Raw genomic sequence first — 179,265 nt, forward strand, 5'->3', positions numbered from 1 at the left:
CAGCAGTCAAAACAGGCTCCAGCGCTTACCCATCAAGCGCTGGCAGCTATCAAAAACAAAGCACGCTGGGGGCAGCCCGTGCGTGCTTTTTTGTTGGCACCGGGGGCGCAGACCCTGGGGCGGGTTGCGCGGCGCCGTCGGGTCGGGGCCGGTTCGCAAACCGGGCGGAAAGCGCTATGCTGAAAACGGCATGGCCGCGCACCGCAGGTGCCGGCACTGGTGTCACCGATCAGTCGACCGAACCCAAGGAGACTTTCCATGATGAGCCAGTTCAAGATTTCCACTCGTCTCGCGGCCCTGCTCACGGCCCTGTGTCTGCTGGTGCTGCTGGTCGGCGCCGAAGGGCTGCTGGGGATGGGGCAGTCCAATGCCGGCCTCAAGTCGGTGTACGACGACCGTGTGGTGCCGCTCAAGCAGATCAAGGTGGTGGCAGACATGTATGCCGTCAACGTGGTGGACGCTGCGCACAAGGTGCGCGACGGCGCCATGACCCCGGCGCAAGGCCTTGAATCGCTGGCGCAGGCGCGCAAGTCGGTCGATGCCAACTGGACGGCGTACCTGGCCACGCAGCTGCTGCCGCAGGAGGTGCAGCTGGTGGAGCGTTTTAAGTTTTTGTAGATTAAGGTCGATGCCGCCACCGAGGTGCTGGCCGGGCATTTCCGATCGGGCGACGTGGGTGCGTTGACCGAATTTGCTGCGCGGGACATGTATCCCGCCATCGATCCGTTGCAGGAGGTGCTCGGGCAGCTCATGCAGGTGCAGCTGGACGAAGCGAAGGCCGAGTACGACCGGGCAGCCTCCAGCTACCAGACCACCCGTGCGCTGACCCTGGGGGCGGTGGTGCTGGGCATTTTGCTGGCAGTGCTCATTGGCGGCGCGATGATCCGGCAGATCTCCCGCTCGCTGGGTGAAGCGATGCAGATCACGGAAGCCGTGGCGCGGGGCGACCTCACGGTGCCGATCCACGCCCAGGGCAAGGACGAGATCGCCCGGCTGCTGGGCGGGCTCACCGCCATGCGCGACAACCTTGCGCACGTGGTGGCCGGCGTGCGGGGCAATGCGCAGGGGGTGGCCTCGGCCAGTGCAGAGATCGCCTCGGGCAACAACGACCTGTCGATCCGCACCGAAGAGCAGGCCAGTGCGCTGCAGCAAACCGCTGCGTCCATGGAGGAGCTCAGTTCCACCGTCAAGCAGAACGCCGACAACGCCCGGCAGGCCAACCAGCTGGCATTGAACGCATCGACAGTGGCCGGGCAGGGTGGCGACGTGGTGTCGGAGGTGGTCGAGACCATGCGCGGCATCAACGACAGCAGCAAGAAGATTGCCGACATCATCAGCGTCATCGACGGCATTGCCTTTCAGACCAACATCCTGGCCCTGAACGCCGCGGTAGAGGCCGCGCGCGCCGGCGAGCAGGGCCGCGGCTTTGCCGTGGTGGCCGGCGAGGTGCGCAGCCTGGCCCAGCGCAGTGCCGAGGCTGCCAAGGAGATCAGGCACCTCATCCACGCCAGCGTGGAGCGCGTGGGCCAGGGCACCGCGCTGGTGGACAAGGCGGGCGCCACCATGACCGAGGTGGTCGCGTCCATCCGGCGGGTGACCGACATCATGGGCGAGATCAGCGCCGCCAGCAGCGAGCAGAGCGCAGGCGTGTCGCAGGTGGGCGATGCCGTCACCCAGATGGACCAGGTCACGCAGCAAAACGCTGCACTGGTCGAGCAGATGGCGGCCGCCGCCAGCAGCCTCAGCCAGCAGGCCCAGGCGCTGGTGGGCGCTGTGGCCGTTTTCAAGCTGACCGAAGATCAGACGCGCAGCGGCGTGCGCCCGGTGCCCGCTGCCGAAGGCGGTGCAGTGCGGCGGGTGGCGCTGGTGGCTACGTAGTGGCGCCCAGGCCGCCGGAGCTGCAGACGTTTGCTGCTGCACCGTCACTATCTGCTGGCACCCGCTGAGCTGACGATCCCCTTGAACGCTACTCAATGCAAAGCGGTCAGCCTGAGCCCTGCCGATTATTTTTTTACTTTGTGGAAAAATGAAACGTATGCTTACTAAAATAACCCCACAAACAACGTGCGAATGACCCACGCAAGCACCTGCGTGCCGCAGATCCATGGTGGGCAAATATTTGCTGCGTACCTCCCCATCTCCCACAAGGAACCCCATGAACAATTTCAAGATCGGTACCCGGCTCGGGCTGGCGTTTGGTCTCGTGCTGCTGATTACCGCCGCCATTGCCACGCTGGGGGTCTGGCGACTTCACGTGCTCAAGGACGCCAGCGTCCAGATCGCCAACGTCGAGATGGAGCGCAATGCGCTGGCGCAGGATTGGAAGGCGGCGATCGATCTGAACTGGGTGCGGGCTTCGGCATCGCTCAAGGCCACGGACGAGGCGTATGTTCAATCGCTTTCGGCAGACATGACGGCCACCTCCCAGCGCGCCAGCGAGGCGCAAAAGAAGCTCGAGGCGCTGGTGGACGACCCGCGCGGCAAAGAGCTGCTTGAACGCGTGGCCACTACGCGGTCGGCCTATGTGGGCGCGCGGGCCAAGTTGCTCGAACGCAAAAAGGCGGGAGAAGACGTCTTTGCGCTGGTCGACAGCGAGCTGAAACCGCTGGCGAGCGCCTACCTGCAATCGCTGGCCGATGTGGCCGACAACACGCGCAAGCAGCTCAAGGAGTTCGAGACCACCAACATCGCGTCTGCAGAGGTGAGCCAGTGGACCCTGGCGCTGGGTGCGGTGGCATCGGTGCTGCTGGGTGCGTTGTTCGCGTTGTGGACGGCGCGCTCCATCGTGGTGCCTGTGCAGCGCGCAGTGCAGACGGCAGACGAAATCAGCCATGGCAACCTGTCGCAGAACATTCATGCCGAAGGACGTGACGAGATGGCGCAACTGCTGCGTTCGCTGGGCGCGATGCAGCACAACCTTGCGCGCATCGTCGGGCATGTGCGTTCGGGCTCCGAAAGCGTGGCGACGGCATCGCAGGAAATTGCCCAGGGCAACCACGACCTGAGCGCCCGCACGGAGCAGCAGGCCAGTGCGCTGGAGGAAACGGCCGCGTCGATGGAGGAGCTCAACTCCACCGTGCGCCAGAACGCCGACAACGCGCGCCAGGCCAATCAGCTGGCCCAGAGCGCCTCCACCGTGGCCGTGCGCGGCGGCGAAGTGGTGGGCCAGGTGGTGGGCACCATGAAAGGCATCCACGACAGCAGCAACAAGATCGCCGACATCATCGGCGTGATCGATAGCATTGCGTTTCAGACCAATATCCTCGCGCTCAACGCAGCGGTAGAAGCGGCGCGTGCCGGCGAGCAGGGGCGTGGCTTTGCGGTGGTGGCGTCGGAGGTGCGCAGTCTGGCAGGCCGCTCGGCCGATGCCGCCAAGGAGATCAAGACACTGATCAGCGACAGCGTGGAACGCGTGAGCGCGGGCACCACGCTGGTCGATCAGGCGGGGGCGACGATGGCAGAAGTGGTGAGCGCCATCCGGCGGGTGACCGATCTGATGGGGGAGATCAGTGCCGCCAGCTCGGAGCAGAGCCAGGGCGTCGCCCAAGTGGGCGAGGCCGTGACGCAGATGGACCAGGTCACCCAGCAAAATGCCGCGCTGGTGGAGGAAATGGCCGCTGCGGCCAGCAGCCTGAACAACCAGGCGCAGGACCTGGTGAGCACGGTGGCGTTCTTCAAACTTTCTGCGGAACAGGGCACCGCGGCAGGCGCCGATGCGCGACCCGCCGGCCATCTGCCGTCAAGCCGCGGGGCGTCGGCTGCAGGCCGTTTGCCCTTGGTCGCACCACAAAAGGCGCTGTCCTGAACCGCGCTCCTGGCCTCCTGTATGGCCCCCGGAAGGGGCGAACTGAAGGCCTCAGGCGCCCGTCCTGAACGGGCTGCGGGCCTGCAGGTCACTCAGATAGCCCTCCACCCCGAGGCCTTCGCGCGCCAGAAACCGCTCCACGGCGTCTGAAAAGGCCGGGTGGGCCATCCAGTGCGCGCTGGTGGCCTGCACGGGCAGCAGCGCGCGGGCCATCTTGTGCTCGCCCTGGGCGCCGCCTTCAAACCGCTGCACGCCATGGTCGATGCACCACTGCAGGGGCTGGTAGTAGCAGGCCTCAAAGTGCAGGCAGTCCACGCGCTCCAGCGCGCCCCAGTAGCGGCCGTAGGCGACGAAATTGTGGTCTTTTTGGCCGCTGGCGCTTTCTGGTAAAGCGCTGATAGCTATTAAACTGGTAGCAATCGGTTTGCCCTCGCGCTCTGCCACAAACAGCAGCCAGGCCTCGGGCATGTGCGCCGCCATGCGGGCAAAGAAGTCGCGCGTGAGGTACGGCGGGTTGCCGTGTTCGAGGTAGGTGCGTTCGTAGCAGCGGTAGAAAAAATCCCAGTCGGCGGCGCTGATGTTGGCCCCGCGCGACCAGCGGAAGGTGACCCCCGCGTCGGCCACGCGGCGGCGCTCCTGGCGGATCTTCTTGCGCTTGTCTTGGGCGAGGCTGGCAAGGAAGTGGTCGAAGTCTCTAAAGGGTTGGCCCGAGCCGCCGCCGGGCAAGGTGCTGTCGGGGGATGGTGCATCAGACGCAGCGGGGAGCGTGGGGGCCACGTTCTTCCAATGAAATTGCACGGTGTGCCGCAGCATCAGGTCTTGCTGCGCACTGGTGAGCACGTCGTCGTCGCTGGCAAACAGGATGTGCACGGACGACACGTTTTCGTCCTCGCACCACTGGCACACCGCCCGCACCAGCAGGGCGCGCGTTGCTTCATCGCGGGCCATGAGCCGGGTGCCCGGCACGGGGGTGAAGGGCACGGCGATCACGGCCTTGGGGTAGTAGGGCACGCCGTGTTGCTCGTAGGCGCTGGCCCAGGCCCAGTCGAAGACGTACTCGCCGTAGGAGTGGTTCTTGAGGTACAGGGGGCAGCCGGCGATCAACGTGTCACCATCCCACAAGGTCATGAAGCGCGGTGCCCAGCCGGTGCGCGGGGTGGCGCTGTCGCTTGTTTCCAGGGCGGCCAGGTACTCGTGGCGCATGAAGGGTGTGGGGTGGCTTTGCTGGGCCAGCAAGGTGTTCCAGGCGGCGGCGTCCACATCCAGCGGGGACGCAAGTACGCGGGCGATAATGGCAGCTTCAGCCATGCACACCCCGGTTTTGCTTTGCACGCTGCGGGCCCGTGTGGGCAGTATTCAACCTGGCCACAGGGGCCGATTCCAGTTCCATGACGCTCTCCATTTGCACTGCGCAGCTCAACTTTGTGGTGGGCGACATGCCCGGCAACGCCCAAAAGATCATTGCGGCGGCCCGCGAGGCCTACGCCCAGGGGGCCAAATTGCTGCTGACGCCGGAACTGGCGATTTGCGGCTACGCGGCCGAAGACCTGTTCCTGCGCCCCGCCTTCATGGCGGCCTGCGATGATGCCGTGAAAACCGTGGCCCGCGAGACGGCAGGGTTGAAAGGCCTGGCCATTGTGCTGGGCCACCCGCAGGCCGTGGCGCCCAATGCTCCGGCGTTCAGCGCCTGCTTCAATGCCGCCAGCGTGCTGCGCGATGGGCAGATCGAGCAGACCTATGCCAAGCGCGAGCTGCCCAACTACCAGGTGTTTGACGAGCGCCGCTACTTTGTGGCGGGGGACCAGGCTTGCGTGTTCGAGGTGGAAGGCCTGCGCGTGGGTGTGCTGGTGTGCGAAGACGCCTGGTTTGCTGCCCCCGCACGCGATGCCGCTGCGGCCGGTGCGCAACTGCTGGCGGTGATCAACGCATCGCCGTTCCACCTGGGCAAGAGCGCCGAGCGTGAGCAGACCATGCGCGAGCGCGTGGCCGAAACCGGCCTGCCCCTGGTGTACGCGCACCTGGTCGGCGGGCAGGATGAGGTTGTGTTTGAAGGCCGCTCGTTCGCGCTCAACGCCGATGGCTCGGTAGCCTGCCGTGGGCCGGGTTTTGAAGAAAAACTGGTGTTTGCACAGGTCCATCAAGCGCAAGCAGCTATCAAAATTGAAGCAGAGATAGCCCCAGAGAAAAGCCTTGAGGCCGACCTGTGGGACGCCCTGGTGCTTGGCGTGCGCGACTACGTGGGCAAGAACGGCTTCCCCGGCGCGCTGCTGGGTTTGTCCGGCGGCATCGACTCGGCCCTGGTGCTGGCGGTTGCCGTGGATGCGCTGGGCGCAGACAAGGTGCGCACTGTGATGATGCCCTCGCCCTACACGGCCGACATCAGCTGGATCGACGCACGCGACATGGCCACGCGCCTGGGCGTGCGCTACGACGAGATCTCCATCAAGCCGCAGTTCGAGGCCTTCAAGGCCGCACTGGCCAGCGATTTTGCGGGGCTGGCCGAAGACACGACCGAAGAAAACCTGCAGGCGCGCATTCGGGGCACGCTGCTCATGGCGCTGTCCAACAAGTTCGGTGCCATCGTGCTCACCACGGGCAACAAGAGCGAGATGGCCACCGGCTACTGCACGCTGTATGGCGATATGGCAGGGGGCTTTGCGGTGATCAAGGATGTGGCCAAGACGCGGGTGTTTGACTTGGCCCGCTGGCGCAATGCGAACGACCCGTATCGCACGGGCGCCAACCCCATTCCCGAACGCATCATCTCCCGCCCGCCCAGCGCCGAGCTGCGGCCCGACCAGAAAGACCAGGACAGCCTGCCGCCCTACGATGTGCTGGACGCCATCGTGGCCCGCTACATGGAAAACGACGAGCCCATCGAGTCCATCATCGCCAGCGGCTTTGAACGTGCCGATGTGGAGCGTGTCACGCGCCTCATCAAGCTCAACGAGTACAAGCGCCGCCAGGCGCCCGTGGGGATAAGGGTGACGCGCCGCAGCTTCGGCAAGGACTGGCGTTACCCTATCACCAGCAAATTCAGGGCATGACGCTTCGGCGTTTCGCCTTCAGCCCCATTTTTTACATCCTCCAGGAGACCCACCATGAAAATGATCACCGCCGTCATCAAGCCGTTCAAGCTCGAAGAAGTCCGCGAAGCCCTGGCCGAATGTGGTGTGACGGGCTTGACGGTGACCGAGGTGAAGGGTTTCGGCCGCCAGAAGGGCCACACCGAGCTGTACCGTGGCGCCGAGTACGTGGTGGACTTCCTGCCCAAGGTCAAGGTCGAGGTCGTGGTGAAGACCGAGGACGTGGACCGCTGCGTGGACGCCATCGTGAACGTGGCGCGCACGGGCAAGATCGGTGACGGCAAGATTTTTGTGACGGCCGTGGAGCGTGTGGTGCGTATCCGCACGGGTGATCTGGACGACGCAGCGGTGTAAAGGTACCCCCCTGAGTCGCTGCGCGCCTTCCCCCCAGGGGGACGACGCCCTCGCTGCGGGGCGGCCCTTGCTTGGCGTCTCTCGCCTGGGGCGCGCCAGTCTCGGTGAGCAGGGGCTCTGGTATTAAGTTAGATCACCGAGCGCAGCGGGACGGGCGCTTGGTCCGGCCCCGCGTTTTGCACCAGCGTGCGCAGCAGGGCTTCGGCATCGGCATCGGTGTGCAGCAAGCCCATCTGCCATTCGCCCATGAAACCGCTGGCCACGCTGTGGTTCAGAAAACCCATCAGCCCGTCGTAGTAGCCCGCCACGTTGAGCAGGCCCAAAGGCTTGTCGTGGTAGCCCAGCTGGCGCCAGGTCCACACTTCGAACAGTTCTTCAAACGTGCCAATGCCACCGGGCAGGGCGAGAAAGGCGTCGCTGCGTTCGGCCATCAGGGCCTTGCGTTCGTGCATGGTTTGCACGATGTGCAGCTCGTCACATTGGCGGTTGGCCAGCTCTTTGTCGACCAGGGCCTGGGGAATCACTCCGACCACCCGGCCACCCGCCAGCCGCGTGGCTTCGGCCACCGTGCCCATCAGGCCGCTGCGGCCGCCTCCGTAGACCAGCTGCCCGCCGTGCTCGCCAATCCACCGGCCTACGGCCTTGGCCGCCTCGCCATAGGCCGGGTTATCCCCGGGGCGCGAGCCGCAGTACACACACACCGAAAATGCGGGTTCAGCCATGAAAAATCCTCTGAAAGACAGCGGCGCCCCAGATGCCCATGCACAGCAGCAGGGCCAGCAGCACGGCAGCGCTGCCCATGTCCTTGGCGCGTTTTGAAAGGTCGTGCCATTCGGGGCCAATACGGTCGATGGCGGTTTCGATGCCGGTGTTGAGCAGCTCCACGATCATCACAATGATCACCGAGCCTGCCAGCAGCGCGGTTTCCACCCAGCTTTGCCCCAGCCACAGGGATACCGGCAGCAGCACGACGGCGGCAATGGCTTCCTGGCGGAATGCTTTTTCGTTCCACCCGGCGCGCAGGCCTTCCAGGGAATAGCCTGCCGCGTGCCAGATGCGGTTCAGGCCCGTTCGGGCCTTCTGGGGGTTGGCGGGCGCGGGGGGCTCTGGGCGGATGGCGGGCATGAAGGGATTTTCTCGCAGCCGGATGGCGAATTGGAGCCAGGCGCTTCGGCCGGGCTACCGTTTGGGGATTTCGTGGTGCACCAGGCGGGTGCCGGCCATCGCGTCGTGCCAGAACTGGCGCTGGGGGTGGAAGCGGCTGAGGATGGCCCAGATGGCCACCCAGCCGAACAGCAGCACCAGAACCTCGATCGCCGACACGCCCAGCGCATACGCCGTCAGGGGAGGAAGAAACCAGACCCAGCTGAGCAGATAGCGCAGCAGCGCGCGCGCCTGTGTAACAGGGCGCCCGGCCTTGTCCACCACCCGGATCAGCCAGGTTTTCTGCGCTAGCGTCTGGCCCTTGGCCCAGAACCAGGTGAAGTAGATGCCAAACACCACAAACAGAAAGGCCTGCAGCGCATGGCGATTGTCCAGGGCATGGCGTGTCTGGCTGAGGGTGCCGAACAGGTAGCCTGCAATGAACACCACCCCGAACATCAGCATCCCTTCATACAGCCAGCAGGCCATGCGGCGCCAGAGGTTGGGGGTGATGGGGGCCGCAGAGGCAGCGCCGGGCGTTGGCGTGTGAGACGCCTGCGTCGAGGGAACGGTTGGGGGTAGGGTCATTCCAGAAAGCGATAACAGAGCGGGCAGGGGGCCCGCCGGACCCTACTGAATATACAGGCCGGAATGGTCGGGCAAGGGCGAGGGCGTTGCCGTTGCAGGGGCGTCTGAGGAAGCGGGTTCCAGCGGCGGCAGGGCCGCAGGGACAGCCACCGGAACAGACACCGGTGCCGTTTCGACGACCCCCGGGCCGGTGTTTGGTGACGGCGCGCCGATCGCAGCGGGTGCCGCGGGCGTCACGGGTGCCGCAGTGCGGGGTGCATTGATGTCCAGCACGGGGGGGATTTTTGGCGCATTGGGCCGGCCTGGGTTAGCTTGCGCTGCGGCAGGGACCTGGGCCAGCTTTTTAGGGGAAACCGGGTGCAGCGCAGTGGCCGCCCCCTTGGGCCTGGGGGCAGCGCGCGCCGCCAGAGCGCGTTTTTCATCTTCTGTGAGAGCCTGGTAGGCCTCCCACTGCGCCCGCTTGTCGTCGCGGCCGAGGCGGTTGGTGACTGCATAGTTCAGCCGCGCCTGGTTGCGCTGCTGGGCACTCAGGCTCGCCCATTCGGTCATCCGGTCGTGGAACCTGGCCTGCTCGGTCTCAGGCAGAGTCGAAAAGTTTGCAGCCAGCGCAAGCCAGCGGCGCTTTTGGGCCTCGCTGATCAGAGCCCAGCGCTCTGCCAGGGGGTATAGCGCCAGCTTCTGGGGCGTGTCCAGCGTTTCCCACCCGGGGCCTGTTTCGACGCGAGGCGTTGCCGGGCCGCCCTGAAGGAGGGAGTTGCGTGCATTGTTGGGGCTCGCCACCGCGGCTTCTGCACCTGCCGGGAGAACCGTTCCCGGCACCATGCGCATCTGCACCAGCACCTGGCTGCCGACTGCCGCGAGCGCGCCCAAGAGCGCCAATGCCAGCACGAAGGCTGGCAAGACGGGGGAAGCATCGGGGGGGCTTGGGTGCATGCAGTAGTCTGCGTGGCGCTCAGTTCGGCGTTGCGGAGGTTTTCAGGAATTGTACGAAGCCGGGGTCCGCATAGGCGGCAGGCGGCAAATCGTCCGTCAACAGGGCTGCATCCACCTCGGCCAGGTCGTTTGCGCTGCTTTCGTCTTGCGCAATGTTGATCACCACCAGGCCGACCACCAGCGCCATCAAAGGCACGGCCGACACCAGGGCGCTCCACCAGCTGCCACTGTCCTTGCCACCGTGCCCCAGGGCCGCGCTACTTCCGTTGTGAACAACCACCGGCGCCGCCAGCCGCACCGGGACCTTGTCTTTCTTGCGTTTGGCCAAGGCCTGCATGCGCGAGGCCCTCAGCCGTTCCGAAATGTCGTAGGGGAGCTCATCCGCACCGCTGGTCAACCGTGCTGTGACACGCAGCGCAAAGCGGTCGGCAGCAGCTTGTGCGTGCGCTGAGGGAGTCTGTACAGTGTTCATGGCTCGATTCCTTTGGCCTTCAGTGCCTTGCTGAGGGTTTGTATGGCGCGAAAACAGTGCGTTTTGACGCTGCCCTCGGAGCAGCCCATGGCGGCTGCCGTTTCTGCTACATCCATTTCTTCCCAGTAACGCATCAGGAACGCTTCCCGTTGACGGGGCGGCAGCTCTGCGATCTCGGCTTCAATCCCGTGAAAGATCTGGGCGCGGCGGGTCAGATCCTCGGCGCTCTCTGCGCGTTCCCCGTTCTCTGGTCCAGAGTACGCTTCGAGCAGATCAAAATCCATGCCATCTTCGCCGGGCCCCTCGAAGTCGCTCATGCTCGAAAACAGTGCATTGCGGGTTTTCTGCCGCCGAAACCAGTCCAGCGTGCAGTTGGAAAGAATCCGCTGGTACAGCATCGGTAGCTCATTGGCCGGTTTGTCGCCGTAATGCTCGGCCAGCTTGAGCATGCTGTCTTGAACTATGTCGAGCGCCGCTTCCTCGTTGCGAACGTGGTAGACCGAGCGCTTGAAAGCGCGCTTTTCTACACTCTTGAGGAAGTCGGAAAGTTCTTGTTCGGTTGCCAAGAGGGATCAGCCCGGGAGGGGTGCCGGCAGACACCAGGAAATGTGGCTATCTGGCACGGAGAAGCCGCTGATTATCGCATCGCGCCATGAATTTTTTGGTGCGTGCAGGTTTTGATTGTGTTGCAGTGCGATAATCGCGGCTGCAAATCAAAAGGCAAACGGGTCACGGTCCGGCGGGCATTCATCCCGCTCATGTCCTTGGCCTCAAGTCCCAAGCTGGCTTCACAAGAGCGCGTGCGAGGGGCACCCAAGGTTTTTCGTCAGAGAAATTCACAAAGGTTGATCGATCATGGAAATCTCCAAGGCTGAGCTCTCCTCGGCTGCCGCTGCTTCGCAGGGCAATACTTCTCCTTCTTCCGGCGCTCAGGACCTCATGGGGGCCGAGATCCTCATCAAGTCGCTTCAGGCCGAGAACGTCCAGTACATCTGGGGCTACCCCGGTGGTGCGGTTCTGTACATCTACGACGCGCTGTACAAGCAGGACACCATCCAGCACGTGCTGGTGCGCCACGAGCAGGCGGCTGTGCATGCCGCCGACGGCTATGCCCGCGCTACCGGCGAAGTCGGCGTGGCGCTGGTCACCTCCGGCCCCGGCCTGACCAACGCCGTTACCGGCATCGCCACGGCGTACATGGATTCGATCCCCATGGTGATCATTTCCGGCCAGGTACCCACGCCCGCCATCGGGCTCGACGCCTTCCAGGAATGCGACACGGTCGGTATCACCCGCCCCATCGTCAAGCACAACTTCCTCGTCAAGGACCCGCGCGATCTCGCCGCGACGATGAAGAAGGCCTTCCACATTGCCCGCACCGGCCGCCCCGGCCCCGTGGTGGTGGACGTGCCCAAGGACGTCTCGTTCAAGAAGGTGCCCTACGCCGGCTACCCCGCCAGTGTGGAAATGCGCTCGTACAACCCCGTGCGCAAGGGCCACGGCGGCCAGATCCGCAAGGCGCTGCAGCTGCTGCTGACGGCCAAGCGCCCCTATATCTACACGGGTGGCGGCGTGCTGCTGGGCAATGCCACCAACGAGCTGCGCACGCTGGTGGACATGCTTGGCTACCCCGTCACCAACACGCTGATGGGCTTGGGCGCCTACCCCGCGTCGGACCGCAAGTTCCTGGGCATGCTCGGCATGCACGGCACGATCGAAGCCAACAACGCCATGCAGAACTGCGACGTGCTGCTGGCGGTGGGCGCGCGTTTTGACGACCGCGTGATCGGCAACCCCAAGCACTTCGCGCAGAACGACCGCAAGATCATTCACGTCGATATCGACCCGTCGAGCATCTCCAAGCGTGTGAAGGTCGATATCCCGATCGTCGGCGATGTGAAGGATGTGCTCACCGAGCTGATCTCCATGATCCGCGAGAGCAGCACCCGCCCGGATGCGGGTGCCTTGGCTGCCTGGTGGGACACCATTGAAGGCTGGCGCAAGCGCGACTGCCTGAAGTACGACATGGGCGGCCCCGACGTCATCAAGCCCCAGTACGTGGTGGAAACGCTGTGGAACATGACCAAGGATGCGGACACCTACATCACGTCCGACGTGGGGCAGCACCAGATGTGGGCCGCACAGTACTACCGCTTTGACGAGCCACGCCGCTGGATCAATTCCGGTGGCCTGGGCACTATGGGCGTGGGCATCCCTTATGCCATGGGCATCAAGCTGGCCAAGCCGCAATCCGAGGTGTTCTGCATTACCGGCGAAGGCTCGGTGCAGATGAACATCCAGGAGCTGTCCACCTGCCTGCAGTACAACACGCCGATCAAGATCTGCTCGCTGAACAACCGCTACCTGGGCATGGTGCGCCAGTGGCAGGAGATCGAATACTCCGGCCGCTACAGCCACAGCTACATGGATGCGCTGCCCAACTTCGTGAAACTGGCTGAGGCCTATGGCCATGTGGGCATGCTGATCGAGCACCCCAAGGACGTGGAGCCAGCACTGCGTGAAGCGCGCAAGCTCAAGGACCGCACCGTGTTCATGGACTTCCGCACCGACCCCACCGAGAACGTGTTCCCGATGGTCCAGGCCGGCAAGGGCATTACCGAGATGCTGCTGGGGTCGGAAGACCTTTAATTCAGCATCAAATCGGCCTCCAGCGCTTGTCCATCAAGCGCTACCAGCTATCGAAAAGATAGCATTCACTTTTTTGACGAATCTATTGCCTGCCAAGCCCGTGCATTACCGTGCACGGGGGAGGGCAGCGAGAAGAGGAATCTGCACCTATGAAACACATCATTGCTGTCTTGCTGGAAAACGAGCCCGGTGCTCTTTCCCGCGTCGTGGGCCTGTTCTCGGCCCGTGGCTACAACATCGAGTCGCTCACCGTGGCGCCCACTGAGGATCCATCGCTCTCGCGCATGACGATCCAGACCACGGGCTCCGACGACGTGATCGAGCAGATCACCAAGCACCTGAACCGCCTCATCGAGGTCGTGAAGGTGGTGGATCTCACCGAAGGTGCCTACACCGAGCGCGAGCTCATGATGGTGAAGGTGCGCGCCGTGGGCAAAGAGCGCGAGGAGATGAAGCGCATGGCCGACATCTTCCGCGGCCGCATCATCGACGTGACCGAGAAGAGCTACACCATCGAGCTCACTGGTGACCAGTCGAAGAACGACGCTTTTCTGCAGGCCATTGACCGTACGGCCATTCTCGAGACCGTCCGTACCGGTGCCAGCGGCATCGGCCGCGGCGAGCGCATCCTGCGCGTGTGACGGATTTGCCTTCAACCGGCTAACGTCGTTGGGTCGTCTTGCCGTGCTACAGCACTGTCTGCGACTCCCCGCCTAGTTATCCGGCTGAATTCAAATCCTATGTAAGACAATCCCCTGTTTTTATTTTTCACCCAACAACGCATTTCTACCGGAGCGACCCATGAAAGTTTTCTACGACAAAGACACCGACCTGAGCCTGATCAAAGGCAAGACCGTGGCCATCATCGGCTACGGCTCGCAGGGCCATGCCCACGCACAAAACCTGAACGACAGTGGCGTGAAGGTCGTGGTCGGCCTGCGCAAGGGTGGTGCATCGTGGGACAAGGTTGGCAAGGCTGGCCTGAACGTGCTGGAAGTGAACGACGCGGTCAAGTCCGCCGACGTGGTCATGATCCTGCTGCCCGATGAAGACATCGCAGCCGTGTACAAGAACAACGTCGAACCCAACATCAAGCCAGGTGCCTCGCTGGCATTCGCCCACGGTTTCAACGTGCACTACAACCAGGTCGTGCCCCGCGCTGACCTGGATGTGTGGATGGTGGCGCCCAAGGCCCCCGGCCACACCGTGCGCAACACCTACACCCAAGGTGGCGGCGTGCCCCACCTGGTGGCTGTGCACCAGGACAAGTCCGGCAAGGCCCGTGACCTGGCCCTGAGCTACGCTGCAGCCAACGGCGGCGGCAAGGCTGGCATCATCGAGACCAATTTCAAGGAAGAAACCGAGACCGACCTGTTCGGTGAACAGGCCGTGCTGTGCGGCGGCGCCGTCGAGCTGATCAAAATGGGCTATGAAACCCTGGTTGAAGCTGGCTACGCCCCTGAAATGGCCTACTTCGAGTGCCTGCACGAGCTCAAGCTCATCGTGGACCTGATCTACGAAGGCGGCATCGCCAACATGAACTACTCGATCTCGAACAACGCCGAATACGGCGAGTACGTGACCGGCCCCGAGGTGATCAACGAGCAGTCGCGCGCCGCCATGCGCAATGCCTTGAAGCGCATCCAGAATGGCGACTACGCCAAGATGTTCATCCAGGAAGGCCGCCTGAACTACCCATCGATGACGGCGCGCCGTCGCAACACGGCCGACCACAGCATCGAGAAGGTGGGCGGCCAGCTGCGCGCCATGATGCCCTGGATCGCCAAGAACAAGCTGGTTGACCAGACCCGCAACTGATACTTTGCACGAAGCATCTCAAGGCCACCTCGGTGGCCTTTTTTCATGGACGTAACGGGACGTTGCCAGGCGCTACACTGCGTCCTTCGCCTCAGGGGAGAGAGGTGATTCCGGCACGCGCCGGGAGATTCTTGGTACTATAAATTTGATAGCTGCTTGCGCTTTTCAGGCAAGCGCTGGAGGTCTTTTTTGATGCACGATGGCAATGAACACACCACCAACGCCGAGGTGATGGTGCGCAAGCGGCGCAAGGGCATTTACATCCTGCCCAACCTGTTCACGCTCGCAGCGCTGTTTGGGGGCTTCTATTCCATTGTGATGGCCATGAACGGCCGATTTGACCTGGCTGCGGTGGGCGTGTTCTGTGCCATGGTGCTCGACAGCCTGGATGGCCGTGTGGCGCGCATGACCAACACTCAGAGCGCGTTCGGAGAACAGATGGATTCTCTGTCTGACATGGTGTCTTTTGGTGCTGCGCCAGCCCTGATTGCGTATGAGTGGTCACTGCGTGGTCTGGGGCGTTGGGGCTGGATTGCGGCTTTTGTCTATTGCGCCTGTGCCGCGCTTCGCCTTGCACGTTTCAATGTGAACACCGGTGTGGTCGACAAGCGTTATTTCCAGGGTTTGCCGTCCCCGGCTGCGGCCGCTTTGGTCGCAGGCTTCATCTGGCTCATGACGGAGCTGGGTGTGCGGCGGGGGGAAGACCTGTGGCTGACATGGAACCAGGTCACGTGGATCATGTTTGCGTTCACCCTGTACGCGGGCCTCACCATGGTGACGAACGTGCCGTTCTACAGTTTCAAGGACGTGCAGATGAAAAAGAGCGTGCCCTTCGCCGTCATCGTGCTGATTGCGCTGGCAATTGCCGTGATCAACATTCACCCACCCATTGTGCTGTTTGGAGTGTTCGTGCTGTATGGCGTCAGCGGATACGGGGTGTATGCATGGCGCAAGGCCAAAGGGCAGCACAGCAGCGTGATCAGCACATCGACCGATGAACCCGACGAACGCGGACTTCACAAGTGACGGCAACCGTGCCGGGCGAGTTGTGCTACATTGCAACGCATGAATATGTTCGCACTGGCCCTACTGCTACCTCCCCACGGGCGGAGACGGTAGGCGCACGCGCACACTTTCACTCAAAGGCCCGTATGCACCCGCAACGGGCCTTTTGTTTTGGGCGCCAGATTTTCAACGTTGCGGGTGAACCCCACTTTCACCTTCAACCCCACCAGACCCAGGAGAAACGACATGGCTGACAAACTCATTATTTTCGACACCACCTTGCGCGACGGCGAGCAGTCTCCCGGCGCCTCGATGACCAAAGATGAGAAGCTGCGCATTGCGCGCCAGCTCGAGCGCCTGAAGGTGGACGTGATCGAGGCCGGTTTTGCCGCCAGCTCGAACGGCGACTTCGAAGCGGTGCAGGCCATTGCCAACGCAATCCGCGAGTCCACCATCTGCTCGCTCTCGCGGGCCAACGACCGCGACATTTCCCGTGCGGCAGAGGCTCTCAAGGGCGCGGCCAGCGCCCGCATCCACACGTTCATCGCCACTTCGGCTCTGCACATGGAGAAGAAGCTGCGCATGACGCCAGACCAGGTTCTGGAGCAGGCCAAACAGTCCGTGCGCTTTGCGCGCAATCTGGTGGGCGACATCGAGTTCAGTCCAGAAGACGGTTACCGCAGCGATCCGGACTTTCTGTGCCGTGTGCTGGAGGCCGTGATTGCCGAGGGCGCTACCACCATCAACGTGCCTGACACGGTGGGCTATGCCGTGCCCGAGCTGTATGGCAACTTCATCAAGACCCTGCGGGAACGCATTCCCAACAGCGACAAGGCCATCTGGTCCGTGCATTGCCACAACGACCTCGGCATGGCGGTGGCCAATTCGCTGGCCGGTGTGAAGATCGGTGGTGCGCGTCAGGTGGAGTGCACCATCAACGGTCTGGGTGAACGTGCTGGCAATTGCTCGCTGGAAGAGGTGGTGATGGCCGTCAAGACGCGCCGCGACTACTTTGGCCTTGACTTGGGGATCGACACCCAGCACATCGTGGCGGCCAGCCGCATGGTCAGCCAGACGACGGGTTTCGTGGTTCAACCCAACAAGGCTGTTGTGGGGGCCAATGCTTTTGCCCATGCCAGTGGCATCCACCAGGATGGGGTTTTGAAGGCACGCGACACCTACGAGATCATGCGCGCGGAGGATGTGGGCTGGAGCGCCAACAAGATCGTGCTCGGCAAGCTCAGTGGCCGCAATGCGTTCAAGCAGCGTTTGCAGGAGCTGGGTGTAAGTCTGGACAGCGAAACCGAGATCAACATCGCATTCACGCGATTCAAGGAACTGGCTGACCGAAAGAGTGAGATCTTTGACGAGGACATCCTCGCCCTCGTCAGTGACGAAAGCGTGACCAGCGAGAAGGAGCAATATGGCTTTGTCTCCCTGTTCCAGCAGAGCGAAACCGGTGAACACCCCCGTGCACGCATCGTCTTTACGGTGGATGGCCATGAAGTGCGGGGCGAGTCGGAGGGGAATGGTCCTGTCGATGCATCGCTCAAAGCGATCGAGTCCCATGTCAAAAGCGGTGCCGAGATGGTCCTGTACTCGGTGAACGCCATCAGCGGCTCCACCGAGAGCCAGGGTGAAGTCACCGTGCGGTTGCAGAACAGCGGCCGGGTGGTCAACGGCGTGGGTGCGGATCCCGACATCGTCGTCGCCTCCGCCAAGGCCTATCTGAGTGCGCTGAACAAGTTACAAAGTAAAGCTGATCGGGTAGCCGCACAGGGGTAGCCGGCGAATTTATAATTTCACTCACTTTCTTGGAAAGTCGCGCAAGGTATTGATCTTGCGCGACTTTTTTTGATTCTGTACACTGCACAACACTTATTACCGTTTGGAGCACTTTGATGCACCATAGCCACCGCGCCGCAGTGAACCGTTTTATCCAGTTTCTGGGTTTTCTCATCGTCAGTACGGCGCTGGTGACGACCGCACACTCCGGTGAGCGCGCCAAGGCATCGGCAAAAAAGCAGCAGGTGAATTCAGCCAAGTCCCAGCGGGCAGTCCCTGCCCGCAAGGTGGCCGGAAGTGGCAAGGCGGTGCGTGCTGTCGCCAAAACTGCCAAGGCTCCCACCCGGGTTGCATTTGTGCCGCCCAGACAGTCGTTTGGGCAATTGGCCGGCTTGCATGAGGTGAGCGATCCGCTCGACCTCAAATCGAGCGTGGCGCTGGTGGTTGACCAGGACACCCATGAAGTGCTGTTCCGCAAAAATGACCATGCCGTGCTGCCCATTGCGTCGCTGACCAAGCTGATGACCGGCATGATCATCTCCCAGGCCAGCCTCCCCATGGATGAGCCGATCACCATCACGCAGGACGATGTGGATACGGAAAAGGGCAGCCGCTCGAGGCTGACTGTCGGCACCACGCTGACGCGCGGGGAGATGCTGCATCTGGCCCTCATGTCCAGCGAGAACCGCGCGGCACATGCGCTTGGCCGCACTTACCCCGGCGGCATGGCGGTTTTTGTGGCGCAAATGAACGCCAAGGCCCGTCTGATGGGAATGACCGACACCAAATACGTGGAGCCCACGGGCCTGTCCAGCCGGAACCAGTCCAGCGCCCGCGATCTGGCAACGCTTGTGAACGTGGCGCATGGGGATCCCCTGCTGCGTGAACTTTCCACCTCCCCGGGGTATGAGGTGGCTGTGGGGCCGAAAACACTGCAGTACAACAACACCAATGGGTTGGTGAAAAACCCCACTTGGGACATTGGCCTGCAGAAGACAGGTTACATCTCCGAAGCCGGGCGTTGCCTTGTCATGCAGACACAGATTGCAGGGCGCAAGCTGATCATGGTGTTTCTCGACTCGGCGGGCAAGTTCAGCCGGCTGGGCGATGCGGAACGCGTGCGCAACTGGCTCGAAGAGTCACTGCCGTCACTGTCCGCGCCGCTGCACGTGCGCACAGGTTCGAACGGCTAGCGCTGAGAACCCCGCGCGCGCTAAGTGTGGCTTGGTAGCGTTGCAGCGGCGGGTTGCCGTTCGCAGTACCTCAGCGAAGCCCTGTTCGAAGGGTGATTTCGCCTGGCGCGGGGCGGTCTTGGCGAGGGGTGTAGCCCAGAGCCAAGGAGATTTCATCGGCGGTCGCCTGGAGCTTGGGAAGCCAGCCTTCGTCGAGTCGGTCTGCGGGGGCTGATATCGACAGGCCCGCTACCAGCTTGCCCTGATCGTCATACACACCCGCGGCCATGCAGCGCACGCCCAATTCCAACTCTTCATTGTCGCGGGCAATGCCATACTGGCGGGCCTTGGCGAGCTCCCGCTCCAGATGCGGTAATTGCGTGATGCTGTTGCGCGTGTGCCCCGCCAACCCGGTGCGCGTGGCGTAGGCCCGCACACGCTGCGGATCGTCCAGAGCCAGAAACAATTTGCCCGTGGAGGTCAGGTGCAACGGTGCGCGCCCCCCGATGGCGCGCACCACCTGCATGCCAGAGCGTTCGCTGTAGGCCCGCTCCACATACACAATTTCATCACCCTGACGCATGCTCAGATTCACGGGCTGCTGGATGAGCTTGTGGAGGTTGCGCATGGGGGTCAACGCGGCGTCGCGCACGCTCAGCCTCGCCTTGACCAGGTTGCCCAGCTCCAGCAAGCGCATGCCCAGCCGGTAACTCCCCGATTCGGGCCGTTCCACGAAGCGGCCGATAGTGAGATCGTTCAGGATACGGTGCGTGGTGGAGGGATGCAGGCCCGTCTTTTCACTGATTTCCTTCAGAGAGATTGCTTCCTCCCGAGAGGCCAGAACATCGATCAGCGTAAACATGCGTTCAAGCACCTGAACGCTGGGTTTGAGGGGGATGCCGGGATCAATTTTTTTCATGGACTGCGATGCGGTGAGGGCCGTCGCATTTTATCTTGTGAAATTCAGGGTTCGTTCATCCACGTTACGCGGTATGCAGTCGGTTTCGTCGCCACTCTCCGTCCCTGCGGATTTCGTGGGGGTGAAAACGCGCTTTGTAGTTCATCTTGGGGCTGGCTTCGATCCAGTAGCCCAGGTACAGGTGCTTGAGCCCCAGGGAGCGCGCCTGGGATATTTGCCACATGATGTTGTAGGTGCCGTAGCTGCAGTGTGACTCCGGTTCATAGAAGGTGTAGACGGCTGAAAGTCCGTCGTCGAGCACATCCAGGATCGACACCATCTTGAGGGCGCCGGGTTCGCCCGCTGTGTCGGTTTCGCGGAACTCCACCAGCCGCGAGTTCACGCGGCTTTGCAGCAGAAACTGCGTGTATTGATCGATGCTGTCGTGGTCCATGCCGCCGCCCGCGTGGCGTCCGTTCTGGTAGCGCCGGTAGAGCTGGTAGTGCTCGGGGACAAAGCAGAGCCGAAGCACTCGGGCCTGTAGTGTGCCGTGGCGCAGCGCAGCACGGCGCTGGCTCCGATCCGGTCGGAACTCGTCCACCAGGATGCGCAATGGTGTGCAAGCCTGGCAGCCGTCGCAGTACGGACGGTATGTGAACATGCCGCTGCGGCGAAATCCCTTGGCCACCAGGTCGGAATACACATCGCTCTGTATCAGGTGGCTGGGCGTGGCGACCTGCGACCGTGCCTGCTTGTCCGGCAGATAGCTGCAGGGGTAAGGGGCTGTGGCGTAAAACTGCAGGGTCTGCAGCGGAAGGTCGTTGAGTTGCGTCATGCCGGAGGCGGGCGGGAGGGCAGCAGCTCGTTCCAGTATACGGGGTCAAAAGACCACGGAAGAGCGGGGCGCTGCAGGTTCTGGCGGACGTTGGTCAGAAACTCGGCGCGGGTCATCTCGCGTGCCCCCAGAGATGCGAGATGTCGCGTGTTCTGCTGGCAATCGATCATTCCAACCCGGTGATGACGGCACAGGCTCACCAGCGCTGCAAGGGCAATCTTGGATGCATCCGTGGTGTGGGCAAACATGGATTCGCCAAAGACCGCCTGGCCAAGGGCTACGCAATACAGGCCACCCACCAGTCTGCCGTCAACCCATGTCTCCATGCTGTGCGCATAGCCTGCCCGATGAAGGGTGGTGTATGCGTCGATCATCTCGGGCACTATCCAGGTACCTGCCTGTCCTTCGCGCTCTTTGGTGGCGCAGGCTGTGATGACTGTCCGAAAGCTGTGGTCTACGCGGATCTCGCACGCCGGGTTGTTGCGAAACGCCTGCAGGGTCCTGCGCAGCGAACGATGCAGTTTGAAATCGTTCACCGGCAGCACCATGCGCGGATCGGGCGCCCACCACAGGATGGGTTGCCCCGGGCCATACCAGGGAAACGTGCCTTGGCTGTACGCAGCTCGAAGGCGATCCACATCCAGCGTGCCACCGGCGGCCAGCAATCCGGGCGCTGGAGCGTCAGGCCCCCAGGCGGCTGAAGGGTCAGGCAGCGGGTCGTCGGGTTCCAGCCAGGGCAGTTGCGGGGGCATCGGGATGGCAATACAAAGGCAGCATTTTCCAGCAAGCGCACAGCATGCAAGAGCGGTCGAAAAAAAACCCACCATGCGTGAACAGGGTGGGTTTTTTTGGCTGGCTCCTCGACCTGGGCTCGAACCAGGGACCTACGGATTAACAGTCAGTATAAACCGGATTTTCTGGGACGCTATGGGACGTTCTGGGACGACGTAAAACCATTTTAAATCAATGGGTTACAAGAATTTGTTGTTTCATGCAGTCCCGCTGGGTAGCATTTGAGCTCAGGATTTTTCGGACACCAGTCGGACACGGAACACGCAAATGCCGCTCCTCACTGTCAGAGCGATTGAAACCCACAAAGCCAAAGCGCGGCCCTACAAGTTCACGCTCGACCGAGGCTTGCAGTTACGCATCGCGCCAGATGGCGTTCGCACATTGCTGGTCCGCTATACCGTCAAAGGTTCTGATGTTGAGCGCCAGTATCGATTACCGCAGGAGTATGGGGAAGGTCCGGGCCAAATGAAGCTGGCCACGGCCTGTGCCGAGGCCGCTCGCATCCGGGCTCTGGCCCGCGACGGCGTGGACTGGCCAGCCCAAGAGGAGGCACGGTTGCGGGCCGAAACAGCTGAACGTGAGCAACTGGACCGGCAAGAGGGCATGACCGTGGCCAAGGCACTCAGCGAGTACGTCGACAAGAAGCGGCGGGCAAAAGATGGTCTGCCACTGAAGGCCCGCACAAAAGCCGACTACCTGGCCATGGTCGAACCCGGGGAAGTAACCAAGACAGGCAAGAAACTGGCTGACGGGTTGCTATTTCGGCTCGCAGACAAGCTGTTGGTGAAGCTCACTTCCGATGACATTCGGGACCAGTATTCGTCACTGCTCAAGCGGTCAAAGCGGCAAGCTGACTATGCGATGCAGGTGCTGCGAGCGGTTATGCGATGGCATGGGGTTGGGGTGCCAGGCAACCCGTTGGGACGCGATACAGCTGGGCGTGATCGGATCGTGCTTACTCCAACGAAGGGGAATCCCTCTCCCATCCCCCCGGAACGACTCGGCGCCTGGTGGCGGGTGAGCGGCAAAGCCCCCTCACGAGTCGCAGCCGACTACTATCGTTTTCAGTTGTTAACCGGGTGTCGTGGAGGTGAGATTCATGGCGACAAGCGCTACAACTACCCGCCGATCAAGGTTAGTGACGTGGACTGTGATGCCGGAAAAGTCGTTCTGCGGGACACAAAGAACCGTAGCGACCACAAGCTGCTCCTGTCCCGACAGGCGCTGGAAATAGCTGCCAAGCACTGCGTAGGCAAGAAGCCCGAGGATGTGTTGTTCTCGATCACCGATGCCCGAAAAACGCTGAAGTGGATCAATGCGAAGGCAAAAACCGATGTGCAAGGACATGGCTTGCGCGATACATTTGCCAGCATCGCTGAAGAGCTGGTGTCAGGTGGTTTGCTGAAGCGAATGCTCAACCACTCGGTCGCAGGGGATGTGACCTTGGGGCACTACGTGGGCAAGAGTGAAGCGCAGTTGCGCGCCGGATGGCAGACGGTAGCTGACTTCATTGAGGCTGCGGCTCTGCAGCCAACGCCTGATGATGTGAAGGTGGTCTCTGGCGCCGCCACTGTGCGCGACTCAGTAGGTACCTCTGCAGGCATAGGTCTAGCCAGCTAAGTTCTAAGAACTTATCCGTAAATAGGTAAAATAGCAATCCGAGCCGCAGCGAACGCGGTGTCGGAGTGAGGTGTTGAGCAAACGAGTTGATTCCTGGGTGGTAACGGATGAGTTCTGGCAGCGCGTGGAACCGCTGGTTCCTCAGCGCGCGTTGGTGCCGGGCAAACAGTACGTTCGCAAGCCTGGAGCAGGTCGGCCGGCGAAGCCGGCGCGCCAGGTGTTCGAGGCCATCGTGTTTGTGTTGCGCACAGGCTGCCAGTGGAAGGCACAGCCAGCGAGTTGCGCTTCATGGGCCACACGCTGATGGAGAACCGCCATGGCCTGGTGGTGGGCGCCATGGTCACGCAAGCCGATGGCTACGCTGAACGCGAAGCGGCCAAAGCCATGGTAGCCCAAGCGCGTCAACGCAACCCCGAGACCGAGATCACACTGGGTGCCGACAAGGGTTACGACGCAGCGGAGTTCATCGAGGCCTTGCAAGAGAAGAAGGTCGTGCCCCATGTGGCACAGAACAAGTCGGGCAGAACGTCAGCGGTCCCGGATGCCATTGCCACCAGCGAGGGCTACGCCATCTCGCAGGAAAAGCGCAAGCTCATTGAACAGGGCTTTGGTTGGGGCAAGCTCATTGGTCCGATTCGTCAGGTGATGGTGCGCGGGGTCAAGAAGGTCGGCCTGCTCTTCACCATGACCATGGCTGCCTACAACCTCGTGCGCATGCGCTCCCTGGGACAAGTCCGTCTGGAGGTTGCGCAGTGAGCGCCAGATGAGCGTAAAAAGCCCTGCAAATGCGTAAAACAGCCCCCCTGGATGGCGCATGGCGCGATCGCGACCGACCAAACCATCCGAAACTGGCTCATCGTGCTGAGGCGGTCAGCTTCGGCAGGGGTATTTCAGCAGCCTGCTAAGATCTTTGCCCGCCTGATCTGATGACGTCGAATCTCACCCGCCTGTGAATCCATCTGGTAAACCTGAAAGACGCTCTTTGCGATATCCAGGCCAATGATGGGGAGCGATGCTGCTTCGAACATGATGAACCTCCAAAGTGGGGTGGAAACACCCTCACTTTGGCATCCGCTGCCTGTTCAAGCCAGAGACCGTGATCGAGTGCACTGCACAGCACAGCACGTGATAGGTGGGGTGACCATGCCATCTGACTGGCTCAGAAATTCGAGGGGACTTCAGGCTAACAAAATCAAGTCCGGATTGCCGGGGGGGCTTGTATGCACAGGGCTACCACTGCGTCGGTCAGGGCATCAATCGAGATTCCCTTTTTAGGATTGAACCACAGCGCTGACCCGTTCAATAGTCCAAAGATCAAATGGCGCGCAAGCGACACCTCGCCATGCAAGCAGCCGGTCGACGCGAGTTCTTGGAGCACGGGCGTCCATGTCGCTTCGTAGTCACCTTGCAGCTTCGCGATGACGTTGTGCTGCCTTGTGTTGAGAGAGCGGGACTCGTAGAGCACCGCATGCATGAAGTCGCTGCTTGGCCCCAGTAGCGTATCGAAATGCGATCGGATCAATTGCCGCAGCGTAGTCGCAGCGTCATGTTCGGCAAGGAGCACGATCGTCTGGCGCGCCAGCGCGCTACGCATGCCTTCCTGCATCACCTCATACAACAGCGCATCCTTGCTTTTGAAGTGACAAAACAGTGATCCGGAATGCATGCCAACGGCGCAGGCGATGTCGCGCGTGCTCGTGCCGTTGAAGCCGTTGCGTCGAAACAGTTTGGCCGCAGCCTTGACGATATCTTGGCGGCGGTTGCCTTCATTTCGCTCTTGCGGCGTCTTGCGTGGGCGGCCTCGCGGCCGCTTGGTTGCTGCGAAAGTGGGAAGGGAGCGCGCGGCACACATCATGCGCAAACGAGTAGCGACGCCTGCCAAAGGTGCCGGTTCGTAAGCTCAGGCCAGCCCGAAAGCGGCGGACGGAGGCCTTGACCGTGTTGCGAACCTTGGTCCGGCTGGTCGGCGCCGGGGATGACGGCCATCGGCTCAGTACGACTTCGGCAAGCCCAGCACATGTTCGCCGATGTAGTTGAGCAGCATCTCGTTGTTGATGGGCGCGATTTCCAGCAGGCGCACCATGGGCCACAGCGTAACGATGTCGTAGTCGCGGTCGAACCCGTAACCGCCGTGGGTTTGCAGCGCGGCCTCGACGGCGGCTACTGCCGCTTGCGAGCCTAGCAGCTTGGCCATGTTGGCATGCGCACCGGCGTCCTCGCCGGCGTCGAAGCGCTCGGCGGCGTTGTAGGTCATCAGGCGCGCCGCCTCGATTTGCGCCTTGGCCTGCGCCATGCGGTGCTGCAGCGCCTGGTAGGAGCCGATCGGCTTGCCGAAGGGCTTGCGATCTTTCGAGTAGGCCACCGCCTTGGCCAGCGCATAGTCACCCAGGCCGATGGCGGCGCCGGCGGCCAGCAGGCGCTCGGAGTTCAGGCCTTCGAACATCAGCTTGGCGCCCTTGCCGGCTTCGCCGATCAGCGCGTCGGCGGGCAGTTTGACGTTGTCAAAGAACACCATGTACTGGCGCTCGGCGGTCTCGACCTGGATGTTGAGTTGCGTGAGCTGGATGCCGGGCGTTTTCATGTCGAGCACGAACAGCGAGATGCCTTCGGTGCGGTTTTTCACCTCGCCTGCCTTGGTGGTGCGGGCAATCACCAGCATGTAGTCGGCATCGCGCGCGCCAGAAATGAAGACCTTCTGGCCATTGAGCACCCAGCCATCGCCGTCCGATGTGGCCAGCGTGGTCATGGCAAAGCTGTTGGTGCCGGCATTGGGTTCGGTGATGGCAAAGCACAGTTTCTTCTCGCCGGTGCAGGTGGGCGTGACGAACTTGCGGATTTGCTCGGGTGTGCCGTTGCGCATGATTGGCACCCGGCCCAGGCCGGTGACGACCAGAAACAGCGTGGGAACGCCGGCCAGCGCCAGGGCTTCATTGAGCGCGGTGATCTCCAGCACGCCGCCGCCTGAGCCGCCGTACTCTTCCGGAACCGACAGGCCTAGCAGGCCGAATTCGCCGAGCTTTTGCCACAGCTCGTCGGGGAAGCGGTCTTCCTTGATGCACTGCAGGATGTAGCTGCGTGGGTACAGGGTGGTGACGCCGCGGGCGGCTTCCTGCACGTCGCGGATGCGATCACGCAGGGCTGCGGAAGCGGTGTTGGCAATGGCGGTGGTGGCCGGGGTGTTCATGGTTTGTGTCTCCGTCTTGGGTTAGTGGGTGAACGTTCTCAAAGAGCCATGTCGGCTGGAATGGGTACCGGAAAATCGAGCAGCATCTGCGCAAAGGCTTTGCCCTGCGAGTCCATACGAACCGAAGCGATGCCGCCGCCGCCCAGGGCTTCGTGCATCAGAAAATTCAGCGCGTGCGTGCCAGGCAGATCAAAGCGCTGCACGCTGCCCTTGACGAGGTGGGCGAACCAGGCCGCCACCGCCTGCTCGCTCAGGGCGGCGCGGATGAAAGGCAGGTAAGCGGGCTTGCGCGCCAAGATGCCGATGTTGGCGGCGTCGCCCTTGTCGCCACTGCGGCCCCAGGCCAGCTTCACCAGCGGCACTATCCGCGTGCCGCGCGCATAGGCGTCGGCGTCAGGCAGCGGGCCGTCGACCTGGGGCAGGGTCGCCGGATCAAACGCCTGGCCGTGCCATGGCGGTGCCGCCACGGTCTGGTCGCCCATGTCGATGCTGGCGGCCACCTGTGCCTTGGGTACCAGGCAGGAGAACAGCCGCACCACCGGCTGCACCTTGGGCCGGCCGCCGGTGAAACCGGTGATGGCCGGTGCCGACATCAGGGCCAGCGGCGCCACTTCGCGCGAAAACAGTTCGAGCGCGTCCTTGACCGGGTGGCGCACGCCGACCTTGAGCATCACTTCGCGCGCATCGGGCCGCGCGTGGGGGCCGTAGGTGTCTTCGGCGCCGATGGCCTCGACACAGGTTTCGGTGAAGTCGGGCCAACCGCGCTGCGCATAGTGGCGCCGCATGCGCGCCAGCATGGCGGCGCCCACGCGCTGCGCCTTGGCGCCGGCATCGATGCCGCCGATCATGAACAGGCTCATGGCCCGAAAGCCGTCGGCGTAGGTGATGCTGGCCTTGGCCTGGTCGGTCGGCGGCAGGCCGCGCGCGCCCTTGACCTCGACGCGGTCGGGGCCGACCTGCGTCAGTGTCACGCCGGTAAAGTCGCACACCACATCGGGCAGGATGTAGGCGCGCGGGTCGCCGATTTCATAGACCATCTGCTCGCCTACCGTGGAGGGGCAGACCAGCCCGCCCGTGCCTTCGGGCTTGGTGATGATGAAGCTGCCGTCGGCGCGGCACTCGGCGACGGGAAAACCCATGTCGTCCCAGCCCGGTACCGTGTCCCAGTCGGTGTAGTTGCCGCCGGTGGCCTGCGTGCCGCACTCGATCAGGTGACCGGCCAGGCTGCCCTGCGCGAGCAGATCGTGGTCGGCGACGGTCCAGCCAAAGGCATGGATCAGCGGCGCCAGCGTGACCGCGCTGTCGACGCAGCGGCCAGTGACCACGATGTCGGCGCCGGCCGCCAGCGCGGCCGCAATCGGGAAGGCACCCAGATAGGCGTTGGCGCTCATGACCTTTTGCGGAAACGGGCTACCTGCGAACATCTCCTGGGTGCCGGCTGCGCGCAGTGCTTCCACCTGCGGCATCAGGTCGTCACCCAGAACGGCGGCGATTTTCAGATCGACACCTTTGGCCTGGGCTGCCGCCACCAGCGCGGCGCGGCAGGCGGACGGGTTGACGCCGCCCGCGTTGGCAATGACCTTGATGCCGCGCAACTTCAGTTCCTTCATCAGGGGCTGGAGGGTGGTCACGAAATCCGGTGCATAGCCCAGTGCCGGGTCTTTGGCCTTGGCGCGGCTGAGCAGCGACATGGTGATTTCGGCCAGGTAGTCGAACACCAGGACGTCGATGTTGCCGCGCTGCACCAGTTGGGCGGCGGCGAACTCAGAGTCGCCCCAGAAGCCCGAGGCGCTGCCAATGCGAAGGGTGTCTTTTTTCATGAATGTCTCCAGTTGATTGGGGGAGTGGGGTCAGCGCGGGGTGGTGGCAAGACTGCGTGGCCAGAACACGCGCCAGATACCTTTGGCTGTGGCGCAGACTGTGCCATGGGCATCCAGGAACTCCCCCTCTGCAAATGCAGTCGTGCGGCTGATGCGCACCACCTTGCCGCGCGCCTCAAAGCTATCGCCCAAGGCAGCGTTGAGGAAGGTGATGTCGAGGTTGATCGTGAACTGGCGCAGCTCGAAGGGGTCAATGTCGGCCGCCTCAGGCATGTCCAGCAGCGAGGAGATGATGGCCCAGCCCAGCGCGCCGTCAAACATATAGGAGATGACGCCGCCATTGATCACTGTGTCCGAACCGCCGCCGCCGCGTTGGGTGGGGAGGGCTTTGGGCAGTCGCACAATAGCTCTGCCCACGCCTGTTTCTTCCACTTCCAGCCCTTGCGCCTTCAGAAAGGGGTTGTCGTTCCAGCTTTTCTTGTAAGCGGCGATGCGGTCAAGGTGGGGGGCGTTGGCATTCATATGGGGTTCCTGAGGCTTGTTTAAAAATCGTAGGGGATTCAAAGCATCGCCAGTTGTTCGATGCGTTGCACATGGGCCGCCAACGAACGGCGCGCCAGTGGCCAGAGCGCTGCGGGCGTGTCGTCATAGGCGAGTGGCAGCCAGTCGTCCAGGCTGCCTTGCGGGACGGCGCGCATGGCCGCCAGCACCTTGGCCTCGCGCCGCAGGCGGTGCGCCTTGAGCTGCGCAATGGACTGCGCCGCCCAGCCGATGACGTGGCCGTGCGCCGGCAGGATGAATTCGATACCGTCCTCTTCGCAGGCCTGCGCCAGGCGGTCCAGCGAATCGAGGTAGGCGCTCATGTCGCCGTCGGGCGGGTCGATGATGGTGGTGCTGCCGCTGAGAATGTGGTCGCCCGAGAACAGCAGACCGTCTTCTTCGAGGATGAGGCAGAGGTGGTTGGCGGCGTGCCCTGGGGTATGGACCACGCGCAGGGTGCTGTGGTGCTCGCCATCGTGCAGCATCAGGCGCTCGCCGTCGGCCAGCGCGCGGTCGGGGGCGAAGGCTGCTGTGGAGCGGGCGGTGGCGGCGCTGGCCAGGCCCAGCACGGGCGGCGTACGGCCCGTCAGGCGGGCGCAGGCCTGGGCCAGCGGCCGTGCGGCGGGGGAGTGGTCGGCGTGCGAGTGGGTGCAGACGATGGCCGTGATCTGGCCCGCCGTGAACGCCAGCAGGCGCTCGATATGGTCGTTCAGCAAGGGGCCCGGATCGATGACGATGTAGCCACTGGCCGCGTCACCCACGATGTAGCTGTTGGTGCCGGGGCCGGTCATGACGCTGGCGTTGGGGGCGGTGAGGCGATGCAGGTTCCGCAGCAGGGGCACCGGCCGTTCGTGCTGCCAGTCCAGCGCATGTTCCAGTTGTCCGGATGGGCACACCAGCGCGAGCTCGGCGTAGGGCAGGTCCTGCTCCATGAAGCGCTGCGGTTGACCGCCGACCAGACCACCACGGGGGGTGGAGTTCCACAGTGGTTCGTCCTCGGTGCAGGCCGCCAGGGCCTGCCCGGCCTGTTCGAAGGCCGACAGCCAGTGCAGGGTGCGGATGGTGGGGAAGATCATGAAGAAGTTGCCGGCCTGGTGCTGCGCCAGCGCATCCTGGGGCCGGACCCAGACCGGCTCGAACTGCTCCATTTCGTCGGCCACCGGTTCCTGCTGGTCGGGCATCAGCGCAGCGAAGAAGACGGTGTCGAAACGCTTGGGCACGCTGCGGTCCGTGGTCCAGCAGGCCAGCATGCGCGCCTGATCGACCGCCAGTGACCAGCCCTGGGCTTGCAGTTGCGGGTACAGCGCCCGGCTGCGGTCCAGCGCTTGAAGGTGGGTGCGGGTGATGGGCCTGCCATCGGCCTGCACGGCCAGCAGGATGCCCAGTTCCTCGAAGGTTTCCCGCAGCGCCGCCAGCGCCGCCGTGCGGTAGCGTCCGCCCGCGTCGGGGGCGCGCGCCAGCGTGTGTGTCTGGTGGTCGTCGGCGTCCACTCGCCCGCCGGGGAACACATAGGCGCCGGGCAAGAAGCTGGCGTTTGGCGAGCGCCGGGTCATCAGCACTTCGACGCCCAGCGCTCCGTCACGCAGCAGCAGCAGGGTGGCCGCTGGGTGCGCCACGGCCGGTTCTTTGCGGGGGTGCAGTTGCAGGGTGGGGCGGGCCATGGCGGTGTTCCTTGCGCGGGGGATGGGGGCTCTACGCGCTGGCCGAATGGGTGCGCAGCAAGGCGTCGAGTGTGCTTTCCAGGTGGGTGAGGGAATTGCATTCGCGCGCGATGTGGCAATAGGGCGCGTAGCGCTTCATCTCCGAATCGCCCAGGCCCCAGAACGAGGTGGGCTCGGGATTGAGCCAGATCACCCGGCGCGCGCGCTCATAAAGCTGCTTCATGACCTCGACATGCGCCTCGCCGCGGTTGTTGCGCGCGTCGCCCAGGATCAGCACCGTGGTGCGGCGGTCGATGTCGCCCAGCAATTGTTCTTCAATATCGAGCAGGGTTTGACCGTAGTCGGTGCCGCTGCCGCCCACGGCCTGCATCACTTTGTCGACCGCTTGCTCGACCGGCAGCAGCTCGAAGGTGTCGCTCACGTCCACCAGGTGGTTGGTGAAGGCGAAACTGCGCACGTCGCTGACCTGCTCGCCCAGGCTGTGCAGGAACAGCAGCAGAAAGCGCGCGTACTGGCGCACCGAGCCGCTGACGTCGCAGATCGCCACCACGCGTGGCCGATCCACCACCTTGGAGCGCCAGAAGGTCTCGAACATCACGCCGTCGTAGGCCGCGTTCTTGCGCAGGGTCTTGCGGAAGTCGAGCTGGCCGCGCACCCGCTGCTTCTTGCGCCGCGAGTGGCGATCAGCCAGCCGCTTGGCGATTTTGCTGACGATGACGTGCATGCGCGCGAAATCGCGCTTTTCGATGTTGGAGAGCTTTTGCGTTTGCAGGAAGTCGTCGTGCAACTGGCGCGTCGGGGCCGTGCCGAAGAGCGCGAGTTTGCGTTCGACAAAATTGCGAACCTCCTCGAACAATTTTTTGCGCGCCAGTTCAAGCTCCTCGGCGCGCTCGGGCGCCAGCGTCTGGCGTTTGGCGTCAGAGATTTCGCGGTCCAGCAGTTCCAGGCCCATGGCCTGCTGGATCTTCTGGGTGTAAAAACCCTTTTGCGTGAAGAACCAGATGTCGGTCAGGCCCACCTCGCGCGCGGCTTCCTGCATGCGCTTGGCCAGCGCCGCCGAGTCGCCCGACAGCAACAACTGCGACAAGGCCTGGCCGCCGCTGCCCTGGCAACCGCCCGGCCCGCCGGAGCCGGTGGCTGTCTGGTTTTTGGGGCTTTGCTCGGGCGGGTCTTGCGCTGGTGTGGCGTCGGCGCCGGGTTGGACGCCGGGCCGGACCGCGCCGCCAGGGGCTGCCAGGTTTTCAAAAGAGCCGAAACGAAAGAAACGGTCAAAGGCCTCGTCGAACAGGGCGCGGTCGACCGTGGTCTTGGCCAGCGTGGTGCCCAGCGCGCTCTTGAGCAGGGCGCGGTCGCTCCAACCCACCAGTTCGACGGCACGCGCCGCATCGACCTGGGCGTTGAGATGGATTTCAAGGTCGCTGCCGCGCAGCGCCTTGAAAAAGTCTTCAAGCGTGGCTTGCACGGGGACTCTCCGCATCCTTGCGCGCTTGTTGCAGCAGGGTGGACATCTGCTCGTTGGCGGTGGCGATGTCTTGCTCGAACTTGAGGAAGACATTGAGCGTGTCGCGCACCACGTCCAGGTTCAGGTGTTCGGCGTGCAGCAGCAGCAGCGTCTTGGCCCAGTCGATGGTTTCGCTGACCGAGGGCAGTTTTTTCAGGTCCAACTGGCGCACCGCCTGGATGAAGGCCACCAGCTCCCGGTTCAGTGTTACCGACAGGCCGGGCACGCGCCGCTCCAGGATGCGCCGCTCCAGCGCGGCTTTGGGGAAGGAGATGTGCAGGTGCAGGCAGCGGCGCTTGAGCGCGTCGCTCATTTCGCGCGTGTTGTTGCTGGTGAGAAAGACGAGGGGCTTGACCTTGGCCTTGATGGTGCCGAGTTCGGGTACCGAGACCTGGTAGTCGGACAGCACTTCGAGCAGGAAGGCCTCGAATTCGGGGTCGGACTTGTCGATCTCGTCGATCAGCAGCACGCAGCCGCGCTCCTGGTGCAAGGCCTGGTAGAGCGGGCGCGGTTCGAGGAAATGCTCGCTGAAAAACAGGTCGTCGTGCGCATGCAGCTTGTCCATGGAGGCGGCCAGGCCGACGGCGCCCTGCATCATCTCGCCCAGCTTGTCCTTGAGCAGTTGCGTGTAGAGCAATTGCTTGCCGTATTTCCACTCGTACAAAGCCTTGGATTCGTCCAGGCCTTCGTAACACTGCATGCGGATCAGGGGCACGTCGAGAATCTCGGCCATGCCCTTGGCCAGTTCGGTCTTGCCGACGCCGGCCGGGCCTTCGACCAGGATCGGCTTTTCCAGGTTGAAGCCCAGATAGACCGAGGTGGAGATTTCGCGGCTGGCGATGTAGTCGACCGAGGCGAAGGCTTTGGCGACTAGGTCAACGGAATCAAAGTGGGCTTGGTGCAGTGATTTCATGGGTTGTCGTTGATTTCAAAAGGGTTTCTCCGGCCTGGAATTGCCGGGATTCGGCGATGCTGCGGGCGATGCCCTGCACCAGGCGCAGGTCGCGCGCCAGGGTGAGCAGGGCCGGTTCATGGTCGTCCAGGGCTGCGGCAAAGGATTCACAGGTGCCTTGCCAGCGATCAAACAGGCGGCGCGCGCCCAGGTTGAACGCCGCCAGCGCCTCGTTGGGGCCATGCTGGTCCAGGTGCTGAGCGGCATGGCGTGCCACGGGCGAGAGGGCATCGAGTTCGAGTTGCAAGCCACCCAGGTCCCGGGTCAAAGCCGGCGTGCGGGCTGCATGGCGAAACCAGCGTGCCAGGGTATCCAGCTCGGCTTGCATGGCGCCGAGCATCGGGCCCAGCAGCAGCGCGTCTTCGATCGCGCGCAGTGGCCGCGCGATGGTGTCGAAAGCCTGCCCAAGCTCGCCCAGGCGCTGGCTTTGCGGCACCCGGCAGCCGACCAGGCGCAGGCCGCAATGGCCGAGCGGCGCCAGTCCGCGCACTTTGTCGTCCAGCTCGCGGGTCAGCCCCGGTGTGTTGGCTTCAACGACGAAGGCATCGAAGCGCTTGCGCCCTTCGTGTTCGCCGCTGACGGCCAGCACGATGATGGCATCGGCGGCCGGGCCGTTGCTGACGAAGGCCTTGTGGCCGTCAAGAAGCCATTCGTCGCCGTCCCGCACCGCACGGCAGCTCAGGTGTTTGGGGTGTGCGCCCGTGCCGGGCTCGGAGATCGCGAGTGCCAGCAGGGTGTCGCCGACCGCTATGGATTGCAGCAGCGCACGATGCCGGTCGCTGCGCAGATTCGGCGCCAGCACGAAGCGCGCCAGCATTTGCTGCATCATCCACGCCATGCCCAGCCCCAGACTGGCGGATTCCCGGGCGACGATGCCGGCCACAGTACTGACCAGCGCGGCGTCCGCTACGGGCGCCCCACCGTCGCTGTCGAAGCCCACGCCGAGCAGGCCGCTGGCGCCGAGGTGGCGCCACCAGGCGCGGGGGAAGCCGTGCGCGCAGTCAGGCGCTGGCGCGTTCGCCAGGGCCAGGCGCATGGCCTCGGGCAGCGCCGGGTCCGACTTGGGTTGCTCAGGGGATTGAGAGCGGCTCATAGGTCCATCCAGATCAGGCGTAAAACCCAAGCTGTCGCGCCGCCAGGTCGCGCATCACTTCTTCGGCGCCGCCACCGATGGCGTTGACCTTGACTTCGCGGTAAATGCGCTCCACCTTGACGCCGCGCATGAAACCGGCGCCGCCGTGCAGTTGCACCGCCTCGCTGGCGCAATAGGCCATGGTCTGGGTGGCCTGGTTTTTCAGCAGGCAGATTTCGCCCACCGGCGTGTCGCCCTCTTCGACGCGCCAGGCGAGCAATTCCAGCAGGGCCTGGGTCGCCTCGACGCGCATGGCCATGTCGGCGAGTTTGTGGCGGGTGACCTGCTGGTCGATCAACTTGCCGCCAAACATCTCGCGCTCACGCGACCAGGCCAGCGCCTCGTCCAGGCAGACACGGGCAAAACCGTTGGCGCCGGCGGCGAGAAAGATGCGCTCGCGGTTGAAATTCTTCATGATGGCTTTGAAGCCCTGGTTTTCCACCCCCACCAGGTTCTCCACCGGCACGCGGCAGTTGTCGAAATACAGGGTGGCGGTGTCGGAGCACCACCAGCCCATTTTTCTCAAGGGCGTTTGCGTAAAGCCGGGCGTGCCTTTCTCGATCAGCAGCAGCGACACGCCGCCCGGCCCCGGCCCGCCGGTGCGCACCGCCACGGTGTAGAAGTCGGCGCGCATGCCGGAGGTGATGAAGGTTTTCGAGCCGTTGACGACGTAGTGGTCGCCATCCCGGCGCGCCGTGGTCTTGAGGTTGGCCACGTCCGAACCGCCGGAGGGTTCGGTGATGCCGAGTGCGCTGATCTTCTCGCCCCGCAGCACCGGCGGCAAGACGCGCTGCTGGAGCGCCTCGCTGCCCACGTTGACGATGGGCGGGCAGCCGATGGTGTGCGACAGCAGACTCGCCAGCACACCGCCAGCACCGCAACGCGCCAGTTCCTGCGCGGCGATGATGGTCATGAACAGGTCGCCGTTGTTGCCGCCATGGCTTTGCGGAAAGCCCAGGCCCAGCAGGCCGATTTCGGCCGCCTTGCGGTACAGATCGACAGGAAAGGACTCGGCTTCGTCCCAGGCATCCACGTGCGGACTGATTTCTCGGGCGACGAAGCGGCGCATCGCATCGCGGAACGCCAGGTGCTCGGGCGTATAGAAGGGACTCTTGGCAGGCAGGGTTTCGGCAGGCATGGGTATTACTCCTCGTGGGTGTGGCGGATGTCGTGCGTGCAGGGCGGTGCGCGCCTCAATCAGGCTGCTCGACCAGCGACACCAACAAGGCGCGCGTGGCCACCTGGTCGCCAGCGCGCACCGCCACTTGGTCCACCACGCCGTCGCGACGGGCCAGCAGTTGGTGCTCCATCTTCATGGCTTCGAGCACCACCAGGCGTTGCCCCTTGGTGACGGTGTCGCCAGGTCGGACGTCAACGGCCAGTACCCGTCCATTCATGGGGGCGAGCACACGTGATTCCGCGCTGCCTGCAGCTGCGGCCGGTGGGTCATAGGTCAGGTCTTCAAAGCTGGCGCTCAGGTCGCCCAGTTCCAGGTGCAACACGCCGCCGGCAAACACCGCAGCCGCGTGCTGTTGCACGCCATCGGCGATCAGGTGCAGGCACTCGCCTTGACGCCCACTGAGGGTGACGTGGTGCAGCGCCGCGCCCACTTCGAGCGTGTAGCGGTGGGCGCCAGTGACCGTGATGTGCACGGCATGTCGGTGTTCGCCCTCGCCGATCAGCATCGGCCAGCGTGCCGGTCCGCTGGAGCGCCAGAGCGCGGCTGCGACCGGTGTGGCGCTGGCTTCAAACCACAGCGTGCCGGCCAGCGCCAGCGCCAGCGAGTCGGGCTGGGGCCGCACCAGCGCCGCAGCGCCGAAGTGATGGGCGATGAAGGCCGTGGTCGTTTCGCCAGCGGCGAAGGCCGGGTGGCTGGCCACGGCTTCGAGGAAGGCACGGTTGTGGGGCAGACCGAGCAGGCGGGTGCGTTGCAGCGCACCGATCAGGCGTCGCCGGGCTTCGTCGCGGGTGGCGCCGTGTGCAATGATCTTGGCGATCATCGGATCGTAGTGAGGGCTCACGGTCTGACCCGATGCCAGGCCGTGGTCAACGCGCACGCCTTCGCCCGTGGGCGGGCTCCAGAGCGCAACATCGCCACTTTGCGGCAGGAAGCCGTTGTACGGATCTTCGGCGTACAGGCGCACTTCGATGGCGTGCCCGTTCAAGTGCACTTGCTCCTGCGTCAGCGGCAAGTGCTCGCCACGGGCCACGGCGATCTGCCAGGCCACCAGGTCCAGTCCGGTGATGCACTCGGTCACCGGGTGTTCGACCTGCAGCCGTGTGTTCATCTCCAGAAAGTAGAAGCGCCCTTCGCTGTCGAGCAGAAACTCCACCGTGCCGGCGCCGACGTAGTTCACGGTGCGCGCAGCCGCCACCGCCGCCGCGCCCATTTGCTCGCGCAGCTGGGGCGTGACCGCCGGGGAGGGCGCTTCCTCGAACACCTTCTGGTGCCGGCGCTGGATCGAGCAGTCGCGTTCGCCCAGGTGGATGATGTGGCCGTGCAGGTCGCCAAAGACCTGGATTTCGACATGGCGCGGCTCAATCACCGCGCGCTCCAGGATGAGCTCTTCGCTGCCGAAGGCGTTGCCTGCTTCCGAGCGGGCGCTGGCCAGGGCGACCGCGAGGTCTTGCGGGCGTTCGACCAGTCGCATGCCTCGCCCGCCACCGCCCGCCGCCGCCTTGACCATGATCGGGAAACCGATCTCGGCAGCCTTCGTGAGCAGCGTGGCATCGGACTGGTCAATGCCCTGATAGCCCGGCACGCAGGGCACGCCCGCCGCCAGCATCAGGCGTTTGGCGCCGGCCTTGTTGCCCATTTTCAGGATGGCCTGCGGGTCCGGGCCGATGAACACCAGCCCGGCGTCCAGGCAAGCTTGCGCAAAGCCGTCGTTCTCGGACAGGAAGCCGTAGCCGGGGTGTACCGCGTCGGCACCGGTGCTGCGCGCCGCCGCCAGCAGCGCCGCAACGTTGAGGTAGCTCTCGCGCACCGGCGCCGGGCCGATGCACACGGCCTCGTCGGCCAGGGCAACATGCAGCGCCTGGGCATCGGCTTCGCTGTAAACGGCCACCGTGCGGTAGCCCAGCGCCTGGGCCGTGCGGATGATCCGGCAGGCGATCTCGCCGCGGTTGGCAATCAGGATTTTGGTGAAGTTCATCAGGGTTCTCACATCCGTGCCACGCCAAAAGTGTTCGAAAGCAAGGGCCTCAACCCGGCTTCCCGACACACCGCCAGGGTGGTGGCGAGCGCGCGGCGGGTGTCGCGCGGGTCGATGATGCCGTCGTCCCACAGGCGCGCGGTGGCAAACAGCGAATGCGATTCGAGGTCAAAACGTGCCAGGATCTCGCTTTTCATGGTGGCCATGGTTTCGGCGGGTGGCTCCTTGCCAGTGCGGGCAAATTTTTCTTCGGTGACGATGCGCATCACGGTGGCGGCCTGCTCGCCGCCCATCACAGCCACCCGCGCGTTGGGCCAGGCGAACACGAAGCGCGGATCGTAGGCGCGGCCGCACATGCCGTAGTTGCCGGCACCGAAGGAGGCACCTGTCATCACGGTGATTTGCGGCACGGTGGCATTGGCCACGGCCTGGATCATCTTGGCGCCATGCTTGATCATTCCGACCTGCTCCACATCCTTGCCGACCATGAAGCCGGTGGTGTTCTGCAGATAGACGATCGGGGTGCCCGACTGGCAGCACAACTGGATGAACTGGGTTGCCTTGGTGGCGCCTTGCGGATCAATGGGCCCGTTGTTGCCGATGAAGCCGCAAGGGTATCCCTCGATGGCACCATGGCCGCACACGGTGCCGGAGCCGTACAGCGGTTTGAATTCGAGGAAGTCGGAGTCGTCGATCACCCGCGCCAGCACTTCGCGCATGTCGTAGGGCTGGCGAAAGTCAACCGGCACCACGCCCGCCAGTTGCTCGACCGGATAACGCGGCTCTTTCCAGATCTTCACCGCGCGCATCGGCAAGCGGTCGTTCCACGGCAGCCGCGCCAAGATGTCGCGTGCGATGCGGATGCCGTCGGCGTCGTCCTCGGCCAGGTACTCGGCCACGCCCGACATCGAACAGTGCATCTCGGCGCCGCCCAGCTCTTCGTCGGTGGCGATCTCGCCGGTGGCGGCTTTTAGCAAGGGTGGGCCGGCCAGGAAAGCCTTTGCACGGCCGCGCACCATGATCACATAGTCGGACATGCCCGGAAGGTAGGCGCCGCCGGCAGTTGAGTGGCCGTGCATCACGCAGACCTGCGGAATGCCCCTGGCCGATAGCCGCGCCTGGTTGGCGAAGCCGCGGCCGCCTTCAATGAACACCTCGCCCACATGCATCAGGTTGGCGCCGCCGGACTCGACCAGTCGCACCACTGGCAGTTTGTTCTCCAGTGCGATGGCTTCGGCGCGCAGGCTCTTCTTCATGCCCATCGGTGTGATGGTGCCGCCCTTGATCGCGCTGTCGGAGGCGATCACCACGCAACGAATGCCCGACACCACCCCGGTGCCGCAGATGATCCCGCCCCCCAGCACGTTCTTCTCGCCGTCGTCGTCGTGCATCCTGAAGCCGGCCAGGGTCGAAAACTCCAGCCACGACGAGCCGCGGTCGAGCAGCAGCGCGATGCGCTCACGCGGCAGCAGCTGCTTGCGGGCGCGGAACTTGGCTTCTTGGCTGTTCGACGTGTTGCGCACACGGTCTTCGAGCGTGCGGAAACTGTCGATCAGCGCGAGCATCTGTGCGCGCTCGCGCAGGAAGCTCTCTGACTGCGGGTCGACTTGACTTTGAATGGCGGGCATGGGTGGTTCTCGCTGAAAGGTCGCAGTGAACGAATGGGGTCACAGGCCTGCTTACAGGTCGTAAAAACGCTCACCCTGATCGGCCATGCGGCGCAGCAGTTGCGGCGGCGCAAAGCGCGCACCGTGCCGCTCGGCCAGGGTCTCGCAGGCCTTGACAAAAGCGGCCAGCCCCAGGCTGTGGATCTGGCCGATTGGGCCGCCCAGGTAGGCCGGGAAACCCCAGCCCAGGATCGCGCCGACATCGGCATCGATGGGCGCCAGCAGCACTTTTTCTTCGAGGCAGCGCGCGGTTTCGACCGATTGGATGAACATCAGGCGTTGCTTGACCTCTTCGACCGTGGGTTGCGTGGCCGCCAGCGGGAACGCCTGCGCCAGGCCTGCCCACAGTTGCTTCTGGCCATCTTGCGGGTAGTCGTAGAAACCCTTGCCGGTCTTTTTACCCAGTCGTCCCAACTTGTCCACCATGCGGTCGCAGACGTCGTCGATGGCGCTGCGCTGGTAGGCCTTGCCGAGGTCGGCGGCGGTCTGTTTCCGGATGCGCGCCATCAATTCGAGCGAGACTTCGTCGGCCAGCGCCAGCGGCCCCACCGGCATGCCGGCCATGCGCCCGGCGTTGTCGATCAGCGCCGGCTTCACGCCTTCGGCCAGCAGCGCCAGGCCTTCGCCGACGTAGGTCGAGAACACCCGGCTGGTGTAGAAGCCGCGGCTGTCATTGACGACGATGGGCGTCTTGAGGATCGCCTTGACGAAGTCCATGGCACGGGCCAGGCATTCATCACTGGTGGCCTGGCCGCGAATGATCTCCACCAGCGGCATCTTGTCGACTGGCGAGAAGAAATGCAGGCCGATGAAATTGGCCGGACGTGCGGACGCCTCGGCCAGCCCGCTGATGGGCAGGGTGGAGGTGTTGGAGGCGAAGATGGCGCCGGGGGCGATCACCGCCTCGGCCTTGCGCGTCACGTCGGCCTTGATGGCGCGGTCTTCAAACACCGCTTCGACCACGATGTCACAGCCTGCCAGGTCGGCGAAGTCGGTGGTCGGTTTGATCAGGGTGAGCTTGGCATCACGCTCGGCCTCGGTCATGCGCTTGGCGGCCACGCGCTTGTTCCACAGGTTCTCGCTGTAGGCCTTGCCCTTGGCCGCGCTGTCGGTGCTGCTGTCGAGCAGCACCACTTCCATGCCGACCTCGGCGGCGGCGAAGGCAATGCCCGCGCCCATCATGCCAGCCCCCAGAATGCCGACCTTGCGGTAGCTGGCCTGAGGCACGCCCTTGGGCCGGGAGGCCAGCTTGCTGGCGGCGGGAATGCCAAAGAACAGCGAGTGAATCATGTTCTTGGCCTCTTTGCCGGTCGTCAGCTTGACGAACTCGCGCATCTCGACCTTGCAGCCGGTGTCGATGTCGACCTGGCAGCCGTTGTAGACGCAGTTCAAGATCGCCTCGGGCGCGGGATAGTTGCCAAAGGTCTTGGCGCGCAGCATGGCGTTGCCTGCGGTGAAGGTTTCGTAGCCCATGGGGCTTTGCACGGCGCCGCCCGGCAGCTTGAAACCCTTGCGGTCCCAGGGCTGAACAGCGGCAGCGGCACCGTCGGTCAGCAGCCACTGCTTGGCGCGGGCCAGCAGTTGGTCGGCCGGCACGACTTCATCGACCAGACCCGCTTCCAGGGCTTTTTTCGGGGCGAGCTTTTTGCCTTCGAGCAGGAAGGGCAGCGCGTTGCGCACGCCGATCATGCGCGGCAGACGCTGCGTGCCGCCTCCGCCCGGCAGTAGGCCAAGGGCCACCTCGGGCAGGCCGATGAGGGCCTTAGGGTTGTCGGCGGCAATGCGTCGGTGGCAGGCCAGCGCGACCTCGTAGCCGCCGCCAAGCGTGGTGCCGTTGAGGGCCGCGACGAAGGGCTTGCCGCTTTTCTCAATGCCGCGCATCAGGGCGTGCAACTGGGTGACAAAGTCCATCATGCCGGCCACGTCGGTGATGGCGAGCATCATGTTGAGGTCGGCGCCGGCGATGAATTCGGGCTTGGAGGATGTGACGACCACGCCCTTGACGGCAGAATCCGCTTGGGCACGCTTCACGGCGTCGGCGAAGGCGGGAATGGATTGCCCGTTGAGGACGTTCATCGGCACGTCCTGCATGGCCCAGGTGATGGTGGCGATGCCGTCGGCATCAACCTTGTAGTCAATAGTCATGGTGGTGGTCCAGGTCTGTGATGAGGATCGCGTCGTGCCGGGGCTTCAGACGCGCTCGATGATGGTGGCGGTGCCCATGCCGGCGCCCACGCACAGCGTGATCAGGCCAGTGGACAGGTTGCGCCGCTCGAGTTCGTCGAGCACGGTGCCCAGTATCATGGCGCCGGTCGCGCCCAGCGGGTGCCCCATGGCAATGGCACCGCCGTTGACGTTCATCTTGTCGTGCGGGACGTTCATCACTTCCATGAAACGCAGCACGACCGAGGCGAAGGCTTCGTTCAGTTCATATAGGTCGATGTCGCTGGCCCTCATGCCGGCGAGCTTGAGCGCCTTTTCCGCCGAGTAGGAGGGGCCGGTCAGCATGATGGTGGGTTCGCTGCCGATGGAGGCGAACGAGCGGATGCGTGCACGGGCTTTCAGGCCCAGCAGCTTGCCGGCCTCGGCGTTGCCGATCAGCACCGCGGCCGCGCCGTCAACAATGCCCGACGAGTTGCCGGCGTGGTGCACGTGCGCCATGCGCTCGATCTCCGGATAGCGCTGCATGGCCACCGCGTCGAAGCCGTATTTCTCGCCCTGCACCTTGAACGCAGGCTCCAGCTTGGCCAGCGACTCCAGCGTGGTTTCGGCGCGCATGTGTTCGTCGCGATCCAGTACGACGCAACCGTTCACGTCCTTGACGGGAACAATCGACTTGGCGAAGCGGCCTTCGGCCCATGCGAGTGCCGCGCGGCGCTGGCTTTCGACCGCGTAGCTGTCAACATCGTTGCGGCTGTGGCCGTAAAGGGTGGCAATCAGATCGGCTGAAATTCCCTGCGGCACAAAATAGGTCGGAATCGCTACCGCGGGGTCAGCCGCCCAAGCGCCGCCGCTGGTGCCCATGGGCACACGGCTCATGCTCTCGACGCCGCCGCCGATGACCAGTGGCGACTGGCCCGACATCACCTTGGCGGCGGCCATGTTGCAGGCCTCCAGGCCCGAGGCGCAAAAGCGATTGATCTGCACACCGGCAGCGCTTTCGTGGTAACCGGCGGCGATGGCCGCAACGCGGGCGATGTTGGCGCCTTGCTCGCCGGCGGGTTCGACGCAGCCGAGGATGATGTCGTCCACGAAGGCGGTGTCCAGGGTGTTGCGGTCGCGCAGCGCCTGCAGCGCGGTGATGGCCAGACTGATGGGCGTGCTGCCGTGCAGCGCACCCGAGCTGCGGCCCTTGCCGCGCGGCGTGCGCACGGCATCAAAAATGAATGTTTCGGTCATGGTGGGTTTCCTTCTTTCTGAATCTGTGGAAGCGATAGGCAAGATGGCGGAAAGCGGCTGGCGGCGTGTGCTACAGCGTACGGCTGATGATTTCCTTCATGATTTCGTTGGCGCCACCGTAGATGCGCGCGACGCGCGCATCCGCATAGGCGCGGGCAATCGGGTACTCCCACATGTAGCCGAAGCCGCCGAACATCTGCAGGCATTGGTCGATCACCTTGCAGTGCAGGTCGGTGGTCCAGTACTTGGCCATCGCGGCGGTGGCGGCATCAAGCTGACCATCCATCAGCAGGCCGAGCAGGCGGTCGACAAAGACCTGTGCGATCTGCACCTCGGTTTTCATTTCGGCGAGCTTGAAGCGGTTGTGCTGGAAATCGATCACGCGCTGGCCGAAGGCCTTGCGATCCTTGGTGTAGGCCAGCGTCCATTCGAGCGCGGCCTCGGCGCCCGCCACCGCGCCGATGGCGATCTGCATGCGCTCCCAGGCCAGTTCCTGCATCAGCAGGAAAAAGCCCTTGCCCTCGCCGCCGAGGATGTTGCTGACCGGCACGCGCATGTCTTCGAAGAAGAGTTCCGAGGTGTCCTGCGCCTTCATGCCGATCTTTTCGAGGTTGCGCCCGCGCGTGAAGCCGGGGCGATGGGTCTCAACCAGCACCAGCGAGGTACCCTTGGCACCTTGCGTCGGGTCGGTCTTGGCGACAACGATCACCAGGTCGGCGTTCTGGCCATTGGTGATGAAGGTCTTTTGACCATTGATCACCAGTTCGTCGCCGTCACGGACCGCGCTGGTGCGCACGCTTTGCAGGTCGCTTCCTGCGCCCGGCTCGGTCATGGCGATGGCGCCAATCACCTCGCCGGTGGCCATTTTCGGCAGCCAGCTGTGCTTTTGCTCCTCGGTGCCGTAGGCCAGGATGTAAGGTGCCACGATGTCGGAGTGCAGGCCGAAGCCGATCCCGCTCGTGCCAGCGCGCGCGACTTCCTCGATCAGCACGGCACTGTGCAGGCGCGTGCCGCCACCGCCGCCGTATTGCTCGGGTATGGCGGGGCACAGCAGGCCCGCGGCGCCGGCCTTGCGCCAGACGGCGCGCGGCACGATGCCATAGGTTTCCCAGCCAGCGTGATGGGGGATGACCTCTTCTTCCAGAAAGCGGCGGGCCTGGTCCCGGAAGAGTTCGTGTTCTTCACCGAAGAGGGTGCGGTTGAGCATGGGCCTGTCCTTGAAGTTAGATTGAGATTGACACTGGCATGGCCGACGGCTGCGAAGAGTGGCTCGTCCACGCGGGACGGCGCCGGAAGCACCCAGCACGCGATGGATAAGACCATCAACCAAACGCTTGTTAGATGATATAGTATATGGCATGACGAAGAAGCAAGACAACCCACTCCCGCGCAGAGATGCGATCCTGGCGGCTGCGGCGAGTCGGTTCCGGCGACAGGGTTTCGAGCGCACCTCGGTGCGCGAGATTGCCCAGGCCATGGGCATGACTTCGGGTTCGATCTTCTACCACTTCGCCACCAAGGAGGAACTGCTGGTGGCGATCATGGAGGAGGGCGTTCGCGACATCATGCAGTCGGTGCGCGACGGGCTGGCTGGCGAGACGCGCCTGCCCGAGCGGCTGCTGTCGATGGTGCGCAGCCACCTGAAAGCTTTGCTGGGTACGAGGTTCGACGCCATGACCGTGCTGCTCTACGAGTGGCGCAGCCTTTCGCCGGCCGCGCAGACCCGGGTGATGGCAACGCGCGATGCCTACGAGGCCTTGTGGATGGTGCCGATCAGCGAGGCTGCGGCGCAGGGCTTGGTCGACACCGATGCCGTGCTGGTGCGCCAGACGGTGCTCGGCGCCCTCAACTGGACGGCGCAGTGGTACCGGCCTGGCGGGCGTCTGGACGTCGATGCGTTGGCGCAGCGCATGTACACGATGCTGTTTCCTCGTGTGGTCGCATCCGATGTGCAAGGTGCGGCATGCGCAAGTAGGTCGAAGGCTATCGGTACCCCTTCGGAGAGCCCGGGAGCAGGGCCGTCCGAAACAGTACCTTCTTTGAATTGAAAGCTAAACAGGAGAAAAGCAGCTATGAAATCGACCATGATGCAAGTGCCGCTCTCGCTCAATCATTTCCTGGAGCGGGCCAAGCTGTACCACCCGAAGGTGGAGATCGTATCGAGGATGCCCGACAAGTCCCTGCATCGCCATACCTACGCCGACTTCCACCGTCGGGCCAAGGGTCTGGCCGAGGCGCTGGTCAAGGCCGGCATCCAGCCCGGTGACCGGGTCGCAACCCTGATGTGGAACCATTACGCCCACCTCGAGTGCTACTTCGGCATTCCGGCGGCCGGCGCGGTGATGCATAACCTCAACTTGCGCCTGTTCCCGCACGACATTGCGTTCACCGTCAACCACGCCAAGGACCGTTTCCTGATCGTCGACGATGTTTTGCTGCCGTTGCTGGCGCAGTTCGCCAAGGATGTCAACTTCGAGCGCATCATTGTGGTGCCGCTGACAGGCAAGCCGGTGCCGCAGGGGTACGAGGACTATGAAGGCTTCATCGGTGGAGCGACTGATGACTTCAGATGTGTTGAAGTCGATGAAAACGCGCCCTGCGGCATGTGCTACACCTCGGGCACCACGGGCAGCCCCAAGGGTGTCGTCTATTCGCACCGCTCCACCGTGCTGCACACGCTCGTGGCGGCACTGCCAGGGGGGATCAACGTGTCGGGTACTGACACAGTGCTGCCGGTGGTGCCAATGTTCCACGCCAACGCATGGGGTTTGCCATTCGTCTCAACTTTCGTCGGTGCCAAGCTGGTGTTTCCCGGCCCGCACCTCGACTCAGAATCGCTGCTCGACTTGTACCAGCGCGAGCGGGTCACCGTCACCGGTGGTGTGCCCACCATCTGGTTGTCGCTGCTGCAAACGCTGCGCGCAAACCCGGGCAAGTACGACCTGGTGCCTGGCATGCGCATGATGGTGGGCGGCTCTGCGGCACCCGAATCCTTGTTCCGTGGTTTCGATGAGTTTGGTCTTGAAGTCGGCACTGCTTGGGGCATGACCGAGACTTCGCCGCTGGGTACCGTGTCCTCGCTCAAACCTTCCATGCGGGCACTGCCCAAGGAAGAGCAATATGCCTTCCGTATCAAGCAGGGCATGGCCGCGCCATTGGTTGAGATTCGGCTGGTCGGCGACAACGGTGAAGTACCGTGGGATGGGCGGTCGGTCGGCGAGATTCAGGTGCGTGGGCCATGGATTACCGGCTCTTATCACGATCTGCCCATCAACGAAAGCAGCTTTACTGCCGATGGCTGGCTGCGCACAGGTGATGTCGGCTGCATCGACTCCGAGGGTTTTCTGCAGTTGACCGATCGCACCAAGGATTTGATCAAGTCGGGCGGCGAATGGATTAGTTCGGTCGATCTGGAAAACGCCGTGATGGGGCATCCGGCGGTGCTGGAGGCAGCTGTGATCGCGGTGCCGCACCCGCGCTGGGCCGAGCGGCCGCTGGCGGTGGTGGTGTTGCGCCCTGGCATGAGTGCCACTGGGGAAGAGATTCGCGATCATCTGGCCAAGACGTTCGCCAAGTGGCAGTTGCCCGAAGGTTTCGCTTTCGTGAATGAAATCCCGCGTACTTCGACCGGCAAGTTCCTCAAGACCAAGCTGCGGGAGATGTACAAGGACTGGAAGTGGGAGTGAGCCGTGATTGAAGGGGCCGGCTTCGGGCTGCGTTCTTGCCGGTTTTGAATTGTTTATTTTTTAACCCTATGGAGATAAAGTGAAGATATTGGTCGCTGTCAAGCGGGTGCTGGACTACAACGTCAAGGCCCGCGTCAAGTCCGACGGTTCGGGAGTCGATCTCGCGAACCAGAAATTGTCCATGAACCCGTTCGACGAGATCGCCTGCGAAGAGGCGGTGCGCCTCAGGGAGGCCGGTGTCGCTTCTGAAGTGATCGTCGTGTCCTGTGGCCCGACCGCTTGCCAGGAGACGCTGCGCAGCGCGATGGCCATCGGCGCCGATCGCGCCGTGCTGGTTGAAACCGACGCCGCGCTCGAACCGCTCGCGGTGGCCAAGCTGATGCAGCATGTGGCCCAAAAAGAGGGCGTTCAGTTCGCCATCTTCGGCAAGCAGGCGATTGATGACGACGCTGGCCAGACTGGCCAAATGTTTGGCGCGCTGATGGGCTGGGCCCAAGCCAGCTTCGCCTCCAAGGTGCAGATCGGCGGCGACACCGCCACCATCACGCGCGAGATCGACGGCGGCCTGGAAACCCTGGCCATGAAGCTGCCGGCCGTGATCACGACCGACCTGCGCCTGAACGAGCCGCGCTTCATCACGCTGCCCAACATCATGAAGGCCAAGAAAAAGCCGATGGAGGTGATCAAGGCGGCCGAGCTCGGCATCGACATCGCGCCGCGCACCGTGACCCTGCACGTCAGCGAGCCGCCGACCCGCAAGGCCGGCATCAAGGTGGCCGACACGGCCGAACTCGTCAAACGACTCAAAGAAGAAGCGAAGGTGATCTGATGACAACCCTGATCATTGCGGAACACGACAACGCCGTACTCAAAGCGGCCACGCTGAACACGATTGCCGCGGCCACGCGCATCGGCGGCGACATCCATGTGCTGGTGGCGGGCCGCAACTGCGCTGCCGTGGCCCAGACTGCGGCGGCGGTTGCGGGCGTGAGCAAGGTGCTGCACGCCGACGCGGCGCACTACGAGGCCCATATGGCCGAGAGCCTGGCCGAGCTGGTGCGCTCACGCGTGCGCGCCGATGCGGGCTACACCCATGTGCTGGCACCGGCGACGGCCTTTGGCAAGAACGTGCTGCCGCGCGTGGCGGCCTTGCTGGACGCCTCCCAGGTGTCGGACGTGATCGCGATCGAGTCGCCCGACACCTTCCTGCGCCCGTTCTATGCCGGCAACGCGCTGGCCCGCGTGCAATCAAAGGATGCCATCAAGGTGCTGAGCATTCGCACCACCGCCTTCGACCCGGTCGGTTCGGGCGGCACGGCAGCGGTCGAGACGCTGGACGCGGCTGGCGATCTCGGCTTGACCACCCTGGTCGGGCGTGAGGTGGTGAAGCTGGAGCGCCCGGAACTCGCCGCTGCAACGGTCATCGTATCGGGCGGACGCGGACTGGGCGCGGCCGACAAGTTTCACGCCGTGCTGGAGCCGCTGGCCGACAAGCTTGGCGCGGCGATCGGCGCCTCGCGCGCCGCCGTCGACGCCGGCTACGCGCCCAACGACTACCAGGTCGGCCAGACCGGCAAGATCGTGGCACCCCAGTTGTACGTGGCGGTCGGCATCTCGGGCGCCATCCAGCACCTGGCCGGCATGAAGGACAGCAAGGTGATCGTTGCGATCAACAAGGACGCCGAAGCGCCGATCTTCCAGGTGGCCGACTATGGGCTGGTGGCGGATCTGTTCACAGCGGTGCCCGAATTGGTGACTGCGTTATAGGTCGCAGCGGATGCCGAGGTAAAGCAGAGGCCAGGCTTGTTCCTGGCAGGATGGTCGGCGGCACCGGTCAAACAATTCAAAATGCAGGAGACATCGATCATGAACCCATCAACCTCCGTCATCGCTGGTGTGCCATCCCCTGGCGCAATTGCCCGCGTGGCCATCGGCGACTTCCTGCGCCGCTCGGCAGCTCGAGACCGCGCCAAGACGGCGTTCGTGCTCGGCGATCAGCGCATGAGCTACGGTGAGCTCGATGAGCGCGTGACCCGCTGCGCCAATGCCTTGCTGGCCGCTGGCTTGGTGCGAGGTGACCGCGTGACCACGCTATGCAATAACTCGCTTGAGTTCCTGGTGGCCATGTTCGGCATCCATCGCGCCGGCCTGATCTGGGTGCCGATCAACACCGGCCTGGGGCTGGATGACGTTCGCTACATCATCGACCACTCTGAGGCGCGCTTCCTGCTTGTGGATGCCGCTCTGCTGGTGCGCCCGGAGTTGCGTGCAGCCATCGAGGCGCAGCCCGGTCGCGGATGGGTGCTGGAAGGCGAGGGGGCTGGGGCTTTCAGCAGCTTCGCTGCAGCGATTGCTGCGCAGTCTGCCACTGAGTCCGAGGTTGAAATTCATGACCGCGACGTAGCCCAGATCATGTACACCAGCGGAACCACCGGCCGCCCTAAGGGGGTGATGCAAAGCCATTTGTCGGTGGTGATGGCAGCGATGAACAACGCGCTTGAGTTGGGGGTGTGGCGCGATGCCGTGAACATTGCCGTGCTGCCCCTCTTTCATTGCGCCCAGCACACGCTGATGTGCGGTGTGCTGGCGGGCGGCGGCACGGTGATTGTGATGCGCGCTTTCGAACCCGCCGCCATGCTCGACGCCATCGAGCGTGAACGGGTGACCTTGCTGGTGGGCTTGCCGCAGATGCACCAGGCCATGCTCGATCATCCCTCGCGCCCGGGGCGAGACCTGTCGAGCCTGCGCATGTGCGTGTACGCCATGGCGCCCATGGCCGAGACCCTGCTGCGCCGCCTGATCGCCGAGTTCTGCCCGAATTACTCATTGGCCACCGGTCAGACCGAGATGTACCCGCTCACCATGGCCTTCCGGCCGGAAGAGCAGCTTAAACGCTTTGGTTCCTACTGGGGCGTCAGTGCATTGATCAACGACACGGCGGTGATGGACGACGCGGGCCAGCTGCTCGGCCCCGGCGAGGTCGGCGAGATCGTGCACCGCGGTCCGAACGTGATGGAGGGCTACTACAAAAATCCCGAAGCCACCGCTGAGGCACGCGCTTTCGGCTGGCACCACACCGGTGACCTAGGCATGTGGGTCGATGGACAGATGATGTTCAGGGACCGCAAGAAGGACATGATCAAGACCGGCGGCGAAAACGTGCCGTCCATCAAGGTCGAGGCCACGTTGCTGCGCCACCCGGCGGTGGCCAATGTGGCGGCGGTTGGTTTGCCGCACCCGCGCTGGATCGAGGCGGTCACCGCCTTCGTGGTGCTCAAGCCAGGGGCGCAGGCCGACGAGGCCGAGTTGATCAACCACTGCAAGGAGCATCTCGGTGGCTTTGAGGTGCCCAAGGCGATCCGCATCGTCGATGCCTTGCCGATGACCTCCACCGGCAAGATTCAAAAGCATCCGCTGCGTGACAGCTATCGCGCCCTGTACGAGGACATTGAACGATAGGTGTCGGGAAGGTCATGGGGTGTGCAACACACGCCCGCGCCTGTGACCAGGCTGCTTGCAAGGCGTGCTTCGGCTTGCGGTCCTAACTAACCACCGTTCTATCAATATGTTCGCATGACGTTTATCGAAACCAGCCGGTTTCCGGCAGGCGCGGACAGTCGCCCTTGATCCTTGATCCTTGATCCTTGTTCATCCCACCGTCAGAAAGGTTTTCCATGTCCGTCGTTCCTGCCATCTTGCTTGCGGTTGATGCCGACGGCATTGCGACCCTGACCCTCAACCGGCCCGATCAGCTCAATGCCTTCGATCTTGAGATGGTGGATGCTTGGCGCGCAGCACTTGAGCAGGCCGAAGCTGATGAGCGAGTCAAGGTGATCGTGGTCACCGGTGCCGGACGCGCCTTCTGTGCGGGTGGCGACTTCGAGGAAATGGCTAAGTTCAGTGAAATGGACAGCATGGGACGCAAGGATTTTCTGTACCGCCACGTGCATCGCATTGCGCTCACGCTGGAGCGGATGGAAAAACCGGTCATTGCCGCTGTCAACGGCGCTGCGCGAGGCGCTGGCTGCGACATGGCCTTGATGTGCGATATCCGCTTGATGGCCAGCTCGGCCACGCTGGCCGAGAGTTATATCAACATCGGACTGATGGCCGGTGATGCCGGTGCCTGGTACTTGCCGCGACTGATAGGCACGGCGCGCGCGCTCGAGTTGTTCTGGACCGGTCGCGTGGTGGGGGCGGAAGAGGCCGACCGCATTGGCATGGTCAATCGCGTGGTGCCCGATGCCGAACTGATGACCGCCACCTACGATATGGCGCGCACCATTGCCGCCAAGCCGCAGCAGGCGGTTCGCTTCTTTCGCCGCGCCGTCTACCAAAGCCAGACCATGGCGCTCGCCACACACCTGGACATGGTGTCCTCGCACATGGCGGTGCTCGAAGACACGCCCGAGCATCGCGCCGGCATTGCGGCCTTCCGCACCCGCTCACGCGCCAGCAAGTAGAAAAGGGCGTTGCCGTGCAAGGTATTCTGAGTGGCATCACCGTCGTCGATCTGTCTCGCTTGATAGCCGGGCCTTACGCGGCCATGGTGCTGGCCGACCTGGGCGCCCGCGTCATCAAGGTCGAAGCCATGACAGGCGAGGAGGGGCGGCATTTCGGCCCGCCGTTTTATGGCGACTCCAGCGTCGCTTTCATGACCTGCAACCGGGGCAAAGAGTCGATCGCGCTGGACATACGCACCCCTGCCGGGCGCTCGGTGCTGGAGCGGCTGATTTCAAAAGCCCAGGTTCTGGTGCACAACTTTCGCCCCGACTTTGCCGAGACACATGCGCTGACCTACGACGCGGTGCGGCGCATCAACCCGACGCTGGTGTACTACATGGTCAGCGCCTTCGGTGAGCAGGGCGACTACCGGCTCAGGCCCTCGGTCGACAGCGTGGTGCAGGGCATGACGGGGGCCTTCTACGCCAGCGGGGAAGAGGGCAATCCACCGGTTCGTATCGGCTTGCCGATCATCGATGTGGCGTCCGGCATGTGCGGCGCGTTGGGCGTGCTGGCCGCGGTGATGCATTGGCAGCAGACCGGCCAGGGGCAGCGCGTGGAGTTGTCCCTGGTGGACACCATGTTCAATTTTCTTGCCAGCAAGGTGGGTGAATATGCGGTTGAGCAGCGCGAGCCGGTTCGTGCGGTGAACCTGCCGATTGCTGTGCCGAGCCGTCACTTTCGAGGCTCCGACGGTGCCTGGTTCAGCGTGTCGGTGGTGAATGAAGGTGCGTTCAAGCGGTTTTGCGCCGTCATCGAGCGGCTGGAGTGGCTCACCGATCCGCGTTACCAGCGCAATGCGGTGCGCATTGCCAACCGGCCGGCGCTGCTGGCTGAACTGGAGGCGATTTTCATCACCCGTTCGGCGGCTACCTGGGTGGCAGCCTTCGAGGCCGCCGATATTCCCTGTGGTCCGGTGAACACGGTGTCCGAGGCCATGGCCGACCCGGTGCTGGCCGCCCGTTTCGTGGAGCACCCCGAGATGCCGGGGCTGCCGCTGATCCCTTTTCCGGCGCAGCTGGCTGCAGGCATGCGCAAGATCGGTGAGATGCCGGCGCCTCCTGCGCTGGGGCAGCATACCGGGCAGGTGCTGGGCGAATTGGGCTACGGTGCGCCGGAGATTGCCCAACTGGTGCGCGACGGGGTCGTGCGCCTGCAAGAAACCGCCATGGCAAGCACAGCAGGAGGGAAGCCATGAGCCCGTCTTCCACCGACATCTTGTGGACCCCCCGCGCGGATCGCATCGCGGGTGCCGAGGTGACCCGTTTCCAACAATGGCTGGAACGCGAAAAAGGCCTGCGCTTTGCCGACTACGAGGCCTTGTGGCAATGGTCCGTGGATGACCTGGAGGGCTTCTGGCGCGCCATCGTCGAGTATTTCGAGTTGCCGCTCGACGACTGGAATGGCCCGGTTCTGAGCGATCGCCGGATGCCAGGCGCGCAATGGTTTGTGGGCGCGCGCACCAACTATGCGCGGCAGGTGTTCCGGCACGCCACGGACGCCAGACCGGCCATCGTCTTCCGCAATGAAGCGGGCGAGCGGGCGGACATGTCCTGGCGCACGCTGCAAGACCAGGTGGCGGCGCTGGCCCAGTGGCTGCGCGCGGCGGGCGTGGGGCCGGGCGACCGCGTGGTGGCCTACCTGCCCAATATTCCGCAGACCATCGTGGCTTTTCTGGCCACGGTTTCGGTGGGGGCGGTCTGGTCGGTGTGCTCGCCCGACATGGGGGCGCCCACGGTGCTGGACCGTTTCCGGCAGATCGATCCGAAGGTGTTGATCGCGGTCGATGGCTACCACTGGGGTGGCAAGCGCTTCGACCGGCGCGAAGCCGTGGCCACGCTGCTCGACGGGCTGCCCAGCGTCGAGCGCTGCGTGCTCTTGCCCTGCCTGGAGCGCAGCGCCAGCGCGGACGCGCTGCGCGGTGGCGTGCTCTGGAGCGAGGTGGTCAGCGCCCCGGCTGAACTGCGCATCGAGTCACTGCCTTTCGACCACCCGCTGTGGGTGGTGTATTCGTCGGGCACCACCGGCTTGCCCAAACCCATCGTGCACGGCCATGGCGGCATTGTGCTGGAGCAGGTCAAGCTGATGCGCCTGCACAACGACCTCGGTCCCGAAGACCGCTTCCACTGGTTTTCCACCACCGGCTGGATCATGTGGAACTGCCAGGTGGGCGGTTTGCTGGTGGGGGCGACGGCCTGCCTGTACGACGGCAACCCGGCCTGGCCCGACTACACCACGCTGTGGCGTTTCGCTGGGGAAGTCGGCGTGACGTTTCTGGGTGCCGGTGCGGCGTTTTATGCGGCCTGCCAGAAAGCCGATGTCGAGCCGCGCGAGGTGGGCGCGCTGGGGCCGCTGCGCACCGTGGGTTCGACCGGCTCGCCACTGTCCCCGGAAAGCTACCAGTGGATTGCCAAGCATGTCGGGCGCGATGTCTGGATCAACCCGATCTCCGGCGGCACCGACTTCGCCGGGGCCTTCGTCGGCGGCGTGCCGACCCTGCCCGTTGTCGTGGGAGAAATGCAGGGGCGCTGCCTTGGGGCGCGCGTCGAGGCCTTCAGCGAGCAGGGCCAGCTGGTCGTGGACGAGGTGGGTGAGTTGGTCTGCACCGCGCCCATGCCGTCCATGCCCCTCTACTTCTGGAACGACCCCGGCAACCGGCGCTATCTGGACAGTTATTTCGACATGTACCCCGGCGTCTGGCGGCATGGCGACTGGCTTCGCATCACACCGCGCGGCGGCGCAATCATCTACGGTCGCAGCGACACCACCATCAACCGCCACGGCGTGCGCATGGGCACGAGCGACATCTACAGCGTGGTCGAGGCGCTGCCCGAAGTGCTCGACAGCCTGGTGGTCGACCTTGAATATCTGGGGCGCGAAAGCTACATGCCGATGTTCGTCGTGCTGCGTCCGGGCGTGGCGCTGGACGCGCCGCTGATCGGGCGCATCCAGAGCGCCATCCGCGCGGCCGCGTCGCCGCGCCATGTGCCGGACGCGGTGTTTGCCGTGGCCGAGGTGCCGCGCACGCTCACCGGCAAGAAGCTCGAACTGCCGATCAAGAAGCTGCTGCTCGGCCAGCCCATCGACAAAGTGGTCAACCGCGATGCACTGACCAACCCCGCCAGCCTGGACTGGTTTCTTGAATTTGCACGCGGGCATGCCACGCAGAGCCGCTGATTTTCCCCAACTTTTTTTCACGAGGAAACACCATGAGCGATCAGGAAGTCATTTACGAAGTCAAGAACTTTGTCGCCACCATCACCATCAACCGACCCAAGACGCTCAACGCGTTCACCGGCGATACGATCAAAGAGATGGAGCGGCTGCTGGCCCAGGCCGGCAATGATCCGAAGGTCGGCGTGATCGTGCTGACCGGTACGGGCGAGCGCGCCTTTTGCGTCGGCGGTGATGTCAACTGGGAAAAGGGCGACAGCAGCGGCAAGAGCGGCCTGCAGGACCTGGAATTCAACTTCAACCGCCAGATCGCCGAATGCCCAAAGCCCGTGATCGCGCGCGTCAACGGCTACGCGATTGGCGCCGGTCACCACATTGCCTATTTCTGTGACTTCACGATTGCCGCCGAGCACGCGATCTTTGGCCAGAACGGCCCGCGCGTCGGTTCACCGGCGGGTGGTTACATCGTCTCGCATTCGGCCAATGTGCTTGGCCACAAGCGTGCGCGCGAGCTGTGGATGCTGTGCCGCCGCTACAGCGCGAAGCAGGCGTTCGACTGGGGCCTGGCCAATTCGGTGGTGCCCATGGCCCAGCTCGACGAAGAAGTGCAGAAGTACTGCGACGAATTGCTGTCGCTGTCGCCGACCTGCCTGAAGATCGTCAAGTGTTCGTTCTACCACCACATGGCCCCGATCATGGGCAAGGACATGAACGACCTGATCCAGGAAGTGGCACCCAACTATTTCAGTACCGGCGAGCAGCAGGAAGGGGCCAGCGCCTTTCTTGAAAAACGCAAGCCCGACTTCAGCAAATTCCGCTAACCGGTAATCTTTGTCCTGCGCGGCTCAGCGGGGAACTTTTAGAGACTGAAAAATGATGAACCAAGAACGTTACCCCGAGTTGCGCGCCGCCCTGCGCGATCTTTTTAAACGCTTCCCCGACGAGTACTTTCGCAAGATTGACGATGCCCGTGCTTACCCCGAGGCGTGTGTGGACGCGCTGACCAGGGCCGGCTGGCTGGCGGTGATGATTCCGCAGGAGTACGGCGGAGCTGGCTTGGGTCTGGCCGAAGCCTCGGTGGTGATGGAAGAGGTCAACCGCTGCGGCGGCAATGCCGGCGCCTGTCACGGCCAGATGTACAACATGGGCACCTTGCTGCGCCATGGCTCGGATGAGCAGAAGCGCCTCTACCTGCCCAAAATTGCCAGCGGCGATCTGCGCCTGCAGTCCATGGGCGTGACCGAGCCAACCACAGGCACCGACACCACCAAAATCAAGACCACCGCGGTCAAGCAGGGCGACCGCTATGTGGTCAATGGCCAGAAGGTCTGGATCTCGCGGATTCAGCACTCCGACCTCATGATTTTGCTGGCACGCACCACCCCGCTCAAAGATGTGAAGCGCAAGTCAGAGGGCATGTCGATCTTCATCGTTGACCTGCACCAGGCCATTGGCCAGGGCATGACGGTGAACCCGATCCGCAACATGGTTAACCACGAGACCAATGAGCTGTTTTTTGACAACCTCGAAATCCCGGCCGAGAACCTGATCGGCGAGGAGGGCAAAGGTTTCAAGTACATCCTGGACGGACTGAACGCTGAGCGCACGCTGATTGCCGCCGAGTGCATTGGCGACGCCCGCTGGTTCGTCGAGCGCAGCGCCCGCTATGCCAGTGAGCGCCGCGTGTTTGACCGCCCGATCGGGCAGAACCAGGGCGTGCAGTTTCCCCTGGCCGAGGCACACATCGAGACCGAGGCCGCTGACCTGATGCGCTGGCGTGCCTGCGAGCTGTTTGACGCCCACCAACCGTGTGGCGCAGAGGCCAATATGGCCAAGTACCTGGCCGCCAAAGCCTCCTGGGAGGCGGCCAACACCGCCATTCAGACCCATGGCGGCTTTGGTTTCGCCTGCGAATACGACATCGAGCGCAAGTTCCGCGAAACCCGGCTGTACCAGGTGGCGCCGATCTCCACCAACCTGATCCTGAGCTACGTGGCCGAACACGTGCTGGATCTGCCCCGTTCATTCTGAAAGAAATTGCCATGCGTCCATTGGAAGGAATGCTGATCGTTACGCTGGAGCACGCGATTGCCGCGCCGTTCTGCACCCGCCAACTGGCCGACCTCGGCGCGCGCGTCATCAAGGTCGAGCGCCCGGGTGAGGGCGACTTCGCCCGCGCCTACGACAGCCGGGCCCACGGCTCGGCTTCCCACTTCGTCTGGTGCAACCGCTCCAAGGAAAGCCTGACGCTCGACCTCAAGCACCCAGATGCCCGCGCCGTGCTGCAAAAGCTGGTGGAGCGCGCCGACGTGCTGGTGCAGAATCTGGCGCCCGGTGCTGCCGCGCGCATGGGACTGGACCACGCCAGCCTGGCGCCGGTCAATCCGCGCATCGTGGTGTGCGACATCTCGGGCTACGGCGACGGCGGCCCCTGCACCGAGAAAAAAGCCTATGACCTGCTGATCCAGAGCGAGGCCGGTTTTGTCTCCGTCACGGGCACGCCCGAACAGCCCTCCAAGGCCGGCCTGTCGATTGCCGACATCGCCGCCGGCATGTACGCTTACAGCAGCGTGCTGGCCGCCTTGCTGGAGCGTGGGCGCACCGGGCGCGGCCAGCGGCTCGAAATCTCGATGCTCGAAGCCATGTCCGAATGGATGGGCTTCCCGCTCTATTACACGCTGGACGGCCAGCCGCCGCCGCCGCGTGCCGGCGCCTCGCACGCCGCCATTTACCCCTACGGCCCCTTTGCCTGCGGCGACGGCAAGCAAGTGGTGCTGGCGGTGCAGCACGACCGCGAATGGGCCACCTTCTGCAACCAGGTGTTGCAATTGCCCGAGCTGACCGCACAGTACCTGGGCAACGCCAACCGGCTGGCCCAGCGCGAGAAACTGCGCGGCATCATCGAAGGCGTCTGCGCCACCCTGACCGCGGCGCAACTGGTGGCGCGGCTGGATGCGGCGCAAATCGCCAATGGCCAGCTCAACGAGATGGCCGACCTGTGGAAGCACCCGCAACTCGCGGCGCGCGGGCGCTGGACCGAGATCGGCTCGCCCGGCGGCACGTTGCCGGCGCTGTACCCGCCGCACCACGTCAATGGCAGCGAGCCGCCGCCGCCCATGGGGCCGGTGCCTGCGCTGGGCCAGCACACCGAAGCCATCCTGACCGAGCTCGGCTACGGCGAGACTGACATTGCCCGGCTGCGTGCGGACAAAGCCATCTGACTGCGAGATCGATGCCATGACCCTGGATACAAACCCGAGCGCGACGCTGGCTGCCTTTGCCGCCGATCTGTCATTCGACACCATTCCGGCGCCGGTGCTGCGCCGCACCGAAGACCTGTTCCTCGACTGGTACGCCTCCGCGCTGGCGGGCAAGGGCGCCCGGCCGGTCGAGGCCATCGAAGCCTATGCCCGCACCATGGGGCCGGACTCGGGCCGCGCCGAGGTGCTGATCTCGCGCCGCACCACCTCGCCCCATTTCGCCGCGATGGTCAACGCGGCCGCCTCGCACTTCGCCGAGCAGGATGACGTCCACAACGGCTCGGTGTTTCATCCCGCGGCCGTCGTGTTCCCGGTGGCGCTGGCCATCGCGCAGGACATCGGTGCCAGCGGCCGCGAGTTCCTGGCCGCCGTGGTGGCGGGCTATGAAGTCGGCATTCGTGTGGGCGAGTTCCTGGGCCGCTCGCACTACCGCATCTTTCACACCACGGCCACCGCCGGCACGCTGGCCGCCGCCGCAGCGGCCGGACGGCTGCTCAAGCTCGATGCCGCCACCATGCTGCATGCCTTCGGCAGCGCCGGCACACAAGCCGCCGGACTGTGGGAGTTTTTGCGCGACGCCGCCGACTCCAAGCAGCTGCACACCGCGCACGCGGCATCCTGCGGTCTGACCTCGGCCTACCTGGCGCGAAGCGGTTTTACCGGCGCGCGCCAGATTCTGGAAGGCGCGCAGGGCATGGCCGCGGGCATGTCGAGCGACGCCGATCCGGCGCGCCTGACCGACCGCCTGGGCCAGCGCTGGGCCACGGCGGAAACCTCGTTCAAATACCACGCCTCGTGCCGCCACACCCACCCCAGCGCCGATGCGCTGCTGACGCTGATGCAGACGCACGGCGTGAAAGCCGACGACATCGAAAGCGTCACCACCCAGGTGCACCAGGGCGCCATCGACGTGCTGGGCCGCGTCACCGTGCCGGCCACCGTGCACCAGGCCAAGTTCTCGATGGGCACGGTGCTGGCGCTGGCGGCCGAATACGGCTTTGCCGGGCTGAATGAATTTGAAGCGCATTACCTCGCGCCGCGCGTGGCCGCCTTGCGCGACCGCGTGACCATGCAGCTCGACGCCGAGGTCGATCAGGCCTACCCGCAGCGCTGGATCGGCAAGGTGACGGTGACGACGCGCGATGGCCGCAGCTTGAGCGCGCGGGTCGATGAGCCCAAAGGCGACCCCGGCAACACACTGACGCGCGCCGAGATCGAAGACAAGGCGCAGCGCCTGGCAGCCTACGGCAAGGGGGCTACGCCTGCCGAGGTTCAGGCGCTGATCGCGCGCGTCTGGGCGGTGGCCGAGGCGCCGCGCATGGACCGCTGGTTGGAGGCACGCGCATGACAGCCCATACCTCTGGCCCAAAGGCTTTGCTGCATGCCTATCTTTTTGTGCCCGCCGACCGGCCCGAGCGCATTGCCAAGGCGCGCGCCAGCGGTGCCGACGCGGTGATTGTTGACCTGGAAGACGCAGTGGCCCCCGAGGCCAAAGTGCGCGCGCGCGAGGCGCTGGCGGCGCTGCTGGACGAGGCCGCGCCGCTGGTGGTGCGCATCAACGCCGCCGGCACGCCCTGGTTTGACGATGACCTGGAACTGTGCCGCCACCCCGGCGTGGCCGCCATCATGCTGCCCAAGGCCGAAGGCATCGACGCCGTTTGCACCGTGGTCGAGACCACCTACCAGGACGTGCTGCCCATCATCGAGTCGGCGCGCGGCCTGCATGAGATGGACAGCATCGCACGCGTGCCGGGCGTGATCCGGCTGGCCTTTGGCAGCGTCGATCTGGCGCTGGATCTGGGCATTGAGTGTGCGCCCGATGGCACGGAAATCGAGCTGCTGGCCTTCCGCTCCCAACTGGTGCTGGCTTCGCGGCTGGCCGGGCTGGCGGCGCCGGTGGATGGTGTCAGCACCGCCATCGACGACCTGCAACGCTTGCAGGCCGACACCGAACGCTCACGTCGACTCGGCTTTGGTGCCAAGCTGTGTATCCACCCGAAGCAGCTGGCCACCGTCCAGGCGGTGTTCACGCCGAGCCCTGAACGGCTTGACTGGGCGCGCCGCGTCTGCAAAGCATTTGAAACGGCGGGTGGTTCCGCCGTGGCCGTGGACGGCCAGATGGTCGACCTGCCGGTGGTGCAGCGCGCGCGCGCCGTGCTGCGCGACGCGGGTCTGAGCGCCTGATTTTTTAACCCACTCCAATCGACTGGAATTCCTTATGACTCGCAAAGCCAAACCCATCCGCTCCGACATTGCCTGGAGTACCCCCGACCGCATCGAGGTGCACGGCAAGAGTCTGCCTGACGAAATCCTCGGCCATCTCAACCTGGGTGATATGGCCTTCTTGCAGATCGTCGGGCGCATGCCAACGCAGCAGGAGTCCAACGTCTTCAACGCCATCGCGGTGACGCTGGTCGAGCACGGCATCACGCCCAGTGCGCTGGTCGCGCGACTGACCTACGCCGGTGCGCCCGAGTCGTTGCAGGCCGCAGTGGCGGCCGGATTGTGCGGCCTGGGCAGCGTGTTCGTCGGCAGCACCGAAGGCACCGCCAAAATGCTCTACGAGGCCCTGCCACCCGGAACGAAAGGGGCTGACCTGGAGCGCATCGCCATCGACACCGTGGCAGCCTTTCGTGCCCGCGGCCAGATCATCCCCGGCCTGGGACATCCGCTGCACAAGCCGGTCGATCCGCGCGCCCCGCGCCTGTTCCAGATCGCCAAGGACAATGGCTTTTCCGGCGACTACATCCGGCTCGAACAACTGATCTGCGCCGAGGCCGAGCGCGTCGCTGGCAAGTCGCTTCCCGTCAACGCGACCGGCGCCATCGGCGCCATCAGCTGCGAGCTCGGGCTACCATGGAAAATTGTGCGCGGCATCGGCGTCCTGGCGCGTGCCATAGGGCTGGTGGGACACATCCTGGAAGAGAGCAAGAACCCGATGGCGGTCGAGATCTGGCAGCGGGTCGAAGACGAGGCCACCCAGCACATCAGACCACAAGGCGCCTGAAGCGCTGTGGCTGGCCTTGCAGGCACGATGCGCCCGCGTCGACCTATCGATTGAATTTTGCTGGACACCACTGGAGTATTGCGCAATGAATGACACGATCCTGAGAGAAGAACCCATCCACTGGGTGCAATCACCCCCGCAGCCTGCCGAGGCATCGAGCGTGGGAACCTTGTCGGTCGAGGCCCGCCAGCAGGCCTGGCCGGTGGCCGAGGTGCAGGCCCTGCTGGACCTGTCATTCCCTGAGCTGATGCACCGCGCGCAGACCGTGCACCGCGAGCACCACGACCCCACCGAGATGGAGCTGGCCACGCTGCTGTCCATCAAGACCGGCGGCTGCCCGGAGGACTGCGGCTACTGCCCGCAGTCGGTGCACTACGAGACCGGCGTGCCCGCCACCAAGATGATGACGCCCGAGGAAGTGCGCGAGGCCGTGCTCGGCGCCAAGGCGGCCGGCGCCTCGCGCTTCTGCATGGGTGCCGCCTGGCGAGCGCCCAACGACCGCGACCTGGAAAAGGTCGAGGAGTTGGTGCGCGTGATCAAGGACGAGGGCCTGGAGGCCTGCTGCACCCTGGGCATGCTCACGGGCGACCAGGCGCAACGCCTCAAGGGTGCTGGTCTGGACTACTACAACCACAACCTGGACACCGCGCCCGAGCTGTACGGCGACATCATCACCACCCGCGACTACCAGGACCGGCTGGACACGCTGGGCCACGTGCGCGGGGCCGGCATCCACGTCTGCAGCGGCGGCATCGTGGGCATGGGCGAGTCCCGCGCCGGGCGCGCCGGCCTGATCGCGCAACTGGCCAACCTGGCACCGTACCCCGAGTCGGTGCCGATCAACCACCTGGTCAAGGTGCCCGGCACGCCGCTGGCCGACGAGCCCGACCTCGACCCGCTGGAGTTCGTGCGCACCGTGGCGGTGGCCCGCATCACCATGCCCAGGGCCAAGGTGCGCCTGTCGGCCGGGCGCCGGCAGATGGACGAATCGACCCAGGTGCTGTGCTTCCTGGCCGGCGCCAACTCCATCTTCTACGGTGACAAGCTGCTGGTGACCGGCAATCCCGACGTGGAAGCCGACCAGGACCTGCTGGCCCGCACGGGCATGCACACCACGCGGGCGCACGCCTGACCTTGGCCCTGTCGATGGCCGAGGCTCCCTCCGTTCAAGCAAATCCCCTATGTTCCGCACCCTGCTGAAATCCAAAATCCACCGCGCCATCGTCACCCACTGCGAGCTGCACTACGAAGGCTCTTGCGGCATCGACGAAGACCTGCTGGAGGCGAGCAACATCCGCCCCAACGAACAGGTTCACATCTGGAACGTCAACAACGGCGAACGGTTCATCACCTACGCCATCAGGTCGCCGCGCGGCAGCGGCATCATTTCGCTCAACGGCTCGGCCGCCCGGCGCGCCAGCGTGGGCGACCTGGTGATCATCGCGGCCTTCGGCATGGTGCACGAAGACAAGCTCGACGAGGCCGTGCCCCAGCTGGTGTTCCCCGACGCTGCCAACCGCATCGTCGAGATCCGCAGCGAGCCCGCAGGTCCGCAGGCCGGCGACCCGGTCATCCTGCCCCTGGGCGCCGAGCTTTGACGCAGCCCGTGTCGGCCAACGCCGTGGCGCCAGCGCAGCCCTGGTGGGTCAACCTGTTCGGCCACAACCACCCCGCGATCCGCGCCGCGCTGATCGACCAGCTGCACACACTGGGCCACGTGATGCTTGCAGGCTTCACCCACGGGCCAGTGGTTGAACTCTCCGAACGCCTGGCCGCGCGCACCGGCCTTGGCCACGCCTTCTACGGCAGCGACGGTGCTAGTGCCACGGAGTTCGCGCTGAAGATGAGCGCCCACCACTGGCGCAATGCGGGCCGGGCAGGCAAGTGCCGGTTTGTCAGTGTCGCCGGGGGCTACCACGGAGAGACGGTGGGCGCGCTGGCCGTGACCGACATCGCGCTGTTCCGTGAAGCCTACGCGCCGCTGGTGCGCATGGCCGCCACCGTGCCCAGCCCCGACGCCAGGCAGGCCGCGCCCGGCGACACCCCGGCCGACGTGGCCGAGGGGGCCGCCGCCTCACTGGGCGACTGGCTGGCCGAACACGCGCACGAGACCGCTGCGGTGATCATCGAGCCGCTGATCCAGTGCGCCGCCGGCAAGGCCATGCACGACCCGCTGTACCTGAAATGTGAAACGCGCGCGTGAGCTTTGCGACCGGCACCAGGTGCACCTGGTGCTCGACGAAATCGCGGTCGGCTTCGGCCGCACCGGCACACTGTTCGCGCACGAGCAGGCGGGCATCCGCCCCGACTTTCTCTGCCTCTCCAAGGGCCTGACCGGCGGCACGCTGCCACTGTCGGTGGTGCTCACCACCGACGCGGTCTATGCCGCCTTCTACGACGACGAGGTGGCGCGCGGCTTCCTGCATTCGCACAGCTACACCTGCAACCCGCTGGCCTGCCGCGCCGCGCTGGCCACGCTGGACCTCTTCGCGCAGACCGACGCGCTGCGCCAGAACCTGGGCACCAGCGAGCGGCTGGCCGCGCAGTTCGCGCCGATCTCCAAGCACCCGCGTGTGCGCTTCGATCGACGCAAGGGCATGGTCTTCGCGTGGCACGTGCTCAGCACGCCTGCCCGACTTCGGCCGCCGCTATGCCTGCCGCGCGCTGGCGCAGGGGCTGCTGCTGCACCCCATCGGCCACACGATCTACGCCATCTTATCGACGATGCCCTGGTGCGACAGTAGTGGTCACGCCACCTCCAAATCCACCATCGCCTCGATGCACAGGTTGCGTTCGTACAGCAGCAACGCGCGGATCGCGCGCAGCCTGACCGCCAGGCACGAGGCGTCGGGAGCAAAAGCCAGCTCTTCGGTCAGCGCCGAGGTGCTGTCTGCCAGGGCCTCACGATGCCGCCCCGCCTTGAACAGCAAGGCGGAAAAGATCACCCGCACCCACATGTGGCCGAAAGGCGAAGGAGCCTCCCCGAACTTCACTTGCACCTCGCGCAAGGACTGGGGGGCCACGGTGAAACGTCAATTGCATTTGTGCGCATAGGCCAGAACCGTTTGTGCGGCGCCATAGTGGAATGGGTCCTGATCTTGTGGTCCTGCCGGCCACTGGCGCACAAAGACCTGGCATAGCGGCGCAAAAAAGCATCATGGGACGACGACGTTGTCCAAGGGCCTGCAACAACGCCAGCAAGCCGCTCTCGACCACCGCCGCCGCGTCAATGGCCCCCATCGCGACCGGCTCCGACGGGCCTCCGATCGCATTCAACAAGGAGCGAACAAAGAACACCTGGTCGCGCCAGGAAGCATCGAGTCCCACCCACACGGGGTCTGCGTCTTTGCAAGCGCGAAACCATCCGCCCATCAATGTCGTCTTGCCATAGCCGACCGGCGCAACGATGGCCACGATCCGTTCATGCATGGACAAGGGCGCAATCGCCCGCCGCGCCACTGTGGCCGTCGTCAGGTCAGGAGGAGCCCCCTCGACTGCCGCCTGGGAGGACGGCGCAGCAACAAGCTGCGGCCACCGAAATCCCGCGTTGGGTTGGGTCATGTCCTCAGACACTCAGAAGGCGCACGACGACGCTGCCTCACGCTGGAGGTCCGGCCGCCCGGAATCGCGGCAGCGACACACCACCACCGACGGGTTCGCAAACCAACTCGACAGCCATGTCGAAAGTGACTGCTGAAGGGTCTGCGCCGATGAAGGAGCTGATCATCCGCGGACCTTCTTCGAGTTCGACCAGCAGCACCGCATAGGGCGTGTCCTGTTTGAAAGCCGGGCCGGGCGCCCGGTGAACCACGCTGAACGAATGCACCTTGGCGCGACCGCTGGCGGCCCGGTGCTCTAGGCGCTCGCTACCGCACTCACGGCAGATCGCCTGTTGGTAGAGCTGCACGTGGCCGCACGCTGGGCAGTGCTGCAGCAGCAGCTTGCCCTCCTGAATGCCGCGCCAATAGATGTCCGAATCTGCATCTGGCATCGGCTGTGGCTTGAGGTGGGCGTCTTTGAGGTTGATCACAGCGTGGCCTCCGTTCCCAGGATGGTGGTGGCGTTGGTCGCAAAACCGGCGCCCAGGCTGTGCACCAGGCCAAGTTCAGCGCCCGCGACCTGGCGTTCACCGCAGCTTCCGCGCAGCTGGTTGACGACCTCGTAGAAATGAAACAGCGAACCCGGCATGCCCGAGTGCGCAAACGACAGCAGGCCTCCATGGGTGTTGCAGGGGATGGCGCCGCCGTAGGTGATCTGCCCGTCTTCGACGAAGCGCCCACCTTCGCCCTTGGGGCAGAAGCCGAGGTCCTCCAGCATCATGATCACCGTGCCGGTGAAGCAGTCATAGATCCCGGCCACGTCGATGTCCTTGGGCCCGCAGCCGGCCATGGCGTAGGCCTTGGCGCTCGACTGCACCGCGCCCGTGGTGGTCAGCGAGGGCATCAAGAAGATGTGCTCGTGCGTGTAGCATTCGCCGCCGCCGAGGATGTAGATGGGCTTGGCAATTCCCAGCGCCCTGGCGCGCTCGGTCGAGGTGACGATGAAAGCTGCTGCGCCGTCGGAGATGAGCGAGCAGTCGAGCTTGTGGTAGGGCGTTGTCACCCAGCCGGAATTCAGCACGTCATCGACGCTCAGCGGATCGGTCATCTGCGCCCCCGGCGTGCGGCGTGCGTGTTCGCGGTGGATCACCGCCACCTTGGCAAATTGCTCGGAGGTGGTGCCGAACTCCTTCATGTGGCGATGCGCTGTCATGGCGAAGGTGTTGGCCACGGGAATGCCGAATGGCATTTCGTATTGCTGGTCCCGGCTTTCGGTCATCGAGCGCAGGGCCAGGTCGGGCGACAGACCAGTCAGCAAGCTGTCGCCGCCCACCACCAGAACGGTCTCGGCCAGGCCGCCAGCAATGGCGGCGGCGGCGATGTTGAACAGGGTGGCCGCCGTGGCGCCGGAGACCTGCATCGTGTTGGAGAACGTCGGCTGGATGCCGAGGTACTCACTGAAGGCTACGCTGAATCGGTGAAACGGCGAGGCGAAGGCGGAGCTGGAAAGCACGCCATCGACCTCGTGCTTGCCGATGCCGGCATCGGCAAGCGCCTTGCCTGCTGCGTCGGCGGCCAGCGCGAGCGCGCTCTTGCCCGGCACGCGGCCGACGGCCGAAATGCCGGCGCCGATGATCGCGGTTTCACCGCGGAGACTGCGCGGCGATGAGTTCGTTTGAGGGGTCATGATTGAGTGTCCAGAGTTGGAGGTCACGCCCCCGAAGCATGCACGCGTTGTCGCAATTGCGCCTTCAAAATTTTCCCCACCGGGTTGCGCGGGATGATGTCAAGGTACTCAATATGCTCGGGCAGCTTGTAGACCGCCACGCCAATTTGTTTCAAGTGGTCAACGATATCTTCCAGCGTCGGCAGCCGGGCCTTGTCCTTGGGCACGACGTAGATACAGGTCTTCTCGCCCATGATTTCGTCGGGCACCGCCACCGCTGCTACCTCTTGCACACCGGGGTGGGTGAGTACCAGGTTCTCGACCTCGGCGGCGCTTATATTGAAACCACCACGAATGATGATGTCCTTCTTGCGGTCAAAAAAGCCGATGTGGCGTTCATCGCGCACGATGAAAAAATCACCGGTGCGAAAGAAACCGTCGGCCGTGAACGAATTCTGCGCGAGGTCTGGCCGCCGGTAGTAGCCGGCAAACACGTTGGGTCCGCGATAGACCAACTCGCCCACCTCGCCTGGCCGCGTGCATTCTTGGTCTTGCTCGTCAAGCAGCTTGGCTTGTACGCCTTCCATTGTCGACGGCCATTCAAGTCCCGGCTTGCCCCACCAGGGAAAATGGTCCGATCGCATAGCGAAGTCCGGCACGTCAACCGGGCCGCCAACCAAGCCTGTGCCCTCGGTCTGCCCCCACAGGTTGCAGATCTCGATGTTCCAGCGGCGCTTGAACTCCTCCATGCTCCAGCGCGAGGGCGGCGCTGAGCCTGTGGCGATTGAGCGGATGGATGACAAATCGAGGCAGTCGACATTGGGCAGCTTGAGGATCATGTTCAGGATTGCAGGCACCAGAATCGTGAACTGAACCTTTTCCGTGAGTATTTGCTTGAGGAACAGTTCGACATTGAGCGGATGGTGCAGCAGCAGCGTGCCACGCGCTGCCAGCCAGCTCAGCCAAGCCACGGCACCCGTCATGTTGACCATCGGTGCTGGTGCCAGTACACGGTCACCCTCTTGAATGCCCGCCGTATTGGGCACCAGCCGCATCTGGTAAAGCCAGTTGTTGTGCGACATCGGACAGCCCTTGGCATGTGATTCAGTACCCGAGGACCAGCACAGGCTGAAAATATCGTTGGCACTGACGCTGACAGCGTCCAGCAGGGCCTGGTCTGGTGCCTGTGCGGCCAAAGCGGTGACGTCTTCAATCGCCACGGTGGCGTAGCCTAGCTTGGCAGCCATCGAAATGTGGTCGAAGCCCTTGAAATTTTTTACGCCGATGTAGAGCTGCGCCTGACTGGCCTCTGCGACGTTGCGCAACTCGGTTTCGCGCCACTGCATGGCCACCGGAGACAGCACGCCTCCGGCGCGGGACACAGCAAAGTACAACGCAATCAACTCCCAGACATTGGGTAACTGCGCAACCACAACATCGTCTTTTTTAAGTCCACGGCGAATCAGCCCGGTGGCAATCGCGTCGACGGCTTTGCCGAACTCGCTCCAAGTTACCGAGGTGGCGGGCGTGCCGATGAGCGCCTCACGGTCTGGTGTATCGACGATGGCCACTCGTTGCGGAACATCGACAACATGTGCCGCAACCACATCAAGCAGGGTGCGGCCCCCCCAAAGTTTGGCGGCAGTGTAGTGTTCAATCGTAGAAGGCGAATGCAGGATCATGAGTAGTTTCTTCAGAAAATTTTGATTAAATCAACGAAAAGCTTTGGTCAGCTCTGGGGATCGAAACCATGGAAGCTGGCAAACGCCTCCACATCGGTTCGTTCGGTAATGAAGGCATTCTCCGGGGCCGACAGATCCTCGTGCCCGAGGGCGATGCCGCAGGCGAGGATTTCGTGGTCACTGATCGGCAACTGGGCGCGCGCCACCTTGTGGAACCAGGCAAACGCGGCCTGCGCACAGGTGTGCAGTCCCTGCGCGCGCGCGGCCACCAGAATGTTCTGGATGAACATGCCCAGGTCCATGAAGCTGCCAGTGTTCAAACGGCGGTCGAGCGTGACGAGCAGCCCCACCGGCGCGTCGAAGAACGTGTAGTTGCGCAGCATCTGGCGCTCGCGTGCCGCCGCGTCGTCGCGGGCGATGCCCAGGCTGGCATACAAACCGAAACCGCAGCGACGCCGGCGCTCCAGATAAGGCTCGACCCAGGTCGTGGGGTAATACGCGTACTCGGGCTGATGCCGGTCAGGCTCGTGCGTGGCCGCCTCAATGAAGGCATCACACAGGCGCTGCCGGGCCTCACCCGCCACCGCATACACCTTCCACGGCTGCACGTTGTTGCCACTCGGGGCACGCGCCGCCACGCTCAGAATGTGCTGCACCACCGAGGAAGGAACGGAGGCAGGTAGAAACCGCCTGACCGATTTTCGGCTGCGGATCGCTTCGTCGACATGCACGGATAGACCGCCTTTCTGACTACGTAGAGCTGCGGAGAAGAAACGACGCGGTGAGACTGCACCGCTGGACTCCAATACGACGTTCGGATAGGATTGCCACATGAATTCTACCAAACAACCGTTTGATTGGGCGCCTTCCCCTGAACTGATGGCGCAGTCCAACCTGACCGCTTTTTTGCACAAAGTGGGCGAGTCCGACTTCGAAAACTTGAGTGCCCGTGCCGACGCCGATCCGGCCTGGCTGATGCAAGAGGTGTTCGAGTTCTGCGACTTCCGCTTCTACCAGCCCTACACGCAGATGCTTGACACCTCGCGCGGCATCGAATGGGCACGCTGGTGCATCGGCGGCACCACCAACATCGTGCTGAACTGCCTGGAACGGCACCGCGGAACGCCGGTGTGGGACCAGCCTTTCCTGGTGTGGGAGGGCGAAGACCCGAAAAACCGCAAGTCCTTGAGCTACCGCGAATTTGACGCCGAAGTCTGCCGCCTGGCCGGAGCGCTGCAGTCGCTGGGCATCGGCCAGGGCGACCGGGTCGGCCTGTACCTGCCCAATCTGCCGGAGACCTTTGTCGCATTCTTTGCCGTACTGAAAATTGGCGCCGTGTTGATGCCGCTGTTCTCCGGCTTCGGGCCGCAGCCCATTGTCGCCCGCCTGAACGACGGCGAGGCCAAGGCGGTGCTGACGGTGGACGGCACCTGGCGGCGCGGCACGCCCGGCGTAATGAAGTCGGTGCTGGACGAAGCACTTGCCGAGGTGCCCAGCGTGCAGCACGTGGTGGTGCTGCGCCACCTGGGCGACGCCGCCCCCTGCCCGATGACGCCGGGACGCGACCACGACTGGGCCAGCCTGGTCGCCGGCCAGCCTCACGACATGCCGACCGCCGAGATGGCCGCCGACGCGCCCGCCGTGCTGCTCTACACCTCTGGCACCACCGGCAAGCCCAAGGGCTGCGTCTGGACGCACGTCGGCTTCCTGGGCTCGATGGTCACGCGCGACATGCACATCTGTGCCGATTTCAAGTCGAGCGACCGTTTCTTCTTCATGAGCGACATGGGCTGGATGGTGGGCGCCATGTGCGCCTGCATTCCGAGCTATTTCGGCGGCAGCCTGCTGGTGGCCGAAGGCACGCCCGACTTCCCCGACACGGGCCGCTTCTGGCGCCTGGTGCAAGATCACAAAGTCACCTACCTGGGTGTCGCGCCCACGCTGATCCGCAGCCTGATGCGCTACGGCGACGAAGAAGTCCAGCGCTACGACTTGTCTTCGCTGCGCATCACCTGCTCCGGCGGCGAGGCCTGGACCGAGGCGCCCTGGCGCTGGTTCTTCAAGCACATCTGCAAAGAGAAATTGCCGTTCCTCAACATCGTCGGCGGCACCGAGGTGGGCGGCTGCAACTTCACCGGCACCCTGCACCATCCCTTGCGGCCAGGCTCGTTCGGCGCGCGCGGGCTCGGCGCCGGGGTTGACATCGTCGATGAAAGCGGCGAGCCGGTCGGCGCGGGCCAGGTCGGCGAGCTGGTGCTGCGCAACCCCAACATCGGCTTCACCAAGAGCCTGTGGCGCGACGACGAACGCTACCTCGACAGCTACTGGCGCACCATTGCGGGCGTCTGGGTGCATGGCGACTTTGCGATGCGCGATGCGGACGGCCTGTTCTACATCCTCGGACGCAGCGACGACACGATTAAGGTCTCAGGCAAGCGCACCGGCCCGTCGGAGATCGAAACCCTGCTCACCGGCACCGGCAAGGTGTCAGAGGCGGCGGTGATCGGCGTGCCCGACGAGATCAAGGGCTCGGCCATCGTCTGCGTCTGCGTGCCGATGCCCGGCGTGGCGGCGGACGCGGCGCTGAAGGCCGAACTGTCGCAGGCGGTCGTCCATGGCATGGGCGCCTCCTACCGCCCCCGGCAGGTGCTGCTGGTCAGCGACCTGCCCAAGACGCGCAACATGAAGATCATGCGCCGCGTGGTGCGGGCGTTGTACAAGGGCGACAGTCCGGGCGACTTGTCGTCGCTGGTCAACCCGGAAACGGTGGCCGAGCTGCAGGGCAAACTTGCAAAAGCTTGAGCCTGGTTGTGCGCCATATCCTGCCCTGACGGGCAGGATGTGGCCCCGGATTTTTCACGCCTCTGACGATGTCGCCGCAGTATGCGACGCCGTCAGCAAATCGCAAACCACCTGCAGTTCCTCGTCGTCACGCGGCCCATAGACCATCACGATGTTCCCGGGCAGGCCATATTGACCCGCCAGCGGATGCAACTCCGCCCAGCCGTTTTCGATGACCTGGGGAACGATCTCGGGCGGCAAGGTCATGTGCAGACTGCCGTCACTGGGCGGGTGGATGTGGGCGAACTCCTTGCCGAACATGAAGGCGCCGAAGGACTGGCATCCGCATCGCGGTAAATAAAAAGCACGCGCTCCGGGAACAGACACCTGGCTCGGACCAACTTCCACGCTGCCCAGGGACTGCCCCCTCTCGAAAACCAGCTCTTGCAGTTCTACCGGCGCATTCTGTTCAAGCTGCGTGTGCGGGTCGCTTGGCGTCGTTTGTGGGCGAGCGCCACGGCGCTGATGGCTGAGATAACTTGTCATGCGGTTCTCCGTCTTCGCACTTCATCGTTTGTTGCTGTACACCTGCCGCGAGGGTAACCGGCAACACCCCTCCGGCGACAAGCGCCTACCGGCCCAGCAAGCCACCGCCACTCAGACCCCGCCTTCCTGGCCGAACCTGAAGCTGGAGACGGTGACGCCGCCAAAGAAGCCTTCCTCGTGGTACACGCACACGGTTTCATCATGCCCGGCGGCACCCACCGCCACCATCAGGGGCAGCAGATGGTCTTCTTGCGGATGGGCCACGCGGGCGGCCGGCGCGTCTTGCCAGTCGATCAGCCGCTGCTCACGCTGGTGCGGCTCGGTGGTGATCAAGGTCTGCTGCAGCCAGTCGTCGAATTGCATTGACGGCCCTGCGGCGGACGGCCCCATGCGGCGCGTGTTGTCGTAGCTCAGCCCGCTGCCGACGATCAGCACGCCCTGCTCGCGCAGCGGCGCCAGGGCACGGCCGACGGCCAAATGCTCTGCCGGGTCATAGCCCGCGCGCAGTGACAGTTGCACGACCGGCACATCGGCCAGCGGGTACATCACCACCAGCGGCGCGAAGCTGCCGTGATCGAACCCGCGCTGGGCATCGAGCCGCGCCGAGAACCCTGCGGTCTGGATCAACTGCCGCGCCTGCTCGGCCAGCGCTGGCAGGCCCGGAGCCAGGTACTGGACATGGTAGGTATGCTCGGGGAAGCCAGCGTAGTCGTAAACCATGGGAGGCCGTTCGGCGGCCATCACGGTGAACTCGCGCTCCTCCCAATGGGCGGAGATCACGAGCACCGCCTTCGGTCGCTCGCCGAGCTGGCGCGGCATGTCCCGCAGGGACTGCGCCAGACGGTCGTACATGCCGTTGGACTGCGCCATCATGTATCGCCAGGGCCCACCGCCGTGTGAGATGAAGTAGGTCGGCAATCGCTCCGTTGTCACGGGCATGGTCCGCTCTTACAGAGCTTTATGCGTGCCGTCGCAAAGCGCGCCGTTCTTGCTTTGCTTGCAGCCGCAAAAATAGACAGTCTTGCTTTCGTCGGCGCTGTAGTTGGTCGGCACGAACTCGCCGCCCTTGTGGCTGCCGTCGCAGAACGGCTGCGATTTGCTGAGACCGCAGGCACACCAGTAGTAGTCCTTGCCTTTTTCCACGTCGATTGCGAACGGCGTGGTGGCGGCGATATGCGGCTTACTCATGTTGAGCTCCTGAGGATGATTAAGAAGTGATACGGCATTGGTTGAAGGCATCAACGAAAGCGCGGCTGATGGGCAGCCTCTTTGAGACTGGATGTCTACCCGACTGACCATGAGGAATAGCTTAATGTTTAATTTTGGTTAATCAATAGCTGTATTATTAACACATCATTTCCTCACAAGAAACCATAAATGGATCGTCTGACCAGCCTTCGCGTTTTCAGGGAAGTGGTCGAGGCTGGCAGCTTTTCCCGCGCCGCGGCGCGCCTCACCATGTCCGCTCCGATGGCCAGCAAGCATGTCGCCCAGCTCGAACGAGACCTCGGTGCGAGGTTGCTGCACAGGACCAGCCGCAAGCTCAGCCTGACGGAGGCCGGCGCGATGTACTACGCACAATGCCGCGAGGCGCTCGACACGCTGCAGGCTGCCGAAGCGGCGCTTCGGCAAAGCGCGCAGGCACCACGCGGACAATTGAAAATCAGCGCGCCCGTCTGGTGTGCAAACCGGCATTTCGCCAGCGTACTGGCGGCCTACCGCAACACCTATCCGGAGGTGCTGGTCGACATGCGACTGGAGAACCGCAAGATCGACCTGGTCGCCGACGGCTACGACCTCGCGCTGCGCGCCACGCGCGAACTGTCCCCGGCGCTGATTGCACGGCCGATTTGTCCCGTGCAGTTCCACCTGGTCGCAACCCCGGCTTACCTGAAGCGCGAAGGCTCTCCGCGCAGACCCTCCGATCTGGTCAGGTGCAGCGCCGTGGTACCCAACTACGTGAACCTCGATGGCCTCGAAATGCAGGGACCTGCCGGCAAGGCGCGGATCAAGCTGAATGCGGTGATGCGCTCGGACGACAGCACGCTCACCTATCACGCGATGCACGCCGGCATGGGCATGGCGTTCCTCCCCGAATGGACGGTCGACGACGATCTGGCCGCGGGCTGCCTCGCGCGCGTGCTGCCGACCTACACGGTGCCCCCTTTCACGCTGTATGCGGTTTACACGAATCGGCAGTACGTGACACCCAAGCTGAGAACCTTCATCGACTTCTTCAGTGAAGCGCTTGGCGGGGGCAAGTCGTTAGCGCAACAGCCGGATCGATGAACCGAAACTGTTGCAAGCCCCGGGTGTCGATCACTTCGCCGCTGATCGTGGGCACAAAAGCGGCGGCTAAACAGACCGCACAAAATCAACGATGGACACATCGGCAGAAAGCACGCGCTGGCCGATCAACACATTCCAGTGCGCCTCCGAGCCATGCGCCATGCGCCACTCGTGCAGGCGCCGGGTCAGCAATTGCAGGTCGTATTCTTCCGCAATACCGATAGCGCCGTGCAGTGCATGCGCGATGGAGGCGACCAGAACCGCCGCCTCACTGGTGCGGGACTTGGCCATCGCTGCGGCGAGCAGGGACGGTGCCGCAGCGTCGGTGTGGAAGGCCGCTTCGGCTGCCATCGAGGCAGCAGCCACATGTTCGGCCATGACGCTCAACTGGTGCTGCACCGCCTGGAACTTGCCCAGGGTTTTGCCGAACTGGATGCGGTCATTGCAGTGTTTCAGTGTCATTTCGAACACACGGGTCATGGCCCCGCTGAGCACGGCGGCGTGCAAGGCCGCCGCGAACGTCGGCAGCAGCGGGCCAGCGCCGGGCACGTGCGTCGCGACGCGCGCATCGGACCAGCGCAGGGTGGCCGTCAGGCTCCCGTGCACGCCGCTTGCTTCACGCTGCGCCGCTGCGCAGTGCAGCAGCAACAAGGCATCACCATCTTGGGCCAGCACGAAATCCGCCAGCATGCCGTAAGGTGTGAAAGAGCACACGATAGCGCCACCGGCCTCGCGCCGCAACGCAGCGCCCAGCGTAATCATGCCGCTGGGCATCGCAAACTGCGACCCCAGCAGCGCTCGCGCCACAATCGTCTGCGCCACCGGCACCGGCACCGTGTAGCGGCCGAAGCTGCACAGTATCGGGAACAGATCGGCCAGCGGGAGGCCGGCACCGCCAGCGTCCTCGGACGCCAGCAGTTCGAGGAAGCCGGCACCTTGCAGCGCCTGCCACAGCTTAAGCGGCGAGCCGCCCGCTTCAATCGCGCGCACCACGGCGGGCGTGCACTGGTCCTGGAGGATATCTTCAATCGCTTGTGCAAACATGGAATGCTTTCTTTTTCAGCGCAGACCCAGACCGCGCGCGATCATGCCGCGCAGGATCTCGCGCGTGCCGCCGCGCAGGGAATAGGTGGGCGCCATCTGGCTCACATAAGCCACGGCGCGGTACAACTCGGCATCGACCAGGGCGTCCGGGTCCATGGCGAGGGCGGCTTCGATCACAGAGGGAATGCTCTGCTCGAATTCGGTGCCAATGTCCTTGACCAGGGCCGCTTCGACCAACGGGCTGTCCCCGTTGACGAGCTTGGCCGTGACGGCGATCGACATGTTGCGCAGCGTGGCCAGGTGCGTGGCGAAACGCCCGATGGTGGCGGCATGGACCGAGACCGCCGGTGTCTTGCGCAGGCAGGTGATCCAGTGCTCCAGCAGCACGATGCTGGAGTACACCCGCTCCGGGCCGCTGCGCTCGAAGGCCAGTTCGGCATTGACTTGCGCCCAGCCGCTGCCTTCATGGCCGATCAACGCGTCGTCGGTCAGCAGCACGTTGTCGAAGAACACTTCGGAAAAATGTGCATCACCCGCCAGGTCACGGATCGGGCGCACCGTCACGCCGGGCAATGCCAGATCGACAATGAACTGCGACAAGCCTTTTTGCCGGTCCTGCGGCTCGCCCGACGAGCGCACCAGCGCGATCATGTAGTGGCAGTGCTGCGCGTTGGTGGTCCATATCTTGCGGCCGTTCAGCCGCCAGCCGCTTGAACCGTCAATTTGGCAGCGCGTGGCCCGCGTGCCGACGCTGGCGAGGTCGGAGCCGGCATTGGGCTCACTCATGCCGATGCAGAAAAACGCCTCGGCGGCGCAGATTTTCGGCAGGTAGAACTGGCGTTGCGCCTCCGTGCCGAACTTGAGGATCAAGGGCCCGCTCTGGCGGTCGGCGATCCAGTGCGCGGAAACCGGGGCGCCGGCGGCCAGCAGTTCTTCCACCAGCACGAAGCGCGAGAAGGCGTCCAGGCTGGCGCCACCGTATTGCGCCGGCAAGGTCACGCCGACCCAGCCCCGTGCGGCCAGCTTCTTGCTGAAAGCGGCATTGAAACCCATCCATGAACGGGCCCGGATGTCGGCGGGCATTGGCTCAAAACTGGATTGGAGAAAGGCCTTCACCTCGGCGCGAAATGAATTCGTCCCGGCGGGCAGGGCGGCGAACCGGAAAGCGGACAGCAGGTTGTTCAAGAAATTTTCCTCCGAGGGGTTCATTCACCGCCGAGTTGAGGCGCCGCCCCAGGCGATACATCAGATCGGGCTGCGCTCCACCAGCTGGGCGGAAATGATCAGGCGCTGCAATTCGTTGGTGCCCTCGCCGATGCACAGCAGCGGCGCATCGCGGTAGTAGCGCTCGACATTCATTTCCTTCGAGTAGCCATAAGCCCCGTGGATGCGCAAGGCCTCCATCGAGTTCTCGACCGCCGCCTCGCTGGCGAACAGCTTGGCCATGCCGGCTTCCATGTCGCAACGCTGGCCGGCGTCATAAGCCCGCGCGGCCTGTTCAACCAGCAGACGCGCCGCCTCCGCCCGGGTGGCCATGTCGGCCAGCTTGAGTTGGATCGCCTGGTGTTCGCAGATCGGCTTGCCGAAGGTGCGACGCAGTTGGGCATAGGCTACCGACTCCTCCAGGCAGGCGCGCGCCACACCCACGCCGCGCGCAGCCACATTGATGCGCCCAAGTTCCAGTCCGCCCATCACGTGCTTGAAACCCTGTCCCTCCACGCCACCGACCAAGTTGGCGGCCGGCACGCGAAAGTTGTCGAACACCAGCTCGGCGCTGTCGATGCCCTTGTAGCCGAGCTTTTCCAGCTTCTTGGTGGACGTGAAGCCCGGGCCCTTCTCGCAGATGAACAGGCTCATGCCGCGATGGCGCGGTTGCGCTTCGGGGTCGGTCTTGACCAGCACGGCAAAGACCTGGCCATGGATGCCGTTGGATATCCAGGTCTTGGTGCCGTTGATGACGTAATGGTCGCCGTCGCGGCGCGCCACCGTGCGCACCGCCTGCAAGTCGGTGCCGCAATCGGGCTCGGTCAGCGCCAACCCGCCGCGCAGTTCGCCGCTGGCAAAGCGCGGCAAAAAATGCTGGCGCTGCGCCACGGTGCCGTTGCGCTGCACGCAGGCGGCCATTATGAGGTGCGAGTTGATGATGCCCGACACCGACATCCAGACCCGCGCGATGCGCTCCACCACCTTGGCATAGGTGCTGGCCGACAGGCCCAGGCCGCCGTACTCCTCGCGGATGATGCAGCCGAACAGGCCCATCTCGCGCATGCCGGCCACAATGTCGGCCGGCCATTCGTCGGCATGCTCGAGCCGCTGCGCCACCGGCTTGATCTCGCGGTCCACAAAGCGTTCGACGGCGTCGAGCACCATATTTTCTTTTTCGGCATCAAAGGCCACGGACTGGCTGGTCGTCATCAGAGGGTTCCGGAAGTGTTGGAATGGGTCAGGGTCTGCGCCAGGACGGCGGCATCTGGGGCGCGGTCGGCTGTCAGCAGCGCGTCGAGCAGGCGTAGCGCCTGCTCGCGCGGCAAGGTCAGTAGCGCATTGCCCATGAATTTGGCTTCGATGTCAGCGGCCGTGATGGGGCGCCCCGGCGCGCCGCGGTGCGCGGCCTCGCGGTGGCGCAGCTCGCGCCCATCGTGCGTGCGCACGCGCAGCTCGCCGGAAAAGAAGGTGGGGTAATCGGCATCGGGGTCGGCCGCGTGTTCGATGCGGTCAGCCAGCGCCTGCACCTGCGGGTCGCTCAGGTTGGCGGCATCCAGTTCGGCCAGCCCCAGCTCGCCGCGCAGCAGGGCCAGCGCGACCAGATGGTGAATGCTGAACTGCGATTCATAGACGTTGGCCGGTCGCCGCTTGGCCGCCACCGGCTCGCACACCACCGGGTGCACCCCTTGCGGCAGCAGCACCTGTACCGAAGCGATCTCGTCAGTGCGCAGACCGGCCGCGCGCAGCGCCAGCGCGGCATCGATGCTGGCGTGCGTGAAGTGGCAGGTTGGATACAACTTGACCGCCACATCCATCAGTTCCCAGCGCTCGCCCAGGCCGCGCGCGCACAAGGACAAATCGGCGTTTAGGCCGCGCGCGGCCAGGTGACTGGCGTACAGACCAAAGCGGCCTTCATAGGGCTGCGACGGGCCGCGGAATCCGGCACCGGCCAACGCCGTGGCGGTCAGCCCGCTGACACCGGCCCAGCCCGAGTGCATGCGCTTGGTCCAGGCGCCGTCGCTCAGAAATTCCATGCTGCCTGATGCCATCGACAGCACCACGCCTTGCGCGTGCTCAAGGCCCGCCTGATCCAGTCCCATCAGCTTGCCGGCCGCCAGTGCGCACCCAAAAGCCCCCACCAGGCCAGTCGGGTGAAAGCCCACGTCGTGGAAGCGTCCCTGGGCCGCTGCACCCAGACGTGCCGCCACCTCGATCGCCAGCACATAGGTCATGATCATCTCGGCCCCGCTGGCATGCCGCTGCGCCGCCAGACCCAGCGCCAGCGGAAAGGCGCTGGCGCTGGGGTGGGTGATCGCGCCGGGGTGGGTGTCGTCGAAATCCAGCCCGTGGACCAGGATGCCATTCATCAGCACCGCATCGCGCAGCGGCAGGGGGGCAAAGGCACCCATGACGGCGCTGTCACCCGCACCGCCCAGGGCGTGCAAGCCGCGGTAAGCGCAGTGCGCGAAGTCGTGCTGGGACGAAGCCAAGGCGATGCCCAGTGCGTCGAGCATCAGCAGCTTGGCCTGTTCGACCACGGCTGCGGGCAGCATGTCTGGCGTCAGGCCGTGCGCGAAGGCGGCCAGTTGGGCGGCGATGCTGGGGGCAGGGAGGGTTGTCGTGTCGGCTGGCATGTGGAATAACCTTACTTGTATTCTTCGTATCACTCAGAGTGTGCCAAGCGCAGCAAGAGACTGGGCGTATTGCTTCTGCTGGTCCTGACCGCGGTTGACGCTGCCCCCGACCGGCCGCAGCAAGCCGTCGCGCAGGCCGTAGACCAACCCGTGCACCTCGACTTGCTGCCCGCACTCCCAGGCGCGGCGCAGGGTGGTGGTGCGGCACACGTTGCTGACCTGCTCGATCACGTTCATCTCGCAAAGCCGCGCTGCGCGCTCGTCAACGCTGGAAATGCCGTCGAACCGATCAGCGTGTTTGCGCGCCACGTCCTCCAGATGGCGCAGCCAGTTCTCGGCCAGACCGGTGCGGCGCTGTTCTATCACCGCCTGCACGCCGCCGCAGCCGTAGTGGCCCACCACGAGAACATGCTCGACCTTCAACACCTCGACCGCATACTGCAGAACCGTCAGGCAGTTCAGATCGGAGTGCACCACCAGGTTGCCGACGTTGCGGTGCACGAACACCTCGCCAGGCCGCAGGCCCAGAATTTCGTTGGCCGGCACCCGGCTGTCGGAACAGCCGATCCACAGGTAGCGCGGCATCTGCTGGTGCGCCAGCCGCTCGAAGTACTGCGGATCTTCCGCAGCGCAGCGCGCCGACCAGGCACGGTTGTTCTCCAGCAGAGGGGCCAGGCTGGACATGGCATCTCCACGGAGCGACATCAACGCCCCTTCCACACCGGCTTGCGCTTCTCGGCGAAGGCACGCGGACCTTCCTGCGCGTCCTCGCTGGCGTAAGCGGCACGGTAGATGTTGTGGGCCAGCGCCATACCGGCCTCGCAGCCGGCGCTCATCGCCGTCATGATCGATTCCTTGCCCGCCATCACCGACAGCGGCGCGTTGTCGCGGATGCGTTCGGCCAATGCGGTGGCGCGAGCGCGCACGGCATCCGGCGTGTCTTCCAGGTAGTTGATGAAACCGAGCCCATGAAAGGTTTCGATCGGATACAGGTCGCCGGTCAGCACCATCTCCATCAGCAGCGGCTGCGGCAGCATCCACAGCAGGGGAATGGCCCACGGGCTACCGCGCCCGGCGATGCGGGTTTCGGTGATGCCGACCTGCGTGCCCTTGAGGCCGACGCGCAAATCCGAGTTCAGGCTCAGCATCATGCCGCCGGCAATCAGGTGCCCGGTCATGGCCGCGATGATGGGCTTGGCCACACGGCGCTGGCGGCCATGGAACGGGTCCTTCATCTTGGTCAGGATGTCCACGCCTTCTTCCTTCTTGACACGCGAAGCCTCACGCAGGTCGAGCCCGGCGCAGAAGGTGCCGCAGTCGGCAGAAGTCAGGATTGCCACGCGTATGTTTTTGTCGGCATCGACTTCACCCCACAGATCGTGCAGCCGGTTGGCGGCGGCCGGTGACAGCGCGTTACGCATCTCGGGGCGGTTGATCTTCACGGTGGCAATGCCATCGCGCACTTCGTACAAAACCGTTTCTGCTTCACTCATATCCTGATCTCCTGTTAAAAAATTGCTTGCTCTGCACATACGAACGCTGATTCGTCAGCGCCTTCGTCGCATGATTCACTCCGTGACCGATTTCACGCGTTGTAGACCATGTCACCTTCTCTTCGTGCGGCTGCTGAACGCACAAGCTCTTGCGTCAACTGCTCCATCCAGCGGTCGATGGGAACAGAAGGAACAAACCTCTGGTGAATGAGCTGGAAGTAGCGGGTGTTGGCGGCCCAGTCGACAAAATCGGCAAAAGGCAGTTGCTGCTGATCCAGCAATTTGAACTTCAGCAACACCTTGACTGCGTGGTGCGCATGTCGGTCAGGGCTCTTGACAAAGGCGTTGAGGCGCGCGCGCGCGTAGGCCAGCACCTCGGCGCGGTAGCGGAATACCGGGCCGTGGCCAGGAATGACCCAGCACGGGTCAAGCCGCTCGATCAGGTCGAAGGTGGCGGCCACTTCGTCGAATGCGGCGTCGCCCTCAAGCTCCGGAAACACCACGCCGAAGCCTTTTTCCCACAAGGCATCTGCCGAGATCAGGGTTTGGGACTGCGGCTCAAACAGAATGACTGAATGGGGATCGTGGCCCGGCGCCGCATGAATTTGCCACGCCGTGTCGGCCAGCTGAATTTCCGTGCCAGGTAAAAGAAGACCGTCGAACTTGAACCGGGGGCAGTGTTGCCCGGATGGCACATAGTTCAGGGCGACGGGGTCCCATGACGAGACAAGTGATGCATGGCCTGGCGGAATGAGGGTTTGAAGTTCTGGGTAATTGCCCTGGAGGACGGCATTGCCGCCGCAGTGGTCGCTGTGTAGATGCGTGTTGAGCAGCAAGTCCAGCGGACCCTGCTGCAAAGCGGCGCTGACCAGCCCGGTCGTTAGTTCCGCGTGCGTGCTGTAGCCACTGTCAACGAGTGCGCTGGACTGTGCTCCGATGAACAAAATATTGTTCGAGGACAGCCAGCCGCGCTCAAAAACCTGAATACCGTTCGGAAGTTGGATGCCGGTCATGGGCCGTCTCGGGCACGTCATTTTGAGCAGTGGATAACACCAGGTTTGCAAAGAGGGGCGCGCATGCTGGATTTGCTGCCGCTCATTCCGCGGCGCCCTCGGACTCAACCACGGCCACCACCAGGCCGCGCTCGACCATCTGCCCGGGCTGCACCGACAGCGAGCGCACCACGCCATCGTGATCGGCGTTGATGCGCATCTCCATCTTCATCGACTCCATCGTCGCCACCACGTCGCCGGCACGTACCCGCTCGCCAACCTCCACATGGGTCTTCAGGATCATTCCCATCATCGGCGTGCGCAACTGTCCGCTGGCCTGGCGGCCAGTGGCGACCTGGCTGAGGTAGGAGGTCACGCCGATGGCGTGGGCGGTGCCGCCGCTCTGCACAAACACGGTATCGTCGCTGCGCACGATGGTCAGTACCTCATGACAATCCCCTATGCGCAAACGCCAATCGCTCCCGGCGCTGGCGGTCAGCGCCAGGCGAACCCGTTCGGTGCCGATTTGCACCGTTACTTCGGACTCGGGCGAGACGGCGCCGAACCGGGCTTCGTGTGTTGTTCCTCCCGAGCGCAGCAACAGCGCCGGAACCGGCGTGAGCCGATCGTCGCCAGCGTGCATCTGCCAACCCGTCACGTCCAAGGCCGACCAGGCTCCGAATGGCTTGCTGCTGCGCCGCGCATCGAGCAACCACCAGGCCGCCGCTGCAGCCAGCCGCTCCAGCGGCGCGCTACCCGTGCCCTGACCCCCCTCTGCCAGCACCTCGTCAATCAGACGGGTGTGGAAGCTGGCGTCTAGCGTTGCAGGCAGGGCCAGCAGACGCTGCAGAAAAGCGCAATTGGTTTCGACGCCGTGCACCTGGGTATCGCCCAGCGCCCCACTCAGACGGTCCAGCGCAGCCTCGCGCGTGGGCGCATGAACGATCAGCTTGGCCAGCATCGAGTCGTAGTAGGGCGTGACCACCATGCCGGCCCGCACCCCCGATTCAACCCGCACACCCGAAGTCGGGAACCGCACCGCGATCAGTTCGCCGGTGGATGGCAGGAAATTTTGCGCTGCGTCTTCAGCGCAGACCCGCGCCTCAATCGCGTGGCCGCGCACCTGCACTTCGCTCTGACGCAAGGGCAAGCCCTCGCCGGCGGCAATGCGCAGCATGATCTCGACCACATCCAGCCCGGTCACCTCCTCGGTCACCGGATGCTCAACTTGCAGCCGCGGGTTGACTTCGAGAAAATGGTGACGGTCGCCCTGCACGATGAATTCCACCGTGCCGACACCGCGATAGCGCAGTCGCTGCCCCAGGCGCACCGCGTCACCGAGCATCGCCTCGCGCAGCGCCGGGGCGAGATTCACCGCTGGCGCCTCTTCGATGACTTTCTGATGACGCCGCTGCAGCGTGCATTCGCGCTCGAACAGGTGAATCACTTCGCCATGGCCATCGCCGACGATCTGCACCTCGATGTGGCGCCCGCGCTCGACAAAGGCTTCGACGATCAACGCCGCGTCGCCAAAGGAACTTTTGGCTTCGCGCATGGCCGACTCGATGGCCTCCATCAGCCCGTCCAATTGCTGCACCACCCGCATGCCCTTGCCGCCGCCACCGGCGGCCGCTTTCAGAATCACCGGCAGTGGCAGGCCGCGTACGGTGGCCGCCACTTCAGCCGCGTCGCGGCTGGGCAGCTCGCTGCCGCCGAGCACGGCCACGCCAGCGGCGCGGGCCTCGCGCTTGGCCGACGCCTTGTCGCCCAGGCGCTCAATGACCTCGGGCGTCGGGCCGACGAAGACGAGGCCGGCTGCCTCGACCGTGCGCGCGAAGACCGCGTTTTCGGCCAGAAAGCCAAAACCAGGATGAATGGCCTGCGACCCGGTCCGCCGGGCCGCATCGATCACCGCATCAATGCGCAGGTAGCTCTCGGCTGGCGTTGCCCCACCGATTTCGATCGACTCGCCGATCAGGTCAACGTGCAGCGCATCGCGATCAGCACTCGAATGCACACCGGCCACTGCAATACCGAGGCGCCGGCAGGTGTGTGCAATGCGGCAGGCGATTTCGCCGCGGTTGGCGATCAGGATTTTTTTGAACATGTCAGAGTCCGCTCCAGCGCGGTGGGCGCTTTTCATTGAAGGCCTTCACGCCCTCCAGCCTGTCGGCCGAGGACACCAGCACGTTGTAGGCGGCGATGTCGAGCATGTAGCCGCTGTGGAAGTCAATCTCGCCGCCGCGCGAGGCGGCGAGTTTGGCGTAGTGGGTGGCCATCGGTGCGGCCAGCACGATGTCGCGCGCGTCGGCGACTGCGGCGGCCAGCGCCGTACCCGGCTCGGCAAGGTCGGTGACCATGCCCCATTCGGCGGCTTCTTCGGCCGAGAAGCGGCGCGCGGTGAACAGCAGCTTCTTGGCGCGCCGCGCACCGACGGCGCGCACGAGGTTCTGGATACCCCCGCCGCCGGGCATGATGCCGCGCCGCAGCTCGGGCAGCGAAAATACCGCAGCGCGCGAAGCGACGATGTAGTCACACATCAACGCCAGTTCGCCGCCGCCGCCATGTGCGTGGCCTTCGACGGCGGCGATCACCGGTTGCGGGAAATCCTTGACCGCCAGCAACACCTCTTCGGCGAGCTGGTGTTGGCGCCGCCATTGACCGTCGGTCATGCCGTCGCGCTGCTTGAGGTCGCCGCCGGCCGAGAAAGCTCGTTCACCGGCGCCGGTGATGATCAGCACACGCAGGCCGTCGTCGAAGGCCAGTTCGTGCAGGGCGTTGCGCAGGTCGACGAACATCTGCGTGTTCATCGCGTTCATCACCTCGGGGCGGTTGAGCACCAGGCAGCGGATGCCGTCCTCCGGTGCGGTGCCCGGCGCGGGGTGGATCAGCAGGGTTTCGTGGTGCATCTGGGCCATCAGTAAGAGCGGGGCATACCCAGCAGATGCTCGGCCACCTGCGCCAGCACCAGGTTGTTGGAGATCGGCGCGGTGCGGAACAGCCGGCTCTCTTTCCATTTGCGCTCGATGTCGTACTCGCAGGCCACGCCATAGCCGCCGAAGGTGGTCATGGCCGCCTCGGCTGCCTCCCAGGCGGCTTCGCTGGCCAGGTACTTGACCATGGTCGCTTCGCGCCCGCAGGGCAGGCCGGCGTCGAACAGCGTCGCGGCCTTGTTGCGCATCAGTTCGGCGGCCTCGATGTTCATGTGGGCGCGCGCGATCGGAAACTGCACGCCCTGGTTGGCGCCGATCGGGCGGTCGAAGACGACACGCTCGCTGCCGTAGCGCGCGGCCTTGCCGACGAACCAGTGGCCGTCGCCGATGGCCTCGCTGGCCACCAGCAGCCGCTCGGAATGCAGCGAATCCAGCAGGTAGTAAAAGCCCTTGCCTTCCTCGCCGATGCGGTCGTCGTCGCTCAGTTCGAGGTTGTCGATGAAGACCTGGAAGGTGTGGTGATTGATCATCGTGCGGATCGGCGTGGCCTTGAGCGACGCGCCCGCCTTCTTGATGTCGATCAGGAACAGGCTCAGGCCATCGGTCTTCATCTTCACCGCGTCGATCGGCGTGGTGCGCGCGATCAGCAGATACATGTGCGAGTGGCTGTAGCGCGAGGTCCAGATCTTCTGGCCGTTGACGACGTAGCCGCCCGGCACCTTGCGCGCGAAGGTCTTGATCGCCAGCGTGTTGGAGCCGGCGTCGGGCTCGGTCACGCCGAAGGCCTGCAGCCGCAGGCTGCCGTCGGCGATGCGCGGCAGCGTGCGGCGTTTCTGTGCCTCGGAGCCGTGGCGCATGATCGACGCCATCGTGTACATCTGCGCATGGCAGTGCACCGCGCTGCCGCCGTTCTGGTTGATCTCCTGCAGGATCAGGCAGGCGTCGAGCAGCGGCAACCCGGCGCCGCCGTATTCCTCGGGGATCAGCGCGGCCAGCCAGCCGGCCTTGGCCATCGCGTCGACGAAGGCTTCCGGATAGGCGCCGTCCTGCGCGCACTGGCGCCAGTATTCGGGGCCGAAGCCCTTGCACAGCTCCTTGACGGCGGCGCGGATCTGGCCCTGGGTCTCGGTGTAGTCGAAGTTCATGGGGATGTTGGCCTTGTTTGTCTGTGTCAATTGACGACGCCTTGCTGTCGCAGCGCCGCCAGTTCATCGGCCTGCAGGCCCAGCGCTGTCAACACCTCGTTGGTGCTCGCGCCCAGCACGGGCGGCGGCGGGCCGCTGCGCCCGCGCCGGCCCTGCGAACTGAAGGGCAGGCCCATGGTCTGGTGTTGCGGCGCGCCCGGCAGCGGCAGCGCGCCCAGCATGGCGACCGCTTGCACCTGTTCGTGCGCCAGCATCTGGGCCACGTCGTGCATCTCGCTGCAGGGCGCACCGGCCGCGCGCAGCGCCGCCACGCAGTCGGCGGTGCTGCGCTGCCGGGTGCGCGCTTCGAGCTCGGCGTGCAGCGCCTCGCGATGGCCGATGCGCGCCGAAATGTCGATGAAGCGCGGGTCCTGCGCCAGCTCTGGGCAAGCCAGCGCGCTGCAAACGCAGCTGAACAGCCGGTCGTTCGCTGCAGCAATGAAGACCTTACCGTCGGCGCTGTCGAAGAGCTCGTAGGGCGCCATCATCGCCATCGCCGAACCCATCTTGCGCGGTAGGCGCTGGGTGGCCAGGTAGTTCGCCACCGGCACCGTCATCCACGACAGCCCGGTCTCGAGCAGGCTGGCGTGCACGCGCATGCCTTCGCCCGTTGTGGCGCGGCGCAGCAGCGCGGCCAGGATGGCCATCGTGGCCCACATGCCGGTGCCCATGTCGATGAGCGACACGCCGACGCGCGCCGGCTCGTCACCTTCGTGGCCGCTGACGCTCATGATGCCGGTGAAGGCCTGCATCAGCGGGTCGTAGCCGGGCAGCGCGCGCATCGGGCCGACCTCGCCGAAGGCGCTGATCGCGCAGTACACGAGGCGCGGATTGGTCGGTCGCAGGTGTTCGTCGCCGAGGCCGCGCGCTTCGGCGCTGCCGGGCTTGAGCGAATGCACCAGCACGTCGGCACCGGCCGCCAGGCGCGCAACCAGCTGCTGGCCGGCCGCGCTGTCGAGGTCGATGCAGACGCTCTTCTTGTTGCGGTTCAGCGCCACGAAGCCGGTCGAGACGCCGGCCACTTCGGGCGGTTTCCACTGGCGCGCATCGTCGCCGCTGCCGGGGCGTTCGATCTTGATAACCTCGGCGCCGAGGTCGCCGAGGGTCTGGGTGCAAAACGGGCCGGCCACGTTTTGGGTCAGGTCGAGCACGCGGCAGCCGGAGAGAATGGCGTCGAGCATGTTCAATTCGGTGGGCCAAAGGATTACATGCGGAACACGCCGAAGTGCGTGTCGCGCGCCGGCACGCGGCCCGCCAGCTCCAGCAGCAAAGCCATGGTGTCGCGTGTTTCCAGCGGGTCAATCACCATGTCGCACCACAGGTTGGAGGCGTAGTTGTAGGGACTGGAAAAGCTCTCGAACTGCTCGCGTATCGGTTGCTTGAATTGCTCGCGTTCTTCGTCGCTCCAGCTAGTGCCCTCGCGCCGGTGGATGTTCTCGCGCACCAGGCCCAGGGTGGTGGCGGCCTGCTCTGGGCCCATCAGCGCGGCGCGGCCGGTAGGCCACATCATCATCACGTTGGGCTTGAACGGGCGCCCGCACATCGCCAGGTAGGCCGCCGCGTACGAGCCTCCGGTGATCAGCGTGTAGCGCGGCACGTTGGCCGAGGCCATGGCCGTCATGAACTTGGCGCCGTGCTTGGCAATGCCCTGCTGCTCCACGGCTTTGCCGACCATGAAGCCCGACACATCGGCCATGAACAGCAGCGGAATGTCGCGCTGGCAGCACAACTCAATGAAGTGCGCGCCCTTGAGCGCGCTCTCGGAGAAGATCACGCCGTTGTTGGCTAGAATGCCGATCTGAAAGCCCTTGATGCGAGCAAAGCCGCAGATCATGGTGTCGCCGTACAGGGGTTTGAACTCCTGCAGGTCACTGTCGTCGATCAACCGCAGCAGCACTTCGCGGTTGTCGGTCGGATGCCGGTTGTCGGCGCTGACAATGCCGTAGATCTCGCGCGGGTCATGGCGCGGCGGCAGCGGCGGCACCACGTCCCAGCGCTGCTTGGCTGCGGTACCGAGGTTGGCCACGATGCCGCGCACGATGGCGATGGCATGGCCATCGTTCTCGGCCAGGTGGTCAGTGACGCCGCTGATGCGGCTGTGCATCTCGCCGCCGCCCAGGGTTTCAATGTCAACCTCTTCCTTGGTGGCGGCGTACACCAGCTCGGGCCCGGCGAGGAACATCGCACCCTGGTTGCGCACGATCACCGCTTCGTCGCACAGCGCCGGGAGATAGGCGCCGCCGGCGGTAGACGGCCCGTGCACGGTCGCGATCTGGGTGATGCCCTCGGCCGACATGCGGATCTGGTTGTAGAAAATGGAGCCGAACTGGCCGTCGTCGGGGAAAATATGCGCCTGCTCCGGCAGGTTGGCGCCGCCCGACTGGACCATGGTGATGCACGGCAGCCGGTGCTGCCAGGCGAACATCTGGGCCCGCACATGCTTTTTAGCGGTGATGCCGTAGTAGGTGCCGCCCTTGACCGTGGCATCGTGGATCATCAGCATGCAGGCGCGCCCGCACACCAGCCCCACGCCGGTGATGATGCTGCCGCCCGGCGGCACGCCCTCGTACAGGCCGTCGCCGGCAAGCTGCCCGAACTCGAGGAAGGGCGAGCCGGGGTCGAGTACGGCAGCCAGGCGCTCGCGCGGCAGCAATTGCTTGCGCTTCTTGTGCAGCAGGCGCGCCTTTTCGGGGCCGCCGACCAGGGCACGCGTGCGGCGTTCATGCAGATCAACAATGCGCGCCTCGTAGGCTTCACGGTTGCGCTGGAACTCGGGCGAGTTCGGCGCGGCGGTGGATGTCATCAAGCTCATTTTGGCAGCCCCTAAAGTGGCTCAGTGTGGGTCGGTCATCAGGCGATCAGGCCTCCGCACGCAGCGCCGCAAAGCGCTGCAGGTGGTGGTCGGTGCTGCCCAACAGGTTGCAAAAGAGCGTGAGGCGGCGAAAGTAATGGCCGATGTCCAGCTCATCGGTCATGCCCACGCCGCCGTGCAGCTGCACCGCTTGCTGCGCCACATACCGTGCGCGTTCGCCGATGGCCGACTTGGCCGCCGACACGGCACGCGAGCGGGTGGCCGCATCAGCATGATCGGCATGCAGGGCCGCCATCAGCACCAGGGAGCGGCTGGCCTCGACCGCGGCGAACATGTCGACCAGCCGGTGCTGGATGACCTGGAAGCTGGCAATCGGCACGTCAAATTGTTTGCGCGTGCTGACGTATTCGCCAGTTTTGCGCAACAGCGCGCCCATGGCACCCAGGGCGTCGGCGCAGGCGGCAACAATGCCAAGATCAACCAGGTGCTCAAGCAGCCCCAGGCCCTCGCCTTCCGTGCCCAGCAGTGCGTCGGCCCCGAGCACGACCTGTTCGAGTATCAGATCACCGGCGCGACTGCCGTCGTAGGACCGGTAGCCCGCCACCTGCACGCCCGGCGTTTTGGCACTCACTAGAAACAGGCTGATGCCCTGGCGCTCGTCCGCTGCGCCCGAGGTTCTGGCGACGACCACGAAGCCATCGGCCCAAGGGGCGCCCAGCACGCCGCTCTTGCGACCCGACAGCAGCCAGCCACCGTCCTTGGCCGTGGCACGCGTGATCACATAGCTGAGTTCATGACGGGCATCGGCCTCGCCGTGCGCCAATGCGAGTATCCGCTGGCCGGACGCGAGCCCGGGCAGCCAGGCCGCCTGCTGCGCAGCACTGCCCGCGCGCGTCAGCGCCTGCGCGCCCAGCACCGTGCTGGCCAGGTAGGGCTCGACCACCAGCGCAGCCCCCATCGCCTCGGCGATCTGGATCAACTCGACCACGCCGCCAAAGCCGCCATGCGCCTCGGGCAGCCCGAGCCCAAGCCAGCCGAATTCGCCGAATCGCTGCCAGTGCTCCCGGCTCATGCCGGACGCTGACGCAACGATCTGGTTGCGGGCATCGAAACGGTATTCGGTGCGCAGAAATTTCTGTGCCGCGTCGCGCAGCATCTTTTGTTCTTCGGAGAGATCAAAGTTCATGACGATCCTTAGCGCGTGCCGCCGGCCAGCAGCATCTTGGCCAATACATTCTTTTGCACCTCGTCGCTGCCGCCGTAAATCGTGGCAGCGCGCGAGAAACAGTAGTGCGGCATTGCATGGGCATGGCGTCCGCTGCCAAACTCGCCGCCGTCATGCCAGGGCCAGGCTTGCTCGGCGGCGATCTCGACGCCCAACTCGGCCAAGGTCTGTTGCACCGCAGTGCCCATGGTCTTGAGCAGCGAGGATTCCGGCCCCGGCGCCTTGCCCGAGGCGGTGGCGGCCAGCACGCGGAAGTTGGTGTATTCGAGCGCCATCAGTTCGATCTCGGCGCGCGCCAGCTTGAGCCGCATCGCCGCGTCCTCCATCAGCGGTTGGCCACCCGAGCGGCGCTCGGCGGCGGCCACGCGCAGGTTGGACAGGTGCGCCTTGCAGTCGGCCACGCCGGCAATGCTGGTGCGCTCGTGTGTGAGCAGGTACTTGGCAATGTCCCAGCCCTGACCTTCGCGACCCACCAGATTACTCTTGGGCACGCGCACATCGGTCAGAAAAACCTGGTTCAGGTGGTGTTCGCCGTCGATCGATACAATAGGTTTGACATCGATGCCGGGGCGGTCCATCTCGATCAACAGGAAGGAAATGCCCTCTTGCTTTTTGCCGCTGTTGGCGGTGCGCACCAGGCAGAACATGTGCGTGGCCCAGTGCGCGTAGGTGGTCCAGATCTTGGAGCCGTTGATGACGTAATCATCGCCATCGGCCACGGCCGTGGTCTTCAGGCTGGCCAGGTCGGAGCCGGCGCCGGGCTCGGAATAGCCCTGGCACCACCAGTCCTCGCAGCGGCGGATGCGCGGCAGGTACTGCGCCTTTTGCTCTGGCGTGCCGAAGGCAATCAGCACCGGTCCGAGCATGATGACGCCCATCGACAGCCCCACCGGCGCGCTGGCCGCCGCGCGCTCCAGGTCGAAAATGTAGCGCTGCGTCGGCGTCCAGCCCGGCCCTCCATGCTCCTTGGGCCAGCCGGTGACCAGCCAGCCCTGGCCATCGAGTCGGCGCTGCCATTGAACGATGTCGTTCTTCTGCAGCATCTCTCCGGTGACGGCCTTGCGCTTGAGATCGGACGGTGTGTGGGCTTTGAACCAGGTGCGAACCTCTTGCTGGAACGCCATGTCTTCCGGGCTGAAATCGATGTCCATCGTGGGCCTTTCTGCGTTCGGCTTGCGCTTTAGATCGAGATGCCGCCGCCGCAGATCAGCGTCTGTCCGCTGACGTAGTTCGACTCGGGAATGCACAGCAGGTAGACCGACCCGGCTGCCTCCTCGGGCGTGCCGCCGCGACCCAACGGAATGGTGCGCTCCATCATTTCCAGCAGCTCGGGGTTGACGCCGACCTTGATCTTGCGACCCTCGACGTCGATGGAGGCATCGCCACTGGCTGGTGCCTCGGTCAGCCGCGTCTTGATCATGCCAAAAGCAACGGCGTTGACGTTCACCTTGTAGCGACCCCACTCCTTGGACAGCGCCTTGGTCAGACCAATGATGCCGGCCTTGCCCGCCGAGTAGTTGGCCTGACCGGCGTTGCCACCGGTGCCGGCGATGGACGAAATGTTGACCACCTTGCGAAACACCTCCTGCCCCGCTTCGGCTTCCTTGCGCGAGGCGACGCGGATGAACTCCGAAGCAGCGCGCAAAATCTTGAACGGCGCGGTCAGATGCACGTCGATGATCGCGTTCCATTGCTCGTCCGTCATCTTCTGAACCACGTTGTCCCAGGTGTAGCCGGCGTTGTTGATGATGATGTCCAGGCCGCCGAAGCCGTCGATTGCGGTCTTGACGAACTTTTCAGCGAAGCCGTCGGCAGTGACGCTGCCGGCACAAGCCAGCGCCATGCCGCCAGCGGCCTTGATGTCGGCCACGGTCTGCTCGGCCGGGCCGGCGTCCAGGTCATTGACGACCACCTTGGCGCCTTCGCGGGCGAGTTTCATGGCGATGGCGCGGCCGATGCCGCGACCCGATCCGGAGACGATGGCAACTTTGCCTTCAAGTGTTTTCATGGTGTGTCCTTGCTTGTGATTAAAAGGAAATAAATAAAAAGTCGGGCCGCCAAACGGAGGCCTCAGTTCAAGGCAACCAGTGCCTCGCCGGCCAGCGTGATTTCGCCTGTCGCCTTCGTCGCGCTGATTTGAACGCGCACGCAGGGCCGACCTGCATGCTCAATCTTTTCAAGCACCTTGCCCGTGCAGCGTATGCGGTCGCCGAGGTGGGTCATGGCCGCGAAGCGAACGCCATAGCTGAGGAGCTGGCGCTGCGGCACCCATTCGGTGAGCGCACGCCCGAGGTAGGCCATCGACAACATACCCTGCGCGAACACATCCTTCATACCCGCGCTGCGGGCGAAGTCGATGTCGATGTGGATCGGGTTGTGGTCACCCGACGCACCGGCGAACAGTGCCAGTGTGGTGCGGCTGATCGGTGGCAATTCCAGTACAGGCATTTCGTCACCAACATCCAGGATTTTTACTTGAGTGTTCATGAATAGTCCTTCAGGCGTGGCGCACGACGACCACCGAATGCAGGTCAGAGACATGCTCGCCGAGCTGATTGGTGACTTTCGTGTCGTTGACGACAAACTCGAGCGCGCCGCCCTTCTTGTCGTAGATGTCGGTGACGCGGGTCTGGAAGCGCAGCGTGTCGCCAGCGCACACCGGGGCGTGGTAGTCAATGCGTTGCTCGCCGTGCAAGACCTTGCGCAAGTCGATCTTGAGCGTGTCGAGCAACGTCATCAACACCCCCGAATCGCTCTCGGCGCCAAAGATGAAGGTCGGTGGTGCCACGACGTTGCGGTAGCCAGCGGCCTGGGCGGCGCTCGCGTCGAAGTAGATCGGGTCGGTGGCACCGATCACCTCGGCGAAAAAGCGGATGCGCCCCTTCTCCACATCCCACAGCGTGGGCGGCACCTCGTAACCGATGAATTGCTTGTCAATCATGGGACTCCAGCTTCTGGTTTGCTGCGCCTGCGCTCAGCCGGCTTGGTAAAGCGTGACGACGCAAGCGCCGCCCAGCCCGAGGTTGTGCTGCAAGGCCACACGCGCACCCTTGACCTGGCGTTGCTCCGCCGTGCCGCGCAGTTGATGGGTCAGCTCGAAACATTGCGCCAGGCCGGTCGCGCCCAGCGGATGACCTTTCGACAACAGGCCGCCCGACGGGTTGGTCACCACCTTGCCGCCATAGGTGTTGTCGCCATCGAGCACGAACTTCTCCGCGCCGCCCTCCGGGCACAGGCCCAACGCCTCGTAGGTGATCAGTTCGTTCTGCGCGAAGCAGTCGTGCAGCTCAACCACGTTCACGTCCTGCGGCCCGATGCCGGCCTGCTTGTAGACCTTTTGCGCCGCATCGCGCGCCATGTCGAAGCCGACCACGCGCATCATGTCGTGCGACTCGAAGGTGCTGGGGAAATCGGTCGTCATTGCCTGGGCGGTAATCGACACGCGGGTGTCGAGCCCATGCTTTTTGGCGAAGGCTTCGGAGCAAATCACCGCAGCAGCGGCGCCGCAGGTCGGCGGGCAAGCCATCAGGCGGGTCATCACGCCCTCCCACAGCATCGGTGCGTTCATCACGTCATCGACCGAGACCTCCTTGCGAAACAGCGCCAGCGGGTTGTTGGCGGCATGGCGGCTGGCCTTGGCGCGAATGCTGGCAAAGGTCGCCAGTTGGGTGCCGTACTTGTCCATGTGCGCCTTGCCGGCACCGCCGAAGTAGCGAATGGCCAGCGGGATTTCCGGATGACCCACAAGCTCGGCGGTGGCCCGGTCAAACTCCTCGAACGGTGTCGGCCGGTCCTCGAACTGGGCCTTGATGGCTCCGGCGGCCATCTGCTCGAAGCCCAGGGCCAGCACGCACTCGGCGGCACCGCTTTCGACCGCCTGGCGCGCCAGGAACAGCGCCGACGAGCCGGTGGAGCAATTGTTGTTGACGTTGACGATGGGGATGCCACTCATGCCCACCGGGTAGAGCGCCCGCTGGCCGCAGGTGGAATCGCCATACACATAGCCCACATAGGCTTGCTGGATCATGGGGTATTCGACGCGCGCATCGGCCATGGCCTGGCGCACCGCCTTTTCTCCCATCACGTGATAGGGCTCGCTGGCGCCCGGTTTGGTGAACGGGATCATGCCCACACCGGCAACAATAACTTTCTGGTTCATCGCACTGACTCCTTGGGTTGAAATGTTTCGATCGAAACGTTTTGGACTCGGACACCGGGAGGCCGACGGCCTCAGCCGCCCTTGTCCGCGTTGGCATACTCGGTTTTGAGGTCCTTCTTGAGGATCTTGTTGGCCGCACTGATTGGCAGCGAGCTTCGGAAGTGAATCCGCTTCGGCGCCTCGAAGCCGGGCAGGCGGCCACGACAGAACTCGAAGATGACCGTATGTTTTTCTCCGGTTGCCTTCACCGCGCGGCGCAAGTTGTCGCCCACGTTTTGGCGGCGCAGCAGGTTCATCCCGCGTTCGTGGGTCAAGGCTGTTTCCTTAGGTCGAAGCGTCGTTTGTCACTGATGAAGGGTCGCGCCGCGAGCGGCGTGATCCGATAGGTGTCACGGGTGAATGCGGCACGGGTGACCACCTGCTTGAGCAACAGGTCGGCCCCCGCCAATGAATCCGCACCGATTCCGCCTCCCATGGCCGAAGTCTCCAGATCTCTGGCACTTCAGGTGAGCGCCTGCAACGAATCCTACCTAACGCTTGACAGTTTGGCAATCCCTCATTAAATTCGCGCAAACCCAAAGAGACCTCGTCCCCGCAGCTTGGGCGCGCGCCGTGACACCTTGACCCGCAGCCCACGCATTGATAGGCACCCTTTATGTCCACGCCTCGCAGTTTTGCCCTCTCCGCCGACGACCGTGCCGTGCTCGAAGCCGCCGACAAGTTCGCGCGCAAGGAATTCGTGCCACTCGCGCGCCGCATGGACGACGAGGAGTGGTGGCCGTCTGATGTCTTTCAGAGAATTGGAGCGGCTGGCTTCATGGGGGCCACCGTGCCTGCCGAGCATGGTGGCGCGGGCATGGACCTGTTCAGCTCGGGCCTGATCTGCCAGGCCTTTGCGCGCTGGAACCCCGCCATCGCCTTGTCCTGGGCGGCGCACGACAACCTGTGCGTCAACAACATCTACCGCAACGCCAACGAGGCGCAGCGCCGCCAATACCTGCCCGATCTGTGCAACGGCACAAAAATCGGCGCGCTCGGCCTGACCGAACCCGGCGCCGGCTCGGATGCGCTGGGCGCGATGCGCACTAGCGCGCGCCGCGAGGGCGACCACTACATCCTCAACGGCACCAAGATCTACATCACCAACGGCCCGGTGGCCGACGTGCTGCTGGTTTACGCCAAGACCGCGCCGGAGTTGGGTGCCAAGGGCATTTCGGCCTTCATCGTCGAGAAGAATTTTCCCGGCTTCAAGGTGGCTCAAAAGCTCATCAAGATGGGTTTTCGCGGCAGCCAGACCGGCGAGCTGGTGTTCGACAACTGCCGCGTGCCGGCAGCCAACCTGGTGGGCAAGGAAAACGAAGGCGTCAAAATCGTCATGAGCGGGCTCGATCTGGAGCGCGCGCTGGTGGCTGGCTTGTGCGTGGGCATCTGCGAACGTGCGCTCGAATTGAGCGTCGAGTACGCCAGGACGCGCGTGCAGTTCGGCAAACCCATCGGCAGCTTCCAGATGGTGCAGGCCATGCTGGCCGAGATGTACACCGAGATCGAAGCCATGAAAACCCTGGTCTGGCGCACCCTGGCCGAGGTCAATGATCTGGAAGTGGGCGGCGGTGGCCGCGGCGATGCGCACAAGCTCACCGCAGCGTCCATCCTCTACGCCGGCGAAGCCTGCAACCGGGTGCTCAACAAGGCCGTGCAAGTGCATGGCGGTAGCGGCTACATCTGGGAGTCCGAGATCAACCGCCTGTTCCGTTGCATCAAGATCCTCGAGATCGGTGCAGGCACATCCGAGGTGCGCAAGATGATCATTGCCGAAGAACTCCTGCGCGGTTGATTCCCAAACCCGCATGGCAAGCGCAGCTGACCCCCACATAAGCAAGGATGCCTTGAAGATGCAACCCCCGTTGACCATCCGCTTTGAACAACGTGGTGCCGTGGCGTGGATCACGCTGAACCGGCCCGATGCGATGAATGCCCTGTCGGAGACAATGTGCGCCGAATTGCGCGATGTGACCGAACGTTGCGAGCGTGACCCTGCCATCCGCGTCATCGTGCTGACCGGTGCAGGCCGAGCCTTCTGCGCCGGCGCCGATCTCAAAGGCGTGTTCGAGAGCAGCGCTGGCGACCCCGGCCCGAGCGACCCGATGGGTGAGTTTCTCGATCTCGTCGGCGGCATGATGGATCGGCTGCGCGTGTGCCCCAAACCCACCATCGCCGCGCTGAATGGCCTGACGATGGCCGGCGGACTGGAGCTGGCCATGGCCTGCGACCTCATCATCGCCGCCGAAAGTGCCCGCATCGGCGATGCGCATGCCAACTTCGGCGTGTTTCCGGGCGCGGGCGGCGCGGCGATCCTGCCACGGCGCATCGGCGCCACCGCCGCCAAATACCTGCTGTTCACCGGCGACACCATGCCCGCACGCGAACTGGTTCCGTTGGGCCTGGTGAATCGCGTGGTGCCGGATGCCGAGCTGGTGTCCGAGGTCGAAAAAATCGCCTTGCGCATCGCCAGCAAGAGCCCGTTGGTGCTGCGCCGCATGAAACAGGTCGTGGCCGACGGGCTGGAACAGCCACAGGCTTCGGCACTGCGGCTGGAGCGACTGGTGCTCGACGCGCACCGCCATTCGCACGACATACAAGAGGGCCTCGCGGCTTTCGTCGGCAAGCGCACGCCCGATTTCAAGGGCTACTGATTTCACACCGCTTCTTCTGAATGGACGCATTACCATGACCAACCCGCAAGCCGCCGTTTACATAGTCGGCGTCGGCATGACGCCGACCGGCAAGTTTCTTGACCGCGATATCAAGCAACTGACCGCCGCTGCCGTGAACGCCGCGCTGGCCGATGCCGGACTGTCCGTCAGCGACATCCAGTCGGCCTACTTTTCCAACGCAACACAGGGCGCACTCGAAGGCCAGACCATGATCCGCGGCCAGATTGCGTTGCGTTCGATGGGCTTCGAGTCCATCCCGATTTTCAACATCGAGAACGCCTGCGCCAGTGCCAGTTCGGCTTTCAACCTGGCGGTGCAGTATGTGCGCTCGGGGGCAGGAGAGATAGCGCTGGCCATTGGTGCCGAGAAAATGTTTTGCGCCGACAAAGCCAAAATGTTCAGCGTTTTCGATGGTGCCTGGGACGTGGCCACGGTCGAGGATAACAAACGCAGGCTGCTGCAAATGGGGCACGGTATTGAGCCACCGGAAGGGTCCATGTCCAAGGCGCCCTACAGCCTGTTCATGGACATCTACGCCGCCTTTGCTCGCTTTCACATGCGCGAGTTCGGCACCACGCAGCGACAAATTGCCGCCGTGTCCGCCAAGAACCACGGCCATTCGGTGCACAACCCGCTGGCGCAATACCGCAACGCCTACACCATTGAAGAGGTGCTGGCCGCGCCGCCGATCACCTACCCATTGACGCTTCCGATGTGCGCACCCATCAGCGACGGGGCTGCTGCGGTCGTCGTGTGTTCCGAAGCAGCATTGGCGCGTCTGGCCAACCGCGGGCGCGCCATCAAGGTGCTGGCATCAATCATTGCCACCGGCAGCAACCGCCTCCCTGAAAACCTGGATCAACACATCACCGTCAAGGCATCCAAACAAGCCTACGAACTCGCTGGCGTCGGCCCGCAAGACATTTCGCTGGCCGAAGTCCACGATGCCACGGCCATTGGCGAAATCGTACAGAGTGAGAACCTTGGCTTCTGTGCGTTCGGCGAAGGCGGGCCGCTCGCCGAGAGCGGCGGCACCACGATTGGTGGACGCATCCCGATCAACACCTCGGGTGGACTGGAGTCCAAAGGGCACCCGATCGGCGCCACCGGGCTGGGTCAGCTGCATGAACTGGTCGTGCAGTTGCGCGGCGAAGCGGGGGCTCGCCAGGTGCAAGGGGCCCGCCTTGCCATCGCAGAAAACGGTGGGGGCCTGTTCGGAATTGAAGAAGCCGTGGCCGCCATCACCATCCTCGGTCGCTGAAGGACAAAAATGATTCTGCATGACAAGGTGGCCATCATCACAGGTGGTGCTTCAGGCTTGGGGCGCGCGGTGGCTGATGCGCTCGCCGCAGGCGGCGCACGGGTGTCATTGTTCGACCGCGACAGCGAGCGTGGTGTACAGGCAGCCACCGAACTGGGTTCTGCCGCCATGTTCGAGCAGGTAGATGTCACCAGTGAGTCACAGGTGCAGGCGGGCATCGACGCAACCCTGGCCCGTTTTGGCGCCATTCACATTTGCATCAACTGCGCTGGCGTGCCCGACGCAGCCAAGACCGTGGCCGATGGAAAACCCTTTCCCCTGGCACTGTGGGACAAGGTGATTGCCGTCAACCTGACCGGCACGTTCAACGTGCTGCGCCTGGCCGCCGTGGCGATGGCGCGCAATGAGCCTGAGGGTGATGAGCGCGGCGTCATCATCAACCTGTCGTCCGGTGCCGCACAGGACGGCCAGATGGGACAGGCGGCCTACGCCGCCAGCAAGGCCGGGGTGATCGGCCTCACGCTGCCAGTGGCACGGGACCTGGCCGATCTGGGGATCCGCTGCGTAGCGGTTGCGCCTGGCTTGTTCGAAACGCCAATGGTCGCGGGCCTGCCAAAGAAAGTCGCGCAGGCCATTGTTGACCGCATGATTCTGTTCCCCCGCCGCATGGGCCAAGCCAGCGAGCTGGCCCACCTGGTGCGCTCCATCGTCGAGAACCCTTACATCAACGCCACCTGTCTCCACATTGATGCCGGCGCACGCATGAGCTCACGCTGAACGAAATCAACACCACACAAAGACCACAATCATGAACTTTCTCCCGACCGAAGAGCAACGCATGGCCGTCGAAGGCTTCACTCGCTTCCTCGAAACCGAGCTGCGCCCCATCGTTGAACGCTACCAGCCCGACAAGCTGATCGAAAAAGAGCTGATGCTGGAGATATTTCAAAAGATGCTGCCCTACGGCATGGGCGGCAACGGCATCATTGCCGAGGAATATGGCGGCATGGGCATGCCCTGGCTGACCTATGCACTGATGTACGAGCAGCTCGCGCGCATTTCCGGCGACGTGGCCATCTCGCTGCTGATCCAGCAGCTCGGCGCTTACTCGCTACAGGTGTGCACCAACACCGCCATGCGCGAAAAATACCTGCCGCGCATGGTCCGCGCCGAAATCATTGCCTGCAGCGGCATCAGTGAGCCCGGGGTCGGATCCAACGTGGCTGAAGTCACCTGCCGCGCCCAACGCGATGGTGACCACTACATTGTCACCGGTGAAAAAACCTGGATATCCAACGGCCACTACTCCGACTTTTGCATGGTCATCGTGCGCACCTCACAAGAAGGTTCGGGCGCCATCTCGATGATCCTGGTGGACCGCGCCGAACACGGCTACGAAAGCCGCAACATCGACAAGCTGGGGCTCAACAGCACGTCAACCGCACAACTGTTCTTCGACGGCGCGCGCGTACCGGCCGAGAACATGATGATTGAACCCGGCACCGGTCTGAAGAACACCATGGTGCTGTTCGAGAAGGCGCGTCCCATGGTCGGCATGACTTCGATCGGTATCGCCCAGGCGGCACTCGACAAGGCGGTGGCCTATTCGAAGGAACGCCGCCAGCATGGCAAGCCGATCGGTGGTCATCAATTGATCCAGGGCATGCTGGCCGAGGCGGCCACCGAACTCGACGCCGCGCGATTGCTGGTCTACCGCGCGTTCAACCTGATCGACCATGGCGTGCGCAGCGAGGTGCAAAGCGCCATGGCCAAGTGGTACGCGACTGAGATGGCGGTCAACGTCACGTCGAAAGCATTGCAGATTCATGGCGGCAACGGCATCACCAAAGACTTCGGCGTTGAACTGTTGTTCAGAAACGCCCGCATGATGCCGATTCCCGACGGCACCACCGAAATCCAGAAACTCATCATTGGCCGCGCCCTGACCGGTATCAACGCCTTCTCCTAACCCATGACCTCTAACTCCTTGAATAGCCCGTCCAGCGAGGCTTCGGTGCTGCAGGCGCGGGACATCACCTTGCGCTTTGGCGGTGTCACCGCGCTGGCCGAGGTCGCCATCGATGTGCGTGACAACGAGCTGCTGGCCATCATTGGACCCAACGGCGCAGGCAAGAGCTCGCTGATGAATGTGCTCAGCGGCTTTTACCTGCCGCAACAAGGCAGCGTGCACTACCGTGGTCAAGAGATCAAAGGCCGCGCGGTGCATGAGATCGCGCGCGATGGTGTGGTGCGCACTTTTCAGGGCACCCATTTGTTCTCCAACATGAGCGTGATCGACAACATCCTGGTCGGCCGCTACAGCCAGATGCGATCAAATCTGGCGCAGGCATTTCTCTACTTTCCCTGGACCCAGCGTGAAGAAACGCTGCACCGGGAAGCAGTCGAGGAAATCATCGACTTCCTTGAAATTGAGAATATCCGCCACCAGCCGGTAGGCGCACTCGGCTACGGTCTTCGCAAGCGCGTTGACCTGGGCCGTGCGTTGGCGATGAAACCCAAGGTTCTGTTAATGGATGAACCCATGGCCGGCATGAACACCGAAGAAAAAGAAGATCTGGCCCGTTTCATCATAGACGTGCGCGAGGCCAAGCGCATCCCGGTTGTGCTGGTGGAGCACGACATGGGGGTGGTCATGGATCTGGCAGACCGCGTGGCGGTGCTCGACTTTGGCCGCAAGATCGCCGACGGCACGCCAGCACAAGTGCAGGCCGACCCGGCCGTGATCCAGGCCTACTTGGGAGCTGCGGCATGAGTGCGACACACCCCACCCCGGAAGTCGTCATGACCCTGCCGCAGAAGTTGTTCGCCCACGCCCGGGAACATCCCCAGGTGCTGGCGCAGCGCGTCAAGCGCAAAGGTATGTGGCGCTGCCATACATGGGCCGACGTGTTTGATCGAACGCGCAGCATTGCGCTTGGCGCGGCGGCACAGGGCCTGCAGCGCGGCGAAACCGTGATCGTGATCGGCGAGAACGAACCCGAGCATTACTGGGCGCTGTTTGCGGCCCAGTCACTGGGCGCCAAAATCGTGTCGGTCTACCCGGATGCCACCGTCGACGAATTGCATTACCTGTGCGAGGATTCAAAGGCCCGTTTCATCTTCGCGCAGGATCAGGAGCAGGTTGACAAGGCGCTCGCGCTGCTGGAGCGACTGCCTGATATCCAGGGCATCGCCTACTGGGACAACTCGGGCATGTGGTCGTACCGGCATCCGCTGCTGCAATCCTTTGATGACCTGACCGCTGAAGGTCGGCGTCAGCACGAGAAGCACCCGCTGCGCTTCGAACGTGAAGTCAACGCCGGCCAGGCGGACGATCTGGCGCTACTGACCTACACCTCCGGCACCACCAGCAAGCCCAAGGGCGTGATGATCAGCCACCGTTGGCTGATGGACAACGCGGTTCGGATGAGGAGCGCGTTGCCGCTGCAAGCCGGCATGGAATATTTGTCTTACACGCCGCTGGCCTGGATCACCGAGCAGTTGCTGGGTGTGACCCTCGGGCTGATCACCCCCCTGGTGGTCAACTTCCCGGAGGGCCCCGACCAGGTCTTGCCGAACTTGCGCGAACTCGCGCCACACATCGTGCTGTTCGGCCCGCGCCAATGGGAGAACATCGCCGCCACCATCGAGGCGCGCATGCTCGCCGCGAGCTGGATGGCGCGCGGCATCTACCGCTGGGGCATCCGCATCGGCCACGACGTGCATGTGGCGCGGCTCGAAGGGCGCACGGCACCGTGGCTGTCGCGCCTGCTGCTGCCGGTGGCCGAAGCGCTGGCCCTGCGTCCGGTGCGCGATCAGTTCGGCTTTGTTCGCAGCGACGTCGCGGTTTCAGGCGGCACCGCCATGGCGCCCGACGTGTTTCGTTTGTTTCACTCCATGGGCGTCCATTTGCGCAATATTTATGGCTGCTCGGAGTTTGGTCTGATTGCTGGCCACCGCGGCGAGCGCTACGACCTCGAAACCGTGGGCCCGCTGCTGGATGTGGACCCAGCCTTCGGCGCACCGCTGGAATCGCGCATCGAGGACAACGGCGAGCTGCTGCTGCGCGGCGGTACCGGCTTTCTCGGCTACTGGGGCAAGCCCGACAAGACCGCCAGCATCCAGCGCGACGGCTGGTACGTCAGCGGTGACGCAGTGCGCAAGACCGAGCGCGGAGAACTCGTGTACCTCGACCGCGTGGAACACCTGGTCAAACTCGCCAGCGGTCACTCGTATCCCCCGCAGTTCATCGAGACGCGGTTGCGCTTTTCGCCCTTCATCAAGGACGTGATGGTGCTGGGCGACGCCACCCGGCCCTGGGTTGGCGCGCTGATCAACATCGACATGGCGGTGACCAGCCGCTGGGCCGAGGAGCGGCGCATCGCATTCTCCACCTTCACCGACCTGTCGCAACGGCCCGAGGTGCGGCAACTGGTGCAGGGCGAAATCCGCCGCATCAACAAACTGCTGCCAGAAAGCTCGCGGGTGGTGCGTTTCGCCAATTTTCCGAAGGAGCTCGATCCCGACGAAGGCGAACTCACCCGCACGCGCAAGCTGCGCCGAGAGTTTCTCGAGGTGCGCTATGGAGCGCTGATTGACGGACTGTATGCAGGTGTCGCCGACATTGCCTGCGAAATAGCCGTGACCTACCAGGACGGCCGCCAAGGCGCGTTGCGCGCAACCGTGGTGGCCACCGACATTGAAGGAACACACACCCCATGATCATCGAATTCATCAACTACACCATCAACGGCGCGCTGCTCGGCCTGCTGTATTCGCTGGTGGCAATGGGCTTTGTCGTCATCTACCGCGCCAGCAAGGTCTTCAACATGGCGATCGGCGAGATGATCGTGCTGGGCGCCTTCCTGCTGTGGTGGGCGATCCAGTCGCGCGGCATGCATCCGGCGCTGGGCATCGCCGTTGCACTGGGCATTTCGGTGCTGATCGGGCTGGCGATTGAACGCCTGTTGTTCAGGCGGCTGATTGGCGAGTCGGTGTTCTCGATGATCATGGTCACCATCGGGTTGCTGATCCTGATGCGCGGACTGGTGCTGGTGATCTGGGGCCCGCAGGAGCGCCAGTTCCCCGCCATCTTTCCCCTCACGCCCATCATCCTGGGCGAGATGATCATCCCGCGCTCGCTTGCCATCGGTGGCCTCATCGCGGTGGTGGCGGCTGTGGCGCTGCACTGGTTCTTCAACCGCAGCCGCACCGGACTGGCGATGTCGGCGGTGGCCGAGGACCACCAGATCGCTCTGGCCATGGGCATTAGCGTGCGCCGCTCCATCGCCTTCGCCTGGGCGCTAGGCGGTGTGCTGTCGGTCATCACTTCGATGGTCTACCTGAGCGGCAAGTCGCTGACATTCCTGTCCTCCGAAATCGGCTTCGCCGCCCTGCCGGTGGCCCTGCTGGCAGGGCTCGAATCCATCGGCGGCCTGCTGCTGGCGGGCATCATCGTCGGGGTCGTGCAGGGACTGACCGCCGCCTACATCGACCCGCTGATCGGTGGCAGTGCCGCTGCCGTCGTCCCCTATATCTTCATGCTGGTGGTGCTGGTTGTTCGTCCGACCGGCATGTTCGGCTGGAAACGCATTGAAAGAGTCTGACCCATGGATCCATCCGGCATTTTTTCCACCAGCTATGCGCGCGACCGCGCGCTGATCCGCACGCGCGCCCAGTGGGTCACCCTGGCGCTGTTCATTGTCATTCTGCTGATCCTCCCCTGGTTCGCCTCGGAGCGTCTGGTAGCCGTAGCCAACCTGATGCTGGTCACGTCCATCGTGGTGGTCGGGCTGCAAATCACCACCGGCTACGCCGGGCAGATCAACCTGGGCCAGGCTGCCTTCATGGGGGTCGGTGCCTACGCCGCCAGTGTGGTCGAGGTCAAGGCCGGGCTGCCGTTCTGGGTGGCGGTGCCGGTTGCCGGCCTGGTGGCTGCGCTGGCCGGTTGGCTGTTCGGCATGACAGCGAAACGCATCAAGGGTTTCTACCTCGCCCTGACCACCATCGCGGCCCAGTTCATCTTCCACTTCGTTGTCCTGAACCTGCCCTCATCCTGGCTCGGCGGCGTCAATGGTTTCAGCCTGGAGCCTGCGAGGCTGGGCACATTTTTGTTCAACACCGACCGTTCTCTGTATTACCTGTTTCTTGTCGTCACCATGGTGATGGTATTCGGCGCTTTCGGCATCCTGCGCAGCCGCCACGGGCGCGCCTTCGTCGCCGTGCGCGACGACGATGTGGCCGCCGGTATGATGGGCATCGACGTGGCCGGCGCCAAGTCGCGCGCCTTTGTGCTCGGCGCTTTTTACGCTGGCATCGGCGGTGCCCTGTGGGCCTACCAGGTGCGCTTCGTCTCGGTCGACCAGTTCACGCTGTTCAACTCGATCTGGTTCATTGCCATGATGATCGTCGGCGGGCTCGGTTCGATCGTCGGGGCACTGATCGGCACCGTGCTCATCCGGGGCGTCCAAGAAGTCATCACCAGTCTGGGCCCCGACCTGGTCGAGCGAATTCCCAGCCTGAGCAGCGACCTGATCTTCGCCAGCATGAATGTGTTTCTCGGCCTCATCATCACGCTGTTCCTGCTGCTTGAACCGAAAGGCCTGATGCACCGCTGGAACATCCTGAAAGCCAACTACCGGCTCTGGCCGTTTCACCACTGAGCCCGCCCGGCACAGCGAGTCGCAATTCCCCCCGCCCCTTTTCCTCACCACCACCACAACTGGAGACAAGCATGCAACGAAAAACCTTTCTGAAACTCACGACCGCCCTGGCCACTGGCCTGCTGCTGAACGCGCCCGCCCACGCGCAAACGACGACGATCAACGTGGCCGCCTTTGCCGACTTCGCCGGCCCCTACGCCAACGTCATGCCACAGATGCAAGGCGGGCGACTCGCCGTGATCGAATGGTGGAACAAGGAAGTCGGCAGCAAACTCAACGTGCAGATCGTCGTCAAAACCTTCGACACCCGCTACGACGTGGCGCAAACCGCCAGCCTGTGGCCCGGCATCAAGGCCGAAGTCAAACCCGCGATCCTGCTCGGCCTCGGTGGCCCGGATGCCGCCGCGTTGCAGCAGCGCTTGCCGGAAGACAAGATTCCCATGGTCATGGCTACCGCCACCTACGGCTTCGGCTGGAAACCCAACCAATGGGCCCTGAACCTGCGCCCCACCTACGCCCACGAGGCGGGCGGATTCCTGGAATGGTTCCGCACCACCAAACTCGATGGCAAGCGCCCTGTCAAGGTTGCGATCATCACCTCCGAGGCCACCCCCGCTTATGCCGACATGGCCAAGGGCCTGCAAAGCTACACCAAGGCCAACCCGGACAAAGCCACCTTCGTCGAGGCGATCTGGACCGAAGTGCAACCGGCCGACCTGACCCTGGCGGTGCGTCGCCTGGTCAATGCTGGCACCGATGTGATCGTGATCCAGACCAACACCGCCCAGGCCGTGGCCACCAAACGTGCGCTGCAGGCGCTGGGCAAAAACGTCCCGATCATGCTCTCGCTGCACAACGGCGTGGTGGGATCATCCAAGGCACTGGGCGACCCGAATGGCTTCGCCGGTGATTTCGAAGTGGGCGCCATCGCCGATGCCAGCGAAGACGACACGACCGCACGCAAGTTCTACAGCATGTTGCAGGAAAAGCATGGCCTGAAATCGGGCTGGAATGCCATGACCATCATGGGCCTGGGCCAAAGCGTCGTGGCAGTGCGCGCGATTGAGGCCACGATCAAGGCCAAGGGTGCCGGCAAGGTCACTGGCGAAGCGGTGCGCGAGACCTTGATGAACAGCCAGTTCACCAGCAACGACCTGATGGGCATACTGCCAGGCGTGGACTTCAGCAACGACACCCCCTTTCCCACCGGCACCGCCAAGGTCAACATCGCGACCATGAAGGACGGCAAGGTCGTTCGGGCGGCGGGCGATGTGGCCGTCCCAATGGTGCCCAAATGGTGAATTCAGCCCTTGCTGCAGCACCGGATCAACGGACCACGCCCGATGCGGCCGCCAATCCGGCGGTGCTGACGCTGTCCAACGTCGAGGTGCTGTATGCCGAGGTGATCCTGGCGCTCAAGGGCGTGTCGATGCAGGTCCCCGAAGGCGGATGTGTGGCGCTGCTGGGCGCCAACGGCGCAGGCAAGAGCACCACCCTCAAGGCCATCTCCGGCGTCATTGACTCGGAAGATGGCCGCGTCTCAGGGGGGGTGATCACCTTCGACGGCCGACCGATTCAGGGGCACGACCCGGCGACCGTGGTGCGCGGTGGTCTGGTTCATGTGATGGAAGGCCGGCGCGTGCTGCAGCACATGACGGTCGAGCAAAACCTCATCATCGGCGGCCACATGTTTCCATCGGCGCAGGCGATGCGCCGGGCGATGGACAGCGTGTACGAAGCGATTCCGCGCCTGGCCGACCTGCGAAAACGCACGGCCGGTTATCTGTCGGGCGGCGAGCAGCAAATGCTGGTGATCGGGCGCGCGATCATGGCCGAGCCGAAACTCATGCTGATCGACGAGCCGTCACTCGGGCTGGCGCCGCGCATGGTCGAGGAAGTCTTCAGCGTGCTGCGCCACCTGCGTGAGCAGGGGCTGTCGCTGCTCATCGTCGAACAAAACACACGCGTGGCCCTGGAGATCGCCGACTATGGTTATGTCATGGAGAGCGGTCGCATCGTGCTGGAGGGGCTGGCCCAGGAACTCCGCGACAACGAGGATGTGCGCGAGTTTTATCTCGGCCTGGACCGCGAGGGGGTGCGCAAGAGTTTCCGAGAGGTCAAGCACTACAAGCGGCGCAAGCGCTGGCTGGGGTAACAAACGGCTGGCTTGTGGTTCTAATTCAGTTTCAGGAGTAACGACAAATGAGTGGTCCCTTGCAGGGGTTGAAAGTGATCGAGTTCGGCGGCATCGGCCCCGGACCGTTCTGCGCGATGATGCTGTCCGACATGGGTGCGGACGTGATCCGCCTGGACCGCAAGGCCGACAAGGGCAAAGACCGCGGGGAAGGCGCCTTCCTGGCCAGTGGTCGGCGCAGCGTGCTGCACCGCGGCCGGCGTTCGGTGGCGGTCGATCTGAAGTCACCCGCAGACGTACAGCGGGTGCTGGAGCTGGTCGACGGTGCCGACGCGATCATCGAGGGTTTTCGCCCGGGCGTGATGGAGCGGCTGGGATTGGGCCCGGACGTGCTGCTGGCACGCCACCCGCGACTCGTCTACGGACGCATGACCGGCTGGGGTCAGGACGGCCCGCTCGCGCAGGCCGCCGGGCATGACATCAACTACATTGCGCTGTCGGGCGCGCTCAGCATGATTGGCCGCTCGGACGGCGGGCCAGTAGCGCCGCCGGCGATGGTTGGCGACCTGGGCGGCGGCGGCATGATTCTAGCCTTTGGCATCGTTTGCGCTTTGCTTGAAGCGCGCTCCTCTGGCCATGGTCAGGTGGTCGATGCTGCGATCACCGACGGCGCTGCGCTGCTGACCTCCATCGTCTGCGACCTCAAGGCGCTGGGAATGTGGAAGAATGAGCGGCAGGCCAACCTGTTGGATGGCGGATCGCATTTCTACGACACCTATGAGTGCGCTGACGGGAAATGGATCTCGATCGCATCACTGGAACCCCAATTCTATGTGCTGCTGCTGGAGAAGCTGGGCATCAGCGATCCCGAGTTTCAACGGCAACGCGATCCGGCCGTCTGGCCGACACTCAAACGACAGGTCACCGACATCTTCCGCACCCAGCCGAGCACGCACTGGTGTGCGTTGCTGGAAGGGACCGACGTGTGCTTTGCGCCGGTGCTGACTCTGGAAGAGGCTGCACATCATCCACACAACAGCGCGCGCGGCACTTTCTTTGAGCGAGACGGCGTGCTCCAACCTTCGCCGGCACCAAGGTTCAGCCGGACGGTGACTGATCGCCCAGGCCCCGCACCGTTCATTGGCGAACACGACGACGAACTCTTGTAGTCGAAGAATTGTGGGGGCTGGGGAAAACGGACCACAGGCATTCGACGCAGTTTCAGCCCGACCAAATCGAACGCATCAACCGCGAGCTGAAAATCCTTCCGCCGCCCGATGATCATTTGCATTGAGCGGCAGTGATTTGCCGGGCGGTCTCCGCCGAGCACCGATCAGACCGCTTTGACCAGTGACTTGGTGTAGATGCGGTAGGTGCCGATGCCGCGCGACACGATGTCTCCGTCGAGTGCGTCGAGCGTGACCTTCACCGACACATAGGCCAGCGTCTTGCCGATGTGGTCCGGCGTTGCCGATGCAAACAGGATTCCTGTGCCGACCGCACGCATGAAATCCACGGTGAGCGTGACCGTTACCGACGACTGGATGAGCTGGCCGCTGCCCGGGATCGGCCGGTCGATCAGGGTTCTGCCCCCGACCGCATCGAGCAAGGTCAGGGGCACGCCGCCGTGGAGCACGCCGTGGGGGTTGAGGTGGTCGCGCCGGATCGGCAGCCGGAAATACAGGCCGCGCTCGTTGTGCAGGATGTCGTACCCGACGAGCTGCTGAAAAGGCCCGTGGGAGCACGTTGCCGACGGAAGAGGGGGTTGTGAGGTCACTCTTGATCGACCTTGAAGTAGTCGGGTTTTCCGGCTGGCCAGAACTCGCCCCACAGCAGCATCCCGCCTTCGACGTTGAGCACCTCGCCGGTGATGAACTTGCCCGAGGGTGCGGCGAGGTAGACCACCGCCTCCGCGATGTCCTGCACGTCGCCGGCCCGTTTCATCGGATTGCACGAGTAGAAAGTGGAAACGTTTTCTTCGCGGTAGTTGTTGAAACCGTTGCTCTCGATGGCGCCGGCGCCAATGCAGTTCAGGCGGATGCCGTGCTCTGCCCACTCGATGGCCAGCGTGCGCGACAGCGCGATGACGCCCGCGCGCGAGGCGGTGGTGTGCGCCATGCCCGTGAGGCCGCGGTCGATGGCGGCGGTGATGTTGACGATGTTGCCGGGCCGGCCTTGCTCCACCCAGCGCCTGGCCGCGCCCTGCATCATGTACCAGCTGCCATTGAGGTTGGTGTCGATCACCGCGTTCCAGCCCTTGACGTTGAAGTCCATGGCATGGGCGGCAAACTGGCCGCCAGCGTTGTTGACCAGCACGTCGACGCCGCCCAAACGTTCCCACACGGCACTGAGCATGGCGTCCACCTGCTCGGGGTCGCGGATGGTCATCGGGTAGGTGAATACCTCACGGCCCGACAGCGCGCGCAGTTTTTCGGCGCAGTCCTCGAGTTTGTCGGCCTTGCGCCCGCAGATGGCGAGCGTGGCACCCAGCCGCGCGAACAGGAAGGCAATCGCCTTGCCGATGCCACTGCCGGCGCCCGACACCAGCACCACTTTGCCGGCGAAAAGGTCGTCGCGATAGACCGTCGGGAGTGCGGCCAGGGCCTCGTCGCCCGGGCCGAACTTGGGGTGTTGCGAGTCAGCCGAATTCATGTGTTCACCTTGAAGTAATCGGGTTTGGCGATGGTCCAGACTTCGCCCCAGAGCACGCCGCCGCCATCCACCGTGAGCAGTTCGCCGGTGACGAACTTGCCGCTGGGCGCGCTGAGGTAGACCGCTGCCTCGGCCACGTCCTGCACGTCACCGACATGTTTCATCGGGTTGGCTCCGGCGAAGGCCTTCACCGCCTCGGGGGAGTACTGACGAAAGCCGGTGCTGGCGATCGCTCCAGGCGCTATGCAATTGACGCGGATGCCATGCTGCGCCCACTCCACTGCAACAGTTTTAGACAGGTGAGTCACCGCGGCGCGCGCAGCGCAGGTGTGCGCCACGCCCGGCATGCCCCGCTGGAAGGTGGCGACGATGTTGACGATGTTGCCCCGCGTGCCGGTGCCCTGCCAGCGGCGCGCCATCGCATGCATCATGTACCAGGTTCCGTTCAGGTTGGTGTCGATCACCGCCTTCCAGCCCTTGACGCTGTAGTCCAGCGCCCGCTGCGGGAATTGCCCGCCGGCGTTGTTGACGAGCACGTCGATGCGTCCGAAGTGCAGCCAGGCCACGTCGATCAACTGTTCCACCTGCTCGGGATCACGGATCGTCATGGGGTGCACCAGCACATCAGGGCTGCCGAGCCGGCGCAGCCATTCGGCGCAGCTCTCTAGCTTGGCTGGGTCGCGCCCGCAGATGACCAGCTTGGCGCCCAGGCGCGCGTACAGGAAGGCGATGGCTTTGCCGATGCCGCTGCCGGCGCCGCTGACCATCACCACCTGGCCTTCGAAGAGTCCGCTCTGGTAGACGGTGGGGCGGGTTGCGAGGGCTTCATCGTCGAAGCCGAAGGTGGTGTCTTCTGTCATGTTGTCCCTTCAGAATCGGAAAATTCCGTAGTGCGGGTCGGCGATCGGGGCGTGTGCGGCGGCTGAGAGTGCCATGCCCAGTGCGTTGCGGGTGTCAGTGGGCGCCAGCAGACCGTCGTCCCACAAGCGCGAGGTGGCAAAGTAGGCGTTGGATTCGCGTTCGGCCTTTTCGTACACGCGCTGGCGCAATTGCGCCATCTCGGCCTCATCGGGCGTGTGGCCCTTGCGGCGCAACTGGGCGATTTTCACGTCGGCGAGGGTGTTGGCGGCCTGATCGGGGCCCATCACCCCCATGTGCACGTTCGGCCAGGCCCAGATCATCCGTGGATCCCACGCCCGTCCGCACATGCCGTAATAGCCCGCACCGAAAGCTGCGCTGGTGATGACGGTGAACTTGGGCACCTCGCTGCCAGCCTGCGCCATCAACATCTTGGCGCCGTCCTTGGTGATGCCTTCCATTTCGTAGTTGCGGCCGATCATGTAGCCGGTGGTGTTTTGAAAAAACACGAGCGGTGTACGGTTCTGATTGCACAGCGAGATGAAGTGCGCCGCTTTCTTGGAACTGTCGCTGAACAACACGCCGTTGTTGGCGAGGATGCCCACGCGGTACCCCCAGATGTAGGCGTAGCCGCAGATCAGCGTGGTGCCATAAGCGGGTTGGTATTCGTGGAAGCGGCTGCCGTCGACGATGCGGGCAATGAGTTCGCGCTGGTCAAACTGCACCCGGTGGTCGGGCGAGACGATGCCCAGCATTTCGTCGGGGTCGTAGTAGGGTGGCTCGGCATCGCGTTCTGGCAGGTAGCTTTTCGTCGCGGGCTTGAACTGCGCAACGATCTCGCGGCAAATCGCGATGGCGTGGGCCTCATTGTCAGCCGGGTAGTCGACCGTGCCGGATACCTGGGTGTGTAAATCACAGCCTCCGATCTCGTCGGCGGTGTGCTCCTCACCGGTGGCGGCCTTCACGAGCGGTGGCCCGCCGAGGAACACGCCGCCGGTGCCACGCACGATGATGCTGTAATCGCACAGCGCCGGGATGTAGGCACCGCCGGCGGTGCAGTGGCCGAACACCATCGCGACCTGCGGCACGCCGGCCTTGGACAGCAGGCATTGGTTGCGGAACACCCGGCCACCCTCGATGTACACGCCTGACAGTTCTTCAAGGAAGGCGCCGCCGCTGTCGCACAAATGCAGGACCGGCAACCGGTTCTCCAGCGCGATGTCCAGCAGTCGTGCCAGCTTGCGTGGCGTGAGCGTGTACCAGACACCGCCCTTGACGCTGGAATCGTCGGCGTGGATCAGCACCTCGCGGCCACTGACCACGCCCAGGCCAGTGACCACGTTGGCACCCGGGACCTCGCCGTTGTAGTCCTCGCAGGCAGCCAGCGCCGAGAACTCAAGAAAGGGCGTACCGGGATCTAGTAGCAGGTCCAGCCGTTCACGTACCAGTAATTTGCCCTGCGCGCGCACGCGCTTGATCTCATGCGGCGGACGTTGGTGGCGCGTGATTTCCATGCGCTCGCGAAAATTCGCGACGATGGCGCTCATGGCTTGATGGTTTCGCCGGAACGCTTCGGATGCGGTGTCGATGCGGGAGTCGATGCGTTTCATCAATCGGTTCTCAGGGGTCTTGCAGCGTCACGAGGGTGGACTTGAGAGCGAAGGTGTTGCCAACGGCAAAGTGCACAGTCTTGACCCGGGCGTCGCGCGGTGCCGTCAGCGTGGTTTCCAGCTTCATGCTTTCGATCACGATGAGCGGTTGGCCCGCATGCACGGCATCGCCGACTGCCACATGAACCGCGATCACCGTGCCGGGCATTGGCGCCTGCAGCAAGTCGGAAGCGGCACCGGCCCGGTCGCCGCCGGAGGCTGCGCTGAGATCGATCACCTCGACTTCAAGGGCACCGGTGGCCGCACTGTGCACGAATCGACTGTCGCCTTGCGCGGCGATCCAGACGGCTTGCGGGCGCTGATCCACGGTGACCCGCCAACGGCCATCAGGCAGCGTCTTCCCCTGCATCTCGAATTTGCGTTCGCCATGGCTGACGTGGAACACGCCATTCGCTCCACGTGTTACCACGAGGTCATGGACCTTGCCATTGATGACATAGCGGCGGCGCATCGTCAATTCCTCCAGGGTCCCATGGCGGCGTGCATCGCTGGAATGGAGTGAACGGCGCGCAACAGTTCGCGGTCGGCGAGCACCGCCGATGCCAGTACCAGGTCGATGTCATCGGGGGTGAGAGACTCGCGCAGCTCGTCGGCACAGCGTGCAAGCATGCCGGTGTCGGCCTGCCCAGCACGGAACTCGGCATGGCGCAGTGCCCGCGTGAGGTAGCGTGCGTTGGTGGTCAGACCCAACAGCACCGATTGCTCTAGCGCCAGGATGGAGCGTTCGATAGCCTGTGCACGCGTGTTGCCATGGCAGATAATTTTGGCGATCATGGGGTCAAATGCGGCAGTTACCGCCTGTCCTTCGCGCACGCCGGCATCAACCCGCACGCCTGGACCAGAGGGTGGTCGCCAGCACAGGATGTCACCGGTGGAGGGGCGAAAATCATGCTCGGCGTCTTCGGCGTAAAGCCTGCATTCGATGGCGTGACCAAGCTGCACGATGTCCGCCTGGGTGTAGCCGAGCGGCTCACCCTGGGCGACGCGTACCTGTTCGCGAACGAGGTCAAAGCCCGTCACCATTTCGGTGACCGGGTGTTCGACCTGTAGACGCGTGTTCATCTCAAGAAAGTAAAACTCGCCACCGGCGCCGTAGATGAACTCCACGGTGCCGGCGCCGCGATAGTTGGCGGCGCGGGCAATGCCGGCTGCAGCTTCGCAGATATCGTGGCGCTGCACCGGTGAAAGGGCCGGGGAGGGGGTTTCTTCAATGATTTTCTGGAAGCGTCGCTGCACTGAACATTCACGCTCCCAGAAATGCACCAACTGGCCATGCGCGTCGCCCATCACCTGCACCTCGATGTGCCGCGGGCGCTCCACATAGCGCTCGACAAACAGCCGACCGTCGCCAAAATAGCGCTCACCTTCGCGCCGTGCGGTCTCGATCTCGCGATCCAACATGGCGAGGTCACGCACGATGCGCATGCCCTTGCCGCCACCGCCGGCTGAAGGCTTGATCAGCAGCGGCGCGCCGAGCGCCCTGGCGCGCTCGACGAAGCTGGCCGGGTCATCGTCCTCGATGGCGCTCGGTGCCACCGGAAAGCCGCGATGGGCGACGAAGCTGCGCGCGCGCACCTTGTCACCCATCAGTTCGATGCTGTCCGGACGCGGGCCAATGAAGACGATGCCATCAGCTTCCAGCGCACGCGCAAACGCCGCGTTTTCAGACAGGAAGCCGTAACCGGGATGCAGCGCCTGTGCCCCACTGCGCCGACTCGCTTCAACCAACTGCGCGATATCGAGGTAGGCCGCCACGGGCGTCAAGCCGTGCAATTCGACCGACTCGTCAGCCTCCAGCACGGCCGGGCTATCGGCGTCCACCGCGTGGTGGGCCACCACGGTGGCGAGCCCCATGCCCTTGAGTGTGTGCAGGATCCGCAGCGCGATCTCGCCACGGTTGGCGATCAGAACTTTTTGAAACACGGGCGGAACCAGTTGTACGGCGGGTGACGAACGGCGTCTGGTGTCAATCGAGCACGGGGATGGGGTCGGACACGCGCTCGAAGCGGGAGTTTTTGGCGTCCGAGCGCAACACGAGCACGCTGCTCGGCGAGTGCCGGTCATTGGGGCCAAAACTGATGGGGGAAGCCAGCCCATCGGTGCTGAAGTTCTTGGTTGTCTCCAGCTTCTCGACGACACAGGCGCGGGTCAGCGCCTTGCCACAGCGGCGGATCGCGTCTTCCATCAGCAGCGCACCGACGTAGGCTGTGATCGAATAGCGGTTGAGCGACTTCAACTCGTCGGCTGACAGATATTTCTGTGCCAACCCCATGAACTTGGCCATGCCTGGCACCGACAGGTCGGTCAGAGGCGGGACATAGTCTGCGACGAAGTAGCCGTCGCCCGCGGCACCGGCGAGCGCCTGAACAGGGGTCAGGTGGGCCGAATGCACGGCAAGGAAGGTCAGCGACATCTGGTTTTTAGCGGCTTCCTTCATCAGCATCGAATGCTCGGCCACCACGCCACCCGACGCGAGAAAGGTCGCGCCCACCCGCTTCAGACTCAGCATCTCAGCCGAGAAGTCCTTGGTGCCACGCTTGAAGGAGATCTCGGACACGCTGTTGAGCCCCAGGTCCTTGATCGCCTTCTGGTAGCCGCAACGCACGTCGCTGCCAAACTCGTCATCCTGATAGACCAGTGCAAACTTCTCCTTTTGCAACTTCTTGCTCGTCACCATGTATTTCATGGCGGCGCTCAACTCCTGACAATAGGTTGGGCCGACCACGAATACCGTTTTGTTCGGTGGAGTGAAGTGCGCTGCTGCCACGGCCATCGCGTTGATGGTTGGCAAGCCTTGCTCGTTGATGTAGGGCACCATGGCTTGCAGCATCGCTGAACCCGAGGTGCCGATCAGGCCGAAGATGCCTTCCACGTCGACCAGTCGCTTGACGCCTTGCACAGCACGCTGAGGCACATAGCCGTCATCTTCCTGGCGCATTTCCACCTTGCGGCCGTTGATGCCACCGCGGGCGTTGACATCCTGTTCCCATACCCGCAAGGCAAGCATGTGGGCCTTGCCCAGCAGGCTGGCGGGGCCGCTGACGGGCGTGATCGAGCCGAGGACGATTTTGGCGTCGGTCACCCCAGGGTCGGCAGCAGCGGCGGTCGTGGCCGTCAGGCCAATGACCATGCCGAGCAGACTGGTGGCGGCGTATCGAAAGTATTTGCGTGTCATGGAAAGGCACTCCTGGTTGAGAAATGGGGGAGGGGCTGGTGGCGCGTCGTCAGGATTACTTGGAACTCAGAAATTCAGAGGCTCGCTCGAATTTCCCGGCGCTGGCATTCGCCTTGAGCAAAATGGGGCGGGTCCCCGACTGTCGAATTTTGGGCCCGAAGGTCAAGGGGGCCATGATGCCGTCGCTGGTGAAGTTTTTGGTCTGCTCGAGCTTTTCGACCACGCAGGCACGCGTGAGGTTTTTGGCACAGGCGTTGAGCGCTGATTCGAGCAACTGAGCGCCTACATAGGCGGTCAATGAATACCGATGCATGGCCTTGACTTCATTGGCTGAAAAATACTTGTAGGTCAGTGCGGTGATTTTGCCGATGCCCTGAGTTTGAGTGTCGGTCACGGGGGGGACAAAATCGGCGATATACATGCCGTCGGCAGCCGGGCCAGCCAGCGCCAGCACAGCATTCAGATGCGAAGGGTAAACGGCCAAGCGCACGGCTTGCATCTGGTTCTTCGCGATCTCTTTGAGCATGGCGGCGGTTTCGGTGATGATGCCACCGGTCAGCACAAAGGTGGCGCCGGCGCGCTGCACGCTCAGCACCTCGGCGGAAAAGTCCTTCGCGCCGCGCTTGTAGGGGACTTCAATGACGCTCTTGAGGCCGAGTTCTTTCAGTGCCAGGTCGTAGCCGCATTTGACGTCGGTGCCGTAATCGTCTTCCTGGAAGATCAGGGCAAACTTGGAGCCCTGCAGCTTCTGAGTTGTCACCAGATGCTTCATGCTGGCGGAGACAGCCTGGCAGTAGGTTGCCCCGATATTGAACAGCGTCTTGTGCGGTGGGTTGAAGTGGGCGCTGTTGACGGCGATATGGTTGATGGCGGGAATTTTCTGCTCGTCGATGATGGGCAGCATGGCCACCAATTGCGATGAGCCAGATACCGCGATCAAGCCAAATACCTGGTCAACATCAATCAGTTTCTTCAGGCTTTGAACCGAGCGCTGCGGCACATAGCCGTCGTCCTCGATGCGAATGTCCACCTTGCGTCCGCCGATGCCGCCGCGCGAATTGACATCCTGCTCCCAAACTTTCAGGGTCGTGGCAATGGCCTTGCCAATGATGCTGGGCGGGCCGCTCAGCGGGATGACCGCGCCAAGCACGAGTTTCTCGTTCGTGACCCCGGGATCTGCCGCCAGTGCGCTGCCGAAGGTCAGTGCGGCGAGGGCGCCGAGGCAAAAGCGCTGGGTCAGCTTCTGTAGTGTTCGCATCGCAGGTCTCCCATGGAATAAGCAGCGCGTGTGCTGCGGGGTCAGAATCGGAAGGGCCAATGGGTCCAGTAATGCTTGATGTCGCGCCATCGCCCCATCAGGCCATCGGGCTCAAAACGCAGGAACAACACAATCGCGAGTCCATAAATGACGCCTTTGATCTCATAGGCGGCAGTGGAGCCCGACCCGCCGAAGCTGGCGCCGATCATGCCGAACACGAAGCCCAGGCTTTCGTTGAGCAGGACGATGAAAGCCGTGCCGAGCAAGGCGCCGGCTACAGAACCCAGGCCGCCAACTATGAGCATGGAGAGCGCCTCGATCGATATCAGCAGGCTGAAGCTGTCGACATTCAGGTAGCGTGTGTAGTAGGCCAGCAAGCCCCCGGCGATGCCGGTGTAGAAGGCGCTGACCATGAACGCCAGCAACTTGTAGCGCACCAGGTTGACGCCCATGGCCTTGGCGGCGATGTCGTGCTCCCGGATCGCCAGGAACGCTCGGCCAATGCGGCTGCGCAGGATGTTCAGGGTGATGAAGGTGAACATCACCACAAAGCACAGCACCACGTAGTAGTAGCCACGTTCGGCATCCAGCGCCTGGCCGAACAGCGAGGGTTGTGGCACCGTCAGTCCTTCCGAGCCTCCGGTCAGGTCGCCACCGTTGAGGATCAGGTGGTTGATGATCACGGCAAATGCCATCGTCGTGATGGCCAGGTACAGCCCTTTGAGACGCAGCGAGGGTATGCCCACGATGATCCCGGCGATGGCCGCGCTCACGCCACCGGCGAAGATGGACGCCAGCATTGGCCAACCAAGTTTGCTGGCCACGATGCCGGCCGTGTAGGCGCCGACCGCCAGAAACCCCGAGTGCCCGAGCGAGATCAGCCCGGTGGTCCCGGTCAGCAGGTTCAGGCCCAACACCCCCACCGCTGTGATCAGCAGCAGCAGAATGACGGAGACATAGTACTTGGCCAGCAGCAGTGGCGCGGCCGCCAGCAGCGCCACCAGCAGACACGACCAGACGATGACAGGAACCGAGTCGGTCAGTGCCAGCAGCTGACGATAGTTTTGTTTGAAGTTTCCGCTACGCATCAGACACGCTCGATTTCAGGTTTGCCGAACAGGCCATAGGGTCTGACCATAAGGACGACGAGGATCAAAACAAAACCGGCGATCTCCTTCATGCCGCGGCCGATATAGCCTTCCGACAGATTCTCGACCACCCCGATCAGGATGCCGCCGAGTGCGGCGCCGAACACCGAGTCCAGCCCGCCCAAGATGACTGCGGGAAAGCTGCGCAGACCTGTCGTCCACATGCCGGGGTTGACGTCGTAGATCACGCCGATCAACACGCCCGCAATGGCGGCGAGCCCCGCCGACAGGGCCCAGGACAAGGCGAAAATGCGCTTGACATTGATGCCCATCAGCAGGGCTGCAGTTTGCACGTTGGCGGTGGCACGCATGGCGATACCGACCCGCGAATAGCGAAAGAAGGTCCACAGGCCGAGCAGTACGGCCGCCATCAGCCCAACGGAATACAGCTGCGCCGGGTACAGGCCGGCCGGGCCGATCTTGATGACCTCCGTTGGCAGGCCGGCATTGAGCGGCATGGGGTCTGCGCCCCAGATCAGCACCACCACCGAGCGCAGGATCACGGCCAGGCCAATGGTCACCATCACCGTGGAAAACACCGGCTGACCAAGCATCGGACGGATCAGCAAGACCTCGATCAGCAGGCCGATCAGCACCGAGGCCGCGACAGTTGCTGCCAGCATGGGCCAGAAGCCAAATTGGAAGGTGCCGGCCAGGGTGAAGGCGATGTAGGACACCAGCATCATCAGCTCGCCCTGGGCGAAGTTCACCACGCCGGTGGCGCGGTAAATCATCGCAAAGCCCATGCCGATGAAGCCGTAGAGCAGGCCCACGGCGATGCCGGAAATGACCAGTTGCAGAAAATAGTCCATCAGCCTGCTCCTCCACCGTAGATGATCTCGATCTCTTTCGCGAAGGTTTTTTCGATGACGTTGCGGCGCACCTTCTGGGTGGCGGTGAGTTCGCCGTCGTCGTGGTCGAGTTCTTTTTCCAGGATCAGGAACTTGCGGATGTTCTCGACCCGGGCAAACAGCTTGTTCACACGCTTGACGTCCTCGTCGATCAGTTCGCGCACCTCGGGCAGCGCGGCCAGGCTCTTGTAGGTGGTGTAGGCCAGTTTGCGTTCTTGTGCCCACTTGCCGACTGTTTCGTAGTCGACCTGGATCAGCGCCGCCAAATAGTGGCGTCCGTCGCCCAGGATGATCGCCTCGCGCACATACAGGCTGTCCTTGAGCGCGTTTTCGATCTCCGAGGGAGCGATGTTCTTGCCGCCGCTGGTGATGATGATGGCCTTCTTGCGGTCAACGATCATCAGCTCGCCGTTGTCGGCCAGTGCCACGATGTCGCCGGTGTGCAGCCAGCCGTCCACCACGGTCTTGGCGGTGGCGCCTTCGTCGTGGATGTAGCCCTTGAACACGGCGGGGTGCTTGACGACGAGCTCGCCGTCCTCCGCGATCTTCCAGTTCAGGCCGTCGATGGGCAGGCCGGTGGCGCCCAGTTTGATCGCTTTTTCATGCTGGAAGAAGATCACCCCGCCGGACTCGGTCATGCCGTAGACCTGGTACACCGGAATGCCGAGGATGCGGAAGAACTTCAGTACCTCGGGTGAGACGCTGGCGCCGCCACAGAAGCCGCACTGCATGCGGTCCTGGCCGACGAACTTCTGCAGATTGCGAAACATCAGCAACCACAGAACGAAGAAGTGCAGGCGATCCGACAGACTGCGCTGGCCCCCTTGCGCCTCGACCTTTTCGAACAGACGGCGCCCGGCATCGAAGCAGCGCTGGAAAGCCCAGCGCTGAAAGCGCGAGGCGTCCTGCATGCGGATCAAAATGCCTTGCTGCAGCTTCTCCCAGATGCGCGGCACGCCCAAAAACACCGTGGGTGCGATCTCGCGCAGATTGACGGCCACCGTGTCGATCGATTCGGCGTAATTGACCACGCCACCGGTGAGCAGGTGCATGACCGTCGAGAAGGCACGCTCGGCCACGTGGCACAACGGCAGGTAGCAGACCACTTCGTAGTTGTGCCGGTCGAGCTTGAAATGGGTTTTGAGCTTGTCAACGGTGACGATCAGGTTGCGGTGCGACAGCATCGCGCCCTTGGGCGGCCCGGTGGTGCCCGAGGTGTAGACCAGCATGCAGGTGTCGTCGGGTTGGGTGTCCTCGATGGCGCGATCAAAGGTTCCCGCGTGCTGGGGCGATGCCGCGGCGTATTGGTCGCCAAGCTCAAGCACGTCCTCGAACGACATCAGCTTGTCGTGTTTGTAGCCGCGCATGCCCTTCATGTCGACGCAGATGATCTTCACCAGGTCGGGCAGGCCGGTGGCGTGCTTGTCCATGGCGTCGAGCACTTTGTCGACCTGTTCCTGGTCGCCGCAGACCACGAACTTGCTGTTCGAGTGGTGCACGATGTACTGCAGCTCCGGCCACGGGTTGGTGGGGTAGATGCCCACCACGACGCCGCCGATGGCTTGCGTGGCCAGGTCGGTGAACATCCACTGCGGACTGTCCTCGCTGGCAATCGCCAGCCGGTCGCCCTTGTCGAAGCCCAGAGACTTGAGACCGAGTGCGAAGCGGCGCGCCGTTTCGAAATAGTGCTGCCAGGTCATCCGGTTCCAGATACCGTAATCCTTCTCGCGAAACGCGAGCGCATCCGGAAAGCGCTGTGCCCAGTGCTGGAGCAGCTTGGGCAGGGTGGTGTTGCCGTTGCGCAGCAACGCGTCCAGGTTGTCGATCACGCGGCCTCCTTGGTTTTGCTGCCCAGGTAGGCGTCGATAACCGCCGCGTTGGCCGATATTTCGGCCGGCGTGCCCTCGCCGATCTTGCGGCCGAAGTTGAGCACGCAGACGCGGTCGGAGATGTCCATCACGATGCCCATGTCATGCTCGACCATGAGGACCGAAATGCCGAGTTCGTCGCGGATGTCCAGCACGAAGCGGGCAATGTCTTCGGTCTCCTCGCTGTTCATGCCCGACACCATTTCGTCCAGCAGCAGCAACTTGGGCTCGGTGGCCAGTGCGCGCCCCAACTCGACCCGCTTTTGCAGGCCATAGGACAGGGTGCCCACCGGCATGTCGCGAATTTCCTCGATTTCGAGAAAATCGATGATCTCTTCCACCTTGCGACGGTGTTCGAGCTCCTCGCGCCGCGCCCGTCCGAAGAACCACGAGGCATCCAGCACGTTGGTGGCCATGTGGCAGTGGCGGCCGACCAGCAGGTTGTCCACCACGCTGGCATGTTTGAACACCGCCAGGTTCTGGAAGGTCCGACCGATGCCGATGGCGGCCAGGCGGTGTGCCGGCATGCCGGTGATGTCGCTGCCATCGAAATGCACGGTGCCGCTGCTGGGCTTGACGACGCCGCTGATCATGTTGAAGGTGGTCGTCTTGCCGGCCCCGTTGGGGCCGATCAGGGAATAGATTTCACCGCGCCGAACGTGAAAACTGACACCGGCAACGGCTTCGACGCCGCCGAAGCGCTTGGACAGGGTTTCGACCCTTAACAATGTGTCGTTCATGTTTTTTTCTCAGGACAGCCAGCGTTTGCGCCGCTTGTAATGCTTCACGTCGCGCATGTTCTTGCGCGATCCACCTTCGCCGAAGCCTAGGTAGAACTCGCGCACGTCGTCGTTGCGCAGCATCTTGTCGGCCTCACCGTCGAGCACCACGCGGCCGTTTTCCATGATGTAGCCATAGTCGGCAATGGCCAGCGCCATCTGTGCGTTCTGCTCCACCAGGAGAATGCCCATGCCTTCCTGGCGGCACAGGCGGGTGATGATGTCGAAAATCTCTTCGCTGATCTGTGGCGCCAGACCGAGCGTGGGCTCGTCGAGCATCAGCAGTTTCGGGGACGACATCAGCGCGCGGCCGATGGCCACCATCTGCTGTTCGCCGCCCGACAGGTAGCCCGACACCGTGCTGCGTTTTTGCACCAGACGCGGGAACAGCCCATACACCATCTCCATCTGGCGCCTGGCGTCTGTCAGACTGCGTGTGTAGCCGCCCATCACGAGGTTTTCCTCGACCGTCAGCTGGTCGAACAGGCGGCGCCCCTCGGGCACCATGACCACGCCGGCGCGCACGATTTCGTCCGGCGCCAGGCCGGTCAGCTGGCGGTTTTCAAACGTGATCTGGCCACCCTTGATCTCACCGTCTTCCGGATACAGAACGCCCGAAATGCCTTTGAGCGTGGTTGATTTCCCGGCCCCGTTGGAACCGAGCAGGGCGACTATGCGACCTTTGCCGACGGCCAATGAGGCCTCTCGCACCGCCTCGATGGTGTTGTCGTAAACGATCTGGACATTGGTGAGATTCAGCATGACAGGCCGTTACTTGCGCTGTGCTGCGGCGACTTAACCATTGAACGGGTTTGCCGGTCGAGCGTAGTGGATGGGTGCGCCAGGATGGCAGCCGCAGTCGTGCAGACCTTCGGCTCGGATGGGCCGGGTGCATGGGCGCGACCATGGTCTCTGGTTGCCAGGGTGCCGGTCGAGGGGGCAGTTAATTTTCTCAAAGGTTGTCCCGTGTTGGCCGTGTTGGCCGTGTTGGGCAGCGTGCCTGCCATGTGCCTTGCCGTTCGGTAGGCGCCATGCCTTGTTTGCATGGCGTTAATCTAACGGTAGTTAGGCTGGCGTCAACTCGGGAAATCCCTATGCAGGTGCCATCAAGTCCGGGTGCAAGTGCGGGCGGCAACTTCTGGCCAGGCTCGCTACAGCATGAATGCCGGTGATTCACCGTCGGCGCATTCAAGACTGAAGATGGCACGGTCCGCCCACCTACAGCGCTGCTGCTGAAATGAGGCTGCCATCGGTCGACGGTGGGGCCTCGCAGAAACGGCATCCGAGTGCCAAAGTGGAGGTTCTTGCAACCACTTGATCTGGAGGCCCCACCATGCAATCTACTGCAAATCTGCCCGTCATTGGTCTGGATCTGGCCAAGTCCGTCTTCCAGTTGCACATCGTCGATATTCAGACTGGTGAAATCCAGCGTCGCCAGATCAAGCGCGCCAAGCTCACCGAGTTCTTCGCCAAGTGCCAGCGCAGCCTAGTTGCGATGGAGGCGTGCGGCACAGCCCACCACTGGGCGCGGGTGATCAGTTCCCTGGGGCACCAGGTCAAGCTGCTGCCTGCCCAGCACATCAAGGCCTTCTTGCTGCGCGACAAGACCGACGCCATGGACGCGCAAGCGATCTGGGTGGCTGCTCAACAGCCGCACCTCAAGCCCGTGCCTGTCAAGACGGAGCGCCAGCAGACTTGCATGGCGTTGCACGGCATGCGTCGTCAGCTCATGAAGATGCGGGTCATGCAAACCAACGCACTGCGCGGCATGCTGGCCGAGTTCGGCATCGCTCTGCCGGTCGGGCACAGCCAGTTGCTCAAGGCGATTCAGGGCGAGCTGGCCAAGGCGCAGCAGGCTGATCAGCTAACAGCCGATCTGGTGCTCAGCGTGCAAGAGCAACTCAAACGCATTGACGCCTTGCAAGAAGACATCGACCACCTTGGTCAGCGGCTGCGTGCCATGATTCGCGAGGACCGCCAGATGCAGGCGATCCAGCAAATCCCGGGCGTTGGGGACTTGACGGCCTCGGCGCTGGTGGCGGCCGTCGGAGACTTCTCGACCTTCAAATCCGGGCACCAGTTTGCATCGTGGGCAGGCTTGACACCGCGACAGGTGGGAACAGGTGGAAAGACACAACAGCTTGGCATCTCCAAGCGTGGTGATACCTACTTGCGCACCCTGCTGATCGCGGGAGCCAGGGCCGTGATTGCCAGAGCCGACAAGTCGAGTTGGATCACTCGACTTCTGGCGCGGCGGCACTACAACGTGGTCGTCGTGGCATTGGCTAACAAGATGGCACGTACGGTCTGGGCGGTCCTGGCCAAAGGCACAGTCTTTGAACAAGTCAAGTGGAATCCCATTGATCCGGTCGCTGTCTGATGTAACCACAACAGAACGCCATACCGTCAAACAACTGAACCGAACCGTTTTGAAGGAGCGCCTGCAGAAAGCGGAGTGATGGATTGAAGGTCAAACCAGGTAGGGGACATTCCGGTGTTGCACTAGTACCTTGAGTACGGTCTGAAGATTGGAGCCTCGACCGCGAATAGCCATCATGGGCAGCAGAACCAACTGCACAAACAGCCCGAATGTAAGGCAGCAGTCCTTTCAAGCTTTCACGACGCCAACGCTTGCACTCCTTGGGCGGACCATGTAAGTGCAACACCTGCCCCCGAGTACGGTCCGCAGATTCAAAGCAGCCCACCCAAGCGCAAACGACTACCTCGCAACAAAGGAAAAGGCCGAAGAGCTCAGATACTATTGCTCCGGCCCCATGAATCTTGAACTTTCGTGGATCGTTTGCCTGTGGCAGTCCGTCCACGACTCGCGACTTCAAAGGGCCGGATCAATAGATGGACATGGTGAGCATCCATGTGCGTCCGCCCGAGATTGAAGACCGGCAGTTGCCCGGGCACGGGGAGGGTGACCTGATCAAGGGTGCTGCGAACGCCAGCGCGGTGGGCACCCTGGTGGAGTGCACCAGTCGGGCTGCTCATGCTCATCAAGCTGCACGGGTTCAAGCCCGCCAGCGCGGTCAATGTCCTGCAGGCCTTCTCTGACAAGCTGCTGAGGCTCGCTGAGCCTATGTGCCAGAGCATGACGTACGACCAGTGCCGGGAGAAGGCGATGCACAGGGAACTGAGCCGACCCACGGACATTGCGGTGTACTTCTGTTACCCCCACAGCCCTTGGCAGCGAGGCTCTAACGAGAACTCCAACGAACTGGTGCGCCAGTACCAGCCCAAGGGCTCGGACCTCTCAGGGTACAGCCAGGAGCAGCTCGATGCGATTGCCGATCAGATCAACAACCCGCCCTGGAAGGGGTAGGGCGCACGATCCCCCTCTGGCAGTCTATCGGGACCTCCTGCTCAATAGCACGCAACACCCACCCTCGTTCATTGAAACCCAGGGTATTGCACTTTAGATTTGAATCACTCTCGGCTACATTCCCGCGTAGTTCGGCCCGCCGCCGCCTTCGGGCGTGACCCAGACGATGTTCTGAGTCGGATCCTTGATGTCGCAGGTCTTGCAGTGCACGCAGTTCTGCGCGTTGATCTGCAGCCGGTCCGAGCCGTCGTCGTTCTTTACGAATTCGTAAACGCCGGCCGGGCAGTAACGGCTCTCGGGGCCGGCGTATTTCGCCAGATTGATCTGCACCGGCACGCTGGCGTCCTTGAGCGTCAGGTGCGCGGGCTGGTTTTCTTCGTGGTTGGTGTTGCTGACGAACACGCTGGAGAGCCGGTCGAAGGTGAGCTTGCCGTCGGGCTTGGGGTAGCTGATCTGCGGCATCTCGGCGGCCGGGCGCAGGCTGGCGTGGTCGGCCTGGGTGCGGTGGATCGTCCAGGGCGGACGCTTGATGCCAAGCCTGGGCAGCAGCCACTGTTCAATGCCGGTCATCAGGGCTCCGACGAGGCTGCCCTTCTTGAACCACTGTTTGAAGTTGCGCGACTGGTCGAGTTCGGTGTGCAGCCAGCTGTTTTTGAACGCAGCGGGGTAGGCGCTGAGTTCGTCGCCGCTGCGTCCGGCGGCCAGGGCTTCAAACGCGGCTTCGGCGGCCAGCATGCCGCTCTTGATGGCGGCGTGGCTGCCTTTGATGCGTGCGGCGTTCAGGTAGCCGGCATCACAGCCGACCAGCGCGCCGCCCGGGAACACGGTCTTGGGCAGGCTGACCAGGCCACCGGCGGTGATGGCGCGCGCGCCGTAGCCGATGCGCTTGCCACCTTCGATGTGGGCGCGAATGGCGGGGTGGGCCTTCCAGCGCTGCATTTCCTCAAAGGGGCTGAGCCATGGGTTCTTGTAGTCGAGCCCGGTGACGAAGCCCAGCGTGACCTTGTTGCCTTCCAAGTGGTAGAGAAAACCGCCGCCGTAGGTCTGGCTGTCCATCGGCCAGCCGGCCGTGTGCACCACCCGACCAGGTTGGGCGCGGGCCGGGTCGATCTCCCACAGTTCCTTGATGCCGATGGCATGGCTTTGTGGATCGCGGCCTTCGTCGAGCTTGTATTTCGTGATGAGCTGTTTGCCCAGATGGCCGCGCGCGCCTTCGGCAAAGATGGTGTATTTGGCATGCAACTCCATGCCGAGCTGGAAGCCGTCGTGCGGCAGGCCGTCCTTGCCAATGCCAAGGTTGCCGGTGGCGACACCCTTTACCGAAGGTAAATTCCCGCTCTCCGAACCGTTGTCGTTGTACAGCACCTCGGCGGCTGTGAAGCCGGGGAAGATTTCCACGCCCAGGGCTTCCGCCTGCTCGCCCAGCCACTGGGTCAGGGCGCCCAGGCTGATGACGTAATTGCCCTCGTTGTGGAAGCAGTCGGGCACCAGGAAGTTGGGCGTGCGCTTGGAGCCGGTTTCGCTCAGGAAAAGCACGTCGTCACCGGTGACGGGTTGGTTCAGCGGTGCGCCCAGCTCCTTCCAGTTGGGGAAGAGTTCGTTCAGCGCGATGGGGTCCATGACCGCGCCGGAGAGGATGTGAGCACCGGGCGCGGAGCCTTTCTCCAGCAGCACCACGGAGACGTCCGCGCCCTTTGCTGCCGCGAGCTGCTTGAGGCGGATGGCTGTGGCCAAACCGCCGGGGCCGGCACCCACCACTACCACGTCGTATTCCATCGCCTCGCGCGGGCCGTATTGTTCGAGCAGGGAGGTGGGCTTCATGCGGAGAGAGTCAAAAAGTTGGCGACCCTGGGGCCGAAGTTGACGAAATAAAAAGGGGAGGTCAGGGCCGGCTGTCGACCGGCAGCGGCGGTGCGGTGCGCGGTGCGCCGTCACGTTTGTAGACCATCACCGTGCGTTTGAAGGTGCAGACAATCACGCCGCTCTGGTTGTAGCCTTCGGTGCGCACCGTGACGACGCCGACATTGGTTCGCGACCGCGACTCGCGCCTATCCAGTACCGTGGTGCGGGAGTAAATCGTGTCGCCTTCAAACACTGGATGCGGAAGTCGAACTTCGTCCCACCCCAGGTTGGCCATGACGTTTTGCGAGACATCGCTCACCGTCTGCCCCGTCACGAGGGCCAGCGTGAGGCAGGAATTGATGAGCGGGCGGCCGAACTCCGTCTGCGCGGCGTAGTGGGCATCGAAGTGCAGCGGAGCCGTGTTTTGCGTCAGCAACGTGAACCAGATGTTGTCGTTCTGGGTCAGGGTGCGGCCGAGGGCATGCCGATACTCGTCGCCGACCTCGAAGTCTTCATAGAACCGGCCGGGCCACCCTTCCTTGACAGTCATTTTTTGATCCTTCGGTGTGTTGTTCAATTTGCGATTTCCAAGATGCAGTCGGTTGGCGTGCCACTGAGCCACGTAGGCGACATGGGGACCATGGTTGTCCGTCTCTCTGCCCGGCCTATTGAAGTTGCCGGCAATGCATTGCGGCTATGCTTTGTCATGCAGGAGAATTCCATCGAACACGATCGCTGTGATTTGGCGTGAGAAATCCTGAAACGAGCCTCGTTGGGGGTTGTACCACTCGACGGTCCAGTTCAATGCACCAATCACGAAAAGCCGAATCATGGCCGTGCTTGTGTCCTGGCGCAACTCGCCGCTGGCGAGCGCTGATTCGAACAGCCGATCCCAATAGTCTGCGTAAGCCCGCCGCACGATCCGGTGGCGATTTTTTGCGCTGATCGGGATTTGGCCGTAGATGCGGATGTTGGCTGACGTAAAGTCGCCATAATGCAGCATTCCCCAGAGATGGCCTTCAATGCCAGCGGCGATTCGGTCTCGCCAGGGTGCACTTTCGGGAAGAGCCGCAACACGGGTGCGCACGGCATCGGCGACGATGGTGATACCTTTGTCCAGTACCTCGCCCAGGATCTGCTCTTTCGATTCGAAGTGATAGTAGATGCTGCCGGCTTTGACGCCGGCAGCATCCGCAACCTCGCGCAAAGTAGTTGCCGCATAGCCATGATGCCTGAACAGCCGTGCAGCTTCGAGCAGCACCCGTTCACGTGTAGCGGGGCCATCTGCGTTATCTTTGCTGAGCTTTGCTTCTGTACTTGGCTTCATAATGACCGATAGTTAGATCCAAAAAAGCAAATCGTATCAAACTTGGCTTTGGTCGAAGGGGCAGACTCGTGCATTGGCGCGTCGCAAGTAGTTGCTCACTTGCTCCCGTTGGTCCACTGCCTGAAATCAGGCCGGCGTTTTTCCAGGAAAGCGCTCACGCCTTCTTTGGACTCTGCCGTGTCGTAGTACAGGCTCAGCGCTTGAAGTCCCAGGCTGCCGATCCCGCGAATGTGCTCGGTGGATGCATTGAACGAACGTTTCGCGATCGCCAGAGCCGTCGGACTTTTTTCGACAATTTCCTTGCACCAGCGGGCGACTTCGGCGTCGAGCCGGTCGTGGGGCACGACGGTGTTGCACAGACCCATGGCCAGGGCCTCCTGTGCACTGTAGCGGCGGCACATGTACCAGATCTCGCGGGCTTTCTTTTCGCCAACCACATGGCTCAGGTAAGCCGTGCCCCAGCCAGGGTCGACCGAGCCTACTTTCGGGCCGACTTGGCCAAACACGGCCTTTTCCGAGGCAATGGTCATGTCGCACAAGGTGGCCAGGACATTGCCGCCGCCAATGGCGTAACCCTGCACGCGGGCGATCACGGGCTTGGGCACGTCACGAATGGCGCTGTGAAACTCTTCCACCGGGATACCGATGGTGCCCCGGCCGTCATACTGGCCGGCATGAGCCGACTGATCGCCGCCGGTGCAGAAAGCACGGTCACCCGTCCCGGTGAGCACAATGGCGGCGATTCGCTTGTCCCAGCCTGCTTTCATGAATGCCTGCAGCAGTTCCTCGACGGTCTGGCCGCGAAACGCATTCATCACTTCGGGGCGGTTGATCGCGATGTAGGCCACCGAGTCGAGTTCTTCGTAGAGGATGTCCTTGAATTCCATGGGTTTTCCTTTTTGTCTGTTATTTCAATGCCGCATGTCTTTCGACCGTGCCCGGGCGTTTACCCAATCATGCTGTAACCACCAGACACTGAAAGAACCTGCCCGGTGACATGGCCCGCAGCCTTCGCTGAAGACAGGAAGACGACGGCATTGGCAATATCCTGCGGCCGTCCCACCTTGCGCAACGGCAGCGCCTTGGCGACTTTTTCCAGTTGCTCCGGCGTGAACATACTGTCGGCATCAATCCACATGCTGCTTCCGCCCACTTCGTCGGTGGTACTGGGGATAGTGACGCCGGGGCATACCACGTTGCAGCGGATGCCGTAACGCCCGTTTTCCTTGGCGATCGTTTTCATGAAGCTGTTGATGGCAGCCTTGACGCCGCCATACACCGCTTCACGTGGCTCACCTTGCCGACTGGCATCAGAGCTGATGGAGACGATTGAGCCGGCGTTGCGAGGAACCATGACTTCAAGCGCGGTCTTGGTGCAGTTGAGAACGCCGAGGTAGTTGATGTTGATGATCTTTTGCCACAGATCGGGGGTCGTCTGCGTGAAGAACATCAACTGGTCCCAGCCGACGTTGTTGACGAGGACATCGACGCCGCCGAACTTGTCCGAGGCTGCCTTGAACATGGCTTGCACCTGGTCAAGTTGGGTGACATCGGTCTTGACAACCTGCGCCGACGCCGCGCCGCTCGCCAGCGCGAGTTCTGCCGTCTTTTGCGCCTGACTTTCGTCGATGTCGCCGATGGTGATGTTGGCGCCTTCCGCGGCGAAGCCGAGCACGATGCCGCGGCCAATGTTCGAGCCGCCACCCGTGACGATGACCGATTTTCCTTTTAGTTCGAGATCCATACTGATTGCTCCTTGCGCTTTAGGCGCCACATTGGTGAGGATGAAATTATAACTATCTAACGATAGTTAGACAGCGAGCGAGATTTCCTGTGTTGGATGGTGCGCCTGGCAGCTACCACTGCAATCCACTGTGGCATAGGCTGCCACCTGTCGATTCAAGAGAGGGATGAAAATCCGAGAAACAAGATGGGATGGTTCACTATCAGTGCGCAACGCGCCTGACCGTGAACCATCCCAAGGGAAGGCAATTACTGTTTGTTCTTGGCGAACTCGCCAGATTCTTTCTTCACGATGTCCTGGACCACGTCGTCATACGCCGAGAACCAGTCAGTCTGGGGCACCCACTTGGCGCCGTCCCACATGTCGATGCGGGTTTTGCCGCCGCCGCCATGGTCTTTGGCGGTCACCGTCACGGGGGCGATCAGGCCTTCGGCATCAAAGTTTTTCAAGCTTTCCAGTCCGCGCTTCATTTTGTCAGGGTTGAGGGGCCAGCCACTTTGTTTGATGGCTAGGCGAGCGCCTTCGAAAACGCTGGCATAGATGGCCAGACCGGTGTTGTAGTAAACATCGTTGAGATGCTTGCGGTCACCGCTGCCCTTGTTTTTCTCATACAGGTCCTTGATGATCTGCTGCATCAGCGGGTGGCTCTGTCCACCCGTAACGTTGGTGCCGCGCTTGAGGCCTTTTGCGTTTTCCAGACCAATGTTGGCAAGGTCAACTTCGTTGAGCCAATTGACGGAAATGTACTTGTCCATCGGGATGCCGTTGCGCTTCATTTCGCGCGAGGCGACGACGTGCATGCCGGCCAGGTTCCAGCTGATCACCCAGTCGGGGTTGTTGCGGCGGATCTGGGACCAAGCGGCGGCCTGGTCATTGCCCGGCATCGGGTTGGGAACCAACTGCAGGTCAAAGCCCTCTTTGGCCGCAAGTGTCTTCAACACGCCGATCGGTTCCTGCCCGAACGGATAGTCGGGGTAGATGAACGAAATCTTCACGCCCTTGAGATTGTTGTTGGACTTGGTTTTGATGTAGTGGATATTGTTGGCCATTTGACCCCAGTAGGTGGGCCCAATGGGGAAAATCCACTTGAACACATCACCATCGACCGCATCGCCACGACCTACAAAGGATTGCACCATCACATTGCCATCCGCCATGGCGCGCGGCAGAACGGCGCGGGAAACCGGCGTGGACAGGAAATCAAAGGCAACGGCGCCTTCGCGTTTCATCTTTTCGTAGCACTCGATGCCACGCTGCGGCTCGTTGCCATGGTCTTGAACCAGTATCTCGATGGGGTGGCCTTCAATGCCGCCTTTCTGATTCAATACCTTGGCATAGTCATTCGCCGCCTGGGCAATTTGTGGCGTCACAAAGCCGTAGGATTTACTCAGGTCATAACAAAGCGCGAATTTGACGGGCTGGGCTGGTGCCTGCGCCTGCGCGGACTGCAGACCGGCCAGCGCCAATCCCAGGCCAGCAAGAATGGAAAGCAGTTTGATTTTCATGATGATGTTTCCTGTTTAGTTAGTACGGGGTGAAATGCAGTCTGTAGAAGGCACGCCGTACAGTCGTGCCCGAGGCCTGACCGAGGCGTATCGCTACTGCTTCGACTTGGCGAACTCCGCCGATTCCTTCTTGGCGCTTTCCTGGACTACATCGTCGTATGCGGAGAACCAGCCAGTCTCTGGCACCCACTTCGCGCCATCCCACATGTCGATGCGCGTCTTGCCGCCGCCGCCATGGTCCTTGGCCGTCACAGTTACAGGGGCGATGAGGCCGTTAGCGTCGAAGTTGCGCAGGCTCTCCAGCCCGCGCTTCATCTTGTCGGATGTCAGAGGCCAGCCATACTGCTTGATTGCCAGACGCGCGCCTTCGAAAACAGGAGCGTAGGTGGCCAGCCCAGTGTTGTAGAAGATGTCATTGGTATGCTTGCGGTCGCCGTTGCCCTTTCCCTTGTCATACAGATCCTTCAGGATCTGCTGGATCAGCGGGTGCTCCTGACCGCCCACCACATTAGTGCCGCGCTTGATGCCCTTGGCTGCGTCGGCGCCAATGTTCGCGATGTCCACTTCGTTGAACCAATTGACTGCGATGTACTTGTCCATCGGCATGGCGTTGCGTTTCATTTCGCGCGAGGCAACAACGTGCATGTTGCCCAGATTCCAGCTGATGACCCAATCGGGGTTGAAGCGGCGGATCTGGGACCATGCCCCTGACTGATTGTTACCAGGCAGCGGGTTCGGGAACAATTGGAGGTCGAAGCCTTCCTTGGCCGCGAGTGTCTTCAACACGCCGATGGGTTCCAACCCAAACGCGGTGTCCAGGTAAAAGAATGCGATCTTCACCCCCTTCAGGTTGTTGTTCGACTTGGACTTGATGTACTGGATGTTATTGGCTGCTTGGCTCCAATAGGTGGGCCCGATGGGGAATATCCACTTGAACACATCGCCGTCGACTGCATCGCTGCGGCCAGTAAAGGATGAAATCATCACATTGTTGTCCTGCATTGCGCGCGGCAGCAGCGCGCGCCCGACCGGCGTGGAAAAGAAGTCGAAGGTGATCGCACCCTCGCGCTTCATCTTTTCATAGCACTCGATGCCCCGCTGCGGTTCGTTGCCATGGTCTTGAACCAGAATCTCGACCGGATGGCCTTCGATGCCGCCTTTCTGGTTGAGTATCTGCGCATAGTCGCGCGCGGCCTGGGCAACTTGCGGTACGGCGAAGGCGTAAACCTTGCTCAGGTCGTAACATAGCGCAAATTTAATCGGTTCGGTCTGGGCCTGGGCCAGCGCGGGCTGGACATTGGACATCGCCATCCCCACGCCAGCAAGAATTGAAAGCAGTTTGATTTTCATGGTGATGTCTCCTGTTTAGCTAGCACGGGGTGAAATGCAGTCTGTAGTAGGCATGCCGGTCGTGCCCAAGACTTAATGCGAGAGCTCGACGCGATGTGGAGGTGTTCATGCTACGAGAAACTCGTTTCAGGTGAGCCAGCGTTTGCGCCGACTATAGTGTTTGATGTCATGGAAGCTTCGCCCTTCGGTGCCTCCTAGATAGAACTCCTGGATGTCCGGGTTTTTCTTCATGGCTTCTGCGCTGTCATGCATCACCACGCGTCCGTTCTCGATCAGATAGCCATGCGAGACGACCTCTAAAGCTGCAATTGCGTTTTGTTCCACCAGCAGAACGGACAGGCCTTCTTCCTTGTTGATGCGCCGAACAATGTCGAAAATCTCGGCCACCAGAAAAGGCGCGAGACCAAGACTCGGCTCGTCAAGCATCAGCAGCTTGGGTTGCGTCATCAAGGCACGGCCAATGGCCAGCATCTGCTGCTCGCCGCCTGACAGGTAGCCGGACTGCGCGGTGCGCCGCTGATGCAAGCGCGGGAAGTAGCTGTAAACCATATCCTTGTTACGCAGCATGTCTTGGCGGGTGCCACGAACCGCCGAGGCCGCCACCAGGTTTTCGTCAGGCGTCATGTGTTCGAACACACGCCGCCCTTCCAGCACATGCACGATACCGAGCTTGACGCGCTCCTGCGGCGCCAGTGCATCGATGTTCTGACCCAGGAATTGCACCTCACCGCGGGTTACCAGGCCGCGCTCAGGGCGCAGCAGGCCGCTGATCGACTTCAGCGTCGTGCTTTTGCCAGCGCCGTTGGCGCCCAGCAGTGCCACCATGTCGCCTTGCGGCACATCGATCGAAACGCCCTTGATGGCGAGCGATACATGATCGTAGATGACCTCGACATTGTTCAGTGACAATATCAAGGCAGGTTCCGCAGTCTGGTTTTGCATCAGCGTTGGGGTGGAAGTCAAGTTGTCAGTCGCCATGATGTCGTTTTTACTTTCGGGCGTAGCCGAAGGGCCAGACCAGCAGGTAGTTGCGCAGATTGGTGTACATCTTGCCCAGCCCCATAGGCTCAACCAGCAGGAAAATAATGATCAGCGCGCCATAAACCGCATGTGGAATGTGGGCCAGCGTTTCGATCCCGAGCGAGATGCCCAGGAGCTGCGCCAGCCAGCCGATCAGACTGTTCATCAGGCCGGGCATCAACAGAATGAAGGCGGCCCCAAAATAGCTGCCGATGATGCTGCCCAGTCCGCCGACGATCACCATGGCCAGCAACTCGATGGAGACATTGACGGCAAATTGCTCCGGTGTGGCTGCTCGGTAGAAGGTGAAGATCAGGATGGCGCCGCTGATGCCGCCAATGAAGGACGAGGTGGCGAACGCCACCAGCTTGTAATACAGGCTGTGCACGCCAATGACCGCCGCAGCGAAGTCCTTTTCACGCACCGCAATGAGCGCGCGGCCAAGCCCGGTGCGGCGCAAGTTGAGCATGAACACGGTGACGATCAGGCACCAGCCCAGCGCCACGTAATAGAGTCCGGTATCCGAGGTGATGGCCTGGCCGAGCAGGCTGATGTCAGGTGCCTGCAGTGTGGCCTGGGTGCCGCCGCTGATGGCCGGCACGTGGGAGATCACCCAGTCCATGACGAACTGCAGGGCCAGCGTGCTGAGCGCCAGATACAGGCCTTTCACGCGCAGCGCCGCGAAAGCGAAAACGATGCCGATCACAGCGGCCATCACGCCGCCGAGCACCATCGCGATCTCCCAGGGAATGCCGTTGCGTACGCCGTGCACCGCCGTGTAGGCGCCGATGCCCATGATGGCGGCATAGCCGAAGTGGAACTGTCCGGTCCAGCCCAGGATCAGGTTCAAGCCGAGCACGGCCGCAGTCCACACCAGCCACGGTAACAACTGGGTGCTGAGGACGAGCGTGCTCATGGTGAATGGCGCAGTTAACGCAAAGGCCAGCAACAAGCCGATCATCCAGCGATCCGCGGGGAGCGGAAAAAGCGAGCGCGCGTTGGCGTAATTGGTATGGAAAATTCCTGATTGACGAAATAGCATGACCTTCAGATCCTTTCAATGTCGTGGCGCCCGAACAGGCCATGCGGCCGAATCAGGATGGTCAGAATCAGTATTGTGGCAACCACCAGGTCGCGGCTACCACCGCCAACCAAGGGGTCGAGATAGCCAGATGCAACGCCTTCAAGAAGGCCCAGCAGCAAGCCGGCCAGAATGGCGCCGCCGATGCTGTCAAGACCGCCCAAAACGGCGACGGTCAAGCCCTTGAGCAAAAGCAGCGCCAGCGCCTGGCTGACCCCTTGAACCGAGCCCCATAACACGCCGGCCGTGGTGGCCAGAACCGAGGACATGGCCCAGGAAAACGCCACCCCGCGTTCAACCGAAATACCGATCGACCACGATGCGATGTAATCGTCGGAGATGGCGCGCAGGACAATGCCCCTGCGCGTGCGAAAGAAGAACATCAAGACCAAAAACAGCGCGATGGCCATCACGGCGCCCACCACATAAGCCCGACTGAGCAGCACCGGCCCCAGAAACAGCGGGTCGTCGCTGATGCCAATGGACAGCGGAAGGCCAGAGCCGCCCCAGATGGCCATTGTTGTCGCGCGTATAAAGATGTCCAGCCCCAGTGTCATCATCAGGATCATGATGATGGGGCGGCCCGCCAGCCGGCGCAACGCCACCCGCTCGATGCCCATTCCGACAAAGAACATCGTTCCCATGGCCAGCGGGATGGCGACCCACATCGACACGCCCAATCCATTGGCGATGGCCAGCACGACATAGGCACCCAGCATGGTCATCGCACCTTGCGCCAGGTTAGGCACCGAGGATGACTTGTAGATGATCACGATGCCCATGGCGACCAGTGAATACATGAGCCCCGACAGCGCGCCATTGATGGCCAATTCGGCAAACAGTGAAAAATCCATAATTTAAATCTCCTGCACCGAGAGTTGGCGCTCGATGGTGCCGACTTCACCGGATTCATACGTGATCTGCGCCTTCATCGTGACCGTCTGCTGGCCGCCGTAGATCGCATCAATGATGGGCGCATAACGCTCCTCGACCACGTTGCGGCGCAGCTTGCGGGTTCGCGTGACCTCTCCGTCGTCGGGGTCGAACTCCTTGTGTAAGGACACGAAGTGATGCAGTTTCAACCCGTCTGGCAGGATGCTGTTGACGCGCTTGACCGCTGCCGTGACCAGTTCGATCACCTCGGGTTTTTGCGACAGGTCGGCATAGGACATGTAGGAAATGCCCCGTACCTCAGCCCAATGGCCCACCGGCTCCATGTCGATGCAGATGATGGCCGCCAGCGTGTCGCGGCCGCTCCCGAGCACGGCCACATCCTTGATGTACGGACTGAATTTGAGGCGGTTCTCAATGTAGTTCGGAATGTAGCGTTCGCCTTTGGAGGTATACACCACCTCCGACAACCGTCCGAGCACCACCATGTGTCCATCAGGCTCGATATAACCTGCATCGCCCGTGTGCAGCCAGCCGTCCTCAAGTGCTTCACGGGTGGCATTTTCAAGTTTGTAGTAACCGGAAAACACGCTCCCGGAGCGAATCAAGACCTCTCCGTTGTCGCCGATCTTGACTTCCACACCGGGCAGCGGTTTGCCGACCGTGTGCAGGCGTACTTCTTCGGTGTCCTGCAAGGCAGTGAAGGCGCTGCTTTCAGTTTGACCATAAAACTGTCGCAATTTCACGCCCAGTGCGCGGTAAAAAACAAAAGTGTCTTCGCCAATGGCCTCGCCGCCGGTGAAAGCACCTCGCAGGCGGGTGAGGCCAAACTGGTCCTTGATCGGTCCGAAGATCAACCACTCTCCCAGTTGCCGCTTCAGACGCTCTGTCAGGCTGGGCTGTTTTCCCTCGAGCTTGCGTCGTTCGGACGCCAGCGCCGAGTTCATGAAAACATCGTAGAGCCATTTCTTGAGTGGCGTCGAATCCTCCATGCGAACCTGGATGGTGGTCAGCATGTTGTCCCAGCTGCGGGGTGCCGCCAGATAGAAAGTGGGAGCCACCTCGCGCAGGTCGTGCAGCACCGTTTCCTGGCGTTCGGGGATATTGATGGTGAAGTGCAGCGCAACACCGGCGCCGACCGTGATGGCAAAGTCGCCCACCCAGGCCATGGGCAGATAGGCGAGGATGGTCTCGCCAAATGTGAAGGCGCCCCCGCGATGGGCGTTGCGCACCCCCGCGAGGAAATTGCGGTGGCTCAGTACCACGCCCTTCGGCTTGCCCGTGGTCCCCGACGAGTGCACGAACACCGCCGGTCCGTCGGGCAGCGCCCGTTCGATCAAGGCATTTCGCAGTTTCGGCTCGGCACGCAAGCGATCTGCACCGATGGCCTGCAACTTTTCCCACGAAATCAGTCCGGGATTCGAATAGTTGGTCAAGCCGCGTGGCTCGTCGTAAATGATGTTCTTGATCGTTGCACCCTGATCGCCCAGATCAAGCACCTTGTCGACTTGCTCCTGGTCTTCTGCCAGGACAAAGCGGACATGCGTCTCATGCATGAAGTGACGGATTTCGTCGGGTGTTGCAGTAGAGTAGACGGGCATCGCGTAGCCGCCCAGCACGCCGGCCGCGAGCATGCCCATGTAGAGCCGGGGTCGGTTGTCGCCCAGGACCAGCAAGGCATCCTCTGCGCTAAAACCCAGGCTTTCCATGCCGGCCGCGCAGGCGAGCGTGGTATCCAGCATCTGCGACCAGGTGGTCTCCTGCCATATTCCCAGGTGCTTTTCGCGCATGGCCACGCGATTGCCCAGCAACTCGGCGTTGCGAGCCAGAATGTGGATGAGGGTGGTGTCGGTGCCCATATCCCATGTGGTGTTGCTGCCCTCGGCAGCATTGGTTTCAGTGCTTTGCATGCGCACCCCCCAGGTAGGCCTTGATCACACGTTCATCCTTCATCACGTCGGCAGGAATACCGGTTCCGATGGTTTCACCATAGCTGAGCACCATCATGCGGTCGCAGATGCCGGTGATCACATCCATGTGGTGCTCGATCAGCAGCACAGTGACATTGCGCTCGGCACGCGCATCGAGGATAAAACGGGCCATGTATTCCTTTTCCTCCTGGTTCATGCCAGCCATCGGTTCGTCAAGAACCAGAAAGCTGGGTTCGGCCACCAACGCGCGTGCCAGTTCGACGCGCTTTTTCAGTCCGATCGGAATGCTGTCCACCAGCTCGTCGCGCACGCTCTGCAGCTGCAGGAAATCGATAATCTCTTCGACCTTGAGCCGGCTCGCCATCTCATCCTTGCGACCCAGCCACCAGTAGAGGGCGGTTTTTGCCACGCCGGGCTTCATGTGGATGTGACGCCCCAGCAGGATGTTGTCAAGCACGCTCATGCCGTTGAAGAGCGCCAGGTTCTGGAACGTGCGCGCGACGCCCAGAGCTGCGACCTTGTGCGGCGCCATGCCGGTGATGTCGCGGCCATTGAGCCATATGCTGCCGACTTGGGGTGGAAAGAAGCCGGTGATGGCGTTGGTCATGGTCGTCTTGCCGCTGCCGTTGGGGCCAACCAAGCCGAAGATCTCTCCACGCTCAATGCGCAAATTGGCATCCTTCAACGCGACGAGGCCGCCGAATCGCCGCTCCAGCCCTCGGCATTCGAGGGCGGGCACTGCCGCCGCGTTGCTGGCTTTCATCGGAGTTGGCCGCTGCTCTTTGGTATTGATGGTGTTTATCACTGAGGGTGCCTATGACATAGCACGGTCGACCAACTGCCTGTGCACAGCTTGCCGACCCGATTTTCTGTTCTGCATAAAAGTTTTTCATTGTTGCACCTAACATTAGTTAGGTATATGGGGTTTGCCCTAATCTCTGGCACGCGGAGTTCATGTCGCAACGTGTTCTACGATGCTTCCCCGTGCGATCAGGGCATCAATGGCGGCGGCGCCGTAGCCGTGCTCCGTCAGCAGCTCACGCGTATGTTGGCCGAAGCGCGGCGGCGCGCTGTGGGCGCGCCCGGGTGTGCGTGACAGCTTGACCGGGATGCCGATGCCAGGCACACCCTCGACCTGCACCACCATGTCCCGATGCAGGGTGTGGGGGTCCGTCAATACCTGCGGAATGGCCCTGACGGCGCCGGCCGGAATACCGGCGGCCAGTAGGTCACGGCACAGCTGTTCGCCATCCACCTCTTGCAACTGCGCCTCTAGCAAGGCACGCAGTTCGTCGCGATGGCGAAAACGCTCGGCGTTGGTGGCAAAGCGCGGCTCACTGGCCATGTCGTGATGGCCGAGGAACTCGCACAGTTTTTTCCACTGCCCGTTGTTGCCGATGCCCAGGAAGACCTCGCAGGTCCGGGTCGGAAACTTGTCGTAGGGCACGATGTTGGAGTGCGCATTGCCGCTGAGCCTGGGTGTCTGGCCCGACTGCAACCAGTTTGCACTTTGCGGATGCAGCAGCGACACGGCGGTGTCGTACAGCGTGGCCTCGACGAACTGCCCTCGCCCGGAGCGCTGCCGCTCGATCACCGCCAGTAGCACGCCTATCACGGCCGACAGGCCGGTGGTGATGTCGACCACCGGGACACCGACCCGCAGCGGGCCGGTGTCCGGCGTGCCGTTGACGCTCATCAGGCCGCCCAGTGCCTGCGCCACCGCGTCGTAGCCAGGCGCGCCGCCGAGCGGCCCATCGGCGCCGAAGCCGCTGACCCGGCAGTGGATCAGGCGCGGGAAGCGCTCGCGCAGCGTTTGTTCATAGCCGATGCCCCAGCGCTCCAGCGTGCCGATCTTGAAGTTCTCGATCAGCACGTCGGCGTCCGCCAGCAGCTTGAGAACGATCTCGCGCCCTTCGGGCTTGGACAGGTCGATCACGATGTCGCGCTTGTTGCGGTTCAGGCCGTTGTAGTAGGCCGCCGTGCCGTCGTCGGCAAAGGGTGGGCCCCAGGCGCGGGTCTCGTCGCCAGCGGGCGGCTCGACCTTGATGACCTGCGCGCCGTGGTCGGCCAAAATCTGTCCACAGTACGGGCCACCGAGCACGCGTGAGAGGTCAATCACCTTCAGGCCGGCCAGGGCACCAAAGGCGGGCAGGGGAGCGCTGTTACCCATGGTGGCCTGTCAATAGGAGCGCGGCAGGCCCATCACATGCTCCGCGATGTAGTTCAACACCAGCTCGCGGTTCAACGGAGCCGTGCGCAGCAGCCGCACCAGACCGTACAAGTCGTAAATGCCGTATTCCTTGGTGAAACCGTTGCCGCCATGGGTCTGGATGGCCGCGTCAACGGCATGGATGCCGGCTTCGGCACCCGCGTACTTGGCGATGTTGGCAAACTCCCCGGCAGGCAGACCCTGGTCGAAGGCCCAGGCGGCCTTGAGCGCCATCAGCGAGGCCATCTCGATCTCGCTGCGGGCTATCGCGAGCGGGTGCTGAACGCCCTGGTAGGCGCCGATGGGGGTGTTGTTGAACACCTTGCGGTCGTTGGCGTAGGCCACCGCCTTCTTCAAGGCGAAGCGCCCGACACCGGTACACAAGCCAGAGAGGATGATGCGCTCGGGGTTGAGCGTGTCGAACAGGATGTTGAAGCCTTTGCCGACTTCGCCCAGCACATCGGCCTCGGTGAGCTCCACGTTGTCGAAGAACAGTTGCCATTGTGTTTCGGGCACCGGGAAGGCAACTTCAATCAGCGTCTTGCTGATGCCTTTTTTCTTCATGTCGACCATGAAGATGGTGAAGCCGTCGGTTTTCTTTTTCACGTCAGCGCGCGCTGTGGTGCGGGTCACGACCATGGCGTAGTCGGCGCAGTTGGCGTCGGTGATGAAGACCTTCTGGCCGTTGAGCTTGAAGCCGCCCTTGCCGTCGGACTTGGCGATGCTGGTGATCTCGATCGAGTTCGAGCCGGCGTTCGGTTCGGTGATGGCGAAGCAGAACTTGATGTCGCCGGTGCAGCCGCCCGGCAGAAAGCGGCGCTTCATGTCCTCGCTGGCGTGCTTGGCCAGCAGACCCATGGTCATGGTCGGTCCGACCACCAGGTTCAGCAGCGGAATGCCGTTGTTGGCCAGTCCCTCCATGAACAGCAGCATCTCGGTCATGCCCTGGCCGGCACCGCCATAGGCTTCGGGCACCATGATGCCGAGAAAACCGTCGTTGGTGATCTGCTCGTACAACTCGGTGGGGCGTTCGTTCTTGTTGGCGTAGCCGCGCCAGTAATTGTGGTCGAACTGCTTCGAGATACGGTCGCCGTACTCGTAGATCATCCGTTGTTCTTGGGTCAGCGCGAAATCCATGGGGTGTTCTCCTGTGTACTTGGGAAATTCAGGCTCCTTCCCCGAGAGGGAGAAGGAGCGAACTCAATCAGTTCTGGGCCGAGGGGAACTCGGGCGCGCGCTTCTCGCGCACCGAGGCCACGCCCTCCTTGGCGTCTTCGCCCAGGAAGCACAGCATTTCCATCGCCAGCGAGCTCTCGAAGATCGGGCGCGCCACGTTCATCCAGCCGTTGAGCGAGCGCTTGGTGAAGCGGATCGCCTGCTGGCTGCCATTGGCCAGTTTGTTGGCCACGGCCATGGCCTTGTTCATCAGCTCGGCGCGCGGCACGCACAGGCTGACCAGACCGATGCGCTCGGCTTCCTTGCCGTTCACGAACTCGGCCGTCATCAGGTAGTACTTGGCCTTGGCCATGCCGCACAGCAGCGGCCACAGAATGGCTGCGTGGTCGCCGGCGGCGACGCCGATCTTGACATGGCCGTCGGTAATCTTGGCCTCCTCGGCCATGATGCTGATGTCGGCCAGGAAGGCGACTGCCAGACCGGCACCGACGGCCACGCCGTTGATGGCCGAGATGATGGGCTTGTCGCAGGCCATCATGTTGTAGACCACGTCCGAAGCCTCGGTCATGGTGTTGGCGATTTCCTTCGGGTTGCCGACCATGCCGGCCACCCATTCCAGGTCGCCGCCGGCCGAGAAGGCCTGGTCGCCCGCGCCGGTGATGACCGCCACCTTGGTCTTGGCATCGTCAGTGACCACGCCCCAGATCTTGGTCAGCTCCCAGTGCAGCCGGCCATTGGTGGCATTCATGACCTCGGGGCGGTTGATGGTGATGACCAGCACGCCGTTGGGCTTGTGGTCGAACTTGAGGAATTGAAAGTCAGCGTAGTTCATGTTGAGGCTCCTTGAAAAAAATTGAAAACGAAAACGAAAATGAAAGGCAAAGGACGGTCAGCGCAGCTCGGCGCGTCCGTTGTTCAGCACGACGATGTCGCGTTCGACGGCGCGGGCGCGAAAGGAAACGACCTTGCCATCCACCCATAGCTCGGTGCGTATCGTTTCGCCGGGGTAAACGGGTGACGAAAAACGCACATCCAGCGACTGCAGGGCGCTCGGGTCGCCGCCGCAGACGCGCTGGGTGAGTGCCCAGCCGGCGATGCCGTAGGTGGCCAGGCCGTGCAGGATGGGCTGCTTGAAACCAGCGGCGCTTGCCACCGCGGGTTCGGCGTGCAGCGGGTTGTAGTCGCCCGAGAGGCGGTAGATCAGCGCGGCACGCGGCTGGGTGGCGAAATCGTCGCTGTGATCAGGCGCGCGCGTGGGCAGCTCATGCACGGTTTTGACCGGCCCGGCCGGGCCGCCAAAGCCACCGTCGGCGCGGCAGAAGGTGGTCGAGGTCAGCGTGGCCAGCAGTTCGCCGCTGGTGGCGTCCGTCACCGTGCGCTCGGTGTAGATCAGAGCCCCCTTGTCCGGCCCCTTGTCGATGATCTGGCTCACCCGCGTGCGCCCGATCACTTCACCCTCGGGCGGCACCGGCCGGTGCAGGCGCAAGCCCTGTTCGCCATGCACCAGCCGCACCCAGTCAACGCCGGTGGCCGGGTCCTTGAGCCACATGCCGGGATAGCCCAGCACCACCGGCAGAGTGGGCAGCGCCAGCAGGTTCTTTTCATAGACAAAGCGCAGCTCGGTCTCGTTGGTCGGGTCGGTGCCCAGGCCCACGCCCAATGCGTAGAGCATGGTGTCGCGCTGGGTGTAGCGATGGCGAACGTCCTCGAACGGCCATGCCATCAGTTTCTCGTAGTTGATCGCCATGGCAGATGACGTCAGACGGGATCCCAGGAGAACACGATGTTCGAGCTCTCCAGCGGATAGAAGTTCTGCTTCATGGCGGGCAACACGCGCTCGGCGATGGTCTCGGGTGTCCAGCCCTCGGCGGTGTGCATGCCGCGGATCGGGCGCGACTGGCTCATGAGGAAAATCTCGTTGCCGCGCACGGCGAAGATCTGGGCCGTGACGTCGGCTGCAGCATCGCTGGCCAGGAAGGTGGCCATGGGCGCAATCTGCTCGGTACCGAGTTTTTTCAGTTTTTCCACGCGTGCCTGTTGCTCGGGTGTGTCGGTGGGGATGGCGCCGATCATGCGGCTCCAGGCGAACGGCGAGATGCAGTTGGAACGCACGTTGTAGCGTTGCATGTCGCCGGCGATGTGGCGCGACATGGCCACGATGCCCAGCTTGGCAGCGGCGTAGTTGGCCTGGCCCAGGTTGCCGATCAGGCCGGACGTGGAAGTCATGTGCACATAGGCACCCGACTTCTGCGTCTTGAAGTGCGGGGCGGCGGCGCGCGAAGTGAAGAAGCTGCCGTTGAGGTGCACGTCGATGACGGCGCTCCACTCCTCGGGCGACATGTTGAAGAACAGGCGGTCGCGCAGGATGCCGGCGTTATTGACGACGATGTCGATGCGCCCGAAGGTGTCGGCCGCGCATTCGATGATGCGGTTGGCCGTGGGCCAGGTCGAGACGCTGTCGGTGCTGAGAACGGCCTGGCCGCCAGCGGCCTTGATCTCGTTGACCACCTGCTGGCCGTGGCTGGCGTCATTGCCTTCGCCGCCGACCGAGGCGCCGATGTCGTTGACCACCACCTTGGCGCCTTGCGCCGCCATCATCAGTGCGATGTCGCGGCCGATGCCCCGGCCCGCGCCGGTGACCACGGCGACTTTGTCTTGCAGCATGTTGCCCTTGCTCATGAAATGACTCCTGGTTGTTGATATGAAAAATCAGACGGTGGCGGCCGTGCCCAGCAGGGCCGTCACCTGGCTGGAAAGAACGCCGCCGTTGCCGTGGCACAGGGCGATCTCCGCATTCGGCACCTGGCGGTCGCCGGCCTCGGCGCGCAGTTGCTGCACGGCCTCGATCAGCAGGAACATGCCGTACATGCCCGGGTGACAGCACGACAGGCCGCCGCCATTGGTGTTGACCGGCAACGCGCCCCCCGGTGCGATGCGCCCGTTGCGCACGAAAGCGCCGCCTTCGCCCTTGGCGCAAAAGCCCAGGTCTTCGAGGAACAGCAGCGTGTTGATGGTGAAGGCGTCGTACAACTCCAGCACGTCCACGTCCTTCAGGGCCAGCCCGGCCATGGCGAAGGCGCGCGGCCCGGACTCGGCGGCGGCGGTGACCGTCAGGTCGGGCATGGAGCCGATCTGGCGGTGCCAGGTGGCCGCAGCCGCGCCGAGCACATAGACCGGCGGTTTGGGAAAGTCGCGCGCCCGCTCGCTGCGCACCAGCACCAGGGCGCCGCCGCCGTCGGTGACCAGGCAGCAATCGAGCACCGACAGCGGGTCGCTCACCAGACGCGAATCCAGCACCTGCTCGATGCTGAGCGGATCGCGTGCATGGGCCAGCGGATTGAGTTGCGCCCACTGGCGCGCCGCCACCGCGATGTGCGCCAGGTCCTCGCGCGTGGTGCCGTACTGGTGCATGTGGCGAGCGGCCGCCAGCGCGTAGCTGGAGATCGGGTAGCGCGGCTCGTAGGGGGCTTCGTACAAGGGCGTTTCGGCCATCGACTTGAGCTTGCCGAAGCCCGAGCCCTGGTTGCTGCCGTAGCAAATGAGCGCCACTTCGCACTGGCCGGTGTGCAGCGCCATGGCGGCGGTAAGCAGGTGGCTCACATAAGACGAGCCGCCAACCATCGTGGCTTCGCAGAACTTGGGATGGATGCCCAGGTATTCGGCCACCGATAGACCGGCGAGGAAGTGGTAGGACGAGCCGGTGAACAGGCCATCGACATCGGACAGCTTCAAGCCGGCATCGGCCAGCGCGCCGTGCACCGCTTCGCCCAGAATTTCGAGCGCGCTGCGACCGGGGGTCATGGGCACGCCGCCCAGGCTGGCACCCACGATGGCGGCCGCGCCGCGCAGGGGAGATGTGGTGCTCATGGAGGACCTTCGTGCTGCGCACAGCGGTGCGAGCTTGCTTGGGAACGGCCCGACGCGGCGCTCATGGTGTGGCGCCCGCGGGGAAGAAGACCAGCAACTTGCCCTTGGCCGGATCGTCGATCACGCGCGCCTGCACGCGCATGCCGATGCGCACCTGGTCAGGCGCAATGCCATCGATGCGCGACATCAGCCGCGGCCCTTCGGCCAGGTCCACCAGCGCCACGTTGTAGTCGCCACCGGCTTGCGGCTTGCGGCGCACCGTGGTGCTGGAATAGACGCAGCCGACCCCGCTGGGTTCAATCCAGTCGAGCTGGGCCGAGCCGCAATGGGTGCACAGCGCGCGCGGATAAAATACATGCTGGCCGCAGGCCATGCAGTGCTGGATCTGAAAGCGGCCTTGCGCCAGCGCCTGCACGAACTGAGCATCCGGGCCGGGGCCGTCAAATGCCGGATAGCCCGATGCGCTCATGACGGCAGCCTCAGCACGCTGGCAGCCAAGATGTTGCGTTGCACCTCGTTGCTGCCGCCGTAGATGGTGGCTGGGCGCGCGTTGTAGAAGCTGGTCAATGCATCGGTTTTGCCACCGGGCAGGGCGGTGGATCCGGGCGTGCCACCACTCGATCCCATGACATCGACCAGCAGGTCGGCCAGGCGCGAATAGGTTTCGGTGCCGAACAGCTTGAGCATGGAGACATCGGGGCCCAGGGTTTCGCCACGTTTGACCTGCTCGATGAAGCGGCCATAGAGCGCGCCCAGGTCGGCCACGTCCAGCGCCAGCTTGGTGTAGCGGTCCACGAAGCCGGTGTCTTCGAACAGGCCGAGCCGCTGCGCGGCTTCCTGCACGCGCGCCAGCGCGTACTGGCTTTGCTTGGGGCTGCCCAGGAAGATGCGTTCGAAGCCGAGCAGCGCCTTGGCGATGGTCCAGCCCTTGTTGAGCTCGCCCACGATGTTGCTGCGCGGCACGCGCACGTTTTCCAGGAAGACCTCGCAGAAGTCTTCGCTGCCCGCGATGTTGCGGATGGGGCGCACCGTGATGCCCGGCGTTTTCATGTCGGCCAGCAGGAAACTGATGCCTTCCTGCTTCTTGGCCGTTTTGTCGGTGCGCACCAGCAGGAAGATGTGGGTGGCGTCCTGCGCCAGCGTGGTCCAGGTCTTTTGCCCGTTGACGATGAAGTCGTCGCCGTCGACCACCGCTTCGGTGCGCAGGCTGGCCAGGTCGGAGCCCGAATTGGGTTCCGAGTAACCCTGGCACCAGATGTGCTCGCCGGCAATGATTTTGGGCAGGTAGTAGGCGCGCTGGGTCTGGTTGCCGTGGTTGATCAGCAGCGGGCCGACCATGGTGATGCCCATGTCGGGCGCGCGCGCCACGCCCCAGCGCTCCTGCTCTTCGATGAAGATGATGAGTTTCTCGGGGCTCAGGCCCATGCCGCCGTACTGCGTGGGCCAGCTCGGCGCGACCCAGCCTCTTTCCGACAGCTTCAGGTACCAAGGGCCGATTTCGGACCAGCGCAGGCGCCGTTGCGGGTAGCGCCATTCGCTGGGGAAATGTTTTTCAAAAAATTCGCGCAGGGCGGCGCGGAAGCTGGCGTTGTCGAGTGCATTCCAGTCGGTGGCCCTGGAGGCGGTGGTGTTCATGCGTGCTCCTGCGCGGTGGCGTTTTGGGTGAGGTTGGCGTAGCGGCGGCGCTGCTGGGTGCCATTGCCCAGCCAGGCGGACAGCACCAGGGCACGCTGCAGGTACAGACCGATGTCGTTTTCATCAGTGACGCCAATGGCGCCGTGCAGTTGCACCGCTTCGCGCGCCACTTGCAAGCCGGCGTCCGACGCGCGCGACTTGACGCGGCTGGCCATGGCCGAGCGGGCGCTGGCGTCGCCGTCCGGGTCATCGAGCAGGGCCAGGGCCTGGGTCACCACGCTGGCGGTCAGTTCCTGCTGAATCAACAGGTCGACGGCGCGGTGCTGCAGCGACTGGAAGCTGCCGATCGGCTTGCCGAACTGGATCCGCGTGCGCAGGTAGTCTTGCGTCATGGACAGCATGCCGCGCGCCAGGGCCAGCAGTTCAACACTGGTCAATACCAGGGTTTCATCGTAGGCGCGGGTCAGCGCGGCCTCGGCGGCGGCCCCTTCGGCCAGCAGGTGGCTGGCGGGCAGGCGAACGCTGTTCAAGTCGATCTGTGCCGCATAGCTGCCGTCGGCCAGCGACTGGCTCGACAGGGTCAGGCCGGCCGCATCGGCCTGCACCCACACCAGGGCCAGACCTTGGGGGCCGGTGGCGCTGACGATGTAGCCGTCGGCCCCGGCGCCGGGGCGCACATGGCGCTTGCAGCCATTGAGCAGCAGGGCGTCGACCTGGCGCTCCAGCCTGGTCGCCGCCTGGCCCGGCCGGTCTTTCGTGCCGGTGACGTCTTCCTGCCAGGCCACAGCGGGCAGGGTGCGACCCTCGGCGAGCTCGGTCAGCAGACGTGTTGAGAGCTCGTTGGCACCCGCATGGGCCAGCAGCCGACCGGCAAACACCAGCACCGGCACCACCGGTTCCGGCGCGACCTGCGTGGCGAGCGCGGCGACGACCTCGCCCATCTCAGTGAAGCCTTGCGCGTATCCGCCCAGTTGTTCGGGCACCAGCAGCCCGGTCCAACCCTGTTCGGCCAGGGCGCCCCAGAAGCGGCGGTCGTAGCCCGGCATCTGCTGGCGCAGGGCGCGGGCGCGGTTGAGTGGTGATTCTTTGGTGACGAAACTGAGCGCGCTTTCGCGCAGCATGGTCAGTTGTTCAGCGCGTTCGCTGTTGTGGGTGGTGGTCATGATGGGGTGGTTGCTGGTCGTGAATGTCAATAGGATTTGGGCAGCCCCAGCACCTTCTCGGCGATGAAGCACAGGATGAGTTGCGGGCTGATCGGCGCGATGCGCGGAATCATCATCTCGCGCAGGTAGCGTTCGACGTGGTATTCCTTGGCGTAGCCATAGCCACCCAGCGTGGCCATGGCGCGCTGGCAGGCGTTGAAACCAGCCTCGGCCGCCATGTACTTGGCGGCATTGGCATCGGCGCCGCAGGGCAGGCCGTTGTCGTATTTCCAGGCCGCGCGCATCGCCATCATTTCGGCGGCTTCCAGCTCCATCCATGATTGCGCCAGCGGATGCTGGATCGACTGGTTCTGCCCGATAGGCCTGTCGAAGACCACGCGCTCGCGGGCGTAGTTGACGGCCACCTGCAGCGCCGCCCGACCCAGGCCGATCGCCTCGCCCGCGATCAGCACCCGCTCCGGGTTCATGCCATGCAGGATGTACTCAAAGCCGCGGCCCTCTTCGCCGATGCGGTCCTCCACCGGCACCCGCAGGCAGTCGATGAAGAGTTCGTTCGAGTCGACCGCCTTGCGCCCCATCTTTTCGATTTCGCGCACCTCGACAAAACGGCGGTCGAGGTCGGTGTAGAACAGGCTCAGGCCGAAGGTCGGTTTCTTGCAGTCCTCGATCGGCGTGGTGCGCGCCAGAATGAGCATCTTCTCGGCCACCTGGGCGGTCGATATCCAGACCTTTTTGGCCGGACAGCACATAGTGGTCGCCAACCCGCTCGGCACGGGTTTTCAGGCGGGTGGTGTTCAGGCCGGTGTTGGGTTCGGTGACGGCGAAGCAGGCTTTCTCCTTGCCCTGGATCAGCGGAGGCAGCATGCGGCGTTTTTGCTCCTCGTTGCCAAACACGGCCACGGGCTGCAAACCGAAAATATTCATGTGCACGGCCGATGCGCCAGACAGTCCGGCACCCGACTGCGAGATGGCCTGCATCATCACGGTCGCTTCACTGATGCCCAGGCCGCCGCCGCCATATTCCTGCGGCAGGCAAACACCGAGCCAGCCGCCGTCGGCCAGGGCGCGGTGCAGCTCGTGCGGAAAGCCGCCAACCTTGTCGCGTTCGAGCCAGTAGCTGTCGTCGAAGCGGGCGCAGATTTTGCCGATCGCTTCGCGGATGGTTTCGTGTTCTGGGTTGGGTGTGAAATTCATGGATGAGAACGCTGTTCAACGCCCGCTGAAACGTGGGGCGCGCTTTTCCAGAAAGGCCTGCACGCCTTCACTTGCATCGCTACTTCGGGCGCGAGCTTCAATCAGAGACCTCTCGAGCGCCATTTGCTCGTGCAGGTTGCGTCGCGCGGCGCCTTCGCACAGTTGCTTGATGCCAGCCATCGAGGCGGTGGGCGCACGGGCCAGTCGTTCGCACAGGGTTTGGGCGCGAGCGCCCAACTCGGCGTCAGGCACGACTTCGTCCACCAAGCCGAAGTCGAGGCATCGGCGAGCGTCGATGGGGTCACTGAGCATGAGAAGCTGGCGCGCGCGCAGCGAGCCGATGCGTCGGTTGATGAAGTGGGATGCGCCCATGTCAGGGGACAAGCCGATGGCTGCGTACCCTGTGCGCAGCTTCATTGATGCTGCCGCCAGAGCGAAGTCGCCGCAAAGTGCCCAGCCGATGCCGCCACCGCCGACCGAGCCGTTGATGGCTGTCACCACCGGCACCGGCAGTTCCGACAGTCGCAGTAGCGCCGGGTGCGCGATGCCCACGAGCTCGTCAATATAGACGTCGAGCGTTCCAGCGTGTTGGCGCATCTCGGCGATATCCCCGCCGGCGCAGAATATCGTTCCGCTGCCGGTCAGCAATACGACCCGCGGCTTTGCTGCGGCAATCTCGGCAACTGCGCGGGCCAGTGCAGCAGTGGACGCGAGAGAGATCGTGTGAGGGCCGTCGCTGCGGTCGAGCACGATCCGGCCAATGTCCCTGGCCACACTCCAACGTACGTTGTCAGCAGTTTGTTCTTCCATCAGTTGCTCCAGTTTTGAACCCGGCGCGAGAATGCGGTGTTGTCGCATTCGAAATGAAGTGGTTTCAGATGATCGCCAGACCGAGGCGTGTGCCCTGGTCAATGGCGCGCAAGGCGTCGAGTTCGGCGGCCAGCTCGGCGCCGCCGATGACATCGGGCGCGAGGCCGAGCGCACGCAGTTCGGCAACCAGTGCGTTCTCGCTGTCCTGGCCGGCACACAGGACGATGGTGTCCACGGCCAGCGTTTGCGGCATGCCGTTGATGCTCAGGTGCAGGCCGGCATCGTCGATGCGTTCATAGGTGCAGCCCGAGAGCGTGCGCAGGCCGCGCCGCGCCAACTCGGCCTTGAGCGCCCAGCCGGTGGTCATGCCCAGGCTGCGTCCGGGTTTTTCCGGCTTGCGCTGCAACAGGGTAACTTCGCGTGGCGAGCTGACCGGCTGCATCGGTTTCAGGCCGCCAGCGGCTGAGGGCGAGGTGTCAACACCCCATTCAGCGTGAAACTGCTCGACCGCCTGGGGCGCGTTGGTCGCCTTACCCGCATGCTCGTCATGCAGCAGGAAGGTGGACACGTCGAAGCCGATGCCCCCGGCACCGATGACCGCGACCCGGTGGCCCGCCTGCGCCCGGCCCGATAGCAGGTCGGCATAGCTCACCACCTTGGGGTGGGTGACGCCCGGGATTTGCGGCAGGCGCGGGCGCACGCCAGCGGCGATCACGATGCGGTCGTAGTGACCGGCAGCGAGAGAGGGGGCGTCCGCTCGGTTGTTGAGCTTGAGCGTCACACCGTGCCGCGCCACGCCCTGCTTGAAGTAGCGAAGCAGTTCATTGAACTCCTGCTTGCCTGGCACGGCCCGGGCCAGGTTCAACTGGCCGCCGATCTCGGATCCGGCCTCGAACAGGGTGACCGCATGACCGCGTTCGGCCGCGGTCAGCGCGCAGGCCAGCCCGGCCGCGCCGGCGCCGATCACCGCCACCTTGCGCGGCACGGCCCCTGGCGGCAAGAGCGAAAACTCCAGCTCGCGGCCGGCGCGTGGATTGACCAGGCAGGTGGCGGGGCGGTCGGCGAAGATGTAGTCCAGACAGGCCTGGTTGCAGGCGATGCAGGTGTTGATCTCGTCGGCGCGCCCCTGCGCCGCCTTGCGCACGAAGTCGGCATCTGCCAGGAAGGGGCGCGCCATCGACACCATGTCGGCGTCACCGCTGGCCAAGATTTCTTCGGCCACTTCCGGCGTGTTGATGCGGTTGGAAACGATGACCGGAATCGTCACCGCTTTCTTGATGCGGGCCGCCGCAAAGCGCCAGGCGGCACGCGGCACCACGTAGGCAATGGTCGGGATCCGTGCTTCGTGCCAGCCGATGCCGGTGTTGAGGATGTCGGCGCCTGCGGCCTGCACCGCCTGGGCGAGCTGGATGATGTCGTCAGACGGGGCGCCGCCCTCGACCAGATCGAGCGCCGACACCCGATACATGAGCAGAAACGGCGGCCCCAGGCGCTCGCGCGTGCGTCGCACGATCTCCACCGGCAGGCGGTGGCGACTTTCCATGCTGCCGCCAAATTCGTCGCTGCGGTTGTTCGTGCGCGTGACGGTGAACTGGTTGAGCAGGTAGCCCTCCGAGCCCATGATCTCGACGCCATCGAAGCCGGCGCGTTGCGCGAGTTCGGCGCAGCGGACATAGTCCTCCACCGTTTGCCAGACTTCGGCCGTGCTCAAGGCGCGCGGCGCGCGCGGGTTGATCGGGGAGGGGATGTCAGAGGCGCCCACGGGTCTGGCGATTTTTGCGTATCGCCCGGTGTGCAGGATTTGCAGAATGATCTTGCCGCCCTCGGCATGCACCGCCTGCGGGATCGGTCTGAGCGCATCGGCTTGTGCCGTCGTGACCAGCAGGGGACCGGTTTCATCCAGCAGGCCATCCTGGCAGGGGGCATAGCCGCCCGTGACGATCAGGCCAGCGCCACCGCGTGCGCGCTCGGCATAGAACAGGGACAGCCGGTCGATCGACCGGTCCAGCGACTCCAGGCGGGTGTGCATCGATCCCATCAGCGTCCGGTTGCCAAGGGTGTGCGCGCCGACCTTCAGCGCGGAGAGCAGCGTCGGAAAGAAAACGGTGGCTTCGGTGGACATGGAGAACGCCTTTTTAATAATCTAACTAACACCTGTTCGATGATATATCATACGGCGTCGACCAGCCATGCAATTGGCGAGCACCTCAAATTCTTCTTCCCGATTGACGGTGCGATGCAGGCGGCGACTTCGACTACAGACAACAGTCAATCAGGAGATTTCCCATGATGTTCGACGACGACCAGATGGCGCTGCGTGACGTGGCGCGCCGCTTTGCACGAGAGAAGCTCAGGCCCGATTACCAGAAGCGCGAATCGCAACCTGGCATCGACCGGGCCTTGTTCAAGGAAATGGGTTCGCTCGGTCTGATCGGTGTTGATCTGCCCGAGGAATATGGCGGCTTGGGCCTCAGTGGCGTCACGGCCGGCATGATCACCGAGGAAATTGCCTATGGTGACTTCAACGTCAGCTACATGCAGCTGCTCAGTTCGCTGATGGGCGCCATCATCCATGCCAATGCGTCCCCCGAGCTGGCGCGCACCTGGAACAGCCGGATCGTGGCGGGCGAGGCCATCGTCGCGCTGGGTCTGACCGAACCACGGGGCGGCTCGGATGCCGCCAATCTGCAACTCAAGGCGCGTCGCGTGGGCGACGAGTACGTGCTTTCCGGCGAGAAAACCTCCATCACTTTTGCCGACCAGGCCGATGCCATGGTGTTGTTCGCACGCACCGGCAAGCCCGAGGATGTCGCACGAGGCATCAGCGCCTTCCTGGTCGATCTGAATCAGCCCGGCGTGCAACGCACGCGCTTCAATGATGTTGGTAGCAAGATCATCGGCCGTGGTTCGGTGTTTTTCGACGATGTGCGGGTGCCGGTCGAGAACCGGCTGGGCGAGGAGGGCAAAGGCTTCACGCAGGTGATGCAGGGCTTTGACTTCAGCCGCATCCTGATCGCGCTGCAGTGCGTGGCCGCCGCGCAGGCCTCGATCGACGAAGCCTGGGAATACGTGAAGGAACGCCAGACCTTTGGCGCGCCGCTGGCGCAGTACCAGGGCGTGAGCTTTCCCCTTGTCGAGTTCGAGACCCTGATCGCCGCTTGCCGCCAGCTCTGCTACCACGGCCTGGCCCTGCGCGATGCCGGTCAGCCGCACACCGCGGAAGCGGCCATGGTCAAGTGGATGGGCCCCAAGACCGCTTTTGACGCGATTCACCAGTGCCTGCTGACCTTTGGGCACTATGGCTGGTCGATGGACCTGCCTCACCAGCAGCGCCTGCGCGACGTGATGGGCCTGGAAATCGGCGACGGAACGGCGCAAATCATGAAGCTGATCGTTGCCCGCGAGCGCGTGGGACGCGCCGCCGTGCAGTACGCCAAGGAGAGCAAGAAATGATTCAGACATCCCCAGTGGAGATCAGCCGTGCCGGCGCAGTTGGAATTATCGAGTTAGCCCGCCCCGAAAAATTCAATTGCCTGTCGATGTCCGTTCATGCGGCCATCGAGGCCGCCATCGACGGGTTCGAGAAATTCGACTCCGGTGTGCGCGCCATTCTGATCCGGGCGCAAGGCAAGCACTTCTGCACCGGCGCCGATCTGGATGAGGTGAAGTCGCTGCGTGGCGATCCAGCCAGGCTCAAGCACTTCATCAGCTATGGTCACAGCGTGCTCAAGCGCCTGGAACGCAGCGATTTGCCGGTGGTGGCGGCCTGCCAGGGTCTGACCCTGGCCGGTGGCAGCGAACTGATGCTGGCCTGCGACATCATCTTTGCGGCCAAGGACGCGCGCTTTGGCGACCAGCATGCCCAGTTCGGCCTGATTCCCGGCTGGGGCGGCAGCCAGCGCATGCCACGCATTGCGGGTCTGCGCCGTGGCCTGGACCTGTTCTTTTCGGCGCGCTGGATCGATGCCGCCACCGCCGAGCAGTGGGGGCTGGTGAACTATGTGGTCGAGCCTGAGCAGTTGGGTGAAGCGGCGCTGGCGTATTGCAGCAAGATCGCCACGCGCAGCCGCATCGGCATGGCCACCATGAAACGTTTGGCACGGCAAGGCATGGAGGGTTCGTCGGAGGTCGGTCTCCAGCTTGAGGAAGACCTGGCCAGCGCGGCTCTGCTCGATGACGACGTCAGCGAAGGTCTGGCGGCCTTCGAGGCACGCCGTACACCGGTGTTCAAGGCCTGAGCGGCTGAATGCTTTGTCTCGCGAATAGGCGCAATCACATATGACCATCCTTTCCTCCCGCATATCGACTTCCGACGACGAATTTCGGCTCAACCAAAAAGCCTACCAGGCCGTGATTGCGGACCTGCAAAGCCGTCGCCAACTGGCGCTGGCCGGTGGCCCCCCGAAAGCTCGGGAAAAACACCTGGCGCGCAACAAGATCCTGCCGCGCCATCGCGTCGAAGTGCTGCTCGATCCAGGTTCGCCTTTCCTAGAGGTCGGCATGCTTGCCGGCGAGGGCATGTACGACGGCGTGCCGCCGGGTGCCAGCATCATCACCGGCATCGGTCTGGTGCAGGGCCGTCCGTGCATGATCATTGCCAACGACGCCACCGTGAAGGGTGGCACCTACTACGGCATGACCTGCAAGAAGCATGTGCGGGCGCAGCAAATTGCTTGGGCACACCGCTTGCCCTGCATCACGCTGGTGGACAGCGGTGGCGCCTTCCTGCCGGAGATGGCCAACATTTTTCCCGACGTGGGGCAGTTCGGCAGCATTTTCAACAACCAGGTCCGCATGTCGGCCGAAGGCATCCAGCAGATTGCCGTGGTGATGGGGCCTTGCACGGCGGGTGGCGCCTACATCCCGGCGCTGTGCGACGAGGCGGTGATTGTCAAGGAGCAGGGCTATATGTACCTCGGCGGCCCCGAGCTGACCTTTGCCGCCACCGGCGAGACGGTGGATGCCGAGTCGCTGGGCGGTGCCAAGATGCATTGCAGCGTCAGCGGCGTCACCGATCACATTGCCGAAGATGACCGCCACGCGCTGGCCATCACGCGTGAAATCGTACGGGACTTGGGTGAGCAGCCCAAGCCACGCTGGACGCGTCAGCCGTCGGTGCCTCCGCGCTTCGATCCGCGCGAGATTTACGGCATCATCAGCCGCGACACCAAAATCCCGACCGACACGCGCGAGATTCTGGCGCGTTTCGTCGATGACAGCCGATTCCAGGAATTCAAGCCGATGTACGGCGACACCCTGCTGACCGGCTTTGCTCGCATCCATGGCCACGAGGTTGGCATCCTGGCCAACCAGGGCGTGCTGTTCCCGGAAAGCGCGATGAAGGCGGCGCACTTCATCGATCTGTGCTGCCAGCGAGACATCCCTCTGCTGTTCATGGCCGACGTGACCGGCTTCATGGTCGGGCGCGCCGCCGAGCAGGCTGGCATTGCCAAAGCCGGGGCCAAGATGATCACGGCGATGGCCTCGGCCAACGTGCCCAAGTACACCATCATCATGGGCGCCTCTTACGGTGCAGGTTACCTTGCGATGTGTGGCCGCCCGTTCAACCCGACCGCGATGTTTGCTTGGCCGACCGGCCGCGCGGCCATCATGGGTCCGGATCAGGCCGCCACGGTGATGGCACTGGTGCGCAAACAGATCAACAAGACCGAGGGAAAAGAGTGGACGCCCGAGGAAGAAGAGGCGTTCAAGGCGCCGGTACGCAAGATTTACGAAGACTTCCAGCCTGCTGCGAACTTCTCCTCGAATTTGTGGGTGGACGGCATCATCGATCCGGTGGAGACACGCGACGCCATGGGACTGCTGCTCGACCTCGCATCCCGTACTGCCGCCAAACCGACGCCGTTCGGTGTCTTCCGTTTTTAACCAGGACGCCAGCCATGCAACGCATCCACACCGTCTTGATGACCCACTTCGCCGCAGGAGTTGGGCATGCTTAAGAAAGTCCTCATTGCTAACCGCGGCGAGATCGCCTGCCGCATTGCCCGCACCTGCCGCAAGCTCGGCCTGGAAGTGGCCACCGTGCACTCCAGTGCCGACCGGTTTGCCCGCCATGTGCGTGAGATCGGTGAATCGGTCGAACTCGGGGGTGCAGCGCCCAGCGAGAGTTATCTGAACATCGATGCCATCATCGCGGCGGCCCGGCGTGTGGGCGCCGACGCCGTTCATCCGGGCTATGGTTTTGTCTCGGAAAATCCGGCCTTTGTGCGCGCACTGGATGCGGCTGGCTTGACCTTCATTGGACCCCGGGCCGACACCATCGAGCGCGTCGGCGGCAAAGCCAGTGCCAAGCGCGAGGCAGCCTGCCTCGGCGTGCCGGTCATTCCCGGCAGCGAAAGCGGCATGACCGACCCAGCCGAGGTGTTGAATCTGGTGCGCGGTATGAAGCTGCCCGTGCTGCTCAAGGCCGTGGCTGGTGGCGGTGGCCGTGGCATGGCGGTGGTCGAGACGCTGGAGGGGCTGGAGTCGCGCATCGAGAGTGCCATGCGTGAGGCCGAAAAAGCCTTCGGCAACGGCGAACTGATCGTCGAGCGCTACCTGCCGCAGGTGCGCCACCTGGAGGTGCAGGTAGCCGGTGATGGCCAGGGCCACGCCATCCACCTGTTCGAGCGCGAGTGCACCTTGCAGCGGCGCCATCAAAAAGTGATCGAAGAAGCGCCGTCCAGCGGTCTCAGCCCGCGCCTGCGAGAAGCCATCCTGGCCGACGCGGTCAAGCTGGCTTCTGGCGTGAACTACCGCGGCCTGGGCACGGTGGAGTTTGTCGTCACGGGCGAGGAACATTACTTCCTGGAAGTCAATCCGCGGCTGCAAGTCGAGCACCCGGTGACCGAAGAAGTCACAGGCCTCGATCTGGTCGAACTGCAACTGCGCATTGCCGACACCGGTACCTTGCCCCTGACGCAGGCCGACGTGCGCTGCATCGGTCACGCCTTTGAGGCCCGGCTGTGCGCGGAAGACGCCGATGCGGGCTTTTTACCGGCCACCGGGCGGCTGCAGGTGGTCGATTTTTCGCGCGCTGGCGTGCGCATCGAGTCCGGGGTGGACAGTGGCGACGAGATCTCGCCGCACTACGACTCGATGATCGCCAAGCTCATCGCGCACGGGCCTGACCGCGAGTCGGCGCGCCGGGCGCTGGTGGCCGGATTGCGCGAAAGCACGGTGATCGGCCTGGTCACCAACCTGGAATTCCTGCATGAACTGCTGGAATGGCCAGAGACCCGCGATGCCACCTTTCACACCCGCCTGATCGACGAGCGCCACGCGCAGCGCGGCGTGGTGGCGCCCGCCCCGCCGCCGCTTGAGCACCTGGCTGCGGCCGCGTTGCACTGGCTGGCGCAACGGCGTGCCGAGTCGCCCGCATTGGGCTGCTGGACCCTGGGGGACGGTTTCACAGGCTGGCGCCTGCGCAGTGGGCCGATTCAGGCCGCACCCCAGCCGGTCCTGGTGTTGAAGGCCGGCGCGGCCGAGTGGCCGGTGCGGTTTTCGAGGTGCGACGCTCAGGGCGCCTGCTCTCTGGTCATTGGCGAGCAGGAGGTGAACGCCTCGCTGCAGCCGCTCGCGGCCGGGCGCTCCCTGTTGCAGTGCGGCGGGCGGGCGCTGGAGCTGACGATCCGGGGCGATGCGCGGCAGGTCGAGCTCGCCAGCGCGCTGGGCAGCGGCGTGTTCATGGCGCAACCCTATCTGGGAGGGGACGCCGGTGACGCCGGCGCCAGCGGCCAGCTGGGCGCGCCGATGATGGGCAAGGTGGTGGCGGTCAAAGCGGCGGTCGGCGAGATGGTCGCTATCGGGCAGACCGTGATCGTGCTTGAATCGATGAAGATGGAGCTGCACGTTACGGCGCCGTTCGAAGGTAGCTTGAGCAGCCTGCGCTGCCGGGTCGGCGACATGGTCGAGCGCCACCAGGTGCTCGCCGAAGTCAGCCCCTCCTGATGGAAAGAGAAGTCAGCGATGAGCAACTTACCTACCTCCGTCGAGTTCCATGAGGAAGGCCCGCGCGAGGGCTTCCAGATGGAGCCAAAAACCTATCCGCTGGCGGATCGCGCCGCGCTGATTGATGCTTTGAGCGCCTCGGGCCTGAAGCAGATCCAGGTGGCGTCCTTCGTCAGTCCGCGCGCGGTGCCGCAGATGGTCGACGCATCCGAGTTGTTTGCCGCCATCACCAAGCGCCCTGGCACCCGCTACACGGCGCTCTGGCTCAACGACAACGGCTTCGAGCGTGCGCGCGCCTGCGAACAGGTGGACCTGGACGGCAAGCTGATGTTCTACACCACCGAGCCGTTTTCGCAGCGCAACAACAACTGCAGCGTGGCCGAGATGCGTGAACGCCAGCTCGGCTGGCTGGACCGCTACATCGCCCTGGGCATTCCGGTGGAAAAGGCCTACGTGATCACGGCCTTTGGCTGCAATCTCGGTGGTGCCGTGCCGCTGTCGGTCCTGACCGATCAGGTCCGCTGGCTGGTCGATGCCTGCGCCGACCGGCGTGTGCCGCTGCCGGTGGTCTACCTGGCCGACACCATGGGCTGGGCCCATCCCGAGGAGATCAAGCGCCGCGTCGGCGCGGTGCGCGCGATCGTACCGGAGGCGCAGATTGGCCTGCACCTGCACGACACGCGCGGCGTCGGCGGTGCCAACGTTTATGCCGCCCTGCAAATGGGCGTGCGGCTGTTCGACAGTTCGGTCGCCGGTCTGGGCGGCTGTCCGTTTGCGGGCCACACGCACGGTGGCGCGGCCGGCAATATCTGCACCGAAGACATGGTCTTCATGTGCGAGGAACTGGGCATCGAGACCGGGATCGACCTGGAGGCGCTGATCGAGGCGGCGCGGCTGGCCGAACGCATCATCGGCCGCTCCCTGTCAGGCCATGTGATGCACAGCGGCTCGCTCGCTGCAATGAAAAGATGACACAGATGACATCCCTAGAAAGCCGTATCGACACCCGCAGCGATTCCTACCACCAGGCGCTGGCGCACGGCCGCACCCAGGTCGAGACCTTGCGCACACGCCTGTCCGGGGTGGCCACTGGCGGGCGTGATGCGCACATCGGGCGCCACCACGCGCGCGGCAAGCTGCTGGTGCGCGAGCGCATCGACTTCATCGTCGATGACGGCAGCGCCTTCTTGGAACTCTCGCCGCTGGCGGCCTGGGATCAGTATGGCAACGAGGTGCCGGGTGCGGGCATCGTCACCGGCGTCGGCATGGTGGCCGGGCGGCCGTGCATGTTCATCGCCAACGACGCCACCGTCAAGGGCGGCTCGTTCTTCCATGAAACCGTCAAGAAACACGTGCGGGCGCAGGAAATCGCCGAGCGCCTGCGACTGCCCTGCCTGTACCTGGTGGACTGCGGCGGTGCCTTTCTGCCGGAGCAGGACCGCGTGTTTCCCGACAAGGACTACTTCGGCAACAGCTTCCACCGCCAGTGCCGCATGTCGCAGGCCGGCCTGCCGCAGCTCTCGGCCGTGTTCGGCGGCTGCACCGCGGGCGGCGCCTACATTCCCGCGCTGTCGGACGAAGTGGTGATGGTGCGCGGTAACGCACGCATTCATCTGGGTGGCCCGTCCATCGTCAAGATCGCGATCAACGAAGTGGTCGACGGCGAAACCCTGGGCGGCGCGGAGATGCACAGCCGTGTCTCCGGTGTCAGCGACCACCTGGCCGAGGACGAGCATCAGGCGCTGGCCATGCTCCGTCAGATCGTCGCCAGCCTGCCGCCCGAGCCGCCCATGGTGCCGCCGCTGCCGCCCAGCGCACCACGTTACGACCCGATTGAGCTCGATGGCGTCGTACCGGTCGACCCCAAACAGCCCTACGACGCGCGCGAAATCATTGCGCGGCTGCTCGACGGCAGCGCTTTCCACGAGTTCAAACCGTTGTGGGGAGATACGCTGGTGACCGGCTTTGGCGCGATCCACGGCCAGCCGGTCGCCATCCTCGCCAACAACGGCGCGCTGCTGGCCGAGTCGGCCCTGAAGGGCGCGCATTTCATCGAACTGGCCAACCAGCGCGGAGTACCGCTGCTGTTTTTGCAGAACATCCCCGGCTTCATGGTTGGCACCGAGGCCGAGCGTGGCGGTATTGCCAAGCACAGCGCCAAGATGGTGTATGCCATGGCCTGCGCGCGCGTGCCCAAGCTCACGTTGGTGGTTGGCGGCTCTTATGGCGCCGGCAACTACGGCATGTGCGGCCGCGGCTTTGAGCCCGAATTCCTGTTCGCCTGGCCCAGTGCCAGAGTTGCCACGATGAGCGCCGACATTGCCAGCAACGTGATGGTCGAGCTGGCGCGCTCTAACTTGCGCGGCCCGGCTGATGAGGCGCGGCTGCTGGATATCGAACGCAGGGTACGCGAGCAGTACGCGCGCCAGAGCGATCCCTATTACGCCACCTCCCGGCTGTGGGACGACGGTCTGATCGAACCCTCGGCCTCGCGCGATGTGCTGGGCCTGGCGCTGGCGCTGGCGGCGCGCCGTGCGTTGCCGAGTACGGCAACCCCTGTTTACCGCATGTAAGAGAACCTCTATGAACACCCCCACCTACGAGACCCTGCAACTGGTCGTCGACGCGCGCGGCGTGGCCCGCCTCACGCTCAACCGCCCCGACACTCATAACGCGCTCAACGCCACCCTGATCAGCGAGCTGCGCCGTGCCGTCGATTGGCTGGCCGCAGCGCCGGGCGTGCGCGCGGTGGTGCTCACCGGCACCGGCAAGACCTTTTGCGCGGGTGGTGACCTGGGCTGGATGCAGGACAACATGAAAAAGAGCCGGACCGAGCGCGTGGGCGAAAGCGGCGATCTGGCGCTCATGCTGCGCGCCCTGAACGAGCTGCCTATGCCCGTCATTGGCCGCATCAATGGCCCCGCGTATGGCGGCGGAGTCGGCATGATCTCGGTCTGCGACATCACGATCGCGGTCGATACCGGCATCTACTCGCTGACTGAGGTGCGCCTGGGCCTGCTGCCGGCCAATATCGCGCCCTACGTCGTGGCGCGCATGGGTGAAGCCAACGCCCGGCGCACCTTCCTGACGGCGCGCCGCATGAGCGCGGCAGAGGCGCAGCGCCTGGGCCTGCTCTCAGAAGTGGTGGCGGCCGATCAGCTCGACGCGGCCATTGAACGCGAACTCGCCGACCTGCTGCAGTGCGCGCCCGGCGCGGTGGCGGCCACCAAGAAGCTTGTGGCCTATGTGCAGGCGCACGATCTGCCCACCAACATGATCTACACCGCTGACAAGCTGGCCGACGCCTGGGAAACCGAAGAAGGGTGCGACGGCATCGCTGCCTTTTTTGGCAAGCGGCTGCCGATGTGGCGGCAGGTCTGAGTGTTGGCATGAAGGCGTGCGACTGATGTTTAACACCCTCCTGATTGCCAATCGCGGGGAGATCGCCTGCCGCATCGCCCGCACCGCGCGCCGCATGGGCCTGCGCACGGTGGCGGTCTATTCCGAAGCCGACCGCGAGGCGCTGCACGTGGCCCTGTGCGATACGGCCGTGCGCATCGGAGCGCCGGAGGCCGCGCGCAGCTACCTTGATGCCGCTGCCATCGTGGCCGCGGCGCGTGCCGCCGGTGCGCAGGCCATCCATCCGGGCTACGGCTTTTTGTCGGAAAGCCTGGCCCTGATTGACGCCTGCGAAGCCGTCGGGCTCATTTTTGTGGGTCCCTCGCGCGAAGCGATCCGGCGCATGGGCTCGAAGATCGAATCCAAGCGCATCGCGCTCGGAGCCGGCGTGCCGGTGGTGCCGGGCTACCACGCCGACGACCAGGACTCTGCGGTCTTGCAGGCGGCGGCCGGGGGCATCGGCTACCCGGTGCTGATCAAGGCCTCGGCCGGCGGCGGCGGCAAGGGCATGCGGGTGGTGCGCAGCGCGGCTGACTTCTCGGCCGCGCTGGATACCGTGCGACGCGAAGCAAAGGCTTCGTTCGGCGACGACCGCGTGCTGCTGGAACGCTACCTCGACGAGCCACGCCACCTCGAAGTGCAGTTGCTGGGCGACAAGCACGGGCATCTGGTCCATCTGTTCGAGCGTGAATGTTCGATCCAGCGCAACCACCAGAAAGTGATTGAGGAAGCGCCCGCGCCGCACCTGCCTCCCGCAGTGCGCGAGGCCCTGTTTTCGCACGCACTGACGATCGGGCACGCCATGGGCTACGACAGCACCGGCACCATCGAGTTCATCCACGACAGCCGCAGCGGCGACACCTTCTTTCTGGAAATGAACACCCGGCTGCAGGTCGAGCACCCAGTGACCGAGTTGACGGTCGGTATTGATTTGGTCGAATGGCAGCTGCGGGTGGCCACTGGTGAGCCGCTCGGCTTCGCCCAGCCGGACCTGTCGCAGCGCGGCTGCGCGATCGAGGCGCGAGTCTGCGCGGAGAATCCGGCGGCGGGTTTTGCGCCCGAGATCGGCGCCCTGATCGACTACCGCGAGCCGCGCGGCGAGGGCGTCCGGGTCGACAGCGGCGTACGCAGCGGCAGTCAGGTGACGCCCTATTACGACTCCATGCTGGCCAAGGTGATTGCCCATGCCGACGACCGGCCGACCGCCGCACGGCGGCTCGCCACGGCATTGGACAACACGGTGCTGCTCGGCGTGCACAGCAACCTCGGTTTTCTGGCCGATCTGCTGCGCCACGACCACTTCGCGCAAGTACTCACCACACACTACATCGAACGCGCCTTTCCCGCAGGCTGGCAGCCGCGCGCGGACGATGGGCTGGCCATCGCCGCTGCCGCCGTGCACGGCGTGCTGACCCAGCAGGCGGCGGCCGGGCGCTCGGCCTGGCAGTCGCTCGGGGCCTGGCGCGCGTCCGGCGCCGGGAGTGGCACTGGCAGCACGCAGGTGCTGCTCGAAGACGAGCAGCGCTGCGTGCATGAAGCCAGCGTGTCGCCGTTGGGCGAAGGCTGGCGCGTGCGCGTCGGCGATCTGGAGCTGAACCTGGGAGCGACGCTAACCGGCGACACCCTGGCGTTGCAGCACGACGGCCTGACGGTGCGCTTCACGTTGGCGCTGGAACAGCACGCTACGCAGGGCAAACGCGTGTGGCTGGCCGGGCCGGGCGGCACGTGGGCCTGGCGCCGGCTCGACCGCTGGCAGCGCGCACTCAAGGGCGCGGCGTGCGCCGATGATGAGCGGGGCGGCAATCGCCTGCTCGCGCCCATGCCCGGTCTAGTGACGCAGGTGCAAATCAGTGTGGGCATGACGGTGAACGCGGGCGACACGCTGGTGCAGATGGAGGCAATGAAGATGGTGCACACGCTCAGCGCGCCCGCGGCGGGCCGGGTCAGCGAGTTGCGTTGCCGCGTCGGTGACGCGGTGCGCGGTGGCGATGTGTTGGTAATCATGGAAGCAATGGAATCTGAGGAAAGGCAATGAACGAGCCGATTTATTTTGACGAGCAACACCGGCAGTTCCGGGACAACCTGCGCCGCTTTGTCGAGCAGGAGGTGGTGCCACAGGCAGCGCCCTGGGAAGAGGAAGGCATGGTGCCGCGTGCGGTGCTGAGAAAAATGGGTGAGCTCGGCTACCTCGGCGTGCGTTACGCCGAGCAATACGGCGGCTCGAATCTTGACACGGTGTACAGCGCGATCCTGGCCGAAGAACTCGGCCGTTCCACGTACGGCGGCTTTGCCGTGACGGTGATGGTGCACACCGACATGGCCTCGCCGCACCTGGCCAACTTTGGCACGCCAGAGCAGCTCGCGCGCTACCTGCCCGCCATCATCTGCGGCGAGAAGATCTGTGCCGTGGCGGTCACTGAGCCCGATGCAGGCTCTGACGTGGCTGGCATCCGCACCCGCGCGGTGCGCGACGGAGACCACTGGGTTATCAATGGCAGCAAGATGTTCATCACCAACGGCGTGCATGGTGACGTGTACTTCGTCGCCGCCAAGACCGACCCGACGGCCAAGGGCTCGCGCGGTATCTCGATCTTCATTGTCGAGAAGGGTACGCCGGGCCTTCGAGTCGGGCGCGCGTTAAAGAAAAGCGGCTGGCTGTGCAGCGACACCGCCGAACTGGTGTTCGAAGATTGCCGCATCCCGGCCGCCAATCTGCTGGGCGAAGAGAACAAGGGCTTCTACCAGATCATGCGCAATTTCCAGAACGAGCGCATGGTGCTGGGTGCGCAGATGATGGGCGAAGCCGCGCGTGCGATCGAGCTGACGCTGGCCTATGTGCGCGAGCGCAAGGCCTTCGGCGCCACGCTGTGGGACAAGCAGGCGATCCGCCAGCGCCTGGCCATGCGGGCAGCGCAGGTCGAGGCGGCCCGTCAGTTGGTTTACCACGCTGCCTGGCTCGATGCGAAGGGGCGCGAGTGCGTCAAGGAAGTGTCGATGGTCAAGGCGCTGTGCGGCGAGCTGCTCAACGACGTGGTCTATGACTGTCAGCAGTTCCACGGTGGCGCTGGCTATATGCGCGAGACGCCGATCGAGCGCATGGTGCGCGACGCCCGTGTCCAGGCCATCGGTGGCGGTGCCACCGAGGTCATGCTCGAAGAAGTGGCGAAACGGTTGTGAACATGAGCACCTCTCAAGCTACTTCAGTCATGGAAGAGCCGGTCGAGCTGCCGCTGAAGGAGGTCCTGCCCGGCATCCTGATGTTCACGCTGCCGGTGGACTATGGCATCGACCACGTCAACATCTACCTGATTCGCGAAAGCGAGGGTTGGTGCCTATTCGACACGGGTGCCGACTGCGAAGCCGCCCGTGCGCTGTGGCTGCGCGCCCTGAAGGGACCACTAGCGGCCGGCCTGACGCGCATCATCGTCTCGCACCACCACCCCGACCACCTCGGGCTGGCAGTGTGGCTGCACGAGCGCACCGGCGCTACCATCCTGATGCGCGAGGAAGAACGGACGGTGGCGGGGCAGACGCACGTGCCCAGCGCCGATGACCGCGCCTACTGTATCGACTTCATGTGCCGCCATGGGGTGGCGCCGGAGGATGCGCAACAGGTGGTGGGCGGGGTCTTGCAAAGCAACATGGCCTGCGCCGTGCCGGCGCGCGTCGAGCCGCTCGAAGCCGGCCAGACGCTGCGCATCGGCGAGCATGTGTTCGAGGTGCTGGTGCTGGGCGGTCACAGCATTGCACAGATTTGCCTGTATGCGCCCAAGTTGAAGCTGCTGCTCACGGGCGACCAGTTGCTCGAACGCATCACGCCCAACATCGGCGTCTGGCCCTATGGCGAAACCGATCCGCTGCCGCGCTATCTGAACAGCCTGCGCACAATTGCCGCGCTGGATATCGAGCACGTGCTGCCGGCCCATCACGACGTCTACCACGCCGGGGTCAAGCGCGCGCACGGACTGGTGGCGCACCATCAAAAAGCGTTGCGCAAGTTCATGGCGCGCCTGGGCGCGGGGGGCATGAATGCCACCGAACTCGGCTACGCCGTTTATGGCGCGCAGAGCGACCCGCTGCATGCTTACCTTGCCATGGGCGAAACCCTGGCGCACCTGCTGTGGCTGGAGCGCTCCGGCTACGTGCGCCATGAAGAAACGCTAGCCGCGACCCGCTGGTATCCGGTGACGGCGGCCGGCGAAGAGCCCACCCTCACCTTGTCTGGAGATATGTCGAGATGACAGAAACACACACCATCAACGAAGAAGAAATCGCCAAGAGATGGCAGAAGTTTGCCCATGTGTCTCCGTATAACCGCGAACTGGGCCTCCTGCCGCACGCAGCGCGAACCGACTGGTGCGTGCTCAAGGTCGAGTATCAGGAAGCGCTGGTGGGCGATCCGCAGACCAGGGTTTTGCATGGCGGCGTGATCACTGCGCTGCTCGACGCAGCGTTCGGATTCGCGATTTTCGTCAAGCTGCCAGAGATACGGCCGATGGCCACGCTGGACTTGCGCATCGACTACCTCAAGCCCGCCACGCCCGGGCGTGCGATTCTGGGAGGGGCCGTTTGCTACAAGCTGACTGCAGAACTGGCGTTCGTCCGAGGCGCTGCTTACCACGACACGCCGGACGACCCAATTGCCACCGCCGTCGGCATTTACATGTTTACTTCCGGGCGACCGGTATTGCGCAACGAGGATGTGCCACGATGAAATGGACCGAACAAATTGACCATGCGCGCGCCCAGGGTGACTGGAGCGAAGTGATCCGGGCGGTGCCCTTTGCGCGTTTTCTGGACTTGCGCATCGATGTCAAGGGCGAGGAGTTCACCTGCGTCCTGCCATTCCAGGAAAAACTGATAGGCAACCCCATCCTGCCGGCTCTGCATGGCGGAGCCACCGGGGGGTTTCTGGAGTGCGCCGGATTGTTCTACCTGCTGTGGCACATGGACAGCCGGGACTTGCCCAAGACCATCGATTTCAACATTGATTACCTGCGCTCGGGCCGTCCGCAGGACACCTATGCCAACGTCGTGATGGTCAAGCTGGGCCAGCGTGTGGCGAATCTGCGCATCCAGGCATGGCAATCCAGCCCCGATAAGCCCATCGCCCTTGGCCACGGCAATTTCATGCTGCGTGCCTGAGCTCATTACGAAGGAGACAAATCCATGAGCCAATCTGTTTACAAATCCGTGTTTCGCCCCGGCCTCTTTGCCGGTCAGACGGTGATCGTCACCGGCGGTGGCAGCGGCATCGGCCGCTGCACTGCGCACGAGTTGTCCAACCTGGGCGCCAGCGTGGCGCTGGTGGGCCGCAAGATCGAGAAGCTGCAGGCGGTGCAGGCCGAGATCGAAGCGGCGGGTGGCAAAGCCAGCATCCATGTCTGCGACATCCGCGACGAGCCGGGCGTCAAGGACCTGGTTGCCGACGTGATTGCGCAGCACGGCCGGATCGATGGCCTGGTCAACAACGCCGGCGGCCAGTACCCGCAGCCGGTCAAGGACATCAGCCTCAAGGGCTGGGAGGCGGTGGTGCGCAGCAACCTGACGGGAGGCTTTCTCGTCTCCCGCGAGGTCTACACGCAGTGGATGGAGGCGCACGGCGGCTCCATCGTCAACATCATCGCCGACATGTGGATGGGCATGCCCACCATGGGACACAGCGGCGCCGCGCGCGCCGGCATGCTGTCGTTCACCGAAACGGCGGCCTGCGAATGGGGCGAGTCGGGCGTGCGCGTCAACGCGGTGGCGCCGGGCTTTGTGGCCAGCAGCGGCTTTGACACCTACGAACCCGAGATGCAGGCCAAGTTCCGCATTTTGATGAAGAGTGTGCCGCTGCAGCGCTATGGCACCGAGGCCGAAGTATCGGCGGCCATCGTGTTCCTGCTGTCCGAGGCGGCGGCCTACATCACCGGCTCCTTCATCCGCGTCGATGGCGGTGTGCCCAATGCCCGTCAGACCTGGAAGCTGAAGCCGACGGATCGCTCCAAACCCTTCAACGGCTTTGCCCTGGCCAAGCCGCCGAAGTGCCTGAGCGCCAAGGATGAATGACATGGACGCGACGACGCAAACCACAAACACGAACGATCCGTCGGCTTATCTCGCGCCCGGCCGCTACGTGGACAGCGATCACCCGGCGGTGATCGCGTTCGCGCGCCGGGTGGCCGACCCCGGCCTGACGCCGCGCGAGATCGCGGTCAAGCTCTATTACGCCGTGCGCGACGAGTTTCTCTACGACCCCTACTACTTTGACACCACGGTCGAGGGCTTGAAGGGCAGCCACGTGATCGAGGCTGGGCGTGGCTTTTGCGTGCCCAAGGCGGCGTTGCTGGCAGCGGCTGCCCGTGTACTGGGCGTGCCGGCACGGGTGGGCTATGCCGACGTTCGCAACCACCTGACCAGCAAACGCCTGCAAGACCTGATGGGCACCGACTTGTTTGTCTTTCATGGCTACACCGAGCTGTGGGTCGACGGCCAGTGGCTCAAGGCAACGCCCGCTTTCAACCGCTCCTTGTGCGAGAAAGCCGGTATCCACCCGTTGGAGTTCGACGGCAGCGCCGATTCGGTCTTTCATGAATTTGATGTCAGCGGCCGACGTCACATGGAGTATGTGCAGGACCGCGGCGCCTACGCCGATCTGCCGCGCGAGGAACTGCTGGCCACGTGGCGCGAGCACTACAAGAGCTTCGCCGACTGGGGTCAGGTTGCAGGCAATGGTGCCGACTTTGAACAAGAAGTGGGCTCGGGATCGTGATCACCATGAAGTGAGTTGACAAAATTTTTAAACAGCCAAAAAGAGATAGCCATGAACCTGAGCAAATCGAAATTCGCAAACGCGTTGAGCGATCCTCGGTCGGGGCTTCAGCTTCGGCTGCCAAACGTGCGGGCAACCCTGCAAGCTGTGCAGGTTATTGCCGCGCTTTGTGTGACGCTGTTGGGGACCGGGCTTGCGCGAGCAGAGACTGGCGTAACAGCACAGACCGTCCTGATCGGTCAGAGTGTGTCGCTGACCGGGCCGCTTGCAGAAATCGGCAACGATTTCAGCGAAGGTTTCAAGGCGTACATCGACGAGGTGAACCGCCGTGGCGGGGTCTTCGGCCGCCGGTTGAAGCTCGTGCTAATGGACGACGGGTATGTTCCCCAACGATCACTGGCCAATACCGAAAAATTGATTGGTGAGGACAAGGTATTCGCGCTGGTCGGGAACTTGGGAACGGCCAATGTCACCGGTGTGCTGCCGCTACTGGAGCAACACCGTGTGCCATTGTTTGCGCCGTTCACGGGAGCAGACAGCCTGCGCCGCACGCCGAACCGGTATCTGTTCACCGTGATGGCTTCGTACGGTAGTGAAACAGAAAAAATGGTTCAGCATTTGACGACGACAGGGATCAAGTCCATCGCCGTCGCATACCTGAACAACGCTTTCGGACAGGAGGGGCTTGCGGGCGTGCAGGCGGCTATGAAGGACCGACAAGTAGCCCCGATAGCGAGTGCGGCGATCGCGACGGACGCTCGGGACGCCGCAGTTGCGGCGCAAACAATTGCTCTCGCGCGACCGCAAGCGGTCATTTTGACGACGGCCGGCAAGGCGACGATCGAATTCATTCGCGAGTTTAAGAAGACCGGAGTAGCAGCACAACTGCTGCTGCTGTCGGTGGCGGACACCAATCTCCTGGTCAATCAGTTCGGCAAGGACGCGACTGGCATCATCGTCACCCAGACGATGCCGGCGCCGTTCTCCAACAAGCTCGGCGTGTCGCGCGAATTCAACAAACTGATGAATTCCAACGGCAAGGTCAAGCACGTCGGCTATGCATCCATGACGGGGTTTGTTTCGGCCAAAGCCTTCGTTGAAGCGCTCCGGCTCACAGGGCCGGACCTGACCCGTGAGAAGTTCATGAGCGCCATCGAAAGTGCAAAAAACATGGATCTTGGGGGCTATGTCTTGCGTTTTGGTCCGGAAAAGCATCATGGTTCGACCTATGTTGAGATGACCATGATCAAGCCCGGCGGCTCGCTATTTGTCTACTGAAATGAAGAAACAAACCTTCCACATGAGCGTTACTGAGCGGCGAGAGTTTTTTGCTTTCGACGGGGGAGCCCTCGTCGCTGAGGTGTATGGCCCGGTCGGCGCTCCAGCGGTGTTGCTGCTGCACGGTGGCGGGCAAACCCGCCATGCCTGGGGCAAGGCGGCGCAGGTGCTGGGCGATGCCGGCTGGTACACCGTGGCGCTGGACTTGCCGGGCCACGGCGACAGTGCCTGGGCCACGGATGGCGACTACCGCATCGAGACGCTGGCCGACACCATGTGCTGCATCTGGCGCGAACTGGGCACGCCGCTGGCGGTGGTCGGCGCTTCACTGGGCGGCCTCATCAGCATGGCCGCAGTCGGCCGCGTCGATGCGCCGCCGATCAACGCGCTGGTGCTGGTGGACATTGCGCCGCGCATGGAAGAAGCCGGTGTCGAGCGCATCGTCAGTTTCATGCGGGCGCGGCCCGATGGTTTTGCGTCGCTGGAAGAAGCCGCGCAACACATCGCTGACTACCGTGGGCGGCCAATGGAAGGACCGATCGAGGGCCTGAAGAAGAACCTGCGTATGAATGTGCAAGGCCGCTGGAATTGGCATTGGGACCCGCAACTGATGAGCGAGGCCAACCACAACCACCGGCGCGACGCGGAGGGCTACGAGCGCGCCTTGCGCGGTCTGCAGGCGCCCACCCTGCTGCTGCGCGGCCAACGCAGCGACGTGATCAGCGAAGAAGATGCGCGCGCCCTGGTGCAAACCCTGCCGCGGGCGCGCTTTGTCGACCTCAAGGGCGCCGGCCACATGATCGCCGGTGATGCCAACGACGCCTTCGCCGCCAGCGTGGCGGCGTTTCTGCACGAAGTAATGCCGCCGGCGCCACCTCCGGCGAGTCGAAGCTGAATCTGAACGAGGAGCATGGAATGAGTTTGCGATCTTTTACGCTGCACGATCTCATCAAGCGCAACGCGCGTTTGTACGGATCGAACACCGCCCTGGTGTTCGGCGATCAGCGGGTCACGCACGCCCAGTATGCCGAGCGCACGGCGCGCCTGGCGGCTGGTCTGGCGGCCGCAGGCGTGGGCCAGGGTGACCGGCTGGCGATACTGGCCCCCAACTGCCTGGAATATGTCGACCTGTTCGGCGCAGCCGCCCAGTTGGGCGTGATCGTGGTGCCGATCAACTGGCGGCTGTCGGCCGAGGAGGTGGCCTATGTCATCGAGGACGTGGCGCCGCGGGTGCTGATCGTCGCCGATGAGTTCCAGGCCCTGCTGCCGCAGAGCGGCCTGGACGACAAGCTGCGCTACACGCTGGGCGTCGCGCCAGCGCCCTGGCAACCCGTCAGCGCCTTGTATCTCGATCGCACCGTGCCGCCCGCCGATCTGAATGACGATGAGGGGCTCGTCATCATCCACACCGCCGCCGTGGGCGGGCGGCCGCGCGGCGCGCTGCTCTCGCACCGCGGCCTGATCGCCGCCAGCCTGCAGACGCAACTGGCCTGGCAGTTGACCACTTCAGATGTCAATCTGGGCGTCTTGCCGCTGTTTCACGTGGCCGCCATCGGCTTCATGCTGGCCACGCAGCAGGCGGGCGGGGCGACGCTGCTGCTGACACGTTTCGATCCGCCCAGCCTGGTCAAGCATATCGACGAGGACGGCGGCAGCCTGATCGGCACCTTCCCGCCGATGCTGGGCGCCCTGCTGGACGCCGCAGCGGCCCAGGGCTCGGCACTGGACAGCCTGCGCGTGGTGTCGGGAATCGACGTGCCCGAGACCATCGCGCGCTTGCGCACCACCTGCCCCCAGGCGACTTTCTGGAGTGCCTACGGCCAGACCGAGACCTCGGGCTCGGTCAGTCTGGCGCCATTTGACGAGCGCCCCGGCAGCGCCGGGCGGCCCACCGCGCTGAACACGGTCGCAGTGGTGGACGAACTGGACCGCCCGTTGCCCACCGGCGCCACCGGCGAGATCGTGGTGCGGGGTCCGATGGTGTTCCAGGGCTACTGGCGCTGCGAAGCAGACAACGCTTTCGCGCTGCGCAACGGCTGGCACCACACGGGCGACATGGGGCGCATCGATGCCGAGGGCTACCTTTGGTACAGCGGGCGTTCACCGGCCAAGGAGTTGATCAAGCCGGGGGGCGAGAACGTCTATCCGGCTGAAGTCGAGCGGGCCATTCTGGAGCACCCGGCGCTGGCGCAGGTGGTGGTCCTCGGTGTGCCGGACGTTCAGTGGGGCGAGGCGGTCAAGGCGGTCTGCGTGCTGAAGGCAGGGTGCACGCTGAGTGCCGAGGAGTTGATCGAGTTTGTGGGCGGTCGCATCGCACGCTACAAAAAACCCAAGCACGTGGTGTTTGTACCGGCACTCCCCTTGGGCGGTGCCGATAGCATTGACCGCGCGGCCGTCAAGGCCGCGCACGGTGGCGCCTGATGGCCATGTCAGCCCGGTGTGCTCAAACCGCCGTTGACGCTCAGGGTCTGGCCGGTGATGGCATCGGACTCCGGTCCGGCCAAGAACGCCGCCGCGTTGGCGATGTCCTGGCAGTGCACGGGGAACAGCATGCGCTTGCGCAGGTTCTCGATCATGTCCTTGCCGTGACCGCCTTCGAGCGCTGGCGAGCCCGGGCCCCAGCGCGGCTCGGCATCCCAGATGTAGCTCATCGCCACCGCGTTGACCCGAATGCCGTCGCGCCCCAGTTCACGCGCCAGCACGCGGCACATCTGCATCATGCCGGCGGTGGCGCCGCCAATGAAGGATTCGCCGACCGTGGCCACGCGGCCCGCGTCGGTGCCCACCGCGACGATCTTGCCGCGGCCGTGCAGTGCCATGACGCGGGCGGCAGCCTGGATCGCAAATGCGCGGGTGAGCCAGTGGGCGCGGATGTAGTTGTCGAAGTCGCCGTTGCTCATTTCCTTGAAAAGGCGAAAGGACGGCGAGTCGGCACTGGCGCCTGCGCCGCTGGCCACCAGGATGTCAAGGCGACCGTGGCGCTCGGCAACTCGATCCACCATGGCACGAACCGCGTCGCTATGGGTCAGGTCGGCTTGTTCAAACGCGGCGCAGTAGCCGTTCGCAGCGATCTCGTTGATCACTGCCTGTCCGGCTTCGGGATTGCGGCCGTTGACGATCACGTGCGCGCCGCGCCGCGCCAACTCCAGCGCAATGGCACGACCGATGAAGGCCGTGGCACCGGTGACGAGGGCGATCTGGCCCTGAAGTTGACCGCCAGGCAAGGGTGCTGGGTTCATCCGCTGTTCTCCTGCGCTAGACGACATAAAAACCCAATTATGTCAAAACAGCGGGCCAGGCCGATAGAAGGATTGCCCGCAGAGAACCACTTTCATCCATCACCACCCATCAATCACCGGACTTCAAAATGGCCAACCTGACCGACAGCGCCAAGTCGCATCATTTCAAGACGCACCGACGCACCATCACCGAAACCGACATCGTCACCTTCGTCAATGTGGTCGGCTTGCATGAACCATTTTTTATCGACATGGAGTACATCCGGGAGAACATGACCGGATCGCATCGCAGCCGCTTTGCGCCCGGCCCGATGGTCATTTCGCTCGGCATGGGGCTGCTGGCAACCTATGTGTCCGAAATCATCAAGCAGGTGCTGGAAGGGCGCGAGGTTGGCCCGTTCGGCGGTATGACCGGCGTACAGGCACGCCTGCGCGGTGCGCTGTTTCCGGGCGACACCATTCATGTCGAAGGGGAGGCCCGACTGCTCCCCACGACCTCGCGCGGCTATACCCTGATGGAGTTGCAACATTTGGTGATCAATCAGCGTGGCGAAACCATTGCCGACTTCACTGAAACCATTACTTTTTTGCCTGCTGCTCCGGCTCCATGAATTTTGAACTTTCGTGAGTCGTTTGCCTGTGGCAGCCCGTCCACGACTCGCGACGTCAAATGGCCGGATCAATAGTACAGACCGCACAGACCGGGATATCCAACACCAGGAGATTTCTACATATGACAAAACGAGAAGCTGTGATCGTCGGCGTTGCCGACCTGCCACTGAAGGACGGCAAGGTCCTTGCGCCCATGTCGGTCCTGCAGGCCCAGGCGCTGGTCGCCCGCGACGCCTTGAAGGACGCCGGCATCGCCATGCACGAAGTCGATGGGTTGCTGACCGCCGGTATGTGGGGGGTGCCCGGCCCGGGCCAGTTGCCGACCGTGACGCTGTCGGAGTACCTGGGGATTACGCCGCGCTTCGTCGACGGCACCAACATCGGCGGCTCGGCCTTCGAGGCGCATGTGGCGCATGCCGCCACCGCCATCGAGGCTGGCCGCTGCGAGGTGGCGCTGATCACTTACGGTAGCCTGCAGAAGAGCGAGATGAGCCGAAACCTCGCCGGGCGCCCGGCGGTGCTGACCATGCAGTACGAAACCCCCTGGGGCATGCCCACGCCGGTGGGCGGCTATGCGATGGCGGCCAAGCGCCACATGCACGAATATGGCACCACCTCCGAGCAGCTGGCCGAGATCGCGGTGTCCACGCGCAAGTGGGCGGCGCTCAATCCGGCGGCCACCATGCGCGAGCCGCTGTCGATCGAGGATGTGCTCCAGAGCACGATGATCTCCGACCCGCTGCACCTGCTCGATATCTGTCTGGTCACCGACGGTGGTGGCGCGGTGGTCATGACCACCGCCGAGCACGCCAAGGCGCTCGGTCGCAAGCCGGTGTTCGTGCGCGGTTACGGCGAATCACACACCCACTGGACCATCGCCGCCATGGCCGACCTAGCGCGCCTGACGGCCGCCGAAGTGGCCGGTCGGGACGCCTTTGCCATGGCGGGCATCCGGCATGACGCCATTGACGTGGTTGAGGTCTATGACTCGTTCACCATCACCGTGCTGCTGACGCTCGAAGCGCTGGGCTTTTGCAAGCGTGGCGAGGGTGGAGCCTTTGTCGCCAACCAGCGCACCGCGCCGGGCGGTGTATTCCCGCTTAACACCAACGGCGGCGGTCTGTCTTACGCACACCCAGGCATGTACGGCATCTTCCTGCTGATCGAGGCGGTGCGCCAGTTGCGCGGTGAATGCGGCCCGCGCCAGATTCAGGACGCCGTGACCGCCCTGGTCCACGGCACCGGCGGCACGCTCTCCAGCGGTGCCACTTGCATTCTCTCCACCCGGTGAACACCATGTACGACAAACCCCTGCCCGTCATCGATGGCGAGAGCCGCTCCTATTGGGACGCCCTGAAACAACATCGCCTGACACTCAAGCGCTGCCATGACTGTGGCAAGCACCATTTCTATCCGCGCGTCCTGTGCCCGCACTGCCATTCCGACGCCGTCGAATGGGTCGATGCGCGCGGCACCGGCACCATTTACAGCTACACCATCGCGCGTCGGCCGGCCGGTCCGGCCTTCAAGGCCGACACCCCCTACGTGGTGGCGGTGATCGACCTCGACGAGGGCGCGCGCATGATGACCAACATCGTCACCGACGATGTGGAGGCGGTGCGCATCGGCCAGCGTGTGACGGTGCAGTACGACGATGTGACCGACGAGGTCACGCTGCCGAAGTTCCGGCTGTTGTAGCGCCGAGGTTTCCCATATGGACTTCACCATCGATCCCGATACCGTGGCGATTGCCGAGGCAGTGCTGCGCTTCGTGGAACGCGAAGTGCTGCCGCTGCAGCAGCGCCACCACGACCTGCTGGGCAGCGAACGCAGCTTGTTCGATGCCAGCGGTCGTTATGTGCCCGAGGCGCTGGCGCTGCGCCAGCAGGTGCGCAAGCGCTCGGCCGAGTTGGGTTTTTACACTCTGTTTGGCGACGAAACACTGGGCGGCGGCGGGCAGGGCGCGCAGGTCATGGCCCATGTGCAGGAGGTGCTCAACCACCGCGTGGGTCCGGCCCAGCCTCTTGTGCAGACGGTGGTGCTGCCATCGCCCTTCACCAACGGTCTGTCGCCGGTGCTGCGGCACCTGAAGCCGGACATCTTCGCGCAATACCGCGATCGCATCGCCAGCGGCGACAAGACCCTGTGCTTTGGTCTGAGCGAGCCCGATGCAGGCTCCGATGTATTCGGCATGCGAACCCGCGCCGTGCGCGACGGTGACGAATGGGTGCTCACCGGCACCAAGCAGTGGATCACCAACTCGCCCTACGCCGATTACGCCATGGTGTTCGCGCTGACCGACCCCGAAGCCGCGGCGCGCCACAAGGGCGGCGTCACCGGTTTCTTCGTCGACACGCGCGTGCCCGGTTTTTCCGTGCCGCGCATCATCAACACCATGGGCCACCTGGGCGGCGACACCGGCGTCATCGTGCTCGACGGCGTGCGTGTGCGCGACGACCACCGGCTCGGCGAAGTCGGGCGCGGACTGGCGGTGGCCATGGACGGCGTCAACGCCGGGCGCATGGGCATGGCGGCATCTTGCCTGGGCCTGGCCCGATGGGCGCTGGACCAAGCTGTGGACTATGCCAAGGTGCGAAATACCTTTGGCGTGCCCATTGCCGAGCACCAGGCCATCCAGCTCATGCTGGCCGACAGCGCCATGGACATCTACGCCGCCAAGACCATGATCCAGAACTGTGCCTGGCGCCTGGACAGCGGCCGCGCCGTCACCGCGCAGGTCAGCATGGTCAAGGCATTTTCGACCGAGATGCTGGGGCGCGTGATGGACCGCAGCATCCAGATCCACGGCGGCATGGGCCTGACCAACGAACTGCGCCTGGAAGAGGGCTACCGCTTCGCCCGCGTGATGCGCATACCCGACGGTACGGGCGAAATCCAGCGCCGCACCGTCGCGCGCCAGTTGCTGACTGGACAGGCCGACCTGTAGGCTGTGTGGATCCTCTGCAATGCCCAACCCGGAGGCAGATTGACATGATGAAAAAGCACGAAATGAAGGAACACGAACTGTTTGCGGGAGGCCATCGGCTGGCAGCCACCACCTGGGGTGATGTGGGCAACGGGCAGCCGAGCATCGTGATGATGCATGGCGGGCTGGACTGCATCACCACCTGGAAAGATCTGCCTCAGGGGTTGGCCGAAGCCAGCGGCTGGCCGGTGCTGGCCTATGACCGGTATGGTTATGGGCGATCCGAGCGTCTGGTGGGTGGGCGCGAGCCCAGTTACCGGCGTGAAGAGGCCGGGCCGGTGCTTGGCGAGGTGTTGCGCCACTTCGGAATCCAAGAGGCGTTGATGTTCGGCCACAGTGATGGAGGAGCCATGTCGGTGCTGGCTGCGGCGGCGCATCCTGAGCTGGTATGCGGCGTTCTGGCTTGCTCGCCAACCATGGCTGTGGATCAGTTCATGGTGGATGCAATGGCCGTCGCGCGGCGCGCGTTTGAGCAAGACGGCCTGCGTGAAAAACTTCGGCGCCACCATGGCGACAACACCGACACCATGTTCTGGGGCTGGTACGAGCCCTGGGCCAGCCCGCAGGCACTTCAATGGGACATGAGCGCCGAGCTTGCCGCCGTGCGTTGTCCAGTTTCCGTGTTGTTCGGCAATGACGATGAATATGGCTGGCGGCCCAGCGCGATGGCCTTGTTTCGTCATGGTCTGATGCCGCTTGAAGTGACGGCGCTGCCTGGAGTTGGCCACCACCCGCAGCAGCGCGCCCGCAGGGAGACCATGGACGTGTTGCAGCGCTTGCTTCACCGTATGAACAACACCGCCCCGGCCAACGACAAAGGGTAAGTCCGATGAGAGGCATCAGGGAGCACGGATCTGGGTGCACGGCCCCACTGCGCCCATGCATTCGATTACGACGACGTGGCCATCTACCAGAACGTGGATCGCAAGCCCGGCCAGCTGGCCAACACCCTGCCGTTGTCGCGCCGATACATCTATGGAAGCCATTGAGCGCGCTGATCGTTATGCCGTTGCAAATAACAGCATAGACACGAGCGATTCTGGAAGAAAGTGCCCACGCAGTGCCATCAAAAATGCCGACACCGTACACAGCGTTGGCTTCCCGCAGGCATGGGCATTGTTGGCGGCTCGCAGATCGCTCTGGTGACGGTTGCTTGACGTTTTCGCACCCTTTGTGATCGGTCAAGGTTCGGGCCCGCAGCAAACTTACAATCAACGAAACACTTGGAATATTGTCCCTCCCTTGCAATTGCCTGATCGCTGGCAAAAGCCTTTCATGTATGCGATCACTGCTGTGATCGTCACCGGCGTCGTCGTGGCTTGGCGCTGGGCAGCCCCCGACCGTTTGCCAGACGGCATTGTGGGGGGGAACGGTCGCCTTGAGGCCACGACGCTCGATGTGGCGGCCAAGTCGGGCGGGCGCTTGCAGAGCCTGCGTGTGCACGAGGGCGACTTCGTTGCTGCCGGTGACGAGATCGCGCGAATGGACACGCGAGTGCTGGAGGCGCAACTTCGCGGAGCCCAGGCCCAGCAGCGGCAGGCGCGCACGGCGCGGGAAACGGCGACTGCGCTGGTGCGCCAGAGGCAGCAAGCGGTATCTACCGTGGCGGCCCTGATCTTGCAGCGCGAAGCCGAGTTCGCCCTGGCCGAGAAGGAACTGCGACGCACGTCGGAACTGGTGGCGCAGAATTTCATCTCGGCCCAGCAGCTCGACGCAGCCAACGTGCGCGTGCAGTCCAGCCGCGCTGCGCTGAGCGCGGCGAAATCGCAGCGCATCGAGGCCGAGTCAGGGGTGCTTGTCGCACGGTCACAGATTGTCGAGTCCGAGGCCGCCATCGAGTCCGCACTGGCGGCCGTTGATCGCATGGAGGTGGAGATCGCGGATGCGGTGCTGCGCGCGCCGCGCGCCGGACGCGTGCAAACCGTTCTGACCCATGCCGGCGAAATGCTCGCCGGGGGCGGGCGCGTGGTGACGCTGGTGGATCTGGCCGACGTGACCATGAGTTTCTTTCTGCCCGAAACCGTCGCTGGCCGCGTGGCCATCGGTGCCGAAGCGCGGCTTGTGCTGGACGCGGCGCCGAACCTGGTCATCCCGGCCCAGGTCGATTTTGTCGCCAGCGTGGCGCAATTCACGCCGAAGACCGTGGAGACCCAGTCCGAACGGCAGAAGATGGTCTTCAAGGTGCGTGCGCGGATCGACCCGGCGTTGCTTGGCCACCATCGCGAGCAAGTCAAGACCGGCTTGCCGGGCATGGCCTATGTTCGCGTCGGCGCTGAGCCATGGCCTCCGAAGTTGTCAGTGAATGTGCCGGAAGCTGTCCCGGCGGCTTCTGAGCACGCGCGATGAAAGGCGATCCGCCTGCGGTGCGTGTGCAGGGCGTTGGTCACCGCTATGGCGGCGTCGTGGCCCTCGATGGCATTGACCTGGTCTTGCCCGTGGGAGGGATCATCGGCTTCGTCGGTCCTGACGGCGTCGGCAAATCCACGCTGCTGGCGCTGGTGGCGGGCGCCCGCGCGCTGCAAAGCGGCCACGTCACCGTGCTTGGCGGCGACTTGGCCCGACCCGCGCATCGGCGCCGCGTCTGCCCGCGCATCGCCTACAACCCGCAGGGGCTCGGGCGCAACCTCTACGCGACGCTGTCGGTGCGCGAGAACCTCGACTACTTCGGCCGCCTGTTCGGCCACGGTCAGCGCGAGCGCGAGGCCCGCATTGTCGAACTGTTGGGCAGCACGGGTCTGCTGCCCTTCGCCGACCGACCCGTGGGCAAGCTGTCCGGCGGCATGAAGCAGAAGCTCGGCCTGTGCTGCGCGCTGATCCATGACCCGGACCTGCTGATCCTGGACGAGCCGACGACCGGCGTCGACCCGCTGTCGCGCCGCCAGTTCTGGGTGCTGATCGACCGCATCCGCGCCCTTCGCCCCGGCATGACCGTGCTCGTGGCCACGGCCTACATGGAGGAAGCCGGGCGCTTCGACCGCCTGGTGGCCATGCATGCTGGCCGGGTGCTGGCGGTCGGCACGCCCGCCGAGATGCTGCAGCGCACCGGCTGCGCCAGCCTGGAGGATGCCTTCGTCGCGATGCTGCCGGCAGCATCGCGCGGCGGCCATCAGGCGCTGGTAGTACCGCCGCGCCCGGGCGGGGCACACGATATCGCCATCGAGGCGCAGGACCTGAGCTGCCGCTTCGGCGACTTTACCGCTGTGGACCGGGTGAACTTTCGCATTGAGCGCGGCGAGATATTCGGTTTTCTGGGGTCCAACGGCTGCGGCAAAACCACGACGATGAAGATGCTCACGGGCCTGTTGCCTGCCACGGAAGGCAGCGCGCGCCTGTTCGGCGAGCCGCTGGACGCGCGCGACATGGCCGTGCGACGGCGGGTGGGCTACATGTCGCAGGGCTTCTCGCTCTACCGCGACCTGACGGTGCGCCAGAACCTGGAGTTGCAGGGCCAGCTCTTCGACCTCGGCAGGCAGTGCATTGCCGATCGGGTGGACACCTTGCTGGACCGTTTCGGCTTGCGCGAGTCGGCCGAGGCCTTGCCGATGACGCTGCCGCTGGGCCAGCGGCAGCGCCTCCAACTGGCCGCAGCGGTCATGCCCGAGCCCGAACTGCTGATTCTGGACGAGCCGACCTCGGGCGTGGACCCGGTGGCGCGCGACAACTTCTGGGCGCTGATGATCGACCTGTCGCGACGTGATGGCGTTACGATCTTTGTCTCCACCCACTTCATGAACGAGGCGCAACGTTGCGACCGCGTGTCTCTGATGCACGCAGGTCGCGTGCTGGCCAGCGGTACGCCTGCCGAGCTGGCGCGCGCGCGTGGCGGCGGCTCGCTGGAAGACAGCTTCGTGGCCTGGCTGCAGGACGCCCAGGCGCAGGACCCTGCCGCGAAGACAGAGGCCGCCGCGCACATTGCCGAGGCCGGGACTCGCCATGATGGGGCGGCGACAGCCAAAGCCGTCGCCCGCACCCAGCGCCAGTTCAGCCACCATCGCCTGCTCAGCTGCGCCCGGCGCGAGACGCTGGAGTTGCTTCGCGACCCGATCCGTCTTGCCATGTCGCTACTGGGCTCGGTGCTGCTGATGCTCATCATGGGCTACGGCATCAGCCTCGACGTGCAGGACCTGCGCTACGCCGTGCTCGACCGCGACGCCACTTCCGCCAGCCGGGCCTACACGCTTGAGCTGTCGGGTTCGCCCTATTTCGTCGAACAGGCACCGCTCGCCAACGATGCCGAGATGGACCACCGCATGCGCAACGGCGAATTGGCTCTGGCCCTGGAGATTCCGCCCGGTTTCGGGGCCGACCTGGCCCGCGGGCGGTCCGCCACGGTGGGCGTGTGGATCGACGGCGCGATGCCGATGCGCGCCGAAATCGTCTCGGGCTACGTGCAGGCCCTGCATGCCGGCTTCGTGACCGGGCGACTGAATGATGCCGGCATCGACACGCGGCCGCCGGCCAGCGTGGAGGTGCGCTACCGTTACAACCCGGGCGTGCGCAGCATCGTCTCGATGGTGCCAGCGGTGATCCCGATTCTGCTGATCTTCATCCCCTCGATGCTGGCCGCGCTGGCCGTGGTCGGCGAGAAGGAGATGGGCTCGATCACCAATCTCTACGTCACCCCGGTGACCAAGCTGGAGTTCCTGCTCGGCAAGCAACTGCCCTATGTGGCCGCAGGCATGGTGAACTTCGCGCTGCTGACGCTGATGGCGGTCACGCTGTTCGGCGTTCCATTCACCGGCAGTCTGGCCACGTTGACACTGGCAGCGCTGCTCTACGTGTTCGCGGCGACCGGTCTTGGGCTGCTGATGTCCGCCTTCACCAACAGCCAGCTGGCAGCGCTGTTCGGCACGGCGCTGGCGACCATGCTGCCCGCGATCCAGTTCTCCGGCATCCTGAATCCGGTCTCGACGCTGGAGGGGTTCTCGGCGTTGATGGGGCAAATCTACCCGACCGCGCCCTTCGTCACCATCAGCCGCGGCACCTTCTCCAAAGCCCTCGGCTTCGCCGACCTGCATGCACTTTTTGTTCCGCTCGCACTGTCTGGCCCCGTTCTGCTCGTGCTGAGCATGCTGCTGTTACGCAAGCAGGAGCGTTGATGATGACGCCGCAGCTTTCCTGGCATATCGTGCTGCAGCTTGCCGGCAAGGAGTTGCGCAGCCTGTGGCGCGACCGTTTGCTGCTGGTGTTCGTGCTCTGGGCCTTCAGCGGCGCCATCTACACGGCGGCCACCGCCATGCCGGACCGCCTGGTGCGCGCCCCGATTGCGGTGGTGGACGAAGACCAGACCGTGCTGTCTCAGCGTCTCATCTCGGCTTTCTACCCGCCCGACTTCCTGACACCGGATCTCATTTCGCTTGGGGAGATGGACGCGGGCCTGGACACCGGACATTACAGCTTCGTGCTCGACATTCCACCGGGCTTCCAGCGCGACGTGGTCGCGGGCCGCCGGCGGGCCCTGCAACTGAACGTCGACGCCACGCAGATGCGCCAGTCCTTCGTGGGCACCGGCTATGTACAGAACATGATCCAGCTCGAGCTTCAGGAGTTCGTGCAGGGCGAGCGCGCTGCGGCTGCGTCGCCTGTGGAACTGGCCGTTCGCATGCGTTTCAATCCCACGTTGAACAGTGCGTGGTTCACCGGCGTGATGGAAGTGATCAACATGGTCACGATGCTGTCGATCATCCTGGCCGACGCCGCGCTGATCCGCGAGCGCGGGCACGGCACGCTGGAGCACCTGCTGGTCATGCCCATTCGTCCGGTCGAGATCATGCTGGCCAAGGTGCTGTCGATGGGCGCCGTGGTGCTGCTGGCCTCCCTGCTGTCGCTTCGCATTATGGTGCAGGGGGTGCTGGAGATGCCCATTGGCGGCGCGCTCGCCTTGTTCATGCTGGTCGTGGCGCTGCACCTGTTCGCCACCACCTCGATGGGCATCTTTTTGGGCACCGTGGCGCGCTCGATGCCGCAGCTGGCGCTGCTGATCATCCTGGTGCTGCTGCCACTGCAGATGCTCTCGGGCGGCGCCACGCCGCGCGAGAGCATGCCCGAGGCGGTGCGCACCTTGATGCTGCTGGCACCGACGACGCACTTCGTGAGCTTGGCTCAGGCGGTGCTTTATCGAGGGGCCGGGATGTCCATCGTGTGGCCGACCCTGCTGGCCCTAA

At 63.8% G+C, this 179,265-nt stretch carries 156 protein-coding genes and 6 pseudogenes; 71 read left to right on the top strand and 91 right to left on the bottom strand.

Going from position 1 to position 179,265, the window contains the following annotated elements; all coding sequences use genetic code 11:
- The first annotated feature begins 261 nt into the window (after window positions 1-261).
- Window positions 262-1,878, top strand: a pseudogene (locus KYG_RS25200) (methyl-accepting chemotaxis protein).
- 277 nt (window positions 1,879-2,155) lie between these two features.
- Window positions 2,156-3,805, top strand: a complete 1,650-nt coding sequence (locus KYG_RS12870) for a methyl-accepting chemotaxis protein (protein WP_008905343.1) — start codon at window positions 2,156-2,158, stop codon at window positions 3,803-3,805.
- Window positions 3,806-3,856: 51 nt separating this feature from the next.
- Here KYG_RS12870 and KYG_RS12875 read toward each other — a convergent pair whose 3' ends face one another.
- Complete coding sequence (locus KYG_RS12875) at window positions 3,857-5,113, bottom strand: GNAT family N-acetyltransferase (RefSeq protein WP_008905344.1); 1,257 nt, start codon at window positions 5,111-5,113, stop codon at window positions 3,857-3,859.
- A gap of 80 nt (window positions 5,114-5,193) precedes the next feature.
- Here KYG_RS12875 and KYG_RS12880 point away from each other — a divergent pair, with 80 nt between their 5' ends.
- Window positions 5,194-6,852 carry an NAD+ synthase gene (locus KYG_RS12880; protein WP_008905345.1) on the top strand — a complete coding sequence of 553 codons (1,659 nt, stop codon included), beginning with the start codon at window positions 5,194-5,196 and terminating at the stop codon, window positions 6,850-6,852.
- A 54-nt stretch (window positions 6,853-6,906) separates the two neighbouring features.
- On the top strand, window positions 6,907-7,245 hold the full coding sequence (locus KYG_RS12885) for a P-II family nitrogen regulator (protein ID WP_007857855.1): 339 nt from the start codon (window positions 6,907-6,909) through the stop codon (window positions 7,243-7,245).
- Between the two features lie 128 nt (window positions 7,246-7,373).
- Here KYG_RS12885 and KYG_RS12890 read toward each other — a convergent pair whose 3' ends face one another.
- Genes KYG_RS12890 through KYG_RS12915 form a run of 6 tightly spaced genes read right to left on the bottom strand, consistent with a single transcriptional unit; the run spans window position 7,374 to window position 10,947 of the window.
- A complete protein-coding gene (locus KYG_RS12890; protein ID WP_008905346.1) occupies window positions 7,374-7,967 on the bottom strand; it encodes a TIGR00730 family Rossman fold protein in 594 nt (197 codons plus the stop codon).
- Complete coding sequence (locus KYG_RS12895) at window positions 7,960-8,370, bottom strand: diacylglycerol kinase (RefSeq protein WP_008905347.1); 411 nt, start codon at window positions 8,368-8,370, stop codon at window positions 7,960-7,962. The genes KYG_RS12890 and KYG_RS12895 overlap by 8 nt, the downstream gene beginning before the upstream one ends.
- Before the next feature lie 54 nt (window positions 8,371-8,424).
- Window positions 8,425-8,976, bottom strand: coding sequence for an RDD family protein (locus KYG_RS12900; RefSeq protein WP_034694522.1), 552 nt, complete (start codon window positions 8,974-8,976; stop codon window positions 8,425-8,427).
- 42 nt (window positions 8,977-9,018) lie between these two features.
- A complete protein-coding gene (locus KYG_RS12905) occupies window positions 9,019-9,909 on the bottom strand; it encodes a DUF3106 domain-containing protein (protein ID WP_008905349.1) in 891 nt (296 codons plus the stop codon).
- Window positions 9,910-9,928: 19 nt separating this feature from the next.
- Entirely contained in the window at window positions 9,929-10,381 is a 453-nt protein-coding gene (locus tag KYG_RS12910) for a DUF3619 family protein (protein ID WP_008905350.1), read from the bottom strand.
- Window positions 10,378-10,947 (bottom strand): RNA polymerase sigma factor, encoded by a 570-nt coding sequence (locus KYG_RS12915; RefSeq protein WP_008905351.1) that lies wholly within the window; start codon window positions 10,945-10,947, stop codon window positions 10,378-10,380. The genes KYG_RS12910 and KYG_RS12915 overlap by 4 nt, the downstream gene beginning before the upstream one ends.
- 289 nt (window positions 10,948-11,236) lie before the next feature.
- Between KYG_RS12915 and KYG_RS12920 the strand changes: the two genes are divergently transcribed.
- The 6 genes from KYG_RS12920 (at window position 11,237) to KYG_RS12945 (ending at window position 18,831) form a co-directional block, all read left to right on the top strand.
- Window positions 11,237-13,030, top strand: coding sequence for an acetolactate synthase 3 catalytic subunit (locus KYG_RS12920; RefSeq protein WP_034694525.1), 1,794 nt, complete (start codon window positions 11,237-11,239; stop codon window positions 13,028-13,030).
- 149 nt (window positions 13,031-13,179) lie between these two features.
- Window positions 13,180-13,671: an acetolactate synthase small subunit gene (ilvN, locus tag KYG_RS12925; RefSeq protein ID WP_007857867.1), complete on the top strand. Its 492-nt coding sequence runs from the start codon at window positions 13,180-13,182 to the stop codon at window positions 13,669-13,671.
- A 160-nt stretch (window positions 13,672-13,831) separates the two neighbouring features.
- Window positions 13,832-14,848: a ketol-acid reductoisomerase gene (gene ilvC, locus KYG_RS12930; RefSeq protein WP_008905353.1), complete on the top strand. Its 1,017-nt coding sequence runs from the start codon at window positions 13,832-13,834 to the stop codon at window positions 14,846-14,848.
- 192 nt (window positions 14,849-15,040) lie between these two features.
- Entirely contained in the window at window positions 15,041-15,874 is an 834-nt protein-coding gene (gene pssA, locus KYG_RS12935) for a CDP-diacylglycerol--serine O-phosphatidyltransferase (RefSeq protein ID WP_008905354.1), read from the top strand.
- 225 nt (window positions 15,875-16,099) lie between these two features.
- Entirely contained in the window at window positions 16,100-17,638 is a 1,539-nt protein-coding gene (locus tag KYG_RS12940; RefSeq protein WP_008905356.1) for a 2-isopropylmalate synthase, read from the top strand.
- A 116-nt stretch (window positions 17,639-17,754) separates the two neighbouring features.
- Window positions 17,755-18,831, top strand: coding sequence for a serine hydrolase (locus KYG_RS12945; protein ID WP_008905357.1), 1,077 nt, complete (start codon window positions 17,755-17,757; stop codon window positions 18,829-18,831).
- 70 nt (window positions 18,832-18,901) lie between these two features.
- Here the strand turns inward: KYG_RS12945 and KYG_RS12950 are convergent, their stop codons facing one another.
- The 3 genes from KYG_RS12950 to aat form a co-directional block, all read right to left on the bottom strand.
- Entirely contained in the window at window positions 18,902-19,729 is an 828-nt protein-coding gene (locus KYG_RS12950) for an IclR family transcriptional regulator (protein ID WP_008905358.1), read from the bottom strand.
- 64 nt (window positions 19,730-19,793) lie between these two features.
- The gene (locus KYG_RS12955) at window positions 19,794-20,543 is read right to left on the bottom strand and encodes an arginyltransferase (protein ID WP_008905359.1); all 750 of its coding nucleotides are present in this window, start codon (window positions 20,541-20,543) and stop codon (window positions 19,794-19,796) included.
- Complete coding sequence (gene aat, locus KYG_RS12960; RefSeq protein ID WP_008905360.1) at window positions 20,540-21,295, bottom strand: leucyl/phenylalanyl-tRNA--protein transferase; 756 nt, start codon at window positions 21,293-21,295, stop codon at window positions 20,540-20,542. The genes KYG_RS12955 and aat overlap by 4 nt, the downstream gene beginning before the upstream one ends.
- Before the next feature lie 307 nt (window positions 21,296-21,602).
- Between aat and KYG_RS12965 the strand changes: the two genes are divergently transcribed.
- From KYG_RS12965 to KYG_RS12970, 3 genes and pseudogenes are all read left to right on the top strand, one after another.
- Window positions 21,603-22,955 (top strand): integrase family protein, encoded by a 1,353-nt coding sequence (locus tag KYG_RS12965; RefSeq protein WP_008905361.1) that lies wholly within the window; start codon window positions 21,603-21,605, stop codon window positions 22,953-22,955.
- A gap of 73 nt (window positions 22,956-23,028) precedes the next feature.
- Window positions 23,029-23,229: pseudogene (locus tag KYG_RS23835) on the top strand (transposase); the annotation flags it as partial.
- Window positions 23,223-23,711: pseudogene (locus tag KYG_RS12970) on the top strand (transposase); the annotation flags it as partial. The pseudogenes KYG_RS23835 and KYG_RS12970, both read left to right, overlap by 7 nt.
- 134 nt (window positions 23,712-23,845) lie before the next feature.
- On the opposite strand, the gene KYG_RS24705 reads toward KYG_RS12970, so the two are convergent.
- The 15 genes from KYG_RS24705 to KYG_RS13040 all read right to left on the bottom strand — a co-directional run bounded on the left by KYG_RS24705 (window position 23,846) and on the right by KYG_RS13040 (window position 43,173).
- Window positions 23,846-23,983 carry a hypothetical protein gene (locus KYG_RS24705; RefSeq protein WP_008905363.1) on the bottom strand — a complete coding sequence of 46 codons (138 nt, stop codon included), beginning with the start codon at window positions 23,981-23,983 and terminating at the stop codon, window positions 23,846-23,848.
- A gap of 164 nt (window positions 23,984-24,147) precedes the next feature.
- Window positions 24,148-24,837 (bottom strand): TetR/AcrR family transcriptional regulator, encoded by a 690-nt coding sequence (locus KYG_RS12975; RefSeq protein WP_237707255.1) that lies wholly within the window; start codon window positions 24,835-24,837, stop codon window positions 24,148-24,150.
- Between the two features lie 108 nt (window positions 24,838-24,945).
- On the bottom strand, window positions 24,946-26,139 hold the full coding sequence (locus KYG_RS12980; RefSeq protein WP_008905365.1) for an acyl-CoA dehydrogenase family protein: 1,194 nt from the start codon (window positions 26,137-26,139) through the stop codon (window positions 24,946-24,948).
- 38 nt (window positions 26,140-26,177) lie between these two features.
- Window positions 26,178-27,959, bottom strand: a complete 1,782-nt coding sequence (locus KYG_RS12985) for an acyclic terpene utilization AtuA family protein (RefSeq protein ID WP_008905366.1) — start codon at window positions 27,957-27,959, stop codon at window positions 26,178-26,180.
- A gap of 30 nt (window positions 27,960-27,989) precedes the next feature.
- Window positions 27,990-28,481, bottom strand: coding sequence for a PaaI family thioesterase (locus KYG_RS12990; protein WP_008905367.1), 492 nt, complete (start codon window positions 28,479-28,481; stop codon window positions 27,990-27,992).
- 38 nt (window positions 28,482-28,519) lie between these two features.
- Window positions 28,520-30,160, bottom strand: coding sequence for an MBL fold metallo-hydrolase (locus KYG_RS12995; protein WP_008905368.1), 1,641 nt, complete (start codon window positions 30,158-30,160; stop codon window positions 28,520-28,522).
- Between the two features lie 31 nt (window positions 30,161-30,191).
- Window positions 30,192-31,622, bottom strand: coding sequence for a VWA domain-containing protein (locus KYG_RS13000; protein ID WP_008905369.1), 1,431 nt, complete (start codon window positions 31,620-31,622; stop codon window positions 30,192-30,194).
- Window positions 31,606-32,574: a MoxR family ATPase gene (locus KYG_RS13005; protein WP_008905370.1), complete on the bottom strand. Its 969-nt coding sequence runs from the start codon at window positions 32,572-32,574 to the stop codon at window positions 31,606-31,608. The genes KYG_RS13000 and KYG_RS13005 overlap by 17 nt, the downstream gene beginning before the upstream one ends.
- Window positions 32,546-33,706 carry an acyl-CoA dehydrogenase family protein gene (locus KYG_RS23325; protein WP_008905371.1) on the bottom strand — a complete coding sequence of 387 codons (1,161 nt, stop codon included), beginning with the start codon at window positions 33,704-33,706 and terminating at the stop codon, window positions 32,546-32,548. Before KYG_RS23325 ends, KYG_RS13005 begins: the two co-directional genes overlap by 29 nt.
- A gap of 13 nt (window positions 33,707-33,719) precedes the next feature.
- The gene (locus KYG_RS13015; RefSeq protein WP_008905372.1) at window positions 33,720-34,883 is read right to left on the bottom strand and encodes an acyl-CoA dehydrogenase family protein; all 1,164 of its coding nucleotides are present in this window, start codon (window positions 34,881-34,883) and stop codon (window positions 33,720-33,722) included.
- Window positions 34,884-34,938: 55 nt separating this feature from the next.
- Window positions 34,939-36,900 carry an acetyl/propionyl/methylcrotonyl-CoA carboxylase subunit alpha gene (locus KYG_RS13020; protein WP_008905373.1) on the bottom strand — a complete coding sequence of 654 codons (1,962 nt, stop codon included), beginning with the start codon at window positions 36,898-36,900 and terminating at the stop codon, window positions 34,939-34,941.
- Between the two features lie 8 nt (window positions 36,901-36,908).
- Window positions 36,909-38,528 carry an acyl-CoA carboxylase subunit beta gene (locus KYG_RS13025; RefSeq protein ID WP_008905374.1) on the bottom strand — a complete coding sequence of 540 codons (1,620 nt, stop codon included), beginning with the start codon at window positions 38,526-38,528 and terminating at the stop codon, window positions 36,909-36,911.
- Between the two features lie 51 nt (window positions 38,529-38,579).
- Window positions 38,580-40,712: a 3-hydroxyacyl-CoA dehydrogenase NAD-binding domain-containing protein gene (locus KYG_RS13030; protein ID WP_008905375.1), complete on the bottom strand. Its 2,133-nt coding sequence runs from the start codon at window positions 40,710-40,712 to the stop codon at window positions 38,580-38,582.
- 45 nt (window positions 40,713-40,757) lie between these two features.
- Window positions 40,758-41,966: an acetyl-CoA C-acetyltransferase gene (locus KYG_RS13035; protein ID WP_008905376.1), complete on the bottom strand. Its 1,209-nt coding sequence runs from the start codon at window positions 41,964-41,966 to the stop codon at window positions 40,758-40,760.
- Window positions 41,967-42,036: 70 nt separating this feature from the next.
- Window positions 42,037-43,173 carry an acyl-CoA dehydrogenase family protein gene (locus KYG_RS13040; protein WP_008905377.1) on the bottom strand — a complete coding sequence of 379 codons (1,137 nt, stop codon included), beginning with the start codon at window positions 43,171-43,173 and terminating at the stop codon, window positions 42,037-42,039.
- A 151-nt stretch (window positions 43,174-43,324) separates the two neighbouring features.
- Between KYG_RS13040 and KYG_RS13045 the strand changes: the two genes are divergently transcribed.
- The 17 genes and pseudogenes from KYG_RS13045 to KYG_RS13125 all read left to right on the top strand — a co-directional run.
- Window positions 43,325-44,014, top strand: coding sequence for a TetR/AcrR family transcriptional regulator (locus KYG_RS13045; protein ID WP_008905378.1), 690 nt, complete (start codon window positions 43,325-43,327; stop codon window positions 44,012-44,014).
- 39 nt (window positions 44,015-44,053) lie between these two features.
- A complete protein-coding gene (locus tag KYG_RS13050) occupies window positions 44,054-45,652 on the top strand; it encodes a long-chain fatty acid--CoA ligase (RefSeq protein WP_237707256.1) in 1,599 nt (532 codons plus the stop codon).
- Window positions 45,653-45,731: 79 nt separating this feature from the next.
- Window positions 45,732-46,481: an electron transfer flavoprotein subunit beta/FixA family protein gene (locus KYG_RS13055; protein ID WP_008905380.1), complete on the top strand. Its 750-nt coding sequence runs from the start codon at window positions 45,732-45,734 to the stop codon at window positions 46,479-46,481.
- A complete protein-coding gene (locus KYG_RS13060) occupies window positions 46,481-47,419 on the top strand; it encodes an electron transfer flavoprotein subunit alpha/FixB family protein (protein ID WP_008905381.1) in 939 nt (312 codons plus the stop codon). Before KYG_RS13055 ends, KYG_RS13060 begins: the two co-directional genes overlap by 1 nt.
- A gap of 99 nt (window positions 47,420-47,518) precedes the next feature.
- Window positions 47,519-49,111 carry an AMP-binding protein gene (locus tag KYG_RS13065; protein WP_034694582.1) on the top strand — a complete coding sequence of 531 codons (1,593 nt, stop codon included), beginning with the start codon at window positions 47,519-47,521 and terminating at the stop codon, window positions 49,109-49,111.
- Window positions 49,112-49,326: 215 nt separating this feature from the next.
- On the top strand, window positions 49,327-50,115 hold the full coding sequence (locus tag KYG_RS13070) for an enoyl-CoA hydratase/isomerase family protein (RefSeq protein WP_008905383.1): 789 nt from the start codon (window positions 49,327-49,329) through the stop codon (window positions 50,113-50,115).
- 14 nt (window positions 50,116-50,129) lie between these two features.
- Window positions 50,130-51,353: a CaiB/BaiF CoA-transferase family protein gene (locus KYG_RS13075; protein ID WP_085942575.1), complete on the top strand. Its 1,224-nt coding sequence runs from the start codon at window positions 50,130-50,132 to the stop codon at window positions 51,351-51,353.
- Window positions 51,350-53,332, top strand: coding sequence for an acetoacetate--CoA ligase (locus tag KYG_RS13080; RefSeq protein ID WP_008905385.1), 1,983 nt, complete (start codon window positions 51,350-51,352; stop codon window positions 53,330-53,332). The genes KYG_RS13075 and KYG_RS13080 overlap by 4 nt, the downstream gene beginning before the upstream one ends.
- Window positions 53,333-53,364: 32 nt before the next feature.
- On the top strand, window positions 53,365-54,150 hold the full coding sequence (locus KYG_RS13085) for an enoyl-CoA hydratase-related protein (protein WP_008905386.1): 786 nt from the start codon (window positions 53,365-53,367) through the stop codon (window positions 54,148-54,150).
- A 52-nt stretch (window positions 54,151-54,202) separates the two neighbouring features.
- Window positions 54,203-55,360 carry an acyl-CoA dehydrogenase family protein gene (locus KYG_RS13090; RefSeq protein WP_008905387.1) on the top strand — a complete coding sequence of 386 codons (1,158 nt, stop codon included), beginning with the start codon at window positions 54,203-54,205 and terminating at the stop codon, window positions 55,358-55,360.
- Between the two features lie 11 nt (window positions 55,361-55,371).
- A complete protein-coding gene (locus KYG_RS13095) occupies window positions 55,372-56,550 on the top strand; it encodes a CaiB/BaiF CoA-transferase family protein (protein ID WP_034694532.1) in 1,179 nt (392 codons plus the stop codon).
- Between the two features lie 16 nt (window positions 56,551-56,566).
- Complete coding sequence (locus KYG_RS13100) at window positions 56,567-57,937, top strand: MmgE/PrpD family protein (protein ID WP_008905389.1); 1,371 nt, start codon at window positions 56,567-56,569, stop codon at window positions 57,935-57,937.
- Window positions 57,934-58,773: a CoA ester lyase gene (locus tag KYG_RS13105; RefSeq protein ID WP_008905390.1), complete on the top strand. Its 840-nt coding sequence runs from the start codon at window positions 57,934-57,936 to the stop codon at window positions 58,771-58,773. Before KYG_RS13100 ends, KYG_RS13105 begins: the two co-directional genes overlap by 4 nt.
- Before the next feature lie 34 nt (window positions 58,774-58,807).
- Window positions 58,808-59,596 (top strand): citryl-CoA lyase, encoded by a 789-nt coding sequence (locus tag KYG_RS13110; RefSeq protein ID WP_008905391.1) that lies wholly within the window; start codon window positions 58,808-58,810, stop codon window positions 59,594-59,596.
- A gap of 85 nt (window positions 59,597-59,681) precedes the next feature.
- Complete coding sequence (gene bioB, locus KYG_RS13115; protein ID WP_008905392.1) at window positions 59,682-60,728, top strand: biotin synthase BioB; 1,047 nt, start codon at window positions 59,682-59,684, stop codon at window positions 60,726-60,728.
- Between the two features lie 49 nt (window positions 60,729-60,777).
- On the top strand, window positions 60,778-61,194 hold the full coding sequence (gene panD / locus KYG_RS13120; protein ID WP_008905393.1) for an aspartate 1-decarboxylase: 417 nt from the start codon (window positions 60,778-60,780) through the stop codon (window positions 61,192-61,194).
- Window positions 61,191-62,311: pseudogene (locus KYG_RS13125) on the top strand (aminotransferase class III-fold pyridoxal phosphate-dependent enzyme); the annotation flags it as partial. The gene panD and the pseudogene KYG_RS13125, both read left to right, overlap by 4 nt.
- Window positions 62,312-62,343: 32 nt before the next feature.
- Here KYG_RS13125 and KYG_RS25205 read toward each other — a convergent pair.
- The 5 genes from KYG_RS25205 to KYG_RS13145 all read right to left on the bottom strand — a co-directional run bounded on the left by KYG_RS25205 (window position 62,344) and on the right by KYG_RS13145 (window position 67,214).
- On the bottom strand, window positions 62,344-62,619 hold the full coding sequence (locus KYG_RS25205; RefSeq protein ID WP_008905394.1) for a hypothetical protein: 276 nt from the start codon (window positions 62,617-62,619) through the stop codon (window positions 62,344-62,346).
- A 575-nt stretch (window positions 62,620-63,194) separates the two neighbouring features.
- Window positions 63,195-63,626: a Zn-ribbon domain-containing OB-fold protein gene (locus KYG_RS13130; protein WP_008905395.1), complete on the bottom strand. Its 432-nt coding sequence runs from the start codon at window positions 63,624-63,626 to the stop codon at window positions 63,195-63,197.
- Window positions 63,623-64,822 (bottom strand): putative thiolase, encoded by a 1,200-nt coding sequence (locus KYG_RS13135; protein ID WP_008905396.1) that lies wholly within the window; start codon window positions 64,820-64,822, stop codon window positions 63,623-63,625. The genes KYG_RS13130 and KYG_RS13135 overlap by 4 nt, the downstream gene beginning before the upstream one ends.
- Before the next feature lie 23 nt (window positions 64,823-64,845).
- On the bottom strand, window positions 64,846-66,483 hold the full coding sequence (locus tag KYG_RS13140; RefSeq protein WP_008905397.1) for a class I adenylate-forming enzyme family protein: 1,638 nt from the start codon (window positions 66,481-66,483) through the stop codon (window positions 64,846-64,848).
- Between the two features lie 47 nt (window positions 66,484-66,530).
- Window positions 66,531-67,214 carry a nitroreductase gene (locus tag KYG_RS13145; protein ID WP_034694535.1) on the bottom strand — a complete coding sequence of 228 codons (684 nt, stop codon included), beginning with the start codon at window positions 67,212-67,214 and terminating at the stop codon, window positions 66,531-66,533.
- Window positions 67,215-67,314: 100 nt separating this feature from the next.
- On the opposite strand from KYG_RS13145, the gene KYG_RS13150 reads away from it, so the two are divergent.
- Window positions 67,315-69,285 (top strand): AMP-binding protein, encoded by a 1,971-nt coding sequence (locus KYG_RS13150; RefSeq protein ID WP_008905399.1) that lies wholly within the window; start codon window positions 67,315-67,317, stop codon window positions 69,283-69,285.
- A gap of 54 nt (window positions 69,286-69,339) precedes the next feature.
- Here the strand turns inward: KYG_RS13150 and KYG_RS13155 are convergent, their stop codons facing one another.
- From KYG_RS13155 to KYG_RS13165, 3 genes are all read right to left on the bottom strand, one after another.
- On the bottom strand, window positions 69,340-69,810 hold the full coding sequence (locus KYG_RS13155) for a luciferase family protein (protein ID WP_008905400.1): 471 nt from the start codon (window positions 69,808-69,810) through the stop codon (window positions 69,340-69,342).
- Window positions 69,811-69,921: 111 nt separating this feature from the next.
- Complete coding sequence (locus tag KYG_RS13160; protein WP_034694537.1) at window positions 69,922-70,749, bottom strand: class III extradiol ring-cleavage dioxygenase; 828 nt, start codon at window positions 70,747-70,749, stop codon at window positions 69,922-69,924.
- A 9-nt stretch (window positions 70,750-70,758) separates the two neighbouring features.
- The gene (locus tag KYG_RS13165) at window positions 70,759-70,998 is read right to left on the bottom strand and encodes a CDGSH iron-sulfur domain-containing protein (protein WP_008905402.1); all 240 of its coding nucleotides are present in this window, start codon (window positions 70,996-70,998) and stop codon (window positions 70,759-70,761) included.
- Between the two features lie 189 nt (window positions 70,999-71,187).
- On the opposite strand from KYG_RS13165, the gene KYG_RS13170 reads away from it, so the two are divergent.
- Entirely contained in the window at window positions 71,188-72,099 is a 912-nt protein-coding gene (locus KYG_RS13170; protein ID WP_008905403.1) for a LysR family transcriptional regulator, read from the top strand.
- A gap of 66 nt (window positions 72,100-72,165) precedes the next feature.
- Here KYG_RS13170 and KYG_RS13175 read toward each other — a convergent pair whose 3' ends face one another.
- From KYG_RS13175 to KYG_RS24710, 20 genes are all read right to left on the bottom strand, one after another.
- Window positions 72,166-73,143: an acyl-CoA dehydrogenase family protein gene (locus KYG_RS13175; protein WP_008905404.1), complete on the bottom strand. Its 978-nt coding sequence runs from the start codon at window positions 73,141-73,143 to the stop codon at window positions 72,166-72,168.
- Window positions 73,144-73,158: 15 nt separating this feature from the next.
- Window positions 73,159-74,328: an acyl-CoA dehydrogenase family protein gene (locus tag KYG_RS13180; protein WP_008905405.1), complete on the bottom strand. Its 1,170-nt coding sequence runs from the start codon at window positions 74,326-74,328 to the stop codon at window positions 73,159-73,161.
- A 60-nt stretch (window positions 74,329-74,388) separates the two neighbouring features.
- On the bottom strand, window positions 74,389-75,558 hold the full coding sequence (locus KYG_RS13185) for an acyl-CoA dehydrogenase family protein (RefSeq protein WP_008905406.1): 1,170 nt from the start codon (window positions 75,556-75,558) through the stop codon (window positions 74,389-74,391).
- A complete protein-coding gene (locus KYG_RS13190; RefSeq protein ID WP_008905407.1) occupies window positions 75,558-76,982 on the bottom strand; it encodes an MmgE/PrpD family protein in 1,425 nt (474 codons plus the stop codon). Before KYG_RS13190 ends, KYG_RS13185 begins: the two co-directional genes overlap by 1 nt.
- Before the next feature lie 33 nt (window positions 76,983-77,015).
- A complete protein-coding gene (can, locus tag KYG_RS13195; protein ID WP_034694598.1) occupies window positions 77,016-77,666 on the bottom strand; it encodes a carbonate dehydratase in 651 nt (216 codons plus the stop codon).
- A gap of 20 nt (window positions 77,667-77,686) precedes the next feature.
- Entirely contained in the window at window positions 77,687-78,475 is a 789-nt protein-coding gene (locus tag KYG_RS13200; RefSeq protein ID WP_008905409.1) for an enoyl-CoA hydratase/isomerase family protein, read from the bottom strand.
- Between the two features lie 92 nt (window positions 78,476-78,567).
- Window positions 78,568-79,488 (bottom strand): MBL fold metallo-hydrolase, encoded by a 921-nt coding sequence (locus KYG_RS13205; protein ID WP_008905410.1) that lies wholly within the window; start codon window positions 79,486-79,488, stop codon window positions 78,568-78,570.
- Between the two features lie 82 nt (window positions 79,489-79,570).
- Complete coding sequence (locus KYG_RS13210) at window positions 79,571-81,574, bottom strand: biotin carboxylase N-terminal domain-containing protein (protein WP_008905411.1); 2,004 nt, start codon at window positions 81,572-81,574, stop codon at window positions 79,571-79,573.
- A 1-nt stretch (window position 81,575) separates the two neighbouring features.
- Entirely contained in the window at window positions 81,576-82,376 is an 801-nt protein-coding gene (locus KYG_RS13215; protein WP_034694601.1) for an enoyl-CoA hydratase/isomerase family protein, read from the bottom strand.
- A gap of 8 nt (window positions 82,377-82,384) precedes the next feature.
- Window positions 82,385-83,545 (bottom strand): acyl-CoA dehydrogenase family protein, encoded by a 1,161-nt coding sequence (locus KYG_RS13220; RefSeq protein ID WP_034694541.1) that lies wholly within the window; start codon window positions 83,543-83,545, stop codon window positions 82,385-82,387.
- Window positions 83,546-83,571: 26 nt separating this feature from the next.
- Window positions 83,572-84,765 carry a CaiB/BaiF CoA-transferase family protein gene (locus tag KYG_RS13225; protein ID WP_008905414.1) on the bottom strand — a complete coding sequence of 398 codons (1,194 nt, stop codon included), beginning with the start codon at window positions 84,763-84,765 and terminating at the stop codon, window positions 83,572-83,574.
- Window positions 84,766-84,788: 23 nt separating this feature from the next.
- The gene (locus tag KYG_RS13230) at window positions 84,789-86,396 is read right to left on the bottom strand and encodes an acyl-CoA carboxylase subunit beta (protein WP_034694543.1); all 1,608 of its coding nucleotides are present in this window, start codon (window positions 86,394-86,396) and stop codon (window positions 84,789-84,791) included.
- Window positions 86,397-86,442: 46 nt separating this feature from the next.
- Window positions 86,443-87,582 (bottom strand): acyl-CoA dehydrogenase family protein, encoded by a 1,140-nt coding sequence (locus KYG_RS13235; RefSeq protein WP_008905416.1) that lies wholly within the window; start codon window positions 87,580-87,582, stop codon window positions 86,443-86,445.
- Window positions 87,583-87,590: 8 nt separating this feature from the next.
- Complete coding sequence (locus KYG_RS13240) at window positions 87,591-88,772, bottom strand: acyl-CoA dehydrogenase family protein (protein ID WP_008905417.1); 1,182 nt, start codon at window positions 88,770-88,772, stop codon at window positions 87,591-87,593.
- Window positions 88,773-88,801: 29 nt separating this feature from the next.
- Complete coding sequence (locus KYG_RS13245; RefSeq protein WP_008905418.1) at window positions 88,802-89,629, bottom strand: SDR family NAD(P)-dependent oxidoreductase; 828 nt, start codon at window positions 89,627-89,629, stop codon at window positions 88,802-88,804.
- A 62-nt stretch (window positions 89,630-89,691) separates the two neighbouring features.
- Window positions 89,692-90,108 (bottom strand): MaoC family dehydratase, encoded by a 417-nt coding sequence (locus KYG_RS13250; protein ID WP_008905419.1) that lies wholly within the window; start codon window positions 90,106-90,108, stop codon window positions 89,692-89,694.
- 10 nt (window positions 90,109-90,118) lie between these two features.
- Window positions 90,119-90,562, bottom strand: a complete 444-nt coding sequence (locus tag KYG_RS13255; RefSeq protein WP_008905420.1) for a MaoC family dehydratase N-terminal domain-containing protein — start codon at window positions 90,560-90,562, stop codon at window positions 90,119-90,121.
- 33 nt (window positions 90,563-90,595) lie between these two features.
- A complete protein-coding gene (locus KYG_RS13260) occupies window positions 90,596-91,780 on the bottom strand; it encodes a lipid-transfer protein (RefSeq protein ID WP_008905421.1) in 1,185 nt (394 codons plus the stop codon).
- 71 nt (window positions 91,781-91,851) lie between these two features.
- On the bottom strand, window positions 91,852-92,094 hold the full coding sequence (locus tag KYG_RS13265) for a hypothetical protein (protein WP_008905422.1): 243 nt from the start codon (window positions 92,092-92,094) through the stop codon (window positions 91,852-91,854).
- Window positions 92,091-92,255 carry a hypothetical protein gene (locus KYG_RS24710; RefSeq protein ID WP_008905423.1) on the bottom strand — a complete coding sequence of 55 codons (165 nt, stop codon included), beginning with the start codon at window positions 92,253-92,255 and terminating at the stop codon, window positions 92,091-92,093. The genes KYG_RS13265 and KYG_RS24710 overlap by 4 nt, the downstream gene beginning before the upstream one ends.
- Before the next feature lie 180 nt (window positions 92,256-92,435).
- On the opposite strand from KYG_RS24710, the gene KYG_RS13270 reads away from it, so the two are divergent.
- The 12 genes from KYG_RS13270 to KYG_RS13325 all read left to right on the top strand — a co-directional run bounded on the left by KYG_RS13270 (window position 92,436) and on the right by KYG_RS13325 (window position 105,720).
- Window positions 92,436-93,614 (top strand): acyl-CoA dehydrogenase family protein, encoded by a 1,179-nt coding sequence (locus KYG_RS13270; RefSeq protein ID WP_008905424.1) that lies wholly within the window; start codon window positions 92,436-92,438, stop codon window positions 93,612-93,614.
- A gap of 58 nt (window positions 93,615-93,672) precedes the next feature.
- Window positions 93,673-94,473 (top strand): enoyl-CoA hydratase/isomerase family protein, encoded by an 801-nt coding sequence (locus tag KYG_RS13275; protein ID WP_050813860.1) that lies wholly within the window; start codon window positions 93,673-93,675, stop codon window positions 94,471-94,473.
- 34 nt (window positions 94,474-94,507) lie between these two features.
- Window positions 94,508-95,755 carry a thiolase family protein gene (locus tag KYG_RS13280; RefSeq protein WP_008905426.1) on the top strand — a complete coding sequence of 416 codons (1,248 nt, stop codon included), beginning with the start codon at window positions 94,508-94,510 and terminating at the stop codon, window positions 95,753-95,755.
- 9 nt (window positions 95,756-95,764) lie between these two features.
- The gene (locus tag KYG_RS13285) at window positions 95,765-96,532 is read left to right on the top strand and encodes an SDR family NAD(P)-dependent oxidoreductase (RefSeq protein WP_008905427.1); all 768 of its coding nucleotides are present in this window, start codon (window positions 95,765-95,767) and stop codon (window positions 96,530-96,532) included.
- Between the two features lie 31 nt (window positions 96,533-96,563).
- Window positions 96,564-97,724: an acyl-CoA dehydrogenase family protein gene (locus KYG_RS13290; protein ID WP_008905428.1), complete on the top strand. Its 1,161-nt coding sequence runs from the start codon at window positions 96,564-96,566 to the stop codon at window positions 97,722-97,724.
- A 3-nt stretch (window positions 97,725-97,727) separates the two neighbouring features.
- Window positions 97,728-98,528 carry an ABC transporter ATP-binding protein gene (locus KYG_RS13295; RefSeq protein WP_050813857.1) on the top strand — a complete coding sequence of 267 codons (801 nt, stop codon included), beginning with the start codon at window positions 97,728-97,730 and terminating at the stop codon, window positions 98,526-98,528.
- Window positions 98,525-100,477: a long-chain fatty acid--CoA ligase gene (locus tag KYG_RS13300; protein WP_139019383.1), complete on the top strand. Its 1,953-nt coding sequence runs from the start codon at window positions 98,525-98,527 to the stop codon at window positions 100,475-100,477. The genes KYG_RS13295 and KYG_RS13300 overlap by 4 nt, the downstream gene beginning before the upstream one ends.
- Entirely contained in the window at window positions 100,474-101,361 is an 888-nt protein-coding gene (locus KYG_RS13305; protein WP_008905431.1) for a branched-chain amino acid ABC transporter permease, read from the top strand. Before KYG_RS13300 ends, KYG_RS13305 begins: the two co-directional genes overlap by 4 nt.
- Window positions 101,362-101,364: 3 nt before the next feature.
- Window positions 101,365-102,417, top strand: coding sequence for a branched-chain amino acid ABC transporter permease (locus tag KYG_RS13310; RefSeq protein ID WP_008905432.1), 1,053 nt, complete (start codon window positions 101,365-101,367; stop codon window positions 102,415-102,417).
- A gap of 71 nt (window positions 102,418-102,488) precedes the next feature.
- A complete protein-coding gene (locus tag KYG_RS13315; protein ID WP_008905433.1) occupies window positions 102,489-103,718 on the top strand; it encodes an ABC transporter substrate-binding protein in 1,230 nt (409 codons plus the stop codon).
- Window positions 103,712-104,572 (top strand): ABC transporter ATP-binding protein, encoded by an 861-nt coding sequence (locus KYG_RS13320; protein WP_008905434.1) that lies wholly within the window; start codon window positions 103,712-103,714, stop codon window positions 104,570-104,572. Before KYG_RS13315 ends, KYG_RS13320 begins: the two co-directional genes overlap by 7 nt.
- Before the next feature lie 47 nt (window positions 104,573-104,619).
- On the top strand, window positions 104,620-105,720 hold the full coding sequence (locus KYG_RS13325) for a CaiB/BaiF CoA-transferase family protein (protein ID WP_008905435.1): 1,101 nt from the start codon (window positions 104,620-104,622) through the stop codon (window positions 105,718-105,720).
- Window positions 105,721-105,884: 164 nt separating this feature from the next.
- Here the strand turns inward: KYG_RS13325 and KYG_RS13330 are convergent, their stop codons facing one another.
- From KYG_RS13330 to KYG_RS13390, 13 genes are read right to left on the bottom strand one after another with little or no spacing between them, the layout of a single operon-like run.
- Window positions 105,885-106,328, bottom strand: coding sequence for a PaaI family thioesterase (locus KYG_RS13330; RefSeq protein ID WP_008905436.1), 444 nt, complete (start codon window positions 106,326-106,328; stop codon window positions 105,885-105,887).
- Window positions 106,325-107,203: an SDR family oxidoreductase gene (locus KYG_RS13335; RefSeq protein ID WP_008905437.1), complete on the bottom strand. Its 879-nt coding sequence runs from the start codon at window positions 107,201-107,203 to the stop codon at window positions 106,325-106,327. The genes KYG_RS13330 and KYG_RS13335 overlap by 4 nt, the downstream gene beginning before the upstream one ends.
- A complete protein-coding gene (locus tag KYG_RS13340; protein WP_008905438.1) occupies window positions 107,200-108,063 on the bottom strand; it encodes an SDR family oxidoreductase in 864 nt (287 codons plus the stop codon). Before KYG_RS13340 ends, KYG_RS13335 begins: the two co-directional genes overlap by 4 nt.
- Before the next feature lie 9 nt (window positions 108,064-108,072).
- Window positions 108,073-109,671: an acyl-CoA carboxylase subunit beta gene (locus KYG_RS13345; protein ID WP_008905439.1), complete on the bottom strand. Its 1,599-nt coding sequence runs from the start codon at window positions 109,669-109,671 to the stop codon at window positions 108,073-108,075.
- 10 nt (window positions 109,672-109,681) lie between these two features.
- Window positions 109,682-110,182 carry an acetyl-CoA carboxylase biotin carboxyl carrier protein subunit gene (locus KYG_RS23330; protein WP_008905440.1) on the bottom strand — a complete coding sequence of 167 codons (501 nt, stop codon included), beginning with the start codon at window positions 110,180-110,182 and terminating at the stop codon, window positions 109,682-109,684.
- Window positions 110,183-110,184: 2 nt separating this feature from the next.
- A complete protein-coding gene (locus KYG_RS13355; RefSeq protein ID WP_008905441.1) occupies window positions 110,185-111,654 on the bottom strand; it encodes an acetyl/propionyl/methylcrotonyl-CoA carboxylase subunit alpha in 1,470 nt (489 codons plus the stop codon).
- A gap of 43 nt (window positions 111,655-111,697) precedes the next feature.
- Window positions 111,698-112,906 (bottom strand): ABC transporter substrate-binding protein, encoded by a 1,209-nt coding sequence (locus KYG_RS13360; RefSeq protein ID WP_008905442.1) that lies wholly within the window; start codon window positions 112,904-112,906, stop codon window positions 111,698-111,700.
- 55 nt (window positions 112,907-112,961) lie between these two features.
- Window positions 112,962-114,164, bottom strand: coding sequence for an ABC transporter substrate-binding protein (locus tag KYG_RS13365; protein ID WP_008905443.1), 1,203 nt, complete (start codon window positions 114,162-114,164; stop codon window positions 112,962-112,964).
- Window positions 114,165-114,205: 41 nt separating this feature from the next.
- Window positions 114,206-115,252 (bottom strand): branched-chain amino acid ABC transporter permease, encoded by a 1,047-nt coding sequence (locus tag KYG_RS13370; protein ID WP_008905444.1) that lies wholly within the window; start codon window positions 115,250-115,252, stop codon window positions 114,206-114,208.
- Complete coding sequence (locus KYG_RS13375; protein WP_008905445.1) at window positions 115,252-116,124, bottom strand: branched-chain amino acid ABC transporter permease; 873 nt, start codon at window positions 116,122-116,124, stop codon at window positions 115,252-115,254. The genes KYG_RS13370 and KYG_RS13375 overlap by 1 nt, the downstream gene beginning before the upstream one ends.
- Window positions 116,124-117,992, bottom strand: a complete 1,869-nt coding sequence (locus KYG_RS13380) for a long-chain fatty acid--CoA ligase (RefSeq protein ID WP_008905446.1) — start codon at window positions 117,990-117,992, stop codon at window positions 116,124-116,126. Before KYG_RS13380 ends, KYG_RS13375 begins: the two co-directional genes overlap by 1 nt.
- Entirely contained in the window at window positions 117,989-118,771 is a 783-nt protein-coding gene (locus KYG_RS13385; protein WP_008905447.1) for an ABC transporter ATP-binding protein, read from the bottom strand. Before KYG_RS13385 ends, KYG_RS13380 begins: the two co-directional genes overlap by 4 nt.
- A 9-nt stretch (window positions 118,772-118,780) precedes the next feature.
- A complete protein-coding gene (locus KYG_RS13390; RefSeq protein ID WP_008905448.1) occupies window positions 118,781-119,572 on the bottom strand; it encodes an ABC transporter ATP-binding protein in 792 nt (263 codons plus the stop codon).
- Window positions 119,573-120,143: 571 nt separating this feature from the next.
- Between KYG_RS13390 and KYG_RS13395 the strand changes: the two genes are divergently transcribed.
- Window positions 120,144-121,190 carry an IS110 family transposase gene (locus KYG_RS13395; protein WP_008905449.1) on the top strand — a complete coding sequence of 349 codons (1,047 nt, stop codon included), beginning with the start codon at window positions 120,144-120,146 and terminating at the stop codon, window positions 121,188-121,190.
- Between the two features lie 476 nt (window positions 121,191-121,666).
- Window positions 121,667-122,132, top strand: a pseudogene (locus tag KYG_RS25210) (IS30 family transposase); the annotation flags it as partial.
- 120 nt (window positions 122,133-122,252) lie between these two features.
- Here the strand turns inward: KYG_RS25210 and KYG_RS13405 are convergent.
- From KYG_RS13405 to KYG_RS13520, 24 genes and pseudogenes are all read right to left on the bottom strand, one after another.
- On the bottom strand, window positions 122,253-123,959 hold the full coding sequence (locus KYG_RS13405; protein ID WP_008905451.1) for an electron transfer flavoprotein-ubiquinone oxidoreductase: 1,707 nt from the start codon (window positions 123,957-123,959) through the stop codon (window positions 122,253-122,255).
- A gap of 61 nt (window positions 123,960-124,020) precedes the next feature.
- Entirely contained in the window at window positions 124,021-124,530 is a 510-nt protein-coding gene (locus tag KYG_RS13410) for a MaoC family dehydratase (RefSeq protein WP_008905452.1), read from the bottom strand.
- A 144-nt stretch (window positions 124,531-124,674) separates the two neighbouring features.
- Window positions 124,675-125,307 (bottom strand): TetR/AcrR family transcriptional regulator, encoded by a 633-nt coding sequence (locus KYG_RS13415; RefSeq protein WP_034694552.1) that lies wholly within the window; start codon window positions 125,305-125,307, stop codon window positions 124,675-124,677.
- 95 nt (window positions 125,308-125,402) lie between these two features.
- Window positions 125,403-126,194: an enoyl-CoA hydratase-related protein gene (locus KYG_RS13420; RefSeq protein ID WP_008905454.1), complete on the bottom strand. Its 792-nt coding sequence runs from the start codon at window positions 126,192-126,194 to the stop codon at window positions 125,403-125,405.
- A gap of 59 nt (window positions 126,195-126,253) precedes the next feature.
- On the bottom strand, window positions 126,254-127,051 hold the full coding sequence (locus KYG_RS13425; protein ID WP_008905455.1) for an SDR family NAD(P)-dependent oxidoreductase: 798 nt from the start codon (window positions 127,049-127,051) through the stop codon (window positions 126,254-126,256).
- A gap of 248 nt (window positions 127,052-127,299) precedes the next feature.
- Window positions 127,300-128,556, bottom strand: coding sequence for an ABC transporter substrate-binding protein (locus tag KYG_RS13430; protein WP_008905456.1), 1,257 nt, complete (start codon window positions 128,554-128,556; stop codon window positions 127,300-127,302).
- Window positions 128,557-128,649: 93 nt separating this feature from the next.
- The gene (locus KYG_RS13435; RefSeq protein WP_008905457.1) at window positions 128,650-129,906 is read right to left on the bottom strand and encodes an ABC transporter substrate-binding protein; all 1,257 of its coding nucleotides are present in this window, start codon (window positions 129,904-129,906) and stop codon (window positions 128,650-128,652) included.
- 126 nt (window positions 129,907-130,032) lie between these two features.
- The gene (locus KYG_RS13440) at window positions 130,033-130,884 is read right to left on the bottom strand and encodes an ABC transporter ATP-binding protein (protein WP_008905458.1); all 852 of its coding nucleotides are present in this window, start codon (window positions 130,882-130,884) and stop codon (window positions 130,033-130,035) included.
- Window positions 130,885-130,894: 10 nt separating this feature from the next.
- Window positions 130,895-131,842 carry a branched-chain amino acid ABC transporter permease gene (locus KYG_RS13445; protein ID WP_235501455.1) on the bottom strand — a complete coding sequence of 316 codons (948 nt, stop codon included), beginning with the start codon at window positions 131,840-131,842 and terminating at the stop codon, window positions 130,895-130,897.
- Between the two features lie 131 nt (window positions 131,843-131,973).
- Window positions 131,974-132,861, bottom strand: a complete 888-nt coding sequence (locus tag KYG_RS13450) for a branched-chain amino acid ABC transporter permease (protein ID WP_008905460.1) — start codon at window positions 132,859-132,861, stop codon at window positions 131,974-131,976.
- A gap of 3 nt (window positions 132,862-132,864) precedes the next feature.
- Window positions 132,865-134,808 carry a long-chain fatty acid--CoA ligase gene (locus tag KYG_RS13455; protein WP_008905461.1) on the bottom strand — a complete coding sequence of 648 codons (1,944 nt, stop codon included), beginning with the start codon at window positions 134,806-134,808 and terminating at the stop codon, window positions 132,865-132,867.
- A complete protein-coding gene (locus tag KYG_RS13460; protein ID WP_237707259.1) occupies window positions 134,795-135,568 on the bottom strand; it encodes an ABC transporter ATP-binding protein in 774 nt (257 codons plus the stop codon). Before KYG_RS13460 ends, KYG_RS13455 begins: the two co-directional genes overlap by 14 nt.
- A gap of 213 nt (window positions 135,569-135,781) precedes the next feature.
- Window positions 135,782-136,999, bottom strand: coding sequence for a CaiB/BaiF CoA-transferase family protein (locus tag KYG_RS13465; RefSeq protein ID WP_008905463.1), 1,218 nt, complete (start codon window positions 136,997-136,999; stop codon window positions 135,782-135,784).
- Between the two features lie 9 nt (window positions 137,000-137,008).
- A complete protein-coding gene (locus KYG_RS13470) occupies window positions 137,009-138,175 on the bottom strand; it encodes an acyl-CoA dehydrogenase family protein (protein ID WP_008905464.1) in 1,167 nt (388 codons plus the stop codon).
- A gap of 67 nt (window positions 138,176-138,242) precedes the next feature.
- Complete coding sequence (locus tag KYG_RS13475; protein WP_008905465.1) at window positions 138,243-139,046, bottom strand: enoyl-CoA hydratase/isomerase family protein; 804 nt, start codon at window positions 139,044-139,046, stop codon at window positions 138,243-138,245.
- Window positions 139,047-139,103: 57 nt separating this feature from the next.
- The gene (locus tag KYG_RS13480) at window positions 139,104-139,961 is read right to left on the bottom strand and encodes a MaoC/PaaZ C-terminal domain-containing protein (protein ID WP_008905466.1); all 858 of its coding nucleotides are present in this window, start codon (window positions 139,959-139,961) and stop codon (window positions 139,104-139,106) included.
- 11 nt (window positions 139,962-139,972) lie between these two features.
- Complete coding sequence (locus tag KYG_RS13485) at window positions 139,973-140,893, bottom strand: SDR family oxidoreductase (protein ID WP_008905467.1); 921 nt, start codon at window positions 140,891-140,893, stop codon at window positions 139,973-139,975.
- A gap of 30 nt (window positions 140,894-140,923) precedes the next feature.
- Window positions 140,924-142,081 carry a thiolase gene (locus KYG_RS13490; RefSeq protein WP_008905468.1) on the bottom strand — a complete coding sequence of 386 codons (1,158 nt, stop codon included), beginning with the start codon at window positions 142,079-142,081 and terminating at the stop codon, window positions 140,924-140,926.
- 61 nt (window positions 142,082-142,142) lie between these two features.
- On the bottom strand, window positions 142,143-142,550 hold the full coding sequence (locus tag KYG_RS13495; protein WP_008905469.1) for a Zn-ribbon domain-containing OB-fold protein: 408 nt from the start codon (window positions 142,548-142,550) through the stop codon (window positions 142,143-142,145).
- Complete coding sequence (locus KYG_RS13500; protein ID WP_008905470.1) at window positions 142,547-143,716, bottom strand: acyl-CoA dehydrogenase family protein; 1,170 nt, start codon at window positions 143,714-143,716, stop codon at window positions 142,547-142,549. The genes KYG_RS13495 and KYG_RS13500 overlap by 4 nt, the downstream gene beginning before the upstream one ends.
- Window positions 143,713-144,879, bottom strand: a complete 1,167-nt coding sequence (locus KYG_RS13505; protein WP_034694615.1) for an acyl-CoA dehydrogenase family protein — start codon at window positions 144,877-144,879, stop codon at window positions 143,713-143,715. Before KYG_RS13505 ends, KYG_RS13500 begins: the two co-directional genes overlap by 4 nt.
- A 26-nt stretch (window positions 144,880-144,905) precedes the next feature.
- Window positions 144,906-146,073: pseudogene (locus tag KYG_RS13510) on the bottom strand (acyl-CoA dehydrogenase family protein).
- A 15-nt stretch (window positions 146,074-146,088) separates the two neighbouring features.
- Window positions 146,089-146,931, bottom strand: coding sequence for an enoyl-CoA hydratase/isomerase family protein (locus KYG_RS13515; RefSeq protein WP_237707260.1), 843 nt, complete (start codon window positions 146,929-146,931; stop codon window positions 146,089-146,091).
- A 16-nt stretch (window positions 146,932-146,947) separates the two neighbouring features.
- Window positions 146,948-149,005: an NADPH-dependent 2,4-dienoyl-CoA reductase gene (locus KYG_RS13520; RefSeq protein ID WP_008905473.1), complete on the bottom strand. Its 2,058-nt coding sequence runs from the start codon at window positions 149,003-149,005 to the stop codon at window positions 146,948-146,950.
- A gap of 164 nt (window positions 149,006-149,169) precedes the next feature.
- Between KYG_RS13520 and KYG_RS13525 the strand changes: the two genes are divergently transcribed.
- From KYG_RS13525 to KYG_RS13605, 17 genes are all read left to right on the top strand, one after another.
- A complete protein-coding gene (locus KYG_RS13525) occupies window positions 149,170-150,336 on the top strand; it encodes an acyl-CoA dehydrogenase family protein (RefSeq protein ID WP_008905474.1) in 1,167 nt (388 codons plus the stop codon).
- Window positions 150,333-151,121: an enoyl-CoA hydratase/isomerase family protein gene (locus tag KYG_RS13530; RefSeq protein WP_008905475.1), complete on the top strand. Its 789-nt coding sequence runs from the start codon at window positions 150,333-150,335 to the stop codon at window positions 151,119-151,121. Before KYG_RS13525 ends, KYG_RS13530 begins: the two co-directional genes overlap by 4 nt.
- Window positions 151,122-151,161: 40 nt before the next feature.
- Window positions 151,162-152,769: a carboxyl transferase domain-containing protein gene (locus KYG_RS13535; protein ID WP_008905476.1), complete on the top strand. Its 1,608-nt coding sequence runs from the start codon at window positions 151,162-151,164 to the stop codon at window positions 152,767-152,769.
- Between the two features lie 66 nt (window positions 152,770-152,835).
- Window positions 152,836-154,833, top strand: a complete 1,998-nt coding sequence (locus tag KYG_RS13540) for a biotin carboxylase N-terminal domain-containing protein (RefSeq protein ID WP_008905477.1) — start codon at window positions 152,836-152,838, stop codon at window positions 154,831-154,833.
- An 18-nt stretch (window positions 154,834-154,851) separates the two neighbouring features.
- Window positions 154,852-155,805 carry a hydroxymethylglutaryl-CoA lyase gene (locus KYG_RS13545; protein WP_008905478.1) on the top strand — a complete coding sequence of 318 codons (954 nt, stop codon included), beginning with the start codon at window positions 154,852-154,854 and terminating at the stop codon, window positions 155,803-155,805.
- Between the two features lie 5 nt (window positions 155,806-155,810).
- Complete coding sequence (locus KYG_RS13550) at window positions 155,811-157,406, top strand: acyl-CoA carboxylase subunit beta (protein ID WP_085942579.1); 1,596 nt, start codon at window positions 155,811-155,813, stop codon at window positions 157,404-157,406.
- Between the two features lie 10 nt (window positions 157,407-157,416).
- On the top strand, window positions 157,417-158,214 hold the full coding sequence (locus KYG_RS13555; RefSeq protein ID WP_008905480.1) for a crotonase/enoyl-CoA hydratase family protein: 798 nt from the start codon (window positions 157,417-157,419) through the stop codon (window positions 158,212-158,214).
- 25 nt (window positions 158,215-158,239) lie between these two features.
- A complete protein-coding gene (locus KYG_RS13560) occupies window positions 158,240-160,267 on the top strand; it encodes a biotin carboxylase N-terminal domain-containing protein (protein WP_008905481.1) in 2,028 nt (675 codons plus the stop codon).
- On the top strand, window positions 160,264-161,409 hold the full coding sequence (locus KYG_RS13565; RefSeq protein ID WP_008905482.1) for an acyl-CoA dehydrogenase family protein: 1,146 nt from the start codon (window positions 160,264-160,266) through the stop codon (window positions 161,407-161,409). The genes KYG_RS13560 and KYG_RS13565 overlap by 4 nt, the downstream gene beginning before the upstream one ends.
- Window positions 161,410-161,411: 2 nt before the next feature.
- The gene (locus tag KYG_RS13570) at window positions 161,412-162,473 is read left to right on the top strand and encodes an MBL fold metallo-hydrolase (RefSeq protein ID WP_139019384.1); all 1,062 of its coding nucleotides are present in this window, start codon (window positions 161,412-161,414) and stop codon (window positions 162,471-162,473) included.
- Window positions 162,470-162,946, top strand: a complete 477-nt coding sequence (locus KYG_RS13575) for a PaaI family thioesterase (protein WP_008905484.1) — start codon at window positions 162,470-162,472, stop codon at window positions 162,944-162,946. The genes KYG_RS13570 and KYG_RS13575 overlap by 4 nt, the downstream gene beginning before the upstream one ends.
- Complete coding sequence (locus tag KYG_RS13580; protein WP_008905485.1) at window positions 162,943-163,377, top strand: PaaI family thioesterase; 435 nt, start codon at window positions 162,943-162,945, stop codon at window positions 163,375-163,377. Before KYG_RS13575 ends, KYG_RS13580 begins: the two co-directional genes overlap by 4 nt.
- A 24-nt stretch (window positions 163,378-163,401) precedes the next feature.
- Window positions 163,402-164,283 carry an SDR family oxidoreductase gene (locus tag KYG_RS13585; RefSeq protein ID WP_008905486.1) on the top strand — a complete coding sequence of 294 codons (882 nt, stop codon included), beginning with the start codon at window positions 163,402-163,404 and terminating at the stop codon, window positions 164,281-164,283.
- Between the two features lies 1 nt (window position 164,284).
- Window positions 164,285-164,986, top strand: a complete 702-nt coding sequence (locus KYG_RS13590) for a transglutaminase family protein (RefSeq protein WP_008905487.1) — start codon at window positions 164,285-164,287, stop codon at window positions 164,984-164,986.
- Window positions 164,987-165,037: 51 nt separating this feature from the next.
- The gene (locus KYG_RS13595) at window positions 165,038-166,264 is read left to right on the top strand and encodes an ABC transporter substrate-binding protein (protein WP_008905488.1); all 1,227 of its coding nucleotides are present in this window, start codon (window positions 165,038-165,040) and stop codon (window positions 166,262-166,264) included.
- 1 nt (window position 166,265) lies between these two features.
- Window positions 166,266-167,159 carry an alpha/beta fold hydrolase gene (locus tag KYG_RS13600; RefSeq protein WP_237707261.1) on the top strand — a complete coding sequence of 298 codons (894 nt, stop codon included), beginning with the start codon at window positions 166,266-166,268 and terminating at the stop codon, window positions 167,157-167,159.
- Window positions 167,160-167,179: 20 nt separating this feature from the next.
- Complete coding sequence (locus KYG_RS13605) at window positions 167,180-168,685, top strand: AMP-binding protein (RefSeq protein WP_008905490.1); 1,506 nt, start codon at window positions 167,180-167,182, stop codon at window positions 168,683-168,685.
- Between the two features lie 8 nt (window positions 168,686-168,693).
- Here KYG_RS13605 and KYG_RS13610 read toward each other — a convergent pair whose 3' ends face one another.
- Window positions 168,694-169,503, bottom strand: a complete 810-nt coding sequence (locus KYG_RS13610) for an SDR family NAD(P)-dependent oxidoreductase (protein ID WP_008905491.1) — start codon at window positions 169,501-169,503, stop codon at window positions 168,694-168,696.
- A 128-nt stretch (window positions 169,504-169,631) separates the two neighbouring features.
- On the opposite strand from KYG_RS13610, the gene KYG_RS13615 reads away from it, so the two are divergent.
- From KYG_RS13615 to KYG_RS13650, 8 genes are all read left to right on the top strand, one after another.
- Window positions 169,632-170,114: a MaoC family dehydratase gene (locus KYG_RS13615; protein ID WP_008905492.1), complete on the top strand. Its 483-nt coding sequence runs from the start codon at window positions 169,632-169,634 to the stop codon at window positions 170,112-170,114.
- A gap of 122 nt (window positions 170,115-170,236) precedes the next feature.
- A complete protein-coding gene (locus KYG_RS13620; RefSeq protein ID WP_008905493.1) occupies window positions 170,237-171,406 on the top strand; it encodes an acetyl-CoA acetyltransferase in 1,170 nt (389 codons plus the stop codon).
- A 5-nt stretch (window positions 171,407-171,411) separates the two neighbouring features.
- Window positions 171,412-171,813 (top strand): Zn-ribbon domain-containing OB-fold protein, encoded by a 402-nt coding sequence (locus KYG_RS13625; RefSeq protein WP_034694630.1) that lies wholly within the window; start codon window positions 171,412-171,414, stop codon window positions 171,811-171,813.
- Between the two features lie 16 nt (window positions 171,814-171,829).
- The gene (locus KYG_RS13630; protein WP_008905495.1) at window positions 171,830-173,062 is read left to right on the top strand and encodes an acyl-CoA dehydrogenase family protein; all 1,233 of its coding nucleotides are present in this window, start codon (window positions 171,830-171,832) and stop codon (window positions 173,060-173,062) included.
- A gap of 47 nt (window positions 173,063-173,109) precedes the next feature.
- On the top strand, window positions 173,110-173,925 hold the full coding sequence (locus KYG_RS13635) for an alpha/beta fold hydrolase (RefSeq protein WP_237707262.1): 816 nt from the start codon (window positions 173,110-173,112) through the stop codon (window positions 173,923-173,925).
- A gap of 418 nt (window positions 173,926-174,343) precedes the next feature.
- A complete protein-coding gene (locus KYG_RS13640) occupies window positions 174,344-175,447 on the top strand; it encodes an HlyD family secretion protein (RefSeq protein WP_034694564.1) in 1,104 nt (367 codons plus the stop codon).
- On the top strand, window positions 175,444-178,200 hold the full coding sequence (gene rbbA / locus KYG_RS13645; RefSeq protein ID WP_008905498.1) for a ribosome-associated ATPase/putative transporter RbbA: 2,757 nt from the start codon (window positions 175,444-175,446) through the stop codon (window positions 178,198-178,200). Before KYG_RS13640 ends, rbbA begins: the two co-directional genes overlap by 4 nt.
- A 2-nt stretch (window positions 178,201-178,202) precedes the next feature.
- Window positions 178,203-179,265: ABC transporter permease (locus KYG_RS13650; protein WP_050813858.1), on the top strand; the 1,063-nt coding region annotated here is incomplete at its 3' end.

Source organism: Acidovorax sp. NO-1 (assembly GCF_000238595.1).
Taxonomy (GTDB): Bacteria; Pseudomonadota; Gammaproteobacteria; order Burkholderiales; family Burkholderiaceae_C; genus Acidovorax.

What these genes read in the sequence shown, in the direction of transcription:
- KYG_RS13300 (WP_139019383.1), top strand. Translation starts at nt 98,525, where the DNA reads ATGAGTGCGACACACCCCACCCCGGAAGTCGTCATGACCCTGCCGCAG.
- KYG_RS13405 (WP_008905451.1), bottom strand. Translation starts at nt 123,959, where the DNA reads ATGAAGCCCACCTCCCTGCTCGAACAATACGGCCCGCGCGAGGCGATG.
- KYG_RS13250 (WP_008905419.1), bottom strand. Translation starts at nt 90,108, where the DNA reads ATGAACACTCAAGTAAAAATCCTGGATGTTGGTGACGAAATGCCTGTA.
- KYG_RS13110 (WP_008905391.1), top strand. Translation starts at nt 58,808, where the DNA reads ATGACTCGCAAAGCCAAACCCATCCGCTCCGACATTGCCTGGAGTACC.
- KYG_RS12885 (WP_007857855.1), top strand. Translation starts at nt 6,907, where the DNA reads ATGAAAATGATCACCGCCGTCATCAAGCCGTTCAAGCTCGAAGAAGTC.
- KYG_RS13005 (WP_008905370.1), bottom strand. Translation starts at nt 32,574, where the DNA reads ATGAAATCACTGCACCAAGCCCACTTTGATTCCGTTGACCTAGTCGCC.
- KYG_RS12870 (WP_008905343.1), top strand. Translation starts at nt 2,156, where the DNA reads ATGAACAATTTCAAGATCGGTACCCGGCTCGGGCTGGCGTTTGGTCTC.
- KYG_RS13410 (WP_008905452.1), bottom strand. Translation starts at nt 124,530, where the DNA reads ATGACTGTCAAGGAAGGGTGGCCCGGCCGGTTCTATGAAGACTTCGAG.
- KYG_RS13605 (WP_008905490.1), top strand. Translation starts at nt 167,180, where the DNA reads ATGAGTTTGCGATCTTTTACGCTGCACGATCTCATCAAGCGCAACGCG.
- KYG_RS13515 (WP_237707260.1), bottom strand. Translation starts at nt 146,931, where the DNA reads ATGCGACAACACCGCATTCTCGCGCCGGGTTCAAAACTGGAGCAACTG.
- KYG_RS13245 (WP_008905418.1), bottom strand. Translation starts at nt 89,629, where the DNA reads ATGAAAACACTTGAAGGCAAAGTTGCCATCGTCTCCGGATCGGGTCGC.
- KYG_RS13500 (WP_008905470.1), bottom strand. Translation starts at nt 143,716, where the DNA reads ATGAACACCACCGCCTCCAGGGCCACCGACTGGAATGCACTCGACAAC.
- KYG_RS13535 (WP_008905476.1), top strand. Translation starts at nt 151,162, where the DNA reads ATGACCATCCTTTCCTCCCGCATATCGACTTCCGACGACGAATTTCGG.
- KYG_RS13050 (WP_237707256.1), top strand. Translation starts at nt 44,054, where the DNA reads ATGCAAGTGCCGCTCTCGCTCAATCATTTCCTGGAGCGGGCCAAGCTG.
- KYG_RS13375 (WP_008905445.1), bottom strand. Translation starts at nt 116,124, where the DNA reads ATGGACTATTTTCTGCAACTGGTCATTTCCGGCATCGCCGTGGGCCTG.
- KYG_RS13100 (WP_008905389.1), top strand. Translation starts at nt 56,567, where the DNA reads ATGACCCTGGATACAAACCCGAGCGCGACGCTGGCTGCCTTTGCCGCC.
- rbbA (WP_008905498.1), top strand. Translation starts at nt 175,444, where the DNA reads ATGAAAGGCGATCCGCCTGCGGTGCGTGTGCAGGGCGTTGGTCACCGC.
- KYG_RS12995 (WP_008905368.1), bottom strand. Translation starts at nt 30,160, where the DNA reads ATGGCCCGCCCCACCCTGCAACTGCACCCCCGCAAAGAACCGGCCGTG.
- KYG_RS13495 (WP_008905469.1), bottom strand. Translation starts at nt 142,550, where the DNA reads ATGAGCGCATCGGGCTATCCGGCATTTGACGGCCCCGGCCCGGATGCT.
- KYG_RS13455 (WP_008905461.1), bottom strand. Translation starts at nt 134,808, where the DNA reads ATGCAAAGCACTGAAACCAATGCTGCCGAGGGCAGCAACACCACATGG.
- KYG_RS13290 (WP_008905428.1), top strand. Translation starts at nt 96,564, where the DNA reads ATGAACTTTCTCCCGACCGAAGAGCAACGCATGGCCGTCGAAGGCTTC.
- KYG_RS13285 (WP_008905427.1), top strand. Translation starts at nt 95,765, where the DNA reads ATGATTCTGCATGACAAGGTGGCCATCATCACAGGTGGTGCTTCAGGC.
- KYG_RS13225 (WP_008905414.1), bottom strand. Translation starts at nt 84,765, where the DNA reads ATGCTCGACGCCATTCTCTCCGGCTGCCGCGTGCTCGACCTGACCCAA.
- KYG_RS13205 (WP_008905410.1), bottom strand. Translation starts at nt 79,488, where the DNA reads ATGACCGGCATCCAACTTCCGAACGGTATTCAGGTTTTTGAGCGCGGC.
- KYG_RS13570 (WP_139019384.1), top strand. Translation starts at nt 161,412, where the DNA reads ATGAGCACCTCTCAAGCTACTTCAGTCATGGAAGAGCCGGTCGAGCTG.
- KYG_RS12910 (WP_008905350.1), bottom strand. Translation starts at nt 10,381, where the DNA reads ATGAACACTGTACAGACTCCCTCAGCGCACGCACAAGCTGCTGCCGAC.
- KYG_RS13315 (WP_008905433.1), top strand. Translation starts at nt 102,489, where the DNA reads ATGCAACGAAAAACCTTTCTGAAACTCACGACCGCCCTGGCCACTGGC.
- KYG_RS12900 (WP_034694522.1), bottom strand. Translation starts at nt 8,976, where the DNA reads ATGACCCTACCCCCAACCGTTCCCTCGACGCAGGCGTCTCACACGCCA.
- KYG_RS13525 (WP_008905474.1), top strand. Translation starts at nt 149,170, where the DNA reads ATGATGTTCGACGACGACCAGATGGCGCTGCGTGACGTGGCGCGCCGC.
- KYG_RS13425 (WP_008905455.1), bottom strand. Translation starts at nt 127,051, where the DNA reads ATGGATCTCGAACTAAAAGGAAAATCGGTCATCGTCACGGGTGGCGGC.
- KYG_RS13090 (WP_008905387.1), top strand. Translation starts at nt 54,203, where the DNA reads ATGATGAACCAAGAACGTTACCCCGAGTTGCGCGCCGCCCTGCGCGAT.
- KYG_RS13540 (WP_008905477.1), top strand. Translation starts at nt 152,836, where the DNA reads ATGCTTAAGAAAGTCCTCATTGCTAACCGCGGCGAGATCGCCTGCCGC.
- KYG_RS13175 (WP_008905404.1), bottom strand. Translation starts at nt 73,143, where the DNA reads ATGTTTGCACAAGCGATTGAAGATATCCTCCAGGACCAGTGCACGCCC.
- KYG_RS13395 (WP_008905449.1), top strand. Translation starts at nt 120,144, where the DNA reads ATGCAATCTACTGCAAATCTGCCCGTCATTGGTCTGGATCTGGCCAAG.
- KYG_RS12905 (WP_008905349.1), bottom strand. Translation starts at nt 9,909, where the DNA reads ATGCACCCAAGCCCCCCCGATGCTTCCCCCGTCTTGCCAGCCTTCGTG.
- KYG_RS13470 (WP_008905464.1), bottom strand. Translation starts at nt 138,175, where the DNA reads ATGGATTTCGCGCTGACCCAAGAACAACGGATGATCTACGAGTACGGC.
- KYG_RS13295 (WP_050813857.1), top strand. Translation starts at nt 97,728, where the DNA reads ATGACCTCTAACTCCTTGAATAGCCCGTCCAGCGAGGCTTCGGTGCTG.
- KYG_RS13190 (WP_008905407.1), bottom strand. Translation starts at nt 76,982, where the DNA reads ATGCCAGCCGACACGACAACCCTCCCTGCCCCCAGCATCGCCGCCCAA.
- KYG_RS13160 (WP_034694537.1), bottom strand. Translation starts at nt 70,749, where the DNA reads ATGCCCGTGACAACGGAGCGATTGCCGACCTACTTCATCTCACACGGC.
- KYG_RS13020 (WP_008905373.1), bottom strand. Translation starts at nt 36,900, where the DNA reads ATGAACTTCACCAAAATCCTGATTGCCAACCGCGGCGAGATCGCCTGC.
- KYG_RS13230 (WP_034694543.1), bottom strand. Translation starts at nt 86,396, where the DNA reads ATGAGCTTGATGACATCCACCGCCGCGCCGAACTCGCCCGAGTTCCAG.
- KYG_RS13335 (WP_008905437.1), bottom strand. Translation starts at nt 107,203, where the DNA reads ATGAATTCGGCTGACTCGCAACACCCCAAGTTCGGCCCGGGCGACGAG.
- ilvC (WP_008905353.1), top strand. Translation starts at nt 13,832, where the DNA reads ATGAAAGTTTTCTACGACAAAGACACCGACCTGAGCCTGATCAAAGGC.
- aat (WP_008905360.1), bottom strand. Translation starts at nt 21,295, where the DNA reads ATGCCCCCGCAACTGCCCTGGCTGGAACCCGACGACCCGCTGCCTGAC.
- KYG_RS13240 (WP_008905417.1), bottom strand. Translation starts at nt 88,772, where the DNA reads ATGGACATCGATTTCAGCCCGGAAGACATGGCGTTCCAGCAAGAGGTT.
- panD (WP_008905393.1), top strand. Translation starts at nt 60,778, where the DNA reads ATGTTCCGCACCCTGCTGAAATCCAAAATCCACCGCGCCATCGTCACC.
- KYG_RS13390 (WP_008905448.1), bottom strand. Translation starts at nt 119,572, where the DNA reads ATGCTGAATCTCACCAATGTCCAGATCGTTTACGACAACACCATCGAG.
- KYG_RS13440 (WP_008905458.1), bottom strand. Translation starts at nt 130,884, where the DNA reads ATGGCGACTGACAACTTGACTTCCACCCCAACGCTGATGCAAAACCAG.
- KYG_RS13260 (WP_008905421.1), bottom strand. Translation starts at nt 91,780, where the DNA reads ATGAACCAGAAAGTTATTGTTGCCGGTGTGGGCATGATCCCGTTCACC.
- KYG_RS23330 (WP_008905440.1), bottom strand. Translation starts at nt 110,182, where the DNA reads ATGCGCCGCCGCTATGTCATCAATGGCAAGGTCCATGACCTCGTGGTA.
- KYG_RS13585 (WP_008905486.1), top strand. Translation starts at nt 163,402, where the DNA reads ATGAGCCAATCTGTTTACAAATCCGTGTTTCGCCCCGGCCTCTTTGCC.
- KYG_RS13365 (WP_008905443.1), bottom strand. Translation starts at nt 114,164, where the DNA reads ATGCGAACACTACAGAAGCTGACCCAGCGCTTTTGCCTCGGCGCCCTC.
- KYG_RS13595 (WP_008905488.1), top strand. Translation starts at nt 165,038, where the DNA reads ATGAACCTGAGCAAATCGAAATTCGCAAACGCGTTGAGCGATCCTCGG.
- KYG_RS13080 (WP_008905385.1), top strand. Translation starts at nt 51,350, where the DNA reads ATGAGCCCGTCTTCCACCGACATCTTGTGGACCCCCCGCGCGGATCGC.
- KYG_RS13040 (WP_008905377.1), bottom strand. Translation starts at nt 43,173, where the DNA reads ATGCTCAACCGCACCCTCTTCGGTGAAGAACACGAACTCTTCCGGGAC.
- KYG_RS13565 (WP_008905482.1), top strand. Translation starts at nt 160,264, where the DNA reads ATGAACGAGCCGATTTATTTTGACGAGCAACACCGGCAGTTCCGGGAC.
- KYG_RS13475 (WP_008905465.1), bottom strand. Translation starts at nt 139,046, where the DNA reads ATGAACTACGCTGACTTTCAATTCCTCAAGTTCGACCACAAGCCCAAC.
- KYG_RS13490 (WP_008905468.1), bottom strand. Translation starts at nt 142,081, where the DNA reads ATGAGCACCACATCTCCCCTGCGCGGCGCGGCCGCCATCGTGGGTGCC.
- KYG_RS13580 (WP_008905485.1), top strand. Translation starts at nt 162,943, where the DNA reads ATGAAATGGACCGAACAAATTGACCATGCGCGCGCCCAGGGTGACTGG.
- KYG_RS13165 (WP_008905402.1), bottom strand. Translation starts at nt 70,998, where the DNA reads ATGAGTAAGCCGCATATCGCCGCCACCACGCCGTTCGCAATCGACGTG.
- KYG_RS13070 (WP_008905383.1), top strand. Translation starts at nt 49,327, where the DNA reads ATGTCCGTCGTTCCTGCCATCTTGCTTGCGGTTGATGCCGACGGCATT.
- KYG_RS13280 (WP_008905426.1), top strand. Translation starts at nt 94,508, where the DNA reads ATGACCAACCCGCAAGCCGCCGTTTACATAGTCGGCGTCGGCATGACG.
- KYG_RS13135 (WP_008905396.1), bottom strand. Translation starts at nt 64,822, where the DNA reads ATGACCCCTCAAACGAACTCATCGCCGCGCAGTCTCCGCGGTGAAACC.
- KYG_RS13325 (WP_008905435.1), top strand. Translation starts at nt 104,620, where the DNA reads ATGAGTGGTCCCTTGCAGGGGTTGAAAGTGATCGAGTTCGGCGGCATC.
- KYG_RS13445 (WP_235501455.1), bottom strand. Translation starts at nt 131,842, where the DNA reads ATGAGCACGCTCGTCCTCAGCACCCAGTTGTTACCGTGGCTGGTGTGG.
- KYG_RS13275 (WP_050813860.1), top strand. Translation starts at nt 93,673, where the DNA reads ATGCAACCCCCGTTGACCATCCGCTTTGAACAACGTGGTGCCGTGGCG.
- KYG_RS13150 (WP_008905399.1), top strand. Translation starts at nt 67,315, where the DNA reads ATGAATTCTACCAAACAACCGTTTGATTGGGCGCCTTCCCCTGAACTG.
- KYG_RS13600 (WP_237707261.1), top strand. Translation starts at nt 166,266, where the DNA reads ATGAAGAAACAAACCTTCCACATGAGCGTTACTGAGCGGCGAGAGTTT.
- KYG_RS13035 (WP_008905376.1), bottom strand. Translation starts at nt 41,966, where the DNA reads ATGACCGAAACATTCATTTTTGATGCCGTGCGCACGCCGCGCGGCAAG.
- KYG_RS13635 (WP_237707262.1), top strand. Translation starts at nt 173,110, where the DNA reads ATGAAAAAGCACGAAATGAAGGAACACGAACTGTTTGCGGGAGGCCAT.
- KYG_RS12875 (WP_008905344.1), bottom strand. Translation starts at nt 5,113, where the DNA reads ATGGCTGAAGCTGCCATTATCGCCCGCGTACTTGCGTCCCCGCTGGAT.
- KYG_RS13385 (WP_008905447.1), bottom strand. Translation starts at nt 118,771, where the DNA reads ATGAACGACACATTGTTAAGGGTCGAAACCCTGTCCAAGCGCTTCGGC.
- KYG_RS13450 (WP_008905460.1), bottom strand. Translation starts at nt 132,861, where the DNA reads ATGGATTTTTCACTGTTTGCCGAATTGGCCATCAATGGCGCGCTGTCG.
- KYG_RS12890 (WP_008905346.1), bottom strand. Translation starts at nt 7,967, where the DNA reads ATGGCTGAACCCGCATTTTCGGTGTGTGTGTACTGCGGCTCGCGCCCC.
- KYG_RS13485 (WP_008905467.1), bottom strand. Translation starts at nt 140,893, where the DNA reads ATGAGCAAGGGCAACATGCTGCAAGACAAAGTCGCCGTGGTCACCGGC.
- KYG_RS13305 (WP_008905431.1), top strand. Translation starts at nt 100,474, where the DNA reads ATGATCATCGAATTCATCAACTACACCATCAACGGCGCGCTGCTCGGC.
- KYG_RS13615 (WP_008905492.1), top strand. Translation starts at nt 169,632, where the DNA reads ATGGCCAACCTGACCGACAGCGCCAAGTCGCATCATTTCAAGACGCAC.
- KYG_RS13235 (WP_008905416.1), bottom strand. Translation starts at nt 87,582, where the DNA reads ATGAACTTTGATCTCTCCGAAGAACAAAAGATGCTGCGCGACGCGGCA.
- KYG_RS12990 (WP_008905367.1), bottom strand. Translation starts at nt 28,481, where the DNA reads ATGAATGCCAACGCCCCCCACCTTGACCGCATCGCCGCTTACAAGAAA.
- KYG_RS12955 (WP_008905359.1), bottom strand. Translation starts at nt 20,543, where the DNA reads ATGACGCAACTCAACGACCTTCCGCTGCAGACCCTGCAGTTTTACGCC.
- KYG_RS23325 (WP_008905371.1), bottom strand. Translation starts at nt 33,706, where the DNA reads ATGAGCCGCTCTCAATCCCCTGAGCAACCCAAGTCGGACCCGGCGCTG.
- KYG_RS13530 (WP_008905475.1), top strand. Translation starts at nt 150,333, where the DNA reads ATGATTCAGACATCCCCAGTGGAGATCAGCCGTGCCGGCGCAGTTGGA.
- KYG_RS12985 (WP_008905366.1), bottom strand. Translation starts at nt 27,959, where the DNA reads ATGAAAAAAGACACCCTTCGCATTGGCAGCGCCTCGGGCTTCTGGGGC.
- KYG_RS13610 (WP_008905491.1), bottom strand. Translation starts at nt 169,503, where the DNA reads ATGAACCCAGCACCCTTGCCTGGCGGTCAACTTCAGGGCCAGATCGCC.
- KYG_RS13140 (WP_008905397.1), bottom strand. Translation starts at nt 66,483, where the DNA reads ATGATCCTGCATTCGCCTTCTACGATTGAACACTACACTGCCGCCAAA.
- KYG_RS13220 (WP_034694541.1), bottom strand. Translation starts at nt 83,545, where the DNA reads ATGAACTTCGACTACACCGAGACCCAGGGCCAGATCCGCGCCGCCGTC.
- KYG_RS24710 (WP_008905423.1), bottom strand. Translation starts at nt 92,255, where the DNA reads ATGGGAGGCGGAATCGGTGCGGATTCATTGGCGGGGGCCGACCTGTTG.
- KYG_RS13345 (WP_008905439.1), bottom strand. Translation starts at nt 109,671, where the DNA reads ATGAAACGCATCGACTCCCGCATCGACACCGCATCCGAAGCGTTCCGG.
- KYG_RS13625 (WP_034694630.1), top strand. Translation starts at nt 171,412, where the DNA reads ATGTACGACAAACCCCTGCCCGTCATCGATGGCGAGAGCCGCTCCTAT.
- KYG_RS13270 (WP_008905424.1), top strand. Translation starts at nt 92,436, where the DNA reads ATGTCCACGCCTCGCAGTTTTGCCCTCTCCGCCGACGACCGTGCCGTG.
- KYG_RS13575 (WP_008905484.1), top strand. Translation starts at nt 162,470, where the DNA reads ATGACAGAAACACACACCATCAACGAAGAAGAAATCGCCAAGAGATGG.
- KYG_RS12945 (WP_008905357.1), top strand. Translation starts at nt 17,755, where the DNA reads ATGCACCATAGCCACCGCGCCGCAGTGAACCGTTTTATCCAGTTTCTG.
- KYG_RS13210 (WP_008905411.1), bottom strand. Translation starts at nt 81,574, where the DNA reads ATGTTCAAAAAAATCCTGATCGCCAACCGCGGCGAAATCGCCTGCCGC.
- KYG_RS13370 (WP_008905444.1), bottom strand. Translation starts at nt 115,252, where the DNA reads ATGCGTAGCGGAAACTTCAAACAAAACTATCGTCAGCTGCTGGCACTG.
- KYG_RS13060 (WP_008905381.1), top strand. Translation starts at nt 46,481, where the DNA reads ATGACAACCCTGATCATTGCGGAACACGACAACGCCGTACTCAAAGCG.
- KYG_RS12920 (WP_034694525.1), top strand. Translation starts at nt 11,237, where the DNA reads ATGGAAATCTCCAAGGCTGAGCTCTCCTCGGCTGCCGCTGCTTCGCAG.
- KYG_RS13435 (WP_008905457.1), bottom strand. Translation starts at nt 129,906, where the DNA reads ATGAAAATCAAACTGCTTTCAATTCTTGCTGGCGTGGGGATGGCGATG.
- bioB (WP_008905392.1), top strand. Translation starts at nt 59,682, where the DNA reads ATGAATGACACGATCCTGAGAGAAGAACCCATCCACTGGGTGCAATCA.
- KYG_RS13620 (WP_008905493.1), top strand. Translation starts at nt 170,237, where the DNA reads ATGACAAAACGAGAAGCTGTGATCGTCGGCGTTGCCGACCTGCCACTG.
- KYG_RS13095 (WP_034694532.1), top strand. Translation starts at nt 55,372, where the DNA reads ATGCGTCCATTGGAAGGAATGCTGATCGTTACGCTGGAGCACGCGATT.
- KYG_RS13215 (WP_034694601.1), bottom strand. Translation starts at nt 82,376, where the DNA reads ATGCACCACGAAACCCTGCTGATCCACCCCGCGCCGGGCACCGCACCG.
- KYG_RS13085 (WP_008905386.1), top strand. Translation starts at nt 53,365, where the DNA reads ATGAGCGATCAGGAAGTCATTTACGAAGTCAAGAACTTTGTCGCCACC.
- KYG_RS13560 (WP_008905481.1), top strand. Translation starts at nt 158,240, where the DNA reads ATGTTTAACACCCTCCTGATTGCCAATCGCGGGGAGATCGCCTGCCGC.
- KYG_RS13545 (WP_008905478.1), top strand. Translation starts at nt 154,852, where the DNA reads ATGAGCAACTTACCTACCTCCGTCGAGTTCCATGAGGAAGGCCCGCGC.
- KYG_RS13520 (WP_008905473.1), bottom strand. Translation starts at nt 149,005, where the DNA reads ATGTCCACCGAAGCCACCGTTTTCTTTCCGACGCTGCTCTCCGCGCTG.
- KYG_RS13630 (WP_008905495.1), top strand. Translation starts at nt 171,830, where the DNA reads ATGGACTTCACCATCGATCCCGATACCGTGGCGATTGCCGAGGCAGTG.
- KYG_RS13025 (WP_008905374.1), bottom strand. Translation starts at nt 38,528, where the DNA reads ATGCCCGCCATTCAAAGTCAAGTCGACCCGCAGTCAGAGAGCTTCCTG.
- KYG_RS13310 (WP_008905432.1), top strand. Translation starts at nt 101,365, where the DNA reads ATGGATCCATCCGGCATTTTTTCCACCAGCTATGCGCGCGACCGCGCG.
- KYG_RS13465 (WP_008905463.1), bottom strand. Translation starts at nt 136,999, where the DNA reads ATGGGTAACAGCGCTCCCCTGCCCGCCTTTGGTGCCCTGGCCGGCCTG.
- KYG_RS13415 (WP_034694552.1), bottom strand. Translation starts at nt 125,307, where the DNA reads ATGAAGCCAAGTACAGAAGCAAAGCTCAGCAAAGATAACGCAGATGGC.
- KYG_RS13340 (WP_008905438.1), bottom strand. Translation starts at nt 108,063, where the DNA reads ATGACAGAAGACACCACCTTCGGCTTCGACGATGAAGCCCTCGCAACC.
- KYG_RS13590 (WP_008905487.1), top strand. Translation starts at nt 164,285, where the DNA reads ATGGACGCGACGACGCAAACCACAAACACGAACGATCCGTCGGCTTAT.
- KYG_RS13420 (WP_008905454.1), bottom strand. Translation starts at nt 126,194, where the DNA reads ATGGAATTCAAGGACATCCTCTACGAAGAACTCGACTCGGTGGCCTAC.
- pssA (WP_008905354.1), top strand. Translation starts at nt 15,041, where the DNA reads ATGCACGATGGCAATGAACACACCACCAACGCCGAGGTGATGGTGCGC.
- KYG_RS13065 (WP_034694582.1), top strand. Translation starts at nt 47,519, where the DNA reads ATGAACCCATCAACCTCCGTCATCGCTGGTGTGCCATCCCCTGGCGCA.
- KYG_RS13155 (WP_008905400.1), bottom strand. Translation starts at nt 69,810, where the DNA reads ATGACAAGTTATCTCAGCCATCAGCGCCGTGGCGCTCGCCCACAAACG.
- KYG_RS13430 (WP_008905456.1), bottom strand. Translation starts at nt 128,556, where the DNA reads ATGAAAATCAAACTGCTTTCCATTCTTGCTGGCCTGGGATTGGCGCTG.
- KYG_RS13045 (WP_008905378.1), top strand. Translation starts at nt 43,325, where the DNA reads ATGACGAAGAAGCAAGACAACCCACTCCCGCGCAGAGATGCGATCCTG.
- KYG_RS13480 (WP_008905466.1), bottom strand. Translation starts at nt 139,961, where the DNA reads ATGGCGATCAACTACGAGAAACTGATGGCATGGCCGTTCGAGGACGTT.
- KYG_RS13170 (WP_008905403.1), top strand. Translation starts at nt 71,188, where the DNA reads ATGGATCGTCTGACCAGCCTTCGCGTTTTCAGGGAAGTGGTCGAGGCT.
- KYG_RS13550 (WP_085942579.1), top strand. Translation starts at nt 155,811, where the DNA reads ATGACATCCCTAGAAAGCCGTATCGACACCCGCAGCGATTCCTACCAC.
- KYG_RS12980 (WP_008905365.1), bottom strand. Translation starts at nt 26,139, where the DNA reads ATGAACACCCCGGCCACCACCGCCATTGCCAACACCGCTTCCGCAGCC.
- KYG_RS12880 (WP_008905345.1), top strand. Translation starts at nt 5,194, where the DNA reads ATGACGCTCTCCATTTGCACTGCGCAGCTCAACTTTGTGGTGGGCGAC.
- KYG_RS13555 (WP_008905480.1), top strand. Translation starts at nt 157,417, where the DNA reads ATGAACACCCCCACCTACGAGACCCTGCAACTGGTCGTCGACGCGCGC.
- KYG_RS12965 (WP_008905361.1), top strand. Translation starts at nt 21,603, where the DNA reads ATGCCGCTCCTCACTGTCAGAGCGATTGAAACCCACAAAGCCAAAGCG.
- KYG_RS13505 (WP_034694615.1), bottom strand. Translation starts at nt 144,879, where the DNA reads ATGACCACCACCCACAACAGCGAACGCGCTGAACAACTGACCATGCTG.
- KYG_RS13185 (WP_008905406.1), bottom strand. Translation starts at nt 75,558, where the DNA reads ATGACGACCAGCCAGTCCGTGGCCTTTGATGCCGAAAAAGAAAATATG.
- KYG_RS13360 (WP_008905442.1), bottom strand. Translation starts at nt 112,906, where the DNA reads ATGACACGCAAATACTTTCGATACGCCGCCACCAGTCTGCTCGGCATG.
- KYG_RS13255 (WP_008905420.1), bottom strand. Translation starts at nt 90,562, where the DNA reads ATGATTGACAAGCAATTCATCGGTTACGAGGTGCCGCCCACGCTGTGG.
- ilvN (WP_007857867.1), top strand. Translation starts at nt 13,180, where the DNA reads ATGAAACACATCATTGCTGTCTTGCTGGAAAACGAGCCCGGTGCTCTT.
- KYG_RS13320 (WP_008905434.1), top strand. Translation starts at nt 103,712, where the DNA reads ATGGTGAATTCAGCCCTTGCTGCAGCACCGGATCAACGGACCACGCCC.
- can (WP_034694598.1), bottom strand. Translation starts at nt 77,666, where the DNA reads ATGTCCAGCCTGGCCCCTCTGCTGGAGAACAACCGTGCCTGGTCGGCG.
- KYG_RS13200 (WP_008905409.1), bottom strand. Translation starts at nt 78,475, where the DNA reads ATGAGTGAAGCAGAAACGGTTTTGTACGAAGTGCGCGATGGCATTGCC.
- KYG_RS12950 (WP_008905358.1), bottom strand. Translation starts at nt 19,729, where the DNA reads ATGAAAAAAATTGATCCCGGCATCCCCCTCAAACCCAGCGTTCAGGTG.
- KYG_RS13015 (WP_008905372.1), bottom strand. Translation starts at nt 34,883, where the DNA reads ATGCCTGCCGAAACCCTGCCTGCCAAGAGTCCCTTCTATACGCCCGAG.
- KYG_RS12895 (WP_008905347.1), bottom strand. Translation starts at nt 8,370, where the DNA reads ATGCCCGCCATCCGCCCAGAGCCCCCCGCGCCCGCCAACCCCCAGAAG.
- KYG_RS12940 (WP_008905356.1), top strand. Translation starts at nt 16,100, where the DNA reads ATGGCTGACAAACTCATTATTTTCGACACCACCTTGCGCGACGGCGAG.
- KYG_RS13105 (WP_008905390.1), top strand. Translation starts at nt 57,934, where the DNA reads ATGACAGCCCATACCTCTGGCCCAAAGGCTTTGCTGCATGCCTATCTT.
- KYG_RS24705 (WP_008905363.1), bottom strand. Translation starts at nt 23,983, where the DNA reads ATGTTCGAAGCAGCATCGCTCCCCATCATTGGCCTGGATATCGCAAAG.
- KYG_RS13030 (WP_008905375.1), bottom strand. Translation starts at nt 40,712, where the DNA reads ATGACTATTGACTACAAGGTTGATGCCGACGGCATCGCCACCATCACC.